Raw genomic sequence first — 230,686 nt, forward strand, 5'->3', positions numbered from 1 at the left:
TGCCGGCGCGCTGTTCACCGCCGCCGACATCGGTGGCGCGGCGGCCTTCGTCGGCGCGGCCGCCCCGCGGCTGTCCACCATCGAACGCCTGGTGCTGCGCTCCGGCACCGCGTCCTACCGCAAGCCCGCCATCGGCCGGATCCGCGCCATCGCCACCGTCGACGAGCGCGAGCTGGCCACGGTGCTCGAGGCCACCGGGTCGAACCGATTCGAGTTGTCCGGCAAGGCTTCTCTGGTCGACGACAGCGACGTGGTCGTCGCCAAGTTCACCTTCGACTACGTCTGCGACGTGACCATCCCGGAGTCGGACCGGTGACGACCACGGCCCCGAAGAAGAGTTCCGAATTCACCACCCTCGAGTCGACGACCGTCTCGACCCCCGACGACGTCACCTTCACCGTCCGCTTCCTGCCCGGCAAGCAGCCCGGCGCGCCGGTGGTGCTGATCCTGCCCGCCATGGCGATGAAGGCGAAGAACTACCTGCTGCTCGCCAAAGAGCTGAACGCCCAGGGTCTTTCGGTCGCCACCTGCGACCTGCGCGCGCACGGCGAGGCCCAGCCGGAACTCGGGCTGCACCGCAATTTCGGCTACCGGGAAATGCTCGAGATCGATATGCCCGCAATCGTTGCCGCTGTGCGGCAACGCTTTCCGGACGCGCCGATCCACCTGTTCGGCCACAGCCTCGGCGGACAGGTCGCGCTGCTCTACGCCGCCGCCGAACCGGACAATGTGGCCGGCGTGACCGTCATCGGCACCGGCACGGTGTTCTGGTGGGCGTTCGGCCCGCGCCGCTGGTTCGAGGCGCTGAGCCAGATCCAGTGGATCGGCCTGGTGTCGCGTTGGAAGGGCCACTGGCCCGGCGGCGTGCTGATCCCCGCGCCGATGCCCGGCGGCGTCATGCGCGACTGGGCGATGCACTCGCTGACCAGCTACTACCGCCCCAAAGGCTCAGCGCGGCAATACAACACGCTGCTGCGCAACCTGACGAAGCCGGTGCTGGCCATCTCACTGTCCGACGACGTCCTCGGCCCGAAGTCCAATGTCGACTTCCTGGTCTCCCGGATGCCGAAGGCGCACGTCACCCAGTGGCACATCGACGAGGACTCGCCGGTCGAGCATCGCGATCACTTCACCTGGGTCAAGGATTCCCCGGCGATCGCGGCCAGGGTCGCGACCTGGATTGTCGCCGGCGAACTGCCCGGCTGAGGAGAACTGGTGGCAAGACTGCGAATCGATAAGGTGTCGAAGCAATTCGGCGCGACCTACGCGGTGCGCGAGGTGAGCCTCGACATCGCCGACGGCGAGTTCCTGGTGCTCCTGGGCCCCAGCGGCTGCGGCAAATCCACGCTGCTGCGGATGATCGCCGGCCTGGAGGATCCGACCGGCGGCCTGATCCTGCTGGACGACAACGACATCACCCACCGCGCGCCGCAACAGCGCGACTTGGCCATGGTGTTCCAGAGCTACGCGCTCTACCCGCACCTGACCGTGGCCAAGAACATCGGTTTCCCGTTGCGCGCCAGGCACACTCCGCGGGCGAAGATCGCCGAGCGGGTGGCCGAGGTGGCCGCCATCCTCGGGCTCGACGCACTGCTGCGGCGCAAGCCCGGCGCCCTGTCGGGTGGTCAGCGACAGCGAGTCGCGCTGGCCCGCGCCATGGTTCGCGATCCCGGCGCGTTCCTGATGGACGAGCCGCTGTCCAATCTGGACGCCAAGCTGCGCAGCGCGACCCGCGCCGAGCTGATCGCGCTGCACCGCAGGCTGGGGGCGACGTTCCTGTACGTCACCCACGACCAGGTCGAGGCGATGACCATGGCCGACCGGATCGCGCTGCTCAACGAGGGCCGGGTGGAGCAGGTCGGCACCCCGACCGAGCTGTACGACCGGCCGCGGTCCACCTTCGTGGCCGGCTTCCTCGGCGCACCGCCGATGAACCTGTTCCCCGGCATCGTCACCGAACGCGACGGCAAGCTGTTCCTCGTCGCCGACGGCATCGACGTCGAATTGGCCATCACCGCAGCGGATTTCGGCAGCACGGTCGACGTCATCGCCGGCATCCGCCCCGAGCAGCTGCGCCTCGACGTGACCGCGGCCGACATCCGCGGCGAGGTGCGCATGGTGGAGAACCTCGGCAGCGAGGAACTGATCCACTTCAGCACCGGCGAGCACACCCTCTGCGCCCGCGCCCCGCGCCCCGCCGGGGTTCAGGCCGACGACAGCATCGGGCTGCGCGTCGATCCCGCCCACATCCACCTCTTCGACCCCGAATCCGGCTTGCGCATGACCTGGCAGGAGCCACAACCGGATTCGCTCCGCGAGGGCACCGACGAAGTCGTCGCCGTCGCCTGACTCGTGACAACGCTGTCCGACATCACCGAAATATGAGGAGAACACCGTGAACCGCACCGCGCCCATCTTGGGCATGGTGTTCGCAACCACCGTCGCGCTCAGCGCTTGCGGCGGACTCGGGAGCACCAGCACAGATTCGAACTCCAGCACCGCGCAGATCCCGGACTTGACGCCGGATCAGCACGTGGCCATCGTGTTCGAGTCCTACAACTACGGACTCGCCGGAGCGTGGACCGATACCTTCAACACGCTCATCGGCGACTTCCGCAAGAAGTTCCCGAACATCACGGTGACCGCGCAGAAGCCGCAAGGCAACAGCCCGAACCCGGCCACGGACACCATCTCCAGCATCCAGAACCAGACGGTCGCGGGCACCCCGCCGGACGTCGCGCAGCTCGGCTTCAGCGACCTGGACTACACCGTCCATCAGCTGGGCGCCAAGCCGCTGGACACGCTGGTCTCCAAGCAAGAGGTGCAGCGCAACTTCGACGGCGCCAAGTACCCGTACGCGCCGAAGGCCCGCACCCTCGCCGATTGGGACGGCCACACCTACGGCGTGCCGTTCGTCTTCTCCACCCCGGTGCTGTATTTCAACGCCTCGCTGTTCACCGAGGCCGGGCTGGATCCGGCCAAGCCGCCGAGCACCTGGCAGCAGGTCGCCGAGGCGTCCGCCGCGATCACCGGCAAGACCGGTAAGGGCGGCGTCTATGTCGACTGCCTGACCAAGACCGCCAAGGACTGGTGCTTCCAGTCGCTGGTCCGGTCCAACGGCGGCCGGGTCATCTCCGACGACCGCAAGTCGCTGACCTTCGCCGACGCGCCCGTCGTCGAGGTCGCGCGGCAGCAACAGCAGCTCGTCGAATCGGGCAGCATGCCCAAGCTCAACCAGAAGCAGGGCTACGAGGCGTTCGCCCGCGGCGACATCGGCATGATCCTGGAGACCAGCGCGATCCAGGGCACCTTCACCACCGGCGCCAAGGACAAGTGGGACCTGCGCGCCGCGCCCATGCCGAGCTTCGCCGGCAAGCCGACCGTGCCGACGAATTCCGGTGCGTCCCTGCACATCCTGTCCAACGATCCGGCCAAGCAGCGCGCGTCCTGGGAGCTGATCAAGTTCCTCACCAGCGAAGACGCCTACACCAAGATCTCGCAGGGCATCGGCTACCTGCCGCTGCGCACCGGTTTGATGGACGACCCTGCCGGACTGAAGGATTGGTCGGCGAAGAACCCGTTGTTGCAGCCGAACGTGGCCCAGCTGGCGAACATGGAGCCGTGGATCTCCATGCCGGGCACCAACTATCTCCAGATCCGCGACGGCATGATGGACGCGGTCGAGGCGATCGTGTTCCAGGGCAAGGATCCGCAGTCCACCTTGACCGCCGCCAAGGAGCAGGGCGCCAAACTGCTGCCCGCCTCATGAGCGGCGTCACGATCGTCCAGCTGACCGACACCCACATCCGGCCCGCCGGGGAACGGGTGCACGGCAAGGTCGACACCTACGAGAACCTCACCCATGTGCTGCAACAACTTCGGGCCTCGGGGCAACGGATCGACGCGCTGGTGCTGTCCGGAGACCTGACCGACAACGGATCACCGGAGGCGTATCGGCGGCTGCGCGACGCGGTCGAGCCGGTGGCCGCCGACCTCGGCGCGCAGACGGTGTACGTCATGGGTAATCACGACGAGCGCGCGGTATTCGGCACCGAACTGCTCGGAACCGATGCCGCGGCAATCGATCCCGACTTCACCCACGACAGCGTCACCGACGTCGCCGGGTTGCGGGTCATCGCATTGGACAGCACCACCCCGGGTCGCCACGACGGCAGGCTGGAACCGGAACAGCTCGACTGGCTCGCCGGTGAGCTGCGCACGCCCGCGCAGCACGGCACGCTGCTCGTGCTGCACCACCCGCCGATCCCGTCGCCGATCGCGACCACCGAGTACCTCAAGCTCGAACAGCCCGAGCTGCTGGACGAGGTGCTCTCGGGATCCGATGTGCGGCTGATCATCTGCGGACACAACCACCTGACCGGTGCGTCCGTGCTCGGCGGCATCCCGGTCTGGATCGGACCGGCGCTGTCCTACCGGATCGATCCGATCGCACCGGTCGGGCGGCACCGCGGGCTGGTCGGATTCGGTTACAGCCGCATCGATCTGCTCGGCTCGAACCTGGTGGCCACCGCGATCGAGGCGACCCCCGCCGAAACCGTCTACGACAGAACGGAACAGGACGTGCTCGATCAGCTCGCCGCGTTGGCCGCGGCCGAGACCAGGTAGGTCGATGTTCGTCATCGAAACTCCGCGCGCCGCCGCGGAGGTGGCCGAACCGGTCGCTTCCCCGGCGCCGCCGCCGCACCGCCTCGCCCGGTTCCGCCGGGCGGGGCGGTTCGTGGTGCCGTATCTGTATCTCGCGCCCGCGCTGTTCCTGCTCGTCGTGTGGACCTACCGGCCGCTGGTGCAGGCGTTCGAATTGTCCACCTACTCCTGGAATCTGCTGCCGACCTCGCCGATGAAGCCGGTCGGCACGGGCAACTACGAGCGACTGATGGACCTGCCCGCGTTCTGGAACTCGATCGGCCGCACCGGCGCGCTGATCGTGGGCATGCTGCCGTTCACCGTGATCCTGCCGGTGCTGATCGCGCTGGCGAGCAAGCGCGTGCACGGGCGGGCCAGGACCATCTATCAGGCGTTCATCTTCGTGCCGTTCCTGGTGGCACCGGTTGCGGCGGCGGCGGTGTGGCGCTGGCTGCTGCATCCCGGCAGCGGGTTCGTCGACCAGCTGATCGGCTCGAACCGCAACTGGGTCTACGACGTGAGCACCGCGCATATCGTGATCATCGCGATCACCGGCTGGCAGCTGCTCGGGTTCTCCGTGCTGGTGGTGTGGGCCGGATTGGCCGGCATCAGTGGGGATTACCACGAGGCGGCCCAAGTCGACGGCGCGAGCCCGAGCCAGATCCGGCGCTGGATCACCTTGCCGCTGCTGTCCCCCACGGTGATGTTCCTCGTGCTGACCACCGTATTGCTCAGTCCCGTCCTGACTTTCCCGCTCATCGACTCGATGACGCAGGGCGGTCCCGCGCAGGCCACCACGAATATCTATTACCTGCTGTGGGACTACGCCTTTCACAGCTTCGACGCCGGGCTCAGCGCGGCCGCCGGAGTGCTGTTGTTCGCCGGATTCGGCGTGATCGCCGGGATCCTGGTGTGGATCTCGGAAAAGGTGGCCTTCCATGATGATTGATCGTCTGCGGACCGCGGGCAGCCACGTGCTGCTCGCGGTGACCGCGATTGTCTGTATTTTCCCGATCTACTGGCTGTTCGCCACCTCGCTGCGCCGGCCCGAGGACGTCACCTCGCTGTCGCCGATCCCGTGGCCGATCTCGTTCGCCAACTACACCGACGCCGCCGACAAGGTGGACGTGGTCGGGCTGATCGGCAACACCTTCTTCATCGCGGTGCTGTCCGCGGTGGGGCAGTTGCTCGTCGCGCTGCTGGCGTCCTACGCGTTCGCGATGTACACGTTCCCGTTCCAGAAGATCCTGTATCTGGCGTTCGTCGGCACCTGGCTGGTGCCGTTCCAGGTGACCATGCTGCCGAACTACGTGTTGCTCACCCAGCTCGGGCTGATCAATTCGCTGATCGGCGTCGTGCTGCCGACGCTGTGCTCGGCGCTCGCCGTGCTGCTGTTGCGTCAGCACATGGCCAGTTTTCCCAAGGAGCTGGTCGCCGCCGCCAAGATCGACGGCCGCTCCTCGTGGTCGATCCTGTGGACCGTGGTGGTGCCGAACCTGCGGCCCGCGCTGGCCGCGCTGGGCATCCTGCTGTTCATCAATGCCTGGAACGAGTACTTCTGGCCCGCGGTGGTGCTGCGGCAGTCCAACAGCGTGCTCCAGCTCGGGCTGCGCAGCTTCATGGGCACCGAGGGTGATCAGTGGGGGCCGATGATGGCGCTGGCCAGCCTCGCCTGCCTGCCCGTCCTGGTGATGTATCTGCTGTTGCAACGCCACATCGTGAACGCGTTCGTGCGGTCCGGACTTAAGTAGGTTCAGGCCGTCGATTACGAATCGGTACGCAAACTGAGATTCCGCTCACTCGGCGGTGCGGAGACCGCGATCACAGGACATCCTGATCTGGCTGGGAACACCACGGCCGGCGATCGACCCGGGCGCTGAACAGGTGCGGAGCGAATCGTCGACGCAGGGGCACGTGGTGATGCGGGGATAGCTAACGGTGCGCAGCAGAGTCGAAGGAGCGAATGGATCGTGCGTCCGAAAAGGGCACTGACGTGGGTTTCCCTGGCCGCCGCCGCGGCGTTGATCGCCGCGAGTTGCGGGTCCTCCCCGGATACCGCCGCCGAGACGCCGCCGAAGCCGGGCACGCTGCTTTCCCAGCGGCCGCTGACCAACGGCGGTCCCAAGATCTCGGCGTCCGCCGGTTCGGCGACGTACATCCGGTACGTCTCCACCGCACCGGACAAAGCGCCCATCGAGGTGTCCGGTGCGGTGTACCTGCCGAAAGGCGCCGCGCCGGAAGGGGGTTGGCCGCTGGTCGCCTACGGGCACGGCACCTCCGGGGTGGCCAACGAGTGCGCGCCGACCAGCTCGCCCGAACTGTTCGGCAACGATGTCACGGTCGCCGGTCTCCTCGACGCCCACAAGGCCGTGGTGATGACCAACTACCAGGGCCTGGACGGACCCGGCTCCGCGCCGTATCTGCAAGCCGAGTCCTCGGGCTACGACGTGCTCGACTCCGTGCGCGCCGCGCGGCAACTGGACCTGCCGGTGACCAAAGACGTTGTGCTCGTCGGGTTGTCGCAGGGCGGGCGGGCCACCGAGTCCGCGGCGGAGACGGCAAAGACCTACGCGCCCGAGCTGAAGATCCTCGGCAATGTGCTGCTCTCACCCGCGCTGCGCAGCGATCTCGCCACGGCCGCGGCGACCAACACGCTGACTGTCGGCCAGTACCTGCTGCTGCCCTACCTGGTCGCCGCCGTCCGCTACGACCACCCGGACTACTCCTACGACAAGATCCTGCACGGCCCGCTGCTCGCGGCGGCGCCCCGGCTCGAAGGCCTGTGCACCGGTCAATCGACGCTGAAGGACTTCGCCGTCGGCCAGGCCGCGACGCCCGCCGCCGCGCAGTTCGTCGACGACACGGCCAAGAGCCTGCTCGCCGACTACGAATCCGCCGGTAACCTGCCCAAGGTGGCCACCGACATCCCGACCTTCCTCTCCCGCGGCGACAACGACGACCTGGTCAACACCGCGTGGGGCAATCAGGCCGTCGCCGACATGTGCCGCCTCGGCATCAACCTGGTCGACCACGTGCTGCCCGGCGGCCACGAGGCCTGGCGCACCCGCGGCGATCTGGTCACTGCGTGGATCAACGACCGCTTCGCCGGTCTGACCGTCCCGCCGACCACCTGCCGCGCATGACCGGCCGGCTGAAATTCGGTGCGGCCCTGCTGTTCCTGACGATCACGTACTACCTCGCCGAATTGATCGTCGGGGGCCGCTGGCACGACGCCAACCCCTACAGCTGGTCCGCGAACATGATCAGCGACCTCGGCGTCCCCGAATGTTTCGGCGACATGGCGCAATACGGCGCGACCACGCCACGCTACATCTGTTCGCCGTGGCACGCCCTCATGTCCGCCGAGTTCGTCCTGCTCGGCGTTCTGGTCCTCGCCGCCGCCCTCCTGCTCACCCCGCTGCTGCCGAAAACCCGTGCCGCACGGTCGATCCCCTACCTGGCCCTGATCAACTGCCTCGGCATCGTCCTCGTCGGCGTCTTCCCCGGCAGCGCGGGCGAGGTCCCCGACGGCAACCACCTGCGCGCCGTCCTGCACCCCGCCGGCGCCTACCTCGAACTGCTCTCCGGCCTCGCGATCATGATCATCATCGCCCGCCTCTACCGCACCCATCGCGCCTACACCGCAACAACTCTCGCGCTGATCGCGATCACCGTCATCGGCATGCTCACCAGCCTCGCGCCGGAGCACCTGGGCCTCGGCGCGGGCACCGCCGAACGCCTCGCGATAGATCCGTTCGTCGTCTGGCGAATCATCACCGGCGTCGTTCTGTTCCTCGCGTTACCCCGAATTCAGTTCCAGGGCAACGACACTGCCGTCGAGTCCGCGCCATCCCGCGGAGCTACCGAGGCCTGAGGGCGGACTGCCCGCCGATCAGCTCAGCGTGGTGGTGAGCGGGGCCGAGTCGCGCTTGGTCGCCTGGCGGGCGGCGATGCGGTCGCGGCGCTCCTCGAACTTGAGCATGTCGCGTTCGTACTTCGCCAGGTACTCGGCGAGTTTTTCGCGGGTCTGCTCGCCGGCGGCGGTGAAGTCGGTGCGCTCGAAGATCTTCCAGATGCGCAGCACCGGCATCACCACGTCCTCGAGGTGCTGGCGCATGTCGTAGATGCCGTGCTTGGCCATCAGGGTGCCGTAGCGGCGGAAGTTCGGGTTCTCCGCGCCGGGCATCTGGAAGTTCATCAAGACCAGGGCGATCGCCTCCATGGCCTGATCAGGGGCCAGATCCAGCGCCGCGCCGCACATGTTGCGGTAGAAGATCATGTGCAGGTTCTCGTCGGCGGCGATGCGTTGCAGCATCTTGTCCGCGATCGCGTCGTTGCACACCCGGCCGGTGTTGCGGTGGCTGAGCCGGGTGGCCAGTTCCTGAAAGGTCACGTAGGCCACGCCGAGCAGGAATCCGGCGTCGGGCACCTCACTGGGATCGACCGTGCCGTACTTCGCGACGGCCAACGGGTCGAAGCCCGTGGTCATCGCGATCATCCTGGCGTTCTCCAGCTCGACCGGGTCGACGCCGCGGGTGACCACCAGGTAGTCGCGCAGTACGATGCCGTGCCGGTTCTCCTCGGCGGTCCAGCGGCCGACCCAGGTGCCCCACGCGCCGTCCTGGGAGAAGTTCTCCGCGATCACCCGGTGGTAGGAGGGCAGGTTGTCCTCGGTGAGCAGGTTGGTGATCATCGCCGCCTTGGCGACGTCGGACAGCTGCGACTGGCTGGGGTCCCAGTCGACGCCGCCCATCGCGGCGAAATTACGGCCCTCGTCCCACGGCACGTAGTCGTGCGGATGCCAGGCCTTCGCCATCGACAGGTGCCGGTTGACGTTGTCCGCCGCGACCGGCTCCAGCTCCGTGAGCAGCTCGAGCTGGGTCAGAAGTCGGCCCATTTGCGTTACCCCTCAGACATTTTGGCTCACTTTGCGCGGGGCCCGAACACGACCGCCAGCGCGACAACCTCCGCGAGCCTACGGATCCGTAGGTGGCAATTCAACCGGCCGATCAGCTGCCCCCAGAACTGGTGGCAGCGCCGAGCGGCCGCGGAACGAAGCGCGCGCAGCCGGCCGGCAGCCGGGCGCCCGCGGTGCGGAGCTGGGCGATTCGGGTGAGATAGGCGGCGCCCAGCATCAGCTGATCGGCGATATCGGCGACGTGCCGATTGCTGAGCGCGGCCAGGTAAGACCCGTTGACCCAGCTGTTGAAACCGCCCATCGCGGGCCCGGTCCACACCTGGTAATCGGCGGCCCGATCGGCCTCGCCGCGGATGCTCCACCCGGACGAAAGGCCCAGATACCACCGGAAAACTAGAGCCATCCGGCGTTTCGGATCCTCCGCCGCGCCGACCAGCTGACCCGGATCGCGTTCGGTGAAGTAGCTGACGCAGTCCTGCCACACCGTGTCCAGCGGCCGCCGGAACAGCGTGGCCTCCAGGTCGCGGCGCAGTTCGGCCGGGATGTCCTCGATTCCGGCGTACGCGCGGTAGGTGTCGTAGAGGCGTTGCGCGCGGGCGGCGAACATGGTGCCCCGGCGCAGCACCTGTACCTGCACACCGAGTTCGAACATGTCCGAGGACGGCGCCATCGTGCAGTCGGCGAAATCCGCTTGGGCCAGTAGCTGTTTGGTGGTGTCGCATTGCGCGGCCTCACGGGTGGCCTGGTTGATCGAGCCGGTCACCACGTAGGCGGCGCCCAGCGCGAACGCCGCCGCGGCGGCCGCGGGTGTGCCGATCCCGCCCGCGGCGCCGATGCGTACCGCGGCAGCGGCGGGCAGGGTGCTGCGATCGCGCGCGGCGATCAGTTCCGGCAGCAGCACCAGCAGCGGCCTGCGGTCGGTGTGACCGCCGGAGTCCGCCTCCGCGGTGATGTCGTCGGCCATCGGCACCTGCTCGGCCAACCGCGCCTGTTCCGCGGTCACGTCGCCCGACGCGACCAGCTGACGCAGCAGATTCGCCGGGGCCGGCCGCAGGAACGGCTCGGCCACCTCGACCCGGGAAACCTTGGCGATCAACCGGTTCCGCACCTCGACCTGCCCGTGCCGATCGACGCCGAGACCGGCGACCCGGTAGCGGACCACCTCGGCGGTGAGGCCCATGAAGGCCGAGGCCTCCACGCACCGCACCCGATGGCGCAGGCAGGAATCGACGATCGCTCGTTCCAGCGCCGGTTCGGACGGGCTGTGGATCAGGTTGCAGGCGAACGGCTTTCCGGGCAGCGCGGCGCTGAGTTCGGCCAGCGCCGCGTCCACCACCGCGGGCGTGACGCCCGCGGCACCGTAGGAGGCGAGGTAACCCGCCCGCGCCATCGCCGACACCAGGGCCGGCGAGGCGATCCCGTTGGCCATGGCCCCCGCCGCGTACGCGGCCCGCACGCCGTGGGTGGCGTGGAACTGCTGGTCGCCGAGCAGTTCCGGCGGCAACGGGGCGACCGCGGTGAGCACCTCCGCGCGGGCGGCGAGGCCCGCGTCGGAGGTCACGCCGACCCGGCCGTCGTGGCGGACGATCCAGGCCGGTTGCCGCACCTCGAGCAGCACGGCGGTGATTTCCTCGGCCGTCTGCGCGACGGCGCTCGTCTGCGCGGTGGTCATCGGTGGTCCTCTCGCTCGACGAGTTCGACCGCGAGGTCGGTGAGTTCGTAGATGCGCAGGCCCGGCTTCCACAGCGAACCGTCCACGATGACGGTGACGCCGTGCGGTCCGCGCCGGATCTCCTTGATGTGCGCGTCCAGTTCCACCGTGCCGTCGGTGGGCAGGAACTGCCCGCGGTAGCGCCAGCCGAACGGCAGGTCGGCGGGGATGCGGAAGACCGGATCACGCAGTGCGTCAGCGAATCCCGCGTCCAGCATCCACTCCTGCACCGCGTGGATGACCGACTCCACGCCCAGCGAGCCGGGGATCACCGGGTCGAGGTGGAAGTGCCGGTCGAAGTACCAGTCCGCCGGGTCGATCGCGCGCAGCGAATGCAGGTAACCCGCTCGGTATTTCCCGCCGCCGTCGACCACGTCGATGTGGTCGATCAGGGCGAGGGTCCGGCGCGCGCACAGCTCGGCGTTCGGGTCGGCGCGGCGCGCGGCCACGTCGATGGTCCGGATCCGGGCTTCCGCGTGCTCGTCCAGCCAGGTCGGGGCCGCCCGGCCTGCGTCGAGGCCGGTCTGGTTGGCCAGGGCTTCGTCGCTGAAGTAGCCGAACATGGTCTCGCCGGAATAGAACGGTTCGCCGTCCACGCTCAGCGTGTAGTCGAACGTTTGCAGGGACGAACCGGGCAGGATCGTGGTCGACAGCAACCGCGACGACTGCTCGATCGTCTTGTCGCGCAGGTCGAGCTGGCGCAGCACCGTTGCCGTGCCGCCGAGATTGCGCAGGCTGAGGGTGACGCCCGGCTGGGTGAGCGTCGGTCCCGCGTAGTAACCCATCAGCAGTGCGGCTTGCAGCGAGGTTTCCATGTAGACGAAGTGCGGCATGGACTCGTTCGCCGTGTCGCCGTAGTACCAGGAGTCGGCGGGTGAGTCGTACTCGGTGGTGTAGGTCGCGCCGTCCAATCGGCCACGCGCGCCGTCGAATTCGATGACCCGGTCGACGAGCAGCAGGCCGCCGGTGGGCAGGCGGGTTGCGCGGACGCCCGTGTATTCGGCGAATTCCGGTCCCATGGCGATGCTTTGATCGCCGCGGGCAAGGTGGGTCATGTGGAATTCGTTGAGCAGCAAGGACGGTGCGGCCTCGCCCGGTCCGACTTCGGTGCCGACCGGTTCGGCGACGGTGACGGTGACCTGCAACTGTCCCGGCGTGCCGGCCAAGTTCGCCGTCGCGGTGACGTGCGGCCGCGGTACCAGGTCGATATCGGTGACGATGAGTTCCACCGTCCCGGCGGGGATTTCGACCGAACCGCTGAGCCGTGTGGTGCTCAGCGTGCTGCCCGACAGGCACAGCTGCATGCCGGTGAAGAGCGCGAATACTTCCGCCGCCTGCACTGCCGCGGCGCGCGGGTCGCCGTCGAATTGCGCGACCACGCGGCCCTTTCCGGTGCCGCCGCGCAACTCGATCGTCGGGACCTCGGTCAGCACCAGGGGGCCGGCCGCCGCGAGCCGGGCGACCGAGACGACGCCGAAGCGCTGATGCCGCGTGCCGAACACACCGGCGACGTCACCATCGACCAGGCGCAGCAGAGCCGCGCGGTCGAGGCTCCGGAGCCGGGTGCGAGCCAGCGGCTTGAACGCCGATTCGGCGGCCGCGCCCTCGGTTTCGGCGACGGCGCCGTTGCCGCCGCCGAAACCGGGGCCGTAGCTGTTGCCGGCCGTCTGTTCGCCGACTGCCGCGACGGGCTGACTGTCACCCGTTGCCGCACGCAGCGTCCGCTGCCAAACTGCCCGCTGCAACGCCACCTGCGCGGACAACGCCGCACGATGCGCGGTGACCACGCCGGAGCGAATCTCACTGAGCGGGTGGGCGACTCGGGGCGTTCTGTTGCCCGAATCCCGCTGCTGCTCAACCGGATCACGATCACTGTTCTCGGACCTCAGCGCTACCGCGTCGCCACTCTGGGTCGCGGTCGGGTGTTCCCGGCCGCTAGTAGTAGCCGCATCCGCCGGCTGAGCCGGGGCGGCAGCCGCCACCGCGGAACCCACCACCGGATCGAACGGTATCCCGTCGAACTCGAGCACTGTCATGCCATCCACCGCCTCACCGAGGTCTGGAACTTCTCTGTCAGATCCGGCGTCGTCACCGCGGTGACGTCCGAGAACCGTTGCAGCACTGTGCCGTCCGTTGTGGTCGCGGTGGCGTCGATGCGGGCATCGACGCGTCCCGTGCGCGGGTTGTCCACGACGAGCAGGAACGTCTCGTCGGTGGGCAACGGCCGGTAGTAGTCCGCCCGGCCGACCCCGAGGGGCAGGCAGGCGCCGCCGAGCAGGCGGTAGCCGAGGACCGGCGGGCCTTGCAGGATCAGGTCGGCGAGGACCGGGTCGTGCAGGCGGCCCGCGTAGGCGCCGTTGGCCACTCGTGTTGCGGGCAGCGAGCATTCGAAGACGATCGCGTCGTCGGAGGCCGCCCGCACCAGGCGCAGACCCTGAAGGGCCGGCGCGTGGAACTGGATGGCGTCGCGATAGATGTTCCCGTCGCTGGCCGATCCGCTGGGAATCGGCTTAGTCGGCGCATCCTCGGCTTCGCTGCCGAGCAGCAGCGTGGCGCGGAAGTGCAGGATGTTGCCGCCACGAATACTGGCTTCGACCAACGTCCGCCCGTCCGCGGACGCACCCGGGACCAGTTCCAGCTCGACCTCGTCGATCGGGTGGTCGAACACGATGCCCTTGAGCACCTCGAAGTCCCGGACGCCGACCACGGTGCCGGCCAGGCTGCGCTCGGCGAGGTTGATCATCGCGCCGAGGCCGAAAGTCGCAGGGAGCACGACATGTTCGCCGATGCGGTGGGCCTGGATGATCGGCTCGTCGGTGAGCCCGGTCAAGACCCGTCGCGCGGACACTGCGCTCGGTTCGACTCCGGCGTCGCCGGACAGTCCGTTCGCGGGGCCGATGAGGACGACGGTGTCCGCACGGTGGTCCGCGGTGAACTGCTCGGTGAAGGCCGCGGCCCCGACCTCGGGGTCCAGCAGCGCGATGCCGCGGGCCAGGAAGTGGCCGCGGAGCGCGGGCGTCACCATGCCGCCGTCCCAGGCGCCCCAGTCGATCGCGGTGACGTGGCAGCCGGGATGCTGCCGCCGCCAGCTCACCGCGAACCGGGACAGCGCCTCGTTCGCGGCGGCGTAGTCGGCCTGGCCGGCGTTGCCGAACAGGCCCGCCACCGAGGTGAACAGCACCAGGTGCCGCAGTTCCCCGAGGGCGGCGAGCACGGTGGCCAGTCCGGCGATCTTGGGTTCCAGGACGCGGCCGATGGATTCGGCGGTCTTGTCCGTGATCATAGAGTCGGCCAGCACTCCGGCGCCGTGGACGACGCCGGTGATGGTGTCGCGCCACGGCTCGAGCGCGGTCCGCACCGCGGTCTCGTCGGTGGCATCCACCGCGAGATACTCGGCCCGCGAATCCAGTTCGGTCAGCGTGGCCCGGATTTCCCGGGCCGCAAGCACTCGGGAACAGGCGCGCTCGATCTCGCGCGGCTTCACGCCCGTGCTCGCCAGCGCACGCACCGCCGCGGGCTTGAGGTCCGCGTCGGGAACGCCTGCCGCCCAGTCGGGTTCGGGTGTCAGCTCGGATCGGCCGAGCAAGACGAACCGGGCCTCGCTGCGTTGCGCCAGCGCTTTGACACAGGTCGCCGTGACCCCGCGTGCGCCGCCGGTGACCAGCAGAACGTCCTCTGCCGTCAGCAGACTCGGCTGCTGCTCGGCACCGGGGCGCACGATGGTCACGGAGGTAGCGGGTGCATACGCACTCGGGACGAGTGTCCGCCGCTCCCCCGCCGCGTCGATTCCGACTTCAAGGGAATCCCGTGCCGCGTCGAACAATTCGGCGGTCACCAGGTCGGCCAGCTGTTCCGGCGTGACCTCCGGGTCGAGGTCCAGCGCCCGGCAGAACAGCGACGGCTGTTCGGCGGCAAGGGTTTTCACCACACCACCGACGCCACCGAGCAACGCATGCACCGGGTCTGCCGTGCCCGCGAAGCCGAGGTGACCGTCGAGGCGGGTGACGGTGACGAAACTCGCCCGGTCATCGGCCTTCTGCAACAACGGCACCGCCTGACCGGCGGCCAGGATGGTCGCACCGAGGCGCTGCTGTGCCGAATCCCAGTCGGCCGCACTGCCGACGACAACCAGGCACACATCCACGGAGCCCAGCTCCGGCAGATCCGAGCCGCTGCGGCGATGGACCGCCCACCCGAGCGCGCCGAGCGCGGATTCGAGTGCGGCACAGTCCGGCTCCGCCTCCCCGCTGAGGTCCAGTAGCGCGACTTCCGCGTCCGCGCGGTAGGGCGCGTCGGCCCGGTCGACGGCGGGCAGGGCGATCAATTCGACGGCGTGCCGCGGCGTGGGGGCCGCGGCCTCAGCTTTTGGGTGGACATCACCGCCCACCGACGTGGCCAGCTCGTCGACGATCTGATCGAGGGTGCGTAGCGTGCCCAACTGCTCCGGGCCGAGGCTCGGTAAGTCCGGAAACCGTTCCTGTAGCGCGCCGATCACCTGCACCCGCTTGATCGAGTCGACACCGAGATCGGCCTCGAGGTCCATCGACGGATCGACCATTTCGACCGGGTAACCGGTCTTTTCAGCGACGACTTCCTGCAATGCGCGGCGCAGGGTGTCACCGGTGGGCGCGTCGACGGTCTCGGACATAACCGCGCCGTTCGGAGCCACATCCGCGCCGTTCGGACCGGCAACCGATCCATTCAGCTCGGTCTCGCCGAGCAGGTCGGCGATCTGGTCCAGCGTGCGCAGCGTGCCCAACTGCTCGGGGCCGAGGTTCGGCAGGTGCGGGAAACGCTCTTGCAGCGCACCGATCACCTGAACTCGCTTGATCGAGTCGACACCGAGATCGGCCTCCAGGTCCATCGACGGATCGACCATCTCGACCGGGTAACCGGTCTTCTCGGCCACCACTTCCTGCAACGCCTGGCGCAGTGCATCGGCAGTAACCTGGCCGTTGGTCTCAGCCACCGGAGCGTGCGATCCGTTGCCGGTGGCCTGCGTCTCCGGAACAACCGGTGCCGCAACAGGTTCCACAGGCGCGACCGGCTGCGGCTGCGCCGCCACCGGAGCGGTGGTCAGCGGCCGGCGCTGCGGCGCCTCGATCGCCGGCTGCCGCGCCGACTCCACCCGGCGCGGGGCCGGGGCCGCCGGCCGCTGTGCCGGCGCGAAACCGCTTTCCAGCTCGGCCAATTGGGCGAGCACATCACTGGCCCGCGAGTGGCTTTCGCTGATCGCGACGCCGTGGTCCTTGACCGCCTCGATCGCCCGCACCATCGCGTCGTCCAGGGACCCGGCGCCGAGCACGCCGGCCAGTCCGCGGGCCATATCCAGCTGCCCGTCGAGGAATTGGCGGTGCGTCTGCAAGTGCTGCACCAGCGCACTGTCCAGCGCGTCCGCTCCGGGGTCGTAGGAATCAGCGGGTTGATACACGGTGGTCTCCGTTGCTTCGGTGAAAGATGGGGCCACGACCGGTGTTTCGGGCAGGCGATCGACCACGGTGTCGACCGGAGCGGAAACGGCGGCCGCGGGCGCCGCCAGGCTGACCCGGTAGCCGTCGTCGAGCACGGCGGCGTACGCCTCCCGACGGCTCTCGGGCACGTATTCGGGCGCGGACATCGTCACGGTCATCGGGCGACTCGGCTTGTGCCGCACCGCCGCCGCAGCGGCGTGCCCGTTGATCCCGTGCAGGCCGAAGCCGAGCACGGCCAGCCGGACCGCGGCCCGCGCCAGGGTGAGGTCGCTGTTGCCGATCGGACCGGCGTCGGTGGCGATGGCGACCACGTCGTCGCCGAGGGTGCGCCGCACCAGCGAGGTGAGCACCTGCTTCGGGCCGAACTCCACGAATACCGTGCAGCCCGCCGCCCGCATCGCGGTCAACGCCGACGCGAATTCGACCGGCTTGCTGAGCTGTTCGGTGATCAGGTCGCGATTCGCCGCGACGTCGCTGCCGTAGTGCGCGCCGGGGGTGTTGGCATAGACCGGCGCGTCCGGGACCCCGATCGACACCGTGGCAGTTGCCTTCGCGAACTCCGCCACCGCGTGCCCGACGTAGGGCGTGTGGAACGCGCCGGACACCGGCAGCTCCCGGGTGCGCACGTCACGCTCCGCGCTGCGCGCCACCACCGCGGCGACGCCCTCGACGCCACCGCCGATCACAACCTGGTCAGGGGCGTTGTGGTTGCAGATCCACACATCGTCGATGTCGTCGAGCAGTTCCTCGGCGAGCCCCCTGGTGGCACCGAGCGACACCATCGTGCCCGCCGCGACACCCGGCTCCGGCGTCATCGCCACGCCGCGTGCCCGGGCCAGCTCGAAGAACTCCTCGGTGCCGATCGCACCCGAGGCCCACAGCGCGGTCAGTTCGCCGAAGCTGTGCCCGAGGTAGCCGTCGGCCCGGAACCCGTACCCGGTCAGCACCTGGAACTGCCCCGCCGCCAGCGCACCGATCGCGGGCTGCGCGAATTCGGTACGGCGCAAAGCGGTTTCCTGCTGCTGCGCGGTCTCGTCGTCGAAGGCAGGCGGCGGGAAGACCACCGACGACACCCGCACCGGCGCACCGGTGAACGCGACGTTGGCCGCGTCGAAGGCCGCGCCGACCGCCGGATTGTTCAGTGCCGCATCCAGTCCCATGTCGACGTACTGGCTGCCCTGCCCGGCGAACAGCGCGCCGACCTTGCGGTCCGGCAGCGCGGCGGCGCGGAAATACACGCCCTCCGGGTGATCCCAGGCCGCGGCGTCGGGCCGGCGCACCAGCTCATCGACCGCGAGACCGCGCAGATGCTCGGCGTTCTCGTCGTCCACCGAGACGAACCCGATGCGCGCGTGGCCCTCCGGAATGTCGCCGCCGTCGATCGCGTCGACGCTGCGCACCGCGTCCACCAGACCGGCGACGTCGGGCGCGTGCCAGAGGTGTGCCCGCGCGGTCCGGTGCAGCACCGGCTCGTCGCGGGTCGAGTCGGCCTCTTCCAGGACGACGTGAAAGTTGGTGCCGCCGAACCCGAATGCCGACGCCGCGGCCCGGCGCACCGGGCGCTGCGGGTCGCGGATCCACGGACGGGTGCGGGTATTCACGTAGTACGGCGCGTCGTCCGGGGCGATCTCCGCGTTGGGCGCGGACACATTGATGGTGCCGGGCAACACCTTCTGGTGCAGCGCGAACGCCAGCTTCATCAGGCTCGCGGTGCCCGCGGCGCCCTTGGTGTGCCCGATCTGCGACTTGACGCTGCCGAGCGCCGCGAACCGCGGCTCCGAAGTCGCGTCGGAGAGCAGCCCTTTCAGCGCGGTCAGCTCGGTCTTGTCGCCCACCGGCGTGCCGGTGGCGTGCGCCTCGATCAGCGCGACATCGGCGGGCGAGCACTCGGCGTCGGCGTAGGCCCGATCGAGGGCGACCCGCTGACCGCCGGCCCGCGGCGCGTAGATGCTCTTGGCCCGGCCGTCGCTCGACGAACCGAGGCCGCGGATCACCGCGTAGATCCGATTGCCGTCGCGCCGTGCGTCTTCCAGCCTGCGCAGCGCGAGCATGGTGATGCCCTCGCCGAGCAGGGTGCCGTTGGCGTCCGACGCGAACGGGCTGATCTGCCCGCTCGACGACAGCGCCCCGACCTTGCTGAAGCACATGTAGATGAAGATGGTGTTCTCGGTGTCCACGCCGCCGGTGATCATCATGTCGGCCCGGCCGTCCTGCAGCTCGGCGATCGCCGTGCGCAAGGCGGCCAGCGAGGCCGCGCAGGCCGCGTCGACGGTGCAGTTGATGCCGCCCAGGCCCAGCCGGTTCGCGACCCGGCCCGCGGTGATGTTGGCCAGCAGGCCGGGGAACGAATTCGCCTCCCAGGGCGCGAACGCGGCGACGAACTTGTCCGCGATCGCGTCCGCGTCGGTGTCGGAGAGCCCGACCGAGCGCGCCGCCTCCTTCAGCACCGGCGTGGAGAGCCGCGCGGCCAGCGGGTGCATCAGCGGCACCGGACCGGTGGTGCCGAGCACCACGCCGGTGCGGCCCGGGTCGTACCAGGTGGAATCCACCGCACCGGCGTCGATGAGCAGGTCCCTGGCCACGCCGAGGCTCAGCGTCTGCATGGTGCTGGTGACCTCGAGCTGGTTCGGCGGCAGGCCGAACTCCAGCGGATCGAACTCGATGTCGGGCAGGAAGGCGCCGCGCCGCGAGTACGTCTTGTCGGGGGCGTCCTGGTCGGCATCGAAGTAGTCGTCGAGGCTCCATCGGGACGTGGGCACCTCGGTGGTGCAGTCCACGCCGTCGACGATGTTCTGCCAGTACTCACGATGGTTGTGCGCGTTGGGCAGCAGCCCGGACATCCCGACGATGGCGATCGGGTTGCGCGCCAGGCGTCTGTCGTCTGTCACGAAAGTTCCTCTCGAACCGGATGGAAAGATCAGGCGGCGACGGTGGTCGCGGTACGCGACGCGATGAGCTCGGCCGCGCCCGCGGCGAACATGTGGTGACCGAGCGAACTCGGGTGCAGGCCGTCTTCGGTCCACACCTCGGGCAGCGCCCAGTCGGGTTCGGTGGCGATATCGAGCAGCAGCGTGCCGGTGTCGGCGGTGACCTCGGCGAGCACCAGGTTGGCGAAATCGAAGCGCGCCCGCAGCAGAGCGCGGAAACTGTCCGGCACCGGCAGGCGGGCCGGGATATCGGGGTAGCTCGCGGTGAAAACCGTTGCGCCACTGGCCCGCAACGTGCCGAAGATGGTCGCGAGGTTGCGTTCGAAGCGCGCGGCGTCGAAGTCGCTGACCAGATCGTTCACCCCGACCACCACGCCGAACAGCGCCGCCCGGGCCGAAACCGCCCGGCGCAGTTGCTGTTCCACCACCACGGCGGTGGTCGCGCCGTGCACCCCGAAGTTGCGCACCGAGGCGGGGCGCAGCCCCAGCTGGCCGCCGAGTCGCGGCACCCAGCCGCGGTAGCCGCCCCCGGCCGCGGCATCGCCGCGGCCCTCGACAAAGCTGTCCCCCAACGCCGTCAGGCCGGGGATACTCATGCGGAGATCCCGTTCTTGCTGACATGCCGTGCGGCGGCCGGGAAGTCGACCTTCTCGTACAGATCGGCCAGCTCCTGCTCGCCGAAGTACTTCTCCGGGGAGTAGATTCCGGCGATCAGGCCGAAGAAGCCCTTGGTGTACTCGGCGTCGTAGCTGGTGGCGCGGAACACCGAGTCGTAGTACGGCGACAGCGACAGGCCCGAAATGCTCTCGGTCAGCTCGTAAGTGCTCGCGCTCTGCAGGTCGCGCTCGCGCTCGTACTCGGCCAGCACCTCGGCCATCGGGCTGGCGCCGGACAGGCCCTCGTGCACCAGATCCGAGAGCAGCTGCGCGTACTTGAAGGCGTCGGTGATGCCCCAGCCGGTGAACGGGTCCTTGTGGTAGCCGGCGTCGCCGACCAGCGCCCAGCCGGGACCGAACGAGCGGCGACGGTAGTTGTCCGGGTACAGCATCGGCCGGAACTGCTCCACCCGCTTGCCCGAATCCTGCAGGCTCACACCGAGTTCCGGGTCGATCTGGGAGACGATCTCCTGCACGCCGGCATCGGGGTCGGTGCGGAAGTCGCGGAAGCGGTCCCGCTTGCGCATCACCGCGACCAGGGCCAGACCGTCGTTGGTCGGCCAGGACGCGAACTGCTGCTCGCCGAAGCCGGTGCGGTGCTGCATGCCCCAGTCCAGGCCGTCGTAGTAGGAGTAGTAGATGAAGCACGCCGCCGGGGACCCCTCGTAGACCTCGGCGCCCACCGCCTTCGCGACCGTCGAGTTCGAGCCGTCGGCCCCGATCACCAGCTTGGCGCGGAACTCCTGCTCGGCGCCCTCGCCGACCTGGCCGCGGATGCCTGCCACCGTGTCGCCGTCGAAAATCAGCTCGTTGACGGTGAATCCGTGGATGACCTCGACGCCCGCGTTGCCCGCGGCGTCGACCAGGATCTTGTCCAGCACGGTGCGGCGCGGGCAGTAGACGGCGTCGATGCCGTCGGCCGAGACGTCGGCGAAGCCCTTGATCACGATGTCGGTGTAGGAGAAGTTCAGGTGCCGGATCGCCGGGGTGCCCGCGGCGACGACCTCGTCCAGCAGACCCCACTGCTGCAGCAGGCCGAGGCCGGCCTGGTGGATGTAGTGGGTGGAGGGGGTGTCACTGGGGAAGGTGGCGCGGTCCACCGCGAGGACCCGGTAGCCCTTCCTGGCGAGCAGCATGGCCAGCGGAGAACCCGCGACCCGAGTTCCGACAACGATGACGTCGTACATGTTCGCATCACTTTCCGGTAGTCGAATACTGAAATTGAGTCTGTGGCCGGCCGACGGCGATAACCACCGGGGAAGCCGTAATTCATCGGGCGATCGGTGTCGCCTATACAGCGGGTTGCCGCGGCTGATACAGGACGTCGATATCCGCGACATACGCGGCGGCGATCGCGGCCCTGCGCAATTTCCGTGACGAAGTCAACAATCCGTCCTCGACGGTGAAATCACCGTCTACGATCCGGAAAGCCCGAATCGACTCGGGCCGGGAGACAAGCGAATTCGCGTCGTCGACCGCGGACTGGATGGCGGCGGACAGATCGCCGTCCGGAGTCTGTTCGCGCCAGCGCAGCAGCTGAATCGGATCCAGGGTGATCAGCGCGGTGACGAAGTCGCGGCCATCGCCGATGACCATGCAGTTGCTCACCAGCGGATGCAGCCGCACCCGGTCTTCCAACGGGGCCGGCGCGACATTCTTGCCGCCGGAGGTCACCAGGATTTCCTTCTTGCGGCCGGTGATGCGCAGGTATCCGTTGGCGTCGAGTTCGCCGATATCGCCGGTGCGCAACCAGCCTTCCTCGTCCACCACGGACTGATCCGCGGCCGCGCCCCAGTAGCCGGGCGAGACGTGCGGGCCGCCGACGAGGACCTCGCCGTCGGATTCGGCGATCGCCACCGACGTGCCCGGGATCGGGCGGCCGACCGTGCCGACCCGGTTGGTCTCGGGTGCGCTCACGGTCACCGCGGTCGCCGCTTCGGTCAGCCCGTAGCAGTTCAGCAGCACCACGCCGAAGCCCGCGTAGAAGCCCGAGGTCGAATCGTCAAGGGACGCACCACCGGAGATGACGTAGCGCAGCCGGCCGCCGAGCGCCGCGGCCACCGGATGATCCGAGAGTTCCGGAGTCGCTTGCGCATTCAGCAGTTCCAGCCCGCGCGCCACCGCCGCCTGCTCCTCGGCATCGGACAGCAGGGTACGGCAGTACTTGCGAATCTTCTCCAGCCCGAACGGAATCAGCGCCAGGAAGGTCGGGCGCAGCGTCGGCAGCACCGGCACCAGATCGGGAATGCCGGGCAGCAGATGCGTGCGGCTGCCGCCGGCCAGGCAGGCGAACAGGATGGTCTGGCCGAACACGTGTGAGAGCGGCAGCGCGAGCACGGTCGTCCCGTCGAACATCGCGCCGGTCTGGCGCACCGTGTTGGCCGAGGAGACGAACATATTGCGGTGAGTGATCAAGCAGCCCTTGGAAACTCCGGTGGTGCCGCTGGTGTAGACGATCATGGCCAGGTCGTCGGCGCGCACCGCCGCGACGCGTTCCGCCAGGCTCGGGTCGACGTCGCCGCCCGCCCAGGCGGCGAGCTGCGCGAACGTCCACACCTCTTCCGCGCCGGCCGCCTTCAGGCGCACCGCGTCCGTCTCGTCCTCGGCGGCGAAATACGCACTGCCGCTGTCGGTCAGGATGTGCTCGATCTGCGCCGCCGAGGAGGTCGGGTACACCGGGACCACCACGGCGCCCAGCGCGAGCAACGCGCAATCCAGCAGCGCCCACTCCAGGCTGGTGCGGCCGAGGATCGCGACCCGATCCCCCGCCGCCACCCCGCGCGCCGCCAGTTCGGAAGCCAGCGCGCGGGCCTGCCGATCGACGTCGGCACACGTGAGTTGCGTTCCGTCCGCGCCGCACAGCGAAAGCCGTTGCGGGTGTTCGGCGGCCGCTCCGGAAATCACCGAGTACAAACTCGCGTCGTCCGGAAGGTCGATTCCATTCTCGGTGCTGGACACCGCGGTGACAGACACTTTGTTCACAGTGTCGAATTCTGGTCGCCGGTACCTAATTACGGACCGGTCGATATCGCGGTTCCTACCGCGCGAATGTCATGGCCTATCGAAGAGACTAGGCCGACACCGCGCGGGCAATATCGATGCGTGCCGGTTCCGGGGAAGCCACGCACTCCAGGAAAAGCGATACCGCCGGATTCGACTCGTCCGCACGCCACACCGCGTACAAATCCAGAGTCGGCACCGGATCGAGCAATTTCACCGCCACCGAGCTGCTGCCCGGGGCGCCCATCCCCATCGAAATAGCGCGCGGCAGCGAGGCGAACCCCACCAGCGGCCGCACCGAAACCATGTGCGCGGTCGCACCGGGATCATCCGCGGTCTGCGCGACCGAGAGGGTGATCCGGGTATCGGCCGCCGCGCGGAAGATCGAGTCGTACATGGCCGGACACTGTTCGCGGGCGAACAGCACACACTCCTGGCCCTCCAATTCGGCGAACGGCACGCCGGGCCGGTCGGCCCATCGGTGCCGCCGGCCGACCACCGCCACCAGCGGAACCCGGTGCAGCAGGCGCCGATACCGGAAATCCGTGGTGCTCGGGTGGCCGTAGACCATGGCCAGGTCGAGCGAGCCGTCGGCGAGCGCCGCGAGCTGAGGCCCGGTGCGTTTCTCCCACAGCGACACCACGATGTCGGGGTGCTGCTCGGTCATCTTGGTCAACGCGTCGGGCAGCACATGTCTGCTGGCCGGCAGGTTGTAGCCGATGTTGAGGGTGCCGGCCCGCCCCTCCGCGGTCGCCTTGGCGACCTGGGCGGCTCGGTCCATTTGCGCGACGATGATGCGGGCTTGGCCCTCGAACTCCCGTCCCGCCGGGGTCAGTTTGACCTCGTGCGAGTTGCGTGCCACCAGTTGCACGCCTAACGACTTCTCCAGCTTCTGTAGCTGGGCACTGAGACTTGGCTGCGTGAGATGCAAGCGCTGCGCTGCGCGGCCGAAATGTAGCTCTTCGGCAATCGTGATGAATGAAACCAGATGTCGGAACTCCATGCCGCAGGCTCCTTTTCCGCGTACCCCGAAAGGTAGGCCGCGTCGGGTAACCCCGGATGAACCGCGATCGCACGGATGTTGCCGGGACCGTTGCGGGCGGGTGAACTCGCCCCGGTCCGGCCGGGAAATGTGCTAAGTCGCATCCCGTGACCATCCAGCATCCCCGATCGGGCAGCACGGGGCAAGCCCCCGACTCGCCGGGCACCGCTGGAAAACGTTGCGGGCCAGCGAAAACACCGTCCTCGAACCGCTTCGGCGATGCGCGTTTCGCGCTCGCGCGCCGAGACCGGGCACCGGGCTCGGTAGGCTCACAGACAACGGATAGATGCCGGCCCGAGGGGAGGAGCCCTGCCATGACCGAGGTGCGCGCGCAGTTCGGCGTGCTCGGCGCGGTGGAGCTGACCATCGACGGGGTCGGGCAGTCGCTCGGCGGGCCGAAGCAGCGAGCGGTGCTGGCCTATCTGGTGATCAACGCGAATCGGCCGGTGTCGGTGGAGGCGCTGGCGCAGGCGGTATGGGAGGACAACCCGCCGCCGGACATCCGGACGAGTTTGCACACCATCGTCTCGAATCTGCGCAAGCCGTTGCGGGACAACGGCATCGATGCGCGGACGGTGCTGGCTCAGGTCGGCACCGGGTATCGGGTGACGGTGGCCGACGAGGCCAGCGATGTGCAGCGGTTCCGGGTCCGCAAGGACGCCGGACTGCGGGCGTTGAGCGCGAGGCAGTTCCAGGCAGCCAGTGAGTTGCTGTCCGGTGCGATCGGGCAGTGGCGCGGGCCGGTGCTCGCGGATCTGCGCGGGCTCGCCTTCGCCGACGCGTATGCCACCGTGCTCGACGATGATCGGCTCAGTGCGATCGCGGCACGGGCCGAGGCGGACATCGCGCAGGGGCGGGCCGGACTCGTCGCGTCCGAACTCGCGTTGCTGGTCCGGGACTATCCGCTGCGGGAACCGCTGTGGGCGCAGCTGATCACCGCCCTGTATGCAGACGGACGGCAATCCGATGCGCTCGACGCGGCCCGGCGGTTGCGGGCGACGCTGGCCGACGAACTCGGCATCGATCCGAGTCCGCCTATCCGCGAGTTGGAAGCGCGCATCCTCCGGCAGGATCCCCTGGATAGCCGGGCGCAAGCTGTCGCAGCCTCGATCGGGGCGACGACGATCGTCGAGCAGAGTTCCGGTGCGCAGACGGCGCTGCTGCGCGAGCGGTCCGGCCAGACCTACACCCTCACCGGCACGGTGACCCGGCTCGGGCGGTTGCCGGACAACGACATCGTGCTCGAGCACGGCAAGGTCAGCCGGCATCACGCGGCGATTCTGCACAACGGGCTGACCTATCTGATCAAGGATCTGCTGTCGTCGAACGGGGTTTTCGTCGACGGGATGCGGATCGTCGACACCGGGGTGCTGATCGACGGGGCGGTGATCCGGATCGGGGACTACGAGCTGACGTTCACGCTGGTCGCGGCGGGTTGAGACCAGTTCGTTGGTGCGTCGTTAGTGGGCCGTTGGTGGGCGGGGAGAGAGTTGTCTCAGCCGAGACCGACTGGTCGACACCTGATCGACCGCGGACCCCGATCCGCACCAGCCGCTCCTCGCCCCCTGACGCGTACTGCCCGTCGTGTTCGGGAATCCGCGGCGGTGGTCGGTTTCGGCGTTCTCGTTTATCTGCGTGGGGTGGGCGTGGGGGTCGTGGTTCGGGTGGGAGTTGTGCTGGGGGTTCGGGACGGGGCCGTCGACGTCGTGGTGGTCGGCTGCTGGTTGTAAGGCAGGACTGTGGTGACGGGGCGGCATGAAGGGGTCGGTGTGGGGGTGGTCGTGCGGGTGGATGTCGGTGTCGTGGTGGACATTCCGGGCGGGAGGTGGACGGTGGGCGAGGTTCGCGGCGGCGATGTCGTCGGTCGCGGGGTGCTCGACGGGGTCGATGTGGTCGGGCAAGGTTCCAGCGGACGCGTAGACGTCGGTGTCGGCGACACTGATGGTGTCGGCGATGGACAGTAGTAGACGCCGCACGGGGCCGGGGATCTGCCGGGGATCTGGATCGTCACTTCGATCGACAGCTCTATCCGCGGTCGCTGCGTCGGATCCGTTGTGTAAGTCGGCGTCGGCGAATCCGTGGTCGTAATCGGCGGATCCGTGGTGGTGATCGGCGGATCCGTGGTCGTGATCGGCGGATCCGTCGTGGTGAGGATAGGCGGATCCGTCGTGCCCGGGTCCGCGATGGGCGCCGGGTCCGCCGGGGTTTCGGCCGGTGGCGTGTAGTCCAACCCTTCCGACGGCGTGGAGTCCAAGGGCACGATCGGCGGATCGACGGGCGTGCTCTCGTCCGGCAGGCCGCCGTCGATCGGGGCCGGATCGGACGGAAGCGGATCGGCCGGCGGCGGCTCGCTCGACGTCGGGTCCGGCAGGCTGATCGAGAGCGCCGGCGAGTTGTCCGACGTGTTCTCCGGGGTGTTGGTGTGCGCGGTGGTCTGCGCCGCCGACCCGGTTATCAGTAACCCGGCCACTATCAGTACCGATCCGGTGATCGGGCCAGATTTTCGCATCGGTCAACCAATCCTCGCAGGCCTCGGCGTTTTCCACGCAGCCGGAACTACCGAGACCTGTTGTGCACGTGGAGGTCCGCGCTGTCTGCCGCCACTTTCCGAACAGCCGACTGAAGCATGTCACGAAGGACCGGCTCCGGCGCTCCCCAGTCGATTGGGGAATGAACCGTCACGGGGTGACGATGGCGAAGTTCGGGTCCGGCTTGTCGAACAGGTCCTTCAGCTTCTTCAGCGCAAAGATGTCGCCCTCGATCGCGATGTCGCCCTTGAGCACGGCGGCCTGAAAGTCCTGACCGGCCAGCAGGGTTCGCGCCAATGCGGCCCTGGTCAGGGTGACCGTCGCGTCGGCGGCGGGCAGGCCGTCGGCCGGGGTGCGGTCGTAGTGGATGAGCACGCCGTTGCGGAGTTCGGCGCGGTGCAGGCGGTTGTTGTCGTCGGGGAAACGCCAGTCGGAGGTGATGGTGGTGTCCCAGGCCGCGGGGCCGTTGATGCGCAACGACATCGCGTCGAAGGCCTGGTCGACGGTGAGGGCGGCGAGCAGGCCCAGGGAATTGCCCTGGGTCGGGGTGCCGAAGGAACCGTTGCGCAGTTCGGTGGCGCCGCTGAGGTAGAAGTTGCGCCAGGTGGCGTTCTCGGCGCCGTAGGCGAGTTGTTCGAAGATGCTCGCCTGCAAGCGTTTCGCGGTGTCGTTCTTCGGGTCGGCGAAGATCACGTAGTTGGCCAGCTGAGTGGCCCAGCGGTAATCGCCGGTGTCGTAAGCGTTTTGCGCCTTCTTCAGCGTCTCGGTCGCGCCGCCCATCGCGTCGACGTGTCGTTTGGCGGATTCGACCGGCGGATGTTCCCACAGGTGGGCGGGATTGCCGTCGAACCAACCCATGTAGCGCTGATAGATGGCTTTGACGTTGTGGCTCACCGAGCCGTAATAGCCGTGTGTGGACCAGGATTTCGTGATCGCCGGGGGTAGTTGCACCAGCTCGGCGATCTCGCTGCCGACGTAGCCCTGGTTGAGCAGGCGCAGGGTCTGATCGTTCAAGTAGGCGTACAGATCTCGCTGCACGGACAGGAACTCGACCACCTTGTCGGTGCCCCAGATCGGCCAATGATGGGAGGAGAACACGAGATCGGCGTTGCGCGCGTACAGGTTGATCGACTCGGTCAGGTACCTGGACCAGACGTGCGGGTCACGCACCAGCGCGCCGCGCAGGGTCAGCAGGTTGTGCATGGTGTGGGTGGCGTTCTCGGCCATGCAGAGGATGCGTCGGTCCGGGAAGTAGAAGTTCATCTCCGAGGGCGCCTCGGTGCCCGGCGTCAGCTGGAACACCATCCGCACGCCGTCGATCGTTTCTTCCTGGCCGGTATGGGTGACGTCCCTGGTCGGTTCGAGCAGGGTGATCGTGCCGACCGAGGTCGTCTGGCCCAAGCCCGCGCCGATCTGCCCCTTCGGGCCGCGCGGCAGGGCAGCCCCGTACATGTAGGCGGCCCGTCGAGCCATCGCCGTTCCGGCGTAAATGTTCTCCGACACAGCATGTTCTAGGAATCCGGACGGCGCGAGCACCGGGCAGCGACCGGCCGCGACATCCTCCTTCGTGGTGACCCCGAGGGTGCCGCCGAAGTGGTCGACGTGCGCGTGGCTGTAGATCAGCCCGGTGACCGGTCGATCCCCGCGATGCTTGCGATACAGCGCGAGCCCCGCCGCCGCGGTCTCCGCCGACACCAGCGGATCGATGACGACGACGCCCGTATTGCCTTCGACCAGAGTCATATTCGACAGATCCAGGCCGCGAACCTGATAGAAGCCGGGCACGATCTCGTACAGGCCCTGCTTGACCGTCAGTTGCGACTGCCGCCACAGGCTCGGATTCACCGACAGCGGACAGGGTTCCCGCAGGAATCCGTAGGAGTCGTTGTCCCACACCACCTTTCCGGTGCCGTTCCGGACGACGCCCGGTTCCAGCGACGCGATCCACCCGCGATCGGCATCCGCGAAATCGGCGACATCGGAGAACGGCATGGTCGCGGCGATCCGCTTGTTCGCCTCGGTGACGTGCGCGCTCGGCTCGACCGGCGTCGCCGACGGATTCAACGTCACCGAATCCCCGCACCCGCTCAACCCGGCCCCGGCCCCCGCCCCCGCCAGCGCCAGCGCGGCCGCGCCGACGCCGAACACGCCCCGCCGAGATACCCGCGCCACCGAGCCCTGCTCCTGCTCACCGTCCACGTCGCGCTCCCATCTCGATCAGCACAGCCGACCCATAGCCGCTGAGCCCGACCGACCCTACCCACTATTGCAGTCAGACTGCAATAGTGTCACCATGTGATGGGATGAACCCCATGAGCGAGGCGACCCGACCCCGGCGGCGACGCAACCCCGAACAAACCCGTCGCGCCATCGTCGACGCCCTGCTGTCCCTCGTCATCGACGGCGACACCGACCCCACCACCAGGAACATCGCCGCCCGCGCCGGCGTCTCCGAACGCAGCATCTTCGTCCACTTCCCCGGCCGCGACGACCTCCGCATCGCCGCCGTGGACCAGCAGTCCGCCGACGTCGAAGCCCTCATCGAACACCCAGACCCCGAACTCCCGCTCCCCCAACGCATCGACGCCGCCCTCCGCCAAAGCGAGGCCATCTTCACCCTCCAGCGCAACCCCCGCATCCTCGGCCTCCTGGAATCCCAGCGCATCCCCGCCATCGACCAGCGAATGCGCCTAACCGACACCAGAATCCGCACCGCGCTCGCCAAAACCTTTGCCCCCGAACTCCCCCACCCCGACCCACACCACGTCCTGGACCTCGTCGAAGGCACCCTCGCCTGGCCCCTCCGCCACCACCTCACCGACCGCCGCGGCCTGACCCAAAAAGCGGCCTCCACCGCCATCCGCCACTCCCTCCAATCACTCCTCACCCCACCCAAGCAACGCTGACTACCCTGAACCACATGATCATCTGGTTGAACGGAACCTTCGGAGCCGGAAAGACCACCACCGCAACGGAACTCACCACCCTGCTCCCCGAGTCCCGAATCTTCGACTCCGAGTACGTCGGCTACATGCTCCGCCACGTCCTCGCCGCGGAACCGGTGCAGAACTTCCAAGACTGGCGCCCCTGGCGACAACTGGTCGTCGCCACCGCCACCCAGGTCCTCGACTACGTCGGCGGCACCCTGGTCATCCCCCAAGCGGTTCTTTCCCACGAGTACTGGCAAGAAATCCGCACCGGCCTCGACAACGCCGACATCCCCGTGCGCCACATCGTCCTACACGCCACCCGCACCGAACTCGCCCGCCGAATCGAATCCGACACCGTCGAAACCGTCGCCCGCCAATGGCGCCTGGACCACCTCGACGCCTACGAAGCCGCCCACCCCTGGCATTCCCGCGAAGCCGAAATCATCGACACCACCACCCTCACCCCCACCCAAGTAGCCACCCACATCGCCGCCGGTACGCAATCTTGACGAGTTGGTTTCCCGTCCGGAGCTAATCATCGGACAGCACGAGTTCGATCAGGTATTTGATGAGGTCATCGTCATAGAGCTCATGCTTCGCTTGCCCCTCCGCAGCGAGCGCAAATAGCGCCACGTATTGGTCGATGCGCACCGCGCACTGATTCGAGTCGGGGTCTTGCCAGACAAGTTCGTCCTCGAGGCTGTCGAGCACGGCAGGGAGCACCGCTGCAAGACGAGCGGTTGCGGCCACACTCGGGTCGTCGGACGACAGAAACCAACGACGGAGACTGTCGGAGATATCTGTGAGATCCAGCCGGTAGAATTGATAGTCCGCGCCCGTCGGGTCACGTTGCACTCGCGGCAGTCCCACTTCATCCCGCAGTTCGTTCTCGTCAGCAAATTCTGCATCGAAGGACTCGGCATGCGGAGTGTGACGGAGGGACGGATGCGGAGTTCGCCCAGCAACCGACTGGATCCAACGATCATCCAGGAGATCACGCACCGGCAGGTGTGGGCGGCCGGACAAGTGGGCGGTGATCAGTCGCAGAATTACTGCGGCCTCGACCGGATCACGCCTCAGATCCAGTCGCGCCGCACTCATGATCGGATCGCCGGTTCGCATCGTCTGCGTGATCAGCGCATCCATCGTGGTTGTGGGGAGGCGTAGCAGCGTCGCCACGTATTGAGGGTCAACCACTTTCACATCGCTCTTCATCGAAAATGCCTGTTGCACAGCGCGAACCACACGACTCTGCGGTCCTTTGACCGAAAGATCCGCGGCAAGGACGATGTAGAAATCCAACATCGGCGAGTAGTGATCAACGGCTGTCGAATATTGCAGGAGCAGCTTGTTCACCACGACGTCCTGCTGTAGTTCGATGTCGCTCTTGACTTGCAGCCCAATGAATCTCGCGTCATTGTCGGTCTGCAAGCGGACCAGCAGGTCGCAGCCCAGATCGCGCATCCCCTGGATATCGTAGACAACGTTGGAATCACGGTGAAACGTATCCAGCAACAACCGCAGCTGATGCTGAATTCGCGGCAGCAGATCGGCATCATGCTTCAAGTCGCGCAGACTTGCCGTTTGAGCGATCGGCGCCGTGCTGTACCGCAACGCGTTGGCGATCAACCGCCTACCCAAAGCAATTCGCCCGCGGCCGTCGGTGTCCTCATCCGGCTGAGTCATCGCCACTTCCGTCAGTCCAGGTTGGATAGATGAGTGAGAGTCGGGGCCGGACCCGCCCGACCGCGCCGCCTACGCCGCATCCCACAGCTGGGCCAGTTTACCGTGGCAAAGGATGCCGCCGACATCGAAGCGCGCCGCCACGGGTTGATCTCCGACGCGTTTGTGCGGCACAGATCCCGGGCCCGACATAGCGACGGCGGGCAGCACCACGCGGCAGGAAGCTGGGCTCCAGTTGCGTGGACGGGGGTGGTGGGGGCGGGTAGGGTCTCCCCATTCTGATGAGGAGATCGTGAATGAAAAGCATTGCCTTGCTGGCTATTGGGGTTGTGTTGACGCTTTCCGGGTGTAGTTCTTCGGGAGGTAAGGATGCGGGGCCGGCCAGTCCTACGTTGAATGCTCAGGTGCGGGGGTCGTCGTGCCAGAACTACCTGCCGGTGTTGAGCAAGCTGAAAGATGTCAGCCAGGAGTCGGCGAACAAGACTGCCGAGGAGACGATTTCGATGCTCCCGCAGTCCGCGCAATGGCCCTCACTCAGCGAGGTCGACCGCCAGTCCACCATCGCCGGCATCCGGGACGCCGCCGCCGGCAAGTGCTAGCGGCTGGGGTCAGCGAGCCCGGCGGTGCAGGGCTAGTTGTAGTTCGAGTAGTAGGCGGTCGGCGGGGTCGGTGAGGTCTATGCGGAGGATCTCTTCGACGCGGCGGATGCGGTAGCGCAAGGTGTTCGGGTGGACCTGGAGGGCGGTGGCGGCGTTGCGGACGTCGCCGTGTTCGCGCAGGTAGATGTCGACGCTCTCGCGCAGGCTGGCGGAATGCTTGCGGTCGTAGTCGGACAGGGCGCGCAGGCGGGGGTCGTGCAGTTCCGGGCGGGTGCCGACGAGGTCGAGGATTTCGCCGAGCAGGACGGCCGTGCGGGAGTCGGCGAGGGTGGTCACGCGGCCGCGCGGGTAGGTGGCGACGGTGCTGTCGAGCACTCGGTCGACCTCGCGCCGCGCGTCGGCGACACCGCCCAGCTCGGGCACGGGGCAGGCGATGGCCGCTCGAAGTGCCAGTGCGCGTTTGGATTCCAGTTGTTCGACGAGTTGGCGAGTCCACGCCGTGACCGCGTGCGCGGCCTTGTAGCTCGGCAGCAGCACGTAAACGCGATCGCCGAGCGTCGCAGTGACCGAGTCGTTGCGAAATGAACTGGCGCGCAACCGAAGCATGTTGCCCAACGCGGAAGGCTCGGTAGCGGGCGCGGTTTCGGTGGCGGTGAGCGCGAACCCGACAACGGCGGCCGGACCGGTCAACGGAAGATTCAGCGCCGCAGCGACAGTCGCGACATCAACCGGTCCACCGACACCGAACAACCGCTGCACCAGCAACGCTTCGGTCGACGGCGCATCCAGACTGCGCGAAATGAGCCGCGCGGCAATCGCCGAGGCCCCGCGCAGAATCTCCGCCGCGTCCGGCTTGAACTCCCGATCCCCCTGCTGCAACCAGATCGTGCCGAGCACCCGCGGCGCCCGCGCGGCCCCGTCGGCGGGATGCCGGACGCTCACCGCGAGCCTGCGTTTGATGTTCAGCTCTTCGTGTTCGGGCACATCGATGACCTCGTCGGTCTGTCGCAGCCGATCGAACACTCCCCACTTGCGCAGCACCGCCAGATATTCGCGCGGCCCCTCCCGGCCGAGGATCGACATCACCCGCATCGGGTCGGCCGCCTCGTCGGAGGCGGAATACGCCAGCACATGCGACTGCGGGTCTTCGATCGACACCATGCCACCCGCGTTCTGCGCGACGATCTGCGCCAAACCGAACAGGTCGATGTCCGCGGCAACCAGCCCACTATCAACAGCCACGTCTACGCCTTTCGGCCAACTCGACAACACACTCATCCCATCTTTGTCCTTTTAGCCCATTTCCCGCGCGTTTTTCCGGTGTTGACTTCGCCTGACCTCAGAGTTGCCACATCCAGCAGGAGGAATCATGGACGCCATCGTGTCCACACCGCGGCCGGTCAACGAGCCGGTCGGCACGTTCGCGCCCGGTAGTGCGGAACGTACACGGTTGCAGGCGAAACTGGCCGAGCTCGGCGCGACCCCGACCGAGGTGCACCACGTTATCGCGGGCGAGCACCGGCGCAGTTCGGGCAAGACGATCGAGGTCGTGCAGCCGCACCGGCACGCCGCCGTGCTCGGCACGCTGACCACCGCGAAGTCCAGCGACGTGGCGGACGCGATCAACGCCGCCACCGCCGCGGCGCCGGCCTGGCGGGCCCTGTCGTTCGAGGACCGGGCCGCGGTGTTCCTGCGCGCCGCCGACCTGCTGGCCGGCCCGTGGCGCGAAACGATCGCCGCCGCAACCATGCTCGGCCAGTCCAAGACCGCGTACCAGGCCGAGATCGACAGCCCGTGCGAGCTGGTCGACTTCTGGCGGTTCAATGTGCATTTCGCCCGGCAGATCCTGGCTGATCAGCCGATCTCCTCGCCCGGCGTGTGGAACAAGGTCGAGTACCGGCCGCTGGACGGCTTCGTCTACGCGATCACCCCGTTCAACTTCACCGCGATCGCGGGCAACCTGCCGACCGCGCCCGCGCTGATGGGCAACACGGTGGTCTGGAAGCCGGCGATGACCCAGTCGGTCGCCGCGTACTGGACGATGAAACTGCTGGAGGCGGCCGGCCTGCCGCCCGGGGTGATCAACCTGGTCAACGGCGCGGGCCCGAAGGTTTCGGACGTGGCGCTGGCGGATCGCCGCCTGGCCGGCATCCACTTCACCGGTTCCACCGCGACCTTCCAGCACCTGTGGCGCTCGGTCGCGACCAACATCAGCGACTACAACTCCTACCCGCGCCTGGTCGGCGAGACCGGCGGCAAGGACTTCGTCGTCGCGCACAGCTCGGCCGACCCGGACGTGCTGACCACCGCGCTGATCCGCGGCGCGTTCGACTACCAGGGCCAGAAGTGCTCGGCCGCCTCGCGCGCGTTCATCCCGAAGTCGGTGTGGGCCAAGATGGGTCGCGAGTTCGTCGACAAGGTGGCCACGCTGAGTTACGGCGACGTCACCGACTTCAGCCACTACGGCGGCGCGCTGATCGACAAGCGCGCGTTCGACAAGAACGCCGAGGCCATCGCCCGCGCGAAGGCGACGCCGGGCCTGTCCATCGCGGCCGGCGGTCACGCCGACGACTCGGTCGGCTACTTCGTCGACCCGACCGTGCTGCTCGGCGAGGATCCGACCGACGAGGCGTTCAGCACCGAGTACTTCGGCCCGATCCTGTCCGTGCACGTCTACGACGACTCGGCCCGCGGCGCGTTCGAGCAGACCCTGGAGCTGGTCGACAAGGGCTCGCCCTACGCGCTGACCGGCGCGATCATCGCCGACGACCGCGGCGCGATCGCCAAGGCCACCGAGGGCTTGCGCTTCGCCGCGGGCAACTTCTACATCAACGACAAGCCCACCGGCGCGGTCGTCGGCCAGCAGCCGTTCGGCGGGTCGCGCGCCTCCGGCACCAACGACAAGGCAGGCTCGGCCCAGAACCTGCTGCGCTGGACCTCCGCTCGCACGCTCAAGGAAACGTTCGTCCCGGCGACCGATCACCGCTACCCGCACCAGGAGATCTGATGGCCTTCTCCGCGCTGCTGCGCCCCGCCATGCTGGCCGCGTCCCGCTCGCCGCGCATGGAACGCACCATCACCAGGATGCCGACGACCAAGAAACTGGTCGATCGGTTCGTCGCGGGTGACTCCGCGGACCAAGCCGTCGCCGCGGTCGAGGCGCTGCTCGGTTCGGGCCGCTACGTCACCATCGACTACCTCGGTGAGGACACCACCGAGATCGAGCAGGCCCGCACCACGGTCACGCATTATCTGCACATGCTGTCCGCGCTGAGTCAGCTGGAGGTCGCGGTCGAGACGGAAGCGGTTCGGCCGCTGGAGGTTTCGCTCAAGCTGTCCGCGCTGGGCCAGTCGCTGCCGAAGGACGGGCACGCGATCGCGCTCGAGCACGCGCAGCGGATCTGCGCGGCCGCCGCCGAGGCCGGGGTCTGGGTGAACATCGACGCCGAGGACCACACGACCACCGACTCGACCCTGGGGATCGTGCGCGAACTGCGCACGGACTTCCCCAGCCTCGGCACCGTGTTGCAGGCCTACCTGCGGCGCACCGAGGGCGACTGCCGGGACCTGTCGGGTTACGGCTCGCGCATCCGGCTGTGCAAGGGCGCCTACAAGGAACCCGCGTCCGTCGCGTTCCAGGGCCGCGCGGAGGTCGACGCGTCCTACCTGCGCTGCCTGCGCGTGCTGATGCTCGGCGACGGCTATCCGATGGTCGCGACGCACGATCCGGCGCTCATCGCGGAGGCGCAGCGGTGCGTCGACACGACCCACCGCAAGGCCGACGAGTTCGAGTTCCAGATGCTGTACGGCATCCGCGACGCCGAGCAGCGCAGGCTGGTCGAGGAGCACAACCATCTGCGGGTCTACGTGCCGTACGGCGATCAGTGGTACGGCTATTTCATGCGCAGGCTGGCCGAGCGGCCGGCCAATGTGGCGTTCTTCCTGCGGTCGTTGAAGCCCGGTAGTCAGCGGTGATCGACGGCGTGTCGCATGGCGCGCCGTTCGGTTGGCCAACCACGCTGAACAATATTTGGCCAACTCGCCGATCACAGTCGCGCTGTGGTCGTATTTAGTAACCACAGCTCGAAGTGTGATCTGCGTTACGCATCGTCGCGGAGCGTGGAGGACGAAAGGAACTACATGTCCATCGCGGAGTTGCGCAGCCAAATGCTGCGCCGCAAACCCATGGGACAGGTCGAGGACGACGGGCCTGCCGATGAGCAGCTGTCCCGTTCACTCGGCCTGTGGCAGCTCACGGCGATCGGCGTCGGTGGCATCATCGGCGCCGGCATCTTCACCCTCGCCGGCGCGGTCGCGCACTCCGTCACCGGCCCGTCGGTGCTGATCTCGTTCCTGATCGCCGGTGTCGCCAGCGCGGCGGCGGCGCTCTGCTACGCGGAATTCGCCGGGATGGTGCCGAAGGCGGGGTCGGCCTACACCTACGGGTATGTCTCGCTCGGCGAGATCGCCGGCTGGTTCATCGGCTGGGATCTGCTGCTGGAGTACATCGCGGTGGCGGCGGTGGTCGCGATCGGCGTGTCCGGCTACTTCCGCTTCCTGCTCGGGCAGGTGGACATCACGCTGCCGGACTGGATGATGGGCGCGCACGGCACCGGCGACGGCCACGTGGTGGACGTTTTCGCGATGCTGTTCTGTCTCGGCACGGCCTGGCTGCTCTCCCGCGGCATCAAGAGCGTCGGCCGGTTCGAGACCATCGCGGTCGGCATCAAGGTGGCCTTGGTCGTGCTGATCGTGGTGCTCGGTGTATTCCACATCGACAGCTCGAACTACACGCCGTACTTCCCGTTCGGTCAGGGCGCGGTGTGGACCGGCGCGGCCACCGTGTTCTTCGCGGTGTTCGGGTACGACGCGATGAGCACGGCCGCCGAGGAATCGACGGACGGCAAGAAGCATCTGCCGAAGGCCATCCTCTACTCGCTGGGCATCGCGATGGTGCTGTACGTGCTGGCCACGCTGGTGCTGACCGGCATGCAGAAGTACACCGAGATCAGCCCGACCAGCGGGTTCTCCACCGCGTTCGAGTCGGTCGGCATGCCGGGCATCGCGAACATCATCGCGATCGGCGCGATCGTCGGCATCGTCACCGTGGTGCTGACCTTCATGCTCGGCGTCACCCGCGTCTGGTACGCGATGAGCCGCGACGGGCTGCTGCCGGAGTGGTTCGCCAAGACGCATCCGGTGCGCAAGGTGCCGACCCGGGTGACCTGGATCGTCGGCATCGGCGCGGCGGTGATGGCCGGCCTGCTGGACATCACCATCGTCGCCGAGCTGACCAACATCGGCATTCTGATGGCCTTCATCGTGGTGTCGGTGGCCGTGATCGTGTTGCGGCGCACCAGGCCGGATGAACCGCGCGAGTTCAAGCTGCCGTTCATGCCGCTGGTTCCGCTGATCGGCATCGGCTTCTCGCTGTACCTCATCTGGTCGCTGCCGTGGCAGACCTGGGTGCGGTTCGCGGTCTGGCTGGTCGTCGGGCTCGCGGTGTACTTCCTGTACTCGCGCACGCATTCCAAGCTGGAGCGCACGGGTACGGCGGACACCGCCAAGCTCGGCTGAGAGAGAACTCCGAGGGGCACTGACGCCAGTCTCTCGGGCCGGTTGGGTGGGTTGGCCTTCGGGCCACCCACCCAGCCTTATTTTCCGGGCGGAACTGATGCTCGGCTGGCATCAGTCGATATCGAAAGAGTGTTGGACAGGCATCAGTCCAGCGTTTTAGCCTTCTGGCAGTCGCACGGCAAGTGAGCCAAGCCACATTCGCCGGTGGACCCAGGAGGACACATGACCCGGATTCTGATCACCGGCGCGGGCGGTGGGATCGGCACGCTGATGCGGCCGCGACTACACCGCGCGGACCGCATTCTGCGCTTGCTCGACGTGACCGAACTCCCCGCTCCCGCAACGGATGAGCGGGTCGAGATCGTCACCGGATCGCTCACCGACGCCGGCACCATGGCGGCCGCCTGCCGGGATGTCGATGCGATCATCCATCTCGGCGGGATCAGCCGCGAGGACAGCTGGGAGCGGGTGCTCGCGGCGAATGTCGATGGGACACATACCGTTCTGGAAGCCGCACGACAGGCGGGCATCTCCCGAGTCGTGCTGGCGTCGAGCAATCACGCGGTGGGATACCGGACGGTCGGCGAGGCCGGACCGGATGGCATTGCGGGAGAAGCTCCTTCGCGGCCGGACACCTATTACGGGTTCAGCAAGGCGGCGATCGAAGCGCTGGGCAGTCTGTATCACTCGCGGTTCGGCATGGACGTGATCTGCATTCGGATAGGGTCGTGCTTCGAGCGGCCGAATGATGTTCGGGGACTGTCGATGTGGCTCTCGCCCGCGGACGGTGCGCGACTGTTCGAGGCCTGCCTGACCGCGGAACGCCCTGGCTTCCGGGTGATGTGGGGCGTGTCGAAGAATACCCGCGCGGTGGTGTCGCTGCGGGAGGCCGAGGAACTCGGTTATCGCAGTCTCGACGATGCCGAGAAATTCGCCGCGGAGATCCCCGGCGGCGCGGCGCCGACGTTTATCGGCGGCGCATTCCTCGATACCCCGCTGGGTACACCGAATCCCCTCTGACGCAACTCGAAACGCATAGCGCGATACCGAGTTCGCATCACGCTTTCCCGCTATACCGCCTGTTCAGCATGTGACGCTGAGGGCACTTGCTCGACCGCGAAAGAAGCGCAGCACAATGCCAGATAAATCCTCGGTGCAGGCCCGGAAATCGGCCCTCGGCACCAATGTTCATTTCCTCTATTTCTTCGGCGCGCTCGGCGGCATCCTGTTCGGCTACGACCTCGGGGTCATTTCCGGCGTGCTGCTGTTCATCAAGGACGCCTGGGAGCTGACCTCGGTGACCAAGGGCGTGATCGGCGGCTGCCTGGCCGCCGGTGCGATCATCGGCGCGGCCATCGCGGGCCGGATCACCGATCGGCTCGGCCGGCGGCGGACCATCATGATCGCCGCGGTGGTGTTCGGTATCGGCGCGCTGGGCTGCGCGGTGGCCCCGAACGTGACCGTGCTGGTCATCGCCCGGTTCGTCACCGGGATCGCGGTGGGTTGCTCCTCCGCGACGGTGCCCACCTATCTCTCGGAACTGGCGCCGACCAGGGCGCGTGGGGCGTTGTCGACGTTGAACCAGTTGATGATCGTGTCCGGCATCCTGATCGCCTACATCGTCGACTGGGCGTTGTCCGGATCCGGCAACTGGCGCTTGATGTTCGGTGTCGCCGCGATTCCCGCGGTGGTGCTGTTCCTCGGTCTCACGGTGCTGCCGGAGACGCCGCGCTGGCTGGTGAAGGCGGGCCGCGAAGACGAGGCGCGGGCCGTGCTCGCGGGCACTCATCGGGCCGATGAGATCGATTCCGAGCTGAACAACATTCGCACGGTGAACCAGCTGGATGTGCAGCAGAAGGGTCGCCTGCGCGATCTGTGGGCCCCGTGGGCGCGGCCCGCGTTGATCGTCGCCCTGATTCTCGCTGTCGGCCAGCAGTTCTCCGGCGTGAACGCGGTAAACCTTTACGCGCCAACGATGTTCACCGACCTCGGGTTCGGCAATTCGACCTCGCTGCTGGCGGCCATCGTGCTGGGCGTGGTCAAGGTGGCGTTCACCGCGTGGGTGATCTTCGTGGTCGATCGGTGGGGACGCAAACCGCTGTTGCTGCTCGGGAACGTCTGTATGGCGTTGTCGCTGTTCCTGCTCGGCGTCATCGTGCTCACCGTGGACAACCACACGGTGACCGGGCTGACCACGCTGATCCTGCTCAATGTCTACCTGGCCGGTTACGAACTCGGCTGGGGTGCGGTGGTCTGGGTGATGATGGCCGAGGTGTTCCCGCTGCGGGTGCGTGGCGTGGGCATGGGTGTCGGCAGCGTGGTGCTCTGGAGTTCGACGTTCGCCATCACGTTCCTGTTCCCGGTGATGAACGACCATCTGGGACTGGCCAAGTCGGCCTGGTGCTTCGCCGGGGTCAGCGTGGTGCTGTTCGTGCTGGTGCAGCGGTTCGTGCCGGAAACCAACGGCCGCAGCCTGGAGCAGATCGAGCTGGATCTGCGGGCCCGGGTCGGCGGGCACGCGGTGGAGCAGGCGTGAATCGGAGGTCCGAGGCCGAGATGCGCTGTGTCGTCTATGTATCGAACGCCGACAGCCGCGAGATCTCGGTGCTGGCGCTCGACTCCACCGGTGTGCTGACACCGGTGGGGTCGGTGCCGGTGGACGGGGCGGTGATGCCGTTGGCGGTCAGTCCGGATCGCCGGTTTCTCTACGCCGGATTGCGTTCGGAGCCGTTCTCGGTCACGGCTTTTGCCATCGATCCGGCGAGCGGCCGGCCGGCGGTGTTGTCCACGACTCCCCTCCCGGACAACATGGCGTACCTGGCCACCGATCGGGCGGGCCGGTTCCTGTTCAGCGCTTCCTACGGCGGCAACAAGATCGCGGTCAATCCGATCTCGTGGAACGGCACCGTCGGGGCGCAACCGGTTGCGGTCATCGGCACTGCGCCGCATGCCCATTCGATCGTCGCCGATCCGTTGAACCATCATGTGTTCGCCGCCGTGCTGGGTGGCGACCACCTCTTGCAGTACCGGTTCGACGCGACCTCCGGCAGGCTGATGCCCAATCGACCCGCGGCGGTCGGCACCGAACTCGGTGCGGGACCGCGGCATATCGTCTTCCATCCGAGTGGCCGCGTCGCCTTCGTGACGAACGAGCTGGATGGAACGGTCGGTACCTACCTGTTCGATCCGGTCACCGGCACGCTCACTCCGATGTCCTCGATTTCTGTACTGCCGGAAGACTTTTCCGGCAGCCCATGGACCTCCGACGTGCACGTCACGCCGGACGGACGCTATCTCTATGTGTCCGAACGGACTTCGGACACCCTCGTCGGATTCCGCGTCGACGGCATGCCCGGCGCGCTCGAACTGCTCGGGCACACTGCCACCGAGTCCCAGCCGCGCGGCTTCGCCATCGACCCGCACGGTCGCTTCCTGGTGGCCGCGGGTCAGAAGTCCAACGCGATCACGAGCTACGCCATAAACCCGGCAACGGGTGCGCTCACGCCCCTGCATCGCGTCCCTGTCGGCCGCAACCCCAACTGGGTCGAGATCATCGACCTGCCGAGCGCATGACCCGCCGCATCGACGACCGCGCAACTCGCCCGTGGCTGCTGGATCAGCCGCATCTTCGCGCCGCGGCGGGCAGGCTGGCAGCCATGATCTCTCTCGAGCAGGTTCGCGGGTTCGTCATGGTCGCCGACGAGGGCAGCTTCCGCCGGGCGGCGGAGCGGCTTCGGATGACCCAGCCGCCGCTGAGCAGGCAGGTCCAGAAGCTGGAACGCGATATCGGGGTGGAGCTGTTCGACCGCAGCCAGCGGCAGGCGCAGCTGACCCCGGCCGGCGAGGTGTTCCTGATCGAGGCGCGCAGGCTGCTCGCGCTGGCCGAGGGCGCGCCGGGGACCGCGCGGCTGGTCGCGGCGGGCGGGGCGGGCACGGTGCGGATCGGGTTCACCGCGGCGTCCGGGTTCGGGTTCCTCGGCCGGTTCCTCAACCACATCGAGCAGGGGTTGCCCGGCGTCGAGGTGGTGCTGCGCGAGATGGTCAGTTCGGATCAGTTCGAGAACCTGCGCAGCGGCAAGCTGGACCTGGCATTGGCCCGGCCGCCGTTCGATCGCACCGAATTCGATTGCGAGCTGGTGCATTCCGAGCGGCTCATGCTCGCGCTGCCCGACGGGCACGCACTCGCCGGCGACGGGCCGATCGCGGCCGAGGAACTGGGCGGCGAGACGCTGCTGGTGTACGCGCCCGGTCCGGCCCGGTATTTCGCCGATCTGGTCGCGGGAATCCTTGCGGCCGTGCCCTATACGTCAACGCACGAGCTGACCCAGGTGCACACCATGCTCGCGCTGGTCGCGGCGGGTCGCGGGCTGGCGCTGGTGCCGGAGACGGCCAGCCATCTGCACCCCGACGGCGTGCGGTTCCGGCCGCTGGACGGCGTCGAGGATCCGGTTGTCCTGTACGCGGTGTGGCGGCGCAACTGCGCGAACCCGGCGTTGCCGCGGGTCGTGCGGTTGCTCGACTCGCTACCACCTGCTCATTGAAAGGAAAGCTATGTCGCATCTATCCGCTGAGGAATTAGGCCCCGCGCTGGGCAAGGGGCTGTTGTCGTTCCCGGTCACGCACTTCGACGCCGGCCTCGCGTTCGACGAGGCCGCATACCGCAAGCACATCGCCTGGCTGGCGCAATACGACGTCGCCGGGTTGTTCGCGGCCGGTGGGACCGGCGAGGGGTTCTCGCTGACGCCGTCGGAGATCGATCAGGTGGTGCGCGCGGCGGTCTCCGAGACCGGCGGGCGGGTGCCGGTCATCGCGCCGGCCACGGCCGGGACCGCGGCCGCGGTCGAGCAGGCTCGGGCAGCCGAAGCCGCTGGGGCCGAGGGCATTCTGCTGCTGCCGCCGTATCTGACCGAGGCGGGCCCGGAAGGGCTGATCGAACACGTCGCCATGATCTGCGCGGCCACGTCGCTCGGCGTCATCTTCTACAGCCGCGCCAACGCCACCTGCAACGACGTGACCCTGGCCCGGATGGCCGAAAGGTGCCCGAACCTGGTCGGTTTCAAGGACGGCGTCGGCAATATCGAGACCATGACCCGGATCTACGCCAGGCTCGGCGACCGGCTCACCTACATCGGCGGGCTGCCGACCGCGGAGACCTTCGCCCTCCCGTACACCGAAATGGGTGTCACCACTTACTCTTCCGCGATCTTCAACTTCCTGCCCGAATTCGCCCTCGCGTTCTATCGCGCGGTGCAGGCGCGGGACCGGGACACCGTCTACCGGCACCTGCGCGAGTTCGTCATCCCCTACCTCGACATTCGCGACCGGCGGCCCGGTTACGCGGTGTCCATCATCAAGGCCGGATTGACCGCGATCGGCCGTCCCGCCGGGCCGGTACGGCCGCCGTTGACAAACCTGACCGACGACGAGCGCGCCGAACTCGGGACGCTGATCGCGACCGTCACCGGCGCGGACGCGGCATGAGCGGCGCGGCAACCCTGGACCGCATCACCGAGGTCGGCCTCTCCTCGGTCGCGCTGCCGCTGCCGACCGGGATCAGCGACGCCAAGGTGCTGACCGGCCGGCAGCAGCCGATGACCGAGGTGGCGGTGCTGTTCGCGGAGATCACCACCGCGTCCGGGCTGGCCGGCCTCGGCATCAGCTACTCGAAACGGGCCGGCGGCCCTGGGCAATTCGCGCACGCACGGGAGCTGTCCCCGGTGCTGCTCGGCGAGGATCCCAGTGACATCGCCAAGATCTGGGACAAGCTCATGTGGGCGGGCGCGTCGGTGGGGCGCAGCGGGCTCGCGGTGCAGGCGATCGCGGCGTTCGATGTCGCGCTGTGGGATCTCAAGGCCAAGCGCGCCGGGTTGCCGTTGGCGAAACTGCTTGGTGCGCATCGGGATTCGGTGCGCTGCTACAACACCTCCGGCGGATTCCTGCACGCGCCGATCGAGGAGGTGCTCGACCGGGCGGCGGAGTCCCTCGAACACGGGATCGGCGGCATCAAACTCAAAGTGGGACATCCGGACAGCGCCGTCGACCTGGCCCGGGTCACGGCGGTGCGGGAAAAACTCGGCGACCGAGTGCCGTTGATGGTCGACGCGAATCAGCAGTGGGACCGGGCCACCGCGCGCCGGATGTGCCGGGCGTTCGAGCCGTTCGGGTTGGTGTGGATCGAAGAGCCCTTGGACGCTTACGATTTCGACGGTCACGCCCGGCTCGCGGCGACATTCGATACCCCGATCGCGACCGGGGAGATGCTGACCAGCGTGGCCGAGCACACCCAGCTCATCCGTGCGAGCGGGGCCGATATCGTGCAGCCCGACGCGCCGCGGATCGGCGGCATCACCCAGTTCCTGAAGGTGATGGCCCTGGCCGACAGCGAAAACCTGCAACTGGCCCCACATTTCGTGATGGAGGTGCACGTCCACCTCGCCGCCGCCTACGCCCGGGAACCGTGGGTCGAGCACTTCGAATGGTTCGACCCGCTGTTCGACGAGCGGCTCGAGCTGGCCGACGGACGGATGCACCTGTCGGCGCGTCCCGGCCTCGGCGTCACCCTCAGCGACCGCGCGCGAGCCTGGACCGTCGCCGAATACTCCGCCCGCGCCTGACCTTTCGGAGGAAGCATGGATACCGACCCGAACGACCTGGCCCGCATCATCGACGCGGCAGCCGAGTCCGCCACCCGACTGGCCGAATCCACACCGGCAGAGCGTGCCCAGTGGCTCACACGCGCCGCGGATGCGATCGACGCCGCGGCCGACGAACTGGTGCCAATCGCCGCCGAGGAAACACAACTCCCGGAAAGCCCGCGGCTGCGGGGTGAATTGGCGCGCACCACCTTTCAGCTGCGCCTGTTCGCCGAGGTGCTGGCCGACGGCGAGTTCCTGCGTGCCACCGTCGACCACGCCGACCCGCAATGGCCGATGGGGCCGCGGCCGGATATCCGCCGCAGCGTTGTCCCGATCGGTCCGACGCTGGTGTTCGCCGCGAGCAACTTTCCGTTCGCGTTCAGCGTCGCCGGCGGTGACACCGCCTCCGCGCTGGCCGCGGGCTGCCCGGTCGTGCTCAAGGCGCACTCCGGGCATCCGCGATTGTCGGCGCGCACCGGAGTCATCGTGCGGGACGCTCTGATCGAAGCGGGCGCGCCCGCCGGAATCTTCGCGGTCATCCACGGTATCGACGCGGGTACGGCCGCGCTGCAGCACCCAGCCATGGCCGCCGCGGCCTTCACCGGGTCGGTGCCCGGCGGGCGTGCGCTGTTCGATATCGCGAACTCGCGGCCGCGGCCGATCCCGTTCTACGGCGAGCTGGGCAGCGTCAATCCGGTGGTGGTCCTGCCGGAGGCCGTTCGAGCGCGCAGTCGCCAGATCGTGGCGGGCTTCGTCGGCTCGTTCACGCTCGGTGCCGGGCAGTTCTGCACCAAACCCGGACTGTTGTTGCTGCCCACCGGACATGGCCTCACCGACGCACTCCGCACAGCCGTTCGCGAGGCTCCCGGGCAGCAGCTGCTCAACGACCGCATCGCCGACGGCTTCCGCAGCCGCGTCACGAGCCTGCGCGAACATCCTTCCGTAACACCGCTTTCACTGCCAGACATCCAAGACGACCTGCTCGCACCGACCCTGCTGAAGATCTCCGCCGCCGATTTCCTGGCCGGCGAGGAATTACTGCGCACCGAATGCTTCGGTCCCGCGGCGCTTGTAGTCGAGTACGCGAATACAACCGAGCTGAACGCGCTGCTCGGCGAACTCGAACCTGGTCTCACCGCAACGGTTTTCGCGGAAGACAGCGAGATAGAAGACGTCCGCCCACTGCTGCCCGCGCTCACCTCCCTGGCCGGACGGCTCATCTGGAACGAATGGCCCACCGGCGTCACCGTCACCTGGGCTCAGCAACACGGCGGCCCCTACCCCGCCACCACCGCCCCCACCACGACCTCGGTGGGCACCGCCGCGATCGATCGCTTCCTGCGCCCCGTCGCCTGGCAAGGCTTCCCCGACAGTCTGCTCCCACCCGCCCTCCGCGAAGACAACCCGTGGCAGCTCCCCCGCCGCATCGACGGAAAGCGCGACTGACCATGTCCTCTGTCATCACCGATGTCCGCCTCACCCCGATCCTCATCGCGGACGCACCGCTGCTCAATGTCGGTGGCTTACACCAGCCCTACACGCCGCGCCTGATCGTCGAAGTCGAAACCGACAGCGGCGCCCTCGGTCTCGGCGAAACCTACGGCGACCACCAATACCTCACCCGCGCAACCGAACTCGCGCCGAAGCTGATCGGCATGCCGGTCACGGCGATCAACGCGATCCGACTACTCGACGCCGGCGATACCCGCCTACTCGAGGACAACCCGGTCGCCGGCGGCCTGCGCGGCACCCTGACCACCGACAAGGTCCGGCTCAGCGTCATCTCCGCCTTCGAGACCGCGGCCCTCGACGCACACGGCCGCGAACTCGGCCTGCCCGTGCACGCCCTGCTCGGCGGCAAGGTGCGCGACCGGGTCGACTACTCCGGCTACCTCTTCTACAAGTGGGCCGAACACCCGACCCCGGACGCCCCGACCGACGAATGGGGCGCGGCCCTCGACCCGGACGGCGTCGTCCGACTGGCCGAAAAGTTCAGCGCGCACGGCGGATTCCGCTCGTTCAAGCTGAAGGGCGGTGTCTTCCCACCGGAGGAAGAGGTCGCCGCCATCACCGCGCTGGCCAAGGCGTTCCCCGACCATCCACTCCGCTTGGACCCCAACGGCGGCTGGTCACCGGCCACCGCCAACACCGTCGCCGAACAACTCACCGGCATCGTGGAATACCTCGAAGACCCGACCGCCCGCCTCGACGACATGGCCGAACTGCACCGCCGCACCGGAATGCCCTTGGCCACCAACATGATCGTGACCGCCGTCGACGAAATCCGCCCCGCCTTCGACGCCAACGCCGTCCAGGTCGTGCTGTCGGATCACCATTTCTGGGGCGGCCTGCACGCCACCCGTGACCTCGCCGCGGTCTGCCACGCCTACGGCAAGGGCATCTCCATGCACTCCAACACCCACCTCGGCATCAGCCTCGCCGCGATGACCCACGTCGCCGCCACCGTCGCGCACCTCGACTACGCCTGCGACACCCACTATCCCTGGCAGGCCGAGGACGTCATCACCACGCCGTTCACCTTCACCGACGGCTCGATCGAGGTCACCGACACCCCCGGCCTCGGCATCGACCTCGACCGGGACGCGCTGGCCCGGCTGCACGAGCGCTGGCAGCGCCTGCCCGCGCTGCGCGATCGCGACGACGTCGCGGCCATGCGCGCCGCCGATCCGCAATACCGCCCACCCAGTTCGCCCAAATATTGAACTCCTTGTGATCCGCATCCGTATCGATTGCGAAATGGTCGTACGACTATCTACTGTCGGGTCTTCGGCCCGACGGTTCAGTCGGGCTGGTCACGCAGCGCTGTGTGGCCGAGAGGAGCGGTGCAGATGGATCTCCAGGACGTCGTATCGGCGGGCGTACTCGAGCAGCGGGAGTTGCTGGAGCAAGGAGTCCTCTCTGCCCAGGAATTGGTCGCCGCCACGCTGACCGGCATCGACGCGGCCAAGGATCTGAACGCGTTCACCCAGATCCGGCACGAGCAGGCCCGGGCCGAGGCGATCGAGCGCGACCGCGAGCGCGCCGCGGGCAACGCCGGCCCGCTGCACGGCGTCCCGATCGCGATCAAGGACGAGATCGACGTCGCCGGGCTGGTGACCACCTTCGGCACCCGGGCCAACTCGACCCCGGCCAAGGCCGACGCCGAGGTCGTGCGCCGGTTGCGGGCCGCGGGCGCGGTGATCGTCGGCAAGACCACGATGCCGGAATTCGGGCAGTGGCCGTTCACCGAGTCGAGCACCTATGGCGTGACCCGCAATCCGTGGGATCGGAACCGGACGACCGGCGGCTCCAGCGGCGGTTCGGCCGCGGCGGTCGCGGCCGGCCTGGTCCCGGTGGCGATCGGCAGCGACGGCGGCGGCTCGATCCGGATCCCCTCGGCCTGCTGTGGGCTGTTCGGCCTCAAGCCGCAGCGCGGGCGGGTGCCCGTCGCGCCGTTCGAGCATCTGTGGTGGTCGCTCGGCGTCACCGGGCCGCTGACCCGCGGCGTGCTGGACTCCGCCATCGTCTACGACGTGATCCGCGGCAACGCCCCCGGCGACCGATTCACCGCGCCGGACCCGGTGATGTCCTTCGAGCAGGCCGCGCGGCAAGCCGGTACACCCCTGCGGATCGGCTACAGCACGAAATCGCCATCCGCCCTGGCGAAGCCGGATCCCGAGCACGTCCGCGCGGTGCATGACACCGCGAAACTACTTGCCGACCTGGGTCATTCGGTGTTCGAGGTGGACCCGCACTACCCGGAGTCGTTGCAAGCCTTCTTCCCGCAGTTCTTCGGCGGCGTGCGGGACGAAGCCGAGCACGTCGAGCATCCGGAGCGTCTCGAACGCCGCACCCGGCAGACCATCGCGATGGGCACGTGGGCTCGCCGTCCGGTCGTCGAATGGGCGATCCGGCAGGGAGAAGCCCTGGCGCACAAGGTCGATCGGGTCTTCGCCGACTGCGACCTGCTGCTCACCCCCACCCTCGCGGGCCGTCCGCCGCGCATCGGCGCGCTCGACGGCGCAAGCACCGTCCGCGCCCAGATCAGATCCATTCCACTGGTCGCCTACACGACGCTGTGGAACGTGACCGGTCACCCGGCGGCCTCGCTGCCCGCGGGCATCGCCGCGGACGGGCTGCCGCTGGCGGTTCAGCTGGTCGGGCCGAGCAACGGCGAGACGACCATCCTCACCGTCGCCGCGCAGCTCGAACAGGCGCGGCCGCATGCTCGTCCGGCAGGCTGAAAACCGGTTCGGCGGATAGGGTGACGAGGTGACCGAATTGGGTGATATCGCACCTGCTTTCGTCGACCTCGCACGCACCATCGTCTGGTGCACGGTGTCCACGACCCACCCAGTCGGACGACCGCACGAATAATATTCATAACAAAGGTGATTTCTACGAACAAGATTCTGTACGGTCGAGGGATGCGTAAGAATGATTCACCCGGCGGCTCGACCACGCCGGTGCCGCCGATCCATCCACCGGCCGGGGTGCCGATCGATGATATCGACCGGATTCTGCTCGACCAGCTCGCGCGCGACGGCCGAATGACGAACAACGCGCTCGCGGCCGCGGCGGGCATCGCGCCGTCCACCTGCCTCGGGCGGGTGCGGGCGCTGGTGGAACGCGGCGTCATTCGCGGCTTCCACGCCGACATCGATCCGGCCGCGCTCGGGCGCAGCCTGCAAGCCATGATCGCGGTGCGGCTGCGGGCCAGCGCCCGCCAGCATCTGGCCGAGTTCGGCGAGCAGATGTCGGAGTTCGAGGAGGTGCTCAACGTGTACTTCATCGCGGGCGCCGACGACTACCTGATCCACGTCGCCACCTCGCACACCGACGAGCTGCGCCGGTTCGTGCTGAACAACCTGAGCGAGCATCCGGCGGTCGCCTCGACCGAGACGATCCTGATCTTCGAGCACATGCGGCCGCGGACGAATCCCACGGCATGACAAAGGCGGCCGACCCGGAGGCCGGCCGCCCTTGCGAAACGTGTTACGCGGCCAGGCTTTCGGCGGCGTAACCGTGTGCGGCCGCGACGGATGCGGACAGCAGCACACCACCATGCGTACTGAGACCGCTCGCCAGGCCCTGATCCATCGCCACCGCCTCGCGCCAGCCGTGCTCGGCCAGCGAGACCACGTACGGCAGTGTGGCATTGGTGAGCGCGACGGTCGAGGTGTAGGGCACCGCGCCGGGCATGTTGGCGACGCAGTAGAACACCGACTCGTGCACCCGGTAGGTCGGGTCGGCGTGCGTGGTCGGGTGCGAATCGGCGAAGCAGCCGCCCTGATCGATGGCGATGTCGACCAGCACCGAGCCCGGCTTCATCTGCGCGACCAGGTCATTGGAGACCAGCGTGGGCGCCTTCGCGCCGGGGACCAGCACCGCGCCGATCACCAGATCGGCTTCGCGGACGGCCTTCTCGACCTCGAGCCGGTTGGACATGATGGTCCGGACCTGGCCCTTGTACTGCGCATCGATCTCGCGCAGCCGGGCGATGTTCAGGTCGAGGACGGTGACCTCGGCGCGCATGCCGTGCGCGATGGCGATCGAGTTGCCGCCCGCGACGCCCGCGCCGATCACGACCACGTTGGCCGGCGGGGTGCCGGGCACGCCGCCCATCAGCACGCCGCGGCCGCCGCCGTTACGCATCAGGTGGTAGGCACCGGCCTGCGGGGCCAGCCGGCCCGCGACCTCGCTCATCGGGGCCAGCAGCGGCAACGAGCCGTCGCGACCGGTGACCGTCTCGTAGGCGATCGAGGTGATGCCGGAGCTCAGCAGCGCGTCCGTGCACTCCTTGGAGGCCGCGAGGTGCAGGTAGGTGAACAGCACCTGACCTTCACGCATGCGTGAATACTCCTCGGCGACCGGCTCTTTCACCTTGAGCACCAGGTCGGCGGTGGCCCAGACCTCGTCGGCGGAGTTCAGCACCCGCGCGCCTGCCACGGTGTATGCCTCGTCCTCGAACGCCGAGCCACGACCGGCACCGGTCTCGATGTACACCTCGTGCCCGCGGGAAGCGAGCTCGTGCACACCGGCCGGGGTAATCGCGACCCGATACTCGTGGTTCTTGACCTCGCGGGGGACCCCGATCTTCACCTGCGCTCCTGAATGTCGATGGATGTTGATAGCTGAATGTTCATAGCTGGTCCGCATAATCTAGACCGTTCTGCCTCAAATTATGAATATCCTGCAAGATCAGGTCTAGATCTTTGAAGATAATTCTCAGATTGCCGGTCAAGGCTGTTGAATCCTCAGATCTGACGCGGCATGAGTCTCCCAGCCCGCAGGATGTTCGGCCCCGAGGCGCCCAGGCGAAGGGCGGCGCGCGGTTGCGGGCAACCGACCCCACAGTCGGTAAGCCGTTGATCTTGCCTAAGATACAACTTGTGTCTAAGACGTATTCATCAGCTGAGCAGGCCTATCGCGAGGTCAAGGAACGCATCCTGACCGGCACGTTATCCGGTGGCGAGCTGATCAGCGAGGGCGAGATCGCCGCCGACCTGGGCACGTCGCGGACGCCGGTGCGCGAGGCGTTCCTGCGACTGGAGACCGAAGGGTGGATGAAGCTCTACCCGAAGCGCGGCGCACTGGTGGTGCCGATTCCGCCGGACGAGGCCGAGCACGTCGCTTACGCCCGCTATGTCGTCGAGGCGGCCGCGGTGCGCGCGCTGGCATCGACCGATCGCACGGCGCTGGCCTCGATGCTCGGTTCCTCGCTCGACCGGCAGCGCGAGTTGGCCGCGGCCGGCGACCTCGACCAGTTCGCCTTGGTGGACACCGACTTCCATCGCTCGTATGTGATCGCGGCGGGCAACCCGCTGCTGGCGAGCTTCTACGACTCGTTGCGCGAGCGGCAGCGGCGGATGAACAGCGTCGCGCTGCGCCGCGGGCCGATCGACATCGACCGGATCATCGAGCAGCACGCGCACCTGGCCGGGCTGATCGAGGCCGGCGAGGTGGAGCAGTTCGCCACCGCGCTGGCCGAGCACCTGTCCGGCGTGCACCAGCTGGAACTACGGGGGCTGCGATGACGACGCTGACCACCGCGGTCCGGCCCGCACCCACCCGGGTCACGTCGAAGGCGTGGTGGGGCGTCGCCGCGACGATGTTCGCGATCGCCTGGGGCGGAAACGAATTCACGCCGCTGCTGGTGATGTACAAGAACCACGGCCTGCCCTCGACCACCGTGGATCTGCTGCTGTTCTACTACGTGCTCGGCCTCGTGCCCGCGCTACTGATCGGCGGGCCGCTCTCGGATCGGTACGGGCGGCGCGCGCTGTTGCGGCCGGCGCCGCTGATCAGCGCGGCGGGCTCGCTGCTGCTGGCGTTCGGGTCGGCGTCGGTGCCGGTGCTGTCCGCCGGCCGGGTGCTGTGCGGGATCGCGCTCGGCTTGGCGATGGCGGTGGGCAGCAGCTGGCTGAAGGAGCTCGCGCAGCCGCCGTTCGGGCCCGCGTCACCGGGTGGCACCGGGGCGCGGCGCTCGGCGATGAGCCTCACCGGCGGGTTCGCGGTCGGCGCGGGACTCGCCGGAGTGCTGGCGCAGTGGGCGCCGTGGCCGAACGCGCTCGCCTATCTGATCAGTGTGACGCTGTGCCTGGTGGCTGCGCTGTGGGTGGCGCGAGCGCCGGAAACGGTGCTCCCCCAGCGGAATCCGGGGCGGCTGATCGCTGACCTGAAGGTGCCTGCCGCCGGGCACCGCCGATTCCTTTGCGTGGCACTGCCGGTCGCGCTGTGGTTGTTCACCTCCGCCGGAACGGCTTACGCGATCATGCCGGCGTTGATGGCGCCGCACATCCACGGCGCGCCGATCGCGTTCTCGGCGCTGGTCGGTGTCATCACGCTCAGTTGCGGTTTCGCGATCCAGTCGGTGGCGCGGCGGATCGACAGGCCGGGCACCGCTCGCGCGGCCGTCGTCTCGCTGGCGTGCGTCACCACCGGAATGGTCGCTGCCGCTTGGGCTTCCGGCGCGCTCACGCTTTGGACAACCCTGCTCACCGCCGTCGTACTCGGCGCGGGATACGGCATCGGACTCGTCGCCGGACTCCAGGAGATCGAGCGGATCGCCCGTCCGAACGATCTGGCCGGGCTGACCGCGGTGTTCTACTCGGTGAGCTACCTCGGCTTCGGCGTGCCCGCCCTGCTGTCGTTCCTGAATCAGCAGTTCGGCTTCGGTTACCCCGCGATGTTCGCCGTCGCCGCGGTCGTCGCGGCGGGCAGCTTGGGGCTCGTGGCCCGCAACTATCGGACCTGAGCGCCCCGCGCAAAATCGGTGGCGACCATTGAGCCGGCGTTGCTACCGTTGCTGCCGCGCTGATAGCAGCGCCCGAGCGATCGGTTTACCGGGCCGACGGCCCAGAATTGAGCGTCTATGCCCCGGACTGCGCCGAGCGCGCCTCACCGCGTCGAGTCGAACCGCATCGGTTCGCGCACGCCCGCACAGCCAACCGCCGCTCAATAGCTTCGAGGCGCGCTCGGCCTGCTCCTGCTGTCATCAAGTCCTCAGCAAAAGGAGTAATCCGGGTGTCAGACAACACCTCTCACGGTCCGAGCGCATCGCTGCGCACCGACACCTTCACCTGCGTGCGCTGCGGCCTCGTCGTCGCCACGCTCGCCCCCGACAACAGCTGGCGCAATCACTGCCCGAGCTGCCTGAACTCGCGGCACACCCACGACCACGTCGAGGGCGGTACCTCCGAGTGCCGGGCCAGGATGGCGCCGCTGTCGATCGCCGTGCTGCGCACCGGCGAATGGGCCGTCGTGCATCGGTGCACCCGCTGCCACGAGCTGGCGCTGCACCCCGTGTGCGGCGACGACAACCAGCTCATCCTGATGCGCATGGCGGTCCGCCCACTCGCCGAACCGCCGTTCCCGCTCGAAGTATTCGGCGATTTGTAGGGGGTGCGCCATGCCACGCAGAAAACCGGCGGGTCATCGCCCGCAACGCGCCAAGGACGTATTGCACGGCCGCACAGGCGAATCCGGCGACGCGTTCCGCTGCCTCGGCTGCCGGATGGACGTGCCGCTCGCCGCACCGGGCACCGCCCACCGCAACCACTGCCCGCACTGCCTGACCAGCCGCCACGTGGACCGGCGCGTCCCCGGCGACCGGGCCGAGCCGTGCAAGGGACGGATGGACGCGGTGAGCATGTCCGCCCGCGACAACGGCGAATGGCAACTCGTCCACCAGTGCCTGGCCTGCGGTGCGGTCAAGGCGAACCGCATAGCCGGCGACGACAACGCCCTGGCCCTCATGCGAATAGCGTTGCGCCCGTTGGCCGATCCCCAGATCGGTCACCGCGCGCTGCTGGCGCTGTGAGGTCGTCCGGTGCCTATCGCGCGAGCGATAGGCACCGGAACAGCAGCGATGCTATGGGTTTCAGGAAACGTCTTTTTGAACTGGACGCGTGTTTCTTGAAGGCGCAGCACACGCCGTATACGTTGGCGGCGCAACCGACTCCATGCCGCCTCGCTCTTCGCATTCGCGTTCCAACAGCACAACTCCCGACTGATCTCTGGCACCAATACATGTCTTCTCCGGAGCGGTGATGCCGACGTCGGGGCGGGCGTCCCCCGATTCCATAGGTGACAGGCAGCACGCTGATCGCGCACACGGCCGCAGCAACGACACGGACGAGGTTGTACGTCCATGCTCGTATCCGAAGGGACCGAGGAGGCTACCGCTCGAAGACTCTTAATTTTCCTATCAGACTGCTACCCACGACAACCGTAAGGTTCGTCATGCTTAAGGTAAGCACCGGCACCGCAGCGATGTTCAGCGGCGTCGGCGGGCTCACCCTTAGCTGCGAAAAAGACGGTCTGGTGCAACTAGTGGCGGCTTCGTTGCGGCTACGCATTTCGATCCGCACCGACGTACCGACTCTATGAAGGTGCTTCGCTGCACCGGAATCCACCTTCGATGATCGAACTCGGCACCTTAAGTTCAGCGGTCTCTAACCGCATACGAGCTGACGAATCTTGTTCAAGACCTCTTGTGCGTCCGATCCAGCTGTCCTGCGCAGTGTTTCGTCACCGTTCTCACTGGGATGGAGCACTGCGCTGATGACTGCCTCGATGGGGCTACCGAGGCGGAACAGTCGGACCGCTTCGTGCTGATATGTGGGCAGCTCTTCTGGCAATGTGCCGATGCCGTGGCTCTTCAATTGATTTTTGATCGCCCTACGGATGTGGACTCCCAACTTGTCGGCACCATGTACGTCGCGGAGCACGCCCATAGTGGTCAGCAGCACGCCGCCGGCGTCATCGATGTTCTCGCCGAAATCGGCGAAGGACTCGTAGTAATCGCTCATTCCTCTACCTAATGACTTTCTGATCTAGCGCAGATCTATTCTTATCGCGCAAGGCAAGTGTCCTTCAGATTTAGGTTCAGATCTAGCCCAGATCCACAGTTGAATCAGAACTGCAACCCAAGGTGTAACCCGAAGCTTCCGTTCCACGTGGGACCTAGCCCGTGACGGGATGTGGTGCCGACGATGAGCGGCTGCCAGGAACCGCCCACAGGGCTATGCTCCTACCCAAGAATTCATGGCCTGGATGTGCCTCGCGGGGGCGCGCTGCAAACAGTCGCAATTGAGCAGTCGCACAGGTGACCATTGTGGTTGCTCAAAACAGCCGAATACCAACGGCATACAGGATGAGCGACATGCCGTAGCTGGAACAGCTACGTGGATTCGCCGAGCAGGCCTGCTTCGGCCGGTTGTGTGTCGGCTTGCAATGCGCGGCGTACCTGCGTCGCTTCCGCGTCCAGTGCGGCCGCCTGAAGGTAGGCGGCGGTGGATTCGGCGAGCAGGGTGGTCCAGCGGGTGACGCGTTCGGTGCGGTGGGCGAGTTCGCGCTCGGCCGCCGCGAGCGCGGCGGTGTCGCCGGTGGCGGCAGCTTCCGTTGCGGCGGTGCGGGCTTCGCGTTGTTTCTGGTCGGCGCGGAAGTGGAGTTCACGGCAGTGGTCGGGGTCGAAGACCTCGGCGCGGATGTCGGCGGCCTCGGCTTCCAGCTCGGCGATCCGGGCCAGACGGGGATCGGACTGGTCGATCGTCTCATCGGGTGTCCACTCGTCCTCGGTGGATTCCCAGGGCAGGTCGAAGGGTTCGTCGCCGAGCGTCTTCTGTTCGAGGAAGCGGCGGTGGTCCTCTTCCGCCCACTCCAGGTAGTCGCGGTATTCGTCCAGGTCCTGATCGGTGATCGGGCGGTGCCGCGGGTGCGCGGTCATCGAGACCGCGACGCTGCCGTCCGCATAACGCAGCAGCACCGTGACGACGGTGACCGAGCGCGGTTCGGGCCGGTCTTCCACCCGCGCCATCATCACCTCGTAGCGGTGCTCCTCCACCGCCGCGTCACAGGCTTGCTCGAATATCCCGCAGGCGATCTCGTAGTGCTGGCCCGCGGTGCTGCCGGTCAGCGGGTGCGCGTCGCCGAGGTAGCTCTCGCCGGACTCGACGGTCGCGCCGTCGTGGACGATCTCCCAGGTGTAGGACTCGGCGGGTCCGTCGGCGGACGCGCCCGGCCGTGCCTCGGTGGTATCGGTGGCGTCGTGCACAGTCCGCTCCCATCTCGTACCCGAACAGGGGCGGCGGCGGTCTGGCTTCGCGACACCGTCCGCTGGCGGTTGCACGCCTATATTTCTCCTTCCGGGCCCAGCACGCCAGCGGCAAATCTGGGGATCGGCGGGTTATACGGCGAGTGCCAGCTAGTGCTGGACGGCCAGCCGCACACCGAGACCGATGAAGATCCCGCCGGTGGCGACCTCGATCCGGCGACGCGCGGCATGCCGCCGGCGCAGCCACCCGCCGATCCGGCCGGCGAGCACCCCCACCGCGCCGTCGACGAGGAACTCGAAGGCGATCATGATCGCGCCGAGAATCACGAACTGCAACCAGATCTGGCCGCGACTCGGGTCGATGAACAGCGGCAGGAACGCGATCGTGAACGTCACCATCTTCGGATTCAGCAGGTTGGTGAACAGCCCGGACAGATACGCCTTCCGCCCGGAAACACCCACCTGCTCTTCCTCGGACGGCAGACTCGACCGCCGCCGAATCGCTTGCACGCCAAGGTAGATCAGATATCCGGCACCCAGCACCCGAACCACGGTGAACGCCACCGGCACCGCGGCGAACAGTGCGGCAAGCCCGGCCGCCGCCACCGCGACGTGAATCGCCTCGCTCGTCGCCACCCCCGCGGTGGCCAGCAGTCCGGCGCGCGGACCACCCCGCATCCCGCAACCGAGGACGAACAGCATGTCCGGGCCGGGCGTGATCATCGCGATGAACGTGGTGGCAATGAAGGCGAGAAGGAGATTCTGGTCGACCGGCATCGGCTGATTCTGGCAGCACGGCGCGTATCTGGCGACGCAATATCGAGAGCGGGATCAGTCCGCCGACTCAGGGAAGGCGAGGCGGAATACCGCGCCACCGGCGGGCGGCGATTCAGCGGTTGCGGTGGCGCCGTGGAGGTCCGCGACCTGTTCGACGATGGCCAGGCCGAGCCCGTGGCCGGGTTTGGTGCGGGCGGTGGCGGAGCGGTAGAAGCGGTCGAAGATGTGCGGGAGGTCGTCGGGTGGGATTCCAGGACCTTGGTCGCGGACGGTCAGTTCGTTGTGGTGCAGGCGAATGTGGATCTGGCCTCGGGGTGGGCTGAATTTGGCGGCGTTGTCGAGCAGGTTGGTGACGGCGCGGGTGAGGCGCGCGGGGACGCCTTGGATCGTGGTCGGTGCCAGTTCGGCCTCGAATATCATTGCCGGCCAGTGACGTTCAGCAGTATGCAGGCAGTCCGCGACGAGCAGGTCCAGGCGGAGATCTTCGAGGGATTCCGGGGCCGCGGCCGGGTCGTCCGCGCGGGCCAGGTCGATCAGGTCGGTGACGAGACCGGAGAGTTCCTCGGATTGAACGCGCAAGGCGGCGGCGGTTTCGTCGAGCTGTTCGGCGGTGAGGCGGGAGGCACGGCGAAGCAGGTCGATGTTGGTGCGCAGGGCGGTGAGTGGGGTGCGCAGTTCGTGGGAGGCGTCGGCGATCAGACGATGCTGGGCGGCGCGGGAGGTTCGTTCGGCGGTCAACGCCTGATCCAGTTCGTCCAGCATGGTGTTGAAACTGGTTGCCAGGCTTTGGAGTTCGTCCGGTCCGGTGACGGAGATGTGGTGGCGAGGGTCGCGGGTGCCGGCAATGCGTTCGGCGGCCGCGGTCAGCGTGGTGACCGGGGCGACGGCCCGGCGGGCGACGGCGAGACCAGCCGCGACGGCGAGCAGGATGCCGACGGCCGCCGCGGCGAGCAGTGCGTAGGCGACCCGGCGAAGGCTGGTATCGACCGGGTCCGAGCGCTGCGCGATCTGTACCGCGGAGCCGGAACGCAGTGGCGCGGTGTACATCCGGAGCGAATAACCGTCGAGACGGATGTCACGGAAGAACGCGGAGTGAGTACCGGCGGCAACCGACGTGGTGTCGGAATCGACCGGCAGCGGCTGGTTCGGATCGTGCTCGGATTCGATGCGCCCGTCGGCGGCCACGACCTGGACGCAACTCGGCGCGGTCAGATATCGGCACGGTCCGGAAGCGGTGGCCACGTCGGCATCCGTGGCAATCGTGCGGGTGATGCGGGTGGCTTCCCGGCGCAGGCCGAGGTCGAGGGAGCTGTCGAGTTCGTGGGCGACCACGGCGTAGGCGGCGAACCCCAGGCCGGCGAGCGCCACCGCGATGGCGGCGACGCAGAACAGCGCGATGCGGGCGCGCAGTGAACCGGGCAACCTCACGGCGGAGCCAGCCGGTAGCCGATGCCGCGCAGAGTGTGGATCAGCCGGGATTCGTTGTCGGCTTCCAGCTTGCGCCGCAGGTAGCGGATGTAGACCTCGAGCGAATTCGACGTCGAGCCGAGCCCGGTCCCCCAGACCCGTTCGATGAGCGTCTCGCGCGGCAGCGCCTGCCCCTCGTTGCGCAGCAGCACCTCGAGCAGCGCGAACTCGGTGCGGCTGAGTTCGACCAGGCGCGCGCCCCGGCGAACCTCGTGCGCGGTGGTGTCCATGACGAGGTCCGCACAGGACAGCACGGCACCGTCATCGGGATAGGTGCGCCGGACCAACGCCCGAACGCGGGCGAGCAACTCATCCAGGTCGAACGGCTTGACCAGGTAATCGTCCGCACCCGCGTCCAGCCCGTCGACCCGATCGGCGACCGCGTCCCGCGCGGTGAGCAGCAGAATCGGCGTGCGATCACCGCGCGCCCGCAACCGCCGGCACGCCGTCAACCCGTCCATGAACGGCATCAGCACATCCAGCAGCACCACTTCCGGCTGCCACCGCTCGATCTCGGCCAGCGCCGCCGCGCCGTCGCCCGCGGCGCGGGTCTCGTACCCTTCGCTGTCCATCGCGCGCACGAGTGCCTCGCGGACCGCGTCCTCGTCGTCCACCACCAAAACGCGCATGGTCCGGATACTACGGATCGGGTCCGCGCAGGCCCGGGACCCGAGGCGGTCTCATCGAACTCTCATCCGGCTGCGGAACCGTGCCTGGCATGAGACGTCGGAGCAACGAGCGCACCCACCGCAGGATCGCGGCCGGGGCCACCCTCACCACCGTCGCGCTGATCGCGGGGCTTGGCATCACGGCCTGCGACAGCGACACCGCCGGCGCACGGCCGGAGCAGCGCGGCGACCACGTGCTGCTGCCGATCAAGGGCGGGCAGGCGGACGTGGACACGACCTCGCTGTCGATCACCGGCATCACCGGTGACGGCACGCGCATCGCGATGTCCGACAGCGCGCAGGGCGGGCTCGGCGCGGCCGGACCGATCCGGATCACCGGCGATCTAGCGACGTGGACCTATCCGGAGAGGGGCCTGACCGTCGCGGCCGACACCGCCGACGGCCGGCTGCGAGTCGTCGTGCAGAGCGACCGGGACGAGCAGCTGGCCTGGCCGGTGACCGGCACCGATCCGGCCGCCGCCGCACTGCAACTCCCGCGCGGCGAAGGCCTGTCGCTGCCCGTCGCCGATCCGTTCTGGAACTCCCCCGACGCCACCCTGATCGACAATCCCCTCGACCTGACCTCCGGACTGACCATGCCCTTCTGGGGCTACCGCATCGGCGACCGCGGCGTGAGCTACCTCGCCCCCACCGACATCGGCACCACCCTGACGGTGAAGTCCACCGGCGGAAAGCTCCGAACCACCGCCGAACACGATTTCGCGGCCAGAGCCGACACCCGTGACTACACCATCACTTTCACCCTGACCGACGCCTCCCCGGTCGCCGCCGCGAAGGACTACCGCGCCTGGCTCATCCAGCACGGCCAATTCCGTTCCCTCGCCGACAAGATCCGGGAGAACCCGCCGATCGCCGAGCTGCTCGGCGCTTTTCACGCCTACCTCTGGGGCGACGGCCGCACACCCGAAGCCATCCGCACGATGCAGGATCTCGGCCTGAGCCGCATGTGGCTCGGCTACGACGCCGGCGACGACCCGATGACCCGCGCGGCCGTCGACGCGGCGAAACAGGCCGGATACCTTGCCGGACCCTACGATTCGTACGACAACGCGCAAGACCCGGCCACCGCCGACAACCCGAGCTCGCGCTGGCCCGGCCAGCTGTGGCCGGCCGGATGCGTGCACGACGCGAACGGCAAACCGGAAACCGGGTTCGGCGGTCGCGGCTGCTACCTCAGTACCCAAGCCCTGGCCCAGGATCCGCGCCTGCTCGACGACCGCTACGCGAGCATCACCGCGAACGGAGCGAACACCTACTTCCTCGATGTCGACGCGGCAGGCCAGTTCTTCGACGACTACAGCCCCGGCCATGCGATGAACAAGAAGCAGGACCGCGACAATCGCCTCGCTCGCATGCGCAAGCTGGCCGAGGAGCGCAAACAGGTGCTCGGCTCCGAATCGGCGGGCGCCTGGGCGAGCACGGTGCTGGCCTACAACCACGGCTCGCAGACGCCGGTGTCGGATCTGCTGTGGAAAGCCGAGCGCGACAAGGAAACCTGGGGTGGCTGGGCACCGGCCCACGCGCCGAAGACCTTCTTCCAACCCGCCGAACTACCTGCCGCGGCAGCCAAGGCCATGTTCGATCCGGCCTACCGCGTCCCGCTGTACGAAACGGTGCTGCACGACTCGGTGATCAACCTGGACCGCTGGGAACTCTCGTACTACAAGCTGCCGCAACAACAAACGATGCGCGCACTGACCGCGATACTGAACAACACACCGCTGAACCTGGTCCTGGATCAGGAACAGCTCACCAGCCATGGCGCGGAAATCGCCCGCCTGCAACAGTATTTCGCCCCACTGCACGAGGCGGCAGGCACCTTGCCGATGACCGGCTTCCAGTGGCTCACCGACGATCACCTGGTGCAGCGCAGCACATTCGGCGACAACGCGCTGACGGTCACCGCCAACTTCGGCGCCACCGCCGCCGGCGACCTACCCGCGGGCTGCGTCGATGCCCGCCTCGCGAAAGATGCCACACCAAGGCGACTCTGCCTCGGGAACTGAGAACGCGAAAGACCCGGCGCCCCTCCGGCTCCGGGTCCTTCGATCCGATCCTAGTCGTCTAGGCGGGGGTGAATCGCGTCGGCAACGCCTCCAGCCCCCGAATCACGACATTCGGCTTGTACGGCGGCGTGTCGGTGAGCAGGTCGATGTCCTTGACCTTGCGCAGCAACACCTCCAGCAGGATCTCCATCTCCAGCAGCGCCAGCGGCGCGCCCAGGCAGTAGTGGATGCCGAGGCTGAAGCCGAGGTGCTTCTTGGCGGGGTGCTTCGGATCGGAGTAGCGCGCGACGTCGACCCGATCCGAATCGACGAACGCGTCGTCGTCGCGGTTGGCCGAATTGATCAGCACCACAACGCCTTCGCCGGTCTCGAAGTCGTGGCCGGCCACGGTGATCGGCCGGGTGGCGGCCCGGGTGGTGATCTGCACCGACGGCTCGAGCCGGAGCAGTTCGTCCGGCGCATAGGCGCACAGGTCGGGACGCGCGCGCAGCGCGGCGATCTGGTCCGGATTGCGCATGAGCTGCAACATGCCGGTGCCGATCAGGTTGGCCGTGGTCTCGTGCCCGGCGACGAAGGTGGTGATGCAGGTGGCCAGCAGCTCCTGCTCGGTGAGCACGTCGCCGCGGTCCTCGACCTGGGACAGCACGCTGAGCAGGTCGTCCTTCGGGTCGACCCGCCGCTGGTTCAGCAGCTCGCGGAAGTAGGTCATGAAGCCGCGCGAACCCGCGCTGCGTGCCTTCAATGCCGCCTCGGGCAGCGTGTAGTCGTGGTCGAAACCGCGGGCCAGATCCTGCGACCACTGGTGCACCTGGCCGTAGGCCTCCGGCGGCACGCCGATCAGTTCGCAGGCGATGATCAAGGGCAGTGGGTAGGCGATGGTCTCGATGAGGTCGAATTCGCTTGCCGCCAAAGCATTGTCGACGAGTTGCTCGGTGAGCTCCTCGATGCGCGGGCGGAGCCGGGTCACCATGCGCGGGGTGAAGCCCTTGGTCACCAGGTTGCGCAGCCGGGTGTGGTCCGGCGGCTCCATCCAGAGGAACGAGGTGGGCAGTTCGTCGGCCGCGTTCTCCGGCGACACCGTGGGATGCATCATCGCGGCCTCTTCCGCGTGACTCCACGCGGTCGTGGACAGCACCGCGACGCAGTCCTCGTAGCGGGTGAGCACGCGGTGGCCGAGCGGGGTCTGGTGCACCGGGCCCGCCTCGCGCAGCACGCGGGCCGGGGTATACGGGTCGGATCTGCCGTCAGGGCCGAACAAGTGGGCGATCGCGGTCTGTACGGAATCCTGTTCCGCGACAGCCGTGCTCGCGTGCGACGAGTCCATGTCGAGTGGTCCCTCCTGTGCGGTGCACCGGCGATCTGCCGGTGCCGCCGGTCGTTCGGAATGGGTCGGGAGGCGCGGGCCCGCGCCGGTGCGGGTCGTTACCTCGTCGGCTCGGTGAGGATCGGTGTGCGGTCGACGGACGGTTGTCCGCCGAAGTCGGGCAGCGCGGCGGGTCTGCGGTTGCCGCGCAGCAGGATTCGGCTCGCGATGCGCGGATGCAGCAGCGCGGTCGGCGGTTCGACCAGGTTGGCGACGCGCAGAAAGGTCCGCGCCACCAGCGGATCGACGTGTGCCGCGCGCTGGACGCGGGCCACGTAGGCATTGGTGAGGCGAGTCCGCGGCGTGCGCGGGCCGAGCACGCCGGGATGGCTGAGGTCGGCCCCCGCGGAGAGCTGCCAGGCGACGTCCACCACTTTGCTTGCGGCGGAATAGAACCTGGCGGGCAGGTCAGGTGACTCGGAGCCGTCGAGGAGGCAGTCGCGCAGGGCCATGACCTGCTGGGCGGCCACCGCCATGCCCTGGGCATACAGCGGATTGAAGCTGCACAGCGCGTCACCGAGGACCAGAAACCCTTGCGGCACCGTGTCGAGTCGTTCGAACCGGCGGCGGACCGGCGACCGGAAGCGGTGCGGCACCGCCTCGTCGAGCGGTTCGGACGCGGTCACGAGGTCATGGATGTCCGGCGCGGAGATGGTCCGCGCGAACGCCGCGAACCCGGCGGGATCGGTCGGCGGATGGTCGCCGAGCATGCCGGCCAGGGTGACGTGCCAGCGGTCGCCCTCCACTCGGATCGCCCCGCCGCCACGGCCGTTCGCGCCGGTCGAGACGATCACCGACGAGTGCTCGCCCAATTGTCCCGGCGTGCGCCGGAACAGCCGGGACGCGTAGCCGAGGTCGACCTCCAGCCGGTCCTCCGCCGGCGCCTGCGCGCCGAGTGCGGTGAGCCACACCGGCGCTCGCGATCCGCGTCCGGTCGCGTCGACGACCAGATCCGTCGCGTGCGCCTGCGTGCCATAGGCGCCGGAGACCGAGACGGCCTGCACCCGTTGCGCATCGCCGATCAACCCACGAGCAGCGCCCTCGCACAGTCGAACTCCGGGCGTGGCCAGGGTTCGTTGCCGCAATACGGCTTCCAGCAGCGGCCTGGTCGCCATCACCGAGGTGAGCCCCGTCGAACTCGGCGCGACCCGCGAACCGCCGACATACCAACGGGTTCCGACCAGCGCCTCCGCGGTGGTCGCGCCGCGCTCGGCCAGCTCCGAGGTGAACCCCGGATACAGCTGTTCGATGATGGTGCGACCGCGATCGAGCAGCCCGTGCAGATGCCGCGCCTGCGGCACCCCGCGGCGCACGTCGACGCCCTCGACGGTGTCCCGCTCGAAGATGGTGACCTGCGCGAAATGGTCGGAAAGCACCCGGGCGGCGAGCAATCCGGCGATGCCCGCGCCGAGTACGACCGCGTGCCGAGACTCAGTCATGACGCCGCCTCGCTCACAGCCGCACCGGGAGCGACAGGATGCCCCGGTGGATCAGGCTCGGCTGGTACTCGATCTCGTCGGTCGCGAGCGCCAGATCCGGGGCCTCGTCGAGCAATCGGCCCAGCGCGGCCTCGGCCTCGATCCGGGCCAGCGGCGCGCCGACGCAGTAGTGGATGCCCAGGCTGAACCCGAGATGCTTTCGGGCAGGCCGGTTTCCGGCGTAGCGGGTGATGTCGAAGGTGTCGGCGTCCGGAAAGACCCGATCGTCGCGGCTGGCCGACGCGGTGAGCACGACAACGCCGTCGCCGCGCTTGAACCGGTGCTCGCCGACTGCGGTGTCCGCCAAGGCAACCCGGATGGTGAACTGGGTCGGCGCGTCGTAGCGCAGCATCTCCTCGAGCGCTGGGCCCATCAGCGACCGGTCATCGCGCAGCAGCGCAAGCTGTTCCGGATTGCGCAGCAGCGCGAGCATGCCGTTGCCGATCAGGTTGATCGAGGTCTCCATGCCGGCGACCAGGGTGAGCAGCGCGATGCCGATCACCTCGGGCTCGGTCAGCTGACCGTCCACGCTCGCGGCGACCAAGGCGCTCAACAGATCCGGCGTCGGGTTCGCCTTCTTCTGCTGGATCAGCCGGGCGAAGTAGCCCATGCACTCCATCGCCGCCGTGCCGCGCGCGGCCACATCGGCCTCGCCGAGCAGCGAGTCCGGATCGCTGCCGCGGGCGATCGCCAGCTGCCACTGCCGGAACAGCGCGCCGTCGGCGGGGTCCGCGCCGAGCAGTCGCACCGGGACCATGGCCACAGCCAGCGGCACGGCCAGCCCGTTCAGCACGTCGAGTTCGCCGCGCCGGACCGCCGCCTCGAGCAGGTCGTGCACGACCTGACCGGCCAGGGGCACCATCTCGGCCATCATCCGCGGCGTGAACGCCTTGGCCACCAGCTTGCGGTAGCGGCCGTGCTCGGGCGGGTCCATCCGGACGAACGAGCCGGGGATCGCGGCGGTAGTGTCGCGGAACGGGCTGATGCCCGCGGCGTACCCGTGACCCCAGTCGTTGCCGGTCAGGATCGCCGCGCACTCCTCGTAGCGGGTGATCAAAGTGACCGGCACGTCGCCGAATTCGTACGGGAACAGCGGCGCGGCGTCGCGCACGCGGCGATAGGCCGGATACGGGTCGGCCCGTTCGCTCGGTTCGAAGGCGTCGAAGGTGACATCAGTGGGGACGGCGGTGCTCATCGGGGCTCCTGTGCTCATCGGCCTTCCAGCCGGACGCGAAGTTGCGACATGCCGCGCACGACCACGTTCGGCCGGTACGGCGGTTCCTCGAGCAAGGTCATCGACGCGACCCGCTCGGTGATCGCGCGCAGCACCACCTGCATCTCCAGCCGGGCCAGCGGCGCGCCGAGGCAGTAGTGCAGGCCGAGCCCGAAGGACAGGTGCCGCTCCGACTTCCGGCCGCGGGCGTAGCGGGCGAGGTCGAAGCGGTCGGCGTCGGGGAAGGCCAGGGGGTCGCGGTTGGCCGAGCCGAAGAGCACGATCACCGCGTCGCCCGGCGCGAAAGTGTGCCCGGAGATGGTGATCTCGTCGTGCGCGGTGCGGGTGGTGAGGTGCACGGGCGCGTCGTAGCGCAGCACCTCGTCCACGGCGGGTTCGCACAATTCGGGGTAGGCGCGCAGCCGCTCGAACTCGTCCGGGTTGCGGAGGAGCGCGAGCACGCCGTTGCCGATCAGGTTCACCGTTGTCTCGTGCCCGGCCACCACGAGGATCAGCAGGGTGCCGAGCAGTTCGTTCGAGGTGAGCCGGGCGCCGGCGTCGTCGGCCTGCACCAGCGCGGTGATCAGGTCTTCGCGCGGGGATTTGCGCCGCTGCTCGACCAATTCGCCGAAGAAGTCGAGGAAGGCGTAGACGGCGGCGGTGCGGGCGGCGAGTTCGTCCGGGGACAGCAGCAGGTCCGGATCGAGGCCGCGGGCGATGGCGGTGGAGATCTCGCGCACGTGGTCGTGCGATTCGGCGGGCACGCCGAGCAGATCGCAGATCATGGCCAGCGGCAGCGGGTAGGCCAGCGCGTCCAGCAGGTCGACGTCGCGGGCGGCCAGCATCTTCGCCATCAGGTCGTCCACCAACCGCTCGGCCCGCTCGCGCATGCCGCTGATGGTGCGCGCGGTGAACGCCTTGCTGACCAGCCCGCGCAGCCGGGTGTGGTCCGGCGGCTCCATCCACAGGAACGAGCCGGGCAGCTCGACATCGCTGTCGCCGTGCAGCAGCTGCGGCTCCTCCGCGTGGCTCCAGCGCGGGTCCTGCATGATCGTCTGCGCCTCGTGGTGACGGGTCACCAGGTGCATGTCGTGCGGGCCGGGCACGAACGGGCCCGCGGCGCGCAGCGTCTCGTAACTGGCATACGGGTTGTGCCGCATATGCGGCGCGACGCTCTCGATGACCGCCAGCTGGACCGGGGTCAATTCCTCGACCGCCGAATGGTCGGAACTCACCGGCAACTCCTGGATAACTGGAAACTGGATAAATGCGGGTAGCGAAAACAATTCCGCGATCCATCGTCGGGCTTCCCGACACCTGCTGGCGGCGGCGATCACCCGTTCCTATCGCGCCATAGTCGAAATCCTTTATCGTGCACTGCGATTGGTTGATCGCCCTTGTTAATCGAACACGGCAATTCACAATCAGTTCAAGGCACCGTCACAATTCACTGTTGTCGTGGCAGTCATGAATTCTGCGGAATCGGTGGAAACCCTGCACGGCCGCCTGGCCGAGATCGCGGCCGGGCATCCCGAGGTGACGGCCACCTTCTGGTCGGTGTCGGAAACCGTGGACTATGCCGAGCTGCACCGGCGCTCGCAGTCGGCCGCGGCGGCACTGGTGCGGCGCGGGGTGACGCGCGGCGAGCCGGTCGGCATCCTGTGCCCCAACGCACCCGAGTTCCTGATCAGCCTGTTCGGCGTCGCGGCGGCCGGTGGCGCGGCCACGCCCCTGCCGTTGCCGGCGGGTTCGCGGCAGCTGGGCGGATATCCGCAGAAGCTGGCGGCGATCGTCGAGGCGGCCGGTATGCGCACCGTGCTGATGTCGCATCGGTTCGCCGAGTTGGCCGCAGTGCTCGGCGAGGCGGTCGACGTCGAATTGGTCGACACCGCAACGCTGTTCGCCGAAACCGATACCGATGAGGTCCCGCTGCCCGTGCTCAGCGCGGATGATCTCGCCATCGTGCAGTTCACCTCGGGCAGCACCGCGACACCCAAAGGTGTTCGCCTGACCCATCACAACGTGCTCAGCGGCTTGGCGGCGATCCGCACTGGCATCGCGCTGGATCTCGCCGACACCGGCGGGTTCTGGCTGCCGCTGTTCCACGACATGGGCCTGTTCGGCACGCTGTCGGCGATCCTGCGCGGCATCCCCGCGCATGTCTGGTCGCCGCTGGCGTTCGTCAAGGACCCCGCGCGCTGGCTCAGCGAATTCGCCTCCAGCGCAACGACGATCACCGCCATGCCGAACTTCGGCTACGAGGCGCTGCTGGCCGCGATCCCGCCGGAGCAGGTGACCGACTACGACCTGAGCAACTGGCGGATCGCGTTCAACGGCTCCGAGCCGATCTCCCGCGACGTGGTGCTGGCGTTCTGTGCACGTTTCGCGCCCGCGGGTTTCACGCCGACGACCATGTTCGGCGTGTACGGCATGGCCGAGGCCACCCTCGCCGTCGCCTTCCCGCCGCTCGGCCGGGAGTCGTTGTTCGAGTGGGTCGATCGTGCGGCGCTCTCGGATGACGCACTGGCACTGCCGGTTTCCCCGGACGCCCCGGGCGCGAAGGCAGTCGCGGGGGTCGGTTCCGCCGTCGACGGCATGCGCGTGCGCATCGTCGACCAGGACGACGACCACGACCTGCCCGACGGCGCGGTCGGCGAGATCCTCATCCAGGGCCCCTCGGTCACCGACGGCTACCTGACCGCCCAGCCGGAGACGGTCGCCGGTCTGTTCACCGACGGCTGGCTGCGCACCGGCGATCTCGGATACCTGCGCGCCGGTGAGCTTTTCGTCACCGGGCGGCGCAAGGAGATGATCACCGTGCGCGGCGTGAACTACTACGCCCAGGACGTCGAGGCCGCCGTGCGCGACCTCGACGGCGTCTACAAGGGCCGCTGCACCGCCGCCACCGACCCGGACGGCGCGGACGTGATCGCGCTGATCGCCGAATCCGAACTGACCGGCGCGGCCGCCGAATCGCTCGGCGACCGGATCAAGGCGCAGGTCGCCGCCGAACTCGGCTTGGCCGCCGTCGAGGTGTATCTCGTCGCGCCCCGCAGCATCCCCCGAACCAGCAGCGGCAAGCTGCAACGCCTCGCCGCCCGCGACCTCGTCTCCGCCCGAAAGCACTGACCGCCAACGCACTTCGCATCGACCGAACTGGAGTCACCTGTGCACAGCTATGAAGTCTTCCGCCACTACGAGCGCCTGCATTGGCAGCTGGCCGACCTGGACCTCGACGCCGTCGACCGCGCGCTGGTCCGGCCCGAGTACGTGACGCTGGCCAAGAGCGCGACGATGGGCGAGTCCAATGTCATCGCCGCCGTCCACGGCTTCATGAACGAATTCGTCGACGACTACGACTTCTCCACCTTCGCGGTGGTGTGGGGCTACCAGGAAGTGCAGCACCACTACGCCTTCCGCTCCTGGCTCGAGGCGATCGGCGAGAGCGTGGACGAGAAGGCGGTCGACTCCATGCGCGAGCCGTACGCACCGGGCAGCACGCCCTCGGCCACGCTGGCCACCAACATCATCTCCGAACTCACGGTCAACCACATCTACCGCGCGGTGGCCGGCTGGGTGCAGGAGCCGGTGCTGAAAGGGTTGCTGCTCAGCGCGAGTCGCGACGAGGCGGGCCATGCGCGCGAGTTCATCCACTACACGACCAAGCGGCTGGAGAAGCGCCCCGAGGAACTGCCTTCGGTGCTGGAGACGCTCTACGTCTACAGCTCCGAGGCCAAGATCAAGCATCCGGTGAGCACCTTCAAGGCGGGCATCAGCGAGCTCGGCGACCACGAGACGATCGACACCGGTTTCGATCTGTTCCTCGAAGAGGTGGCCGCCGAGGGCGAGCTGGATGTGTTGCACGACAAGGTGCGTCGCACCTTCGCCAACATGACCGGACTGGATCTGTCCAGCAATGCCAAGGTCCGCCGGGCCCTCGCCGACGTGATCGCTTAGCCCGATGGACCATGCCCTCGCCGTAGACGACCCGGACGCCACTGTGCAGGTGCCGTGGTCGGTGATCCCGGACTACCACTGCTTCGGCTGCTCGCCGCACAACCCGAGCGGGCTGCGGCTGGCGTTCACCCCGCACCCGGACGGGCTGCAAGCGCGGTTCCGGCTCGGTCGCGAGTTCGAGTCCTATCCCGGTGTCGTGCACGGCGGCCTGATCGGCGTGATCTGCGACGAGGTGATGGGCAACCTGATCGTGCTCGCGCGCAACTATCCCGCGTTCACCGTGTCGCAACGCACCCGGTTCATCACGCCGCTGCTGGTCGATCACGAATACCGCTGCGTCGCAACCCTGTCCGATCCAGCGCCGGATCGGCCGATCCAGGCGTCGGCGGAGATCCTGGACGGCAACGACGCCGTCTGCGCCACCTCCACCGCCGCCTACCAACGGTTCGCGCTCGACGATGTGCGCCACCAGCTCACCCTCGGCGACGACGAGGTCGCCTTGCTCTCCGACGCGCTGTCCGCCGCGAATACCCTCTCTACGAATGGAGTTCACTCATGACCAACCCCGCCGACATCCTGCGCACCGTCACCGAGATCGCCGCCGCCGAGACCGGCATCGCCGCGGCTGAATTGCTGCCCGACGTCGACCTGCGCGGCATGGCCGGCGTCGACTCGGTGCGGGTGCTGCGCATGGTCGCCAAGATCGAGCGCGCCTACGACATCGAGATGGAAGACGAAGACGTATTCGGGCTCTCCAGCCTCAATGACGTGGTCGAGGTCGTGGAACGGTCGCTGCAAGAGGCGGCGGCATGACGGTCACCTCCGACACCAATCAGCATTACGACCTCGATCCGGATATCTTCGGCCAGTTCCTGGATCCGTTGCGCAAGTACAGCTCCGCGCTCTACACCTCGGAGACCGAGACGCTGGAGCAGGCGCAGCGCAACAAGCTGCGCTTCGTCGCCGACCGGCTCGGGCTGCACGGCGGCGAGCGGCTCCTCGATGTCGGGTGCGGCTGGGGCTCGCTGATCCTGTTCATGGCCGAGGAGTTCGGTTGCGACACACTGGGTGTCAGCCCGGCGCCGCGGCAGCACGAGTACATCGCGGAGCAGGCGGTCGCGCGGGGCGTGGCCGAGCGGGTGCACACGCAGGTGGGCCACTTCGAGCGGCTGGAGCTGGCGCCGCGCAGCTTCGACGCGGTCACGCTGCTCGGTTCGATCGTGCACATGCCCGATCTCGGTGCGGTCTTCCGCCGGGCCCGCGCGGTGCTGCGTCGCGGTGGCACGCTGTATGTCTCGGAGAGCTGCTTCCGGAATGCCGCCGCGCACAATGCCTTCGACACCAAGGACGGCACCGAGTTCGTCCGCGAGGACATCTTCGGCTGGGGCGATCTGCGGCCGCTGTCGGATCTGGTCACCGCCGCCGAGGACGCCGGCTTCGCCATCATCGCGGTGGACGATCTGACCGATCACTACCGCCGCACCATCGACGACTGGATCGCGAACGTGTACGCCTCCGCCGAGCGCATCGACGCGCACGGGCTGGGGCTGGCCGCGAAGCTGCGGCACTACCTGGAGATCGCGAATGCCGGATGGGGTTACACGACCAAGCATTACGCGCTGACGTGCCGTAACGCCCGCTGAAGGTCAGGAGAGGCACATGGATATCGAGTCGACCCTGATCCCGGTCGAGGAGGTGGCCGAGGCGGTCGACGGCTTCCTCGCCGCCTCCCCGGCGGCCCGGGCCTGGGATGTGGAGACCGCGTTCGACTGGTCGCGCGCCGACGCGGGCAGGCTCACCGAGGGGCAGCGTTCGGCGGTGCAGTTCGTCACGCTCATCGAGGACCACCTGCCCGGCTATTTCGAGGTCTACCACCGGTATTTCCCGGTGGACGACTCGGTCAGCCGGGAGGCGTTCGTGCACAACCGCGAGCTGTACCACTTCACCGTCCGCTGGGCGTTGGAGGAGGACACGCACGCTCGCGCGCTGACCCGCTACCAGGAGCACTCCGGCATCGCCGAACGTAGTTCGCTGCGTTCGGAATTGGCGATCGAGGGGCAGAAGCCGTTCGACCTGCCCTACGACCACCCGGTGCAGTTCTTCGCCTACGCGCTGGTGCAGGAGAAGGCGACGCAGATGTACTACCAGCATCTGCGGGACGTGGTCGACGATCCGGTGCTCGCCTCGGTGCTGGCCCGGCTGTCCCGGGACGAGGCCAGGCATTTCAGCTTCATGGCCGATGTGGTCGGCCGATACCTGCGGGTGCACGGCGATGCCACGGTGGAGCCGATCCGCGACGTGATCGCGAATTTCCGCATGCCGCTGGCCGACACGATGCGCGGATATTGGCGGTGGGCATTGAAAATCGCCGATGTCGCGTCCTACGACCACACCGAGGCGTACGAGCATCTGATAAAGGTGATCGACCGCACGGTGGACACCCGCACCGATCGCTTGGACGAATTGGTGCGGTTCATCGAGGAATGCCACACCCTGGCCTGAGGTTACCGGCAAACGAAATAGCCCTGCCACGGAATCAATTCCGCGGCAGGGCTATTTCGGGTATTTCACTTCTCCGGGTGCAGCACCAGGATCGTGGTGGAGCCGTGTGCGATCAATTTGCCGTTGCCGTCGACGATGCGGCCCTCGGCGGTCGCGGTACGCCTGCCGACGTGGATCGCGTTGGCCTCACAGGTCAGGCGCGAGCCGTCCAGGGTGACCGACCGGATGAAGTTCACCTTCAGCTCCAACGTCGTATAGGCCACGCCGTCACCGAGTTTGGTGAACACGGCGCTGCCCATCGCGGTGTCCATCAGGGTCGCGATGACCCCGCCGTGCACGGTGAACATGGCGTTGATGGTGGCCGGGTTCGGGTCCAGGTAATACCGCGTGTAGCCGTCGCCCGCGGTCTCCAGCCGGATCCCGAGCGACGCGCCGACCCCCAGGTTCTCCTGCAACCCGCGCTCGAACACGGTGGTCAGTTCGTGCACCCGCGACGCCACGGTCGCGGCGGCCGGGCCCGCGCCGTTGGTGTGCGTGGCCTGCTCGTTGGCATTGATGTCGGTGCTGGTCATGGCCTCTTCCTCCCTGGCGAACGATGCCAGGCCATTCGATCAGCGCCCGGTGAACGCCGGCAGGCATGCCGCCATTGCATTCTCAGCTTCGATCGGGTGATCGAAACACGAGGACGGTCAGACGTGCACCATGACGTGGGTGTCGTCGGCGTTGACCAGGCCGAAGCCGGTGCGCTGCTCGATCTCGACCAGGCGGCTCAGGATCCCGGCCGGATCGGGGAATCCGTGCGTGGCCAGTTCGGCCAGCAGTTGGTCACGCAGGGGCATGAGCGGAGACACGGCGGCGAGGACGACCAACGCCTCCAAGAGGTCGCGGTCGTAGTCGAGCAGGGCATATACGCCGCCGGAATCGAGGGTACGGAGCACGGCGTCGAGGCGGTCGTCGGGGACGGTGTTCAAGCCGCTGTCCAGGTAGAGGTGGCGGGCAACGTCCGGGAGTTGGGCCTCGACGGTGGCGAGCTCTTCGGCCTGGGGTGTGCCTTCGAGGACGCTGTCGACCACGAGCCGCATCCGTTCGAACAGCTCGACGTACATCTCACCGGGGTGGGCGTTGGTGTGCAGCAACGCCATCTCGTCGGCGTCCCCTGGATCGACGGCGGGCGCGACGACATCGATGACCGACTCCGGGCCGTGCACCACGATCGCCCGGTGCAGACCGGTAGACAGCGCGCTGAACACCAATTCCACCGTGCCGGAACCGGATTGACGCGCCGCCTCGGGCGCGCGGCCGCGTAGCAGCACGCGTTTGCCCAGCCGGACAACGTATTTGCCGCGCCGCGCGACGGTCACCTCGACCCGCGTGGTGCCGAGCCGCACGATGTGCCTGCGGTCGAGCACCACCCCGAAGGCCTGGCGCAGACCCTCGGCGAGTTCTGCGTCGGCGGACTCGGCGGCCCGCTCGGGTTCGGCATTCAACTCCGCGAGCAGTACCGCGTAGGCACGTTGTCCCGCCCGCCAGCGCGGCGCCGAAACATGCAGCGGGGCAGCCCATTGCGCCGAGTCCGTCGGCTCACGGGCCAAGATCAACGCTTCGATCCGCGACACGTCGGCATCGGTCATGTGCGCCAGCTCGCGCACCCGGCCGGCGACCTGGTCGACGATCCGGTTGGCCAGCTTGCCCATGTCCTTTTCGCCGGTGCCGAGCAGGATTTCGACGAGCCGCCGATCCTCGAAGAAGAATCCGCGCAGCACGGCCAGCACCAGATCGGTTTCGGTATAGAGCCGGTGGCAACGGCGGCGCAGGTCGCGCCACATGCTCTTGACGCCTAGGTAGCCGACCAGATAACCGTCACGATCCTCGGCGAGCCCCGTCGCGAGCACGTTCACCTTGCGGCGGATACCCGCGTCGCTGACCCGGATCATCCTGAGGTGAGCGCTGATCGGCAGGGACATGGCCAGCGTCGCCGCGTGGTCGCCGACCAGCGGAGCGAGATCGCCGTCCGCCGTCGGACCCAGGATGTGCGGCGCCCTGCCGGAGAACAGGTTGATCGCGGCCAGCATCGGCGCCGTCGCCATGGGGCTGCGGACGGAATTCGCGTCGAACTCAGCGAACAGCGCCAGCCCCTCGATCAACGGCCGCAGCACCGCGGTCACGGTCCGGTAGGCGACCGCGTCGCGCTGGATTCGATCCACCGCACGTGCGTCCCCGCTCAGCGCGGCGCGAGTCATCCGGTATTGCAGCCCAGTGATCGCGAACCCGACCGCCGAGTGGAAGCACCAGTGGTGGGTGAACTCATGCAGACAGCCGAGGGTCAGGTCCGCGGATCCCTTGCCCGGGTGCAGCAACTCATCGAGGTGGTCGGCGAGCCGGACCGCGCCCAGATGCGTGAGGTTGCTGGAAAGGTCTGTCCAGCTACGGGTTTCCGCCATCGTCGCCCTCGGGCAGGCCCTGCAATCCCAGACCGTCGATGAGTTGCTTGATCACCTGCGCGTCCGGGGCGTCGCTCTCGCTGAACGAGAGGACCGCCGAACGATCCACCTCGCTACCGTCGGAGTACAGCACCTTGGCGCGTAGCTCGATTCGCTGTTTGCGGCGGTTCTTCATGGCCCACGCGGCCAGCGCGTGGATCGTCGGGGTGGCGCAGGCCACGGCGAGCACGAGCATGGTCGGCTCGCCGTAGCGGCTGCCCGGTATCTGTTCCGGCGTCAATCCCGGTGTCTGCGTGGCTAGTTGGCGGCTGATGTCCTGAACGTCGGCGTGGTCCAAGTCGAACAGGGTGATCTTCACCGGTTCGGCGGTCATCGAAGGACTCCCAGCTCTCGGCCCGCCGCGACACTGTCCGCCGCAAGCGCTGGGATTCGAGGTTACTCGCCTTCCGGCACGCCGAGCACCAGTCGGCCGATCTCGCCGGCGATCACCTCGGTCGAGTACGCCATCAGCTGTCCCGCCTCGGCGTCGCGCAGATGACGTTGGATGGGTGACTGTTTCAGATAGCCCGAGGCGCCGCCCACCCGCACGCCCAATTGCGCGACCTCGACGGCGATCTTGTTCGCGAGGTACTTGGCGCGGGACAGGTTGGGGAAGAAGCTCGGTATGCCGTTGTCCGCCTCGAAGAGCGCCCGCTCGTACAGCGCGTGTGCGGCGGCCAGTTTGGTCTGCACGTCGGCGACCTCGTACTGCACCCACTGCTGATGCGACAGCGGCCGGCCGAGGATCACCCGGGACTGCGCGTGCTCGACCAGCGCGTCCAGCGCCGCGTCGGCGATGCCGAGGGAGATCGCCGGGAGGCCGGCGGGGATCACCGCGAAATCACCGAATCCCGGTGCGCGACCGCGATGTTCGGCGCGCAGCAGGGTGTTGTCGAAGGACAGCAGCTGGCTGCGGGTGGCGCGCAGGCCGAGGGTGTCCCAGATCGGGATGGTCGTGACGGTCGCGTCGGGTACCACGCCGAAGAACGCGGGGACGCCGTCGACTCGCGCGTTCACCAGCAGGTATTCGGCGATCTCGCAGCCGGAGACGAAGCGCTTCGCGCCGGTCAGCGACCACCCGCCCGCCGCTGGTACAGCGTCCTGCTGCGGGTTGAGAAAGCGGTTGCCGCTGGCCGGTTCGGACAGCGCGTTGGCGAAGCGCTTGCCCGCGAGGAATTCGTCGGCGAAGAACGACCCGAGGGTCTCGCTGGTGAATTCCGCGAGGGCGACGCCCGCGCCGGCGTGCATCGTCCAGATCGTCGCGGTCGACGGATCCGCCTTGGCCAGCGTGCACACCACGTGCCCGAAGGCCGCGTAGCTCAGGCCGATTCCGCCGACCCGTTCGGGTAGTACGGCCCGGTCGACGTCGGCGTCGTGTAGCGCCGTCAGGTGCCCCACCGCGATCTCGGCTCGCTCGTCGTAGTCGGCCGCGACGGCCCGGAATCCCTCCGCCAACTCGGCGACTCGATCGAGCACCTTGCGCTCGACATCGCGGACCGGAAAAGGGAACTGGGCAGTAGTCACGAAACGCTCTCTGGTCGAAGGGATTCGGCAGACACCGTGGCCGCCGGACGACTCGCCGACCCAGGGTACGCAGAAGCCACGCCCGCTGTGGCGGGAACCGGCCAGTGTGGCGGCTCAGGTCGGCGCTAGGCCGAGACTGGACGTCCGGACCCGGTGCGGCGCAGGCCTTTGTAGTCGTAGAAGCGGGTGATCAGGGTGCCGAGAACGAGTCCGATGGCCAAGCCGAGCGCGGCCATCCAGACGCCTCGGCTGAGCCCGGCCGGGCCGCTGGCGTCGAAGTACAGAATCGCGCGGACGCCGAGGAACACCTGATGCATCGGCTCGAACGACGCCAGCCAGCCGAAGTATTTCGGCGTCGCCTCGATCGGCACGGTGCCGCCGGAGGAGGGCAGGCCGAGAATGATGAACAGGATCAGGTTGATCAGCAACCCGGCCGAGCCGACCGCCGCGAGGATCGACAAACCCGTGATGCCGACGGCGATGATGGCGAGCGCGCTGTAGAGGAACAGGCCGAGCGGATGATCGATCGGCATGCCCAATGCCTTCCCGACGATAAGGAACACGCCCGCAACGACATTCGCGGTCACCACCATCACGCCCCACTTGATCAGCAGGGTATGGAAGCGGGAGATGGGCGTCGGCGGGAAGTGGACGAACCACGGGCCGTACTCGGTGGGGACGAAGCCGAGTTGCGCGTCGATCATGGTGTGGATGGTCATCGAGCCGACCAGGCCGGCCAGCAGGAGCAGCAGCGCGTAGAAGAACGCGGTAAGGCCCTGGCCGGTGCCGCTGGGCAGCGGGTGGAACGGCTCGACGACGATCTGCAACGGTTCGGCGAGCGCGACCCGGGTGGCGCCGCTCAGCTCGGGCGCGGGCGGGCCGCCGGGCGGCGGGGCGAGCTGCGCCTTGACCTGCTCGCTCAGTTGCGTGCCGACCTGCTTGTTCACCTGATCGAGGGCCTGGCTGCCGATCTGGGTGACGATCTCGGTGACGAACGCGCCGCTGCGCGGGTTGGTCTGCAAGGTGATGATCGGGCGTTGGATGTCACCGGGGATGACGCTGCCGACGCCGAGGATGCCCAGACGTTTGCTGAAGTCGCTCGGAATCAGGATGGTGCCGTAGACCTTGTTGTCCTGCATCCGCTGCGAGGCCTCGTTGACGGCGAGCACCTGAAGGTCGATCTTGTCCGCGGGCACGGCCTTCTTCAGGCCTTCGGTGACCTCGTCGCCGAACTTGACCTGCCGCTCCTGCCCCGGCGCGCCGACGGTGTCGCCGACGTCCTGATTGACCAGCGCGATCGGGAAGTCGTGCATGTTCTCTTCCGGATCGACCACATAGTCGAGGTACATCGTGCCGAGCAGAGCCATGAACACCGCCAGGATGGCCACCGGCAAGAGCCACAGCCGCAGCCCGAGGCGGCGGTCCGAACGAGCTGCATCCACGCGGTCCGTAGTCACGGTCTCGGACGGTAGCAGCAGACCGGACGCGGATTCGGGAGCTTCGCCGGGCTGTTTGCTATGCGGATGCGGGCAATGCGTTCATCGCCCGGTGACAGCCGGATTGCCCTATCTGATTGCAAAACGCAATCGGATGCACGGGAAGGCGACGCGGGACACCGAGCTCACCCACCATCCCGAGGACGCGTGGCCGGTCGACGGCGTCACGTTCCCGAACTGCGAACCGGCCGAAGCGTGGCACGCCGATCCCGCTGCGGCCGGTCGATGCGGGCGAAGCGCCTGCGGTGCTCAATGTGCGATACCGGCCGAATACAACGGCGCAGGTCCGTTAGGGCGATCGCAGGTCGAGGCGGCGCATCACGCGGTCGACCAGATCCGGTGGCACGCCTGGTTCTCGCCGCGCCGCCATCGCCTCGGTGCGCCCGGCGGTCAGCACCTCCTGATTGATCCGATCGAGCTTGCGGTTGAGCCGGAAGGTCCGGTCGGCGGCCGCCTTGGCATCGTCGGCGGCTTCGGGATCGGCTCTGGCAAGCCGCCTTTCGATGCCGACGTGCAAACGGTCGTACACCTCGTCGGGCAGATTCTCGGTGTGCGCGACCTCTTGCAGGCGGGTCAGCTCTGCGCGCAGAATGCGGGCCCACAACTGCCGCTCCAGGTTTCGCTCCGCCTCGGTGTCGACGCGAACTCCGGTGGCACGCACCACAAGTGACAGCGTCGGCCCCTGGATCAACAGGGTGAACAGCACCAAAGCGAAAGCGGTGAAGAGGATTCCGCTGCGCCACGGGAAGTCGGCGCCCGGCTCGGTGGTCAGCGGCACGGCCAGCGCCAACGCGACCGTGGCCACGCCGCGCTGACCGGCCCACCAGGTCACCATGGTTTCGCGCCAGGTGTACGGCTCGTCCGCCTCGCGACGCCGCCACCAGCGACCGAACAGCGCCCAGGTCGCCATCAACCAGACCAGCCGGACGCCGACGACGGCGGCGATCACCGCGCCGGAAACACCGAGGAAGCGCGGCCAATCCGGCCCCACGTCGCGCAGCACGGTGGCCAGCTCCAGCCCGATCAGGCCGAAAGCGATTCCGGTGACCAGCATTTCGATGATCGACCAGAACGAGTCGCCGATCAGCCGGTAGTTGCTGTCACCGAAATCGGTGGCCGCGTCGGTCAGATACAGCGCGCACACCAGCACGGCGAGCACCGCCGAACCACCCCAGGCATCGGCCAGCCGATAGGCCGCGAACGGCAGCGCCAGACCCAGCGCCACCTGCCACGCGGCCTCGTCGAGCCGGCGCATCAGCCGGCTGCCGCCCCAGCCGAACACCAGGCCGACCGCGACCCCGACCACCGCGGACACCACGAAATCCAGCGCCGCCGACCAGGCGGAGAACTGGCCGGTGACCACCGCCTGCACCGCGATCCCGTACAGCACGATCGCGGTGACGTCGTTGAACAGCCCCTCCCCTTCCAGCACCGCGACCAGCCGGCGCGGCAACCCGAGCCGACCGGCCAGCGCGCCGACCGCCACCGGGTCGGGCGGGGCCACCAGCGCGCCGAGCACGAACGCGGCGGCCAGCGGCACCTGCGGCTCCCAGAGATGCACCACCACCGCGACCACAGCCGCGGTGGCGAAAACCAACCCGACCGCCTGCAGCGCGATCGCACTCCAGTTCTGCGCGAACGTCCGCCACGAGGTGCGCCGGGCCGCCGCGTACAGCAGCGGTGGAAGCAGCAGCGGCAGAATCAGATCCGGCGCGACCCGCACGTCCGGCACCGCCGGGATCAACGCGAGCACACACCCGAACATCGTCATCAGCACGGCCGGCGCCACACCGAGCCGCCGCCCGATCGGCTGGGCGAGGATCGTGGCGAACAGCACGAGAAACGGCAACTCCAGATGACTCACGCCAACACAGTGTTGATCTGCTGCCTGAGAAAACCGACTGTGTTCCCCTGAGAAACGCTGGTGCTTCGACTCAGCCTTGCACGCTGCCGGCCGCCTGCTCGATCAGCGCCGTGACGGCCTTCGGCTGCGACAGTGCGACCGCGTGGCTGCCCGCCTCCTCGACGGTGGTCGCGTTCATCCGCTTGGCCATCTCGCGCTGCCCGTCGGCGGGGATCATGTGGTCGTCCTTGGCCACCAGCGCCCAGCTCGGCAGCGACTTCCAGGCCGGTGCGCCGCTCGGTTCCATGAACGAGTTCACCGCGATCGGGCGTTGCGCGGCGGCGAGCACCGTGGTCTCGCTCTCCGGCAGGTCCTGGGCGAAGTTGTCGTGGAACTTGTCCGGCGCGATGGTCAGCTCCTGGCCGACGCCGCCGCCGGGCAGCGGAAACTCGTGCGGGACACCGATCTTGGTGGCGGGTCCGCCGAACTTCGCGTCCAGCGCGCCGACCGGCTCGCCCTGGTCCGGGGAGAACGCGGCAACGTAGACCAGGCCCGCTGCCTTGGGTGAACCGGTCGCGGCGTTGGTGATCACGGCTCCGCCATAGGAGTGACCGACCAGCAGCGTCTTGCCCGGCATGCCGTCGAGGACGCTGCGGATGTAGGCCGAGTCGTAGGTGAGCCCACGCAGCGGCACCGCGGCGGTCGTCACCTGGTAGCCGTCGCGCTGCAACTGCGCGGCGACCTTGGTCCAGCTCGAGCCGTCAGCGAAGGCGCCGTGCACGAGCAGGACGGCGGGCTTGTTGCCACCCGGCGCGGGCGCCGGCGTCGGTTCGTCGGCCGAGGCGGTGCAGGCCGAGACGGTCAGGCCCAGCGTGACCGCGGCGACGGTCACTACCGCACCGCGCCAGCCGCGACGTGCCGTAGTAGCGCCAGAAGTGTTGTTGCGCATGGTTTTTCGACCCCTTCGTTAGTGGAACATGAGACTCTCGCGGCGAGCAAGCTCCAAGGTATGTGGACAATCGGGCAAAAGCTATGCTTCAGAAGCCGAGATAGTTTGCCGAAGCTCCAGGAGTGCCGATCGTGTTCAGCCAGACCGAGGAGCTCGACGCGCTCTCGGAGATCCTGGAGACGGTCCGGCTGCACGGCGACACCGTCGTCCGGTTCGCGCCGCAGGCACCGTTCGAGGTGACCATTCCGGACGGCATCCGGCTGCTGCACATCGTGGAGCGCGGCACGATCCGGCTGCGCGTCGGCGACGACCCGCCGATCCTGCTCGGTCCCGGCGATCTGGTACTGCTCGGCTGCGGCGACGCGCACTCGCTCAGCGCCGGCACAGGCGCGACCCCGCGGCCGCTGCAGGACTCGGACACCTTCCGCCTCGACGCCGAGCTCGCCGATCCCGAGGCACCACGCTGGGTCACCGGCACGTTCGTGGTGCAGGAGGCGATCGCGGCGCCGCTGCTGTCGGTGCTGCCGCCGGCCATCCACATTCCGGCGAATCCCGGCCATCGCCCCTGGCTCGCGGCCATCCTCCCGGTGCTGCTGATCGAGGTGACCACTCCGAATCCCGGTGCCGCGGTGATGATCTCGCGGGTGCTGGACCTGCTGTTCATTCATACGCTGCGCGCGTGGTTCGCCGGCCACGACGCCGAACCCGGCTGGCTCACCGCGGCCATGGATCCCGCGCTCGGCCCGGTGCTGGCCGCGATCCATCGCGATCCGACCAAGCCGTGGACCGTCACGACGCTGGCCCGGGACGCCAGGATGTCCCGCTCGGCGTTCGCCGAACGCTTCACCCGGCTGCTCGGGCGCGCACCCGCCGCCTACGTCACCGAGCGACGCCTCGACCACGCCGCCGAGCTGCTGCGCTCGACCACCGATCCGGTGTCCAGGATCGCCGCGGACACCGGCTACACCTCCAATGCCGCGTTCAGCCGCGCCTTCCAACGCCGATACGGGGATGCTCCGCAACGCTGGCGCAAGCTGACAGCGCGGTGATCGAGATGTCCGGTGGACGTCCGGGCGATCGCCGTTTGGGGTACACCGCACTGCGGCAATCTGGTGCTTACGACGCAGTTCCCTGAAGTGGTGAAAGGAGAGTCCGATGATCATCGGCATGGTTAGCCACTGGGTTCGTTCAGTGCTCGACCTAATCGGGATCTGACCCGGCGGTTCCAGCCTGGCCTAGCGCGCGAAGCACCGCGGGGCCGTTCGGTCCCGCGGTGCTCGCCGCCGATGTCGCAGCGAAGCCGAACCACGCGTACGAATGCCACGGATGGGTAGCCCACCTGCATGAACGCAGACACCGCGACCGTCGGCGTCGAGGAAGAATTCCTGCTCGTCGAGCCCGAAACCGGATTGCCTGTCGCGAAGAACGTCCAGGTCGCCCGGACGGCGGCCGAACTCGGCATCGATCTGCAACTCGAACTCACCGGATGCCAGGTGGAGACCAGCACCGGCGTGCATACCGATTCCGCGGAGCTGGCCACGGAGTTACGCGATCTGCGCCGCGGCATCGCAGGCTGCGCCGAGCAGAACGGCGCCACATTGCTCGCGGTGGCCATTCCGCCGACCGTGCCGGACAAGTTCCCGGTCACCGATACACCCCGCTATCAGCGGATCGCCACCGCGTTCGGGATGCTCGCGCAGGAGCAGGGACTGTGCGGATGTCACGTGCACGTGGCGGTGCCCGATCGCGAAACCGCCTTGCAGGTCAGCAATTTCCTGCGGCCGTGGCTGCCGCTGTTCCTGGCGCTCACCGCGAACTCGGCGATCTATCGCGGGATCGACACCGGGTTCGCCAGTTGGCGCAGCATTCTGTGGCGGCGCTGGCCGAGTGCCGGTCCCCCACCGTATTTCGGCTCGGCGGCCGAGTACGACTCGCTGGTCGCCATGATGCTGTCCAGCGGCAGCATCCTCGACCCGAAGATGGTCTATTGGGATGTCCGTCCGGCGCTGAGCTTTCCGACGGTGGAGATCCGGGTCAGCGATGTGCCCGCGACGATCGAGGAGACGGTGCTGCTCGCGACCCTGGTGCGCGCGACGGTGATGACCGCGCAGAACGCGTTGGCGCGCAACATCTCCGCGCCGCCGGTCAGCGACGAGGTGTTGCGCGCGGCCTATTGGAAGGCGGCCCGCACCGGACTCGACGGGAACGCCGTCGACCCGGTGCACGGGCGCATCCTGCCGGTGCGCGATCTGCTCATCGAACTCGTCGGCTACGTCAGTCCGGCGCTGGAGGAACTCGGCGACCAGCAACTGGTCACCGAGTCCCTCGCCACTGTGCTGGCCCGCGGCAACGGAGCGATGCGGCAGCTCAACGCTTTTCGGGCGCACCAGGACGTCGGTGAGGTCATCTCCGAGCTGACGACGGCCACCCTGGAAGGCTGTCGCGCGACTACAGCCACATGAGGCAAAAGATGTGCCCCACCGGATCGGCATAGACCCGGAACTGGTCGTTGTCGTTGGGCTGCACCAGTTTTGCGCCGAGCGCAAGCGCCTTCGGCTCGGCCGCCTCGATGTCGTCGACCAGGACATCGAAGTGAATCTGCTGGGACGCTTCGGGATCGGGGAAATGCGGCGGCTTGTACTCGGGCGCCGCCTGGAAGACGATCCGCCTACCCTCGCTGTCGACGGTGACGACCCAGGTGTCGTCCTCGTTCTCGGCCAGTTCGAGCCCGAGCAGGCCGATGTAGAACTCGGCGAGCTTGCGCGGCTCCGGGCAATCCAGCACCACGCTGCGCAGACGCCCCACCGGACCGGTTGATGTCATGCGAAACCTCCTTCGATCGGCATCCTCGTCGCCTACCCGGCGCACCCGCCAAGCAAACACTCAGCGCTGACGAACGGCCCACCCTAACCGGTCCGACCCGTCGGCGGAGCGAGCTCCGTAACGATGAAACACGTTGTGGTCAAATAAGACTCGAGGTCGAAGCACGCGCCACCCCGGCTCGCAGCCTTCTACGATGAAACCCACACAATCCACCATCGGGGGTACTGCATGACCGACCTGACGCACGTCATCGACCAATCCAAGCCGAGCATCGCGCGAGTGTACGACTACCTGCTCGGCGGAAAAGACAACTTCGCCGTCGACCGCACGATCGGCGACCATTTCAAGAACAACCTGCCCGGCTCGGTGGCGATCGCCTCCACCAATCGGCAGGCGCTGATCCGCGCGGTCCGCGACCTCGCCCGCGGCGGCGTGCGGCAGTTCGTCGACCTCGGCAGCGGGCTGCCGACCGCCGACAACGTGCACCAGGTCGCGCGCAGGCACACGCCCGACGCCAAGGTGGTCTACATCGACAACGATCCCATCGTCCTCGCGCACGGCCGCGCGCTGCTGGCCACCGACACCGATACCACGGTGTTCCAGGCAGATCTGCGTGACCCGCGCACGATTCGGGAGCATCGCGAGGTGGTCGAGATGATCGATTTCGACCAGCCGGTGGCGGTCATCTTCAGCGCGATCCTGCACCACCTCAACGACGACGAGGACCCGGCCGCGGTGGTCCGCTACTGGTCCGATCAGCTGGTGGCCGGGAGCACGGTCTACATCTCGCATTTCCGCTCGGGCGGCAACCGGGAGACCGCGGTGGCCGAGGAGAAGCTCCAGTCGACGTTCGGCCGCGGGCGCTGGCGCACCGACGCGGAGATCGAGGCGCTGTTCGGTGATCTGGAGATCCTCGAGCCCGGCATCGTGCCGTGTGTGAGCTGGCGGCCGGACCTGACCGCGGCCGACCCGGACGAGCGCGAGTTGACGATCTGGGAGCAGCTCATCGTGACCGGCCTGGCGCGCAAGGGGTAGACATGCGAAAGGGGTGTCGCGGCCCGCGGCACCCCTGGTTCGAACTGGTTGTTATTCGGCCGGCTCCAGGATCACCGGCAGCTTGCCGTGCCCGTTGGAGATGAAGCTGACCACGGTGCCCAGCTCGGACGGGTCCGCGGCCAGGCGCATGTTCGGGAACCGCTCGAAGATGGCGGGGAGCGCGACCGCCGCTTCCAGCCGGGCCAGCGGTGCGCCGAGGCAGTGGTGCACGCCGTGCCCGAAGGCCAAGTGGTCCTTGGTAACCCGGGTGACGTCGAACTCGTCGGCGGTGTCGCCGTGCACCTTCGGGTCCCGGTTCGCCGCCGCGTAGGCCGGCAGGATCGGATCACCCTTGGCGATCTGCACACCCTCGATCTCGATGTCGTCCACCGCGAACCGCAGCGGGAGGTGCGCGACCGGCGCCTCGAAACGCAGGGCCTCCTCGATCAGATCCGCCCAGCCGACCTTGCCGTCGAGCACCTTCGCCCGCTGTTCTGGCCGGGTGATCAGCGCGTAGATCGCCTGGTCGAGCAGGTTGACCGTGGTCTCGTGGCCGGCGCTGATGACCAGCAGCAGCGTGTCGATGAGCTCCTGCTCGGTCAGCTTGGAGCCGTCGTCCTCGCTGCGGTGCGAGATCAGCAGGCTGGTCATGTCGTCGCTCGGGTTTTCCCGCCGGAAGGCCACCAGCTCGCCGAGGATGCGGTACATCTCCATGTAGTTGGCCTGCGACTCCTCCGGGCTGAGGGCGGTGTCGAAGATGCCGTCGACGCACTTGCGCAGGCCGGGATTCAACGATTCCGGCACGCCCATCAGCTCGGAGATGACCTCGATCGGCACCGGATAGGCGAAACCTTCACGCAGATCGACCACTTCGCCCGCGGGCACCGCCGCGAGCTCGGCGATCAGCCGCTCGACGATCCGGTCGATCCGCGGCCGCATCGCCTCGGTGCGCCGGTGGGTGAACGCGGGGGCGACGAGCTTACGTAGTCGGCGATGATCGGCGCCGTAGGCGGTGAACATGTTGTTCACCGCCACCCACAGGAACAGCGGCCAATCCTGCGGCACTTCACCTTTGGCGAAGGCAGGCCAATGTTGTCTGGCATCTTTGGACACTTTGGGATCGACGAGCAGTCGCTTGAGCAGGTCGGCATCGGTGATCGACCAGGCACGCACGCCGCCGGGCAACTCGACCAGGGTCGCCGGGCCACGCTCGCGCAAGCGCGCCGCCTCGCCCTGGATGTCGGTGCCCGCCGGGTCTAGGACTAGAGGCTCAGTGTCCATCGGGGTCTCCTTAAAACACGTTCAACGGTGGTGACTTAGGGAAGACTACCGGGAGGGAGACCAGCGCTCGATGGAAAGGACCTGGCCGCCAAGACAATTCACCGGGGGCGACGGCAAGTCCCAACTCGGGCAACGCATCGAGAAGCTGATCGATGGCGTCCTGAACGATCAGGTAGGCCATCGACCGGGCGGGGCAGGCGTGCGGGCCGACGCTCCACGCCAGATGCGATCGATTATCCACGTACTCACCGACACTGATGGTCGGATCGTTGTTGCAGCCGGACATGCTGATCACGACCGGCTGATGGGCGGGCAGCCAGACGCCGTCGATGAGGATGGGCTGGCGCGGGTAGGACACGCAGTAGTTCGCCATCGGCGGGTCGGTGAACAGCACCTCGTCGAGCGCGTCGCGGGTCGAAAGACTGCCGCCCAGAACGTTTCCCGCGAACCGGTCGTCGGTGAGCATCAGCAGCAGCGTGTTGACGATCAGGTTCTGCTGCGGCTCGATACCCGCGCCGTACAGCGTGACCAGCTGGTGGATCATCTCCACGTCGTCGAGCTTGGCCGGGTGCGCGAGCAGCCGCGAGGTGATGTCGTCGCCGGGCTCTTTGCGTTTGGTGTTCACCAGATCGAACAGCGCGTCGGTGAGCATCGCGTTGCCCTTGTCCGCGTTCACACCCTCGAAGATCGCGGCCATGCCGGTCGCGACCTGCTGGCCGATCTCCGGCGAGCAGCCGAGCGTCGCGTTGAGCACCGCGAAGGTGAGCGGAAAGGCGTACTGGCTGATCAGATCCGCGGCGCCGTCCTGGCAGAACGCGTTGATCAGCGGGATGGCGATCCGCTCGACGGTCGCGTGCAGGCTGTGCAGGTCGACCTCGGCGATGGCGGCCACGTTGGCCTGCCGGTACTTGCTGTGGTCCAGGCCCGCGCTGCGCAGCGCGTTCGGCCGCCACTCCAGCATCGGCAGGATCGGGCACTCGCCGGGCACGCCCTTCTGCCAGGTGCGCGGATCGGCCGGGAAATGCTCCGGATCGTTGAGGATGCGCAGCGCGGTGTGATAGCCGATCACCAGCGTGGCGGGCACGTCCGGGGAGAGGTTCACCGGAACCAGTGAGCCGTACTCGCGGCGCATCTCGCGGTAGGCGAGGTGCGGGTCGGCGGCGAATTCCTCCGAGTACAGCGATACCCGGGGACCGTCGCTGTCGATCGGTGATCCGTGCTGGACCGGGCAGGAACGCGGGGGCGTGGTCAAAGTCGTGACTCCTGACGATGGAACAGGAATTCGACGAGCGTGATCAGGGACCGCAGGCAGGTGCCCCGGTCGCGCGCGTCCAGGGAGGTGAGCGGTGTTTCGGGTGCCAGGTCCAGTGCGTCACGGACCTCGCCTAACGGGAAGTTCTTGAAGCCTTCGAACTGATTGACCGCCACCGAATACGGCACCCCGCGCTCCTCCAGCACCGACAGCACCTCGTCGGACTTCTCGATGCGCCGGGTATCGACCAGCACCAGCGCGCCGAGCGCGCCGCGAGCCAGCTCCTCCCACAACGGGACGAACCGCTGCTGGCCCGGCGTACCGAACAGGTACAGCGCCAGCTGCGGATTGAGCGTGATGCGGCCGAAGTCCATCGCCACGGTCGTTTGGGATTTGCCGGGCAGGCCGGCCATGTCGTCGACGCCGACGCTGGCCTCGGTGATCGTCTCCTCGGTGCGCAGCGGCTTGATCTCCGAGACGCTGCTCACGAAGGTGGTCTTGCCGACCCCGAAATTGCCTGCCACCAACAGTTTTACGGAACGGGTAACGGTCTCCGGCACATAGTCGACTGGACGATCAGACGGCGAGAGCACGGAGCCCATTAAGTACCTCCTCGAGCAGAGCGATCTCCGGCAGGTTTTCCGCCGGGGTAGGTGTGACCAGGTGGCCGTTGTCCATCAGATCGGCCGCGACGATCTTGACAACGGACGGCGGAAGATCGAGGTACGCGGCGATCTCGGCGATCGATAACGTGCCTCGGCGGCTACAGAGATTGACGACCCGGCGTGCGTCGGGCGTGGCACCCGGCGATGGGTCCTTTGCGGCACGGACCAGAGTGACCAGGTCCAACTCGCGAGTGGGACGGGTGCGTCCCCCGGTGCGCACGTATGCCCGAACCAAATCGGGATCACGCCGGGCCCGTGATGTCATGGCAATTCGCCACCATCGACACGCCTGCGCGGCTGGCTGCCCAGCTCGTGTCCGACCCGGCCGGCGAGTTCGTTCATCCGATGCGCGATGAGCGCGACGTCGATCTCGGGGGTGGTCGCGACACCGAGCAGCGCGCCGTCGCCCGCCGCGGTGATCAGGATCATGCCCTGGTCGTACTCGGTCATGTTCTGCCGCACACCGTTGTTGCCGTCGCCGCAGAACTCGCCGAGCGCCTTACCGAGCGAACGCAGGCCGGACGCGGCGGCGGAGAAGCGCTCCGCCTGATCGCGCTCGATGCCCGCGGAATGCGCGATTCGTAAACCGTCTTCGGACAGGAGGACCGAGAATCTGACGCCCGGGACGCTGAGGTCTTCGAGTAGCCAGCCCAGCTTGTTGCTGCTGTCGGTCACGGGTGAGGCCATCAGGATGTCATCCCTTCCGTGTGATCGGAATTATCGGATTGTTCGGTGGCGGCGGCGCGGCCGCTCTGCGAACCGGTGTGCCAGGCCGCGGCAACGTCGGGCCGGGCGAGGCCGGGTTCGGTGCGCGGACCGACCGGAGCTAGCGCGACCGTCCGGCGGCGCCGCTTCGGTAAGCCGCCGTTGGTGATCTCGTGCACGGCGAATGGCTCACTCTCACTGGGCTCTTCGCTCTCCGGTGCCCGGTGGGACGCAGTCGTCGTGACCGCCACGGGAGCGGGTTCGGCGGGGACCTCGACCGCACGCGCGGGGATCACCTCGTGCTGGCCGGGCTGCGGGGTCATCAGCAACGCCTCGGGGATGTAGACCATCGCGCGCATGCCGCCGTAGACGTTCGGGCCGTCGATGTAGACGGTGAAGCCGTAGCGGCGGGCCAGCGCGGCGATGCCGGGGAAGCCGACCTTGGGCGAGGGACCGAGCTGGTGGATGTCGACCGAGCGCTCGTGCGCGAGCACCTGGCGCGCCTCCTCCATCTGCTCGGCGTTCATCCGCACGCCCGCGTCGTCGATGATCACGGTGACGCCGTGGTGCCCCTCCTGGAAGGAGACATCCACGTACGAGGTCGGCGGGGAATAGCGCAGCGCGTTGTCGAGCAGGGTGGCCAGGGTGTGCACGAGCGGCTCCACCGCCCGGCTGATGACCACCCGGTCGAGCTGGGTGGGACGCACCCGCAGATAGTCGCGCACGCGGCCGACCGCGCCGCCGACCACGTCGGTGAGCGACTGGGCGGGCCAGCGCCGGCCGGGCAGGCCGCCACAGACGATCACGTAGGACTGCGCCTGGCGGATCATCTGCTGCACGGTGTGGTCGATGCGGGTGAGGGTTTCGTACACCTCGTCGTTGCGGTGCTCACGCAGCGCGGAGCTGACCACCTGGCTGACGTCGGCGCCGAGACTGACCACCGACGTGCCGAACGAGCGCACGGCCGCACTGGTCGCCTGCCGGGACGCGGTCGACACCTCGCCGCGCACCTTGTCCTCGGCGACCTTGATCGCCTGCTGCGCCTCGTGGTTGGTGTGGTCCCTGGTCTCGGACCGCAGCAGGCTCAGGTCGTCGGCGTATCGCTCGGCGATCCACCGCAACACCTGCGCGGTGCGTGAATTCTCCAGCCCCGGCGGCACTTCCACCGTCGGCGCCTGGCTGTCGAAGCGTCGGATCGACTCCGCGACCGACGGCAGCGTGGTAGTCGCGAAGTGCTCGACGGCTTCCTCCGCGGCTCTCTGCTCTCTGCTGAGTGCTTCGGCCCTGGCCCGCTGCTGTCGCGCGTACTGCACTGCGAACAACGCGACTGCTGCCACTACCACGAGCGCAGCGGCGAGGATCCATGAAAGCACCACGGCGATATCTTGATTCATCAGTTCTTTCGTCGTCGATTGCCGCCGAGGATTGGGTGCGCTTGCGAGTGCGCCTGCACGAGGCCGCGTCGTCTGTCCGTCATAGTGCTTCGTCTCGCCTTCCTCGCGACGCCGACCAGCACACCCTGGTCGGATCTGGTCCACGTCGGAGGACCGGCGACCGATCGGACAACAGATTGTGTCCGAACAGTTACCAGAACCCGACGCTGCGACATTAGCAGCTATGCAACCAGTTCTCGCCAGATCCAGTCACATGATTGCGTTTGCAGACATCAGATGACGGGTGCGCGGAGATGCGCAATAATGCTGCGCCACTGGTGATCACGATCGCTTGCCACGCGGTGACCAGGGGCGTTTCCGGAGTAGCGATAGAGGACACATCATCGGATCTATCTGCGGTGCCGCATATCACGCGCATGCTGTCAACCGCACCTATCCGAAGCGGGTGGGGGAACAGGGTATTGGGGGTTACTAGCGACCAGAAGTTTGCTGGAACGTCCAGTTTGTTTTAGGCGGAATCGCCCGGATGGTCCGAGTCGCGACAGTCACAGAGGTTGCCCGAATGTCGCCCGGCCGTATCCGACGCAATGATCGAGACCGATCTTCTAGCGGCAATCGGCAATGTGGAGCGTTATCCCTTCAGGTCAACTACAGCGAACCGCGGGTACCGGATACTATGCGGCCATGGCAAAGCTGAAGGTCTCCGTCGATGTGCCGATCTCGCCCGAGGACGCGTGGTCGCATACGTCCAATCTGGCTGACCTGGACAAGTGGCTGACTATGCACGAGGCGTGGCGCAGCGAGGTGCCGGAGCAGTTGACGGTCGGGACGCAGCTGGTCGGCGTTGCCTCGGTGAAGGGGCTGCGAAATCGGGTGACGTGGACGGTGAAGGCGGCCGAGGCGCCGCGGCGGCTGTTGCTGACGGGTGCGGGCAAGGGCGGCACCAAGCTCGGGCTGGAGTTGCTGGTGGCGCCGAAGGGCACGGGGTCGGAGGTGACGGTCGACATCGAGCTCGGCGGCCGGCCGCTGTTCGGGCCGATCGGGGCCGGGGTGGCGCGGGCGGTGAAGGGCGACATCGAGCGTTCGCTGGACAAGTTCGTCGCGCTGTACGGCTGAAACCGGCTCTGCGACAGGCATTCTCTAGGAGAGACACTGCTGGGCCGCCGCGGTGATTCGGCGGCCCAGGTTTGCCTTCAGGTGATCGATGACCGCGCGGGTCCGGCGAGGTAGCGGGGCGGCCGCGGCGTAGACGGCGGCGATGTCGGCGCTCGGGGTCTGGATGTCGGGCAGTACCTGGATGAGCGAGCCGTCGCGCAGCAGTGGCTCGACATGCCAGAGTGAGCGCATCACCAGGCCGCGGCCGGCCAGGCACCACTGGGTGATGACGTCACCGTCGTTGCTGATCAGGTTGCCCGCCACGCGAATCGCGAGTTCTTTGTCGCCGGTCTCGAAGCGCCACAGCGCATAATCGGATTCGTTCTCGCGCAGGATGATGCAGGTGTGCTGTTCGAGTTCTTTGAGACTCGCGGGGGTTCCGTTGCGCCGCAGGTACTCCGGAGACGCGCAGAGCACGCGGCGGTTGACCCACAGCCTGGTCGCGGTCAGTCTCGAATCCTGTAGTGCGCCGACCCGGATGTCGATGTCGAAGCCGGTGCCCGCGATGTTCAGCGGCAGGGACGAGAGGTCCAGGTCCACCTGCACTCTCGGGTTGCGCTCGACGAAATCCGCGACCAGCGGGGCGATGTGGGCGCGGCCGAGGCCGATCGTCGACCGGACGTGCACGCGGCCACGCAGTTCGTGCTGTTGCTCGGCGATCGAGTCTTCCAGCTCTTCGAGTTGGGCCGCGATCACCGAGGCGCCGGCCGCGTAGCGCTCCCCCTCCGGGGTCAGCGTCAGCCGTCTCGTGCTGCGCTGCACGAGCAGCACGCCGAGCCTGGCCTCCATCTGCGCGAGCCGCTTGCTCACCGAGGACACCGAGACGCCGAATTCGCGGGCGGCCTCGGTCAGGCTGCGGGAACGGGCGACGATGTCGAAAAAGGTGACGTCGTCGGTGGACGCACCGGACACGGCGACCTCCTCGTCTTTTCCATTCGGGAAAGAGTCTCTTTCTCGTTGCGTGCTTTTGCCGCGGAATATCCGAGCCTACCGTTGTGATCGGCCCCACACCAACGGATTCCGGGGCCGATATCAACGAGATCGGAGCACGCGACGATGGGTTCAACACACCGTATTGCCGTCATTCCGGGAGACGGCATCGGCAAAGAAGTCGTGCCGCAGGGAGTTCGGGTGCTGGCGGCCGCGGCCACCGCATTCGACTTCACTCTCGATTTCACCGAGTTCGACTTCGCGAGCGCGGAGTATTACACGGCGACCGGGCAAATGCTGCCGGACGGGTGGTTCGAGGAGCTGGCCGGGTTCGACGCGATCTACTTCGGCGCGGTGGGCTGGCCGGAGGTGGTGCCGGACCATATTTCGCTGTGGGGCAGCCTGTTGCAGTTCCGGCGGCATTTCGACCAGTACGTGAGCCTGCGGCCGGTCCGGCTGCTGCGCGGCATCAGCAGTCCGCTCGCCGGACGGCAGCCCGGTGACGTGGACTTCTATGTGGTTCGGGAGAACACCGAGGGTGAGTACTCGAGCATCGGCGGCAAGATCTTCGAAGGGACCGATCGGGAGACGGTGATCCAGGAGACGGTGATGACCAGAACCGGGGTCGATCGAATCCTGAAGTACGCCTTCGAACTCGCGCGGCGACGGCCGAAGGGGCATCTCACGTCGGCGACCAAGAGCAATGGTATTTCGATCACGATGCCCTATTGGGACGAGCGGGTCGCGGCGATGGCGGCGGAGTATCCGGATATCGACGTGGACAAGTATCACATCGATATTCTGACGGCCAATTTCGTGTTGCATCCGGACTGGTTCGATGTGGTCGTCGCGAGCAATCTGTTCGGGGATATTCTTTCCGATCTCGGTCCGGCATGTACCGGGACGATCGGTATCGCGCCGAGCGGGAACATCAACCCGGAGCGACTGTTTCCGAGTTTGTTCGAGCCGGTGCACGGGTCCGCGCCGGATATTGCCGGACTCGGGATCGCCAATCCGATCGGCCAGATCTGGAGCGGGGCGATGATGCTGGAGCATCTCGGTGAGCAGGATGCCGCGGACGCGGTGCTGGCGGCGATCGAAGCGGTGCTCGCCCAGGGGAAGTCGGGGCTGACACCGGACATGGGTGGGGTCGCGAACACGGAATCCGTTGGCGGGCAGGTGCGGGCGCGGCTCGAGGCGGCTACCTCGATGACGTCCGTGAGCCGGTCATGAGCCTGAAGACCGCGCGGACGTTCGCGCTGCCGACGTTGGACGGGATTCCGCTGGTGGTGCCGATCGTGCTCACGGCGGGGGTGCTCGCCGCGGGTGTGTTCGACGCGGTGCCGAAGAACATGATCGGCGGGCTGGCCGTGATCGTCGGGCTCGGCATGCTGCTCGGGCCGCTGGGGAATCGGCTGCCGGTGATCTCGAAGATCGGTGGCGGGGCGCTGATCTGCCTGATGGTGCCGTCGGTGCTGGTGTATTTCGGTGTGTTCAACGCGAATACGTTGGCCGCGGTGAACGCGCTGATGAAGGAGGCGAACTTCCTCTACTTCGTGATCAGCACGCTGGTGGTGGGCAGCATCCTCGGCATGAGCCGGAAGGTGATGGTGGGCGGGCTGATTCGCATCTTCCCGCCGCTGGTCCTCGGGACGATTGCCGCGGTGTCGGTGGGGATCGGGGTGGCGATGGCGTTCGGGTACGGCTTTCATCGGGCGCTGTTCTACCTCGTGGTGCCGATCATCGGGGGCGGGATCGGGGAAGGGGTGATCCCGCTGTCGTCGGCGTATGCGTCGGCGCTGGGTGGGGAGCCGGGAAGTTATGTGGCGGAGCTGATTCCGGCGGCGATCATCGGGAACATCGCGGCGGTGATCATCGCGGGGCTGTTGCGCCGGCTCGGGGATCGGCGGCCGCAGCTCGATGGTGGCGGAAGGTTGGTGAAGGTGGAAGCGCCGGTGACCACTCCCCCGGCTGCGGTGCCCGAGACCACCGGCCGCAATCACGCGCTCGGTGTGCTGATCATCTGCGGGCTCTTCGTGCTGGCCACGCTGTTGGAGCGGGTTGTGCACCTGCCCGCGCCGGTGCTGGTGATCATCATGTCGGTGGGCTGCAAGCTGTTCGGGGTGTTTCCGGCCGAGGTCGAGGACAGCGTGCGGGGCATCTACACGGTGATCGCGCGGCACTTCATCTATCCGACGATGATCGGGCTCGGCATGCTGTATCTGCCGTTGAAGAACATCATGGGGGTGATCTCGGTGGGGTATGTGGCCGCGTGTATCGCCGTGGTTGTCGCGATGGCGGCCACCGGGTTCTGGGTGGGGCGGGCGATCGGGATGTATCCGGTGGATGCGTCGCTGGTGACGGTGTGTCACAGCGGGCTCGGTGGAACCGGTGATGTGGCCATACTTTCGGCGTCGAATCGGATGAATCTGATGCCGTTCGCGCAGATCTCGACGCGGATCGGCGGGGTTACCACGGTTATTTCGGCGGCTGCGTTGATCAGGGTGTTCGAGGGATGAGGGTTTTGGTTGCGCCGGACAAGTTCAAGGGGAGTCTGACGGCTGCCGAGGTTGCCCGTTGGCTGGCCGTCGGTCTTGCCGAGGTCGGGGTGGGGAGTACGCAGCTGCCGCTGGCGGATGGTGGGGACGGGAGTGTCGATGCTGCTGTCGCGGCTGGGTTCTCGGGGCGCTCGTGCACTGTCGCGGGTGCGGTGGGTATGCCGTCGCGCGGGCGGATTGCGGTCCGTGGCGATACCGTCGTGGTCGAGGTCGCGAATACTTGTGGGTTGAGTACCTTGTCCAATGGCCGGAAGCAGCCGCTCGATGCGTCGAGTCTTGGTTTGGGGCAGGCGATTCGGCAGGCGTTGCGGTTGTCGCCGCGGCGGGTGGTGGTCGGGCTCGGGGGTAGTGCGAGTACCGATGGTGGCATGGGACTGCTTGCCGCGTTCGGGTTTCGGTTCCTCGATGCCGAAGGGCGGGTTCTGCCGCCTAGCGGGCGGGCGTTGCTCGAAATCGCTGGGGTCGACAGGGCTGCGGCGGTGCGGTTGCCAGCGGTCGATCTCGTGGTTGCCAGTGATGTCACGAACCCGTTGACCGGGGTCGATGGGGCCGCTGCTGTGTACGGGCCGCAGAAGGGGGCTTCGGCGCAGGAGGTTGGCTTGCTCGATCGCGGACTCCGCCACCTCGTGGAGATGTTGTCCTGCAACCGCTTTCCGGAGGCCGGGCGGCTCGCTGCGGTCCCTGGAGCGGGTAGCGCGGGCGGCATAGGGTTCGCCGCCATGCTGCTCGGCGGCCGGATGACATCCGGCGGCGAGTTCTTTCTCGATCTGCTCGACTTCGATCGGCATTGCGCCGAGGCGGATCTGGTGATCACCGGCGAAGGGAGTCTCGATGCGCAGACCGAACGCGGCAAGCTGGTCGCCGTTGTCGCACGGCGGGCCAAGGGCATTCCGGTCGTTGCGGTCGCGGGGCGCAGCGAGATTCCTCGAATTCGATGGATTTCGAACGGCTTTGCCGACGTCTACGCGCTCGCCGACTACACCGACCGGGATACGGCGGGCGATCCTGCGCTGACGGCCGACCTGCTTGTGCGCATCGGTCGCAGGATCGGGCGCTCCCGATTGCTCCAGTCGACCGGGTGACGATGCTCGCGAATCGTTGTCCTGAACGATCTCGTTCGGTCAGCTCGACAGGTCTGCGGTGACCAATCGATAGCCCAGGTCCAGGTGTGGCTGATCGAGGAGGTCGGCGTAGCGAGACTTCCACTCGCCGCTCGCCAAGTCTTGCTGTAGCCGTGCCAATCCTGGTTGCAGCTGTGGTTTCGGCGTCAACGCCAGCATCGACATGCCCGCTCGAACTGTCTCGTCGAGATAGGCCTCAGGCCTGCGCCAGTAAGCACCACCGAAGCCGTCCACGCAATCGTGCGGGACCGGGATCGGCTGTATCTCAGGGTCTTTCAATAGTGCAGTAAGCCGCGACAGCGGGACGGCAAGCTTCCCGTCGGTATCGCCTGCCGCCGGCAGATAATCCCGCACCAGCCAAAACTGGCGGTACACCTCGTGATCCCACGTGAGAATCACGATGCGCCGCCGCGCAACCCGACTCATCTCGGCGATGCCACGTTCGAGGTCGGTCCAGTGGTGGATGGTCAGCACCGCCAGCGCCGCATCCACCGCCTCGGTCCGCACCGGCAGGTCCTCGGCGGTTGCGCGAATCGCAGGTGCCGCCCCCACCGGACGTTGATCGATCATCACCCGACTCGGCTCGACAGCGAGCACCGTCCGACTCGGCTCGTACGAACCAGCCCCCGCCCCGACATTCAGTACCGTATGCATCCCTCGCAGCGCAGTCGCGATCACGTCCGCAATACGTGGATCAGGTTGCCGGGTCCGCGAATACGTCCGCCCAGTCGTGTCGTAGACAGTCATCACCGCGCCCTACGGCAACCGAGGACGACGAGACCGCCGCCTCCCCTCGCGCTGTTGATCGACATGGTCGGACCCTACCGCGCGCGGTGCGCACACCGAATCTGTGTATCCGGCACGACATACGCCAGTCGATCAGCGAGTCGGAAATCCCGACGCGGCCTACGATTGTGCCGGTGCAGGACGACGCAGAGATGGCGATCCGCGTTACGGACGAGATCGCCGAGATCCGCAGCGGTCAGCTGGTCGAGAAGCTGAAGGGCTACCTCGTTCGTCCGCGCGCCTGCATGCTCGACTGGGACTACGGGGACCGGCATCCCGAATTCCGGGAGCCGCGTTATCCCGGGTTCATCGTGGCCGAGTTTCCCGAGTCCGGGACGGGCATCGCCTACTCCGAGTACGGCTTCGGCCCAACCCACGCGTGGGGCCTTATCGGGCTCGAAGCTCCTGGATTCGGGATGGACTCGGGATGGTTCGCGACGCTCGAAGCCGCGTTTCGCGATTCGATGGCCTGGGACGGGCCGCCTCCTCCATGGATGTAGGCAGTGGGCACCCGGGCAGGCCGCCGCTGGCACCATCTTCACAGGCGTTTTGTGAAAACGCGCAGTTCAGAAGCTGTTTTTACTAGCATTTCTTGATCGCGCTGGTTAGGGTCTAGAACATGGATTCGAGCAGCGAAGTGCCGCAGGAACGGGTCGCCGACCCGCTGCTCGCTGCCGCCACCGACCTGCTCGACGCGCCCCTGACGCCGCTGCCCGATGACCAGTTGCTCGAGCTGATGCGTGACATGGAGAAGGCCACCCGCATCCTGGCCGCAGTCGGGCATCGACTTCTCTGCGAGGCCTCCGAGCGGGGACTGCCGTCGCGCACCGGTGCGGGCACGCTCAAGAAACTGCTGATGCAAACCCTCCGTCTGTCTCACGCGGAAGCGGCGAGCCGGGTCGCCGCCACTCGGGTCCTCGGCGTGCGCCGCGATGTCACCGGCGCCGTTCGCCCACCGGAATTGGCAAACACCGCGGCGGGGCAGGCGGCGGGGGACATCTCGGCCGACCACGCACGCCGGGTGGCCGCGGTGATGAACCGGGTGCCCGGCGGCGTGAGCAATCCGGAATACGAGGCCGCGGAACAGGTCCTGGCCGATTTCGCGCGGACCGGCTCCCCCGACGACATCGGCAAAGTCGGCGAGGCGATTCTGGCGCACCTGGATCCTGACGGGAAACTGTCAGACGACACCGATCGCGCCCGCATGCGCGGTATCCGCATCGGGAGTCAACGGTCAGATGGGATGTCACCGATCTCCGGCGAGATCACGCCAACCCTGCGTGCGCTCCTGGATCCGGTCGTGGCAAAGCTGGGTCGACCGGGGATGAACAACCCCGACGATCCCGCAAGCCCTTGCGGCGACAGTGAATACGTCGATCGCGACGAGCTGGCCGCTGCGGCAGGCCGGGATGTGCGCAGCGCTGCCCAACGCACGCACGATGCTGTGCAGGCTCTCCTGGAGCACTGTGTTGTTCCGGAGAAGCTGGGCTCGCATCGCGGATTGCCGGTCTCGACGATCTTGACCATGAGCGTCGCCGATGTCGAGAAGGCTTCCGGGGTCGCAACGACTGCCACCGGCGGCACCGTGCCGATGGCCGAAGCATTGAAGTTGGCCGAGGAAGCTCAACCGTTCCTCGCGGTATTCGACAACGACGGTCTGCCGCTACATTTCGGCCGTTCCAAACGTCTCGCGACCGCTGCACAACGGTTGGCGTTGATCGCCACCTTGCGCGGCTGCACGCGTCCGGGCTGCGACGCGCCCGCCAGCATGTGCGCCGCCCACCACGTCACCGACTGGAACAGCGGTGGTCCCACCGACATCGACAACGAAACGCTGGCCTGCGACCGCTGCCACGCCATGATTCACAACGGTCCCGGCGGCTGGAAAACCGTTGTCCTCGGCCCGGACTCGAAATACCCGGGCCGCACCGGCTGGATCGCCCCACCGCATATCGACCCAACCGGTACTCCGCGAGTCAACCACCGCCACCACCCCCGCGAACTACTCGTCGAAACCATGGAACACGATCCCGGCCGAGTTCATGGCGACGGCGCAGCGGAACACGCCTCAGGATCACCCATGCTCGATGCGCAGGCCGGCGCCGATGAAAAGTACGCCGCCGAGGAGGAGCCGCAGATTCCGCAGTGCCAGACTCCGACGAGTCTGCGTCGCCCTCACCGCGGCGCGGACCCCGCCCGTATACACCGCAGACCGACTCTCGATCACGACACCACTCATCAGCAAAGCCCGGCCCACGACCCCGGATGAGCCATGCCGAGGTACGGCACCACACAGCCGCCAACAACGGCGACCCCGCCGTTCGTCGACCGAACCCCGCAGCACCTCAATCTGCCGAGGCCCAGAACAATGTGTGTCCGCCGGCACCTTCGGGCACGAACTCCTCACGGGCGATGATGAATCCGGCGCGAACCAGCCAGTCCCGGTAGGTGCCGGCGTCGGCGTGACTCCACCACATGGCCGCACCGCCGCCCAGCCAATCCTCGTCGGTGCCGGTCCAGGCGGTGTGACCGGTCGTGCCGACAAACCAACCTCCGGGCCGCAGCCACGTGGAGATCTTGTTCAGCAATGCGAACTGCTCGTCGAGAGGCATATGGATCAACGCGTAGAAGCAGACGATCGCGTCGAAAGAGCCGGCGGCAAATTCAACAGCGGCCGCATCGGACCGGATGAACTCGGCGGCCGGCACAAGGCGCCGTGCCCTGTCGATCTGGCCGTCACTGATGTCGACGCCGACGACACGCCGCCCAGCCGTTGTCAGTGCGCGAGCGACCGGAAGACCTGACCCACAACCGAGGTCGAGGACCGTACCGCCTTCCGGGACGTGATCGCACAGTTCGGTCAGCCACGCCGCGTACTTCGTCTCAGCGCCATACGCCTCGTCGTAACGAGACGACAGCGTGTCATATCCACGCCGAACGAGTTCTTTCGGATCGTTGTCGGCATCCATCGGAGCATCGTCCCATCGCACAGCGCCGATAGCTGCTCAATATCGCGGCTATTCCGACCGGGCGGCGCTGACCGCGAACACAACAGGCAAGGCCTGCATCACAAGGTCGGCGCAGCTGCTGGTCGACGACGCCGCGACGGCTCCCGGTCGTGCCGAGATCGATGGCGACAGCTAGCAAATCACCTCTCGTTCGCGAGCCAGCGAGAGTTCAGTTCGCGCTCGGCATCTGCGGTGAGCGAGCCGAGAACGCGCAGACGAGCGATACCGCCGTCCGGGTAGATGTCGACACGAACGTGTGTGGCAGGGCGGTCGGTGGGGGTGAGACGGAATCGGTGGGGTGTGTCGGGTTGCAGCGTCGTCCTGGGCAGCAACTCGTACCAGGCCTTATCGTCGGTCGGCGGAAGCGGTTCGGGCCCTTGGTGATCGATGGCGAGGATGCGGGTTTCTCCGGGAGCGTTGAACAGCAGGTTGGTGGTATCGAGTTCGATCAGGGCGGGAACACCCTGTCCGGCGAGCTCGATGACGGCCCAGTCGTTTCCAGTGTCGCGGCGGCGCGCGGTTTCCCAGCCTTCGGCCTGGTTACGGGCCAGGCCGGGCGAGAGCATGTTGTCGGGTGCCGAGTAGAACATGTTGGAGCAGCCCACTGTTCGGGCGCCGTTTTCCAGGGCGGCCAGGTCGACGGTGAGTCCGGTGAGCAAGGTCGGGTCCGGCACCACCTCGCCGTGCACGCGCAGCCGAGCGACTCCGCCGTCCGGGTAGATGTTCAGGCGGACGTGAGTGAAGATGCGGTCGTCGGAAACCGGCAGTTCGCGCTTCGCGTCGCCGCCGAGTGCGCTGCGCGGCACGATCTCCACCCATTCGGCCGAATCCAGTTGCTCCGGTGACGGATAGCCGGGCGCACGGCATGCCTCGATCGAGGTGAACGGCGGATAGTTGCCCTTGAACCACGCGGTATCGATGACGACGCCGCGGATCACACCGGGCATGCCGAGCCGGATGATCGCCCAATCGTGGCCGGGTCCGCGATGCCGCCGAGTCTCCCAGCCGTCGTACTCCTGGCCCTTGGGCCCGAAGGTGTGCTCGGCGAAGCGCGGTTCCCAAGGATTGATGAGGTTTTCGCGTTCCTCGAACGACTCGTCGCTGGCGGCGATCACCCCGGCGCGGTTGGTGCGTAGCGCCAGGTCGGGCAGGCTGGTGAAGTCAGACATTGTTCCCTATCCGGTTGTGGTGCAAGGAAATGAGCTGGCCGGCGGGCGGCCGGCCGTTACCGACGACGCGACCGCGGAGCCAGGTGGCGTGGACAAGGCCGCGCAGTTCGCGCCCGCCGTAGGGCGTGATGGGATTCTTGTGCGCGAGCGCCCCTGGATCGACGGTGATCGGCGCCCACGGGTCGAAGGCGACCAGGTCGGCATCGCAACCGACCGCGATCCGGCCCTTGTGCGGCAACCCGGCCAATTCCGCTGGCGCGGAGGCCATCCACCGGACCACGTCGGTCAGCCGGAACCCGCGCTCGACCGCAGCGGTCCACACCGCAGGCAGACCGATCTGCAAGGACGAGATCCCACCCCACGCGGTCGCAAAGTCGCCCTCCTTCAAGTCCGGCGTGCACGGCGAATGGTCGGAAACCACACACGACAGCACCCCGTCGGCCAAGCCCTGCCACAACGCGTCCTGATTACCTGCGTCGCGAATCGGCGGGCAGCATTTGAACGCGGTGGACGACGCCTCGGCGGCAGACAGAGTCAGATAGTGCGGGCAGGTCTCCGCGGTGATCCGGACACCACGCGCCTGTGCCGCCGCAAGCGGTTCGAGACAGGCCGCCGCGGAAACATGCAGGATGTGCGCCCGCACGCCGGTCAGTTCGGCGAGCGCGATAACCTCTTGAACCGCAGCCTTTTCCGCCGCTCCCGGCCGCGAATCCAGGAACGCACCATACGTCCCGTCCACCGGATCATGAAGTCGCACCGGATCTTCGGCGTGCACGACCAGCAACCCGTCGAACTCCACGAGTTCGCGCATCACCTGCTCCACCTCACCGAGCCCGAGCGGCGGGAATTCGTCCACCCCGGACGGTGAGAGGAAACATTTGAAGCCGGCCACACCTGCCTCGTGCAGCGGCCGCAGCGACGACAGGTTTCCCGGAATCGCACCACCCCAGAACGCGACATCCACATGGCACTGCCCCGCTGCCACGGCCTGTTTCGTCGCCAGGTGCGGCACATTAACCGTCGGCGGCAGCGAGTTGAGCGGCATGTCGACGATCGTCGTCACCCCGCCCGCCGCGGCCGCCTTGGTGGCCGTGGCGAAACCCTCCCACTCGGTCCGCCCCGGCTCGTTGACGTGCACGTGCGAATCCACCAGACCGGGCAGCACGACGAGGTCGGCCAGGTCGGTGGTCGCCGCCGCGACCAGCACCGCGTCGTAGTCCGCCAGCTCGGCGATCTTGCCGTCCTGCACGGCGATCGACGCCGCGCGAATTCCCTCCGGCAGGGCGACCCGCCGGGACCGGATAACCAGATCATGCATGAGCACTCGCTCCCAGCCAGGCGCCGGCGATCTCCCCGGCGAGCCGTTCCAACAGGGGTCCTGCCTTCGCCATGCAGACCTCGGGGTCGGGTTCGAGATCGGTCAGCGCGTACGCCTGCTCGATGTGCGCGCCGCGCAACTGCTCGCCGGTGAGCGAGCGCTGCCCGGCCACCGCGACGACCGGCACGGTGGCGCCTGCCGCGGCCCGAGCGACCCCGACCGGAGCCTTGCCGTGCAGGGTCTGCGGGTCGAGCGAGCCCTCGCCGGTGATGACCAGCCGCGCCCCCTCGACCTGCTCGGCGAAGGACATCAGGTCGAGGATGATCTCGATGCCCGGCCGCACCGTCGCACCGAGGAAGGCGAGCGCGGCATAGCCGACCCCACCCGCCGCGCCCGCGCCCGGGCGGTCCGCCACATCGGCGCCGAGGTCGCGTTCGACGATCGAGGCCAAACGTGCCAGGCCCCATTCCAATTCGTCGATGTCGCTTTGCCGCGCCCCCTTCTGTGGCCCGTAAACCTGTGCGGCGCCGCGCGGCCCGAGCAGCGGGTTGTCCACGTCGGAGGCGACGATCACCGGCACTTGCAGCATGTCGCTGGCATCGATGCGCGCCAACCGGGTCAATGCCGCACCACCGCGCGGCAACTCCCGGCCGTGCTCGTCGAGGAACCGAACGCCGAGCGCGGACATCATGCCCACTCCCCCGTCCGTGCACGCGCTGCCGCCGAGACCGAGCACCACGCTGCGCGCGCCGCGGGTGGCGGCCGCGCGGATCAGCTCGCCGGTGCCGTAACTGGTTGCGGTCATGGCGGTTTGGAAGGTCGGCCGAATCGGCAGCCGACGCAGGCCGGACGCTTCCGCCAGCTCGATCACGGCGGCCTCGCCCCTCATCGCGAACGAGGCGGCCACCGGTAACCCCAGCGGACCGGCGACACTCGTCTGGAAGCGGACGAAGCCCGACTCCACGACGGCGTCGACCGTGCCGTCGCCCCCGTCGGCCACGGGCATGGTGACGACGGGGATGTCCGGGCGTGCCCGGCGGAGTCCGGTCGCGATGTGCGCGGCGACCTGAGGCGCGGTCAGCGACCCCTTGAACTTGTCGGGGGCGACGACACAATGTCCCTCGCGCCACCCGCCGCGCACACCGCTCGAGCGTGGAGCGTCCGGCCCGCTCACCTGCCGCCTCCGACCGGTTCCGGCTCCGGTTCGATGGCGACAGTGGCAGTGGGTGCGTCCGCGGCGGACAGCGCCAGCTCCTCGAATTCGACGATATTGTCGATTTCCAAGCCCATGGACACGTTGGTGACGCGTTCGAGGATGCATTCGACGACTACCGGCACCCGGTGCTCGGCGATCAGCTTCTTGGCGTCGGCCAAGGCCTGGCCGATGTTTTCGGGCTCGAAGACGCGGATCGCCTTGCAGCCCAGTCCTTCCGCCACCTTCACGTGGTCCACGCCGTATCCGCCGACCTCGGGGCTGTTGAGGTTGTCGAAGTCGAGCTGCACGTAATAGTCCATCGAGAAGTTCCGCTGCGCCTGACGGATCAGGCCCAGGTAGGAGTTGTTCACGAGCACGTGGATGTAGGGGATGTTGAACTGCGCGCCGACGGCCAATTCCTCGATGAGGAACTGGAAGTCGTAGTCACCGGACAGCGCGACGACGGTGGCGTCGGGGACGGCGGTGGCCACGCCGAGGGCGGCGGGCAGGGTCCAGCCGAGCGGTCCGGCCTGTCCCGCGTTGATCCAGTGCCGTGGCTTGTAGACGTGCAGCAGCTGCGACGCTTGGATCTGCGAGAGACCGATCGTGCTGACGTAGCGGATGTCGGGTCCGAACGCCTTGTTCATCTCCTCATAGACCCGCTGCGGCTTGATCGGCACATTGTCGAAGTGAGTCTTGCGCTGGCCCAGCTGCTTTCGCGCCCGCACCTGGCCAGCCCAATCGGACCGATCGCGCAACGTACCCGCCGCCGCCAACTCGCGGGCGACCTCGATGAACACCTTCAACGCCGCACCAGCATCCGAGGTGATGCCGAAATCAGGGGCGAAGACCCGTCCGATCTGCGTCGGCTCGATGTCGACGTGCACGAAAGTGCGGTCCTTGGTGTAAGTCTCAACCCCGCCCGTGTGCCGATTGGCCCACCGATTGCCGATACCAAGCACGAAATCGGACTCCAACATCGTGGCGTTGCCGTAGCGATGCGAGGTCTGCAAGCCGACCATGCCCGCGTGCAACGGGTGATCATCGGGGATCGTGCCCCAGCCCATCAGCGTCGGCACCACGGGAACACCGGTCAGCTCGGCGAATTCGACTAGCAGCTCAGCGGCGTCGGCATTCACGATGCCGCCACCGGCCACCAGCAGCGGACGCTCGGACGCGTTGAGCATCGCGATCGCCTTCTCCGCCTGAGCACGAGTCGCGGCGGGGCGATGCACCTGCAACGGCTCGTATGTCTCGATGTCGAACTCGATTTCGGCGAGCTGCACATCGATCGGCAGATCGATCAGCACCGGACCGGGGCGACCCTCGCGCATCAGCCGAAAGGCCTTCTGAAAGGTGCCTGGGACCTGCGCAGGTTCCAGGACGGTGACCGCCCACTTGGCCACCGGCGCAGCGATAGATGCGATATCGACGGCCTGGAAATCCTCCTTGTGCAACTTGGCCACCGGCGCTTGCCCGGTGATGCATAGGATCGGAATGGAATCGGCGCTGGCCGAGTACAACCCGGTGATCATGTCGGTGCCGGCCGGACCCGAAGTACCGATGCACACGCCGATGTTGCCGGCGGTGGCGCGGGTGTATCCCTCAGCCATGTGCGAGGCAGCCTCGACGTGACGGGCAAGCACATGCTTGATGCCACCGTGCGCGCGCATCGCGCTGTAGAACGGATTGATCGCCGCTCCGGGCAAACCGAACGCCTGTGTCGCGCCCTCTTTTTCGAGAATCAACACCGCGGCGTCGACGGTACGCATCCGTGCCATGCTCAACGCTCCTTGTTCTGGCGCGCGCCGCACGTTTGCATCGCGTGCAGCACTGCACTGTCGGCATGTATGTCGCTGCGCACCCAGCCATCCGGCAGCCGAATACCGCATTCCTCGTGGCGCGCATACGTTGTGGACATGGTCGGCATCCTCACGCCTCGCCCCGGCCCGACAGCGCCTCCGCGACAAGCAGCAAACCGGAGTGGTCGAGCGAGCCGTAGCCCATGGCCCGGCCCGCCGCGATGAGCTGCGCGGTCAGCGCACCCATCGGGATGGATACCTCGGCCTCGCGAGCGGCCTGCAGGATGATGCCCATGTCCTTGTGGTGCAGGTCGATCCGGAAGCCGGGCACGAAGTTACGAGCCAGCATGGTTTCGCGCTTCAGCTCCAGGATCTTGCTGCCCGCGAGCCCGCCGGCCAGCACATCCAGCCCCTTGGCCGCGTCCGCGCCCAGGTTCTCCATCAGCAGGATCGCCTCGGCGACCAGCGCGTAGGTCCCGCCGACGACGAGCTGATTGGCCGCCTTCACACACTGCCCCGCACCACTGCCACCGACCAGCGCGAAGGTCTTGCCCACCGTCTCGAAGATCGGTGTGGCCGCCGCGAAGTCGGCCTCGGAACCGCCGACCATGATCGACAGCGCCGCGTTGATCGCCCCGTTCTCCCCGCCGCTGACCGGGGCGTCCAGCACGCGCAGACCGTTCTTCTTGCCCTGCTCGGCGGTCCACTTGGCGGTCTTCGGGGTGATCGTGGAGAAGTCGATGTACAGCGCGCCGTGGACGGAGTTCTCGACGATGTCGGGGAACACCTCTTCGATCTGCTCGTCCTGCGGCAGCATCGTGATGACGATGTCCTTGTCCCGCACCGCCTCGGCGACGCTGGCGGCCGCGGAACCGCCCGCTTCCTCGAGCTTTTCCAGCCCCTTCGGACCGATGTCGTAACCGGTCACCTCGTGTCCCGCCTTGACCAGGTGCCCCGCCATCGGACTACCCATGATCCCGAGGCCGATAAATCCGATCTTGCTCATGCCTGCATCCACTTCCAATCAAGCTCGGGGTCTTTGTATTCCAGGCCGATCCAGCCGTCATAGCCTGCGGCGCTGAGGGTTTCGAACAACGTGGTGAAGTCGAGTTCACCGGTGCCCGGCCGGCCGCGACCGGGATCGTCGGCGATCTGTACATGGCCGATGTAGCGCGCGTAGGTCTTGATCACCTGGATCAGGTTTTCGTCCATCCGCGCCAAGTGGTAGAGGTCGCAGAGGAAGCGCACGTTCGGCTCGCCGGTCTGTTGGATCACGCGCACGGCGGCTTCGGCGCTGACGATCGGATAATGCGGCGACTCCGGGGCATTCAGCGCTTCGACGAGCACCGTGGCGCCGATCCGCGCGGCGGCGCGGGCGGCCAGCCGGAGGTTCTCCAGGGCGAGCGCGTCCTGCTTCGCCGGGTCCTCGCCCGCGATCCGGTTGCCGTAGAGCGCGTTCAGCGCCCGGCAGCCGGTGCGTTCGGCGATCCCGACGGCCACCTCGATGTTGTCCCGGAACCGGGTGACCTCACCGGGGACGGAAACCAGGCCGCGTCCCACCGGAATCAGGTCGATGAAATTCAGCCCGACCAACTGCACACCGGCATCGTCGATCGCGCGAACGAATGCGTCGATCTCTTTGTCCCCCGGCGTGGGGTCTTCGCCGAAGGGCCACCAGAATTCGACCGCGTCGAAACCGGCGGCCTTAGCCGCGGCGGGGCGTTCCAACAGTGGCAGGTCCGTGAAAAGAATAGAGCAATTGACGTCGAATTTCGGGAGACCGGACTCCCCTGCGTAATGCTTCACTCAGCTCCTTCGCGATATTTCTTCCAGCTGCCGATGCGGGTGATGTCGATCAGCTCCGGGTACGAGGTCGGAGGGCGGCGCAGCACCATCGACAGGACCGACCTGCCGTCGTCGAGCTCGATCGCGCCGAGTTCCAGTTCGGGTGGTTCCGCAGGTAGCAGGTGTTCGCGAAGCACGTCGAGGGGCACATCGAACAGTTCGCCGGTGATCGAGTAGCCACCGTCCGGCGACGGCTCGAGACCGGGGAAACGGTCGCCCACGGAGAAGAATCGGTAGCGCGGAGCTGTTTTCGCTTCACCGGCGAACGGCGCACCGTTCAACAGATGGTTGAGCGGCCCTCCGCGCATCGCGGAACCGTTCAGAAAAATCAACGGCATTATCGGGTCCTTTTGTGTCGAATTTCACCAAGTATGCAGGGATTACGCGATATCGGGATAGATGAGATCAACCCAAAGCTGATCGATCATTCCGAAGAAGCTTTTGTAGGATGCTCCAGCCGTATGTCGTGCCGGCCGAATACGTCACCAGGCCGGAACTAAGTCCCGATGAATCGGCCCGTCGCTGGTCGTCAGCGGCCGGGTCGAACCGCCGCGCCGCACGGCGACGATCTCGGCGGCGATCGCAACCGCGGTCTCCTCGGCGGTACGACCACCCAGATCGAGTCCGATGGGCGAATGCAGCACGGCCAGTTCGGATTCGGACAGACCGATGGCACGCAGACCGGCCATCCGATCATCGTGCGTACGCCGCGATCCCATCGCGCCTACGTAGGCCACGGGCAGGCGTAACGCCCTCTCCAGCAAGGGAATATCGAACTTCGCGTCGTGCGTCAACACGCACAACACAGTGCGGGAGTCGACCGCGGTGCGCGCCAGGTACCGATCGGGCCACTCGACGACGACCTCGTGCGCGTCGGGGAATCGCGCCTGGGTCGCGAACACCGGGCGGGCATCGCACACGGTGACGTGATAGCCGAGAAACCGGCCCATCCGCGTCACGGCGGCGGCGAAATCGATGGCACCGAAGACGATCATCCGCGGCGGCGGCACATACGACTCCACGAAGATCGTGACCTCACGGTCGCCACATCCGATTACGCGCACACCGGTAGCGGCCACCTCGAGCATCGCCCGAGCTTCCGCCACTACAACCGGATCGAGGGTAGCGCCGAGCGTCCACCACGGCCCCAAAGCCATTGCGGCCCCGGTTTTCAGGTCGCGCACGAGGGCGACCGGCTCAGCCGATCGAAGCAGCGCCTCGATCGTGTCGTGTTCCGCGGGGGTGATCGGCTGGACGAAAACCTCGATCTTCCCACCGCAGGTCAAGCCGACGGCGAACGCGTCGTCGTCGCTGTATCCGAACGTTTCGCGCACCGGCTGCCCGGTACGCAAGGCCTCGCGACAGAGCTCGTACACCGCACCCTCGACGCAACCACCGGAAATGCTTCCGATGACCACGCCGTCGGCATCCACCGCCAGGGCGGCGCCGGGCGGTCGCGGCGCACTGCCGCTGACGCCGATGACGGTGGCGACGGCGTAGGACTTGCCCGCCGTGTGCCATTGCAAGAGTTCTGCCGCGAGGTCACGCATTGTTCTATTCGCCGTTCTATCCGCCGAGCAGTAGTTCGATGGCCGTGATGCCGAAGTAACCGGCGAACACGACGCCGACCACCCAGATCAGCCAATGGATTTCGCTGAATTTGCCGCGCGCCGCCTTGATCACCACGAAGGCGATGACGCCGGCGCCGACACCGTTGGTGATCGAATAGGTGAACGGCATCAGCACGATGGTCAGGAAGGCGGGCACCGCGACTTCCAGGTCGGCCCAGTCGATCTTGCGCGCCTGGGTCATCATCAGCGCGCCGACCAGCACCAGCGCCGGTGCGGCCGCCTGGATCGGCACCACCGCGGCCAGCGGCGTGAACAGCACTGCGAGGCAGAACAACCCACCGGTCATCACGCTGGCCAGTCCGGTACGCGCGCCCTCACCGACGCCCGTCGCGGACTCGACGTACACGGTGTTACCCGCGCCGCCGCTGACCCCACCGATCACTTGCGCGACACCGTCGATCGTCAGCACCTTGCCCAGGCCGGGCATGGTGCCGCGCTCGTCGAGCAGTCCCGCCTCGTCACAGACGCCGAACACGGTGCCCATGGCGTCGAAGAATCCGGTGAGCACCAGCGTGAACAACACCACGCCGGCGACCAGCCCACCCGCCCTGGCGAATCCGCCGATCAGGTCGATGTCCAGCACCAGCCCGAAATCGGGCGCCGCGAAGAACCCCTTCGGCGTCTCCGGCACCACCGGTCCCCACGTCTTCGGATCGATCTTCGCCAGCGAGTTGACCGCGATGGCCAGCACCGTGGCGATGGCGATGCTGATCAGTATCGCGCCGGGCACCTTGCGGATGAACAACGCGAGCATGAGCAGCAGCCCGACCGCGAAAATCACTACCGGCCAACCGGAAAGGTGACCACCGACGCCGAGCGTGACCGGCGGACCGGTCTGCGCGCCGTGCCCGACCACCCCGGCCGACACCAGGCCGATCATCGCGATGAACATGCCGATCCCGACGCCGATCGCGTTCTTGAGCGACAGCGGGATCGCGTTGATGATCATCGTGCGCAGCCCGGTCGCGGCCAGGATCACGATGATCACGCCCATCAGCACCACCAGGCCCATGGTCTGCGGCCAGGTCATGTGCGGGGCCGCCTGGAAGGCGACCACCGGAACGACACCGAGCCCGGCGGCCAGGGCGAGCGGCACGTTGCCGACGAGGCCCATCAGGATCGTGCTGAGCCCGGCCGAGAACGCGGTCGCGGTGGTGAGCTGGGCGATGCTGAGGGTGTTACCGTCGATGTCCTGTACCCCGCCGATGATCAGCGGGACGAGCAGGATAACGTAGGCCATCGCTACGAAAGTGGTGATGCCGCCGCGGATTTCGCGGGAGATAGTGGTATTGCGTGCACTCAGCCGGAAGAAGCGGTCGAGCGGCGACCTTCCGGTGACCGGCTCCGGGACGGAGGAGTGGGTCTGGACTTGGGTCATGGCGTGCCCTCCCTTGGGCATAGCCGACCTACGAACCGGCCGTACCGGCCGGATCGCGTGGTTCGGTTCTGTTGTGGGGTCCCTACCGCGGCCGTTCGGACACGAGATACGGTCTGCCCCTGTTGATCAACTGCTCCGGATGATGTCTTCCGGACGCACCGGCACTCGGTTGATGTGCACGGTTCCGCCCGCGGATCGGCATGCGTCCCGAATGGCCGAGACGATCGCGGGGGTCGAGGAGAGCGTGGGTGGCTCTCCGGCGCCGCGCAGCCCGTATGGGGCGTGCGGGTCGGCGTTTTCGAGAATCTCCAGCCGCTGTGGCGGCATGTCGAGAATCGTGGGGATCAGGTAGTCGGTGAAGGACGGGTTGAGCACCTTTCCGTCGCGGACCTGGATTTCCTCCATGACCGCCAGCCCGAGGCCTTGGGCGGAGCCGCCGTGGATCTGGCCCTCCAGCGACAGGCGGTTCATGATCTTGCCGACGTCTTGGACCGCGTCGAGCGAGACGACCTTGACCAGGCCGAGTTCGGTGTCGATATCCACCACGGCCCGGTGCACGCAGAGGGCGAGCTGGGTGTGGCTGTTGCCCTGACCGGTCACGGGGTCCATGCCGGTGGTCGGCTTGTGGTGGTATTCCCTGGTCTCCTCGATGATCTCGTCACCGAGCAGGTCGACGATCGCGGCGTAGACCTCGCCGGTGCGCGAGACCACCTTGCCGCCGACCAGCTGGAGTCCGCGGGTCGCGCCGAAACGTCCTTGGGCCAAGGCGAGTACGCGCATCCGCACGGCCTCGCACGCGGCCTTCACCGCACCGCCGGTCATATAGGTCTGCCGCGATGCGGAAGAGGAACCGGAGTCGCCGACCTGGTTGTCAGCCGGGTGGATGGTCACCCGTTCGATGCCGAGCTCGGTGCGCGCGATCTGCGCTTCGACGGTGACGAGCCCCTGGCCGACTTCGGCCGCCGCGGTGTGCACCAGCGCAACCGGTTCTCCGCCGATAACTTCCAACCGCACCCGGGCGGTCGACAGGTCGTCGAAGCCTTCGGAGAAGCAGATGTTCTTGATGCCGACGCCATAACCGATGCCGCGCACAACACCTTCGCCATGCGTGGTCTGCGACGCGCCACCGGGCAGGTTCCGGATATCGGAGGCATCGAGCGCCGCCGGCAGCGGCATATCCCTTGCCTGACCGAGCATTTCGGCCATCGGCATCGGCGCGTGCACGATCTGCCCGGTCGCCAGCTTCGAGCCCTGCGACACCGCGTTCACCTGACGAACGTGGATCGGATCGAGTTCGAGTGCCTCGGCGACCTTGTCCATCATCGACTCGTGCGCGAAACACGCTTGCACCGCACCGAATCCACGCATCGCGCCGCACGGCGGGTTGTTCGTGTACACGCCGTACGCGTCGATCTTGATATGCGGAATCTCGTACGGCCCCACCGCGAGCGAGGACGCGTTGCCGGTCACGTTCAGCGTCGCGGAGGTGTACGCGCCGCCGTCCAGCACGATCTGCACCTCGGCGAACACGATCTTCCCGGCCCGGGTCACGCCGTACTCGTAGCGCATCTTCGCCGGATGCCGGTGCACGTGCCCGAAGAAGGACTCCTCGCGGTTGTACATCATCTTGATCGGCTTGCCGGTGTAGAGCGCGAGCATGCCGGCGTGGATCTGCATCGACAGGTCCTCACGGCCGCCGAACGCGCCTCCGACGCCGGCCAGCGTCATCCGGATCTTGTCGTCGGTCAGGCCGAGGCAAGGCCCGATCTGCTTGAGGTCGTTGTGCATCCACTGGGTGGCGACGTAGAAGTCGAGTCCGCCGTCCTCACCCGGCGCGACCAGGCCCGCCTCGGGACCGAGGAACGCCTGGTCCTGGATGCCGACCTCGTACTCGCCGGTCACCACCACATCGGACAGCGCGCGGCCGACCGCGATATCGCCGACCCGGACCGGCTGGTGCCGGGCGATGCCGCCGCGTTCCTGCACCTTGTTGCCCTCGGGGTCGGCGACCACCGCGAGCGGATCGGTGATGGGCGTCAGCACCTCCCATTCGATGGCGATCACGTCCATGGCGCGACGCGCGATCTCCGGGTGGTCCGCGGCGACGAGCGCGATCGGCTCGCCGTGGTGGCGGACCTCGCCGATCGCCAGTACCGGCTGATCCCAGGTGTGATCGAGGCCGTAGACATTGCGGCCGGGCACGTCCTCGTGCGTGAGCACGGCGAACACGCCGGGCAGCGCGAGCGCCTGGCTGATGTCGATGCTGACGATGCGGGCGCGGGGATGCGGGCTGCGCAGGGTCGCGCCCCACAGCATGCCGTCCATCCACAGGTCCGAGGCGTAGGCGAACTCGCCCTTCACCTTCAGCGTGCCGTCGGGCCGCAGCGGGCTTTCCCCGATGCCGCCCTTGCCGGGTGCGGCGACCTCGCTCGGGAACCGGGTGGTGCGTGCGGTGGTCATCGCTTCTCCTCTCGCTGACGGGGGCCCGGACAGTTGCTCGGCGGTCGGCTCGGAGCCACGGGCTTACGACCGCTGAACACTCCATTGGCCGAGCGCGAGTGCACCGCCGTCATACCTGTCCTCGCATGAGCCGTACTCGAGCAGCGGCGCCAGCCCGGCCCACCGCGTCGTGCGCCACCGTGCGCAGTTCGTCGTTTTCGACAATGGTTCGACCGCCGACCAGCAACCGAGCCAGCGGCGGCGTCGGCCCGAAGACCAACGCGCACACCGGATCCTCGACCGCGGCGCGGAATCCGTCCACCCGCCACATCGCGATGTCGGCGAGCTTGCCGACCTCCAGGCTGCCCAGTTCCTGCTGACGGCCGAGATTGCGGGCGCCGCCGAGGGTTCCGATCTCCATCGCCTGTCGCGCGGTGAGCGCGGTGGGTCCGTGCACGGCCCGCTGGAACAGCATGGCCTGGCGCATCTCCCCCGCCATCGAGGTCAGCTCGCTCGACGCCGCGCCGTCGACACCGAGGCCGACCGGCGCACCGGCGCGCAGCAATTCGGAGACCCGAGCGATGCCGGCCCCGAGGCGAGCGTTGGAACTGGGGCAGTGCGCCGAGCCGGTCCCGGTCTCCGCGAACCGGCGGATGTCGGCGTCGTGCAGGTGCACCGCGTGCGCGAACCACACGTCCTCGCCCAGCCAGCCGAGCTTCTCCATGTATTCGACCGGCGTGCAACCCATCTGCTCGCGGCAGTGCTCTTCCTCGTCCAGCGTCTCGGCGAGGTGGGTGTGCAGCCGCACGTTCTTGGTGCGCGCCAGCAGCGCCGCGTCGGTCATCAGCCCCTCGCTCACCGAGAACGGCGAGCACGGCGCGACCGCGACCCGCAGCATCGAGTCGAACGACGGATCGTGGTACTTGTCAATGGTTTCCGCGGTGTTCAGCAGGATCTCGTCGCGGTCCTCGACCACCTCGTCCGGCGGCAGGCCACCGTCGGACTGGCCGCGGTCCATCGAGCCGCGGCACGGATGGAACCGGATGCCGAGCTCGTGCGCGGCCCGGACCTCGGCGTCGAACAGGTCGCCGCGGCCCTTCGGGAACACGTAGTGGTGATCGCTGCTGGTGGTGCAGCCGGTCAGCGCCAGCCAGCCCAATCCCGCTGCGGCCGCGCCGTATACGACGTCGGCGTCCATGCCCGCCCAGAGCCGGTAGAGGCCGGTCAGCCATTCGAACAGCGTCGAGTCCTGGAACAGCCCCTGGCTCGCCCACTGGTAGAGGTGATGGTGGGTGTTGACCAGACCGGGGGTGACCAGACAGCCGGTGCCGTCGATGCGCTGCGCGTCCGGCACGATGGGCGCCGGTCCCGCGCCGAGCGATTCGATCCGGCCGTTCGCGATCACCAGGTACCCGGAGGCGATCTCCGGGCCGACCACCGGTGCGATGTAAGCGTTTTCGATGATGACCTTGCTCATCGCGCCCCCGCCTTTCGCTCTGCCGCCAGCCGCACGGCGTCGAGGATCTTCTCGTATCCGGTGCAGCGACACAGGTTTCCGGCCAGCGCCTCCCGGATCTCCGCGTCGGAGGGTTCGGGATTGTGCTCGATCAGGTCGTGCGCCTGAATGATCAGACCCGGTGTGCAGAAACCACACTGGACCGCGCCGGCCTCGACGAACGCCTGCTGCATCGGATCCAGCTTCGCGCCCTTCGCCAGGCCCTCGACCGTCCGTACCGAACAGCCCTCGGCCTGCCCGGCCGCGACCAGGCAGGAACACACCGGCGTGCCGTTCAAATAGACTGTGCAGGAACCACATTCGCCTTGCTCGCAAGCGTTCTTGGAACCCGGGAGGCCCATCCGCTCGCGCAGCATGTAGAGCAGGCTCTCGCCCTCCCACACGTCGTCGACGGTCTCCGTGGAGCCGTTCACGTCGAAGGTCACGCGCATCAGGCTGCCTTCCTTTCTGTCAGGTAGTCCGTCCAGGCCCAGCCCAGGGTGCGGCGGGCCAGCACCGCGAGGGCGTGTTTGCGATAGTCCGCGGTGCCGCGGACGTCATCGATCGGCTTCGCGGCGGCCGCGACGAGCGTGCCGAACTCGCGCAGCACCCGGTCGGTGAGCGGCGCGGGATCGTGCCACGGCAGCTGCGCGGCCAGGAATTCCTCGGCCGGCCCGGCGCGCAACGGGGTCGGCCCGGAGGAGCCGATACCGGTCCGCACCGTCCCGTTGCTCGGGTAGAGCGCGATGGCAAACGAGCACACCGCGATCACCATGGCGTTGCGCGTGCCGACCTTCGAAAAGTATTGCGGCCCTTCGGCCGGCGGCAGCCACACCGCGCGGATCAGCTCGTCGGCTTCCAGGGCGTTCTTGCGCACCCAGATGTAGAAGTCGTCGATCGGGATCATCCTGGTGCCGCGGGCCGCGGACTCGACCTCGACCACCGCGTTGCCCGCGAGCAGCGCCGGATGCGCGTCACCGGCCGGCGAAGCGCCGCCGAGGTTGCCGCCGACCGTGCCGCGGTTGCGGATCTGCGGCGAGCCGACGGTGCGGGAGGCCTGCGCCAGACCGGGCAGCTGGTTGCCGAGCCGGTTGATGATCCGCACGTACGGCACGCCGGAGCCGATGCGGATCTTGCCGTCGATCTCCTTGTACTCGAACAACTCTCGACACGGATTGAGGTCGAGCAGGGCGCTCGGACGGCCCTTGTCGAAGTTCAGCTCGACCATCATGTCGGTGCCGCCCTGGATCGGGGTGGCGTCCGGGCGGCCGGACTTGATGTCCAGGGCGTCCGCCCAGCTGGTGGGTCGTAGGAAATCCATCGTCACTCCCACGCCGGGCCGGCGGCGGGCGCGTCGTCGCGCAGCACGGTGCCCTCGATCAGGCCGTACGGGCGGTCGGCGGCGTAGAACACCTCGTTGTCGTTGTCCAGTCCGAAGGCGGACAGGTCGACGGTGAAATGGTGCTTGTTGGGCAGCGACAGCCGGACCTCGCCGATCTCGGGGCACGCGTTGAGGACTCGCTCACCCATCGCGTACAGGGTCTGCTGCAACGAGTAGCTGTAGGTCTCGGCGAACGCCTCCAGCAGCGCTTGCCGCGCCTCGCGATAGGTCTTGTCCCAGTCGCTCGGCTCGCCGGTGAAGCGCCACTCCGCGTTGACCTCGGTGGCGAGCACGCGATCGTAGGCTTCCTTCAGCGTCGTGTACTTGTCTTTCAGGTACCCGTGGAACTCCGAACCAGTCGAGTTGAGCACCACCAGACCTTCCAAACCCGCGACCACCCAAGCCTTTTCGCCGTCGTAGTGCACCCGTGCGGTGCGCACCTCCTGGCCGGAGCGGACGAACGAATGCTGCTCGTTGCCGCCGCCGAGCACGATGCGCTCCCAGGCGTACTCCTGCACGCTGACCCGCGCGTGCTGGATGGTCGGCTGCGAATCGACGAAATGCCGGGCCAGCAGCACGCCGAACGCCTCGGGCGAGGAGATGCCGTGCTCCTTGGCGAAGGCGAAGACCGTGTTCTTCTGCGTGTCGGTGGTCAGCACCGCGCCGTTGTCGCCGGTCAGGTGCACGTCATCCATGTCACCGGAGAGCGCCACCCCGACATTGAGGTCCCGGATCTCGTGCACGCCACCGTTTTTCGTCACGCTGACGACATGGGTCTCCGCTTTGCCATATCGGTTCGGTCCGAGCTTGATCGACATTGTTCAGCTACCTCGATAGGTGGAGTAGGAATACGGACTGAGCAGCAGCGGCACGTGGTAGTGCGCGGCCGGGTCGGCGACGGTGAAGTCGATGGCGACCGAGGGGTAGAAGGGGCTGATCTCGCCGGTGTCGAAAGTCAGCCGGTGCGTGCCGGTTTCGGGCGCGGGCAGGTCCTTGATCCGGCCGTCGGCATCGGTGTGCCGCTCGGCGAGCACGGTGCCGTCGGCGCTGGACAGCTGAACCCGCAGGCCCGTGGCGGGACGCCCGGTCACCGCGTTCAGCACGTGCGTGGACAGACTCACTTGTCCCCCTGTGTCTTTCGGAGATCCCTGTCCGCAGCTCGACCGGCGGGCACCGCGTGCCGCCGTCTCATCGCGCGTCCAGCAGTTTTCGCACCCGCAAGCGCGTAATATCCGCGAGTTCGCTCTGCACCTTGATCCGCTCGTCGAGCTCGGAATTGGCCAGGCGCTTACGCAGTTCGGTGAGCATCTCCTCGGCGCTGCGGCCGGCGGCGCGGATCAGGAAGACGTGGCCGAAGCGCTCCTCGTAGGCCCGGTTGCCCGCGGCGAGCTCCGTGCGCACGGCGAGGTCGGCGCTCGCGGCGCCGGACTGCTCGCCGCGCGACCACGCCGCCTCCCGCTCGGACAACTCCGCCTTGGCCCGGTCGCCGATGCGCGGATGCGCCGACAACGCCTCCTCGACATCCGGCCAACTCAGCTCGCACACCGCGGCGACGGCCGCGGCGGTGGCGCTGTCGGCATCCGGATAGGGCCGGGATGCCGCCACCTTCTGCGCCCACTGCCGGGACGCGCAGCAGGTCAGCAGTTCCTGCTCGGCCCGCTCCGGTGGCAGCGAGTTGAGCCATCCGATGTCGCCTGCCATCTGACCTCCTGTCGGGGTTCGCCAATCTGTTCCGCAAGTAAACCCGCCCAGGAACACCGCAGCTAGAAACGAGAAATCTGAACTGTGCGCCAGTTCACACCCAACTCTTTGTGCGAATGTCCAAGGGCGTTTACCAGGGGTGCGACTGTTAGCCTTCGCACCGTGCGCCTTCGATCACTGCTGACCATGGCGGACCTGGGACTCGAACTCGTCACCGGCGAGGAAGAGCTGGACCGGTTCGTGCGTTGGGTGGTGACCACGGACATGCTCGATCCGGGTCGCTACCTGTCCGGCGGAGAGCTCGTGCTCACCGGCTTGCAGTGGCGGCATGATCCCGCCGACAGCGAGGTGTTCGTGCGCGCGCTGGCCCAGGCCGGGGTCGCCGGAATGGCCGCCGGCGACGCCAAGTACGGCGGTGCGCCGCCGGATGTCGTCGAGGCCTGTCGCAAGCATCGGATTCCGCTGTTCCGGGTGCCGGAGACGGTGGCGTTCGCCGCGGTCACCGAGCAGATCACCCGCAATCTGTCGACCGGGCGGGCGGCGGATCTGACCGCGATCCTGGATCGGCATCGGCAGCTGGTTTCCGGCGCCGGGCTGGGTTCGGTGCTGGAGCTGATCGAACGCGATCTGGGCATGCGATGTTGGGTGGTGTCGTCGACCGGTCGTGCCGTGGCCGGGCCGGGCACGCCGCCGCCGGTCGAGGTGACCACCGCGTTTCTCAGTGCTCGGCGGTTGCCGCTGGCTTTTCTGCATGGCGGCAGCCGGTTTTCCCTGTTCGCGGTCGATGAGCATCGGACCTCGCGGGCCGCGGACTGGTTCTTGGTCTTCGAGGGTGACTACACCGAATGGCCCGAGGAGCGTCGCGCGCTGGCCGGCGAACTCGCGGCCGTCGTCTCGTTGGAACGGGCTCGACAGGATGACCGGCAGAGCGCCGAGGGGCGGCTCGCTCAGGAACTCATCGAGTTGATCGTGTCCGATGCCAAGCCGACCGAGATCATCTCGCGGCTGGAACTCACCGGGCTCGGACCCGCGGAGACCTACATCGCGGTGGCCGCTGCCGCCGATGACACGTTGCGGCCCGGCGAGTTACGCGTGCTGTTGCGCGAAATCCTTTACGGCAGAAGGCCGGCCGCCGGAGTGGTGGACGGCGAGGCGATCGCGTTGATCCCGGCGGGTCCGGACACTCCGGTGATCGACGAAATCAACCGCGCGGTAACCGCTTTGGAGCCTGGGCTACGCGGCAGCCGACTATCCGTCGGCGTCAGCGGTGTTGTCGACGGCGAAGGCCTGCGCGGCGCCGTGGAGGAAGCCCGTTACGCCCGTCGCATGGCCGCGGGCCGACTACAACCGGCCAGCGTCGTCGGTCACGACGAACTCGCCACCCACATGCTGCTGCTCGCGTCGGTCCCCGATGAGGTACGCCGCATGTTCCGACTCCGCCTGCTCGACCCGCTCACCACCTACGACCAGGACAATCGCGCCGACCTCGTGCACACTCTGGAAACGTTCCTCGAGGTCTCCGGGTCGTGGACCAAGTGCGCTGATCTCCTGCACGTCCACGTAAACACCCTGCGGTATCGCATCCAGCGCATCGAGGAACTCACCGGCCGCGATCTCTCCCGCCTGGAAGACCGCGTCGACTTCTTTCTCGCACTCGCCCTGCGCTGAGCGCGTTCTCGGTCGATTTAACACGCGACGAACCGCGTCCAGCAAGGACGGAACGCTTTCACCACGCCGCTTATCCGGCTGACACACAACAGCTTTGGCGCGCTCAGGTGCCGTCCGAGCCCACCTGCGTGACCTTGTGGGTGCCCAGTCGAGTCATCAGGTCCTGATGAAGGATTCGAAGCAGCTCCGTCAGGTCGGCCTGTTGCTCCGTGGTCAGGGCCGAGAGCAAGTCGTACTCGCGGCCGAGCACGTGGTCGACCAGTCGTTCGATCATGGCGTGGCCGGCGGGGGTGAGCGAGACGACGACGGCCCGCGAACCGTCGTCCAGCGGCGCCCTGGTGACCAGGCCCTCCCCTTCGGCACGCGCGACCCGCTGGGAGATCGCGCCTGCGGTGAGCATGGTGCGGTCTCTGAGTTGCCGGGTGGTCAATTGATACGGCGAGCCGCTGCGGCGCAGCACGCTGAGTAGGTCGAGGGTGGCCGCGTCGGTGTCTTCCACGGCCAGCACGCGACGGCGGTCGTCGCCGAAAGCCTTGGCCAGGTGCCATATTCGGGTCACGACGCCGATGCCGTCGACCGGCGTGCCCGGCCGCTCGCGGAGCCAGGCGAGGGCTATCGCATCGACCGGGTCGTTCTCGTCCATGCCACTCCTCGGGTTGCGTTTAGGTCTAAACGACGTATACGTTTAGACCTAAATGTACTCGATGAAGGAGATGGCCATGGGGCGGAACATCGTGGTGACCGGCGGAGCGACCGGAATCGGGCGGGCGATCGCGCAGATCTTCGCGACCAAGGGCGACACGGTGGTGATCACCGGACGCCGGCCCGAGCCGCTGCACGCGACCGCCGCGGAACTCGGCGTCACGGCGCAGGTCTGCGACGCGACCGATCCGGCACAGATCGAAGCGCTGGTCGGGCAACTCCCCCGCGAAATCCACGTGCTGGTCAACAACGCGGGTGGCAACACCGACTTCGACCAGGAAGCGCCGACCGACCTGCGGAGCCTGGCCGCCGCCTGGCGAACCAACCTGGACGCGAACTTGATCAGCGCGGTGCTGATGACCTCGGCCCTGCGCGACCGACTGGCCACCCCCGGCGCCGTCGTGAACATCGGCTCGATCGCCGCGGACAAGGGCGCGGGCGCCTACGGGGCGGCCAAGGCCGGACTCGCCTCCTGGAACACCCAGCTGTCCGCCGAGCTGGGACCGCGCGGCATCACCGCGAATGTCGTTGCCCCCGGCTACATCTCCGCCACGGAGTTCTTCCGCGACAAGCTGACCGACGAGCGGCGGGACTCGCTCGTCGCCGCGACACACACCCGCCGCCCCGGTGTCCCCGAAGATATCGCCGCCGCGGTGCACTATCTCGCCTCACCCGCGGCCCGGCAGGTCACCGGTCAGGTGCTGGCGGTCAATGGTGGAGAACGCACCACTCGTTAACCGGGCTCCGACACCGATAATCGGCCCGCGGCCCGCGGCGCGCGGCGCAAGGCGGGCAATAGGGGCTATCCGGGCAGTTCGGGAGGCAGGGGCTAGCATGGGCGAGCTGGTAACGGTGGATTTGCCGATCCCAAGGTGGTTCGATGACGAAAGCTGTTCCACGGCCGGTGGCACTGGGCGATGAAGCTGCCCGGACACTTGCCAACGCAACAAAGTCCGTTCCGCAGATGGAGTCGATCACCCCTCGGTGGTTGGTCCATCTACTGAACTGGGTGCCCGTCGAAGCCGGTATCTACCGGCGCAACCGGGTCACGCACGAACAAACCGTCGATATTCAGTGCGATAACTTCGACGAGTCTCCGCTGCCGGAGACATTTATCGACTACGAGCGAGACCCGCGGGAGTACCGCCTCAAGGCCGTGCACACGATTCTCGACGTGCACACCCGCGTCTCGGATCTGTATTCGAGCCCGCACGATCAGATTGCTCAACAGTTGCGGCTCACCATCGAGGCAATCAAGGAGCACCAAGAGGGCGAGCTGATCAACAGCCCGGACTACGGTCTCATCGCGAATGCCACGAAGACGCAGCGCGTCTCGACGATTGCCGGGCCGCCCACGCCGGACGACCTGGACAATCTGCTCACGAAGGTCTGGAAGGAGCCCGGCTTCTTCCTCACCCACCCGCAGGGCATCGCCGCGTTCGGCCGGGAATGCACCCGGCGCGGGGTGCCGCCGCCGACCGTGAGCATGTTCGGGTCGCAGTTCCTGACCTGGCGCGGGATTCCGATCATTCCGTCGGACAAGGTGCCGGTGGAACGCGGGAAGACCAAGTTCGTGCTGATCCGCACCGGCGAGGCCCGGCAGGGCGTGGTCGGTCTGTATCAGCCCGGGCTGGCCGGTGAGCAGGGACCGGGCCTGTCGGTGAAGTTCATGGGTATCGATCGCAGCGCGATCGCGTCATATCTGGTGTCGCTGTACTGCTCGCTGGCGATCCTGACCGACGATGCGGTGGCAGTGCTCGACGGAGCCGAGGTGGGCAAGTTCCATGACTACGCACCGACCTACCGGAGCTGACATCTCGCGCCCAGCGGACGACGGTGGCGCCGAGTGGATGCTGCCGGACGAGGCGACGTTGAATCGCCTTGCCGGAGCCTTCTTCTCGGCGCTGCCGTCGGCGTCGGCGGGTTCGCCCGCCGTGCCGATGGGCGTGAGCATGGTGCAACCGGACATGCCGACCTCGCCGCCGAACGTGCCTGCGCCTTCGCCGGTGCCGACCGCGACCGCGGCTGGGGCGCCGGGGTTTTCTGGCGCCGCGCATCCGGGTGCGCACTCACCGGACGCGGCATCGTCGGGCGGACAAGGTGTTTCGAGCACCCACCCCGGAGGACGGAACCCCGATCCGTCGGTTGCCGGCGTTTACGGCACCGCGCCCTTTGGTAGCCGAACGCCATCGTCGCCGACCGCATCGGGCGCACAGGGCTTTTCAAGCACCGCGCCACCCGGCGGGCGTACTCCGGAGCCGTCCGTGCCGGGCGTAAACGGCACCGCGCCTTCTGGCAGGTCGACACCCTCCACACCGGCTGGCGCACAAGGCTTTTCCGGTACGACCCCGCCCGGCGGCAGTACACCGGAGCCGTCGGTGCCAGGGTGGGGACGCGACGTGCCGATGGCTGACGCGGCAGGCCCACCTGCGCACGCGCCCGTGAGTACCGCGGGAATACACAATGACCCGTTTCTGACCGCACTGCCGTCGTTACGCGAAGTGCTGTCCCCGCAACGCTTTCCCGATGCGGGAATGCAGCCATCCGGGGGCCCGAGCTTCTACTTCCTAGACTCGGCCGCGGCGCCTACCGCCCCCGCGGCGGCGACTCGCCTGCCCGACGCGCATCCGCCGTTCGACGTCTACGCGGTGCGCAACGACTTCCCGATCCTTCGGGAGCAGGTGAACGGCCATCCGCTGGTGTGGTTCGACAACGCCGCGACCACGCAGAAGCCGCGCGCGGTGATCGAGCGCATCTCCTACTTCTACGAGCACGAGAACTCCAACATCCACCGGGCCGCCCACGAATTGGCGGCCCGGTCCACCGACGCCTACGAGCAGGCCCGCGACATCGTGGCCCGGTTCATCGGCGCGTCCTCGGCGGAGGAGATCATCTTCGTCCGCGGCGCGACCGAGGGCATCAACCTGATCGCACAGACCTGGGGCCGCAAGAACATTCGCGCAGGCGACGAGATCATCATCTCGCACCTCGAGCACCACGCGAACATCGTCCCGTGGCAGATGCTGGCGGCCGAGACCGGCGCGGTGCTGAAGGTCATTCCGGTGGACGACAACGGCGAGCTGATGCTCGGCGAGTACACCAAGCTGCTCTCCGACCGCACCAAACTCGTTTCGGTGGCCCATGTTTCGAACGCGCTCGGCACCATCACCCCGGTGCGCGAGATCGTCGCCGAGGCGCAGCGAGCCGGGGCGGTCACCCTGGTCGACGGCGCGCAATCGGTCCCGCACACCAGGATCGACGTGCGTTCGATCGGCGCCGATTTCTTCGTGTTCTCCGGCCACAAGCTGTTCGGCCCCACCGGAATCGGCGTGGTCTACGGAAAATCCGAGATACTGCAAGACGTTCCGCCCTGGCAGGGCGGCGGCAACATGATCAGCGACGTCACGCTGGAACGTTCACTGTTCCAGCCACCGCCCGGCCGATTCGAGGCGGGCACCGGAAACATCGCGGACGCAGTCGGTCTCGGAGCGGCGATCGAGTACGTCGAGGGCATCGGCATGGACGCCATCGCCCGCTACGAGCACGGACTGCTCGAGTACGCGACCCCACGGGTCGCCGCGGTGCGCGGTATCCGGCTGGTGGGTACGGCGGCCGACAAGGCGAGCGTGCTCTCGTTCGTGATGGCCGGCTACGAGCCGATCGAGGTCGGAAAGGCGTTGAACGAGAAGGGCATCGCCGTTCGCGCCGGCCACCATTGTGCTCAGCCGATCCTGCGTCGGCTCGGGTTGGAGGCGACGGTGCGTCCGTCGTTCGCCTTCTACAACACCTGCGAGGAGATCGATCGAATGGTCGCCGTCCTCGAACAACTAGCGGCCCGCTCGCCGCGGTGAGGCATTGAACCCGCATCTAGGTCGGCCGCACTCCGGTGCGGCCGACCTGAAGCGCTGTACGACGGCAGTCAGTACTGCCTGGCCTGAACCGACCACCGGGGGTTCAGTGCCCCGGACAGCCGCGCGGGGAAGGAGACCTGCTGTGGATTGCCGTCCGAGGTGTAGCGCTGCTCCGGATTCGCGGCGAGCCGATCCAGCCAATAGGTCGAATCGAAGTCGACCGCCGTTCTGCCGGAACGAATTCGGGGAATCGCCGTGGCATCCAGATCGCCGTACCGGGACGGCGCGGGTTCGGCCCCGACCAGCATCACCGCCTCGAACGCATAGCTCGTTCCCTCCCAACTGCCCGCGGTGGCCAGGCCGCGATCGGCCGGGGATATACCGAGCGGCAACGCCATCGTCCGCACCCGGCCCGGTGCCGCCGACCCGATCGCGCGGACGTTGTCCGCCAGCTCGCGCTGCACTCCGGCGCTGTCGAGCTGCGCGAGGTTCGCGTGGGTCGCGGTGTGGGCGCCGATCTCGTATCCGTGTGCGGCCAACCAGGATAGCGCGCGCGGGTCCTCGCCGAACGGCTGATTGTTGACGTAGAACGTCGCGGTCGGCGCGAAGTCGGGATGCTCGGTCCGGAACTGTTCGAGGATGCCGACGACGGTGTCCGGCGCGACATTTCCGTCCGCGGTGAACGCGAGCTGGCTGCGCGTCGAGTCGTCGAAGGTCAGCACCACCGGATGCGTGCCCGCGGGCAGATCGATAGCGCCGGAAACGTAGGCGGCCGCGGTCACCGGACGGTAGTTCTCCCGATACAGCCGCTCGAGCTCGGCGCGGAATTTCTCTGGCGTCTGGTCGTATTCACTGTCCGGCGCGGCCGCCAGTTGGTGATACATGAGGACCGGCACCACGCCCAGTTCATTGGCCGCCACCGCGGCCGGATCGGGTGCGGGACTGCTCGATGGCGGCGAACTCTCCATCGGCCCCGCGAGATTGGCCGGGCCGGGGTCCGCGGCACACGCCGCGGCCGTCAACACCAGCACCGACAACACAACTCGAACACTGATAGTCGCGTTCTTCGCCACCGCGCAAACAGTACGCGAGCTAGACCATTTCGTTGCGTAAGGAACTCGGGCAAAGTAGCGACGGGCGCGGGCCGAACCCGCGATAGTTGAGCGATCTTCTGACGAAAGTTGGTGTGCGCGTTGCTAGAAAGACTAGGCGTTACAGGACACCGGCGGTTGACGGCAGTCCTGGTTATCTCGGTCCTATTGATTCTTATCGCTTCCGTGACCCTGAGCTGGGTGCGCACCGAACCCCGGGGGCTTACGGTCACCGGGCTGCCGAACAATTTGGTCGGAGCGACGACCATCTCCGCCATGACTTTGCGTGTAGACGCGGGTGAATACGACCCCGCGGCCATGCGACTCTCGCTCGACGGTGCGCCGGTCTCCGGCACGGTCGACGGCAATACCGTCGTCTACCGGCCAGGAGCGCTGCCCGACGGCGAGCACAAGTTCACCGCCGAGATCCCCCCGAACTTCCTCGGTTTCCTTCGCACCGGTCCGGGCGTGTCGAAGACGTTCACGGTCGACAACGAGCCGCCCGCATTGGAGCTGACCCAGCCGACCGGCGTGACGTCCTACCGCCAGCCGGTCACCCTGCGCGGCAAAGCCCAAGGGGCCGAGCGTGTGTCGGTCGGCGCGCAGACGGTGACGCCGGCCGGCGACGGGTCGTTCGAGATCGCCATGCCGCGGGCGCAGACCGGCGCCCAGGTGGTCGCCGTGGACGCGGCGGGTAACGAAGTCGCGCAGGCGATCACCGCGGCGATCGAGCAGCCGCGAATCAAAGCGGTGCACGTGACCGCTTACGGCTGGTCCGATGACGGTCTCCGCGAGGACGTGCTTAACCTGGCCCGCGACGGACGCATCAACACCGTGCAACTCGACATCAAGGACGAGGACGGCGTCGTCGGCTACGACTCCCAGGTGCCGCTGGCCCGGGAATCCGGTGCCGTCACCCGGATCTACGACGCCCCCGCGGCGCTACGCCAATTGCACGACATGGGTATTCGAGTGGTCGGCCGGATCGTCGCCTTCCGCGACAAGACCATGGCCGAATGGGCCTGGCAGGCCGGACATCCGGACTGGGTCGTCCAAACTCCGTCCGGCCAGCCGTATTCCAGTAGGTACGGCCCGATCGCCTTCACCAACTTCGCGAATCCCGAAATGCGCGGATACAACATCGATCTCGCGGTCGAGGCGGCGAAGCTCGGCTTCGACGGGATCATGTACGACTACATCAGACGCCCGGACGGCGCACTATCCCAGATGAACTTTCCCGGCTCGACCACCACACCCACCGTGTCGATCGCCGAATTCCTGCACGAGAGCCGCGATCCCGTGCGCGACGCCGGCGCCGACCTGAGCGCCGCCGTATTCGGCATAGCGTCCACCCGGCCCGACGAGATCGCCCAAGACATTCCGTTGATGGCCAAGTACGTCGATTACATCGCGCCGATGCTGTATCCCTCGCATTGGAATGCCGGCGAATACGGTGTCTCGAACCCGAATTCGCAGCCCTACGACATCATCTACCGCTCACTGCAAGACTTCCGCACCCAGACACACGGCACCGCAGCCAAGGTCGTTCCCTGGTTGCAGGACTTCAGCCTCGGCGTCGACTACGGCTCCGGCGAGGTCAGGGCGCAGATCGACGCCGCGAACGACGCCGGCGTGAACGGGTTCTTCCTGTGGAGCCCGACCGTGCGCTACCACCTCGCGGGTCCCTCGGACTGAACTACACAGCACCACTTAGAGCCGCGCTCGGAGTGCCGCGACGCCGCCGGATAGGCGGCGTCGCCTTCGATGTACCGCCGATAACCGCAAGATACGTCCGATCGGTCGTCCATCCTTCGTGACCGGAGTCACACCTTCGCGCGCACGCGGTTACGCTGGAGGAGTGAACGTTGAAGTGACGCGCCTTCCGGGTATCGGTGTGCGCAAAGACTTTCCGGTCAAGGGCGTTCGCCGCCGCATCGGCGTCATCGATCACAAGGACGGCACGATCTACCTGATCGTCAGCAAGTCCGACAATCCCGAGGCCACCGACCAGATCCCGTTATCGGCGTCGGAGGCGTCCGCGCTGGCCAATCTGCTGGGCGCCCCGCAGCTGGTGGCGCAGCTGCGCGAGGAACATCGCGAGTTCGACGGGGTGAACACCCGCCAGTTCTCCATCCTCGGCGGCTCCCCCTATGTCGACCGGCCGCTCGGCGAGACCGAAATGCGCACCCGGACAAGGGTTTCCATTGTCGCGATCATGCGCGGTGGAGCGGTGATCCCGTCACCGGGCCCGGATTTCACCTTCGCCGCCGGCGACCTGCTGGTGATCGTCGGCACCACCGAGGGCCTGGACGCCGCCGCCCGAATCCTCTCCGACGGCTGAGGACGCGGTCCGTCAGCCGCTGAACCGGTCGAAGACTTCTTCCGCCCGGTCGCGGCTGCGATACATGTCCCAGGCGGTGGCGGCGAGGTCGTCGGGGTTCAGCGTGTGGCCTTCGAGCGATCCGAACCGGCCCGGGTCGGCGGAGACCATGGCGTGGATGTCGCCGCGTTCGATGAGGCCGCCGATGGTCAGCGTGCCCGCGTAGACGCCTTGGTCGGCGAGGGCCGCGTTGAGGGTGATCGCATAGTTGCGGATCGCGGCGGACGGCAGGGCCAGCTGACCGAGCATCGGCATCGGCCGAACGCTCGACAAACCGCCCGCGAAGAGCAGCGCACCGGTGCCGCGAGTCAGCATGGCCGGCAGAACCTCGTGCACCATGTCGATGGCGGGCCAGACCCATTCGAACGCGGCTTGCGCTGCGGCGGAGTCGGTTTCGGTGATCGGCACGGGTTGCTGCGCCGGGCCGGTGCCATAGTAGGCCAGCTCGATGTCGCCGCTACCGGCGATTTCGGCGAGGACAGCTTTCAGCCGGTCGCGATCGGTGACGTCGGCGGCGTACGCGGTGGCGTCGATATCCTGCGCGGCAAGGTCTTTCAGATAGCCCTCGTGCCGCGCGCCGCTGCGCGACACCAGCGCTACCCCAAATCCTTCGCTGCCGAAACGCCTGGCCATGGACATGCCGAGCCCGGGTCCGACGCCGACTATCACCGCGAGTGGTGTGGTGGACATGATTCTCCTTCGCAAGATTGAGGGGGTCCTCACTTTCACAACGTAGCACGAAATCGAGGAGCCCCTCGACTTTTGTAGGATGGACCCCATGACCAAACCGATGCGCCGCGACGCGGCCCGCAATCGCGAGAAGCTGTTGCGGGAGGCGGCCGACGTTTTCACCGAACAGGGGCTCGACGGCTCGCTGGAGGAGATCGCGCGCCGGGCCGGGGTCAGCATCGGCACGCTGTACAACCACTTCCCGCATCGCGACGCCCTCATCGAGGCGCTGCTGCCGCCCCGCCTCGCCGCCATAGACGAGTTCGCCACAAGGGCCGCCGCCGAGCCGGACGCCTGGGTGGCGTTCAGCGGATTCATCGAGGAACTACTGGGCCAGATGACCTCCGACCGCGGATTGCTGGAGGCGTTCACCGGTGACCATCCCGCCGCGGCCCAATTGACCGAGGCCTGCCATCGCGGACTGTCACACCTGTCGACCCTGCTCGTGCGCGCGCGACAGACCGGCGCGGTGCGCGCGGATGCGAGCGACGACGACGTCGTGCACCTGGTCTGGGCGTTGTCGCTACTCGGCGAGGCGACCGGAACACCCGTATGGCGTCGCAGCCTCGAACTGGTCCTCGACGGCCTGCGCCCCACCCACTCACCGACTCGATAGGGAGCGCCACCATGCCATACGCCAAGGCCGCCAACGGCGTTCGCCTCGCATACCAGACCGCCGGGGTGGGCAGCCCGCTGATTCTGCTTGCCGGCCAAGCGAACAACCACCACTGGTGGGACGAAATCCGCACCGACTTCGAGACCCGGTATCGCACCATCACCCTCGACTGGCGCGGCACCGGAGACAGCGACAAGCCCGACGAGCCTTACAGCACAACAGGTTTCGCCGACGACGTGGTCGCGGTACTCGACGACCTCGGCATCGACCAAGCCGCGGTCTACGGCACGTCCATGGGCGGTCGCGTCGCCCAATGGCTCGCCGCCCGCTATCCCGAGCGGGTCGCCGCGCTCGTCCTCGGCTGCACCTCCCCTGGCGGCAAACACGGCATCGAACGCGGTCCCGAGATCCGGCAGTCACTCATCGATCCCGACCCGGACGCCGCGAGGCAAGCGCTGCTGGAATTGATGTACACCCCGGAATGGTTGGCACACAACGAAGGTCCGTACAACACCCTCGGCGACCCCACCATGCCCGCCTATGCCAAGCGCCGCCACCTCATGGCCAGCAACAGACACGACGCCTGGGAGTTCCTGCCGGACATCGCGACTCCCACCTTGATCGTGCACGGGACCGAGGACCGCTTCAATCCCGCCGCGAACGCCCCGCTGCTCGCCGAGCGCATCCCGCACGCCCGGATGCACCTGATCCCCGGCGCCCGGCACGCCTACTTCGACGAATTCCGCGCGGTCACGGGCCCACTCGTGCTGGACTTCCTGGACGAGGCACACCCGTAGCCTCCACCATTCATCACCTGCCGAATTGGCGAATTTCCGCCGAAAGTCTTGACGCGGATAACTTCCCAGGGTTACTATTCCCATAGACAAAACATTCGACGTGGTTACTACGTGAACCCAATTCTCGAATGCCTATTGTGCTGCGCAGATTCAGCGAGTAACTTGGGACGTTGCGCTGGCTGCCTCCTGTCCGACCCACACAAACCCCATTCTGTTCACTCGTCGCGGGTGTGCGAGTTTCGTTCGGGTAGGTGACCACACGCAATTCATCAGCAGTGTGAGGTCGCGGAAGGACGCACCGTGTCAGTCTCGTCCCAAAAAGTCACCACTACAGCCCAGGAAATTGCCGGAATTCCCGGCGCCCCGAAGCGGGTGTCGTTCGCCAGGATTCGTGAACCGCTCGACGTGCCTGGCCTGCTCGACGTACAGACCGACTCGTTCGAATGGTTGATCGGCGCCCCCGAATGGCGGGCGCGCGCCGCCGCCCGCGGCGAGAACAGCACGGCCGGCGGCCTCGAAGAGGTGCTCGCCGAGCTGTCCCCGATCGAAGACTTCGCCGGCACCATGTCGCTGTCGCTGTCCGATCCACGGTTCGAAGAGGTCAAGGCCTCCATCGACGAGTGCAAAGACAAGGACATGACCTACGCGGCGCCGTTGTTCGTCACCGCGGAGTTCATCAACAACAACACCGGTGAGATCAAGAGCCAGACGGTCTTCATGGGAGATTTCCCGATGATGACCGACAAGGGCGCGTTCATCATCAACGGCACCGAGCGCGTCGTCGTCGCCCAGCTCGTGCGCTCCCCCGGCGTCTACTTCGATCAATCCGTCGACAAGACCACCGAAAAAGACCTGTACAGCGCGCGGGTCATTCCGTCGCGTGGCGCGTGGCTGGAGTTCGACATCGACAAGCGCGACAGCGTCGGTGTCCGCATCGACCGCAAGCGCCGCCAGCCGGTCACCGTGCTGCTCAAGGCTTTCGGCTGGACCACCGAGCAGATCGTCGAACGGTTCGGGTTCTCCGAGATCATGATGTCGACGCTGGAAAAAGATCACACGGCAGGTCAGGACGAGGCGCTGCTGGACATCTACCGCAAGTTGCGTCCGGGCGAGCCGCCGACCAAGGAGTCCGCGCAGACCCTGCTGGAGAACCTGTTCTTCAAGGAGAAGCGCTACGACCTGGCGCGCGTCGGGCGGTACAAGATCAACAAGAAGCTCGGCTTGCAGATCGATTCGGCCACGCTGACCGAGGCCGACCTGGTCGCGGTCATCGAATACCTCGCCCACCTGCACCGCGGTGACAAGACCATGACCGCCGCGGGCGGCGCCGAGGTGCCGATCGGCGTCGACGACATCGACCACTTCGGCAACCGTCGCGTCCGCACGGTCGGCGAGCTGATCCAGAACCAACTCCGGATCGGCCTGTCCCGGATGGAACGCGTGGTCCGCGAGCGGATGACGACCCAGGACATCGAGGCGATCACCCCGCAGACCCTGATCAACATCCGCCCGGTCAGCGCGTCGATCAAGGAGTTCTTCGGCACCTCGCAGCTGTCGCAGTTCATGATGCAGGACAACCCGCTGGCCGGCCTGACGCACAAACGCCGCCTGTCCGCCCTCGGCCCCGGCGGCCTGTCCAGGGAGCGCGCCAGCATCGAGGTCCGCGACATCCACTTCAGCCACTACGGCCGCATGTGCCCGATCGAGACGCCGGAAGGGCCGAGTATCGGCCTGATCGGCTATCTTTCGGTGTTCGCCCGGGTCAATCCGTTCGGGTTCATCGAGACGCCGTACCGCACGGTGGTCGACGGTCAGGTCACCGACGAGGTCGTCTACATGACCGCCGATGAAGAGGAACGCTACATCCGCGCCCAGGCCAACTCCCCGGTCGACGCGCAGGGTCGTCTGCTGGACAACAAGGTGCTCGCGCGGCGCTTCGGCGACGAGGTCGAGTTCGTCGCGCCCACCGAGGTCGATCTCATGGATGTGTCTCCGCGCCAGATGGTTTCGGTCGCGTCCGCGATGATTCCGTTCCTCGAGCACGACGACGCCAACCGCGCGCTGATGGGTGCGAACATGCAGCGGCAGGCCGTGCCGCTGATCCGTTCGGAAGCGCCGGTCGTCGGCACCGGCATGGAGCTGCGGGCGGCGATCGACGCCGGCGATGTCGTGGTCAACGAGAAAGACGGTGTGGTGGAGGAGGTTTCGGCCGACTACCTCACCGTGATGGCCGACGACGGCACCCGCAAGAGCTACCGCCTACGCAAGTTCGCCCGCTCGAACCAAGGCAACTGCGTCAACCAGCGGCCGATCGTCGACGAGGGCGCGAGAGTCGAAGCGGGACAGGTCCTTGCGGATGGCCCGTGCACCGAGAACGGTGAGATGGCGCTGGGCAAGAATCTCCTCGTCGCGATCATGCCGTGGGAAGGCCACAACTACGAGGACGCGATCATCCTGTCGCAGCGCCTGGTCGAGCAGGACGTGCTCACCTCGATCCACATCGAAGAGCACGAAGTCGACGCCCGGGACACGAAATTGGGCGCGGAGGAGATCACCCGCGATATCCCGAACATCTCCGACGACGTGCTCGCCGATCTCGACGACCGCGGCATCATCCGGATCGGCGCGGAGGTGCGCGACGGCGACATTCTCGTCGGCAAGGTGACGCCGAAGGGCGAGACCGAGCTGACTCCCGAAGAACGTTTGCTGCGTGCGATTTTCGGCGAGAAGGCGCGGGAGGTCCGCGACACCTCGCTCAAGGTGCCGCACGGGCAGTCCGGGAAAGTCATTGGTATCCGGGTGTTTTCACGAGCGGATGACGACGATCTACCGCCGGGAGTGAACGAGCTGGTGCGCGTGTACGTGGCGCAGAAGCGCAAGATCCAGGACGGCGACAAGCTCGCCGGTCGCCACGGCAACAAGGGTGTTATCGGCAAGATCTTGCCGACCGAGGACATGCCGTTCATGCCGGACGGCACCCCGGTCGACATCATCCTGAACACCCACGGTGTGCCGCGTCGGATGAACATCGGCCAGATCTTGGAGACCCACCTCGGGTGGATCGGCAAGACCGGCTGGGAGATCAAGGGAACGCCGGACTGGGCCGAGACCTTGCCGGCGGAGCTGCTGTCCGCGCCCGCGAACAGCAATATCGCGACACCGGTATTCGACGGTGCCCGCGACGAGGAGCTGACCGGGTTACTCGGCTCCACGCTGCCCAATCGCGACGGCGATGTCATGGTCGGCGCGGACGGCAAAGCCACCCTGTTCGACGGTCGTTCCGGCGAGCCGTTCCCATACCCGGTCGCGGTCGGCTACATGTACATCCTGAAGCTGCACCACTTGGTCGACGACAAGATCCACGCCCGTTCGACCGGTCCGTACTCGATGATCACCCAGCAGCCGCTCGGCGGTAAGGCTCAATTCGGTGGCCAGCGCTTCGGTGAAATGGAGTGCTGGGCCATGCAGGCCTACGGCGCGGCGTACACATTGCAGGAGCTGCTGACCATCAAGTCCGACGACATCGTGGGTCGGGTGAAGGTTTACGAGGCGATCGTCAAGGGCGAGAACATTCCGGAGCCGGGCATTCCGGAGTCGTTCAAGGTGCTCCTCAAGGAACTCCAGTCGCTGTGCCTCAACGTCGAGGTGCTGTCTTCCGACGGCGCCGCGATCGAGATGCGCGATGGCGACGACGAGGATCTCGACCGTGCCGCCGCGAACCTGGGCATCAACCTGTCCAGGAACGAAGCGGCGACGATCGAGGATCTGCCCGGCTGACAGACGTGCGCCGAGATCACCTGCTGAGCAGGCGATCTCGGCGCACGCGGGTCAAACGTGGACCGCCGCAACCGCGTCGGTCAGCTCCGGATTCTTCGGCTTCGTCCGCGGCAGGAAGAACGCCGGGATCAGGGTCAGGATGATCAGCACCAGCGCCACGATGTAGGTGTGGCTGAATGCCGTTGACGCCTGACTCAATCCGGTCTCCAGCACGCCGGGCGGCAGCTTGCTGGCGAACTCCGGATTCGCGTTGGCCGCGATCGCCGGCTTGGCGAATTCCTTGTTGTTCAGGAAGTTGGTCAGCACCACCGAGATGGTCGCGGTGCCGATCGAACCCGCCGTCTGGTTCACGATGTTCATCAACGTCGAACCACGCGCGACCTGCTGATGACTCAGCGTCTGGATGGCCGCGGTCATGATCGGCATCATCGTGCAGCCCATGCCGAGGCCCATCACGAACAGCGCGCCGAGCATCAGCGGGTACGAGGTATCCACGGTGAGCTGGGTGAAGAACACCGTGCTGACCGCGATCAGCGTGATGCCGACCAGCACGATCTTGCCCGGCCCGATCTTGTCGACCAGCTTGCCCGCCACCGGCATGGTCACCATCGCGCCCAAACCCTGTGGGATGAGCAGCAATCCGGCCTGCAACGCCGATTCGCCGCGGACCTGTTGCAGATACGTCGGCAGCAGCAAGGCCCCGCCGAAGAACGCGATCGCGAACAGCACCATGGTGAGCACCGCGAAGGTCAGCGACCGGTTGCGGAACAGATGCAGATCGATCAGCGGGTGCTCGGTGCGCAACGCGTGGAACACGAACGCGACCATGAGCAACGCGCCGATGATGGCCGGCAGCAACACCTTTGTCGCCAGCACCGTGCCCTCACCCGGAATGGACGAGACGCCGAACAGGAACAGCGCGAGTCCCGGCGAGGCGAGCAGCATGCCGAGGAAGTCGAACGACTCCGACGGTTCCGGCTTGTCCGCGGGGAATACGACGTAGGCCAGGATCAGCGCGATGACGCCGATCGGCACGTTGATCAAGAAGATCCACTGCCAATGGAATTCGATCAGCCAGCCGCCCAGGATCGGACCGCAGATCGGGCCGAGCAGCATCGGCACGCCTAGCACCGCCATCACCCGGCCGACGCGCTGCGGGCCGGCCGCATGCGTCATGATCGTCATGCCGAGCGGCATCAGCATGCCGCCGCCGATGCCCTGGATCACGCGGAACGCGATCAGCGACTCGATGTTCCACGCGGTGGCACACAGCACCGAGCCGAGGACGAAGAAGGTCAGCGCGGCCATGTACAGGCGTTTGGTGCCGAACCGGTCCGCCGCCCATCCGGTGAGCGGAATGACGGTGGCCAGCGCGAGCGTGTAGCCGGTGATCGTCCACGCCGCGATGGCGTAGCTCGTCTCGAATTCGGCTTGGAAGGTAGGGAGCGCGATATTGACGACGGTGATGTCGAGGATCGACATGATCGCGCCGAGCACGACCACGCCTGCTACTTTCAAGACCGCCGGGTCCAGTTTGTCGGCGGTCGGGTCAGGCCCCGTCGCCTGATTATCCGGAGGAAGGTTCACCGCTTCAGCGTTCCACCTCTTCGCCTCCTACACCAGCAATTTCTCTGGTAATTCGGTAGAAGAATTTTCCAGCGCGGTCAGCGCGGCGGTCGTAGCGGCCTCGCTCGCGGGCAACAGCGGCAGCCGGACGGCCGGGCTGGGGATGCGGCCCTGGGCCGCCAGGACCGCCTTGATGACGGTGGGGTTCGGCTCGGCGAACAGCGCGGCGGACAGGCCGGCGAGGCGGTGGCCGAGCGCGCGAGCCTCGTCGACCCGGCCCTCGTGCCAAGCCGCGACGAGGGCGGCGAACGATCCCGTGCGCAGGGTCGAGGAGGCGAGGATGCCGCCGGCCGCGCCGAGGGCGAGCAGCGGCGAGAGGTAGAGGTCGTCGCCCGCGAGGACGGCGAAATCGGCTGGGCGCGTGGCCATCAGCTCGATGGTGGCGTCGTCGATGCTGCCGACGGCGTGCTTCACGCCGATGATGTTCGGGTGGGCGGCGAGCTGACGCAGGGTCTCGGCGCTGAGAATGCGGCCGGTGCGGTACGGAATGTTGTAGATGACCAGCGGCACCGGGCTGGTGGCGGCCAGGGCCTGGAAGTGGGCGAGCACGCCGGCCTCGGAGGGGCGGGTGTAGTACGGGACGACCGTGAGCGCCGCGGTGATGTGCGGGCTGAGCGCGGCGACCGCCTCGATCGAGGCCGCCGTGGAGTTCGAGCCGGCGCCGACGATCAACTGGCCGTTGCGTTCTCGGCACACGCGCGCGCAGATCTCGACAACGAGCGCGCGTTCCACGGCGGTCAAGGTGGCGGCCTCGGCGGTGGTGCCGAGCGCGACGAGCCCGGTCGCGCCTTCGGCGAGGGCGGAGTGGGCCAGTCCTTCCAACGCGTCGGCGGCTAGCGCGCCGTCTGCGGTGAACGGCGTGACCAGGGGGACATATAAGCCTGCGAGCGTCATGAATACGAGCTTGACCCCGTTGAACGTTCAGGTCCAGTTCACATTTCTACAGTCGAGCATAAGATCGACTGATGCTCGATATTCGGAAGTTGCGGCTGCTGCGCGAGCTGGCGCACCGCGAGACCATCGCGGCCGTCGCCGACGCGCTCGCCTACACGCCGTCGGCGGTATCTCAGCAGCTCAGCGCGCTCGAGCGGGAGGCAGGCGTGCCGTTGCTGGAGCGGACCGGGCGGCGGGTCACGCTGACCCCGGCCGCGCGCACGCTGGTCGAGCATGCGGAGACGATCCTCGCGGTGCTCGAACAGGCCGCCGCGGAGTTGGCCACCACACGGGCCGATCTGACCGGAACGCTGCGGATCGGAGCATTCCCGACCGCCGTCCGAACGATCCTCTCCCCCGCGCTGGTCGCGTTGAGTCGCGATCATCCCGGGCTCGAATTGATGGTGACCGAACTGGATCCGGCGACCGCGCCCGCCGCGTTGCGTGCGGAAACCCTGGATGTCGCGCTGGTTCAGGAGTACGACTATGTGCCCGTGGAACCGGATTCGGCGTTGGACACCGAACCGCTACTCGAGGAGACCATCTATCTCGCCGCGCTTTCCGACGAATCGCTGGCCAGCTGGCGCGAAACCTCCTGGATTGCAGGCACTCCCGACACGTTGTGCCACACGATGACCGTACGCGCCTGCCAGGCAGCGGGATTCACGCCGCGGATTCGTCATCATGCCGACGACTTCGGCACGGTACTGGCGCTCGTCGCGGCGGGGCAAGGAGTAGCGCTCGTCCCCGAACTCGGCGCGCTGTCCTGCCCGCCCGAGGTCACACTGACGCCGCTGCCGACGCAACGGCGAACGCTGCTGGCGTACCGACGCGGAACCGGCGACCATCCCGCGGTCAGCGCCGCCCGCTTGGCGTTGCGCACCTCGGCCGCGGCGATCGATATCGCCGGGTCGCCTCAGCGCAGCAGGTAGCGGCTGGTCGGGACTATGTCGATGTCGCGGTCGGCGCCGAAGGTGTTGACGCTCTTCATCAATCGCGTGATGCGGCGCGTGAGTTCGGCGTCGTCTCCTGCGCTGCCGTAGAAGGCGTGGGGATCGGTGAGGGCCTCGATCGGGAACAGTTCTTCGACGATGGCGGCGATGCCGGGGGCTGCTTCGGTGACGGGTGCGAGGACGAGGTTCTGGATGTAGCCGAAGGTTGCCTGGGTGGCGATGGCGACCTCGGTGTGCTCGTTGCGCCAGCGGTGTAGCCAGTCGGCCTGCGACAGGGTGTCGGGTCGGCGGAGAAAGGCCAGGTTGGCCAGTCCCGGCGCGCGTTCGCCGAGTGGCACCACCGGTGGCTCGATCGGCCTCGCCTCTTCCACGTGCCAACCAGCGACACGTTTCGCGACCGACCCCAGAATGTCAGCGACAGCGGCTGTTTCGCGACGATCAGTCAGCCATACGCTGACCACCGCCGCCACCGGTTCATCGAACGTGGTCAGTCGCAGCATCGCGTTCTCGACCACGGCGTCGGAGATGTTCGCCTGCGCCGCAACGACTCCGGCGGCGGCCAGCCGGGCGGTCAGGTTCTCGGCGAGCAGGTCACCGGCATCCCAGAGTGCGAACATCACCTTCATCGCGCGACCGCTTTCTGTAACAGGTTCCACTTCGGCGCAGCGTAGCCCAATCTCGCCGCGCCCAAATCACGGTGCGAGAAATCGGTGCCGGCCCGCGGCGCGTGGCTAGGGTTTGTGGGGTGACTGGGTTGGATCATCTGGTGCTCGCTACGCCGGATCTACCGGAGTCCGTGGCGACGGTGACGCGGCTGCTCGGAGTCGCGCCGGTTCCGGGTGGGCGGCATGTCGGCCGGGGGACGCGCAACTTCCTGCTCGGTCTCGGGGACGGGGCCTATCTCGAGCTCATCGGTCCGGACGACGACCAGCCCGCGCCCGCGTTTCCTCGGCCGTTCGGGATCGATGGACTCACCGAGTCGCGGCTGCTGACCTGGGCGGCGCGGGTGAACGATATCGGCGGAGCCGTCGCCGAGGCCCGTGCGGCCGGTTACGACCCGGGCGACGCCTCCGAGATGTCCCGCGACACCCCGGACGGACAAGTTCTGCGTTGGCGATTGACGTTGTCGCGCGACGGCAGCCACACCGGCGTGATTCCGTTCCTCATCGACTGGGGCGCGACCGCACATCCCTCCGTCAGCCTGCCGCAAGTAAACCTGCGCGCTTTCGAGGTCACGCATCCGAACCCGGCGGCGATCTCGACCCAGCTGCGCGCCCTGTCGATCGATCTCACCGTGCGGCCGGGCCTGCGACCAGCACTGATCGCCACCCTCGACGGCCCATCCGGTGCCCTCACACTGCTCTGAATATTTGCCAACCCCTCGGGTAATCGGTCCGCACTGACCGAAGGCGGGTGGGCTGTGAAGACGATATCGACCGACATTCCGGCGCGACTGGATCGTTTGCCGTGGTCGCGCTGGCATTGGATGGTGGTGATCGGGCTCGGGTCCGTGTGGATCCTGGACGGCCTGGAGGTCACCGTCGTCGGCAGCGTGGCGAGCCGGCTGTCCGAACCCGGCAGCGGCATAAGCATCACCGCCGCACAGGTTTCCGGGCTCGCGGCGGCTATGTATGTCGCCGGCGCGGGCTGCGGCGCACTGTTCTTCGGTTGGCTCACCGACAGATTCGGCCGCAAGAAGCTGTTCCTGATCACCCTCGCGGTGTACCTGTTCGCGACAGCCATGACCGCCCTGTCGTTTTCGATGTGGTGGTTCATCATCTTCCGTTTCCTCACCGGCTTCGGCATCGGCGGCGAGTACGCGGCGATCAACTCCGCCATCGACGAGCTGATTCCGCGAAAGTATCGCGGGCGCATCGACATTGTGATCAACGGGACGTTCTGGCTCGGCGCGGTCGGCGGTTCCCTGCTGTCCATCATCGCGCTGAACACCAACCTGTTCGCGCCGAACATCGGCTGGCGCTTGACCTTTGCCCTCGGCGCCGTGTTCGGGCTGATCATCCTGGTGGTGCGCAGGCACGTGCCGGAGAGCCCGCGCTGGATGTTCATCCACGAGCGCGAGGACGAAGCCGAGCAGACCGTCGCCGACATCGAGGCGCAGGTCCGGGCCGACACCGGCGGCGAGCTGGAAGACGTGTCCGATCAGCGGATCGAGATCCACCAGCGGCGCACCATCAGCTTCCGCGAGATCGCCGAGGTGATGGCGAAGCACTATCCGAAGCGCAGCGTGCTCGGCCTCTCGCTGTTCATCGGGCAGGCGTTCCTCTACAACGCCATCACCTTCAATTACGCGCTCATCCTGTCGAAGTCATTCCACGTGGCCGACGATCGGGTCGGCTACTACTTCGCCGTGATCTGCTTCGGCAACTTCCTCGGACCGCTGCTGCTCGGCAAGCTCTTCGACACCGTTGGACGCAAGCCGATGATCGCCGGCTGCTACATCGGCTCGGCGATCCTCTTGTTCGGCACGGCATGGCTTTTCGCGGCCGGGGTGTTGTCGGCGGTGACGCTGACCGCGTGCTGGACCGCGGTGCTGTTCGTCGCCTCCTGCGGTGCCAGCGCTGCGTATCTGACTGTGAGCGAGATCTTTCCGATGGAGACGCGGGCGATGGCCATCGCGTTCTTCTATGCGATCGGAACTGTCGCGGGTGGTGTGGCCGGTCCGCTGGTGTTCTCCAAGCTGGCCGCCGACGGCGATGCGGGCAAGATCGCGCTGGCCTTCGCCATCGGCGCCGCCGCGATGTTCGCCGCCGGGCTCGTCGAGGTCGCGTATGGCGTCAAGGCCGAGGGCAGATCGCTGGAGGACATCGCCGAACCGCTCAGCGCCACCTCTGGCGGGCGCACGGCGGAGGCTTCCTAAATTGTCTCAGACACTTTAGTCTTGAGGCCAGTCACGCCGAAGGGACACCGATGTCAGCCGCCATGCCGCACGCCCCGACCCGCGCCTTCAACAGCCTCGTCACCCACGGATGGAATCGGCTCGCCCGGGTGTACAACATCCCACTGGTGCAGCGGGTCGCCTATCGGCCGCCGCAGGACGAGATCATCAGCCAACTGCGGCACAGTGGTATCCGGCGGATCGCCGATGTCGGTTGCGGCACCGGGATTCTCGCGTCCCGCATTCAGCAGGACCTGAAGCCCGACGTGATCTACGGTTGCGACGCCTCCGTCGGCATGCTCCGGCAGGCGAAAGCGCGCTCCGGCGAGGTGAATTGGATCAATCGGCGCGCCGAAGACCTGGGCCTGCCCGACGGCGCGGTCGATGCCGTCGTCTCGACGCACGCGTTCCACTTCTTCGATCATCCGGCGGCGCTGGCGGAGTTCCACCGAATCCTTTCTCCCGGTGGGCTGCTCGCGATCGTCCTGATCAATCCTCGCCACCGCTTCGCGCAGCTGTTGCAGCCCACGCCGATTCAGAACGTCGCGCACTTCCCGTCGCCCGATTCGATGCAGCTGCTGGTCGAAGCGGCCGGATTCCGGGTCACCGAGCAGCGCGCCGTGCGCCGGCCGCTCCCCGCCCCGCTCGTGCCCGATGTCCTCACCGTCGCGCGCCGCGCCTGACCGGAGAAGCGCTATGCCACAACCGATCTCGACCCAGAACCTGACCGCGCGGATCGACCGGCTGCCTCCGCCGCTGCCCGCCGCCTGGGCCGCCCGGCTCCGCATGCACACCGGGATAGAGAACATCATCGGACGAATCCAGCAGCGGCACTATCGCTTCCGCGACACCGTCGCGTGGCCGAGCCTGCGCCGGATCGGTGTCGGGGACCAACTGCTCGACGCCGCACGGGTGCGCCACGGCCGGATTTTCGACCGCGTCTACGACGCCGCGCGCACCGCCCACTGGTACGTCTGACACGACCGTTCCGCCAGGTCACAACCCCTTTACCGGACTCAGGCTGCCTCGCCGACGAACTGTCGGTACCCCCAGGTAATCTAGTCGACCGGAACGCGCTGCCCCAGACCCCGCCAGCCGACCGAATTCGATACTGACATCGGTCTTAGGTGGAGAGGGGCAGGTCGTTGGATCAGTCTGTTGATGTTCCGGAAGTCACGCGTGGCGGCGGCGAAACTCCGAGCACGGCACAGGGGCTCGTCGGGTCCATCGGACCCGAGACGGTTCGGCCGGCCGAGGAAGTGCTGGGCGCGGGCCGGTCACAGAGCGCGGGGACATTTCGCTTCTGGCTGGCCGACCAGCGGTGGGAATGGTCCGACGAGGTCGCGATCATCCACGGCTACGCGCCGGGCTCGGTACGGCCGTCCACCGAATTGCTGCTGTCGCACAAGCATCCCGACGATCGCGAACAGGTCGCGAACACCATCGCCCGGACGGTCGAGACCGGCGAGCCGTTCTGCAGCCGCCACCGGATCATCGACACCAAAGGGGACCTGCACCACGTCCTCGTCGTCGGCGACGACATGCTCGACGGCAGCGGCGAGGTGATCGGCACATCCGGCTACTACGTCGACATCACCAACGCGCTCGAAGAAGACCGCAGGCAGACCCTCGACGGCGCGCTGCCCGAGCTGTACTCCGCGCGCGCCGCCATCGAGCAGGCCAAGGGCGCGCTCATGCTCATCTACGGGATCACCGCCGACCAGGCGTTCCGGGTGCTCACCTGGCGTTCCCAGGAGACCGGGACGAAGCTGCGCGCGCTCGCCACCCAGCTCGTCTCCGAGGTCACCACGCTGGACGGGTCCATGGTCGAGCTGCGCACCCGCTTCGACCACCTGCTCCTCACCGTGCACGAACGCATGTGAGCTCAGCGCGTGCGGTGCCTTTCCAGGATCTTGCTCGGGTCGACGGACCGGTCGACCACGGCTCGCGCGAGCTCCGGCAGCCGCCCGCGGGTGTGCCGGGCGTAGCCGCGCAGCGCGTCGAACGCGGCCTCCGGATCGAGATCGCCGTGCGCCGCGAGCATGCCCTTCGCCTGCTCGATCACGATCCGGCTCTGCAACGCCAGCTGCAACTGCCCGTTGACCGTCTTGTGGTCGGCCAGCAACCGCGCCTGCAAGATCGCGATACTCGCGATATCGGCCAGCGCCTGGCCAACCAGCAGATCATCCTCGGTCAGATGCTCCTCGCCGGTACTGAACAGATTCAGCGCACCGACCCGGTCCTCGCGCAACCGCAGCGGCAGCGCGTACACCGACTGAAAGCCGTCCAGCAGAGCCTGTTTCGCGAACGCGGGCCACTGATCCCGCGCCTGCTCCAGATCCTCCACGATCACCCGCTCGCTACTGCGGTACGACTGCACACACGGCCCGTCCTGTGCCTGGATTTGTAGTAACTCCAGCCAGCGCGTCGCCTCACTGGTCGACGCCAGCACCTTCATGTCGCCGTCCTGACCGGCCAGCAACACCGCCGCGGTATCGACGGGTAGCAGCTCGACAGCGCGATCCAGCAGCTCCTGCACCACGTCCACCGGGTCGTAGTCCTCCACCAGCGAGTCCGCCAACTGCACAAACGCCTCGACCAGCCGCCGCTCCCGACTCATACCCGCCCTCTCCTTCCGCTCCGCCGACCCCCGCAGGGCCCGGCACTTTCGTACTGACGGGAATGCCCCCACTGCTCGCCGCCAATCGGCCCACCCACTCGGACGCCCGTCACACCCCCTGCGCCCGACCAGGTTTCAGCACCTCCCCCAACCCCGCCGCCACGCCGTTAACCAGGCGATTCGCTACCGTGGGCTTACCTGAGGTAATCTCTTCGAGCGCCCAGCGATGGGCGTGGAACGGGCTGTGGCGCAGCTTGGTAGCGCACCTGACTGGGGGTCAGGTGGTCGCAGGTTCAAATCCTGTCAGCCCGACCAGGTCAGAGGCGGTTTCCGCCTCTGACCTGAGTCATTTTGTGGACCAATTGTGGACCAGGGAGCAAACCCCGGGCACAACGGTCACAGCAGGTAGAGACGTAGTCAACGGGTCTAACGGGCCCTCATGCGATGTGTGGTCCCACCGTGGTCCCGCCCAAGCAAAGCTTCCGATCACGCCGAGCCTCTACATGGCCAGACGCATGCTCGATGGTTGCGGGGGTTCGCGGCGTGGGCTTACCCTTCTAGAGCGCCCCATTTGTCGGGGTTTCCCGGTAACCGCCGTAGCGGAGCCGGACGTAGCGCCAGTCCGCAGATCACCGCTCTCGTGCGGGTTCACCGCACCAGACGCGACGAGCCCGGCACTTCGAGGTTCGCTCCACAATCCCCGGGCGCGGCTGGCATCCGATGCCGCTCGTCGTCAAGCCACGCCCGAATGTGCTGTCGCCGTTCGGTGTCGGTGCGCTGTCGGCGTCAAAGACAAGGGGGTCCGTCATGCAGCACTCGGACCATGCCCCGCTGGGTTTGTTGAACCAGCGGATGTACACCACCGGAGAGGTCGCCGAGATCCTCGGTGTCGACACGTCCACGCTTCGGCGGTGGCGTCGCGGAAGTCCGGTCGAGGGACCAGGATTCGTGCGGATCTCCGAACGAGTCGCCAAGTACCCCGAGAGCGATCTCGAATCCTACTTGGAAGCGCGGCACGTCAAGCCCGCCGCGTGAACAGTCGACGGACTGTTTCCCAGCACGCCGGTTCGAGGCGGAGGTGCGGCGATCATGACTGACGCCGTGCAGATTCCGCTCGGGATCAAGCTGACCGTCGACATCGAGAAACTCGAACGCCGGAAATCAGGCAAGCCGTATCGAGCCCGGCTGCGCTGGACCAACCCGCTGACCAAGCAACGCGATTCCAAATCCGAGGTGTTCGAATCCGAAGACCTCGCCCAGGCCTGGATAGATCAGATGAAGCAGCTCGCGCGCCGCGGGTTGGATCCGCTCAGCGCCAACGTTTCGCTCCTCGACTACGGCGAAGCCAACATGTCGCTGGCGCTGTCCGGGCTCGAGCCCAAGACAACCGACCCATACCTGTGTGGGTGGCGCAAACGAGTGAAACCGACCCTCGGCCATCTCCTCGTACCGACCATCACCAACGGAATCGTGGATCGAGCCGTCGTGCAATGGATTGAAGAGGACGGCTGCTCGAAGTCCACCATCAAGAACACCATCGCGGTTCTCGTGCGTTTGATGGAGCAAGCCAAACGCGACGGCCTGCTCGACCGCAACCCGGCCCGTGTGCGTGGCTGGCAGGCCCTCTACAAACAGATCGAGGACGAACTCGAAGACCCACGGGCGCTTGCCCTTCCCGACTGGCAGGCCCTCGTCGAGCTGTGCGACGCTCTCGTCGCGGCGTCCTATGAGAACTACCGCGGCTGGGGCAACGTCGTCATGTTCGCCGCCTGCACCGGTCAGCGAAGCTGACACCAGATGGTTCGCCGAGCACGGCTGGTGGATCTCACCATCAATCCTCACCGACGATGCCTTGCTATCGCTGGAGTACGGCATCGAGAGGTTCTATGCCCGCGATCTCGACTGGCGCCTCCCGGCCGTGCCTCCAGCCGACTCCGGATTCGAACCGATGGGGGTGCAGACACGTCAAAATGATTACGTATCACTACAAGTCGCCGAAATTCGGTCCTTCGTTCTCAACCCATTGTTCCGCGCGATCGCTGTCGGATTAGGCGGCCTCGACGGGGTACGTCTGTTTCACGATCAACTGATCTCGAAGCCCCCAGGGAAAGCCCACGTCGGCTGGCACACTGACCGCAGTTACTGGCTTACTTGCTCGTCACAGGACATGCTCACGATCTGGGTTCCACTCATAGATGTCCACGCTGACAACGGTGCACTCAAAGTGCTTGATGGATCGCACCTGTGGGACACCGACCATAACCAGATGCGCGGATTCCATCACCCAGATCCGTCAATAATGAGCGAGATGTGGCGGGCGGATTCGGTGCGAACGCTGAGCCTGTGTCGCGGTCAAGTATCGGTGCATCATGCCAAGACGATTCACGGCAGTGGGCCGAATCGGGGAACTCATCCGCGCACGGCCCTCGCGATTCATCTACAACCTGGCAAAAATCACTACCTCGTACCCCCGCCCGGCGCGCCCCCTGCGCATTTCAACGATGTCCTGTGCCGACGCGACATCGCGGGGCGGCCGGACTACGCCGACCCGCACGTTTGCCCAAGCATTTCCTGAGGCGCGACAATGCGATATCGCTTGCGCGAGAGCGTCACTCGTCCAACGCCTGAGCAGCTGCGGCTCTGCATCGCTCAGAACATCGACCCCCGCTCCACCGCCTTCAATTACGCCTTGCTTCTCCGGCTCGCGCCGTCGATCGACACCAACCGTTTTCGCGATGCCGTAGCCGCCATCATCGCGTCACACGATGCGCTGCGTGGAAGATTCGAGCGCGGTGGTCCAGACGGATGGATCGTCCGAGAATGCCTGCCCGCACAACACGAATCGAATGTTGTCACGCTGAACACAATCGACCTGGCCGACCGCGCACAAGCCGAAGTCGAACGGCCTTTCGATCTATCGCAGGATCCACCTGTGCGCGTGCACTGGTGGCACCTAGGAAACGAGCTGCTCTGTCAACTGACGTTCCATCACATCGCCATCGACGCAAGCACCATAGAGCTGCTCTTGGAAGGTATCCGGGCGGAATACAACGAGCCGCTCAGGCCCAGGATAGCTCCGCCGAGCTACTATGCGCACGCTGCGAAACGCTGGCATGCACATGAGACTCCCATCTATCGGAAACGGCTCGACGAGTACGTTCGCAAATTCGATGGCTCGACCATCGAACCGCTGCTGCCGTCCACCGTCAACCGTCACACAACTACCGCTCAGTTGGTGTGGCAAGTGGCCGATGAAACCGACGGAGCCGCTGCTGAGCATGCGTACGCCGCGAAATGTACTCGGTTTGCCGTCTGGCTGAATGCATGGACTCGAGCGCTTTCCCTCGCATTCGATCGCGAGGAAATACCGGTGGTTGTCCCGATGTCGAGTCGACGATCCCCCGCAGAGATGGCCACCGTCGGCTTTTTCATCAACTCGGTTGTCGTTCCGGGACGCCAGAATCGTCGCGAGAAATTCGGTCCGGCTTGCCGCCGGGTTGCCGACGAGCTCTTGGATGCGCTCGACCGCCGGGACCTACCGTTGCATGAACTCGTCCACGAGTTATCCATGCCGAAGCGCGGTGCGGACAACCCCCTAGTCGGGGTTTCCGCGCAAATGCTTCGAGCACAGCGGCGTTTTCTACATCTGGCGGATGGAACGGTCGCCATCACCTGCATCGACTCGCTGACACCCCGTTACCCTTTGTCGCTGGAGATCCGAATAGGAGCTGGCGCCAGCGAGGTCTGCCTCCGTGCCGACCGCACACTCGTCGAACCTGGTCGGCTCCAGGCACTCAGACACCTGATGGAAGATGACCTCCTCAGCCGCGCATTCACGGCGTCACGAGATCTCGCGCCACCGACAATCCCACAACCCCTCTCCACCGAAGCTATTTCCGCCCCGATCCTGAGATGGGCACGACATCGGCCGCACGACATCGCAGTCCGCTGGGACAACGGGAGCTGGACATGGACACATCTCGTGAACGCAACCGACGAGATGATTACACAACTACGAACCCGAGGTGTTGCGCGAGGCACCACCGTCACCATCGAACTAGGCCGCGGCCCTCACTATGTTGCCGCACTGCTCGCCGTGTTCCGACTCGGTGCTATCGCAGTATTGACGCGAAGCGGTTGGTCCGAACCCGAACGACGCAAACTCTCCGGCACGACTGGGGCCTGCGCGCGCATTGCGGGGCCCCGGCGCGTCCTGTCGGGTGTCGATGAAACCGACACCACCGCAGGGGAATCCTCGCATCCGATCCCTTCGGGAACCGCCTACATCACTTTCACATCCGGATCCACAGGCCCCCCGAAAGCGTTACCGGCGCCCATCTCCGGGGTGCTGGACTATTTGGAATCGGTCGTCACCACGACCGCCATCGGACCGGAGGACCGATGCCTTCAAGTAGCCGGGGCAGGCTTCGACGCTTTGATCCGAGATACTCTGGTCCCCCTGCGTTCGGGAGCCACCCTCGTGATCCTGCCCGAACCGCTGCGCCTCAGCGGTCGAGGTATCGCCGAAACAATCGAGCAGGAACAGATAACAGCGATACTCGCACTGATCCCGCCACAGCTGAGGCTGCTGCTCGATCATCTGCATGCACCAGCACCCCACGTCCTCTGCGTCGCGGGCGAACCGCTGTTCCGCGCCGACTGCCGTCGACTGCACCAGATCGATTGTCACAGCAGGCTATTCAACCTATACGGGCCAACAGAGACCACAATGACCAGCACTTGCCTCGAAGTTGAGGACCGAATCCAAATTCTGGACCGCCTTCCTGTCGGCCACCCATCAACAGCCGCCGGCGTACACATCCTCAGCCGGGATGGCGCTGAGTTGCCGGAAGGGTGCAAAGGCGAGATCGTCATCTCTGGCTCCGGAGTGACTCCCGGATACTTGGGAAACCACACTGCCGCAGCTGGTTTCGCTGTCCGAATGCTCGCTGGTCAGCCACGCTGGAGCTACGCCACTGGTGACTCCGGCTATTGGCTGAACGACGGCTTTGGCCTACGTGTCACAGGCCGGCTCGACGCCAACCACAAAGTCCTCGGCGAACGAGTCGACCTCGCAGCCGTCGAATCGGCGCTCGTAGGCCACCCCGCGGTTGTCGACGCCGTTGCGACAATCGAACCCCACGGACACTTCAGCATCGTCTCCGCACAAGTTGTTTTGCGCGATCCAACCATCTCGACCGAAGCTCTCCGGCAGTTCCTGAAAGGAAAGATCAGCCCGGCCGCGACACCCCACCGAATTGCGACCGTCGAACACATCTCTCGACTCGCCAACGGCAAGACCGACCGTCGTCTCCCGCACACTTCCGTCGGATCTGAGGCCGCGAAGCCGGGCCGACTCGGACAGTCTTGGCCGCGAGTTCGAAGGGTCGTCGACGAAATCCTGACTAGCCGGGTAACTGACCCACAAGCGAATCTGTTTGCCCTCGGCGCAGATTCGGTGGCAGTGATCGAGATACTCGAGCGCCTCGACATCCTCGACGCAGCACCTCAGGCGTTTGACGATCCCCGCATGACCACCCTCGTCGACCTGGTAGAGCAACCCGACAGACAACCTCACACGAAGGCACCCCGCCCCGACAATCCAGGACTTCTCATTCCGATCGGCGAGCCTACACACGATCCCGAGAACCCTACGGTCATTTGCTTTCCGCCAGCAGGCGGTGACCTGGTCTCATTCGCACCACTCGCTCAAGCAATGGAGGGCCGGGCAGACATCATTGTGGCCCGTCGTCCACAACCTCACGACCGGACCGGCTCTGTCGCGTCCTGGGTAGACGCCCACGTTATGGAATGCGCCCGATACGCCGTCCGGCGAGGGGGCACGGTCGTCGTGTGTGGATACAGCGTCGGTTTTCTGCTCGCATGCCTCACGGCTGACGCACTCCGAAACCGTGCTGGTGTGCGAGCAATCATAGGTATCAACCCGAGCATTCCCGTCAACCACCGAAAATACGCCGGCCGATCCGTTACGACGGCCGCCGTGCTCGGAACGACGGCTGCTGATTCAGTGACACGCCTACACGCCGATCTCGATATTCTTTCGGTCACCAGCCGGATGGACGCGTGTCTGCCCGAACTTCTGCTCTTGCAGACACTCCGCGACAAACTTCGCTGGGACAACGCGGTCGACCTCGGTATCCGAAAGTTCACGACTGTTCACACGGAGCCGATCGAAGGGAAACATACGTTGTCCAACTCAGACATGTACGCCGCAGCAATGCTCGCCGCCGAATGGATTACCGGGCTGGAGGACGGCGGCCGTGATTCCTGACCACGAAGCTGCCCTTGCTGCCATCAGGCGCCACGCACCGGAAACGCCATTGACGTGGCTACCCGACCTCGGAATATGGATCAAGGACGAACGCTCACTACCCAGCGGGTCATTCAAAATTCGTGGGGCAGCTAGCTGGCTTGCCAACACATCCACCAGACGTCATATCGTCACAGCGAGCTCAGGCAACCACGCTCATGCCCTGCGATGGGTGCTCAATGCAACTCGCGACACACGGCATTTGACTGTCGTCGTGACTACAGCCGCCGACGACCGGAAGATCAAATCACTGGTCGACAGCGGCTGCGAAATCATCTACAGCGAAGGCAACAATGAACAGAGAGACAGGCTCGCCCGCAGGCTCGCGCACCGATGGGGCGCCGATTACTGCTCCTCCCACGACGATCAGTATGTCATTGCCGGCCAAGCCACCGTCGGCGCGGAAATCCTCACAGCTCACCCGAACACCGCGACGATCGTAGTCCCAGTGGGAGGCGGAGGCCTGTTCGCAGGAACTCTTATCGCGGCCGCCTGTCACGGTACGGCGGTACGGGTCGTCGGGGTCGAACCCGCGGGCGCGAACTCCATGGTGCGTTCCCTCGCCGCCGGGCATCGCATAGTGATTTCACAGCCAGACACTCAGTGTGACGCGCTTCGCGCATGTACACCCGGTGCACAGTGCTTTCACCTCGCACAGGCCCACGGCGCCGAGCTGATCGAGGTCTCTGACACCGAAGTACGCCACGCACAACGACTCCTGGTCGAGCGCATCGGCCCGGTGGAAATATCGGCCGCGGCCTCTGTCGCAGGAGCGATCCGCCTCCACCTACCCGCTCCAGTCTGCGTCGTCACCGCAGGTGTGCCTGCGCAGACTTATCTTGCGCAACCAGTTTCCTGACGGCCCAACCTGCTACCCAATTCGTGGGAACGCCTTGGCCAGGACCAGACAGCGGTATGCGGGACTACCGGCTGACGGTGTTAGTGACCGTTGGTGAAGGTTCCGGAGAGTTGGCGGTGCATGGTCGCGCTGTAGGGGTTGAGCCCAACGATTTCGACGTTCTTTCCGCGGGTTCGATATTTCTCGGTGACGGTGTCAAGGGCGGCGACGGTGGAGGCGTCCCAGATGTGAGCGTCGGTGAGGTCGATGATCACAGTGTCGGGGTCGCCCGCATAGTCGAATTGGTGGATGAGGTCGTTGCTGGAGGCGAAGAACAGTTCGCCGGTGACGTCGTAGACGACCTCGCCGCTGCCGGGATCGGTGCTGCCGCTCACATCGACGACGTGGGCGACTCTGCGGGCGAAAATTACCATGGCGCAGAGGGTTCCGACGATGACACCGATCGCGAGGTCGCCGGTGGCGACGACGACCATGACGGTGACGATCATGACGGCGGTCTCTCCGATGGGCAAGCGTTTGAGTGTCCGGGGGGCGATGGAGTGCCAGTCGAAGGTGCCGACGGCGACGAGCACCATCACCGCGACCAGGGCGGCCATCGGTATGCGAGATACCAACGGCCCGAACACGATGCACAGGATCATCAGGAAGATCCCGGCCAGGAAGGTCGACAGGCGGGTGCGGGCGCCCGCGGTTTTGACGTTGATCATGGTTTGGCCGATCATCGCGCAGCCGCCCATGCCGCCGAAGATTCCGGTGACGATGTTGGCGATGCCCTGGCCGATGGATTCGCGGGTTTTGTCGGAGTGGGTGTCGGTGATGTCGTCGACCAGCTGCGCGGTCATCAGCGATTCCAGCAAACCGACCACTGCCAGCGCCAGGGCGAAGGGAGCGATCGTCGCGAGGGTCGCGGTCGTGAACGGAACATGCGGAAGACCGGGCACGGGCAGGGCGGACGGCAACGCGCCCTTGTCCCCGACCGTCGGCACCGCGATTCCAGCAGCGATAGTGATAGCAGTCAGGGTGACGATCGAAACCAGCGGTGCGGGAACGGCTTTAGTGAGTCGCGGAAAGACGACCAGCAGTATCAGCGCGCCCGCGAACAGCGGGTAGACCGGCCAGGGCACATCGATCAATTCGGGCAACTGGGCGAGGAAGATGAGGATGGCAAGGGCGTTGACGAATCCGACCATGACGCTACGTGGCACGAACCGCATCAGCTTGGCCACGCCGAGACATCCCAGGACGATCTGGAACAGCCCACCCAGGATGACCGTGGCGATCAGGTAGCCGAGTCCGTGTTCGCGGGTGAGTGGGGCGACGACCAGCGCGATCGAGCCGGTGGCCGCGGAGATCATGGCCGGTCGGCCACCGGCGAGGGCGATCACGACCGCCATAGTGAACGAGGCGTAGAGGCCGACTTTCGGGTCGACCCCGCTGATGATGGAGAACGAGATCGCCTCGGGGATCAGCGCCAAGGCGACCACCAGGCCCGCAAGGATCTCGGTGCGGGCCACTGGCGGAGACCACCAGGTCGGCGGAGCAATGCGGTTGCGCAGCAAGGGCTTCGGCGAGGAAGGCATGAGTGGTCCGTTCCGGTTCAGCGCTCCTTCGAGCGCGTCCTGTGTGCCTCCGTCGCCATGGTGGCGACGAAGGCTCGGGGGAACCGGACGACATATCCGTTGATCCTCGGCTGGGAATCGCCCGCCGGGAGGGCGCTGCGGGCTCGACGGCCCGGTCGGTGAGTTTGCGAGCAAGTGGCTCTCACCTGAACGTGGTGTCCACGCTAGCCGAGCCCGGCGGGGAGCCCGCAAGATCGAGAAGCGTTAATGCGGCAGGGATCATGCGCGCGAGCAGATGAGAGATAGACCACTCTCCGCCTGTTGGATTTGCGACTCTACCCTTACGGGAGGGTAGGGTTTGAGTCGCTGAGCGATTGCTGATCGCCTTCCCGGCAGCGTGGCCGGGCCTGCCACGGACCCGATGTCCTCGAAGCTCGGCTCAACTGCCTCCTCTCTTCCTTTCGCCGACGAGCATCTGCCCGCGCGGCTGCGCCGCAGTGCGCGAAGTGTCATGAACGGAGTTCGAATGGTGTCGACTGCTGAGCGACGCAATACTGATTCCTCGGTGCTGGATGCTCTGCGCAGCCCGAGAAAGCTGCGGGTCGAGGTACTGGCCGGTTTGGTGGTAGCGCTGGCGTTGATCCCGGAGGCGATCTCGTTCTCCATCATCGCGGGCGTGGACCCGCGGGTGGGGTTGTTCGCCTCGTTCACCATGGCGGTGACCATCGCTGTCGTCGGCGGCCGCCGGGCCATGATCTCCGCGGCCACCGGTGCGGTCGCGCTGGTCATCGCGCCGGTCGTGCGCGAGCACGGCCTGGATTACCTGATCGCGACGGTGCTCTTGGCGGGGGTGTTGCAGATCGTGTTGAGCGTGGCCGGGGTGGCCAAACTGATGCGGTTCATTCCGCGCAGTGTGATGGTCGGGTTCGTCAACGCTCTGGCCATCCTGATCTTCTTGGCCCAGCTGCCGCATCTGATCGGGGTGCCGTGGCTGGTGTATCCGATGGTGGCGGTCGGGCTCGTGGCGATGGTGTTGCTGCCGAAGCTGACCACGGCGGTGCCTGCGCCTTTGGTAGCGATCGTGGCGTTGACGGCGGTGACGATGGCGTTCGCGTTGAACGTGCCCAATGTCGGCGACGAAGGCGAGCTTCCGTCGAGTCTGCCGTCGCTGCTGATCCCGCACGTGCCACTGACTTTGGAGACCTTGAAGATCATCGCCCCGTACGCGCTGGCGATGGCGCTGGTCGGATTGTTGGAGTCGTTGATGACCGCGAAGCTGGTCGACGACATCACCGATTCTCATTCCAATAAGACCCGTGAGGGCTGGGGGCAAGGCGTCGCCAACATCGTGACCGGGTTCTTCGGCGGCATGGGCGGCTGCGCGATGATCGGACAGACCATGATCAACGTGAAAGTCTCCGGCGCCCGTACCCGCATCTCGACCTTCCTGGCCGGGGTGTTCCTGCTGATCCTGGTCGTCGGCCTCGGCGGGCTGGTCGCTCAGATCCCGATGGCGGCACTGGTCGCGGTGATGATCATGGTGTCGGTGGGCACCATGGACTGGCACTCCATCGCGCCGAAGACGTTGCGGCGCATGCCGATCGCCGAAACCACCGTCATGGCGGTAACCGTCGTCGTCACCGTGGCCACCCACAACCTCGCCTACGGCGTCATCGCCGGTGTCCTCACCGCCATGGTCGCCTTCGCGCACCGCGTCGCGCATTTCACCGAGGTGATAAAGGTGCATGACTCCGACACCGATCACGACGGGGATACCGATACCCGTGTGTACAAGGTGCGGGGGGAGTTGTTCTTCGCCTCCAGCAATGACCTGGTCTACCAATTCGACTACGTCGGTGATCCGGACAATATCGTGATCGATATGTCCGACACTCACATCTGGGACGCCTCCACAGTGGCAACCCTCGACGCGATCACCACCAAGTACGCCGCCAAGGGCAAGCACGTGGAAATCATCGGCTTGAACCCAGCATCGGAGGCCCGTCACGACCGGTTGTCTGGGCATCTGGCCGGCGCGCACTGATATGAGCACCGATACCGGCGGCTACCTGCAAATCGGGCAGGTAGCCGAGCGAACCGAGTTGTCGCTGAAGACGATTCGCCACTACGACGAATTTGGCCTGGTACAGCCCTCGGCACGCTCGGCCGGTGGGTTCCGTCTCTACACCGAAGCCGATGTGTCTCGGCTGCTGGTCATCAGGCGGATGAAACCGCTCGGATTCAGCCTCGCGGAAATGAAACAACTCCTCGACGCTGTCGACGTGCTCGACGACGAAACCACTACGAGCGACCAGCGGATCTCCGCAGCGACGTATCTGCTCGAGTGCCGAGACAAAGCCCGCGACAGCGCCGAGCGACTGCGACGGCAGCTGAGCTATGCCGAGGAGTTGACCGAGCTACTCACCGCCCGGACCGCCACACCGTTGCCCTGACCGGACCGACCTCCCTCAGATGCGGTGACGCGGGTGCAGTTGCGGGTCAGCGTTCGTCGAGCGCGGGCATGGGTCCTTGGGTGTGGCCGACGGTGTCGATGAAGTACGGCTGGGCAGCGGTATCGAACAGTTCGATGCGCGCGCCGATGCTGGCGATGTGGTGGCCAGTGAACGGCCGCCCGAACGGGCAACCGGTGAATTCCTCCGGAAACCCGTTCTGCAACAATCGATTTGATGTGGTCGGCAGCGAATTCGTCCAATAGCCGAGATGGTCGAATCGCGCTCCCGTACTGGCGTCCCAGGGGCTGTCCGGGCCTGCGGTGACGAGTTCGATATAGGGCGGACCACCCAGGCTGAAGGTGGCGAGGAGGGCGGAGTCGCCATATCGGCCATCCGAGGGTTCGAGCCATCGGCAACCGACAGCTGCGGCAAGATCGGCCATCGCGGCTTCCAGGTCGGGCACAACAAAGCAGACGTGATAGAACGGAACATCGTGCGGTGGTGCGGGATCGATCATGAACCCAGCATGCAGATCGCAGCGGCGATTCCGAAATTCTTTATCCGCAGGCGACGCGGTTGACTCGATCGACTAGGCGAAACGCTGTGCTCCGCACAAGTCCGGGCTGTGACGATCGGCGCGATCGTCACAACGCGGGCAACCCCTCGAACGACGCCGAACCATTCACCGGATGGTACGAAGCTTACTGACCGCCGGTAGGGGTAAAAACCAGATCATCACGTTTGACACTGCGACGGCGGATCAGCAACTGCTCGTTGACATGAATCAGCTCGTCGTCACAGGTACACAGGAATTCGACGGCTGTAGGACCCCCCGGCGGGGTGCGCACGATGATCGCGTAACTGCTGGCGTGTATCACTTCGTCAAGCCCATGCCGGATGTCCAATGTTGTCAGGCAGTGGCGACGAAGGACGTTGTCGGTCAACAGTTTTTGCGCCGCGGCACCAGCGCCGTTCGCGATGGCTGCGCGCCCGATCTGAGGATCGAGCCGAGCGTTGGTCTCGAACACGCCGTCCTCGGCGAAGTCAGCGGTCCAGTCCTGGACGCGCCCTTCGTCCATGGCGCGCATATGCCGGGCGTAGAAAAGCGTGACCTCGGTGTGTAGTTCCGCCGAGACCGTCAAGGTGCTGGTCATGGCAGGGGCCTCCGCGCGGTGAACAAGGCGACGCTGCCACGGATTTCGAGCACGTGGTTGGCGAAGTGCTGTTGCAACGCCCCGTGCAGCATGTCAACGGTGTCGTTTTGGTTGTGGAAGGCCCCCATCCGCTGATACAGCGCGTTGAACGCGTTGGAGAACGGAGTCTGCGGAGCGCCACCGGTGACCACGGTGCTACCGAACAGGACGCCGTTCGCGGTGAGCAGCGATTTCAGGCGCGCGAAGACTTCCTGCTTACCGGTCGGCGGATCGGGCAGGCAGTGCAGGACGTAGTTGATCGCGATCGAGTCGAAGGGTGCGTTCGGAATCGCCGGGAGCTCGCCCAGCAGGTCGGCTCGCACCGTGGCCGGGGCATAGCGGGCGATGCGGCCTGCCACGAATGTGAGTGGGTCGGGGTTGAGGTCGAGCAAAGTGATGGCCGGGTCGGGGACCGGGAATCGACAATGATCGAGGTAATAGCCGGTACCTGGTCCGACGTCGAGGTGACGGCCGGAGACGTTCTGATTGTAGTGCTCAACGAAACGCTCTGGGGGACAACGCCAGAGCAGACGGTTGGCGGCATTGACCGTGACGAGGTCGTATCCGTTGAGTCGGTTGGCCCGGTAGAAGCTCTGGCCGGAGTCGGTTGTCGCCGATGTGGTCATGGCTCGCTTTCGGTGTCGAGGAGTCAGTAGATGCCGAGTCCGCCGCAGACGTTGAGCGCCTGTGCGGTGACCGATGCTGCGGCGGGGCCGGCCAGATAGGCGACCATTGCCGCGACTTCTTCCGGCGTGCTGTAGCGGCCGAGGGGGATCTTGGCTTCGAAGTTCGCCAGGACCTCTTCCTCGGAGATGCTCTGCAGTGCCGAATAGGACTCGCGGATCGACACCGCCATCGGTGTCTCGACATACCCGGGACACACAGCGTTGACGGTGGCGCCGGTCGGTGCGAGCTCTTTGGCCAGAGCCTTGGTGAATCCGATGACGCCCGCCTTGGCCGCGGAATACGGGGTGCCGAATGGAACACCTTGCTTACCCGCGGTGGAGGCAATGCTGATGATGCGCCCCGAAGTGCTGCGAATACTCGGGCATTCGCTCAGCACGGCGCGGGTCACCCAAAAAACGCTGTTGAGATCGGTCTCGATGACGTCGAGCCATAGCTCGTCGCTGATTGTGGTGATGGGGCCGCCGCCACCGCGACCCGCGTTGTTGACCAGCACCTCGATCGGTCCGTGCTCACTCGCTACGGCCGCCACCAGCTCACGCACGCCGGCTCGGTCGCACACATTGTTGACGTAACCTGCTAGCCCCGGCTGCTCGGCCAGTGTCTTGTCGAGTTTGGTTTGATCGCGACCGGTGATAATGACCTGAAAACCATTGTCGTGCAATTGTTTCGCACAGGCATAACCGATACCGCTGGTGCCGCCGGTGACCAGTGCCACGCCACCCATGAATCCTCCGAACATGTCGACTACGGTGTGCCGGTCACGGTGCCCGCGCCAGTTCGAAGGCTGTTCGAGATTGCGTCGTGCGCGATTCCGATGCGAGTTCGAAGTGGTTTCGAACACACCGCCGCAGGCTGTGCGATGTGCGTCGACGAGTCGTAGTTACAGGACTATCAGTGCTGGCACCGGGATCGGTGGACACCGAGGGCTTTTGGGCCATGATCACCGAGGGGCGGACTGCGATCCGCCGGATCACCGCCTTCGATCCTCGCCAGTTCCGTTCTCAGGTCGCCGGTGAGATCGATTTCGATCCACTGGCGATGGGGTTGAGCCACCGGGAAGCGCGGCGGCTCGACCGCGCATCCATGCTTGCCGTGGTGTGTGCGCGTCGGGCGATCGAGCAAGCCGGACTGAACGAATACATCGACCACGGCCGCTTGGGCGTGACGGTCGGCAACGCAGTCGGCTCCGCCACCAGTATCGAGCAGGAGTACGTGGTGCTCTCCGACGAAGGCGCCGAGTGGTTCGTCGATCAGAAGTACCGATCACCACATCTGTTCGACTATTTCACCCCCGGATCGATCGCCCGGGAAGTGGCACAGGTCGTGGCGGCCGAGGGGCCGGTGAGCGTTGTCTCCGCCGGCTGCACCTCCGGTATCGACTCGATCGGCCATGCCGCGACGTTGATCGAAGAAGGCGCGGCCGACGTCATGCTGGCCGGCGCGACCGACGCCCCGGTCACCCCGATCGCGGTGGCATGCTTCGACGCGATTCGCGCCACAACCCCCAACAATGACGATCCTGCAACGGCGGCAAAGCCTTTCGATCGCCGCCGCAACGGTTTCGCCATTGCCGAAGGCGCCGCGATGCTGGTCCTCGAAGAGTTCGAGCACGCCAAGCGCCGCGGCGCGCCGATCCTGGGAGAGGTTGCCGGGTACGCATCGACGTGCAACGCCTACCACATGACCGGCCTGTCGGCCGATGGCGAGGAAATGACCCGCGCCATCGATCGGGCCCTGGCTGAAGCCAGCGTCCCGGTGGAGGCGGTCGGTTATGTGAACGCCCACGGTTCCGGAACAAAACAGAATGACATGCACGAGACCGCGGCCATCAAGCGCAGTCTCGGCGAGCATGCGTTCCGGGTGCCGGTGAGCTCGATCAAGTCGATGGTCGGCCATTCGCTGGGCGCGATCGGTTCCATCGAGATCGCCGCCTGTCTTCTGGCGATGCGGGATTCGCTGATCCCACCGACCGCCAATCTGCATGAACCCGACCCTCGCTGCGATCTGGACTACGTACCGCTGACCGCGCGCGAGGCGGCTCTGGACACGGTTCTCACTGTTGGAAGCGGATTCGGCGGATTCCAGAGCGCGATGATTTTGCGAAAGGTGACCGCATGAGTCCCACCGATTGCGTTGTGACGGGTATCGACGTCATCGCACCAACCGGATTCACGATCGACGAATACTGGCGCCGGACCTGTCTCGGCGAATCCGGCATCCGTGTGATCGATGATTTCGACGAACGCTATGACACGGCTCTCGCGGGTGTGATCCCGGATTTCGTTGCCAAAGAACACCTTCCGGGGCGGCTGATCACCCAGACCGACCGGGTGACCCAGTTCGCGCTGATTGCGGCCGAGCGAGCGCTTGCCGACTCCAAGGTCGACCTCGACCACCGCGATCCGTTCGACTGCTCGGTAGTCACTTCTAACGCGACCGGTGGATTCGAGTTCTCGCATCGGGAGATGCAGCGGCTGTGGACCCAAGGTCGTGAAAGTGTCAGCGTCTACCAGTGTTTCGCCTGGTTCTACGCGGTCAACACGGGCCAGATATCGATCCGGCATCGCCTTCGGGGTCCCGGAGCGGTCCTGGTCGGCGAGCAGGCAGGAGGGCTGGACGCGCTCGGTCACGCCCGTCGCAACATACGCCGCGGCCGGTGCTCGATGGTCGTCGCGGGCGGGATGGAATCCTCTTTCGATCCTTGGGGCTGGGTCTCACACCAGGCGTCCGGCGGCCTCACGACGCAACGGAATCCGGCCGAGGGCTATCGGCCCTTCGCTGCCACCGCGGACGGTTACGCGCCGGGTGAAGGCGGGGCGATGCTCGTCCTGGAATCCGGTGACACCGTCGAACTGGGACATGTTTATGGCCACATCGTTGGCTACGCGTCCGGATTCAACCCGCGCAACGATCCGGGCTACACCCGACCGATGCGGCAGGTCATCAACTCGGCGCTCGCTGAGGCGGAGTTGTGCCCGACAGACATCGACGTGGTGTTCGCCGACGCGGCAGGCACTCGTGCCGACGATGTCGCCGAAGCCACCGTCCTGGCCGAGATCTTCGGGCCTCAGGCGGTGCCGGTGGCGGCTCCCAAGAGCGGCACCGGCCGTCTGATGGCCGGTGCCGGGCCCCTCGATGCGGTATCTGCGCTCTTGGCCTTGCGGGACAACGTGATTCCACCTGCCGTGCATGTGCAGACCACCGACCTACCCATCGACCTGGTGTGCGGGCAGGCCCGCGACGCCCCGTTGACCACGGCACTGGTGCTTGCCCGCGGCGCGGGCGGCTTCATCTCGGCGCTGGTGATCCGGAAATGACCTCGAACGCACGAGAAAGGTAATCCCATGCTGACTCCCGAACAACTCCGTGAGGCCATGATCGCCAGCGCAGGTGAGGACGAATCCATCACTCTGGAAGGCGATTTCGCGTCCAAGGACTTCGCCGAACTCGGATTCGACTCGCTGGCTCTGATGGAGACCTGTGCCCAACTCAAACGTGACCACGGCATCGTGGTCCCTGATGAGACGCTGTGGGATCTGACTACTCCCGAGCAGCTTATCCAGTGGGTCAACGGTACTCGAGCATGACTGCTGGGCCGCGGACAGTGTTCCTGTTCCCTGGGCAAGGAGCACAGCACCCTCGGATGGCCGCCGACCTGTACGGCGAGAACGAGGCGTTCACCACCACCATGGACAAGGCCTTCACCGTCCTGGACGACCCGGCACTGCGCAAGGTATGGCTCCAATCGGACCCTGGACCGTTGTTTCATGACATCACCCGCGCGCAACCGCTGCTGCTATCGGTGAATTACGCGCTGGCACGCACCCTGATGGCCGCAGGCGTGTACCCAGACGCCGTGCTGGGACACAGCGTGGGAGAGATTGCCGCCGCTACGGTCGCCGAAATATTCGACTTCGCTGACGCATTGGCCCTGCTGGCCGATTTCGTGCGCCACTATCGGCACGCGCCGGCGGGCGGCATGCTCGCCGTGGCCGCGGATCCCGACTCGGTACGGGAACGCCTGAGCGGGCTCGACGACGTGGTCATCGGTGCGGTCAACGGCCCGCGCCAGGTCCTGGTATGCGGCGGACGCGAAGAACTGCGGGCGGCACGGCAGCGGTTCCTTGCCGAGGCGGTGACCTGTGCGGAAGTCAATGCGCTGCAACCATTTCACAGTCCGCTGATGAATCAGGTCCCGAGTGGAGAGGTGGCTGATGGGCATCGTCCGGGTCTGTCCGCACAATTGCGCGGCCCGCAGTTACCGATGTATTCGGGTTATCTCGGTGGCCCGCTGGACCTCCACCATGCCATCGACCCCGAGTTCTGGCTGACCCAACCGGCCAAGCCCGTCTTGTTCGGTCCCGCGCTGCGCGCGGTCCTCGCCGCCGGACCATGCACCCTCGTCGAGACCGGTCCTGGCCAGTCGTTGTCGGCGCTGGCGCGCCGCACATCGGCCGTCGCCTCCGGTGAAAGCCGTTGCGTGGCAGTACTTCCCCCGAGGCGATTGGCGCCAGGGGCTGATATCGCATCGCTGACGGCCGCGCTGGACCGCCTCAGCACCTCACTATCGACTCATCGCGCCGGAAGGACTGATCGATGAACTCCACCGCAGACCTGCAAGCATTGGTGGACCGAATGGCCGGGCCGGTCATCCGGCCCGGCGATACCGGCTACGACCGTGCCCGACGTATCTGGAACGGCATGATCGATCGCTATCCACTCGCCATCGCCAAGGCCACCACCGTCGCCGACGTGCAGGCCGCGGTGAACTGGGCCCGCGACGCGGAGGTGCCGGTGGCGGTGCGCTGCGGCGGACACTCCATGGCCGGTCATTCCACCTGTGATGATGGTCTGGTCATCGACCTGCGCTTGATGTCCGCCGTTACCGTCGACCCCGATGCCCAGATCGCTCGCGCGCAAGGTGGCTGCCTGCTGGGGGCGTTCGACACCGCGACCCAGGCCTACATGCTCGCCGCACCCGCTGGCGTCGTCTCCCATACCGGCCTGGGTGGCCTCGTGCTCGGCGGCGGGTTCGGTTGGTTGAGCCGCAAACACGGTTTGTCGATCGACAACCTGAACTCGGCGCATGTCGTGTTGGCCACCGGAGAGCACGTCACAGCCAGCCCGGTGCAAAACCCCGATTTGTTCTGGGGTCTGCGCGGTGGCGGCGGCAATTTCGGAATCGTCACCGAATTCGAGTTCGGGCTCCACCGCGTAGGACCGATCCGCTTCTTCAGCGGATACTTCACCTTGGACGATGCCCGGCACGTGCTGACATCCTGGCGAGAGCGGATGCCCTCGGCGCCAGATGAACTCACCTGGGTCTTCTATCTGCGACTGGCGCCGCCGCTGCCGGAGATCCCCAAAGAGCTGTGGGGCAAACCGGTGCTCTGCTCGATGGCCTGCTGGGTGGGCGCACCCATAGACGGTGAGGCGGCTATCGACGAGATCATCGCAGTGGCGCCGTGTCATGGCGTCACCAAGGCGACCCTGCCGTACCGCGGCGTGCAGGCCTACGCCTTTCCCGGAGCCGTTGTGCCCGAACGCATCTGCACAAAGAGCGGATACGCCGCGGCACTACCCGACGAACTGCTCGACAAAGTCCTGCACTACGGCGCACAGATCACCTCGCCGTTCTCCCAGCTCGAACTGCTCTACCTCGGTGGCGCCGTCGCGCGGGTGCCTTCGGAAGCCACGGCCTACCACAACCGTGACCTGCCCTACGTCCTCAGCTTCGCAGCAGCCTGGAACGATCCGGCCCAAGACGCGACCCACATCTCTTGGGCCCGCGAAGGCTACGCCGACATCTCCGGCTTCCTGTCCGGCGGCTACGTCAACTTCATGAACCCCGAGGAAGACGACCGCACCGCCGACTCCTATGGACAGACCAAATATCAACGGCTGCGGGAGATCAAGGCGACCTACGACCCTGATAACCTCTTCCGGCTCAATCCGAACATCCTGCCCGCCACTCCAACCGGCGCGGCAGCCGGGCGATGACCCCGGCCACCGGCCGATCGATCCCGCTGTGCGACTTCCCGGTCACACAGCCGGATCGGCTGGCCGTGGAACCCGCTTTCGCCCAATGGCGGACGCGCACACCGATTGTCCGCGTTCGACTGCCGTTCGCGGGTCATGCCTGGCTGCTCACCCGATACCGCGACATCCGCGCCGTATTCATCTCACCGGATTGCCGCCGGGCCGCGACCTCGGACCCGGACACACCCCGTATTTTGTCCCGCGCGTGTGCCGAAGGACTACTTATGTCGCTGGATGAGCCTGAGCACGGTCGGCTACGGGGCCTGGTGGCAGGCTGGTTCACCGCACGTCGGGTCGAGGCCCTGCGTCCGGCGACCGAACAGGCGGCTCGTGAACTGATCGCCGATTTGCGCCGGGCCGAATCTGCGGATCTGGTCGAACAATTCGCCCAGCGTCTCTCGGCAATAGTTATCGGTGATCTGCTCGGCGTGCCGCGCGCCGATCGCGACGGGTTCCGGCGCTGGAGCGAGGCCATGCTGTCATCGACCTCTTATACCCCTGCACAGGTGGAAAAAGCCGCCCGCGAACTCGATGAGTACTTCGATCACCTCGTCGAGCAACGTGTCGAGCAGCCGAGCGACGACCTGATCGGTGTTCTCGTCAAACATGCACAAGCCGGACTGCTTTCGCGTCGCGAGGTGGTCGCCCTGGCTACCGATCTGCTGGTCGCAGGTTTCGAGACGACGGCCGGTCAGCTCACTAACTCCGTGTACACCCTGTCGATGATCCCCGGTGCCTGGCAGTGGTTGGCGGCCGGTCGGCACCGCATCGGACCCGCGGTCGAGGAATTGCTCCGGGTCATCCCGCTGGGCGCGGGCGGGTTCCGCGCCCGGGTCACGGCCGCGCCGATCACCTTCAGCACAGACATCGAGCCTGCGGTGACCGTCGCCGCAGGAGAGGTCGTCATCGCTCCCACCATCGCAGCCAACACCGACCCGGCCGAGTTCGCCGATCCGCTTTCCATACGACTGGATCGCCCGCAGAACAACCGCCACCTCACCTTCGGGCACGGCGCGCACCGATGTCTCGGCGCGCAGCTGGCTCGCATGGAACTCAATGTCGCTCTGGCAGAACTGCTCTCGGCCTTCCCCGCGTTAGCGCTGGCGGTGCCGGAGACCGAACTGGAATGGAACTCGGGCCTACAGGTGCGCGGGCCCCGCGCCCTCCCCGTCACCTGGTGACCCAGCCCCGAACATCAGTCGAAGAAAGGCTCGAACAATGGGACTAACCATCCGGCTAGATGAACGCGTCACCCTCGGTCAGGTGGCCGAGGCCGCCTGCGATAGAAGACCGATAGATCTGGACGAACAATCCTGGCGCCGAGTCGCCGACTCCCGCGCCCTGCTGGACAAATTCGTCTCCGATGGCCGCATCATCTATGGCGTGACCACCAGCGTCGGCGGTTTCGCCGACCGCTTCGTGCCCGCCGAGGACGCACAGCAACTGCAGGAGAACCTCATCAGGGCGGTCGCCACGAACGTCGGCGCCTACCTCGACGAGGACACCACTCGCGCCATCATGATCGCCCGGGTCGTGTCTCTGTCGCTGGGCAACTCAGCGATTCAGCCCGAGAATCTGCAGATCTATCTGGCCATGATCAACGCCGACATCTTGCCGTGTATCCCGGAGAAGGGATCGCTGGGCACCAGCGGCGATCTCGGTCCGCTGGCCTACATCGCGATGGTCAGCATCGGGCAGTGGAAGGCTCGCTACCGAGGTGAGCTCCTCGACGGCGGCGAAGCGCTGCGCCGGGCCGGGATCAGCCCGGCCCGACTCAGTTACAAAGAGGGCCTGGCGATGATCAACGGCACCGCCGGCATGGTCGGGATCGCGCTGTTGACCTATCAGTCGGCTCGGCGGTTGATCGAGCTCTATCATGTGGTCTCCGCATTGTCGATCGAGGGTTTGGCGGGCATCGTCGATCCCTTCCACCCACAGGTGCATTCGGTCAAACCTCATCGGGGACAGGCGCGCGCCGCCGATCTCATCTACCGCGGTCTGCGCGACTCCGGCCTGGCTCGTGCAGAACGCGACATCGAGGCCATCCTCGCTGCCCGACGCGACGACGATTCGACCAACGGCGCAAGCGCTGACAAGATGGCGATCGAAGACGCCTACTCCATTCGCTGCACGCCGCAGATCCTCGGGCCCGTGATAGACAGCCTGGACTGGATCGGAACAACCATCGAAAATGAGCTGAATTCCACCAGCGACAACCCGATCGTGCTGCCCGATGTCGGCGAGGCTTTCCACAACGGGCACTTCCACGGCCAATACATCGCCATGGCAATGGACCATCTGAGCATTGCCCTGACCACGGTCACGAATCTGGCGAACCGTCGCGTGGATCGGTTCCTCGACCAGTCCAACAGCAACGGCCTGCCGCCGTTTCTGTGCCGGGAGAATCCCGGCCTTCGGCTCGGCCTTATGGGTGGGCAGTTCATGACCGCCTCGGTGACCGCCGAGACGCGCGCCCTCACCGTGCCGATCTCGATCCAATCGCTGACCACGACCGCCGACTTCCAGGACATCGTGTCCTTCGGCTTCGTCGGCGCGCGGCGCGCTCGAGAGATTCTGCGCAACACCGCCTACGTCATCGCGTTCGAGCTGCTGTGTGCCTGTCAGGCCGCCGATATCCGGGGCGCCGACGGGCTGAGCTCATGGACCAGGCCGCTCTACGAGCGCGTGCGCCGAATCGTCCCCTATCTCGACCGTGACATCACCCTCACCGATCATCTCGAGGCCATCACCGATTTCCTGCTCAGCAGTGAGGCAGGCGATTTCGCCGGTCTGGCCGACGACGAAGAGGAGTATCCGAATGACCTCGTCGACCAACATGTCTGACCCCCAACCACTGCTCGATCTGCTCGATCTGATCGAGCAGTGGCGCAGCGCCGAGCTGGCCGGTGATACGGCCGCACTCGGCGACCTGCTGGCCGAGGAGTTCGTGGGTATCGGCCCTATGGGCTGGTTGCGGACCAGAGGCCAATGGCTCGACAAGTATCGCAGTGGCACCGTGCGCAACGATGCTTTCGACTTGTCCGACATCGTGGTTCACCCGATCGGCTCGGCCGTGCTGGTGGTTGCCCACCAGTCCCAGCGTGGCGTCAACGGCGCCGCGGACACCACCGGTGAATTCCGGTTCTCACTGACAGTGACAGACGGCCAGATCCGGTCCATTCACGTAACCCGAATCACCTTACCTTCGTAGGGGTTTCGCGATCACGCAGCGCGAATCGCTGGACCTTCCCGCCCGGCGTCTTCGGTAGCGACTCGACCAACTCGAACACGTGCGGAACCTGCTCCGCCCGTAGCCGTTCGGCGCACCACCGGCGCAGCTCGGCGATCAGTTCGGCTCGTTCGCTGTCGGTCACCGGGCGGGCGGGTACCGCGTATGCCTTGATTCTGTTCGTCGGGCCCGCACTCGACGCGACTACCGCTACCTCGCTGACGTCGGGGTGGCCCATCAGGTCGGCCTCGATCACATGCGCCGAGACCCACAGCCCACCGATCTTCATCAGGTCATCGAGTCGACCCAGATACCAGTAGCGGCCATCCTCGACCCGTACACAGTCGCCGGTGCGAAACCAATTCCCGCAGAACGATTCCCGGGTGGCGTCCTGGTTCTTCCAGTAACCGTCGAAGGTACTGGGGCCGCGCACCCACAATTCGCCCGACAGCTCCGGAGCGCCCGGGTATGGCCGCAGTTCGAGTTCGTAGCCGGGTACTGGGCGACCCGCTGAACCGGCAACTACGTCGCCCGGCCGATTGCTGCAGTAGATATGCAGCATCTCCGTCGATCCGATGCCGTCGAGAATCTCCATTCCGAACTCGTCGCGCCACCGTTCCCAGACCAAGGCGGTCAACGGTTCGGCAGCAGAGACGCACAGCCGCAAGGACCCGAAGTCGCTCTCGCCGTTCACATGCCGAAGCACAGCGTGGTAGAGCGCGGGTACTGAGAACAATACCGTCGGACGAAACTTCTCAATGGTGCGCGCGATACCTTCAGGGCCTGGCTTGCCCCTTAGATAGACCATCGATGCGCCGTGCCACAGCGGGAACAGCAACCCACCGCCGAGGCCGTACGCGTGGAACAGCTTCGCGGTGGAGAAGAACACATCGTCGACCCGCACGCCGAGCACCTTGTCCGCGTAGCCCTCGCAGCTACCCGCTACGTCACGATGAAGGTGTACCACGGCCTTGGGTCGGCCGGTAGAACCCGAACTGTAGAGCCAGAAGGCGACGTCTTCGCCATCGATGTCGATCGGCGTGATCTGTGTCCCGAGACCGTCGGGCGGTGCAGCCACCAGCTCTTCGCCGGTGAGGATTTCGCAGTCTGCGGACACGTCGCGGCGATCGGTCACCCAGGCGCGAGCGCGACTGTGCTCGAGCGCGTACTCCGCCAGGCCGGCCCACGGGTTAAGCAGTACCGGAACTGCTCCGATCCGAATCGCACCCAGAAACGTCGCCACCAACTCGACCGAATCGTCCAGCTCCACCAGAATACGGTCCTCGCGCCGCAGCCCCAGCGCCTGCAGTCGCCACGCCGCTATCCGGATCAGCCGCATCAATTGGATGTAGCTGACCGGCCCGTCATCGGTCCAGATAGCGGGACGATCGCCCGCCCCCTGGGCCACAACCCGATCGACGATGGTGACCAATGGTGCTGCGTTGCCTGAGATCGCATTCACTCCACCAGTACCCGACACCGGGTTCGAGAGGTCTTCGAAACTCGATCGAGGTCACACCAGATGTAGCAAACGCGCTGTTGCGATGAGGTGGGTCCGGGTCGGAGCATCCAACAGCTCCCGCACTCGGGTGACATCCCGGCGAATGGTCTTGACGCTCACATTCAGTCGCGCGGCGAGTTCCTCGTCTGTGCTTCCGTCGGTCATGCCACGAAGAACTCGTAAGCGGCGAGATGCCGGGCGCGTCCACGCTGTCGCCGACACGGCGCTCTCGCAGTCGGTGCGCACCACCACACCCTCGAGATCATGATGCAGCACGCCCAGGCGACCGTCGTCGATCGCTATGCCTCGTACGTCCGAGGTAGGGTGCACAACCATAGGCACCTGCTGTTCGCGCAACCACCGCTGCAGTTCAGCGTTCTCCCGCGCGGAGACGTACAGGCGGCACCACACACTGGCGACCGGAAACCCTTTCAGCTGAGCGTATTCGACGATCGTTCGCACCGCCTGACTGGAACCCAGCAGGGGCCGGGCGTGGAATACCGTCACGTTGCGCTCGGCCATGGTCACCGCCGCTTCGGTCAAAAGTGTGAAGCTGTCCACGCTCACAGCGAGGTGCTGAGTAACCGACTGCAGCACTGCGTGCTGGATCACGTGCGTAACCGGCTCCGCGCCAAGCAGACTGGGCAACCGGACATCGGAAACGTCATCCCTCAAACCCAGTAGCACCAGCCGTCCGAGCGCGAGCAGAGGGCTCGTTGGCCGAACCGTGCCGACCGTATCGCGAGAGTCGTCGATCAAACGGTGAAAACGCAAGAACGCCAACGCTTTTTCGACATCCTCCGCTCGGTGGTCGACCGACATAGGAATCGTGGTCGTCGGCACCCTGCGCTCGTCACGGATATACCGATACACGTCTCCGACCACCGGGCTGGCGAAGGTCATTGCGGCGTCCATACCGAGGGGAGCTTAACGGCGGGCGACGACTTTGACCACAAGTAGACATTTTGTTGCCATAAAGTTGCAAAGATGTCGCACTGCTTCCGTTCAGAAGCGTTCGCCGTGTCTCCAAGTGGCCGTGACTGCGGCGTTGGCTTGCGGGGGCGGCACCAATCCGGCCAGTCTGGATGCCACTGGAGGGGATTCCGAATCAGCGCCGATTGCAGGGGTTTCCAGATCATTTCTGGAGGTTATGGTGAAGCTGCTCGAGGGAGGGTTGGCGGTCGAGCCTGTAGGACTCGCCGTTCGGCTGTTAGGTCCGGTCCGACTTGGGGTGGGAAAAGTTGACGCGACACTCTCCCCCAAGGTTCGCCAAGTATTAGCCGTGCTGGCCATGAGGCCAGGTTCGGTGGTCACCCACGAAACGCTGATCGCGGAACTGTGGGCCGAAAACCCGCCGCGCAGCGCCACGACCACCATGCAGACCTACATCTATCAACTGAGGCAGGCAATCGACAACCTCGAAGGCGACCAGCGTGGCGGAGAGGTACTGCGGACCGAATCGCAGGGCTACGTACTAAGTGCCCAGGTCGTCGATATCGACCTCGACCATTTTCGCGCCCTGGCCGATAAGGCCAGGGCGCACCTGTACGAGTCACCAGACATCACCGTCTCACTCACCCGGCGCGCGCTGAGCCTGGTACACGGCGATCCCCTGATGGACGTCAATCCGGGACAGGTCCTCCACGGCGGTGCGGTCCGGGTCGGAGAGGAGATCATGGCCGCGCAGCAACTCGCCATCGAGGCGCAAATGCGGCTGTCCCGGTACAGCGAGGTCATCGTCGAGCTACATGAACTGTGTACGAGATACCCACTGCGCGAATGGTTTTCCTATCGACTCATGGATGCTCTGGCCAGGGCCGGTCGACGCGTCGAAGCGCTCGAGCTGTATGCCGAATTGAGCCGTCGTTTGCGCGACGAGCTCGGCATCGACCCGTCGCAGTCATTTCAGCGCCTGCACATGCAGATCCTCAGCGGCGCTGACGATCCCGACTACCCGTCGCCGGGACCAACCGCCCAGGGGGCGTGAATGACTTGCGGAGCTTCGCCGCGCAGAACCAATTCCACCAATTCCTGGCGTTGAGCGCGGACACGTGCGCCGTTGACGTAACCCTTGTCGGTGATTTCACCTGAGCCCAGGTCCGGTGGCGTAGTTGCCACCACGACCCGAGCGACCCGCTGGGAACTTCCCGCGCCGATCGCCACCGTGGCTAGAATACCGGAGAGCTTCGATCGTATGACATCACTTGGCGGACAATCTGGTTCGAGCCAGATAATCGCTGACACCGAGTCCGTGTCCTGACCGCACAAAACGACATGACGAATCACTCCCGCCCCGGCCTCGAGCAGGCGCGAGCGCACCACCGCTGCATTGACAAACGTTCCGGAGGACAATTTGAAGTCCTCGGCGAGCCGGCCATCGAAACTCAATCCCCCGCTTGGGTTTCCAGCTTCGACCAGAGTCGCGGCGTCCCCGGTGCGTAGCCAGCCCTGGTCATCGACAGCCGACCGCTCGCCGTCGATGGTCAGATAACGCGTGGCGACATTAGGACCACGCACCCAGAGCTCGGCCTTGCCGATACCGTCACCAGATTTGCGCAAGGCCACTTCAACGCCAGGAAGCGGGACGCCGATATTTCTCGGGTTGTCGGACTCGAAGTGAGCCGAGGTACATGCGGGACTGGTCTCGGTCAGTCCCCAGGATGATGTGAGAACGGTAGGCGAATCGAAGCTCTTGACCAACGTCAGGAGCCGGTGCCACACGCTTTGCTCCATCGCCGCAGCGGCACAACACGCCATCCGGGCAGAGGAGAAGAACACACGGGCCGCTGAAGGCTCCCGCTCCAAACGCTCAATCAAACGTGAATATCCCAAGGGCACATTGAAATACACATTCGGCCGAGCCATGTTCAGGTTGGCAACTGTCCGATCGATGCGGTCCGGCGTGCCGTCGTCGAGCCAATAGGTACCGCCGTTGGTCAAGACGAGGTTCAGATTGTGGTTCCCGCCGAAGGTATGGCTCCACGGTAGCCAATCGAGCAGAACGGGCGGCTCATGGGCGATGAATGGCCAGATCTGGCGCAGCTGTTGCTGATTGGCCGCCAACATCGAATGGGTATTGACAACTCCTTTCGGCATGCCGGTGGAACCGGATGTGAACATGATCTTCGCCACCGTCCCACCGTGCACCCGTTGCCGTGCCTCATCCACCGCGATAGTCGCTGGTGTCGTAAACGCTGAGAGCGCCGTCATCCCGTCGACCGTGTCCGCGCTCAGGTTGATTCGGGCAGCCAGCGCGCGCACCGCAGGGAGAAATTCCGCTGACTCGGCGAAGACCACCTCGGGCTGCACCATCGACACCATTGCCTGGAGTCGATGCGGTGAGGATGCTTTCAGCGAGTAGGCCGGGCTGATGGGCACCACTGGCAAACCTACCGATTGAGCCGCCAAGCTGAGAACGAGATGACTGAGGCTCGGCCCGGACAACATGATCACCGAACCCGCAACACCCTCGTCCAGGAGTCGCTGTGCGACCTCATCAACCATCCGACCGATCTCGAACCATGTGTAGCACCGCCACGACAAACCCACTGGCACTTGGAGAAGCGCCCGGTCCGGGTGGTTGCGACAGCCATCGACGAAACTGTGCACAATGGTGTCCAGATGATTGTCCAGTGGATCAGCTGACCGGAGGATCTGGAGGTCGCCGCTGCTAGCCGTGATGGAACCGATGGACGGCGCCGCAAATAGCGCTCGAGCTTTCACACAACGACAATCACACCTGGGTTTCGAAGACGATTCGAAAGCCGGTCGAGACCAAAGAGTCGCGGAGTTCGATGCCGGCAGCGCGGGAAATCAATCCCGATCGCGGCCAGCAGGCAAGGCGATCGCACTGACCGCAACCGCGACCATGATCGCCGCAATCGCGTAGAAGGCTCGGTTGTAAGCCTCGACCAGAACCGTCGCCACGGCACCGTGCGGCGTTGCGAAAGTGACGAGCGCAGCCAAGCCGAGCGCACCGCCGACCTGTTTCGTCGTGTTCATCAAGCCTGACGCCGCGCCCGCGTCTTCGGTGGCGACACCGGAGGTGACCGCGGTGGTTATCGGAGTATTGAGCAGACCACTACCGATACTGAATATGACTGCGGGACCGAGAATCCCGACGAGGTAGCTACTGTCTGGGCTGAGTTGTGCCTGCCACCAGAATCCGGCAGCGGCCAGCAGCGAGCCCACTGCGATCAGAACTCGTCCGTCTACCCGGCGCATCAGCCACGGCGTTGCGCGTACGCCGATCAGAATCGCCACGACCGTGTGCGGGAGAAACGCCAGGCCCGTCTGCAACGGGCTGTAGCCGAGCACGTTCTGCATCGACAACGTGAGGAAGAACCACATCGGGTTCAGACATGCCCCGGCCAGCAGCATCGTCACATTACCCATCGCCACCGACCGAATCGCGAACAGTCGCAGCGGAATCAGCGGTAACGCCGCCCATCGTGCCTCGACCACTACGAACGCGCCCAGCAGAATCAGGCCCACTACGACACTTGCGATCGTCGTCGGTGCTGACCAGCCGGAGTTGGCGGCCTCGGCGATGCCGAATGCAAGCACCCCCAGTCCCCCTGTAGCCAGCACCGCTCCCAAGATGTCCAGTGGTGGACGTGCCGTATTCGGGCGATCGATAGCGATATAGCGGAGGGTCAGCAACACCGCTGCGGTCCCGATCGGAACGTTGATCAGCAGTGTCGACCGCCACGACAGATACTCCGTGAGCACTCCCCCGACGAGGTTGCCCGCTGTCCCGCCCGCGATGCCGACCGCAGTCCAGGTCGCCAGCGCTCGGGTCCGAGCCGGGCCTTGCGGGAACGTGGCGGTGAGAATGGTCAACGTCGCGGGTGCCAGCACCGCCGCTCCCAACCCCTGCACCGCCCGAGCTGCCACCAGCAGAAGCGGTGAATTAGCCAGTCCACCAGCCAAACTCGCGCCCGTGAACAACACCAATCCCCACACGAACACCCGCCGACGCCCGTAGAGGTCCGCCAGCCGACCACCGAGCAACAGAAATCCCGCGAAGGTGAGGGCGTACGCGTTGACCACCCACTGCTGACCGGCCTCGTCGAATCCCAGCGCATCTCGAATCGAGGGCAGCGCAACGTTCACCACCGAGATATCGAGCACCACCATGAACTGGGCAGCACACGCTACCGCCAGCACGATTCCCGATGCACCGCTGCGCTTTTCGACCGAACTACCATTCCGGACGTCGTGCTGTGCCATAGCGACCTCCCCAGTGATACACATGTATAGTATACGTTTGTATCATAGTTTAGTGTGCAAGACGAGCGGAAGGAGCGACCGTGCCTAGAACCCCCGATCACGCAGCCAGACGCGCACAGATCGCCGACGCTCTCGTCCAAGTAGCGAGCCGCGAAGGACTGCACGCAGTCACCATGCGGTCAGTAGCCGCAGCAGCAAACGTCTCACTCCGCTTGGTGCAGTACTACTTTCAGAACAAGGAACAGCTCCTGATCGGAGCACTGCAACACCTCGAACAGCAAAGCCACCACCGCTGGGCGCAACGCCTGACGGAATTGCCCGCACCCTCGCCACGCGCGATCGTGGAAGCATTCCTGTTCGAAGCGCTACCCACTGACGAGCCAAGTCGCGTCTTCCATCTACTCGGCACCTCCTACGCGATTCTCGCCATGACCGATCCCCGACTGGCCGAACAACCCTTCATCAGCGGTGTCGACCGACTCGAGGAGCGGCTCGCCGGCGCCCTGGCACACGCCGACGCCGAAGGTGAATTGGCACCTGGCATCGACGTCGCCATCGAAGCAACCCGCTTGGTCACCGTGACCAACGGCCTCGGCACCAGCGTCATGGTCGGCCAGCGCACCGAAGAACAAGCCATCGCGGTATTGCACTACCACCTGGACCAGGTGTTCAACACCCAGCGCGCAACGGCAGCTCGGGCCGCAGCCAAACCGACAAGGAATAGTGCATGAGTCCCGCGGCACCGGACAACTACTTCATGCGCGTCGGCGAAAACCGATACAAGCCAACCGCCTACACCGGCGGAGCCTGGAGCCCCGATGAGCAACACTTCAGTCCCCTCGGCGGCCTCATTGTCCACGCGATCGACCGTTACCTGGCCGCGCAGGCCAGCACCGACAAAGTCCTCAGCCGAATCAGCTTCGACATCCTGGGTCGCCTGGCCGTCGACGAATGCGAGATCCGAGTCGAGACCATGCGCCGCGGACGAACCATCGAACTGATCGAGGCCACCGTAGTCATCGCCGGTCAAGCAGCCGTCCGTGCCCGAGCGTGGCTACTCGGAACCTTCGACACGGCCGCTGTGGCAGGCGACTTTTCCTGCCAACTACCTCCACCCGAGACCCTCGACTCGTGGCCGCTCACCGATATCTGGGCAGGCGGCTATATCGCATCCCTGGATATGCGGCCGGTCGCTCCGCCGAAACCTGGACAAACCACCGCGTGGATAACCACACGACTCGACCTCATAGCGGGAGAAACCAGCAGCCCGCTGGCGTCCTACATCGCACTAATCGACACCGCCAATGGCATCGCAGTACGACAATCACCAGCCACCTGGATGTTCCCCAACGTAGACCTCACCATCCACTTCTACCGACAGCCCACAGGACGCTGGGTCGGCCTGGATACCACCGTCACCTTCGGCCCCGCCGGCCAAGGGCTCACCAGCACCACCCTGCACGACGTTGGCGGACCAATCGGACAGGCACAACAAATCCTCACCGTCCGCTCACAGCCGATCGCTGGAGCGCGACGAGATTAATATCCGCGCTGACGTGGCGGGCGATTCGGGCTGATCGCTGTACATAAGGTATTCACGCCAACGCTATGGCAGACGCTTGAACGACTCCTGCACTGCTGTCGGTGGTCCCACAACAACAACGGTGGCGAACGACATGCGGCGCGCCTGCAGCATTCCGGCGCCGCCCACCTCCGGGTATATTTCATCAACACGATGAACACCTGTGCTGTTGATGAGTGTCCTAACGAAGCTGCGTTCAAGTCGAGAACTCGGCCAGCCTGGTGCGACCAGCACATCACCGCGATTCTGTTGCAGGGCGGGCTTGCCCCGCTCGAACCCTTCACCAAGCGTGATGCCTACCGCCTGACGCGCTGCACGACCTGTGGCTGCGACGCGCACTACAAGTTCGACTACATCCTCGACAAGAACGCGATCAATGAACCCGTGTGCCGTGCTTGCTTCTGGCGGCAATGGGCAGCCGGTGTTCGGCGGCGCTCACACCGCGCGGCAGTACCAGTGGACTTGGAAGCGGTGCGCCAGCACGCCGAACTGAACGGGCTTGAATACCTTGGCCCACTTACTAACCCATCACTGGAGGACGACCCGCACCGGACACGGTGCAAGAGTTGCGGCAAGATCAGAGCCGAACGGACGGGCGACATGGGCTGGGGCTGCAGTAGCTGCCACCGCAACCCCAAACGCCAAACACCCGTCAACGAAGCCGCCCCGAAGACACCGAACCTCCTGCGCAACTCCGACAACAAGGCAGTCTCGTGGTGGGACCACGACGCCAACCCCGAATCACTCTGGCAGACAGCCAAACTCCGATCACCGAAACAAGCCCGATGGCGGTGTCCGGTGTGCGGCACGCGATTCACCGCCGTCATCCGGGAAATGACAGACCACACATGGCACAGGTCGTGTCCGTCATGCAAGGCCGAATGGGAGCGCGAGCACGCACTTCGTCAGGCGGAACTCAGCACCAAAACCGTCGCGGACATCCCCCAACTGGCAGCCCAGTGGAACGACCCGACGCCACCTGACCAAGTGCCGGTTCTGGAGTTCGGGCTGTTCAAGTTCCGGTGTCCCAACGGGCACCAGCCTCGCAGCCGCCCGGAGCGGTGGTTGGAGCAGGGATGTCCGTCCTGCCGCGCGAACGCTACCCGCAAGGCGAACGCCGCTGCTGCAACGACGGACCCAACCTCATCACGGCTGAGTCCGGAGATCAGCTCTCAGTGGCACCCAACCCGCAACGGTCGTTGGCAATTGGCTGAGGTCTCCCCGGAGTCGCGTCGCCTTGCGTGGTGGAAGGACCCCGTGTGCGGTCACGAATGGGAAGCAACCCCACGTGAACGCGACAAGTACGCCCGCCTCCGATGCCCAGAATGCGGGACGGTGCTCGACTCCCTGGCCTTCCACTACCCCGAGCTGGCCGCCCAATGGGCACCAGAAAACAACGCAACCCCGTGGCATATCCGCCCCACCGGGACGATGCTCGGAGAACAACCAGTTTGGGTGTGCCCCAACGATCCTGCACACCGCTGGCAATCGTCACCAACATCGCGGGTCACCGGCTCGACGTGCCCCGAGTGCCAACAAAGCGGCAAGTCGATCGTCGAACTCGCCCACCTGACCGAAGCACGACACATCTTCGGCAACGCAGCCTCTGGCAAGCGCATCAGCTCCGACATGTTCACGCGCCGCGGAGCATGGACTATCGATATTCTTGTCGACTTACCAGCGGGCGGACAGCTGGCCATCGAGTACGACGGTGCGTACTGGCATGCCGACAAGGGCGAGCTGGATGCCGACAAGAGCCGAGACCTACTTGCCACTGGTCTGACTGTGGTTCGGCTGCGCGAGGCACCACTACCGCCTCTCGGCATCGACGATCCTTCCTACCACGAGATCACCGTATATTCGCTCGCCCCTGACCCAGTGGGTGTGATCAAGCTGGTGAAGTCAATCGTATGTCGGTAAGGGTCGGTTACCGGAGGTCAACTCCTCGCTAGCGAAAAGCTCCTAGTCAGCCAAGTACCGCACGTCCTGGAGCATTGTGTTCTGCCCCATGGCCAGATCCCTGACACATCCCGACGCATCGTCGTTCCCTGGAACGTGGGTGACGAGAATACTTTTCACTTCTCCGACGATGCGCAGATTCTGTGCGGCACAAGTCCTCAAATCCACCACCTGGGCGTCAGGATCGGCGATGTCAGCACTGCTGCCAGCAATGACCGGGCACTGCTCATCCCGGTGCACCATTCGAAGGAGAAATGATTCGAGCCCCGAAGAACCCGAGGTCGATGAGCCGTGCGCGCAAGTCGGAGAACGCGTGGTCCGCCAACTGCTCCGGTGAGGCACGGAGCATATCGGTGGCCTTCGCTGCGATATGTTGACGCTCCCACTGGTCGGTGTTGTCAAGCAGTTGAATGAAGACACGACAACTTACCTCAGTCGCCTGTGCACGAACGAGCCTGTCAGCAACGGACATCGGATAGTTGATTCGTCCGCCAGTTGCTTCCAGAGTACGAGCAGTCAGCTGTAACCATTGGTCGTCGTCAATATTGTTAACGAAAGACCAGCGACCGAGTCTGGCGAGTGCTATCTGCACTGTGGTCGTGTCACCGCCTAAAAGTCGAGTCCAGAACTTGACAGCGGCGGCGAGTTTGAGCGAGTCCGGTTCAGCGCCTTGAACGAGATAGGCGATATCTTCGGCCGTATCGGCGAGCACGTCCGGTACATTTTTCAGCCGGCGAAGCAGCGTATCGAGATCGTAGCCCGACACCTCATGAACAGTAGCGATGGCAATGATTCGCGCCACATTGTCTGCGTGGCGTCTTGCTGCTTCGAACAGATCATCTGCGCAGTGGCGATACAGCCAAGGAGTGGGATGAGCCCACTTCAAGGTGAGATCAAACGTTTGCTTACCGAAGGGATCCCGCCTGAAGAACGATTGCAAGCATGCTTCGAGCCACTCACCAGCGATGTTCTCCAGGAACGCACGCGAGGATGCCAGGATGGCACGGAATTCCAGTCCGGCGCCATCGGGGAGCCCTAAGAGATTATTCAGTGCTTGTGTGAATTCAATCCGAACACTGCCAGTATTGCGGTGCTCCCAGCCAGCTAGAGCCAGCATTGTTTGCAGGCCCTGGCCCCACGAAGAGTTGATCGCACGCTCTAACGGCGACGAACCGACCTTGCCGCCTTCGGGAGCACTATGGATCAATCTTTCGCAGACGTCCCACATCTCGTTTACCCTTGCTGAAATATCACCTTCGTGATTCGCTAATCCTCTGACTAGGTCGAGAAGCACCTTTTGGAGCTCTTGCGTGTCTTTACCATCATTGAATCCATACGGCTGATCTGCATCCTCAAATATCTCTAACATGCGGGCGACGACGGCATCAATTACCTGGGGTGCATTGGGGCCAATGTCAGCGGCACCGGCTGTCAGTCCGCGCACGTAGTGTTCGACGTATTGGTTCGTCCCCAGAGCGGACATGATGGCCTGCGGGGTAGCGCTCCACTGCCCCGGATCTGCCGCCACTGCCTCTTCCAGCGCACGTGCAAGAGGAAAGGAGTCACCCCAGCCATGGTTGCTGGGTTCACCGAGGTTCCAAGATGCCACCATAGCGGCAACTTCCAAAGGGGGGCGCCCAGAGAGATCATCGATGCCGTAAGGAGACTCGACAACCTGGAACTCGATGGCGAAATTTCGATCGGCGATGAGAGGTTGCGTTGTTGGTTGATCGTTCCAGAGTTCAGAGGTCCGAGTGATGGCGTCAGCCCAGGCAGTCAGGACACTGTCGGGGAGAAGCGCCGCCCAGCGCCACATTCGACGCCAGTCGGCAGGAATGTCGTCTTCATCGACTGGTGACGGCGAGGGCGTCCCGCAGGCTTCGACCCATGGCCGGAGATCCTCCGCGGAGGGCTCGCGAGCCATGATGCTGGCCACGAGGGCGAGGTCCTCTGCTGTCGTAAGTGCATGCGTGATCCGCTGGGCGATGTGGGCGATTCCATCGGAGATAGGTTGAGTGTCGGCATGCGCCAAGACTTGGCCACGTAGGCGGTCGCCGACCTCGCCCGACAACTTCCGCACCCAGTTCCATTGCTCCCTGAACGGCACATCGCTCTTTTGCGCTGCGGATATCAGACGTGAAAGATGATGTGCGAACAGCAATAGTGGCTGCGGGTGATCATCAAGGTCCAGGCCGAGTGCCTGGACGCCGAGCCATACATGACCTGCCTTGTCGCCGCGAGCCAGTCGCCTGGTCTTGCCCGCTATCATCCGGGCCCGTTCAACGAGATTGTCGTCGGTAACGCCAGCAACGAGATGCACAAGAATCTCCGTGGCGTCGTATCGGGTTCCGCTCGAGAAGTCGCTGCAATGGTTAAGAACCGCGTCCGCCACCTGCCCGACCACGGGTTCGTACGGCTCCGCATCGCACGTCGCATGTACAACGAAAGACCGAATATTCGGTGAATCGCTGTGCAAGCGAGCGATCTCCGCCATAACCGGATAGCCTTCGGCACCCAACGACACAGCGACTCTCAGCACTTCGAATCGAGCGGCGGCCTGTACTTCGGATTCCATCGTCGCGATGTCGGTCATAATCAACTGCAGCAACTCCGCGACCTGGGCGGGGGCTGTCTGGCCGAGGCCGCCACGCAGCGCAGCGACCGGCCAAGCTGAACTCGTTGATGGAGCCTGGGCGATGCGAGCCGCGTGCAACGGCGTCAGCCAGGCGGGATCCTGCACCGCGCCGAAAAACAGCCTCAAATGGTGATCATTTGTGGCGATGCTCGCCAACGCCTCGACTTGGTCGGCTGACGACCAAGGCTGTGCGGCCAGCTCCAGAATCGCGTCCGCAACTTCGTCCGGCGGAATGAACATCCGACCGAACCAAGTAACAACTCGATCAAAGAGCTCGTTAACCTCCGCCAACGACAGCTCCTCGTGCACACCGTCATTGGCGATTCCACGCAGTTCTTGGTACTCCGCGATTAGATCAGCGGGACCTGAGCGCGGATCAATGCCTGCTCGGCTTCGCAGCTTGGCGAGCAGTTTCAGGGAGTAGCTTGTGGCGCGGGATTCTCCGGATGACACGCGACGGAGTATGGAATCTAGTGCCTCGCGAGCGGCCTCCTGGTCTGTCCCAGGCACAGCTGTCTGCGTCTCGTATACGCGCCAAGCTGTCAGCACTGCTGTCAGTCCACCTTCGGCTGGATCATGCCCCTCGACTACATGATTCAGCGCCTCGCGCACATTGTAGGCGGCACTCGCTGAAAGCCGGAGCCCAGATTCGTCCGTTTCAGCTTGTGTCAAGAATGCCTTGGCAGTTCGCAAGCAACTAAGTATCTTCACTGCCGGTGCGCCGAGTTCTGCTTGCAGCCGCTCCACCACCGACGGTGCCAGGTCGAGCACCACCTCACAATTAGGCATTCCTCTATTCCTCTCCCACAGCCTGAAGCTCCGGCCCGAATGCCCGAACGAGCCCAGCGCACTCGGCGCCAATCCATGGGTACAGCAGTGCCCATAGCTCGTTAGAGCCCCTCAGGACCGCCACTCCTCTCGTGCTGCAGGTGCGGCCTCTGTAGAGAGAATTCCTCCCGCGAATCACAGCCTCATGTTTCGCCAGAAGCTCTACTCGATCGAGGAGTGCGGCTGCCGCGGCGACAGCTTCGATGACATAACGCGATATCCGCCTACGCATCTCGATCAGCGTCGCGTAACCAGGCCAACGCAACAGATCGAGCTGCGGAGGCTGGATAGGTAGTGGCGAGAATCTGCGGGTCGGGTTTGGCCGGTATTTGGACGCCATGGCGGTCTACTTTCGTGACCTCACCCGCGTGAAGGCAAGGGTTCTATCGTACACCACATACGAGCGAGACCCGTTCGTCCTTACCTCAACGCCGACCTCGGTGTGCTGGCTTCGATGGATTGGCCACCGAAGGCCAAGAGACGATAGGTAGGACGATCGCGGGCCGACCCGTAGGGTCAGAGCTCAGTTGCTCCGGGTGGATTCACTGACATATGGCGATGGTATGACCGCAAAGTGTTGGGTGCCCACAGGTTTTTAGACTCGTCTGCCCGATCTGAAGAACTGGTGGCACACTCTATTTCGGCGACACTCGCCACCGCTTAGGCTTCGTCCACGTTGCTTCACAGAAACCCTCGACACACTTACCCTTGTGCGGGTCCTCGATAATTCGGAACATCCACGGTCCCTGGAATTCGTAACCATCCTTAACGGCGTTATCGGTCACGATCCCCACATCGAAGATCAGCCCCTTGAGCTCACACGGTCCAGTACCGAAACCACCGCGCCATTCAGGCCGTTCCAGATCAGGACGAAAGCCATGCTTGGTGATCATTCCGCGCTCTTCGAAGGTGACACGGATACCGTAAGGCGGTCGAACGTGACCTGGCCTGAAGGTGAATACCATTCGGCGAGCAGTGTATTCGTTGATTTCGTCCACAGGATCGAATCCGAGTTCCCACCAAATGTTTTCAGCGGAGAACCCGGTGCCATCTAGCGCGACCTCGAACATGTGCTCAAGGTCGAGGAGGAGCATGTCGAAACCTGCTGGGACAGCGTAGTTCTCCTCCTCTCCGCTGCGGCTGACAACGAACTCCTTCTTGACTGGATACGCGGTCAGCAAGACCCGCCCTGCGGGCGTCGGAGGTGCCACGGGTCGGCGATCAGTGCGACCACCATCCCTTGCAGGCTCGCCAAGTTTGGCGTGGGACCATCGCTCGTGGTCAGCCTTGAGCTGCCGGAGGTGTTCGACTGTGTAGGTGTTGGGCTGGTCGTCGACTTGTTTGTGGTGCACCTTGCACAGGAGGATGAGGTTTTCGTACTTGTCGAGATCCGAGCTGCTGATCAGCCCTGCCCTAGGCCCCCCTTTGGACCGTGCAACGATGTGCGCCTCATCCCCGACGACCGACTCGCGGTCACCCTGGTTCCCGTCCAGGATGAGAGTCGTCTTGCAGACCGCACAGGAGTTGTGGGCACGAGCCCACAGGATCTTTCGATCTCGATCTTCGATCGTCACACTCGAAGTGTCGCAAACCATTCAGCGACATCGCGACTATGTCTGATATTCGAACAACAGGCCGGGCCAAGAGCTTGGCATCACAAACATCGAAAGCCAGTACGCCCACTACAACTCACCAGCGCAGGACGCCGGCGACAGCGTGGTCCAATGCCTCGTCATCGTTCACGCACCCGGCGGTGCGGCTAACCGCACCCCGGACCGTGCGGTCGAGTGCCTCACCTCTGGAGGCAGCATTTGGCTCACACCGTCGGGCGCCGTGATCCCTTCTCCTAGATAGAGATCGGCGATCTGGCGCATCGACAGGCCGGGCAGGTAGGCAACGTCGTGTCTGGCCGGCCATCTCGGTTGCTGCCTCAGTTCTGTGGACCAGTCGTGGACAAGAGCGCAAACCACAGGTTGGTCGTGGACCAATTGTGGACCACCCGTTCTGCCCGCTACGCCCGTAACCAGCGGATATACTCGTCCTACGCGCAGGCATATCGAGCGCACCGTGCGTAAATTGTCCTTATCGGGTACTAATTCTTGACTGGGGGTCAGGTGGTCGCAGGTTCAAATCCTGTCAGCCCGACAGAGAGAAACCCCTCCTGACCTCGGTCGGAGGGGTTTCATCATTCTCACACCACCCGCAGAGCGGGACCAGAACGGGACCGCAGGTGCTTGGACAGCTTGTCCCCGGCGTCGGTCAGCTCCCGCTGATCGGGGTGCAAGTACTTCTCTGTGGTCCGGCTGTCCGCGTGTCCGGCGATCTTCTGCAATACGTGCAAGGACACGCCAGCATCGGCCATCCACGTCAGCCCGGTATGGCGGAGGTCATGCCGGCGCAGGTGCTCATACCCGTGTGCGGCCACCACCTCATCCCAATGGGTCGCGTCCCGCAGCACGCCCGTGGCGATCCGGCCACCACGCGGACCTTGGAATAAGCGCGCGTCCAAGTTATCCCGCCCGACCTGTTCCAGGCGCTTTAGCACCAACGGCCGAACCTCCTCGATCAACGGCACGTACCGGATACGGTTTCCCTTCGTGCCCTTGTCTGCCATCCCGCCCGGCGACGGCGTGGTCTGCCGGCGAATCCGCCACTTCCAGGTTTCGGTGTTGATGTCGCGCACCCGACACCCTGAGACTTCACCGATGCGGGCCGCAGTGCACGCTGCGAAGGTCACCACATCGCCCCAGCCGCGGTAGTGATCTGCCGAACGTTGCACCAATGCATCGCAGAGCACCGTCAGCGCCGTCCAGTTCGGTAGCGCGAGCGAACGCGGATCCTCGAGCTCGTCCTCAATCTGTACGTAGAGCTTCTGCCAGCCTCGGACGTCGACCGGATTTCTGTCGATCACCTCGTCGCGAACGGCCTGTTTCATCACCCTCCCCCAGGCGGCGAGCGCATTCTTGACCAAGGATTTGCTGTTGCCGTTCGTAATCCATTGCGCAACAGCACGATCAGCCACGCCGCCGGTAATCATGGTCAGCGGAAGATGCCCGGCAACCGGCACGACTCGCAGCCGCCAGCCAGCGTCATACAGGTCGAGGGTCTTGGGTTCGAGTCCGCGCATGGCCAGCTCCCAGTTGACCCCTCCGTATTCAGCAAGTGTCGACGTCGCAGTCTTGGGATCAACACCCTGCGCTGCTTTGCGTTCCAGGCGGGCAATCCATTGTGCAGCCTCGTCGTAGGTAGCGAACGGTTCAGAGATCGACGGGCGCTTCTTCGTAATCGGGTCCGTCCACCGGACACGAGCCTTGAACGGGCGCAATCCGTAATCGGCACGTTCCTCGATATCCGATGAGATGCGCACGCCCACGGGCAAATTCACCAAGCCGTCCACTATGCCGCCACCTCCGACGGATCGGTACGCCGACCGCGAAGCCACGCCTCGATGTCTTCCGCGCTGCACTTCACCACCCGCGCAGACACCCGGACAAACGCAGGTCCATACGGCAGATTCGACGTCCGACACCGCCCCACGGGTCGACGCGTCGATCTGTGGGGCGGTGTGGAGTTCCAAAAACCGGTACCCGATCAGCTACGCGGCCGACAGCTGCTGGAGGGACCCCGCCTATCGCGACCGTCGTAGCGAAGACGGCGACAGCACAGGCGCGAGAGTCGGTGCCGCAGTCGGCGTTCGGCGCCGACACCCGAACAGGGCCTCGTCCCCAGTTGGCGATTCCCCAGGCTTCGTTACTGACAACAACGATTTCGTGTGCCATCCTGATTTCATACCAGCTATGAACTGGCAATCTCAAAGCGGAGGGGGCAGGGTGAGTCGTTCATCGATATCTATGCCGTGGCGGCGTCGACCGGGGAGGCGAATTCCACTCAAGGCCAGTGTGATTGGCGTCGGCCTGCTACTGATCGCGACAGGAACACAGATCGCGACCGCAGGTCCACCTTCGAACTCGCCTTCGCCCCCATCGTCGAGTCACGCATCGAGCACACCATCGGCGACCTCCACCGGTACTGCACCGAGCACGGCGGCGACGTCGACACCTGTTGCGCCGCAATCGTCTTCACCTGCCACGCCCACTCCGGCCAAATCGACCACTGCTACTCCGGCCCCGAGCACTACCCGGGCTCCGGCTACCACGCCGACGCGACCGGTTTGCGCTCCGGGTTCGAGCTCTCGTTCTCCGGAGAAATGGGAGCCGACTCGCGATCCCCAGTCCACGGTGGTTCCGGGCCGGATGCGTTCGGATTGCCAGCAAATTCCGGGCGGATTCACCAAAGAGCAGGCCGACAAGGCCGAGACGATGGAGGCCGCGGTAGCGGGGCGCGCACAGCAGCGTGCGGCGCTGGCGACGCCGGGCTGCCAGGTCTATTGGCCGGCGCCGTACGAGGTCTGCGGGGCGATCCGCGACAAATACAACGAACTCGGCGGCCCGAACTCGTTTTTGCTGTGGCCCACCAGCAACGAACTGTCCAACCCCGACGGATTCGGAAAGCGTTCCACATTCCAGAACGGTCCGATCTACTGGTCTCCAGCCGGGGGCGCGCACCCGGTGGTCAATCACTTCTTCGCCGCTTGGCAACGGCAGGGCTGGGAGTCCGGACCCCTGGGCTATCCGACGACCGACGAGATTCCCACCGCGAACGGCGGACGCCGCCAGGAATTCCAGGGTGCGGGAATCTACTGGCATCTCAATGAGGCCTACGCCATTGGTGGCGCGATCCGGGACAAGTGGAACTCGGTAGGGGCCGAGGGCGGCCCGCTCGGGTACCCGACCACCGATGAACTATCGGCGAAGAAAAACAACGGTCGGTACAACAACTTCGAGAACGGGACGATCATCTGGTCCGGTCAGACCGGGTCGCGCCTGCTGTTCGGCGCGGTTCGAGACCGATGGGCCTCATTCGGGCGAGAGGACGGCGAGATGGGTCTCCCGCTCGGCGACGAGCAGGTCGCCGCGGACGGCACCGGACATTTCGCGAACTTCGAGGACGGCTCCGCTATCTATTGGTATCCCGTGATCGGTGCTTGGCGTGTACCGCCCAGCGTGCTGGCTGTCTTCGCCCAGTTCGGATTCGAAAGCGGAAAGTTCGGCTACCCGACCACGGCGGTCGAAGCGGTATCGCTCCCGCAATCCAGTAATGGAGTGGGGCAAGGCTTCCAGAATGGCTCGATCATCTACATCGACAGAGGTGAGACGTATGATTATTACACGGCGTCGTACTAAGAGAATGCCGTTGTCGTCTTTCGTCGCGGTTATCGCCCTGGTGTTGATGGCGCTGCCCACTGTGTCGAATAATATTCCTGCCGCTCAGGCGGATGTGGACGACTGCACGGGCACCCCGGCGAACCCGATTTTTCCCGGCTACGATAGCTCGGAAAAGCTGGGTTCTTACGACAATCCCACGGCGGGTGAGGTGTTCATCCGGCGGGGCTTCTATTGTGTCCCCAAATCGTCCCAGGGTTATCCGGCTCTCGAGGCGGCCAATGGATTCGGATTCGGACTCGACAAAGTTCAGAATCGGCACTACATCGGACGCTCACAGGATGGCTATGATAGGGCTACGGCCTTGCGGGCGGTCAAATTCGTGCTGGCGGCCCCCTCGTCGAATGTAACGACCAAAACAGACGATTGGGGTTTCGGCTGGAATTTCTTGGCCTACGCCAACGGCGGTACGGAATGCCCCAAGGGTTCCCACGACCCGGAGGCCTGCGCGAACAAGATAAGCGTGCCCGTGCGGGCCGCGTCCACCGAAGGTGGCGCGGAGCGCGAGCCGAAGGGCGGCATGCCGGCGGGAGATCCCCTCGGTCTGCAGACCGTCTACTGCGACTACGGCGCGGTGACCAAGCTCCGTTGCGACCTCTGGGTAACCGCGGCCCTGGACAAGGGAGCCAAGGGCAGGGGGATTAAATGATCAGCAGCCCAAGCCGGTTCGGCGCGGACATGACCGCGTTCGTAGATCACCTGGCCGCGGCCGGGCATAAAATCGACTGATGAGCAGACGACCGGAGCTTGCGATCGACAGATTGCGAGAGAAACTGGCACCGCGGTTGACCGATGAGGCTGCCGCGGTTGCTGCCGACCTCACCCGGCTGGCCGGCGGTGACGTGGAACGTGTCACGCGGACCATACGCGGGCAGTCCTGCGATGAGCCGAGCGTGGGCATCGTCACCGAGGTCGGCAGCCGGCGGGTCGAGGACGATGGCACTTTCGCCGCCACCGGGCCGGTGCACATGCTGAGTGTGCTCGTCTCGGCGGCGTCCGATGCCGATAGCGTGGGATCCGGTGCCGAGGTGAGTTATGCGGAAGCAGTCACCTGGCTCGACGTTCTCTTCCCGCACGTCAAACGATTCTATCTCCGGGAGAATCCGGACACCGAATCAGCGCAGACCGCGCCACATTGGTTCTTCGCATTCTTCCTCGACAACCAAGGCGACGTTCTGACGGTTCCCGCCGATTTCGACTGGGTGTCACACAGGATTCGTTACCGGGGGCTGCTCGTATCGGCCATCGACCGAAACGGCGCCTGCGCGGAAACCATCTACCGGAACGAGCGCTTCGCAGATTTCTACCAGCCGCGCACGGAATCGCGCGGCCGCTATTGGGATATCGATATCAGCCCGCCACCTGGTACCGTCGAAATATCACAATGCTTCGACGCTCTCGCCGGAGACGTCGCACGTCGCGGCGTAATCGCCACCGAAATTCAGCCGCTGTCACTCGCGTGGAAGCATGACAACGTCGCAGAACTCACACTGCGCCACAACGGTCAGCACCGCTGCTACACCCTCGATATCCGCATCCCGACCGACACCGATCTGCGCAGCAAAACCCACATATCCACCGGAGGATTAGGCGGCCTCAGCACCACACTCCACAGCCCGCATCAGTTCGCCGCCGGTGAAATCGCCCGGCTTCGGGAAAGGGGCATGAGTGGAATCGCGGAATCGGCGACCGAAATCGACTGCCCCGCACAGCCCTGACATATGGTCATACTCGATCCGGACTACCGGAAAAGCTTTCCCCGCGAGGATTCGCCCGCCCTCGGCCAAGCCCTCGCCGAAACCGACACCATCAACGCCGACATCCGCAAGAGCCTCGACACCACCACGCTGGACTGGGATGTCGAAGTCACCCTGGTCGAGCTCAAAGACATCCAATTGCCCGACACCAACGCCGACCCGGTATAGCAGTGACTATGTCCGGGGCGGCTGGTCTCGACCGACCACGCAAACCCACCCATCATTCGACCGGCCGCCCGTACGGTCGGAAATCATCATGCGGACACTCTCTGGCGGCGTCGCCGTCGCTGCTGTCCTCGCGTTGGCCGGATGCGGGACGGCCAATGACAAGGCCGGACCCGTAGCGGCGACACCCCCTACGGCTGGGACGACTACGGTGATCACCCCCCAGCCCGGCCGCCCGAACATCGGTCACTCCGGCAACCAGCACGGCTGTTGCACTTACCGCGCCTTCCCCAGTTGCTACCCGAACGGACTCATATTCCTGCGATTCACCCGGGACGGGCGTCATCCCACTGATCTCGCAATGATTCCACGCTACGAAGCCGTCCTCGAACGCTTGACAAAGTAGCGGAGAAAACGAATCGGGATCATTCGGCAGCTGGTCGATCGATAGCCCTGTGCCACAACCGTTCTCGCGCGACCCGATCACGGTTTCCGAGTGACCGCTGTGCCGCGAGGCGAGCCGAAAAGCCGCCGGCGCGACGGTTGTCGGCTGGACCCCGGCGGGGTAGGACCGGCTCCCCCGAGTTGGGCAGGCCAGTTCCGCTGTTCCCTACGTCCATCAGAACCCCCGGCATTAAAGTCATCGATGCAGGTCGGGGTATCGAGGAGGACGGCCATGCCACAGCGGATCTCATCGCGTTCCCGGTTGCGCACCGCGCTCGGGGACCTCGCCACCAGAGACGGCTGGATCACCGCCGTGCCCGCGACCATCGGCTGGCTCCGGCTGCAGGAACTGCACGCCAGGGCGGCCGGCGGCGGACCGGGCTGCCTGCTGGCCGAGGTCGTCGAGCTCACGCCGGAACAGGCGAAGACGACCTATCACAACGACGTCGGCGCCGCGCTCGGGCAGATGGTCGCCGTGCCCGCGGCGGGCCGGTTGACGTTCTTCGCCTCACTGCTCGACCATGTTCAGTCCACCGGCACGCTGCGTGGCCTGGAATCCCCCTATCTCTTCGGCCTCGAAGAGGCCAAGCGCAGCAATGACACCGCGCTCCTCGGCCGCGCCGAAAACATCTGGCAGGCACTGTGGTCCGCGAGCCCGAGCGCACCGGTAGACACGGCGGTGAACGGTGCGCTGCTGATCGATCCCGAGACCAATGTGGCGACGATCCTGAACGACGACGATCTCACCGCGCTGGCACCGGGCGGAACGTATGCGTCGTTGATGTTCGGTTCGGGACGGGAGATATCGGCTGCGGGCAGTCTCGTTTCGCGCAACGCGAGCCATGCCGCGGGGCTCTTCGACATCGACGGCTGGCGGGTCACCATGATCGTGATCGGCGCGATCGGCGGTGCGGTCGTCGGCGGTCTCCTGGCCATCGCGTTGGCGCCGGAGGTCGGTGCACCGCCGGTCTTCTTCACGCTGTTCGGCACACCCGTCACTCGTACGGTCCTGACGACGGCGAGCTGGACCGCCGCCATCACCGGCATGCTCGGCGGGCTCACCGCCGCCGTTATCGCGGATTCCCAAGGGCACAGCGTGCTGGAGGACAGCGACCGAACCGGCTATGCGCTCCGCACCGGGACCAGCAGCACCCGCACCACCAACCACGGAACCGACTGGCACGACATCGAATATCCCGAACACACCGGGCCCACCGACCTCGGCGAACAGAACCTCCCCCAGCAGACCACCGCGATCGGCACCGGTGACGTCTACCAGCCACTCGACACCACCCGCCGACGCCGAGTCCACGATCGGAACGGCGAACCTGCGTTCCAACTACACGTCGTCATTGTCGGCAGCTATCGAGCGGACCCGGTGACCGGCAAGCCCATCGGGCCCGACCTGCTCCATCCGGCTCATCCGGACCACCCGAGCGGACCGGACGAGCCGGATCGTCCCGATCAACCGAACCGGCCCGATCAGCCGAACGAACCTGACCGACCTGACGAACCGAATCATCCTGACAACAATGGCGATAACGGAAACAACAACGGCGACAACAACAACGGGGACAACGGCGACAACAATAACGGCGGCAACGACGGCCCCGGCGAAACCGGTTTACCGGCAGACGAATACGGCAGCGTGTTCCCCACCGGCCACCCCCTCGGCTGGATCACCGACGCGGACCCGGACAGCCGACGCAGCGTCGGCATGCTGCGCATCCGCACCCCCTCCTGGCCGACCGGCACAGGACTGGGGAGCCTCGTCATCCCCGTCGGCACCGACGCCGGCGAATCCACCACCTACCTCCTGACCGCCCTCCCCCGCATCGAACTGGACGCGGCCGGGAAGCTCACCGCGACGGCGGGATACCTCGGCCTCGACGAAAGAATCACCACCGCACTGAAACTCTTCAACTCTCGATAAGGGGGCATGCCACCGGCCGTGGCGCGCAAGGCATTACGGAGTTCAGGTCAGCGCGTCCATGATCTGGACGCCGATGTCACGTGGTGCCGGTCGGTTGGCCGGGATCCCGATTCGCTCGGCCAGATCCACGATGTGCAGGTCTACCGCGCTGACCGTGAGATCGCCCAGCACCACGGTCGTCGCCCGGACACGCAACTGACCGGTGGCGATGACGATCGCGCCGACTACCGCGGCCGGCCACCAGATGAGGGCAACGGCCAGGTACATCGCGCCCCACCCGATCAGTCTGCAGGCAGCGGAGTATGCGTCCCGGGCCGTCGCCAGATCGATGCGAACCGATTCCGGCAGCACGGCCCACAATCGGGGCCAGATGGTGTCCACATCGATGCTGTATCGCCGGTCGAGGTGGGCATGCGTAGCAGCGAAGTTGTCGGACACCCAGGTCGGGCAGGCAGGTGCCCGCCCGCCCAATCTTCGCCGTGTGGCTTGACTCGAGCGGATCCGTCGTCCGGCACGAGCGGCCGCGATCCGACTGATGTTCGGCGTATTTCGCGTCGCGACAGCTCGTCGAAGCTTTGCGGTAGCGGTACGCCACCGCCACTGCCGGTACGCCCGAAGCAGCCGGGGTAGCCCCTGGTTCCCCCGTAGCGCGTGCAGGTTTTCGGCCCCGGCCCCGAGCGCGGTGGCGAGCAATCCGCTGACGGCGGCGGTCACCAGCAGTGCCGCCACGGCGGTTCCGACCATCACGGCGCTACGGCTTTGTGGTTGCCCCGCAACATCGTTGGCCCAGGATCGCAGGAGGCGAACGTCCCAAGCATGGGTGTGGCCGAGTTTGCTCCCGGCCAACAGCACCGTGACCCACAGCGCCCCGGGCAACAACAGCAACTCCACCCAGCGTTCGGGCAATTTCTTGCCCAGCTCGGTCAACAGCCCGTTCACAAGTGGTCTTCGGTCATCGGACAGCCGTTGGGCCCCAACCGGCATTCCGGCACCGCGGCACTTTCCTCCGGAAGGACCACGCGTTCACAACAGCGGTGCGGACACACCCAGACAACTGCGACCGATTCGGCTGAAAGCCCCGGCGGGAGTGGGCGATATCCCCGTGTCCTGGTAGTCACCCCCTCCAGACCGATACTCAATCCGACTCGATCGACGACGTCCAGCAAGGAGATGAGCGCGGTGTCGTCGACCGATCGGGCGCTGACGGTCGCCCGAATCCGATTCAATGCGTCCTGCGCCCCGGCGGCCGACAGGGTCGCCTCGGTGTCCGGCCATTGCGCGAACAGCTGACACATGTTCGCCAGGCGCGCGCGGGAACTGTTGTCGGAGCTTCGGTTTCGTCCAAATACACCGAGCATGCCGATATCCTATGGCGGAGGGTGGTTGGGCGGCACCTGTTCAGCAATCTCCTTGGGGGACTCATGGACAAACGCGATATGTCGATTCCGGCCATGCTGGCGCGATTCGATCGGGATCCCTCGCCCGAACACGCGATAGATCTCACGCGCGCGCTCCGCATGGTTGTCGATCCACGAGACGTGGGCGTGGCCCAGGCGAGAGACCTCAACGATATGGGGCACTCGATTCGCGCCATCGCAGAAAGCACCGAGCACGTCGGACTGTGGCGTGAGGTGGTGCAATTCATGCGGCTGGTCCTCGCCTGCACACCCGAGGGCCACCTGGATGCGGCCCGGTACCGCTACGCGCTGGTCCGCGACCTCCTGAGTCTGACTGCGCTGGATGGGGGCTCGGCGGATCGGGCACGGGAGACTGTCGAACACGCGCAGGCCGTGGCGTCGGCGGTGCCATTGCCCTCTGACGTGCGTCTCAGTTCGGTGCTCCTACTCCTGAGCACTGCCTACAACCACTGGTACGCAGCCACCGGCGACCTGGATCTCCTGCGCACCGCGGTCGACGCGGGGCGCAATGCCGTCCGAGCACTGCGCCCCGGCGAGGACGAACCCGGCGCCCGGTCAGCGCTCGGGGTGGCATTGCGTCAGCTCGCCGAAGCGGAAGGCGACGATTCCGCACTGCTCGCCGAAGCCATTGCCCAAAATCGTGCCGCGGCTCTGGCTGCCGATTCGAGTAACCCGAACAGGCCACGGCTGTGGTCCAATCTCGCCAGCTGCCTTACCGAATACGCGCACGACACCGCAGACCGCGCGGCGATGGATGAGGCCGTTGCCGCGGCGACCCGGGCGGTGGAGTGCGCCCCGTCGGACCACCCGAGACTGTTCCTCTACCTGGGCGCTCTGGGAAGCGCGCTCTCGGTGCGCGCGGAATACGACAACGATGAGCGTGGTCACCAGCTGGCGATCGAGACACTGCGGCAGGCGGTCGCTATCACGCCGTCCCAAAGCCCTTTTCGCAGTGCCGTACTCCAGGTCCTCGGACAGGTGGAATATCGAGCGAGATCGGCGAGTCGGACACCACGCACCACCGCCGCATCGGGTGCCGCGAAAAAGACTACCGCGGAACAGAATCGGGCGCGACAGCTGATCCGCTCCGCGGAGGCCGCGCTGACCCAGTTCGGCCTCGACGGCAAAACCGAACGGCTCCAGGACGCGATTGCGGCCTGGCGGGCGGCGTTGCCCGCATTTCCCGCGGACGGTGGAACCGACGAAACCATGGCCCGGATCTCCGTGCTGATCCAGCTGATGAACGCGCTTCAAATCTATTCCCGGCGATCGGAAGAGCAAGCGCTGCTGCGGGAATCACTGGCCCACGGCCAGGAAGCCCTGGCTCTGCTGGATCGTACACCGCATATCGATCCGAGCGTCCGGCAGATTTTGATGTCGAGAATCGGCACGGGTATGGCCACGCTCGGGGCCGCCGAGAACGACCGCGATGCGATCCGAGCCGGTATCGAACTCGCGGTCGCGGCCGCCCGCAATCCCCCCTCCGCGAGCACCGCGCGGGTGCTCCTCGTCTCGGGCACCAACCTGCTCCGCAAGATCGCGACCTCGGTCGACGACGATCAGTACCTGATGGACGCCATCGCCCTGGCACAAACGGCTCAGCCGAGGCTCCCCGGCGACGCGGCGCACTTCCAAGCCGACGCCGCCGCATCGTTGGCCGTTCTGGCCAAACGCACATCCCGCGCCGAAGACATCGCAGGACTCGCGGCGGCCGCCGGTACCGCCGCCGACCTCGCCGCGTCGATACCGGGCACCGATGCGCTGCTGGCCGGCGAGCTGTCCAGCCTGATGATCACTGTCTCGGAGCTGATCACACCCGCCGAGACCCACGGGCTGCTCACCGTCGCCATCCGCCTCGGCCGCACCGCCATCGCGCACACACCACCCATGGACCCGGACTATCAAACCCAGCTGTCCAACGTGCTGAACCTCATCACGCATGCCACCGACAGCCAGGTGGACGACGAATTGGTCACCGAGGCAGTCATTTTGGCCCGCGCCGCCGTCGCCGCCGCCGAGCCGGGGGACTCCCGGCAGGTGCGCAACCTGGACGAGATGGCGTCATGCCTGCGCCGCTTGTACTCCATCACCAACGACCCCATCCTGTTGAACGAGGCGGTCGCCGCCCACCGATCCGGGTTGCGCTCGGCCCCCGACGATCTCGGTCATCTCTCCGGTCTGAGCATGACCCTGACTACGAAAGCCATCAACGTCGGCGGCGAAACGGCCGACGAGGCAGTCGACTTGGCCCACGCCGCCCTCGCCGCCGCGGAACAAGACGATCCCGCCCGGCACAGTCTGCACAATGCACTGGGCATCGCACTGGTGGCTCGGGTCCGAATCTCGGGAGATCTGCCGTCGTTGCACGAGGCAATAGACCAATTCCGGCTCGCCCTCGCGGTCGCCGACCCCGACTCCGACTCACATACCGGCTATACCTTCAATCTCTGCCAATCGCTGACGCAGGCACACCAGCGCGAAGGCGACTTCGAGCTGCTCGCGGAGGCGGTCCCGCTGGGCAGACACGTCGCGACCGTCACCCCGGCCGGCCATCCCGAATACACCAAGCGACTCGACGCCCATGCCGCCGCGCTTATCGAGCTCTTTCATCGCACCTCGGATACCGCGCTGCTGGCGGAAGCAGCCGACACCCTGAGGTCCACCCTTGCCGCGACGGACGAGTCCTCGCCCGAGTACGCCGCCAGACTGAACAACGTCGCGACCGTGTTTCAGGCGGGCTACAAACCTGACCCTGATCTCGACACCTACGACGCAATCACCGCACTGCTGCGGCAAGTCGTCGAATGCACCCCGGCGGCACATCCGCTGCGCGCCAGCCGAACCGCCGCGCTGGCAGCCCATCTCGTACGGGGCGTCGAGGACGAGTCCGACGATCCCCCCGAGGTGCCGGCCGAGGCGATCCTGCTCGCCCGCGAGTCCGTCGAACGGACCGCCGACGATTCGCCCAAACTCGCACGCCACCTCAATGTGCTCGGGCGCCTGGCCGCACTGGCCGCCGTGCGGTCCCCCGATTCTGCACATTTCGGCGGCGAAGCAATCGCAGCCCTCCAACGAGCGGCGAGCGCTGAAGGTTCTTCGCCGGTCGACCGACTGAGCGCCCACCTCACGCTGCTGTCGATCGGGATCGAAAGCAGCGCCGCCCTGGATAGCGCCCTCGCGCTGATCCGCCAATTCGCCGATCGCACACTGTCGCAGCAGGACCGCACGTTTCGGCTGGCTCAATCGGATCGCTCCGCGGTGGAGTTGCTCACCGGAGCCGCGCTACGACTGTCCGGCGTGATCCGCGCCGTCGAGGTGCTCGAACAGACCCGCGGCATCCTCGTGGCCGACCGGCTGCAGCTTCGCAGCACCGACCTGATCCGCCTCGACGAGACCTTCCCCGAGCTTTCTCTTCGCTTTCAAAGGGCCGCCGCCATTCTCGACCAGCTGGACAGCCAAGCCCCGGATGCCATCTCCGATGTCGAGATCCCCCTGCCCGCGCGGCGCACCGCCGAGCTACGCCGCCGAGCGCTCGCCGAGCAAGCTGACGTCATCGCCGACATCCGCGCCCACGAAAACTTCGGCGACTTCCTGCAACCCTCGTTCCACCGACTGGCCGAGCACACCGGCGATCGGCCGGTCGTCTACGTCATGCTCGGGCAGCCACACGGGACAGCCATCATCGTTGATATCGGCCGCAATCCCCCTGCCCGCGTGGTCCCGTTGCCCGAGCTGACCGACGAAACCGCCACGGAGAACATCGAACGTCTACAGCAAGCCACCCACGACGCCGGCGACCCCGACCTCGCGCCGACCGCTCGCATCGAAGCGCAGCAACGAATCCACACCGTTCTGCGCTGGATCTGGGACGCCATCGCCGGCGACGTGCTCGATGCCCTCGGCTACATCGAGCCGAGTCCAACCGCGCGCGAACGCCGAGTGTGGTGGTGCCCCGTGGGCCTGCTCGGGCATCTTCCACTACACGCGGCCGGATACCACAGCGACACAACCGATTCCGGCCCTCGCACCGTTCTCGACCGCGTTGTGTCCTCCTACACACCCACCCTCCAGAGCCTCGCTTTCGCCCGCACCAGAAGAACCGAACCGCAACGAGCCACCAGCAGTCTCGTCGTCGCGGTCGCCGACGCCCCCGGCATGCCCCTGCCCGGCGCGCACGCCGAGGCCGCCGCCGTCGCCGCACTGCTTCCCGACGCCCGAATCCTGCATGAACCCACCCGCGACACCCTCATCGACGACCTCGCCGGCCATCACACCGCGCACTTCGCCTGCCATGGTGTCGCCAACCCCGCGGACGCGGCCACCAGCCACCTGGTCCTGATCGACTACGAACACCACCCGTTGACCGTCGCCTACCTCAACAAACAACGACTCGACACCGAACTCGCCTACCTGTCGGCCTGCGAAACCTCGATCAGCAGCCACGAACTGGTCGATGAAGCCGTGCACCTCTCCGGCGCACTCCACCTCGCCGGATACCGGCAGGTAATTGGAACCCTCTGGCCCATAGGCGAATTCGCCTCTCAGCGGATGGCCGTCGACTTCTACCACGGCATCGCCCGTGACGGCACCCTCGACGTCACCGACGCAGCGTTCGCACTACACACCGCGACAGTCGGCTTCCGCGACGAATTCCCCAACACCCCCTCGGCCTGGGCCGCCTACCTCCACATCGGCCCCTGATGCCGACAAGGTGATCCTTGCGGGGCGCCTGGGCCTCGGCTGGGATCGTGCTGCCCACAGTTCCTACCGGGAGCATCCCGAGTTCCCCTGATCGGTCTTCGGCGATGCGAGGAACACGAGGACAGCGTCCGCCGGAGAACCCTGTCACCGTGGAGCGCGGGCAGTTTCTGAACTTCGCCGCCGACCCCCAGCGCGGGAATAGATCTGGGCGGCCTCTCACAATTCAGAACAGCGGATCACTCGGAGGCGGCGATGCGGGCGGGTTCGGCGGGGGTGCGAGTTCGTCCTCGATGAGCACATCTTGGATCGCGTCGATCTGATCCTGGATCACCTCGGCGCGGGCCGACAACTCGATGCTGTCGGGCCCGGTGAGGCTCTCGGCGCCGAGCTTCTCGTAGACGCACGAGAGCGCGGACCGTAAGTCCTCTAGCTTGGTCTCTGATTCCACGAGAACTCACCCTACGGACCGAACTCTGCAATTCGCACGGGACGCAGCCGAGACCTGTCATCAGGACTGACGAGGCCGCCCCTGCGGCGGTGCTTCGATCCGCACCAGCCCCGATTGGAAGGCGATCACGACCAGCTGGGCACGATTCTGAACATCCAGCTTCGCCATAGCTCGCTGCACATGCGTGCGAATGGTGAGCGGGCTGACATACATCTTTCCAGCGATCTCGTCATTGGACAGCCCCGCGGCGACCATCACCACCACTTCCCGTTCGCGAGCCGTGAGAACTCCGAGGTTCTCGCCGGTACCGATTCGGCTCTCGGGCTGAGCAAGGTACCGGGCGATCAAGGTTCGGGTCGCGGCCGGGGACAGCAGGGCCTCCCCCGAGGCAACGGACCGAATAGCGTCCAGCAGTTCTTCGGGCCGAACGTCCTTGCCGAGAAATCCACTGGCTCCAGCCCGAAGTGCCTGCGCCACATACTCATCGAGTTCGAAGGTGGTGAGGATCAGCACCCGCGTCCGCTGTAGGGCGGGATCGGCGCAGATCTCTTTGGTGGCGGCGAGGCCGTCGACCTCAGGCATGCGAATGTCCATGACCACCACGTCGGGATCGAGCTTTCGGGCCAATTCGATTGCCTCACGGCCATTTCCGGCGATACCGACGACCTCGAGGTCTTCGGCCGAGTCGATCAGGATCCGGAAGGTTCCGGTGAGCAGGGCTTGGTCATCGGCCAGGAGTACCCGGATCGTCATGCTGTCTTGTCCTCGTGGTCAAGGGATTTCGGGGGCTCGAGTGGTAGTTCGGTGGTGACTTCGAAGCCGCCGCCAGGGCGGTGCCCGGCGTGCAGATTGCCGCCGACCGAGATAGCCCGCTCGCTCATTCCGATCAGGCCATAGCTCGGGCTGTCCGTGCCCTGACGTTCAGATGCCTGTTCGCCACGTCGTTGTAGCGCAGGTTCGCCCCCGTCGTCGGTGACGCTGATGGTCAGCAGCAGCCGGGAGTAGACGAGCCGCACCGTGGCCGCGGCGGCGTCCGCGTGCTTGGTGACATTGGTGAGCGCTTCTTGAATGATCCGGTAGGCCGTCAGGTCCGCGCCCGGCGAGAGCGGACGCGGCACCCCGGTGATCGACAGCGACACGGTCATGCCTGCACGTTCGAATGATGCCAACAGATCGGCGAGTTGCGCCAGGCCCGGGGTCGGCTCGAGTGGGGCGGCCGCGTCGCTCTCGCGCAGCAGTCCCACACTCGCTTTGAGTTCGCGCAGCGCGCCGGAGGTGGTGTCGGCGAGTTGATCGAGCATGTCCTGCACTTGATCGGGCTGGATCCGCAAAAGGTATGCCGCAGTGGAGGCTTGGGCATGCGCGAGGGCCATGTGGTGGGCGACGATATCGTGCAGCTCGCGCGCGATCCGGAGTCGTTCCTCGCTGACGCGCAGCCGAGCCTCTTCCTCGCGGGTGCGTTCGGCCAGCTCCGCACGCGCGTGCAGGGCCGCCAGGTAATCGCGCCGGCTGCGTCCGGCATCGGCGAACGCGGACGCGACCAATACACCGGCGATGAGACTGATTCGCCCGCCGGTCAGCAGCGGCGTGAACGAGTTGAGCAGCGAGGCCAGCAGCAACGCCGCGCCCGAGAACACTTGGGCGGCTTTACCATTGCAGTAATTCGGCCACTGCAATGCGAGGGAGTACCCCGCGACGAAGGCCGCGCCCGCGGTGATGATCGACAGTTCGAATCCCAACGCGCCGATCGCGATACCGCAGGCGGTGGTGATCAGCAGCACCGTGCGCGGAAACCGTCGCCGCCCCAGCAAGGCGAGCGAGGCCACTGCCGACAGGACGAACACCGCGGGCGACATCGGGCGGAACACCATCGACCCGCCCCCGTCGACTCTTTCGGCGACCCCGCTGGCGTAGGTGGCCAGCGCGCACAGCAGCACGGCGACGATCAGATCGAAGGCCTGCTGGTGTCGGCGCGGCCATTGCGACCAAGCGGTGGTCATCTGTGCTCCTCCCTGTTCCTGCACACTAATCTGCTGGTCACAGACGCGCCGATAGGCCGCCCCGAGCAGGGACGGCCGACCGGCGAGTTGTGTTTCAGACACGGGCGGATTCGGCTTGCCGGTCCGGTTCGGCGGGTTCGAGCTGTTTGAGGCTTTCCCCCTCGACGTCCACATTCGGCAGGACCTTGGTCAACCACCGAGGCAGCCACCACGCCTTGTCTCCGAGCAGGGCGAGCACGGCCGGGACGAGGGTCATCCGGACGACGAACGCGTCGAAGAACACCGCCGACGCGAGCCCCAGACCCATCATCTTGATCATGGGTTCGCCGCCGCCGACGAATCCGGCGAACACCGCGATCATGATCGCCGCGGCCGCGGCCACCACGCGGGCGCTGTGCCGGAATCCGGTGACGATGGCGTCGTGGGCGCTCTCGCCGTGGGCGAAGGCCTCCCGCATCCGGGTGACGAGGAAGACCTCGTAGTCCATCGCGAGTCCGAACACGACCCCGATCAGGAAGATCGGCATCATGCTCATCACCGGCCCGGTCTGCTGCACCCCGATCAGGTTCGCCAGCCAACCCCATTGGAAGACCGCGACGATCACCCCGAAGGCCGCGCCCACCGAGAGCAGGAATCCCAGGGCGGCTTTGATCGGCACCGCGATCGAGCGGAACACGATCATCAGCAGCAGGATCGCCAGCCCGACCACGATGGCGAGATAGGGCAGCAGAGCGTCGGACAGCTTCTGTGAGACGTCGATGTTCATCGCGGTCGCGCCGGTGACCAGCATGGTCGCGCCGGTCGCGGTCTTCAGCTCGGACGCCTCGCCGCGCAGCGCGTGGACCAGGTCTTTGGTGTCGGTGGACGACGGGCCGGTGGCGGGTACCACCGTGAGCACGGCGGCGTCGCCGGCCTGGTTGAACGTCGCGGGCGAGACCGACACCACCCCCGGAGTAGCGCTCAGGTGCTTCGTCACTTGCTCCATCGCGGCCTTCGGATCGGCGACACCGGTTTTGACGTCCACCGCGACGGTGAGGGGGCCGTTGAAGCCGGGACCGAACCCCTCGGCGAGCGCGTCGTAGGCGCGCCGCTGGGTGGTCGAGGTCGGCTGCGATTCGTCGCCCGGCAAGCCGAGTTCGAGACTCTTCACCGGCAAAGCCAAGGCGCCCAGACCGATCAGGCCGATCAGCAACACGACCACCGGACGGCGCACGATCATCTCGGCCCAGCGCGTACCCATATTCGCCTCCTCGGCATGAATCGCGTTGTCCGCCTGCTCATTTCCGGCATCCCGCAGCGGCGGATCACCAGCTGCGCGCTTACGGAAAGCCCGTGGCATGACTGCCCGCTGGAAAAAGCCGAGCAGGGCCGGCAACAGCGTCAAGGCGATCGTGACCGCGACCGCCACCGTGCCAGCGGCGGCCAAGCCCATCGTGGTGAGGGCGGGTATACCGACGACGGCCAACCCGGCCAGCGCGATGACGACGGTGAGTCCGGCGAAAACCACTGCCGAGCCCGCGGTCCCGACGGCGCGGCCCGCCGCGTCCTCGGCGCTGTATCCCTCGGCGCGCTCGGTCCGGTACCGCGAGACGATGAACAGCGCGTAATCGATACCGACCGCGAGCCCAAGCATCATGGCCAGCGTAGTGGTCGTCGTGGACAATCCGATCGCCACGATGGCGGCGATACCCACGCCGATGCCGATCAACGCGGTCAGCAACGGGAGCCCCGCGGCCGCGAACGCGCCGAAGGTGATCATCAAAACCACTGCGGCGATGGCGATTCCAATGGCTTCGGTGGCGCCGCCCATTTCCGGCTCGGCCATCAGCGCCGTCCCGCCGATCTCCACGGTGACGCCCGAGGCCTTACCCGTGTCGATCGCTTGGGTGAGCGTGGTTTTGGTGGCATCGGTGAGGTTCTGGGTGGCCTCGCCGTAGCTGACGGTCGCGTAGGCGGTCGTGCCGTCCTTGCTCACCGCCCCGGTTTGAAACGGGTCCAGCACGCTTTTCACCTGCGTGCCGCCCGCCACGTCGGACAGGATCTTCTCGACCGAATCCCGGACCGGCGGCGCATTGACCTGCTCCCCCGCCGGGGCTACAAACACGATACGTGCTTCTGCGCCATCGGATTTGGTGCCAGGGAACCGTTCACCGAGCAGATCGAAGGCCTGCTGGGATTCGGTGCCCGGAATCGAGAACGTGTCCGGCGGAGGTGTCGGCGCGTTCGCCGCCCCGACCACGAGGGCGGCCATCACCCCCACCCAGACCACAACCACGAGCCGCCGCTTCTCGAACGCGAACCGGCCCAGCCGGTAGAGGAATTTCGCCATGCTCCAATGCTGGTCGCCCGCCTCCGTAGTCCGCGTCATGCAGATGAAGACTGTTGCCGAGTACTACGTATGCAGTACCCCAGGCCCAATCCCTCCCCCGCCGCCTCCTCCTTTCGGCTGACTCTGCTTCCTACCCGTTTTCGATGTCACATTGGGTCCGTAGAGCGACCCCCGTTCCACCGGATCAGCCGCGCAGATCTGCGAGATGGCTCCGGACGGCCTGGTCCAGATGAACCAAATCGTTGGCGACGCTGACGAATTCGAAACCTTCGTTCAGGCGGCGGCGGGCGGTGGCGCCGTCCGGGCAGTGGATGCCGACCGGCTTTCCCGCTGCTTTTGCCGCTTTCTGCACGGTGCGCAGGGCGTCGGCGAACTCGGCGTCGACGGCGGGGTCGGTGGGGCTGGCGCCGCCCAGTGCGAGGCGCAGATCCGAGGGGCCGATGTAGATCGCGTCGACGCCGGGGACCGCGGCGATCTCGGTGGCGTTGCGGAGTCCGCTGACGGTTTCGATCATGACGATGCAGGCGGTCTCGGCGTTGGCTTGGGCGAGGGACGGGCCGATGCGCAGGCTCGCCCGCAGTGCCCCATTGCTGCGGTAGCCGATGGGTGGGAATCGGCAAGCGGCGACCGCTGTTTCGGCCTCGGCCGCCGTGTCGATCATGGGCACGATGACGCCGCGAGCACCGGCGTCGAGTGCTTGGCTGATCCAGAATCGGTCGTTGGCTTGGACCCGGACGAGCGTGGCCGTTCCGGTGTTCGCCGCGTCGATCGCGGTGATACCGGCCAGCAGACCCCGATATTCGATCAAGCCGTGCTGGGCGTCGAGGCACACGTAGTCGTAGCCGGCCATGGCGATCCGCTCGGTGGCGACCGGGTTGTCGCACACCACCCAGTAGCCGACGGTCCGTTGCCGGGATCGCAGCCGGTCGGCGAATCCGTTTGCGCCAGTTGTCGATCCGCTCGTCATGGAGACGTCCTTTCGGTGGGCGTGGTCATCAATCTTCCTGGTACGGGTGCGCGAGCGTGGCGGTTTGCCGACGGAAAAGGAGGTGATGAATGGCGCCGAAGCGATCAAAGGCAGCGCCGACGATTCGGACATTGAGGCGCGGCGTCTACTTCTTGCGCAAACCGTCCAAGGCCAGGCGGACTTGGGACCGGGTGATCGAATCCAGCTCGTCCACGCCGACTGTGGGTTCGCCTTTCGCACGCAGGACAGCCACCGTCACCCGCACCGAGACGTTGCTGTCCTGCACGCCCACGATGTAGGTCGTTCCGTTGGAGACGCTGGAGTCTCCGACTGCGGAACGCCAATAGCCTTGGGCGCCAATTCCGGTGACGTCACCGGAACCCCGCCCCGCACCGGCGGCGGCTGTATCTTGTTGCCGCCATTTGTCATAGGTAGGAGCCACACCGGCGTTGGTGAATTCGACCTGGACGCTGATGCCGGCTTCGTTGGTGGTGACGTTGTCCACGGGCGAGGTACTGATGTAGCGAATAGCGCAGGACAGCAAGCCGATACCGTCGTCGGCCGGCCGAGTCTCGTGGTGCTGCGGGGCTTCCTTCGGTGTGGACGACCACTTCGTCAGCGGTGCGGGATCCACGAGGTCGCACGCATCGGCGATGGCGTCCATCGAATAGATCCCCGGCGCGATTTCCGGCAAGGGAGATGTCGTAGCAGCGGCAGTGCTGGGCGCAGCAGCGCTGGGCACGACCGCGGCGGGCTTGCCGCTACCGTCCCTATCAGGAACCGAAATCCCGATCACCACACCGAGACCCAGCACCAGCACGACCACGAGCACGCCGACGACGATCCACACCGCTCGGCCGCCTCCGGTCGGCGGTGGTGGTGGCGGCTGGAACCCCTGGGCCGGCGGGTCGTATCCGAACACGTTGGGCTGCAAAGATTCAGCAGGCGAGGAACCTGCGGCGATGCCTCGCCGCTCGTCGATGTTGGAGCCCGACTGCGGCGCAACGGAATCGGCTCCATACGTAGGCGACTGATCGCCAGGCGCACGCTGGGAATCGGTCATGCCCATGGCCCTTCAGTTAAGCAACGGGCTCCCCGTCGACCTCGAACTCCGCCAAGATCCTAATCCCACCACCGTCGAATATCACCCGCCGAGTTGAGCGAACCCTGCCCCCATACCGGATTTCTCCGGAAAACGTTCAGCCGGAGGTCATCGAGGCAGAACCCACCCATTCGATCAATCCCGGTAACGTGCCAGGCGTGGCGGTCCCGAACATCGATTTCAAACCCGACGCGGACGACCCGAAGCGAGTCCGGATGACCGCCGGGCTACCGCAGGGAATCTCCCGCGCCGAGATCACCTTTCGCATCGAGGGCGGACTCCGAGGCACACGCGCAGTTCCTCGCAGCGAAGCAGAATTCGCTCATCTTCGGACCGCCGTCGACGGCACATACGAAGGCCCATGGGGCGAACCACAACGCCTGTCCCTCGGCGACGCCGGACGCTACATCGAACAGGTCCAGCATCGAATAGCGCGGAGCGAGGCCGAACTTCGCCGTCACCGAGAATCCATCGAGCTCGACTGCCCGTGGTGCCGACGCCGGCGAACCTACATCGGCGTACTCGGCTTCATCACCGGCCACGCAGGTTTCCTGACCGACCACCCCAGCGAGCTGGGTCAGCAGGTCATCAAGCAACACGCCTACCGATGCGACCGCTGCGGCTCGATGATGTTCTTCGCCGACGGCTTCCTCGACCATCCCCTACCCGGACGGCCGGCTACCGACGATGCGCCCAACAGCTGACTGAACTCGACGGCCTGTACACCGGACCCCCGGCTCAGCCCGAGATCAGTTGGGGGTACATGGTTTCGATCGATGCCGCGAGGTTGAGCTTGACCTGCGCGCTGATGTCGTCGGCGAGGATCTCGAGTTCGCCCGCGTCTACACCGTCGAGCGCGATGCGCACGATGTCGGCCGGGTCGTTCTTCGGTACGTCGAGGCGGGCGGTCATCGGAGTGTCGGTGTAGCCGAGATGCAGTCCGACGACCTGCGTTCCGTGCGGCGCGAGTTCGAGGCGCAGCGAGTTGGTGGCCGACCAGAGCGCGGCCTTCGAGGCGCTGTACGCGTTGCCGATGCCGATCCAGCTGAGCACGGACAGCACGTTCACCAGCACTCCGCCCCCGTTGCGGCGCAGCGCCGGCGCAAATGTCGTGGCGACGTCCAGGGCACCGAAGAAGTTGGTGTCGAACAGTCCACGAACATCGCTGATCGCAGCCGCGGACAGCGCACCCGGAGAGCTGGCACCCGCATTGTTGATGACGACCGTGACGTCGGAAGCGATCTCGGCGGCGGCCGCAACCGAGGCGTGATCGGTGACGTCGAGAACCAATGACACGACACGAGAATCGTTCCACTCCAGCGGTTTCCGCGCGCTGGCGTAAACCTTGCGCGCCCCGCGCGCCAGCACCTGAGCGACGAATTCTTGCCCGAGTCCACCGTTGGCACCGGTGACGAGAACGACGGAACCGTCGAAGTTGTGCGTCATGACCACGCTTCCCTTTGCAGCTGATTTCGACCAGGCGATCTGACTTGCACTTTGCAAGCCACCCCCGAAACGCTAACATTGCTACTTGTCACTTGCAAGTAGCAAGCCATCATCGAGGAGGCGCGAGATGCCGCACAAAGACATGTCGTCCGGCCCCTGCCCGATCGGACGCGCCGCCGACGTCCTCGGCGACCGGTGGTCCCTGCTGATCATGCGCAACGCGGTCCTCGGCCAGACCCGCTTCGACCAGTTCCGCGGCAACCTCGGGATCGCCGACAACATCCTGTCCGCCCGCCTCGGCCGCCTCATCGACGCCGGATTGCTGGCGAAAGCGCCCTACCTCGACGGCAACCGCACCCGCCAGCACTACGTCATCACCCCGGCCGGCGTCGCCCTGCGCCCCGTCTTCGAGGCCCTGTCGGCGTGGGCGTGCGAGTACGTCAATCCCGAGCAGCCGGCGACCATGGCCCAGACCGTGCACACGACATGCGGCCAGATCAGCCAGGATCGACAGTTTTGCGACACCTGCGAGACCGACATCGAAGACGGCGAGATCGCCTGGTTGATGCCCTGGCTCTCCCCATCGCCCCTCCCGCTGGCAACTGCCTCAGCGGAATAAGGCAACTACTTCTGGAGCCCTCCGCGGGCGGCTTCGACGCAGCCACTCGGCCCGAGCGAAGTTCAGGAAAGGCCACCGATCGCCGGCGCCTGCACAATCGTCAACCGCGAGCGCTTACGCAACGTGAACCCGAGCGTCTCGTACAGACTGATCGCCGTCAGGTTGTGCGCGACGGCGTGCAGAAACGGGGTCTCGCCCCGCGCCCGGATGCCCGCGCCGACGGCCCGGATCAGCCGCGAAGCGATACCGCGCCCGCGGAATTCGACGTCGGTGCAGACCGCGCTGATCTCCGTCCAGCCCGGCGGGTGCATGCGCTCGCCCGCCATCGCCACCAACCTGCCGTCCACCCGCAACCCTAGATAGGTCCCCATCTCGATGGTCCGCAGCGCGAACGGACCCGGCTCGGTCCGCGCGATCAATTCCAGCATCTCGGGCACATCGGCGACGGTGAGCACCTCGAATTCCGGATCGGTGGCGACCCGCAGCCCGGTCCCGTCCATCTGCACCGAGCCGACTTCTTGCAGCACCGTCCAGCCGTCCGGCAGCACATGTCCCGTGCCGCGCAGTCCGGTGCTGCCGCCCGGCCCGAGGACGGTGGCCAGATCGATCCAGTCCTGGTCGTCCAGCACCGGCGGATGGCCGACGAATCTGGCCACCTCCGGGTCGTAGCGCCCGATCCGCCCCACCCAGCCGGCGAACCGGTGATGCTCACCCCGCAGCGACGACCGCACCGGATCGTCCAGCGGATGCAACGGGGTAATGACGTCGACAGTCGACTCAGCGGTCACCGCACACTCCTCCACAACAACGTTCAACCAGAGAACGTTAGCGAGGCGCACAACCGCCAGACACCGTTGCACTCACCAAGATTCAGACGCGCACTCAGACCCCCGGATACGTACGACGCACGCTGGTCCCCTGACTGAGGTCGGCGCCGTACACATGCAACGTGATGGCCACCATGTCCCCGGTGTTGTGCACCTGATGAATGTCCTCGGGCGGCGCGACCCCGCTGACCGAGCCGGTCGGCCGCTGCTTCTGCCCGATCTGGATCAGCCGATCACCATCGACCGCGAAGATGTTCTCCGTCTCGGCGCCTTGCAGAACAAGGAACGAACACCACACCAGATGATCGTGGATCTCGGTGATCTGACCGGGCCGCCACACCACCGCGGATATCGAGAAGGCGGACTCGGTGTGCAGCGTGTGCCGGGTGTATCCGTCGGCGGATCCTGCGCGTTCCGCCGCGGTGAGTAGTTCGGCGGTCGGGCGCAGCGCGGTGAGGACCTCCGCCACCCGCTCGGCGGTGCGGTGTGGATCGGATTCAGCCTTGGTGCACAAGCGAATTCGCTCGATCAGATCTGCGAGGCCCGGTCTGGTCAGCTGGGCGTCGGTCACGATGGTCATGGCTCTCTCCCTTCCAGGGTGCCTCCCATCGTCACTCGCGCCTCACATGACGTCTAATGCCAAAATCCCCACGCACACATAAGTACTCTTGATATGTGCTGAACCTGACCCAGCTCACGGTGTTAGCCGCTGTCGCACAACACGGTTCGGTCACCGAAGCCGCGAAACAGCTGCATTACACCCAGCCCGCAGTGAGCCACCACCTGGCGCGCCTGGAAGCCGCCACCGGCGCGAAGCTGATCCAGCGGGTCGGCCGCGGCATCCGGCTCACCCCGGAAGGCGAACTGCTGGCCGTCCGCGCCGCGGAGATCGTCGGCCGGGTCGACGCCGCCGCAACCGAACTCGCCGCGCAGGTCGGACTACGGGCAGGCCGAGTGCGCATGGCCGGATTCCAGTCCATCCTCAGCACCATCGTGCCCAAGGCGGCGGCCGCGCTGGCCCGCGCCCACCCCGGCATCGAACTCGGCCTCGTCGACGAACATCCGGTCGAAGCACTGCGCCTGCTGCGCGCGGGCCGCATCGACGTCGCGTTGATCTTCCGTTACGCCGACACCCCGCGCGAGGACGACGGCCTCCGGCTGATCCATCTCCTCGACGACCCGATCTACCTGGTCAGCGACGAGCCGGGCCAGACCATCGCCGACCACCGCGACTCGACCTGGATCGGCGGCTGCGCTCGCTGCCAGGACGAACTGGTCACCGTGTGCCTGCGGGCGGGCTTCACCCCGCGCATCTCGTTGATCAGCGACGACATGGTGGTCACGCAGGCGCTGGTCGCCGCGCGCATGGGCGTGGCCACCCTGCCTGGCCTCGCCCTGCGCGCCCACCGCATGCCCGGCATCCACACCACCGAACTCCCGGAGGACCCCCGCCAGATCTTCGCGGTCACCTACGGCGATCCCCCCGATCCACCGGCCACCACCGCGTTGATCCGCGCGATCCAGGCCTGTCTCTGATGCTCAGGGTTTGCGCAGAATCCCGCCGTATTCGTAGACCTTGCTGCGGTGTTCGGTGGCGCCGACGTAGCGCAGCAACGGCTCCGGCACCGGCTCCAATGGCGGCTGGTCCGGATCGGGCCGCCACTCGACCAGATTGACCAGACCGGGTTCGACCGGTTCCAAACCATCGAACAGCGCATCGACCTCCGTAGGCGTCCGGCTCTGCCATGGAATCCCGGAACCGTCGATCTTCGCCGCGAAGGCGGAGCCGACTTCGGCGTCATCGCTGACGACCTGGGAGAAGGCGAGATAGCTACCCGGCGCGGCGACGGTATCGATGATGTGCCGCAACACATGTCGCGCGCCCTGACCGACTTTGTCGGTGTCTTTGAGGTGATGGCCGACCGACAGGTACAGCACCGCGATCGGCTCGCTGAAGTCGAGCAGGCGCTCCACGTCGGGATCGGCGAGGATCGTTTCGGGCTTGCGCATGTCGGCGGTGACGACAGTGGTCCGTGCGCGCGATTCGGCCAGCAATGCGCGGCCGTGCGCCAGCACAATGGGGTCGACGTCGACATAGGCGACGCGCGCGTCCGGGTTGAACCGCTGAGCTACCTGATGGACGTTGTTGTCGGTCGGCAACCCGCAGCCCATGTCGAGAAACTGGCTGATGCCCGCTTCCTCCACCAGGTAACGGACTGCGCGATAAAGGAATTGGCGGTTCTGTCGCGCGATGTCGACGCATTCCGGAAACCGGCCGAGCATATAGAGCAGGATATTCTGGTCGGCGGGGTAGATATCCTTCCCGCCCAGCATCCAGCCGTACGCGCGCGCCGAACTGGGCCGGTCGAAGGACATCCCCGGTTTACTCCGCCTATCACCAGAGCCCATTGTGACGTCCTCTCACCCAGCGATATGCGGTCGAACTTCGGCCTCGGTGTGGTCGGCCGCCGCATGCGCTGTTCACGAATATAGCTCTACTCAGGTGATTTGGACGCAGAGTGCGAACTTCCGGCCCGGCGCGTGGCGGGCCGTATCGTCACGTACTGCTAGGTTCTTTTCCGCAGGGAACACCGGTGCGAATCCGGGGCTGTCCCGCAACTGTGACCGAGTAGCGAACCTTCATCTCATGGCCACGACCTTCCTGGGTTGGAAGGCCGAAGGCGAGCGTTGATCCGGGAGCCAGGATACCTGCGCCCTTTTCAGGATCGAGTTTCACGAGGATGAGAATGCGCGTGCACACCCGCCGCCGGCCCAGCGCCGTGCGGCTACCCGACCATGCTCCCGGGCGACCTCGCCGTTCCCGGCTCGGCGTTGTGCTGGCGGGACTGCTCGCAGTCGCCATGGTCTTCACCGCTTGCGCGTCGAGCGACGACGGAGCGGCCTCGGCCCGCGCCTTGCGGGCGTCCGGCGACGGCACCTTGACGATCTACAACTCCTACAAGATCGCCGGGCTCGACCCGATCGGCACCGGCACGAACTGGCTGTTCGACTGGGGCGTCGCGGAGAATCTGCTCCAGATCACCGAGAACGGTGAGGTCGCACCGTGGCTGGCCGAATCGGTCACCCGCGACGGAGACACCCGCTGGATCGCGACATTGCGCAAAGGCGTCACCTTCCAGAACGGCAAGCCGGTCGACGCCGCCGCCGTGGCCGCGGCGCTGACCAGGCAGATCGCCCGGTCCGCGGCGGCCAGGGTGTATCTCGACCCGGCGACGAAGGTGACCGCCGACGGCGAACGGGTCGTGCTCACCACGCCGACCCCGAACGCGATGGTTCCCGCCGCGCTCGCGGCGCGGGACAACTCGTTGCAGATCTACGACGTCGCCGCGATGGACGCGGCCGGCGGCGACTCGGCGAAGATCGTCGGCGCGGGCGCGTACTCCGGCCCGTACGCGATCACCGCCTGGACGCCGGACAACCTCGTGCTCGCGCCGTACCAGAATCATTGGGAGGGAACGCCGCCGTTGAAGGGCGTCACCGTGCGCGTCGTGCCGGACGAGCAGGCCCGGCTGGCGGGTGTGCGCAGCGGCGAGGCCGATATGGCGTTCTACCCGTCCACCTCGGCCAAGCTGGTCTTGCAGGGTGAGCGGGACATGCACGTGCTGTCCTCGGCATCGGCGTTGCAGTCGCTGCTGGTCGAAATGAACCTCAAGGCGGGCATCTTCACCGATACCGCGGTACGCAAGGCGTTCACCGCGGCGATCGATTACCAGGGCATCGCCGCCGATGTCGGCAACGGTCAGTTCGCCGCGGCAGCCGGCCTGTACCCGCCCTCGATGTCGTTCGCGGTGGACAGTCAGGTGCACGACCTGGACCAGGCGAAGCGACTGCTCGACGCGGCAGGCTGGGCGCCGGGCGATGACGGCGTCCGGGCCAAGGACGGCCGGAAACTGGTGGTGCGGTTCGTGACCCAGGCCCAGGGCCCGGAGACCAACGACGTCGCGATCGCGATGAAGGACCAGGTCGCGCGCGCCGGTTTCGACCTGCGCATCGACAACGCCGAGGACTCCGCCGCGGTGAAGAAGGATCCGAACGCGTGGGAATCGTCGGTGGCGCTGAGTGGTTCGCTGTCCGGCACCGCCGATCCGATCCAGCCGTACCTGGTGCGCTGGACCACCGGCGGTTCGTCGAACGCGCAGGGCGTGGCGAACCCGGAGATCGACGCGATCGGCGCCCAGCTGCGCGGCGAGTTCGACACCGCGCGCCGCGACGCCCTGCTCGAGCGGGCGCAGCAGATCCTGGTGCGGGATCAGGCCTATGTGGTGGCGGGGACGTTCAAGTACTTCACCGTCGTCACCGGCCCGAAGTGGGCCGATTATCGGGTATCGAGCGTGCGCAGGCACCTCACCAGCCAGACCGGCCGATAACCCGGGCCGATGCGAATTCTCGTCCTGGCCCGTCGCCGGGTCGTCGAGGCGCTGCTCACGCTGCTCGGCGCCAGCGTGCTGATCTGGGCCTTGATGCCGCTGGCGCCGGGTGATCCGGCGCGGATGATCCTTGTCGCACAAGGGGTTCCGGAGCCACCGCCCGAACAGATCCGCGCGCTCGAGCAGACCCTGCACCTGGACCGACCGGTGCTCGCGCAATACGCGCACTGGTTCTGGGGTGTGCTGCGCGGTGATTTCGGATTGTCGTTCGCATCGGGGCGGCCGGTGTCGGGCGAGTTCGCCGACCGGCTACCGGCGACGCTGACCTTGGCATCGGCCGCGCTGGCGCTCGCGCTGGCGTTCTCGGTCGCGCTCGGGGTGATCGCGGCGCAGTATCCGCGGCGCTGGCCCGATCACGGGACCCGTTGGCTGGCCTTGATATTCGCGTCGGTGCCGGGATTCGTGGTGGCGCTGTTGCTGATTCAGGTGTTCGTTGTCGGGTTCGGTTTCGGGAAGGCCGCGTTGGACGGTACTTGGCGGCAGGTGTGGCTGCCCGCGGTCTGTCTGGCGGTCGGGCTGTCCGATACCTGGTCGCGACTGCTGCGCGCGAATCTGCTGGCGTTCCTGGATTCGCCGACCGCCGAGGTGTTGAACGCCCGCGGCGCCGGGCGGTGGCGGATCCTGTGGCGGCACGGGCTGCCCAATAGTGCGGTGCCGTCGCTGCACGCTCTCGCCGTGGCCACCGCGGTGCTCATCGGCGGGGCGACGGTCGTCGAGACGGTGTTCACCTGGCCGGGGCTCGGTTCTTATGTGGTGGAGTCGGTGAAGACGCGGGATCTTCCGGCGATCCAGGCGTTCACCGTGTTCGCGACGGCGAGTTATGTGGTCACCAGTCTGGTCGCCGATCTGTTGTCCGCGGTGATCGATCGCAGAATCGCGGTGGACGCATGATCGCCCGTCTCCCCGGATCTGTGCGCGGCGGGGCATGGCTGCTCGGTGTGTTGCTGGTGCTGGTGGTGGTCGGCCCGATGGTGGCTCAGTATCCGCCGAACGAGCCGCACTACGCGGACAAGCTGATCGCGCCGAATGCCGAATACTGGTTCGGTACAGATCAATACGGCCGGGATCAGTTCTCCCGGGTGATGCACGGGCTGCGGTTGTCGCTGCTGTCGGCGTTCCTCGTCCTGGCGGGGTCGGCGACGATCAGTCTGCTCGTCGGGTTGGGTGCCGGGCTCTACGGTGGCCGGCTCGACCGGGCTGTTTCCCGGGTGATCGATGTCGTGCTGGCCATTCCGGGACTGGTACTGGCGCTGGCCGTGGTCGGCCTGCTCGGTCCCGGATACCTGAATCTTCTGCTGGCCCTGGTGATTGCGAGCTGGGCGGCGGACGCGAGGGTCGCCCGGGCGCTGACCTTGGCCGCGCGCACCCGACCGTATGTGGTCGCCGCGCGGGTGGCCGGGGTGAGCAGGCCCGCCATCGGGGTGCGGCACCTGCTGCCCGCGGTCCTCGGGCCGTTCCTGATCGTGGCCACGCTGCGGCTCGGGGGCATCGTGGTCGCCCTGGCCGGGTTGTCGTTTCTCGGGCTCGGCGTGCAGATGCCCGAGGCGGAACTGGGCGCGATCATGGGTGATGCGCGCCGATTCCTCACGGCCGCACCGTGGTTGCTGATCGCTCCGTCGGTGGCGATTCTGGCGATGGCCGCGGCGGCGAACCTGCTCGCCGAGGGGTTGCGGGACCGCGGCGACAACGGGTGGCAGCGATGAGCGCGCCGATCGCGGAGATCCGCGGGCTCACCGTCGCCTACGCCGGGTCGGCTCCGGTGCTGCGCGATGTGTCGCTCACGGTGCGGCGTGGTGAGACGGTGGCGGTGGTCGGGCCGAGCGGGAGCGGGAAGACCACCATCATCCGCGCGCTGCTCGGCACCCTCGATGACGCGGCGCGGGTCGACGGCACGGTGCTCATCGACGGTGTCGCGTTGTCCGGGAAGGACTTTCGCGCGCTGCGGGGGACGGTGCTCGGCTACGTCAGCCAGGACCCGTTTGCCGCAATGGATCCGCTGATGTCGGTGCGCACCAACATCTCTCAGGCGTGGCGGATCGCGCGGCGGCCGGTGCCCGATGGTCGGATCGTCGCCGATCTCGCGGCGGTCGACCTGGCCGATCCGGTGACGCGTATCCGGCAGCGTCCGTTCATGTGGTCCGGCGGCATGTTGCAGCGTGGTTCGGTGACGACCGCGCGGGCGCTCGATCCGGCGTTGGTGCTGGCCGACGAGCCGACCTCGGCGCTGGATGACGCCAATGCGCACCGTGTCATGGCCGCGCTGACCGCCGGCGGCTCGGCGCTGCTGATCGTCAGCCACGACCGGCGACTGGTCGAAAAATACGCCGACCGGGTGTATTCGGTCGAGGACGGCACTGTTGTCGAATCGAATGCGGCGAGTCCGGTTGTCGCGCTGCATGTTCCGGCGCGCAAGCGAGTTCCTGCCGCAGAACCGATCCTGCGCGCGCATGGTGTCACCAAGCGGTATCCGTCCGGAGGCGGCTTGGCGGCAACCGATCTGGACGTTCGCCCCGGCGAGATCGTCGGACTCGCCGGTCCGTCCGGGGCGGGGAAGAGCACGCTGCTGCGGATGCTCGCCGGAGTCGAGAAGCCCAGCGGCGGCCGTCTGGTCTGGGATGGCGAGGAGGGGACGCCGCCGCCGGGACAGGTCGGGGTGGTGTTCCAGAACGCTGTCGACAGTCTCGATCCGCGTCGGCCGATCTATCGCAGCATCACCGAGCCGTTGCAGCCGCGCTTGCGTATTCGTCTGCGCCGGCGTGACGCGCTGGATGTCACCCGGACTGCCTTGGCGCGAGTGGGTTTGGGCGATATCGATCCCGGGCGATACCCGCGTGAATTGTCCGGCGGTCAGGCGCAGCGGGTGGCGCTCGCCCGGGCGTTGGTCGGCGATGTGCGGCTGCTGCTGGCGGACGAGCCGACCGCCGCACTCGACGCGGACGCGTCCGCGCGGATCGTCGAGATACTGCGCGAACTCGCCGACGACGGCATGGCCATTGTCATCGTCTCGCACTCCGAGCACATGCTTGGCGACCTCGCCGACACCGTGGTCAGGATCGATCCGATACCGGATCTGCCCAGCGCGCGATGACCGTGTCGGCGAACAGCCGCAGGCTTGTGCTGATGGCTGCCGGTGGAGGTCCGGAAGGTTGTACGTTGCAGAGGAATTCGGTCGCGTCGGGCACCACGAGGTCGCGCCGGATCGCGGCCTCGACCTCGGCGCCGGTGCCGAGGTAGCCGTGACCGGTGTCGACGTAGTCGCGGGCGGTGAAGCCGGCCGGGAACCGGCCCGCGTCGATCGCGGTCGTGACCCAGCGTTCGATGCCCGGTCGCATGAGTTCGAAAGCGACCTCGGCGGAGTCGGCGCACAGCACCGATCGGGACACCCCGACGCGCGGCGTGCGCCCCGCAGCACGTTGCGCCGCAGAGTATTTCGCCACTCGCTCAGCCGCGATCTCGTCCCGCGGGCCTTGCGCGGACGAGGTCCGCCCGGTGAGCACACCGAGGTCGAGTTCGGCGGCGAGGTCGAACCCCGATTCGGACGCGGTCCCGATCCAGAGCCGCTCCCCCAGCCCCGCCGCCGCGGGCACCAGATCGGTTCCCGGACTGAGCAATTCGCGCAGCTGACGCAGGTTCTCGATGAAGCGTTCGTGCCGTTGCTCATGCGCCCGACCGAACCGCTCGGAGGTCTGCGCATCCGCCCCCGCACCGAGCCCGAGCTCGAGCCGCCCGCCACTGAGCGCATCAACGGTCGCCGCATCCTCGGCGAGCCGGGTCGGATCTTCCAGCGACCCGATCACCACCGCCGTCCCCAGCCGGATCCGGTCCGTCCGCTGCGCGATCGCCGCCAGCAACACCAGCGGCGACGGGCAATGTGCCCGCTGCGCCCCGAAGTGATGCTGCGCCACCCAGAACGAATCGAACCCGCACTCCTCCACGCGCACCGCCAGCTCGACGACCTGCCGCAACTCCCTCGCCGAGTCGCCGTCACCGACCACATGCGAGATGAACCCGAACCGCATTACCTACCCATCCCGTCGTCGTCGCCGGGCTCCACCGTAGTGGGCGGGTCTCAGCCGGCGAGACCTCGGAGCAGACCTTCCAGATCGCGCTCACCCGCGCGGGTCTGGGCGCCGTGGGCCATCCCGCCCCGGATCAACCGCTCGGCCGCAGGAAGCGCGAACGTGCCCGCCCAAGCGTCGTGCTCACGCAGCAGGCCATCGGCCAGATCCGCCGGTGCGACAGCATGTTTGGCCGCCGCGATCACTCCTTCGGGCAGCGCCGCGATATTGCAGGCAAGGCGGTCGACCAGGTCGTGCAGTTCGTCGGCGGGAACCGCCCGGTTGATCCAGCCGTAGCGCTCCGCGGTCTCGGCGTCGAACAGCTCGGCGCCCAGCACCACCTCCAGCGCGCGGTGCCGACCGACGCGGTTGGCGAGGTACTGCGTGCCACCGCCGCCGGGGACGATACCCATGAGCGCTTCGATCTGGCCGATCCGCGCCCGACCGATCGCCGCGAACGTCATGTCCACGGCCGCAACGAATTCCGCGCCGCCGCCGCGCGCGATCCCGGCAAGTTCGACGATGGTCACCTGTGGCTGATGCCGGAGCAATTCCCCCAGCGCTTGGAAGACGTTGACGCCGGTCGGAATGTCGAACTCGGCGAAGGCGTCCGGTGTGTCGACGAGCGACATATCCACGTGCGCGATGAAGAACTCCGGGTCGGCACTGTCGAACACGATCACCCGAATCGAGTCGTCGTCCCGCAGGGTGGACAGCAGGTTCCGCAGGTCGCTCATCAGAGCGACATTCAGCACGTTGACCGGCGGGTTATCGAGTGTTACGTACGCGACGCCGGCCGCACGGCGCACCCGCAAGGTCGTGTAGGCGTCCTGGTTCATGAAGATCTCCGATCCGTAGCCGATAGGCATCTAGGTTCCCGATGCATACTTAGATTGCGGCGGCGGGCAACCGGCGTCAATAACGCACTTTCAGCATCGTAAGGATGGCGAAGGATACCTATATGACCAGCTCCGACCCCGGAATCGTGTTCCAGTCCAACTGCCCCAGCCGGCCGATCCTCGACCAGATCGCCGACAAATGGTCGATGATGGTGATGGCCGTCCTCGACGAACCCCGCCGTTTCAACGAGATCAAACGCCGCCTCGAAGGCGTCACCCAGCGAGTCCTCACCCAGACCCTGCGCCGCCTGGAACGCAACGGAATGATCGTCCGCCGGGTATTGGCGACCTCCCCGGTCGGCGTCGAATACTCGCGCACCCCGCTGGGCGAATCCTTGCAGGAGCCGTTCGACCGGTTGTACGCCTGGACGGTCGACAAGGCGGACGAAATCCAGGCGCGTCAATTGGATTACGACCGAAGAGAACTCACGGACAATTCCGTATCGAACCCGTGACAGAATCCGAATAGTCCAGTGCGAGTTACGGTTCGGCCATCACGTGATACTGCCGACCGTCACTGCCCGAGGCAGCTGAGCCCACGGACGGACGTCAGCGGCATTCGGGGAAGATGGTGAATTCCTTGCTCGCGGCCCAGCCGGTGTCGATCCACGAAGCGGGTTGTGCCGGAGTGAATCCGGAGAAGTGCCTTGCTAGTTGGCCGAGCAGCCAGTTGGTGAAGCCGGCTGCGCCCTGCGGGCAGGTGTGGATTCCGTCAGGGGCGCGATCGAGCCTGCCGTCGCCGTTGAGGTCGGGAGTGAAGGTGGGGCCCCAGTATTCGTCGGCGTTCACGGCTATGGCTCGTCCGGCGGAGTTGTCGGCGACCGATCGTGCCGTTGGGAAAGTTCGCGCCAGGTCGGCCAGGTGCGGGGCGTAGAACTCGTCGGGGCGGATCGGCGGAAGGCTCACGAACATCACGTGGCCGCCGACTTTGGTGACCGTATCGACGAGGCGGTGGTAAGCGAGGCGCTGTTCGGATTCGGATCCCCAGTCATACGTGGTGATTTCGTAGACGACGACATCCGGGCGCGAGGCCGTGATTCGAGCGGTGATCTGCGGCCAGTTCTGCTCCGAGAACGGGCCGACTACGTTGCCACCGCCTGCCTCGGCGATCGATTCAAAGGTGAGTCCGCTGGCCGTCGCGGCACTGTTCAGCGGCAACGCGAGCTGCGCGCCCACCGAATCACCGGCCCACATCAATCGCCGCAGCGGTGGCCCCTGCGGCGTCGCCGCGGTGACTCCGCCGCCGTCGATACTGATTGCCGCCGGTCGAGGCGACGGCACGATCAGCCACAAGGCGGCCAGCGCCGCCATCGCCGCGATGAAGGCGTTGCGCCCCGTACGGCCCCGCGCCCACGATGCGCGGAAGCGGATCGGGTCTTCGATCAGGTACTTCGATCCAGCAGCGGCCACCACCGCGAGCGCCACGGCAAGGACGGTCCGCGGCCAGGCCGAATTCTCGCGCAGCAGGACCAGCATCGGCCAATGCCATAGATACAGGCTGTAAGAGATAGTGCCCAGCCAGACCAGCGGCCGGACCGAAAGTACTCGAGCCATCCCAGTCTCCGGTGCTTGCACACACAACAGCACCAGTACGGCAGCCGCCGCAGAGTAGGCGAACAGCCCGCCACGAAACAACAAGCGCGAGGTCTCGCCGTCAACGAACACCCAGGGCAGAACGATGGCCGTCACGAGTACTGCCGTGGCAATGCCGGCCCACCGTTGGAGAATCCCGCCGAGGAAGTCACGCACCGGCTCCGTCGCAACCAGCACGCCGAGCAGCAGCGAAAACGCCCTCGTGTCGGTGCCGATGTAGACGCGAGTGGTGTTCGCCGGATCAACCAACACGATCATCAACACCAACGACGCCACCGCCATCAGCGCGGCAACCACCGCAACCCGTCGATGACCAGATCCTCTCCCCCGCAAGAGAAACAGCAACAGCACCGGCCAGACCAGATAGAACTGCTCCTCGATCGCGATACTCCACAGATGCTCGAACACCCGCCCACCGGTGAACCGAGCCCAGTAGTCCGAAGCCTCGGCAATCAGATGCCAGTTCGCCAGATTCGCCTGCACCCACGGCCCATCGGCCAACGCGCCGGAAAGATAAGCCCCCGACCGCAACCCCCAACTCAACCCGACCACAGCAACCAACACCACCGCCAGCGCCGGAAACAACCGCCGAACCCGCCGCCCCCAGAACCCCACCAGCGAAACCGTTGCGGTAGAACCATATTCACGCAACAACAGATCGCTGATCAGAAACCCCGACAGCGCAAAGAACAGGTCCACACCGAGAAACCCACCCGACACCACCCCCGTGTGGAAGAGCACCACCCCAGCAATCGCCAACCCCCGCAGCCCATCCAACGCAGGGCAGTAACCACTTCGCCCCACGCTCGCCGAGTCCCTGCCCAGACTCTCAGCGGTACAAGCGGATTCGCCCCTGCCGGAACCCTGGGCGTGCACGGGACTCAGGCGGAGAACCCGAGGCAATAGATAGCGATCACGGTTCGAACCTTAGGAAGCATTCCACGCCAAAGGAACCAGCCACCTGGCTGAAACTTCCCCGCCTCCCGGCCGATCCCGACTTCCGGCAGGATCTGCCGGCCACCTGGACGGTCAATCCAGTTCATCAGCGGAGGTCGACGGGCCGTGCAGCATCCACCTGCTCCTGATCCCCAACGTCGACATCGTCCCGGTCAACAGCAGTTCGGGCTGGTCGGCCGTTCGGCATCGGAAGCCTCCTCGGGTGGCGTAGCTGAGCAACACGTGCGCTAACACCCTTGCTCTGGACGGAGCTCTGTGGGGAGCAGCTTCCCGTCGTGGCGGATCGTGCGTTCGCCGATGCTCCCGTCGTGGTAGTCGCGACGAACGTATCGGCATCCGCAGGCGTATCGGTCGATCCGGATGATCATGCCGAAACCGTCGGAGTCCTCGACATGCTCGTCGTCGACCAGCTTGCCGCACGGTGCGCGGCACTGTGTGCGATGAATTGATTCGACGCTCATTTCCGGCCTTTCTCTCGATCAGAGCCTGCGCAGTCTTCTGAGTACGCGCAGGAAAGGAATGGATGCGGCGAGCCCGCGTTTGATATCGGGATGGAATGTGCTGAGGTCGACGAGCACGGCGTATCTGAGTCCGTTGTCGCGCAATTCGGCGATACGTTCCTCGACTTCGGCAGGCGTCCCGGTGACGCAGTAATCCCGGACCAACGACCCGGGCACCTTCTCCGCATAGGAGAGGACGGTGTCCTCGTCCAGCAGCTGCGGTAAGAGGTCTTGGATGCCGGTGAAATGCGAACCCAACGGATGTTCGATCCCGTGCCGCGCCCACATATCGGCCGAAATACAGAGCCCGAATGCCCGCGCACCCACCGATTCGACCGTCTCGTCGATATGCGCCCTGGTCAGTCCGGTGATCACGAAGAGCATCGCGGCCGGCGTCACCGACATCGGATCCCGGCCCGCGTCGGACGCCGCGGTCCGCATCCGTTCCAGGCTGCCGCGGTATTCGGGCACGGGTTGCGGATAAGCGGGAAACCAGGCGTCCGCATACCGGCCCGCGAGCCGCAGCATGCGCGGGCCGTGCGCGCCGATCCAGATTTCCGGCCGGGTGCCGCGATAGGGCGGGATCTCGAAGATCGCGTCGTGCAGCGGAAAGTATTCGGAGTCCCGGGTGACCGGGCGGCCATCGGACTCCCACAGCAGCCGAATCGTCGCGAGGGCTTCCTCGAATCTGGCCACCGGCGCGTTCCACGGAACCCCGTACGGCTCATTGTTTTCGCGTTCGCCAGGTCCGATACCGAGGATCGCCCGTCCCCGGCTCAGCAGGTGCAGGGTGGCGGCCGCCTGTGCCGTGACCGCTGGATTCCGCCGGCCGGCGTCGGTGACACCGACGCCGAGCCGCAATCGCTTGAGACTGTTCTGCGCGGCGATATACCCGAGCGCGGTCCACGGGTCGTAGTGTGCGTTCGCCCGGGGGATCAGCCGTGCCGCCCCGATGTGCCGCGGGTGCCAGATCGAACCGGGGAGTAGACCGGTCAGGTGGTCCGGCAGGAAGAGCGAGTCCGCCTTACCCGCGGCCGCGAGCAATCGATTGGCGCGCAACGTCAGGTCGGGTGCGATTCGGGGCTGCAAGCTCAGGTCGAGGATGCCGGTACGGAATCTGTCCGCCTTCCGCATGGGATCTCCTGGGTCGTCGGAATACGGGTTCTACGAACATAGAGCGACCCCCAGGCGGCCGATCCAACAAAAGTTAGGTACGGACCGGCAACAGAAGTTGGTATCCATGTCGCGTTGGAAATTGGGGAACAGAAGAAGAGCAGCGATCGAGACCACAGATTCGACAGTGTTGTCCCCATCAGCGGTGGGGTAGGCGACCCGCGGCCGGTAGTACGTTTCGGAGATCGTTTTCCCGGAATGGAAAGTAAGTGATATCGATGGCAGACGACAATCTCGGATACCTCGATCGGAGCTCGACCAACAACGGAAACGTCGGTAGCAGAAACGTTGCTATCGGAGTCCTCGGTGCCGGCGGCTTCGTACCGCAACGAGTACGCACCAACGCGGAAGTCGCCGAACTCGCGGGAGTGACGCCGCAGTGGATTGTCGAACGCACCGGCATACAGGAACGGCACGTGTCCGGCGGCGATCAGTCCGCGTCCGATCTGGCCGCCGCAGCGGTACGCAACGCACTGGCCGCGGCCGGTCTCGGCGCCGGCGATCTGGACCTGATCATCGTCACGACCTCCACGCCGGACGAACTGGGCCCGTCCACGGCTTGCCGGGTACAGGCCCTGCTGCAAGCGCACCAGGCCGTGGCTTTCGACGTGTCCGCGGCCTGCACCGGTTGGCTGTTCGGCACCCGAGTCGCCGTCGACTATCTGCGCGGCGACACCGGCGCTCGGTGCGCGGTCGTGGTCGGCGTCGAGGCCTATTCGCACTTCCTCGACCCCGCGGACCGCGCCACCGCGGTGCTGTTCGGCGACGGTGCGGGCGCGACGATTCTCGGACCGGTCGCCGCCGGAACGGGTTTCGGTCAGATCGAGCTCGGCTCGGACGGCGACCACGCGGGCGACGTGCTGATCCCGGCCGGCGGCAGCAGGCACCCGGCGAGCACGGACACCGTGACCCGCGGACAGCATCGCATCCATATGGACGGCAAGGCGGTACGCGACTTCATCCTCGACATCTTCCCCAAAGCCGCCGCGAGCGCGTTGCGGCGATCAGGTCTGACCGCCGATCAGATCGACGTGATCGTCACCCATCAACCCAACCCGGTGCTGTTGCGAAAGGCCTGCGCGGACGCCGGATTCGACGTCGAGCGCCTGATCATCGTCGGCGACCTGGTGGGCAACATCGGTGCGGGCTCGGTGCCGTACGCACTGGCCAAGGCGCATTCCGACGGGCGGCTGCACGCCGGTGACCGAATACTGATCGTCGGCTTCGGCGCCGGCGTCACCTGGGGCAGCACCGTTCTCACCTGGGGCATCGACGATGCGGAGGCCGGTCGATGAATCAGCAGGCGGCGAACACGGTTTTCCTCGTCCCGGGGCAGGGCGGCGATCCGCGCTGCGCTTTGCACGATCTCTATCGCGCGGACCACGGGTGCCGCGCGACCATCGACGACATCCTCGACGACATCGAACGAGCGTCCGGCGGTGCGGGACAAGGGCTGCGCGAGGTACTGCTCAGCGATACCAGAAGTCCGGCGATGGCACCGGGAATCCCGCAGCTCGCGAGCTACGCCATCTCGGTGGTCCTCGACCGAGTGCTGACCGCGGCGGGTTTTCACCCCGAGGTGATCGTCGGGCAGAGCTTCGGCGAGATCGCCGCCTTGGTGTGCGCGGGCGTCTTCGACGTGCCGGACGGCACCCGCGCGGTCTGCGCGCTCAATGCCGCGTTCCGCGGGTTCGAGGGCCGCGGCGCCATGGTTCTGGTGCTCGCGTCCGAGCCGGACACGCGCAGGCTGCTGGCCGACGTCGACCGGACGGATCTGGTGCTCGCGTGCGTCAACAGCCCGAAGCAGACCATCGTCAGCGGGCCGACGGACGCGATCGCGGCGCTGTTCGATCAGCCGGGCGACTGCCCGCGGTTGGTGCGGCTGGCGGTGCCCTACGCCTCGCACCATCCGGAGCTGGTCGTCGTCGCGGACCGATTCCGCGCGGGTCTGCGCGGGACTCGGCAGCGCCCACTGCGGGTTCCGGTGCACTCTCCGGTCGGGCGGCGGACCTATTCCGACACCGACGACCTGCACGAGGCCCTGGTCGATTGCGTCACCAAACCCGTCGATCTGGCGAAAGCGTTGGAGCACACCGGATCCCGGCACGACACGCTGTTCATCGAACTCGGGGTGGGCGACGGTCTGTGCCGGTGCGCGCACGCCACCCTGCCTTCGGCCCGCACGCTGGCACCGCTGACCGGTGATCTGTCGTGGTTGACCGGCGCACCGTCGAAATCCCCTGTCGCCCTTCGACAGCGGTGAAGAAAGGAACGACGATGTCCATCGACCACGAGCTCGCCGCGCCTGCCCCGAATCGTTCGCCGCGAGCCGAGGTGCGGCGCTTCGTCGCCGGCCCCGAGTCGGATTCGGCGCGGCGCCGGACCCGGGACCTGCTGCACGAGGCGATCCCCGACGCGTTCTGCACCTGGCCCGACGGACTCTCCCGGCAGGACCGGTTGAGCCTGGTGTATGCCAGAGCACAGCACGCCGGCCGGGTCGCGCCGCCGGCCTCGGAGCTACTCGACTCGCCGCACACCCTGTCGGCCTTGCTCGCCCGGGCCGCGCTCGCGGATCCCGACCTGTTCCACATTCTGCTGGTGCACTACACACTGGTGCTCGCCCCGATCCTGCGGTCGGTGCCCAGTTCAAGTGCGGGACTTGCGGATACGCTGTCCGCGCTGGAGTCGATGGACGCCTTCGGCTCGGCGTTGATGACCGAGGGCGCCCGCAGCAACAGCCATCTGCACCCGCGCACGCGGGCCTCGTTCGATCCCGATACCGGCGGCTTCATCCTGCATACCCCCGATGCCGACGCACGGAAGTTCCCCAACAGCACCGGCCATCCCGGCGTCCCGAAGACCGGCGCGGTCTACGCACAGTTGATTGTCGGCGGCAGGGAACGAGGAGTGTTCGTGTTCGTCGTGCCGGTGCGGGGTCCGGACGGCGCGGTGCTGCCCGGCGTGCAGATCACCCCTGCACCCGATACCTTTGCGCTGCCTTGCGATTTCGCCTATGTGCGGTTCGACCGGATGCGAATTCCGTGGCACGCCTGGTTGAGTGACGGCGCCACCATCGATGCCGACGGCCGGTTCCACGACGACGTGACCGGAGCCACCGATCGCCTCGCCCGCACGATGAGCATCGGAGCGCCACATGTGTGGCGCGGCGTCATCGCGGCGTGCGCCGGCGTCACCCAGGACTCGGCCCGAATTCTCGAGTCGCACACCGCAACTCGCCTGACCATGGGCCGGCTGGCACCCGAGCAAGGGCTGATCCGCTATCGCAATCAACAAGAAGCGGTGCTCGGCGCGCTGGCGGCCGCGTACACGCTGACCATCGTCGATCGGCACGTTGTCCGGGATAGCGCCGCGAAGCCACCGGCGCCGACCGGCGCGGCGACGTGGGCGCCCTGGTCCGCGGTCGACAGCGAACTCCCCTTGCTGAAGGCCTTCGCGACCCGGCTCGCATTGGACGTGACCGCGAGCTGCCGCACGCACTGCGGCGCGACCGGTTTCGTTGCGCACAACCGTCTCAACGCCTTTCACGGCTTCGTGAACTCGTACTTCTGCGCGGGCGGCGACAACGACCTGATCCTGATGGATACCGCACAGGCGATGACCGATCCGCACCGGTACCGCCCGCCGAGCCCGGAACCCGAGCCGGCCGACGCCACGGATCTGACCTCGCCGCACGCCTGGGTTTCGCTGGCGCACATCGCCGAACGCTACTACCACCATTGCCTGACCAACCGGCTGGACGCAGCGCGCCAGGCCGGGCACGACCAGTTCACCGCGTGGAACGACAATCTCGCTCTGGCACAGACGGCCGCCGCGGCACAGGCCGATCGTATTGTCCTGGAGCTCTTGCAGACCGCGTACCGCGGCGCGCCCGAGCCGGTTCGTGGGCTGTTTCAGCTCTACGCGCTGTCCTGGATCGAGCGCAACGCCGGATTCCTGGCCGAGCAACGACTCACCCCGGCGCCGTTGCTCGACCATATCTGGGCACACCGGCGTGCGCTCTGTGACGAATTGGTCCCGCACATAACCGATCTCGCGGCCGCCTTCGACCTGCCCGAACTGTAAACACCCCCAAAGGAAGTCACCGATGAGCGCTCGAACCGCCTTCATGTTCCCCGGGCAAGGATCATATGTGCCGGGCATCCTGGCCACTCTGATCAGCGAATTCCCCTCGGCGCGAAAAACATTGGATCAGATAGACGAGATGTGCGACGAGCACGGACACGCCCCCGTGTCCCGGCTGCTGACCGACCCAGCGGCCGCCTCATTGGACGACCTGATCGCCGACCGGTCGCCGGACCTGGACGTCGCCTTGTTCGCCGGCAATATCGTCACCTATCGGATCCTGGTCGAGACCGGCCTGCACGCGGATGTCGTTGTCGGACACAGTCTCGGCGAGGTGTCCGCGTTCACCGCCGCCGGTGCCCTCACCGTGCGCGACGCGACCCGGCTGGTCTTCGATCGGACAACGGCCCTGCGCGGCTGCTCGATCCCCGACGGCGGCATGGTGGCCCTCGCGGTCGGCAGTCGCCGCGCGACCCACCTGACCGGCCTCATCGACGATCCGAGCACCGTCTTGGCGGTGGACAACGGCCCGGATCAATCCGTGATCTCCGGACCGAGCGCCGCACTCACCGAAGCCGAGCACATCGCCGCGGCCGCGGGCATCCAGGCGACCCGGCTTCGAGCCATCCACCCCTTTCACAACCGGCTGCTGCGCGACGCCGCCGAGACCCTCGCCCGATCTTTCGCCGGCATACCGGTCGCCGAGCCGAAAATCCCGGTCTACTCACCGGTTTTGGGGCGCTATGTGCAGTCCGCCGAGGACGTCCGCGCCTGGGTGGAACGGCACATGACCCAGCCGGTGCTGTTCTATGACGGCTTGTTGCGGTTGTACCGCGACGGTGTGCGCCGCTTCGTCGAGTCGGGCGGCCGGGACACCCTCACCACGCTGGTTCCGGCCTGCTTGCCCGCCGCGGCCGCCACGATCGCGCCACTGCGGCGGCGGTGTTCGGCGGCGGAGTTCCGCCGGGCCGCCGACGGCACGGTCCAGGTCGAGGCGGTTCCGGCCACCGCGCCTGCCGCCGAATCCGCGAACGGCCACCGGCCGACCTCGACCACCGACGAACCTGCCGACCTGCCCGCGGCGGACGAACTCTTCGAACAGATCCGCCAGATCTACGCCGACGCCCTGGGCTATCCGGTCGACCTGCTGGATGCCGACATCGACCTCGAGGCGGATCTGGGGATCGACTCGATCAAGCAGATCGAAGCGTTCCGGCTGGCCAGGCAGCGATTCGGGTTGCCAGAACCGCCCGCCGAGGTACGCGTCACGTCCTACTCGACGCTGACCGAGCTGGCCGAGCTGCTGCGTCGGCTCGCCGGATCCGAGCAAGCATCGATCGCAACGGGAGTCTGACGCGATGAGCGGCGAATTCACCGGAAAGAACGCCCTGGTCACCGGCGGCGGAAAGGGCATCGGCCGCGCGATCTGCCTGCGGCTGGCCGAGCAGGGCGCGCATGTCCTGGTCAACTACTTCCATTCCGCGAACGACGCGCGGTCGACGCTCGACGAGATACTCCGGCTGGGCGGCTCCGCGGAACTCGTGCAAGGCTCCGTGGCCGATGAGGAGTCCGTGCATACGATGTTCCGGACGATCGCCGATCGCCATGGCGGACTCGACATTCTGATCAACAATGCCGCCCGCGGGACGCTCGCGCCGATGTCGACCCTGCGCAACAGCGACTGGTCCAAAGCGCTCGCGGTCAACCTCGACGGCAGTCGGCGATGCGCGCAGGCGGCCGCGGCACTGATGGCCGGACGGGACGGTTCGATCGTGAATCTGTCCTCCATCGGCGCCGGCCTGGTGATCGGCAATTACGCGACGGTCGGGGTGAGCAAGGCCGCGCTCGAGGCGCTGACCCGTTATCTCGCAGTGGAATTCGCCGCCGCAGGCATCCGGGTGAACACCGCCTCCGCCGGCTTGGTCGACAACGACACCAGTCATCTGTTCCCGGACAGCGACGTTTTCCGGCAGACGGTGCTCGCGGCGACGCCGCTGGGCCGGCTGGCGACCGAGGCCGACCTCACCGAGATCGTGCTGTTCCTGGCGTCGGATCGCGCGTCGTTCATCACCGGGCAGGTCATCCTCGCCGACGGCGGGCTCGCCCTCGGATCGGCGAGTTTGACGCCACCCGCCGAACCCGCGCGGGCCGCCGCCGTGGTCGGTGTGCCGGCCACCGATCCGCCTACGCCGCCACCGGAATCCACCGAATGCGACGACCAGCTGGTCGCGGTGGTCGGCACCGGCATGGCCATCGCGGGCGCCAACAGTCCGCAGGAGTTCTGGAGCCTGTTGTCGCGGCCGAGGCCGGTATTCACCGAGCCGGGCGAGCGATTCTCGCTCGAGAACTTCTACGCGGCCGACCGCGCCGCCGTCGATCGCACGTACTGCCGAGTCGGCGGCCACCTGCACGACTTCCATCCACACCCGGCACTCGCCGCGGAGGAGTCCGCCGACGGCCCCCTCCGGGACGAGGCGACGCGCTGGCTCCGGCACAGCCTGCTCCAGGCCAGGGACGGCGTGCATTCGGCATCGACGGACCGCTGCGCGGTTTATGTCGGAGCCTGGCCGGGAGGTAGCCAAACCCTGCCCGAGCATCTGGTCACCCAGACGTTCACCAGCGCGGTCGACCAGGCCGCGGGCCCGGCCGCCGCGACCCGGTTACGCGAACTGCTGCGCCGGCGCTATCCCCGAGCCCGCGCCGACCAGCCGGTCCTGCCCATGATGGTGGTGGAGGCAGCCATCGCCGGAATCCTCGACCAGGTCACCGAGGCGACGGTCATCGATACCGCGTGCGCGTCCTCGCTCTACGCGGTCGACTTCGGCGTGAAGGCGCTGCTGGCCGGTGACTGCGATATCGCCTACTGCGGTGGCGTCGAGGTCCTGAATCCGACGGTGGCGGTGATGTTCGCCAAACTCGGTGGCCTGTCCCGCGGGGGTGCGGTCCGGTCCTTCGACGCGTCGGCCGACGGAACTCTCTTCAGTGACGGCGCCGCGGTCGTCACGCTCAAGCTGCTGTCCCGCGCCCGCGCCGATGGCGACCAGATCCTCGGCGTGCTGACCGGATTCGGCGCTGCCGCCGACGGGCGCGGCAAGGCGATCGCCGCCCCGAATCCCGCGGGCCAGCGGCTGGCCATCGAGCGGGCCCGCGGCATCAACGAAACCTCGCCCGCGGCGGTGGACTGGATCGTCGCGCACGCCACCGGCACCACCGCCGGAGACCGGACGGAACTGCAGACCTTGGCTGCGGTAGCGCCCCCCGACGGTTATCCGTGCAGTTCCAACAAGGCGGTGGTCGGCCATACCGGTTGGGCCGCGGGCGCGGTGTCGCTGATTCATGCCGCCGAGGCGCTCCGGGCCGGACGGATACCGGGACAGTACGGTTTCACCGCGGCGCCCGCCGACGTGCCGACCGATCGCACGCGCGTATCCGACTGCGACACAGACTTTCCCGCCGACCCGCAGCGACCACGGCTGGTGGGGATATCGGCGTTCGGATTCGGCGGCACCAACGGCCACCTGCTGGTGACCGATCGCCCGAACGGCCACCGGATCCGGTCCGGGCATCCCATCGACAGCGGAGATCTCGCCGTGGTCGCGTGGAGCGCCCACCTGCCCGGCGACCCGGACCGCGAGCGGATAATCGGTTGGCTGCGCGGCCACGACGAGGCACCGGATCGGCGATTCGCCGTCCCCTACCCGGCTCCCGCACCGGCCGAAATACGGCTGACGCCCAAAACTATCGCCACGATCGATCCGTGCCATCTGATGGCCGTTCAGGTCGCGGACACGTTCCTGCGCGAGCACGGCGAACTGTGGGCCGAGGTGCGCGAATCGACCGGTGTCATCACCGCGCACACCGGCGTCCCGGTCGCACTCGCGGACGCGATCACCCGCACCTATGGCGACGACGTGCTCGCCGCAATCGCCGAATCCGATGCCGCGCAGTCGCTTACGCCGCTCGTCGAGTCGATTCTGGCGGCCGTGCGCGCGCGGGTGCCGGAATGCAATGAGGACACCTACGCGGGCGTCATGACCAACGTCATCGCGTCCCGGATCACCAGCAGGCACAACCTGCGCGGGATGAGCGTCGCCATCGACGCCGGCGACGAGTCCGCGGCGGCCGCGCTCAGCACCGCTCGACGATACTTGCAGACCGGCGATCTGAAACTTGCCCTGCTGCTGGCACTCAACGGCAACTCCAGCGGTGAGCTCGCCGAAATCCTCGGCCGCCCAGCGGATTCACTGGCCGAGGGCGCCTTCCTGATCGCGATCGCCACGGCAGCGGAAGCCGACCGGCGTGGCTGGCCGATCTTGGCGCGGCTGAGTTTCGCTCGCGGCGAGCGCGATACCGCCGCAGACTCGTCCACCGACGCCGGCGCGGTGAACGGCGCCCGAGACTATCTCGGCGCCGCGGGAGCGATAGAACTGCTGCGCGCCGTCGAAGGAGCCGCGGCGACCGCGGAGTTGTCGCTGCCGAACGGTGACCGTGTCCAGGTGCAGACACCGAGCAAGGCGGCACCGGAGCGCCTCACCGAGCGCTACGTTTCCGCACTGGTCGCCGCACCGCACGCGGCACAGACGTTGTCGCACAGCGCGATACCGGAGGGCAGCGTCGTCCTCGCCGGCTCCGCGGACCTGGCCCGGCAGCTCCGCGCCGAACTGGCGGCGGCGACCGTCCTGTGCGCGGGCGTCGATGAACCGAGCGACCGTCGCGTGCAGGCACTGATCGATCAGGCGACGCCCGCGTTGACGGTGATCGGCGACGCCGCGGACCTGGACGCCCAGCTGCGCCTGCACGACCTTACTTTCGTTGCGGCCCAACGCTTGTGGCCACGCTGGACGACAGACAGCTCGCTCATGGTGCTGTTGCCCGGTCAGCCGGCAACGGGTCGTCCGGCTCCGTCCGCCGCGCTGTTCACCGGCTTCGTCAAGAGTCTGGCGTGGGAACGGACCGGCGCGCGGATCTCCGCGGTACTCACCGACGCTCCACCGAGCGCGGCCCTGCCGTTCCTCGCACGCGAAAGATCGGCAACCACAACCGATTCGGTGGTGTGGTATCGGAACGGGATCAGATATCGCGACGTTCTCACGCCTACCGCGCTGCCCGCGACAGACACCGGCCTACCGCTGAGCGACGACTCCGTCATCCTGGTGACCGGCGGAACCGGCGGACTACCGATCGCGATGCTGCGAGCGCTGAGTGAACACGTCAAACCCTCGGTGTGGCTTCTCGCACGCACGGACCCGACCGATCTGGCCGAGCAGGCCGACGGCGTTCCTCCGGCGGACCTCCGAGCAGCGCTGATCCGTCGGCTTCGGGAAGACGACCCGGCCAGGCCCATCCGATCGATCGTCGAGCAGGCCGATGCCCACATGAAAGCGCTCGCCCGCCAACGGGATTACCGAGATCTCGCCGACCTGCTCGGTGCGGACCGGTTGCATTGCCTGTCCTGTGACGTACTCGATCCCGATTCGGTGCGGGCCGCCGTGGCCACCGTCTTGTCGACCGCGGGCCGGCTCGACTTGGTGATCCACGCGGCCGGGCTGTCCGAGCCGGCGCTGCTGGAGAACAAGTCGTTTCAGACCTTCCGCGCGGTGCGCGATACCAAGGTTCTCGGATATCGGCATCTCAAGGCGGCACTGGCCGAGCACGCGCCGATCCGCTGGTGCAACATCGGATCGGTGGCCGGCGCGATCGGCTTGCCCGGCGACGTCGACTACGCCGCCGCCAACGACTTCTTGGCGGCCTGCGGCCAGGGCTCCGACGAACACGAATTCACGGTCGCCTTCCCGCTGTGGGGGCAAACCGGGCTGCGCTCAGACCAATTGAATCGCGCATACCTGCAACGGCAGGGACAGCTCAGCTCCATCACCACCGCGGAAGGTACGGGCCTGTTCCTCGCCGAACTCCGGGCGGGCACCGGCTGCGCGGTATTCCTCGGCGACAACGAACTCCGAATGTTGCGGAGCGAAAGACCGCACACCGTGGTCGAGGACGCGCCGGATGAGATACCGCGGTTCGATACCTTTCTCGGCGAACCCGCACGAGTCGACCAGACCCAAGGCTGCTGGCGCTACGTGTTCGATCCTGTTCGAGACGACTACCTATCCGACCATCTGGTCGACGGAAAACCGACTGTGCCGGGGACTTTGATGCTCGAAATCGCAGCACGGGCGGCCATGGCACTGCTTCCGGGCGCGATCGTCCACGGGTATCGCAATACCCGGTTCGAGGCGTTCATCAAGCCGTTCGCCGGCCGTTCGCCGATCGACCTGCAAATCACGGCCGCGCTGGTCGTCACCGACGAACAAACCACGCCGACAGTCACCGTCGAGTTGACCTCCCGCCGGGTCCCGTCGAATGGCGCGGCGCAGCCACCCCGGCGCCGCTTCTTCCGCACAGAAGTCATTCTTTCGACAGCCGATTCGGTCGCCGAAAGACCACGGACCGACGTTCCCGACATCGACCGACCCGTGCAGGACCCGTATCTTCTGGCTGATTCTCCGGTACACATCGGCGGGCTATTCGCCAACCTCACGGACTGCCGGGCAGCAGGCCGGCGGTCGGTCGGCACGTGGTCGCTGCCGTCGGATGCCGCGAGCCTCCTTGGCGGCATGCGAATCCCGTGGTTACTGCTCGACGCGATGCTGCGCACTGTCGCATTGGCGGCCGGAACCGATACCGATCAGCCGGTTTTCGTACCGCGCGAAATCGGCTGGATCGACCTGGCCGCCGAGCAGACGAACGATATCGGCATGGCCGAGCGATACGGCGCGGACATCCGTCTGCTCGGCGATCTGACCGGTGACGCGACCTTACGGGCGATCGCACCGGATGGCACGTTTCTGCTGGAGATGACCGGTCTGACCATGGAGCAACTCGGGTCCGTCCGGCCGACCCGCGAGCGCCCGACTGAAGACCGCCGCCATTACATCACGGCCGGATAACGACCGAGCGGATGACCACTCCCCGATAGACACCGCAGGCACCCGCCTCCCCCATTATCAGCGATCACGACCAGCGCTTTTGTGTGCGCCGCAGGACGCCGGCAACCCATCGGCACATCCTGTCGCGCCCTGGCGGATGCATGTGCATCTGCACGCGCATAGCCGGACCGAAAAATATTTCCCCGCAACATTTTTCGGTTAAACTACATTCTCCAGCAGGCAAGACCCGCGAAAGCGAGGAGCGTCACCCGATCACGAGCCACCGGGGAAGAGGGTTCAGATGGTCGTGAATCACAGAGCGCTGAGCGCGGGAGAGCGGATCGAGTTACGGCGGCACCGGCTGGGTCTGTCCCGTCGGGTGGTCGCCGAATTGACCGGACGCAGCGAGGAGTGGCTGCGCCAGATAGAGCGCGGCAGCCGTCGCCTCGACAGCATCGAGATGATGTACCGGCTCGCCGAGGTCCTGCGCTTCGACGATCCCGTCGAGTTGATCGGCCTGCCCTCGTCGAGCCGCTCGGGTTCGCGGGACATGGGCGAAATGGGCTTGCAGCTCACCGCGCTCAATCGGGCCATCATGGATCACCCGTCGACGCAGGTGTTCGCCACATCGGTGGCGAACCCGCTGCCCACCTTGGAGTCGGTGCGCGCCGGCCTCGACCAGTGCTGGACCAGCTGGCTCGGTTCGGGTCACCGGTACACCGAACTGGCCGCCCGGCTACCCGAGGTACTGACCTCGGCGCGGTCGATCCGCGCCGCCGCCCAGGCCACCGCGGACGGGCAGCTCGAACAAGCGGGCAAAGTCCTGGTCGAGGCCTACCATCTCGCCCGCTTCGTCTTGACCCGGGTCGGCGACTACCACCTGGCCTGGCTCGTCGCCGACCGGCCCATCGGCATCCTCACCCAACCCGCGCAACCCGTCCTCATCGCGGTGAGTTCCTGGCACGTGGCCAGCGCCCTGCTATCGATGGGTTACCACGCGGAAAGCCGGGACTACGCGCTCGCCGCCGCGCAACGCCTGACCACGGCCACCCGATCAGCGGAAACCGAAGGCCCGGTGTACGGCGCGCTCAAACTGCTGGCGGCCGAAGCCGCCGCGGGCGCGGGCGATCTCGAACAGTCCAAGGAGCTCATCGCCGAGGCCGCCCGGATCGCCGAGCGGTTCGATCGAGCGGCCGGTCCGCGCACCGTGTGGTTCGGCGTCCCCGAAGTCGCCATCACCGGAATGGATATCGCGCTGCGACTCGGCCAGGTCGACGAGGCGATCAGGCTCGCGGCGGAGGTCCACCTACCGGATGACGCCGCGGTCGATCTGAGTGCCCGCTACTACCTGACCACTGCCTATGCCTATGGTCGCAAAGGCGAAGACTTCGCCGCGACGCTGGCTCTGCAACAAGCCGAGCTGGCGAGCCCGGAAGACCTCCGCTACGACTGGATGGCTCATCGCACCCTGCAAAAACTTTCCCGCCACGACCATCACCTCACCAGACGTGACCTCGCCAAGCTGCTCGCCGCCGCCGGCTTGGCATGACGTAACTGCCCGAGCCCGAGAAATTTTCACAGATTACTCGACCGACAGATGGGTAAAACCTCAGAGTACGACTCCGTCGCAAATTCCTTATAACCATCCGGATGGTTTCTTCGGCCGGCCGAACGGGGAGGATTCGTGAGTAGCACGCCAGGTCCCAGAACCGGCCCGCTGACCATAGGCGAGCGACTCGAATTACTACGGCGACAGCGCGACCTGTCCAGGCGGGCCCTCGCCGAGCAGGTGGGTCGAAGCGAGGAGTGGCTGCGCCTGGTCGAATCCGGAAACAAACCGCTCGACAGCATCGCGGTGATCTTCCGGCTCGCCGAGGCGCTGCACATAAAAGACCTACGGGAATTGATAGCGCTGCCGCCACAGCTGGCACCCGCGAGCGTTCAGGCGGGAGACGACCTGGCCGAATCGCTGAAACACAGCATCATCGACCATCCACCCATTCGAGGCACCGGCCTGGACACCGAATCCATCGACGATCTGACCGGCCGATTACATCGGTGCCAGAATATCTGGGAACACTCACCGGCCAGATACTCGGAATTGGCTGAATTCCTTCCGCCCGTCGTCACCGCCGCGCGCATACGGTATTCGCTGACGCACGATGACAAATCTGGAAATGTATTATTGCACGGCTATCATCTGTCCCGTCGATTCCTTACCAGAGTCGGCGCGCACCACCTCGCCTACACCGCCGCCGACCGGGCGACGATGGTCGCCGAACAGACGCAGGATCCGGGGCAGCTGGCGGCCTGCGCGTGGCATACCGGCAACGGCATGCTCGGACTGGCGCAAGCGCAGGAATGCCACGACTACGCCATAGCCGCCGCGCAGCGCCTGGCCGAGGCCGCCGACTCCACCGACCGGACCGTGCTGATCGGCGCGTTGCGGTTACTCGCGGCGAAGGGCGCCGCCGCGGCCGGGAACGTGGCCGAATCGAACAGGCTGACGGTCGCCGCGACGCAGGTGGCGAACCAGTTCGATTGCGACCATACAGTTTACGGCATTCCATTCGGCCCCACCGAAGCGCTGATCGCCCGCCTCGAGATCATGCTCTGGGGCGGCAACTGCGAACAGGCCGCCGAACTCGCTGCGCGCCAGCAGGTCCCGGATGCTCACCCGGTCGGCGGACGAATGCGATTCCACCTGGCCGGCGCATATGCGTGCGCGCGCCGGAACGACTACGCCGGCGCGTCCTCCGCTCTCGGCAAAGCCGCCGATGTCTGCCCCGAGGACTTTCGCTACGGCTCGGACACCCAGTCGACCCTGCAATATCTCATCAAGCAGGGCAATCGACTCGTCCGCCCGGAGGTTCATGAGCTCGCCCGCGTCGCCGGACTCCGCTGAGTCGCCCATCGGGCCACGTCGGCCCACTGCGATTGCCGGTTGATAACTGAATGGTGAAAACTCCCCCGATTTGCCCACTTCCATCTGGAATCATTCGGTAATCTCGCGACATGACCGCGATAAGCGACTTGATCGTCAGCGAACTGATCGAGCCCGGCAGTCTGGCGGACCCGATCGCGCTTTACCGGGACGTCTTCGCTTTACGGCCCGAGGACCCCGCACCCAGCCCCAGACTACTGACCGCGTTGGCGCATAATGGGAGTATCGCGCTCGGCGCGCGCATGAATGGCGAACTGGTCGGCTTCAGCTACGGATTCCCCGGCCTGGACCTGGACGGCGGCGGACGCATTTCTTCGATATACCACTACATGGAGCTATTGGTAGTACGCGCCGACCAGCAAAGCACCGGCATCGGCCGAGCATTGATGCATTTCTTGCGCGGCATCGCACTCACCCGCGGATTGCGCACTGCCCAGTGGGCCTACGACCCGCTGCGCGCCGCGAACGCGTACTTCTACCTCGACGTGCTCGGCGCCCGCGGATGCGGCTTCGCGCCCAATCTCTACGGCATCGAGGACTCCGGGCGCGACCGCGGCCACCCCACCGACAGGGTGATCACCCGCTGGGACCTCACCAAACCGGCCCCGCACTGGCCGCAGCCACCGTCCGGGCTCACCCCCGGCAGCCCCGAACCCGATCCGCACGGCGACTCCGAGGCCATGCTCTTGGCCATTCCGACCGCGTACGAGGATCCGTGCGGTGCCGACTGCGCGGCGCTGCGACGTCAGGTATGCGCCGTCCTCAGCGATCTGATCACCAGCGGTCTCCAGGCGGTGTCCTGCCGGAAGGCCGGCGACGGAACCTCCGTGTACCGGCTCGTGACCGGCGCGCCGCCGGACTCCTTCATCCGCTGATCCGCGCGACGAGGGCATCCAGTGCCAGGTCCATCGTGTAGTCGAACTCTGCCTGGCTGTCGAAGCGCGCCAGGTATGGGGCGGCTTCGATGACGGCCGGCAGGCCCGACTGTTCCAATGTTGTTCGGCGGGCGGCGATTCCGGGGACGTCGGTGGTTCCGTAGGTGGGGGTTGCGTCGACCTCTCGGAGGAGGGTGCCGACGAGGGTTGCCAGCACGGTGCGCAGTAGGTGGACTGCTTGTTCCGGGTCGCAACCTGCGGAGCGGAGTACCTCCAGCACGGCTTGCGTCGGCAACAGCCCCTCGACCGATCCCAATTGGCGGGTGAGCACGAGGGCGGCGGCGGACGGGTGCCGTAGGGCGCGCTGACGGAAG

192 protein-coding genes, 1 tRNA gene, 1 pseudogene and 1 riboswitch (2 of these 195 cut by a window edge) are annotated in these 230,686 nt (G+C 66.4%); of the genes and pseudogenes, 104 read left to right on the plus strand and 90 right to left on the minus strand.

Annotated elements, in window-relative coordinates; translation table 11 throughout:
* The 9 genes from AB0M22_RS33765 to AB0M22_RS33805 form a co-directional block, all read left to right on the plus strand.
* Nucleotides 1-316, plus strand: partial view of a YiiD C-terminal domain-containing protein gene (locus tag AB0M22_RS33765; protein ID WP_364735564.1) — the 3' portion only. The gene continues 209 nt to the left of window position 1, outside the view; only the last 316 of its 525 coding nucleotides appear in the window; the start codon falls outside the window, past its left edge; the stop codon is at nt 314-316.
* A complete protein-coding gene (locus AB0M22_RS33770) occupies nt 313-1,206 on the plus strand; it encodes an alpha/beta fold hydrolase (RefSeq protein ID WP_364735566.1) in 894 nt (297 codons plus the stop codon). The genes AB0M22_RS33765 and AB0M22_RS33770 overlap by 4 nt, the downstream gene beginning before the upstream one ends.
* A 9-nt stretch (nt 1,207-1,215) precedes the next feature.
* The gene (locus tag AB0M22_RS33775) at nt 1,216-2,349 is read left to right on the plus strand and encodes an ABC transporter ATP-binding protein (RefSeq protein WP_364735568.1); all 1,134 of its coding nucleotides are present in this window, start codon (nt 1,216-1,218) and stop codon (nt 2,347-2,349) included.
* Between the two features lie 46 nt (nt 2,350-2,395).
* Nucleotides 2,396-3,769: an ABC transporter substrate-binding protein gene (locus AB0M22_RS33780; protein ID WP_364735570.1), complete on the plus strand. Its 1,374-nt coding sequence runs from the start codon at nt 2,396-2,398 to the stop codon at nt 3,767-3,769.
* Nucleotides 3,766-4,626: a metallophosphoesterase gene (locus tag AB0M22_RS33785; protein WP_364735572.1), complete on the plus strand. Its 861-nt coding sequence runs from the start codon at nt 3,766-3,768 to the stop codon at nt 4,624-4,626. Before AB0M22_RS33780 ends, AB0M22_RS33785 begins: the two co-directional genes overlap by 4 nt.
* A 4-nt stretch (nt 4,627-4,630) precedes the next feature.
* Nucleotides 4,631-5,593 carry a sugar ABC transporter permease gene (locus AB0M22_RS33790; RefSeq protein ID WP_364735574.1) on the plus strand — a complete coding sequence of 321 codons (963 nt, stop codon included), beginning with the start codon at nt 4,631-4,633 and terminating at the stop codon, nt 5,591-5,593.
* A complete protein-coding gene (locus tag AB0M22_RS33795; RefSeq protein WP_364735576.1) occupies nt 5,583-6,395 on the plus strand; it encodes a carbohydrate ABC transporter permease in 813 nt (270 codons plus the stop codon). The genes AB0M22_RS33790 and AB0M22_RS33795 overlap by 11 nt, the downstream gene beginning before the upstream one ends.
* A 219-nt stretch (nt 6,396-6,614) precedes the next feature.
* The gene (locus AB0M22_RS33800; RefSeq protein ID WP_364735578.1) at nt 6,615-7,787 is read left to right on the plus strand and encodes a lipase family protein; all 1,173 of its coding nucleotides are present in this window, start codon (nt 6,615-6,617) and stop codon (nt 7,785-7,787) included.
* Nucleotides 7,784-8,518: a DUF998 domain-containing protein gene (locus tag AB0M22_RS33805; protein WP_364735580.1), complete on the plus strand. Its 735-nt coding sequence runs from the start codon at nt 7,784-7,786 to the stop codon at nt 8,516-8,518. The genes AB0M22_RS33800 and AB0M22_RS33805 overlap by 4 nt, the downstream gene beginning before the upstream one ends.
* Nucleotides 8,519-8,536: 18 nt before the next feature.
* On the opposite strand, the gene AB0M22_RS33810 is transcribed toward AB0M22_RS33805, so the two are convergent.
* From AB0M22_RS33810 to AB0M22_RS33845, 8 genes are all read right to left on the minus strand, one after another.
* Complete coding sequence (locus AB0M22_RS33810; protein ID WP_364735582.1) at nt 8,537-9,541, minus strand: acyl-ACP desaturase; 1,005 nt, start codon at nt 9,539-9,541, stop codon at nt 8,537-8,539.
* Between the two features lie 112 nt (nt 9,542-9,653).
* Nucleotides 9,654-11,234: a PfaD family polyunsaturated fatty acid/polyketide biosynthesis protein gene (locus AB0M22_RS33815; RefSeq protein WP_364735584.1), complete on the minus strand. Its 1,581-nt coding sequence runs from the start codon at nt 11,232-11,234 to the stop codon at nt 9,654-9,656.
* Complete coding sequence (locus AB0M22_RS33820) at nt 11,231-13,309, minus strand: beta-ketoacyl synthase (RefSeq protein ID WP_364735586.1); 2,079 nt, start codon at nt 13,307-13,309, stop codon at nt 11,231-11,233. Before AB0M22_RS33820 ends, AB0M22_RS33815 begins: the two co-directional genes overlap by 4 nt.
* Complete coding sequence (locus AB0M22_RS33825) at nt 13,306-19,632, minus strand: SDR family NAD(P)-dependent oxidoreductase (RefSeq protein WP_364735588.1); 6,327 nt, start codon at nt 19,630-19,632, stop codon at nt 13,306-13,308. The genes AB0M22_RS33820 and AB0M22_RS33825 overlap by 4 nt, the downstream gene beginning before the upstream one ends.
* 29 nt (nt 19,633-19,661) lie before the next feature.
* Nucleotides 19,662-20,267: an SGNH/GDSL hydrolase family protein gene (locus AB0M22_RS33830; RefSeq protein WP_364735590.1), complete on the minus strand. Its 606-nt coding sequence runs from the start codon at nt 20,265-20,267 to the stop codon at nt 19,662-19,664.
* Nucleotides 20,264-21,514 carry an NAD(P)/FAD-dependent oxidoreductase gene (locus tag AB0M22_RS33835; protein WP_364735592.1) on the minus strand — a complete coding sequence of 417 codons (1,251 nt, stop codon included), beginning with the start codon at nt 21,512-21,514 and terminating at the stop codon, nt 20,264-20,266. Before AB0M22_RS33835 ends, AB0M22_RS33830 begins: the two co-directional genes overlap by 4 nt.
* A 103-nt stretch (nt 21,515-21,617) precedes the next feature.
* On the minus strand, nt 21,618-23,309 hold the full coding sequence (locus AB0M22_RS33840; RefSeq protein WP_364735594.1) for an AMP-dependent synthetase/ligase: 1,692 nt from the start codon (nt 23,307-23,309) through the stop codon (nt 21,618-21,620).
* 88 nt (nt 23,310-23,397) lie between these two features.
* Complete coding sequence (locus AB0M22_RS33845) at nt 23,398-24,330, minus strand: LysR substrate-binding domain-containing protein (protein ID WP_150407809.1); 933 nt, start codon at nt 24,328-24,330, stop codon at nt 23,398-23,400.
* A 353-nt stretch (nt 24,331-24,683) separates the two neighbouring features.
* On the opposite strand from AB0M22_RS33845, the gene AB0M22_RS33850 reads away from it, so the two are divergent.
* Together AB0M22_RS33850 and AB0M22_RS33855 are read left to right on the plus strand one after the other, a co-directional pair.
* Nucleotides 24,684-25,808, plus strand: coding sequence for a BTAD domain-containing putative transcriptional regulator (locus AB0M22_RS33850; RefSeq protein ID WP_364735597.1), 1,125 nt, complete (start codon nt 24,684-24,686; stop codon nt 25,806-25,808).
* A gap of 330 nt (nt 25,809-26,138) precedes the next feature.
* Complete coding sequence (locus tag AB0M22_RS33855) at nt 26,139-26,333, plus strand: hypothetical protein (RefSeq protein WP_364735599.1); 195 nt, start codon at nt 26,139-26,141, stop codon at nt 26,331-26,333.
* Nucleotides 26,334-27,047: 714 nt separating this feature from the next.
* On the opposite strand, the gene AB0M22_RS33860 is transcribed toward AB0M22_RS33855, so the two are convergent.
* On the minus strand, nt 27,048-28,889 hold the full coding sequence (locus tag AB0M22_RS33860) for an alkyl sulfatase dimerization domain-containing protein (RefSeq protein WP_364736109.1): 1,842 nt from the start codon (nt 28,887-28,889) through the stop codon (nt 27,048-27,050).
* A 320-nt stretch (nt 28,890-29,209) separates the two neighbouring features.
* On the opposite strand from AB0M22_RS33860, the gene AB0M22_RS33865 reads away from it, so the two are divergent.
* Both AB0M22_RS33865 and AB0M22_RS33870 read left to right on the plus strand, forming a co-directional pair.
* Nucleotides 29,210-29,803: a TetR/AcrR family transcriptional regulator gene (locus AB0M22_RS33865; protein WP_364735601.1), complete on the plus strand. Its 594-nt coding sequence runs from the start codon at nt 29,210-29,212 to the stop codon at nt 29,801-29,803.
* A gap of 14 nt (nt 29,804-29,817) precedes the next feature.
* On the plus strand, nt 29,818-30,336 hold the full coding sequence (locus AB0M22_RS33870; RefSeq protein WP_364735603.1) for an AAA family ATPase: 519 nt from the start codon (nt 29,818-29,820) through the stop codon (nt 30,334-30,336).
* Between the two features lie 22 nt (nt 30,337-30,358).
* Here the strand turns inward: AB0M22_RS33870 and AB0M22_RS33875 are convergent, their stop codons facing one another.
* On the minus strand, nt 30,359-31,513 hold the full coding sequence (locus AB0M22_RS33875; protein WP_364735605.1) for a hypothetical protein: 1,155 nt from the start codon (nt 31,511-31,513) through the stop codon (nt 30,359-30,361).
* A gap of 293 nt (nt 31,514-31,806) precedes the next feature.
* Here AB0M22_RS33875 and AB0M22_RS33880 point away from each other — a divergent pair, with 293 nt between their 5' ends.
* Nucleotides 31,807-32,109 (plus strand): hypothetical protein, encoded by a 303-nt coding sequence (locus AB0M22_RS33880; protein ID WP_364735608.1) that lies wholly within the window; start codon nt 31,807-31,809, stop codon nt 32,107-32,109.
* A gap of 9 nt (nt 32,110-32,118) precedes the next feature.
* Here the strand turns inward: AB0M22_RS33880 and AB0M22_RS33885 are convergent, their stop codons facing one another.
* Nucleotides 32,119-33,351, minus strand: coding sequence for a helix-turn-helix domain-containing protein (locus AB0M22_RS33885; RefSeq protein WP_364735610.1), 1,233 nt, complete (start codon nt 33,349-33,351; stop codon nt 32,119-32,121).
* A gap of 127 nt (nt 33,352-33,478) precedes the next feature.
* On the opposite strand from AB0M22_RS33885, the gene pruA reads away from it, so the two are divergent.
* The 13 genes from pruA (at nt 33,479) to AB0M22_RS33950 (ending at nt 49,273) form a co-directional block, all read left to right on the plus strand.
* Nucleotides 33,479-35,116, plus strand: a complete 1,638-nt coding sequence (gene pruA / locus AB0M22_RS33890; protein ID WP_364735612.1) for an L-glutamate gamma-semialdehyde dehydrogenase — start codon at nt 33,479-33,481, stop codon at nt 35,114-35,116.
* Entirely contained in the window at nt 35,116-36,084 is a 969-nt protein-coding gene (locus tag AB0M22_RS33895) for a proline dehydrogenase family protein (protein WP_364735614.1), read from the plus strand. The genes pruA and AB0M22_RS33895 overlap by 1 nt, the downstream gene beginning before the upstream one ends.
* Before the next feature lie 165 nt (nt 36,085-36,249).
* A complete protein-coding gene (locus tag AB0M22_RS33900) occupies nt 36,250-37,686 on the plus strand; it encodes an amino acid permease (protein ID WP_364736112.1) in 1,437 nt (478 codons plus the stop codon).
* Nucleotides 37,687-37,908: 222 nt separating this feature from the next.
* Complete coding sequence (locus tag AB0M22_RS33905) at nt 37,909-38,706, plus strand: NAD(P)-dependent oxidoreductase (RefSeq protein WP_364735616.1); 798 nt, start codon at nt 37,909-37,911, stop codon at nt 38,704-38,706.
* Nucleotides 38,707-38,821: 115 nt separating this feature from the next.
* Nucleotides 38,822-40,222, plus strand: a complete 1,401-nt coding sequence (locus AB0M22_RS33910) for a sugar porter family MFS transporter (protein WP_364735618.1) — start codon at nt 38,822-38,824, stop codon at nt 40,220-40,222.
* Nucleotides 40,219-41,259, plus strand: coding sequence for a beta-propeller fold lactonase family protein (locus tag AB0M22_RS33915; protein ID WP_364735620.1), 1,041 nt, complete (start codon nt 40,219-40,221; stop codon nt 41,257-41,259). Before AB0M22_RS33910 ends, AB0M22_RS33915 begins: the two co-directional genes overlap by 4 nt.
* Nucleotides 41,256-42,227, plus strand: a complete 972-nt coding sequence (locus AB0M22_RS33920; protein WP_364735622.1) for a LysR family transcriptional regulator — start codon at nt 41,256-41,258, stop codon at nt 42,225-42,227. Before AB0M22_RS33915 ends, AB0M22_RS33920 begins: the two co-directional genes overlap by 4 nt.
* A gap of 10 nt (nt 42,228-42,237) precedes the next feature.
* The gene (gene kdgD, locus AB0M22_RS33925) at nt 42,238-43,167 is read left to right on the plus strand and encodes a 5-dehydro-4-deoxyglucarate dehydratase (protein ID WP_364735624.1); all 930 of its coding nucleotides are present in this window, start codon (nt 42,238-42,240) and stop codon (nt 43,165-43,167) included.
* A complete protein-coding gene (locus AB0M22_RS33930; RefSeq protein ID WP_364735626.1) occupies nt 43,164-44,300 on the plus strand; it encodes a mandelate racemase/muconate lactonizing enzyme family protein in 1,137 nt (378 codons plus the stop codon). Before kdgD ends, AB0M22_RS33930 begins: the two co-directional genes overlap by 4 nt.
* Before the next feature lie 15 nt (nt 44,301-44,315).
* The gene (locus AB0M22_RS33935; protein WP_364735628.1) at nt 44,316-45,767 is read left to right on the plus strand and encodes an aldehyde dehydrogenase (NADP(+)); all 1,452 of its coding nucleotides are present in this window, start codon (nt 44,316-44,318) and stop codon (nt 45,765-45,767) included.
* Complete coding sequence (locus AB0M22_RS33940) at nt 45,764-47,044, plus strand: glucarate dehydratase family protein (RefSeq protein WP_364736115.1); 1,281 nt, start codon at nt 45,764-45,766, stop codon at nt 47,042-47,044. Before AB0M22_RS33935 ends, AB0M22_RS33940 begins: the two co-directional genes overlap by 4 nt.
* Nucleotides 47,045-47,170: 126 nt before the next feature.
* Nucleotides 47,171-48,565 carry an amidase gene (locus AB0M22_RS33945; protein ID WP_364735630.1) on the plus strand — a complete coding sequence of 465 codons (1,395 nt, stop codon included), beginning with the start codon at nt 47,171-47,173 and terminating at the stop codon, nt 48,563-48,565.
* A gap of 183 nt (nt 48,566-48,748) precedes the next feature.
* Complete coding sequence (locus AB0M22_RS33950; RefSeq protein WP_364735632.1) at nt 48,749-49,273, plus strand: Lrp/AsnC family transcriptional regulator; 525 nt, start codon at nt 48,749-48,751, stop codon at nt 49,271-49,273.
* Between the two features lie 43 nt (nt 49,274-49,316).
* On the opposite strand, the gene ald is transcribed toward AB0M22_RS33950, so the two are convergent.
* On the minus strand, nt 49,317-50,423 hold the full coding sequence (gene ald / locus AB0M22_RS33955; protein ID WP_364735635.1) for an alanine dehydrogenase: 1,107 nt from the start codon (nt 50,421-50,423) through the stop codon (nt 49,317-49,319).
* A gap of 290 nt (nt 50,424-50,713) precedes the next feature.
* Here ald and AB0M22_RS33960 point away from each other — a divergent pair, with 290 nt between their 5' ends.
* From AB0M22_RS33960 to AB0M22_RS33975, 4 genes are all read left to right on the plus strand, one after another.
* Nucleotides 50,714-51,358 carry a GntR family transcriptional regulator gene (locus tag AB0M22_RS33960; protein ID WP_364735637.1) on the plus strand — a complete coding sequence of 215 codons (645 nt, stop codon included), beginning with the start codon at nt 50,714-50,716 and terminating at the stop codon, nt 51,356-51,358.
* Complete coding sequence (locus tag AB0M22_RS33965) at nt 51,355-52,578, plus strand: MFS transporter (RefSeq protein WP_364735639.1); 1,224 nt, start codon at nt 51,355-51,357, stop codon at nt 52,576-52,578. Before AB0M22_RS33960 ends, AB0M22_RS33965 begins: the two co-directional genes overlap by 4 nt.
* Nucleotides 52,579-52,847: 269 nt before the next feature.
* Complete coding sequence (locus AB0M22_RS33970; protein ID WP_364735642.1) at nt 52,848-53,222, plus strand: RNHCP domain-containing protein; 375 nt, start codon at nt 52,848-52,850, stop codon at nt 53,220-53,222.
* 10 nt (nt 53,223-53,232) lie between these two features.
* Nucleotides 53,233-53,643, plus strand: coding sequence for an RNHCP domain-containing protein (locus tag AB0M22_RS33975; protein ID WP_364735644.1), 411 nt, complete (start codon nt 53,233-53,235; stop codon nt 53,641-53,643).
* A gap of 634 nt (nt 53,644-54,277) precedes the next feature.
* Here the strand turns inward: AB0M22_RS33975 and AB0M22_RS33980 are convergent.
* From AB0M22_RS33980 to AB0M22_RS34000, 5 genes are all read right to left on the minus strand, one after another.
* A complete protein-coding gene (locus AB0M22_RS33980; protein ID WP_364735646.1) occupies nt 54,278-54,634 on the minus strand; it encodes a hypothetical protein in 357 nt (118 codons plus the stop codon).
* A 371-nt stretch (nt 54,635-55,005) separates the two neighbouring features.
* Nucleotides 55,006-55,878, minus strand: a complete 873-nt coding sequence (locus AB0M22_RS33985) for a hypothetical protein (protein ID WP_364735648.1) — start codon at nt 55,876-55,878, stop codon at nt 55,006-55,008.
* A gap of 150 nt (nt 55,879-56,028) precedes the next feature.
* Nucleotides 56,029-56,655, minus strand: coding sequence for a LysE family translocator (locus tag AB0M22_RS33990; protein ID WP_364735650.1), 627 nt, complete (start codon nt 56,653-56,655; stop codon nt 56,029-56,031).
* A gap of 54 nt (nt 56,656-56,709) precedes the next feature.
* Nucleotides 56,710-58,083 (minus strand): HAMP domain-containing sensor histidine kinase, encoded by a 1,374-nt coding sequence (locus tag AB0M22_RS33995; RefSeq protein ID WP_364735652.1) that lies wholly within the window; start codon nt 58,081-58,083, stop codon nt 56,710-56,712.
* Entirely contained in the window at nt 58,080-58,751 is a 672-nt protein-coding gene (locus tag AB0M22_RS34000; protein ID WP_364735654.1) for a response regulator transcription factor, read from the minus strand. The genes AB0M22_RS33995 and AB0M22_RS34000 overlap by 4 nt, the downstream gene beginning before the upstream one ends.
* A gap of 89 nt (nt 58,752-58,840) precedes the next feature.
* Here AB0M22_RS34000 and AB0M22_RS34005 point away from each other — a divergent pair, with 89 nt between their 5' ends.
* Nucleotides 58,841-60,817 (plus strand): glycoside hydrolase, encoded by a 1,977-nt coding sequence (locus AB0M22_RS34005; protein WP_364735656.1) that lies wholly within the window; start codon nt 58,841-58,843, stop codon nt 60,815-60,817.
* A 58-nt stretch (nt 60,818-60,875) separates the two neighbouring features.
* Here AB0M22_RS34005 and AB0M22_RS34010 read toward each other — a convergent pair whose 3' ends face one another.
* From AB0M22_RS34010 to AB0M22_RS34025, 4 genes are all read right to left on the minus strand, one after another.
* On the minus strand, nt 60,876-62,141 hold the full coding sequence (locus AB0M22_RS34010; protein ID WP_364735658.1) for a cytochrome P450: 1,266 nt from the start codon (nt 62,139-62,141) through the stop codon (nt 60,876-60,878).
* A gap of 98 nt (nt 62,142-62,239) precedes the next feature.
* A complete protein-coding gene (locus AB0M22_RS34015) occupies nt 62,240-63,619 on the minus strand; it encodes an FAD-dependent monooxygenase (protein ID WP_364735660.1) in 1,380 nt (459 codons plus the stop codon).
* A gap of 13 nt (nt 63,620-63,632) precedes the next feature.
* Nucleotides 63,633-64,853, minus strand: a complete 1,221-nt coding sequence (locus tag AB0M22_RS34020; RefSeq protein WP_364735662.1) for a cytochrome P450 — start codon at nt 64,851-64,853, stop codon at nt 63,633-63,635.
* Nucleotides 64,854-64,867: 14 nt separating this feature from the next.
* Nucleotides 64,868-66,106, minus strand: coding sequence for a cytochrome P450 (locus AB0M22_RS34025; protein ID WP_364735664.1), 1,239 nt, complete (start codon nt 66,104-66,106; stop codon nt 64,868-64,870).
* Nucleotides 66,107-66,338: 232 nt separating this feature from the next.
* On the opposite strand from AB0M22_RS34025, the gene AB0M22_RS34030 reads away from it, so the two are divergent.
* Genes AB0M22_RS34030 through AB0M22_RS34055 form a run of 6 tightly spaced genes read left to right on the plus strand, consistent with a single transcriptional unit; the run spans nt 66,339 to nt 71,330 of the window.
* Nucleotides 66,339-68,000, plus strand: a complete 1,662-nt coding sequence (locus tag AB0M22_RS34030; protein WP_364735666.1) for an AMP-binding protein — start codon at nt 66,339-66,341, stop codon at nt 67,998-68,000.
* A gap of 39 nt (nt 68,001-68,039) precedes the next feature.
* Nucleotides 68,040-68,828 carry a ferritin-like domain-containing protein gene (locus tag AB0M22_RS34035; protein WP_364735668.1) on the plus strand — a complete coding sequence of 263 codons (789 nt, stop codon included), beginning with the start codon at nt 68,040-68,042 and terminating at the stop codon, nt 68,826-68,828.
* A 4-nt stretch (nt 68,829-68,832) separates the two neighbouring features.
* The gene (locus AB0M22_RS34040; RefSeq protein ID WP_364735670.1) at nt 68,833-69,387 is read left to right on the plus strand and encodes a PaaI family thioesterase; all 555 of its coding nucleotides are present in this window, start codon (nt 68,833-68,835) and stop codon (nt 69,385-69,387) included.
* The gene (locus AB0M22_RS34045) at nt 69,384-69,641 is read left to right on the plus strand and encodes an acyl carrier protein (protein WP_364735672.1); all 258 of its coding nucleotides are present in this window, start codon (nt 69,384-69,386) and stop codon (nt 69,639-69,641) included. The genes AB0M22_RS34040 and AB0M22_RS34045 overlap by 4 nt, the downstream gene beginning before the upstream one ends.
* Nucleotides 69,638-70,471 (plus strand): class I SAM-dependent methyltransferase, encoded by an 834-nt coding sequence (locus AB0M22_RS34050; RefSeq protein WP_364735674.1) that lies wholly within the window; start codon nt 69,638-69,640, stop codon nt 70,469-70,471. The genes AB0M22_RS34045 and AB0M22_RS34050 overlap by 4 nt, the downstream gene beginning before the upstream one ends.
* 16 nt (nt 70,472-70,487) lie before the next feature.
* Nucleotides 70,488-71,330, plus strand: coding sequence for an acyl-ACP desaturase (locus AB0M22_RS34055; RefSeq protein WP_364735676.1), 843 nt, complete (start codon nt 70,488-70,490; stop codon nt 71,328-71,330).
* Nucleotides 71,331-71,395: 65 nt separating this feature from the next.
* Here the strand turns inward: AB0M22_RS34055 and AB0M22_RS34060 are convergent, their stop codons facing one another.
* The 7 genes from AB0M22_RS34060 to AB0M22_RS34090 form a co-directional block, all read right to left on the minus strand.
* Nucleotides 71,396-71,902, minus strand: coding sequence for a PaaI family thioesterase (locus AB0M22_RS34060; protein ID WP_364735678.1), 507 nt, complete (start codon nt 71,900-71,902; stop codon nt 71,396-71,398).
* Nucleotides 71,903-72,019: 117 nt separating this feature from the next.
* On the minus strand, nt 72,020-73,771 hold the full coding sequence (locus AB0M22_RS34065) for a hypothetical protein (protein WP_364735680.1): 1,752 nt from the start codon (nt 73,769-73,771) through the stop codon (nt 72,020-72,022).
* Nucleotides 73,755-74,144, minus strand: coding sequence for a hypothetical protein (locus AB0M22_RS34070; RefSeq protein ID WP_364735682.1), 390 nt, complete (start codon nt 74,142-74,144; stop codon nt 73,755-73,757). Before AB0M22_RS34070 ends, AB0M22_RS34065 begins: the two co-directional genes overlap by 17 nt.
* 62 nt (nt 74,145-74,206) lie before the next feature.
* Nucleotides 74,207-75,334: an acyl-CoA dehydrogenase family protein gene (locus AB0M22_RS34075; protein ID WP_364735684.1), complete on the minus strand. Its 1,128-nt coding sequence runs from the start codon at nt 75,332-75,334 to the stop codon at nt 74,207-74,209.
* Between the two features lie 125 nt (nt 75,335-75,459).
* Complete coding sequence (locus tag AB0M22_RS34080) at nt 75,460-76,743, minus strand: ABC transporter permease (RefSeq protein WP_364736118.1); 1,284 nt, start codon at nt 76,741-76,743, stop codon at nt 75,460-75,462.
* A gap of 376 nt (nt 76,744-77,119) precedes the next feature.
* On the minus strand, nt 77,120-78,694 hold the full coding sequence (locus AB0M22_RS34085) for a Na+/H+ antiporter (RefSeq protein WP_364735686.1): 1,575 nt from the start codon (nt 78,692-78,694) through the stop codon (nt 77,120-77,122).
* 70 nt (nt 78,695-78,764) lie between these two features.
* On the minus strand, nt 78,765-79,622 hold the full coding sequence (locus tag AB0M22_RS34090; RefSeq protein WP_364735688.1) for an alpha/beta hydrolase: 858 nt from the start codon (nt 79,620-79,622) through the stop codon (nt 78,765-78,767).
* 122 nt (nt 79,623-79,744) lie between these two features.
* On the opposite strand from AB0M22_RS34090, the gene AB0M22_RS34095 reads away from it, so the two are divergent.
* Nucleotides 79,745-80,671, plus strand: a complete 927-nt coding sequence (locus tag AB0M22_RS34095; RefSeq protein WP_364735690.1) for an AraC family transcriptional regulator — start codon at nt 79,745-79,747, stop codon at nt 80,669-80,671.
* Between the two features lie 294 nt (nt 80,672-80,965).
* A complete protein-coding gene (locus AB0M22_RS34100) occupies nt 80,966-82,084 on the plus strand; it encodes a glutamate--cysteine ligase (protein WP_364735692.1) in 1,119 nt (372 codons plus the stop codon).
* Here AB0M22_RS34100 and AB0M22_RS34105 read toward each other — a convergent pair.
* Nucleotides 82,071-82,445 (minus strand): VOC family protein, encoded by a 375-nt coding sequence (locus tag AB0M22_RS34105; protein ID WP_364735694.1) that lies wholly within the window; start codon nt 82,443-82,445, stop codon nt 82,071-82,073. The genes AB0M22_RS34100 and AB0M22_RS34105 overlap by 14 nt on opposite strands.
* A 228-nt stretch (nt 82,446-82,673) precedes the next feature.
* On the opposite strand from AB0M22_RS34105, the gene AB0M22_RS34110 reads away from it, so the two are divergent.
* Nucleotides 82,674-83,480, plus strand: a complete 807-nt coding sequence (locus tag AB0M22_RS34110; RefSeq protein WP_364735697.1) for an SAM-dependent methyltransferase — start codon at nt 82,674-82,676, stop codon at nt 83,478-83,480.
* A gap of 51 nt (nt 83,481-83,531) precedes the next feature.
* On the opposite strand, the gene AB0M22_RS34115 is transcribed toward AB0M22_RS34110, so the two are convergent.
* Genes AB0M22_RS34115 through AB0M22_RS34140 form a run of 6 tightly spaced genes read right to left on the minus strand, consistent with a single transcriptional unit; the run spans nt 83,532 to nt 88,777 of the window.
* The gene (locus tag AB0M22_RS34115; RefSeq protein ID WP_364735699.1) at nt 83,532-84,761 is read right to left on the minus strand and encodes a cytochrome P450; all 1,230 of its coding nucleotides are present in this window, start codon (nt 84,759-84,761) and stop codon (nt 83,532-83,534) included.
* A 10-nt stretch (nt 84,762-84,771) separates the two neighbouring features.
* A complete protein-coding gene (locus AB0M22_RS34120; protein ID WP_364735701.1) occupies nt 84,772-86,013 on the minus strand; it encodes a cytochrome P450 in 1,242 nt (413 codons plus the stop codon).
* The gene (locus tag AB0M22_RS34125) at nt 86,010-86,615 is read right to left on the minus strand and encodes an ATP/GTP-binding protein (RefSeq protein WP_150407765.1); all 606 of its coding nucleotides are present in this window, start codon (nt 86,613-86,615) and stop codon (nt 86,010-86,012) included. The genes AB0M22_RS34120 and AB0M22_RS34125 overlap by 4 nt, the downstream gene beginning before the upstream one ends.
* Nucleotides 86,590-86,943 carry a DUF742 domain-containing protein gene (locus tag AB0M22_RS34130; protein WP_364735703.1) on the minus strand — a complete coding sequence of 118 codons (354 nt, stop codon included), beginning with the start codon at nt 86,941-86,943 and terminating at the stop codon, nt 86,590-86,592. The genes AB0M22_RS34125 and AB0M22_RS34130 overlap by 26 nt, the downstream gene beginning before the upstream one ends.
* Complete coding sequence (locus AB0M22_RS34135; protein WP_364735705.1) at nt 86,940-87,365, minus strand: roadblock/LC7 domain-containing protein; 426 nt, start codon at nt 87,363-87,365, stop codon at nt 86,940-86,942. Before AB0M22_RS34135 ends, AB0M22_RS34130 begins: the two co-directional genes overlap by 4 nt.
* Nucleotides 87,365-88,777, minus strand: coding sequence for an ATP-binding protein (locus AB0M22_RS34140; RefSeq protein ID WP_364735707.1), 1,413 nt, complete (start codon nt 88,775-88,777; stop codon nt 87,365-87,367). The genes AB0M22_RS34135 and AB0M22_RS34140 overlap by 1 nt, the downstream gene beginning before the upstream one ends.
* 684 nt (nt 88,778-89,461) lie before the next feature.
* On the opposite strand from AB0M22_RS34140, the gene AB0M22_RS34145 reads away from it, so the two are divergent.
* Nucleotides 89,462-89,893: an SRPBCC family protein gene (locus AB0M22_RS34145; RefSeq protein ID WP_364735709.1), complete on the plus strand. Its 432-nt coding sequence runs from the start codon at nt 89,462-89,464 to the stop codon at nt 89,891-89,893.
* 24 nt (nt 89,894-89,917) lie between these two features.
* On the opposite strand, the gene AB0M22_RS34150 is transcribed toward AB0M22_RS34145, so the two are convergent.
* Nucleotides 89,918-90,844 (minus strand): LysR family transcriptional regulator, encoded by a 927-nt coding sequence (locus tag AB0M22_RS34150; protein WP_364735711.1) that lies wholly within the window; start codon nt 90,842-90,844, stop codon nt 89,918-89,920.
* A 144-nt stretch (nt 90,845-90,988) separates the two neighbouring features.
* Between AB0M22_RS34150 and AB0M22_RS34155 the strand changes: the two genes are divergently transcribed.
* From AB0M22_RS34155 to AB0M22_RS34165, 3 genes are read left to right on the plus strand one after another with little or no spacing between them, the layout of a single operon-like run.
* The gene (locus tag AB0M22_RS34155) at nt 90,989-92,095 is read left to right on the plus strand and encodes a tartrate dehydrogenase (protein WP_364735713.1); all 1,107 of its coding nucleotides are present in this window, start codon (nt 90,989-90,991) and stop codon (nt 92,093-92,095) included.
* Nucleotides 92,092-93,381, plus strand: a complete 1,290-nt coding sequence (locus AB0M22_RS34160; protein ID WP_364735715.1) for a 2-hydroxycarboxylate transporter family protein — start codon at nt 92,092-92,094, stop codon at nt 93,379-93,381. The genes AB0M22_RS34155 and AB0M22_RS34160 overlap by 4 nt, the downstream gene beginning before the upstream one ends.
* On the plus strand, nt 93,378-94,502 hold the full coding sequence (locus AB0M22_RS34165; RefSeq protein WP_364735717.1) for a glycerate kinase: 1,125 nt from the start codon (nt 93,378-93,380) through the stop codon (nt 94,500-94,502). Before AB0M22_RS34160 ends, AB0M22_RS34165 begins: the two co-directional genes overlap by 4 nt.
* Nucleotides 94,503-94,541: 39 nt before the next feature.
* Here the strand turns inward: AB0M22_RS34165 and AB0M22_RS34170 are convergent, their stop codons facing one another.
* On the minus strand, nt 94,542-95,195 hold the full coding sequence (locus tag AB0M22_RS34170; protein WP_364736121.1) for a class I SAM-dependent methyltransferase: 654 nt from the start codon (nt 95,193-95,195) through the stop codon (nt 94,542-94,544).
* Nucleotides 95,196-95,461: 266 nt separating this feature from the next.
* Between AB0M22_RS34170 and AB0M22_RS34175 the strand changes: the two genes are divergently transcribed.
* Nucleotides 95,462-95,827 (plus strand): hypothetical protein, encoded by a 366-nt coding sequence (locus AB0M22_RS34175; protein WP_364735719.1) that lies wholly within the window; start codon nt 95,462-95,464, stop codon nt 95,825-95,827.
* Nucleotides 95,828-95,946: 119 nt separating this feature from the next.
* The gene (locus AB0M22_RS34180) at nt 95,947-97,596 is read left to right on the plus strand and encodes a DUF222 domain-containing protein (protein WP_364735721.1); all 1,650 of its coding nucleotides are present in this window, start codon (nt 95,947-95,949) and stop codon (nt 97,594-97,596) included.
* Nucleotides 97,597-97,672: 76 nt separating this feature from the next.
* Here the strand turns inward: AB0M22_RS34180 and AB0M22_RS34185 are convergent, their stop codons facing one another.
* The 18 genes from AB0M22_RS34185 to uraD all read right to left on the minus strand — a co-directional run bounded on the left by AB0M22_RS34185 (nt 97,673) and on the right by uraD (nt 115,689).
* On the minus strand, nt 97,673-98,296 hold the full coding sequence (locus AB0M22_RS34185) for a class I SAM-dependent methyltransferase (protein ID WP_364735723.1): 624 nt from the start codon (nt 98,294-98,296) through the stop codon (nt 97,673-97,675).
* A gap of 179 nt (nt 98,297-98,475) precedes the next feature.
* Complete coding sequence (gene alc, locus AB0M22_RS34190) at nt 98,476-99,504, minus strand: allantoicase (protein WP_364735725.1); 1,029 nt, start codon at nt 99,502-99,504, stop codon at nt 98,476-98,478.
* Nucleotides 99,497-100,822, minus strand: a complete 1,326-nt coding sequence (allB, locus tag AB0M22_RS34195) for an allantoinase AllB (RefSeq protein WP_364735727.1) — start codon at nt 100,820-100,822, stop codon at nt 99,497-99,499. The genes alc and allB overlap by 8 nt, the downstream gene beginning before the upstream one ends.
* Complete coding sequence (locus tag AB0M22_RS34200) at nt 100,815-101,996, minus strand: glycerate kinase (RefSeq protein ID WP_364735729.1); 1,182 nt, start codon at nt 101,994-101,996, stop codon at nt 100,815-100,817. Before AB0M22_RS34200 ends, allB begins: the two co-directional genes overlap by 8 nt.
* Complete coding sequence (gene gcl, locus AB0M22_RS34205; RefSeq protein WP_364735732.1) at nt 101,993-103,798, minus strand: glyoxylate carboligase; 1,806 nt, start codon at nt 103,796-103,798, stop codon at nt 101,993-101,995. Before gcl ends, AB0M22_RS34200 begins: the two co-directional genes overlap by 4 nt.
* A gap of 2 nt (nt 103,799-103,800) precedes the next feature.
* On the minus strand, nt 103,801-103,938 hold the full coding sequence (locus tag AB0M22_RS34210; protein WP_364735734.1) for a hypothetical protein: 138 nt from the start codon (nt 103,936-103,938) through the stop codon (nt 103,801-103,803).
* Nucleotides 103,939-103,949: 11 nt separating this feature from the next.
* Complete coding sequence (locus AB0M22_RS34215) at nt 103,950-104,825, minus strand: NAD(P)-binding domain-containing protein (RefSeq protein ID WP_364735736.1); 876 nt, start codon at nt 104,823-104,825, stop codon at nt 103,950-103,952.
* Complete coding sequence (locus tag AB0M22_RS34220; protein WP_364735738.1) at nt 104,822-105,625, minus strand: TIM barrel protein; 804 nt, start codon at nt 105,623-105,625, stop codon at nt 104,822-104,824. Before AB0M22_RS34220 ends, AB0M22_RS34215 begins: the two co-directional genes overlap by 4 nt.
* Nucleotides 105,622-106,002, minus strand: coding sequence for a gamma-glutamylcyclotransferase (locus tag AB0M22_RS34225; protein WP_364735740.1), 381 nt, complete (start codon nt 106,000-106,002; stop codon nt 105,622-105,624). Before AB0M22_RS34225 ends, AB0M22_RS34220 begins: the two co-directional genes overlap by 4 nt.
* Nucleotides 106,003-106,146: 144 nt before the next feature.
* On the minus strand, nt 106,147-107,214 hold the full coding sequence (locus AB0M22_RS34230; RefSeq protein ID WP_364735742.1) for an XdhC family protein: 1,068 nt from the start codon (nt 107,212-107,214) through the stop codon (nt 106,147-106,149).
* A 16-nt stretch (nt 107,215-107,230) separates the two neighbouring features.
* Entirely contained in the window at nt 107,231-108,673 is a 1,443-nt protein-coding gene (locus AB0M22_RS34235) for an NCS2 family permease (protein WP_364735744.1), read from the minus strand.
* Nucleotides 108,674-108,799: 126 nt separating this feature from the next.
* A complete protein-coding gene (locus tag AB0M22_RS34240) occupies nt 108,800-111,133 on the minus strand; it encodes a molybdopterin cofactor-binding domain-containing protein (protein WP_364735746.1) in 2,334 nt (777 codons plus the stop codon).
* Between the two features lie 109 nt (nt 111,134-111,242).
* Nucleotides 111,243-112,589, minus strand: a complete 1,347-nt coding sequence (locus AB0M22_RS34245) for an 8-oxoguanine deaminase (protein ID WP_364735748.1) — start codon at nt 112,587-112,589, stop codon at nt 111,243-111,245.
* On the minus strand, nt 112,586-113,059 hold the full coding sequence (locus AB0M22_RS34250; RefSeq protein ID WP_364735750.1) for a (2Fe-2S)-binding protein: 474 nt from the start codon (nt 113,057-113,059) through the stop codon (nt 112,586-112,588). The genes AB0M22_RS34245 and AB0M22_RS34250 overlap by 4 nt, the downstream gene beginning before the upstream one ends.
* Nucleotides 113,059-113,928 carry an FAD binding domain-containing protein gene (locus AB0M22_RS34255; RefSeq protein WP_364735752.1) on the minus strand — a complete coding sequence of 290 codons (870 nt, stop codon included), beginning with the start codon at nt 113,926-113,928 and terminating at the stop codon, nt 113,059-113,061. Before AB0M22_RS34255 ends, AB0M22_RS34250 begins: the two co-directional genes overlap by 1 nt.
* Nucleotides 113,929-113,930: 2 nt before the next feature.
* A complete protein-coding gene (pucL, locus tag AB0M22_RS34260; protein WP_364735754.1) occupies nt 113,931-114,806 on the minus strand; it encodes a factor-independent urate hydroxylase in 876 nt (291 codons plus the stop codon).
* 3 nt (nt 114,807-114,809) lie between these two features.
* A complete protein-coding gene (gene uraH, locus AB0M22_RS34265) occupies nt 114,810-115,109 on the minus strand; it encodes a hydroxyisourate hydrolase (protein ID WP_364735757.1) in 300 nt (99 codons plus the stop codon).
* Nucleotides 115,110-115,176: 67 nt separating this feature from the next.
* On the minus strand, nt 115,177-115,689 hold the full coding sequence (gene uraD / locus AB0M22_RS34270) for a 2-oxo-4-hydroxy-4-carboxy-5-ureidoimidazoline decarboxylase (protein WP_364735759.1): 513 nt from the start codon (nt 115,687-115,689) through the stop codon (nt 115,177-115,179).
* Nucleotides 115,690-115,851: 162 nt separating this feature from the next.
* Here uraD and AB0M22_RS34275 point away from each other — a divergent pair, with 162 nt between their 5' ends.
* Nucleotides 115,852-117,357, plus strand: a complete 1,506-nt coding sequence (locus tag AB0M22_RS34275) for a PucR family transcriptional regulator ligand-binding domain-containing protein (protein ID WP_364735761.1) — start codon at nt 115,852-115,854, stop codon at nt 117,355-117,357.
* Between the two features lie 103 nt (nt 117,358-117,460).
* Here the strand turns inward: AB0M22_RS34275 and AB0M22_RS34280 are convergent, their stop codons facing one another.
* Complete coding sequence (locus tag AB0M22_RS34280; RefSeq protein ID WP_364735763.1) at nt 117,461-118,000, minus strand: MarR family transcriptional regulator; 540 nt, start codon at nt 117,998-118,000, stop codon at nt 117,461-117,463.
* 76 nt (nt 118,001-118,076) lie between these two features.
* On the opposite strand from AB0M22_RS34280, the gene AB0M22_RS34285 reads away from it, so the two are divergent.
* The 3 genes from AB0M22_RS34285 to AB0M22_RS34295 all read left to right on the plus strand — a co-directional run bounded on the left by AB0M22_RS34285 (nt 118,077) and on the right by AB0M22_RS34295 (nt 121,910).
* Nucleotides 118,077-118,796 carry an SDR family oxidoreductase gene (locus tag AB0M22_RS34285; protein WP_364735765.1) on the plus strand — a complete coding sequence of 240 codons (720 nt, stop codon included), beginning with the start codon at nt 118,077-118,079 and terminating at the stop codon, nt 118,794-118,796.
* 143 nt (nt 118,797-118,939) lie between these two features.
* The gene (locus tag AB0M22_RS34290; RefSeq protein ID WP_364735767.1) at nt 118,940-119,872 is read left to right on the plus strand and encodes a family 2A encapsulin nanocompartment shell protein; all 933 of its coding nucleotides are present in this window, start codon (nt 118,940-118,942) and stop codon (nt 119,870-119,872) included.
* A 37-nt stretch (nt 119,873-119,909) separates the two neighbouring features.
* The gene (locus AB0M22_RS34295) at nt 119,910-121,910 is read left to right on the plus strand and encodes a family 2A encapsulin nanocompartment cargo protein cysteine desulfurase (protein ID WP_364736124.1); all 2,001 of its coding nucleotides are present in this window, start codon (nt 119,910-119,912) and stop codon (nt 121,908-121,910) included.
* Between the two features lie 68 nt (nt 121,911-121,978).
* Here AB0M22_RS34295 and AB0M22_RS34300 read toward each other — a convergent pair whose 3' ends face one another.
* Nucleotides 121,979-122,983 (minus strand): polysaccharide deacetylase family protein, encoded by a 1,005-nt coding sequence (locus AB0M22_RS34300; RefSeq protein ID WP_364735770.1) that lies wholly within the window; start codon nt 122,981-122,983, stop codon nt 121,979-121,981.
* Nucleotides 122,984-123,277: 294 nt separating this feature from the next.
* Here AB0M22_RS34300 and AB0M22_RS34305 point away from each other — a divergent pair, with 294 nt between their 5' ends.
* Nucleotides 123,278-124,696 carry a putative glycoside hydrolase gene (locus AB0M22_RS34305; RefSeq protein ID WP_364735772.1) on the plus strand — a complete coding sequence of 473 codons (1,419 nt, stop codon included), beginning with the start codon at nt 123,278-123,280 and terminating at the stop codon, nt 124,694-124,696.
* Between the two features lie 163 nt (nt 124,697-124,859).
* Nucleotides 124,860-125,342, plus strand: a complete 483-nt coding sequence (locus AB0M22_RS34310) for a TrkA C-terminal domain-containing protein (protein WP_364735774.1) — start codon at nt 124,860-124,862, stop codon at nt 125,340-125,342.
* Between the two features lie 12 nt (nt 125,343-125,354).
* On the opposite strand, the gene AB0M22_RS34315 is transcribed toward AB0M22_RS34310, so the two are convergent.
* Complete coding sequence (locus AB0M22_RS34315) at nt 125,355-126,071, minus strand: SDR family NAD(P)-dependent oxidoreductase (protein ID WP_364735776.1); 717 nt, start codon at nt 126,069-126,071, stop codon at nt 125,355-125,357.
* A gap of 88 nt (nt 126,072-126,159) precedes the next feature.
* Here AB0M22_RS34315 and AB0M22_RS34320 point away from each other — a divergent pair, with 88 nt between their 5' ends.
* The 3 genes from AB0M22_RS34320 (at nt 126,160) to AB0M22_RS34330 (ending at nt 131,300) form a co-directional block, all read left to right on the plus strand.
* Nucleotides 126,160-126,726, plus strand: a complete 567-nt coding sequence (locus tag AB0M22_RS34320; RefSeq protein ID WP_364735779.1) for a helix-turn-helix domain-containing protein — start codon at nt 126,160-126,162, stop codon at nt 126,724-126,726.
* An 11-nt stretch (nt 126,727-126,737) separates the two neighbouring features.
* Nucleotides 126,738-127,523: an alpha/beta fold hydrolase gene (locus AB0M22_RS34325; protein ID WP_364735782.1), complete on the plus strand. Its 786-nt coding sequence runs from the start codon at nt 126,738-126,740 to the stop codon at nt 127,521-127,523.
* Nucleotides 127,524-127,823: 300 nt separating this feature from the next.
* Entirely contained in the window at nt 127,824-131,300 is a 3,477-nt protein-coding gene (locus AB0M22_RS34330) for a DNA-directed RNA polymerase subunit beta (protein ID WP_364735784.1), read from the plus strand.
* A gap of 51 nt (nt 131,301-131,351) precedes the next feature.
* On the opposite strand, the gene AB0M22_RS34335 is transcribed toward AB0M22_RS34330, so the two are convergent.
* Both AB0M22_RS34335 and dapA read right to left on the minus strand, forming a co-directional pair.
* A complete protein-coding gene (locus AB0M22_RS34335; protein ID WP_364735786.1) occupies nt 131,352-132,887 on the minus strand; it encodes a DHA2 family efflux MFS transporter permease subunit in 1,536 nt (511 codons plus the stop codon).
* Between the two features lie 27 nt (nt 132,888-132,914).
* Entirely contained in the window at nt 132,915-133,820 is a 906-nt protein-coding gene (gene dapA, locus AB0M22_RS34340) for a 4-hydroxy-tetrahydrodipicolinate synthase (protein WP_364735788.1), read from the minus strand.
* 71 nt (nt 133,821-133,891) lie between these two features.
* Here dapA and AB0M22_RS34345 point away from each other — a divergent pair, with 71 nt between their 5' ends.
* Complete coding sequence (locus AB0M22_RS34345) at nt 133,892-134,791, plus strand: LysR family transcriptional regulator (protein WP_364735790.1); 900 nt, start codon at nt 133,892-133,894, stop codon at nt 134,789-134,791.
* Here AB0M22_RS34345 and AB0M22_RS34350 read toward each other — a convergent pair.
* On the minus strand, nt 134,776-135,468 hold the full coding sequence (locus AB0M22_RS34350) for a hypothetical protein (RefSeq protein WP_364735792.1): 693 nt from the start codon (nt 135,466-135,468) through the stop codon (nt 134,776-134,778). The genes AB0M22_RS34345 and AB0M22_RS34350 overlap by 16 nt on opposite strands.
* Before the next feature lie 89 nt (nt 135,469-135,557).
* Here AB0M22_RS34350 and AB0M22_RS34355 point away from each other — a divergent pair, with 89 nt between their 5' ends.
* The 5 genes from AB0M22_RS34355 to AB0M22_RS34375 all read left to right on the plus strand — a co-directional run bounded on the left by AB0M22_RS34355 (nt 135,558) and on the right by AB0M22_RS34375 (nt 139,591).
* A complete protein-coding gene (locus AB0M22_RS34355) occupies nt 135,558-136,178 on the plus strand; it encodes a VOC family protein (protein ID WP_364735794.1) in 621 nt (206 codons plus the stop codon).
* A gap of 54 nt (nt 136,179-136,232) precedes the next feature.
* Nucleotides 136,233-137,690 (plus strand): MFS transporter, encoded by a 1,458-nt coding sequence (locus tag AB0M22_RS34360; protein ID WP_364735796.1) that lies wholly within the window; start codon nt 136,233-136,235, stop codon nt 137,688-137,690.
* Nucleotides 137,691-137,740: 50 nt separating this feature from the next.
* Nucleotides 137,741-138,391 carry a methyltransferase domain-containing protein gene (locus tag AB0M22_RS34365; RefSeq protein ID WP_364735798.1) on the plus strand — a complete coding sequence of 217 codons (651 nt, stop codon included), beginning with the start codon at nt 137,741-137,743 and terminating at the stop codon, nt 138,389-138,391.
* Between the two features lie 13 nt (nt 138,392-138,404).
* A complete protein-coding gene (locus AB0M22_RS34370) occupies nt 138,405-138,686 on the plus strand; it encodes a hypothetical protein (RefSeq protein WP_364735800.1) in 282 nt (93 codons plus the stop codon).
* 167 nt (nt 138,687-138,853) lie between these two features.
* Nucleotides 138,854-139,591 carry a PAS and ANTAR domain-containing protein gene (locus AB0M22_RS34375; protein ID WP_364735802.1) on the plus strand — a complete coding sequence of 246 codons (738 nt, stop codon included), beginning with the start codon at nt 138,854-138,856 and terminating at the stop codon, nt 139,589-139,591.
* Nucleotides 139,592-139,593: 2 nt separating this feature from the next.
* On the opposite strand, the gene AB0M22_RS34380 is transcribed toward AB0M22_RS34375, so the two are convergent.
* Nucleotides 139,594-140,328, minus strand: coding sequence for a GAF and ANTAR domain-containing protein (locus tag AB0M22_RS34380; protein ID WP_364735804.1), 735 nt, complete (start codon nt 140,326-140,328; stop codon nt 139,594-139,596).
* A 238-nt stretch (nt 140,329-140,566) separates the two neighbouring features.
* Between AB0M22_RS34380 and AB0M22_RS34385 the strand changes: the two genes are divergently transcribed.
* The 6 genes from AB0M22_RS34385 (at nt 140,567) to AB0M22_RS34410 (ending at nt 147,518) form a co-directional block, all read left to right on the plus strand.
* A tRNA-Pro gene (locus AB0M22_RS34385) sits at nt 140,567-140,643 on the plus strand.
* A 492-nt stretch (nt 140,644-141,135) separates the two neighbouring features.
* A complete protein-coding gene (locus AB0M22_RS34390) occupies nt 141,136-141,363 on the plus strand; it encodes a helix-turn-helix domain-containing protein (protein WP_364735806.1) in 228 nt (75 codons plus the stop codon).
* A gap of 54 nt (nt 141,364-141,417) precedes the next feature.
* Nucleotides 141,418-142,119 carry a hypothetical protein gene (locus AB0M22_RS34395; RefSeq protein WP_364735808.1) on the plus strand — a complete coding sequence of 234 codons (702 nt, stop codon included), beginning with the start codon at nt 141,418-141,420 and terminating at the stop codon, nt 142,117-142,119.
* The gene (locus AB0M22_RS34400) at nt 142,055-142,903 is read left to right on the plus strand and encodes a phytanoyl-CoA dioxygenase family protein (protein WP_364735810.1); all 849 of its coding nucleotides are present in this window, start codon (nt 142,055-142,057) and stop codon (nt 142,901-142,903) included. The genes AB0M22_RS34395 and AB0M22_RS34400 overlap by 65 nt, the downstream gene beginning before the upstream one ends.
* 9 nt (nt 142,904-142,912) lie before the next feature.
* On the plus strand, nt 142,913-146,620 hold the full coding sequence (locus AB0M22_RS34405) for an AMP-binding protein (RefSeq protein ID WP_364735812.1): 3,708 nt from the start codon (nt 142,913-142,915) through the stop codon (nt 146,618-146,620).
* Complete coding sequence (locus AB0M22_RS34410) at nt 146,610-147,518, plus strand: pyridoxal-phosphate dependent enzyme (protein ID WP_364735814.1); 909 nt, start codon at nt 146,610-146,612, stop codon at nt 147,516-147,518. The genes AB0M22_RS34405 and AB0M22_RS34410 overlap by 11 nt, the downstream gene beginning before the upstream one ends.
* An 80-nt stretch (nt 147,519-147,598) precedes the next feature.
* Here the strand turns inward: AB0M22_RS34410 and AB0M22_RS34415 are convergent, their stop codons facing one another.
* Nucleotides 147,599-149,098: a SulP family inorganic anion transporter gene (locus AB0M22_RS34415; RefSeq protein WP_364735816.1), complete on the minus strand. Its 1,500-nt coding sequence runs from the start codon at nt 149,096-149,098 to the stop codon at nt 147,599-147,601.
* Nucleotides 149,099-149,603: 505 nt separating this feature from the next.
* Between AB0M22_RS34415 and AB0M22_RS34420 the strand changes: the two genes are divergently transcribed.
* Nucleotides 149,604-151,121 (plus strand): SulP family inorganic anion transporter, encoded by a 1,518-nt coding sequence (locus tag AB0M22_RS34420; RefSeq protein WP_364735818.1) that lies wholly within the window; start codon nt 149,604-149,606, stop codon nt 151,119-151,121.
* A gap of 1 nt (nt 151,122) precedes the next feature.
* Nucleotides 151,123-151,530, plus strand: a complete 408-nt coding sequence (locus AB0M22_RS34425) for a MerR family transcriptional regulator (RefSeq protein WP_364735820.1) — start codon at nt 151,123-151,125, stop codon at nt 151,528-151,530.
* A gap of 46 nt (nt 151,531-151,576) precedes the next feature.
* Here the strand turns inward: AB0M22_RS34425 and AB0M22_RS34430 are convergent, their stop codons facing one another.
* The 4 genes from AB0M22_RS34430 to AB0M22_RS34445 all read right to left on the minus strand — a co-directional run bounded on the left by AB0M22_RS34430 (nt 151,577) and on the right by AB0M22_RS34445 (nt 154,125).
* Nucleotides 151,577-152,047, minus strand: a complete 471-nt coding sequence (locus tag AB0M22_RS34430) for a VOC family protein (protein WP_364735823.1) — start codon at nt 152,045-152,047, stop codon at nt 151,577-151,579.
* 184 nt (nt 152,048-152,231) lie between these two features.
* Nucleotides 152,232-152,684, minus strand: coding sequence for a nuclear transport factor 2 family protein (locus AB0M22_RS34435; RefSeq protein WP_364735825.1), 453 nt, complete (start codon nt 152,682-152,684; stop codon nt 152,232-152,234).
* Nucleotides 152,681-153,349 carry a class I SAM-dependent methyltransferase gene (locus AB0M22_RS34440; RefSeq protein ID WP_364735827.1) on the minus strand — a complete coding sequence of 223 codons (669 nt, stop codon included), beginning with the start codon at nt 153,347-153,349 and terminating at the stop codon, nt 152,681-152,683. Before AB0M22_RS34440 ends, AB0M22_RS34435 begins: the two co-directional genes overlap by 4 nt.
* Nucleotides 153,350-153,372: 23 nt before the next feature.
* Nucleotides 153,373-154,125, minus strand: a complete 753-nt coding sequence (locus AB0M22_RS34445) for an SDR family NAD(P)-dependent oxidoreductase (RefSeq protein ID WP_364735829.1) — start codon at nt 154,123-154,125, stop codon at nt 153,373-153,375.
* A 146-nt stretch (nt 154,126-154,271) separates the two neighbouring features.
* Between AB0M22_RS34445 and AB0M22_RS34450 the strand changes: the two genes are divergently transcribed.
* The 8 genes from AB0M22_RS34450 to AB0M22_RS34485 are packed head-to-tail and all read left to right on the plus strand — an operon-like array spanning nt 154,272 to nt 162,660.
* Entirely contained in the window at nt 154,272-155,528 is a 1,257-nt protein-coding gene (locus AB0M22_RS34450; RefSeq protein WP_364735831.1) for a beta-ketoacyl-[acyl-carrier-protein] synthase family protein, read from the plus strand.
* Complete coding sequence (locus AB0M22_RS34455; RefSeq protein ID WP_364735833.1) at nt 155,525-156,727, plus strand: beta-ketoacyl synthase N-terminal-like domain-containing protein; 1,203 nt, start codon at nt 155,525-155,527, stop codon at nt 156,725-156,727. The genes AB0M22_RS34450 and AB0M22_RS34455 overlap by 4 nt, the downstream gene beginning before the upstream one ends.
* Nucleotides 156,728-156,754: 27 nt before the next feature.
* Nucleotides 156,755-156,997, plus strand: a complete 243-nt coding sequence (locus AB0M22_RS34460) for an acyl carrier protein (RefSeq protein WP_364735836.1) — start codon at nt 156,755-156,757, stop codon at nt 156,995-156,997.
* Complete coding sequence (locus AB0M22_RS34465; RefSeq protein WP_364735838.1) at nt 156,994-158,010, plus strand: acyltransferase domain-containing protein; 1,017 nt, start codon at nt 156,994-156,996, stop codon at nt 158,008-158,010. Before AB0M22_RS34460 ends, AB0M22_RS34465 begins: the two co-directional genes overlap by 4 nt.
* The gene (locus tag AB0M22_RS34470) at nt 158,007-159,410 is read left to right on the plus strand and encodes an FAD-binding oxidoreductase (RefSeq protein WP_364735840.1); all 1,404 of its coding nucleotides are present in this window, start codon (nt 158,007-158,009) and stop codon (nt 159,408-159,410) included. Before AB0M22_RS34465 ends, AB0M22_RS34470 begins: the two co-directional genes overlap by 4 nt.
* On the plus strand, nt 159,407-160,630 hold the full coding sequence (locus AB0M22_RS34475) for a cytochrome P450 (protein WP_364735842.1): 1,224 nt from the start codon (nt 159,407-159,409) through the stop codon (nt 160,628-160,630). Before AB0M22_RS34470 ends, AB0M22_RS34475 begins: the two co-directional genes overlap by 4 nt.
* A 37-nt stretch (nt 160,631-160,667) precedes the next feature.
* Complete coding sequence (locus tag AB0M22_RS34480) at nt 160,668-162,293, plus strand: phenylalanine aminomutase (D-beta-phenylalanine forming) (protein WP_364735844.1); 1,626 nt, start codon at nt 160,668-160,670, stop codon at nt 162,291-162,293.
* Nucleotides 162,268-162,660 (plus strand): nuclear transport factor 2 family protein, encoded by a 393-nt coding sequence (locus AB0M22_RS34485; RefSeq protein WP_364735846.1) that lies wholly within the window; start codon nt 162,268-162,270, stop codon nt 162,658-162,660. The genes AB0M22_RS34480 and AB0M22_RS34485 overlap by 26 nt, the downstream gene beginning before the upstream one ends.
* On the opposite strand, the gene AB0M22_RS34490 is transcribed toward AB0M22_RS34485, so the two are convergent.
* Nucleotides 162,644-164,140: a benzoate-CoA ligase family protein gene (locus tag AB0M22_RS34490; RefSeq protein ID WP_364735848.1), complete on the minus strand. Its 1,497-nt coding sequence runs from the start codon at nt 164,138-164,140 to the stop codon at nt 162,644-162,646. The two genes, AB0M22_RS34485 and AB0M22_RS34490, sit on opposite strands and share 17 nt — an antisense overlap.
* 51 nt (nt 164,141-164,191) lie before the next feature.
* A complete protein-coding gene (locus AB0M22_RS34495) occupies nt 164,192-165,082 on the minus strand; it encodes a helix-turn-helix transcriptional regulator (RefSeq protein WP_364735850.1) in 891 nt (296 codons plus the stop codon).
* A gap of 250 nt (nt 165,083-165,332) precedes the next feature.
* Between AB0M22_RS34495 and AB0M22_RS34500 the strand changes: the two genes are divergently transcribed.
* Nucleotides 165,333-166,166, plus strand: coding sequence for an AfsR/SARP family transcriptional regulator (locus AB0M22_RS34500; protein WP_364735852.1), 834 nt, complete (start codon nt 165,333-165,335; stop codon nt 166,164-166,166).
* Here the strand turns inward: AB0M22_RS34500 and AB0M22_RS34505 are convergent.
* Both AB0M22_RS34505 and AB0M22_RS34510 read right to left on the minus strand, forming a co-directional pair.
* Nucleotides 166,130-167,902 carry an AMP-binding protein gene (locus AB0M22_RS34505; RefSeq protein WP_364735855.1) on the minus strand — a complete coding sequence of 591 codons (1,773 nt, stop codon included), beginning with the start codon at nt 167,900-167,902 and terminating at the stop codon, nt 166,130-166,132. The genes AB0M22_RS34500 and AB0M22_RS34505 overlap by 37 nt on opposite strands.
* Before the next feature lie 90 nt (nt 167,903-167,992).
* Nucleotides 167,993-169,411, minus strand: a complete 1,419-nt coding sequence (locus AB0M22_RS34510) for an MFS transporter (protein ID WP_364735857.1) — start codon at nt 169,409-169,411, stop codon at nt 167,993-167,995.
* 80 nt (nt 169,412-169,491) lie between these two features.
* Here AB0M22_RS34510 and AB0M22_RS34515 point away from each other — a divergent pair, with 80 nt between their 5' ends.
* The 3 genes from AB0M22_RS34515 to AB0M22_RS34525 all read left to right on the plus strand — a co-directional run bounded on the left by AB0M22_RS34515 (nt 169,492) and on the right by AB0M22_RS34525 (nt 172,913).
* Nucleotides 169,492-170,142 (plus strand): TetR/AcrR family transcriptional regulator, encoded by a 651-nt coding sequence (locus tag AB0M22_RS34515; RefSeq protein ID WP_364735859.1) that lies wholly within the window; start codon nt 169,492-169,494, stop codon nt 170,140-170,142.
* A gap of 26 nt (nt 170,143-170,168) precedes the next feature.
* The gene (locus tag AB0M22_RS34520) at nt 170,169-170,954 is read left to right on the plus strand and encodes a thioesterase family protein (protein ID WP_364735861.1); all 786 of its coding nucleotides are present in this window, start codon (nt 170,169-170,171) and stop codon (nt 170,952-170,954) included.
* A 192-nt stretch (nt 170,955-171,146) separates the two neighbouring features.
* A complete protein-coding gene (locus tag AB0M22_RS34525) occupies nt 171,147-172,913 on the plus strand; it encodes a zinc-ribbon domain-containing protein (RefSeq protein WP_364735863.1) in 1,767 nt (588 codons plus the stop codon).
* A 265-nt stretch (nt 172,914-173,178) separates the two neighbouring features.
* Here the strand turns inward: AB0M22_RS34525 and AB0M22_RS34530 are convergent, their stop codons facing one another.
* The 3 genes from AB0M22_RS34530 to AB0M22_RS34540 all read right to left on the minus strand — a co-directional run bounded on the left by AB0M22_RS34530 (nt 173,179) and on the right by AB0M22_RS34540 (nt 179,812).
* Nucleotides 173,179-176,361, minus strand: a complete 3,183-nt coding sequence (locus tag AB0M22_RS34530; protein WP_364735868.1) for a hypothetical protein — start codon at nt 176,359-176,361, stop codon at nt 173,179-173,181.
* A gap of 689 nt (nt 176,362-177,050) precedes the next feature.
* Complete coding sequence (locus tag AB0M22_RS34535; protein ID WP_364735871.1) at nt 177,051-177,989, minus strand: HNH endonuclease signature motif containing protein; 939 nt, start codon at nt 177,987-177,989, stop codon at nt 177,051-177,053.
* A gap of 617 nt (nt 177,990-178,606) precedes the next feature.
* Nucleotides 178,607-179,812, minus strand: a complete 1,206-nt coding sequence (locus AB0M22_RS34540) for a site-specific integrase (protein ID WP_364735873.1) — start codon at nt 179,810-179,812, stop codon at nt 178,607-178,609.
* Between the two features lie 841 nt (nt 179,813-180,653).
* Here AB0M22_RS34540 and AB0M22_RS34545 point away from each other — a divergent pair.
* From AB0M22_RS34545 to AB0M22_RS34565, 5 genes and pseudogenes are all read left to right on the plus strand, one after another.
* Entirely contained in the window at nt 180,654-181,658 is a 1,005-nt protein-coding gene (locus AB0M22_RS34545) for a hypothetical protein (protein ID WP_364735875.1), read from the plus strand.
* Nucleotides 181,633-182,346, plus strand: coding sequence for a hypothetical protein (locus AB0M22_RS34550; RefSeq protein ID WP_364735877.1), 714 nt, complete (start codon nt 181,633-181,635; stop codon nt 182,344-182,346). The genes AB0M22_RS34545 and AB0M22_RS34550 overlap by 26 nt, the downstream gene beginning before the upstream one ends.
* A gap of 79 nt (nt 182,347-182,425) precedes the next feature.
* A complete protein-coding gene (locus AB0M22_RS34555; protein WP_364735880.1) occupies nt 182,426-183,415 on the plus strand; it encodes a hypothetical protein in 990 nt (329 codons plus the stop codon).
* 57 nt (nt 183,416-183,472) lie between these two features.
* Nucleotides 183,473-183,604: pseudogene (locus tag AB0M22_RS34560) on the plus strand (slipin family protein); the annotation flags it as partial.
* A 691-nt stretch (nt 183,605-184,295) separates the two neighbouring features.
* Nucleotides 184,296-185,996 (plus strand): hypothetical protein, encoded by a 1,701-nt coding sequence (locus AB0M22_RS34565; protein WP_364735882.1) that lies wholly within the window; start codon nt 184,296-184,298, stop codon nt 185,994-185,996.
* 42 nt (nt 185,997-186,038) lie between these two features.
* Here the strand turns inward: AB0M22_RS34565 and AB0M22_RS34570 are convergent, their stop codons facing one another.
* Nucleotides 186,039-186,935 carry a hypothetical protein gene (locus AB0M22_RS34570; protein ID WP_364735884.1) on the minus strand — a complete coding sequence of 299 codons (897 nt, stop codon included), beginning with the start codon at nt 186,933-186,935 and terminating at the stop codon, nt 186,039-186,041.
* Between the two features lie 482 nt (nt 186,936-187,417).
* Between AB0M22_RS34570 and AB0M22_RS34575 the strand changes: the two genes are divergently transcribed.
* Nucleotides 187,418-192,115 carry a CHAT domain-containing protein gene (locus AB0M22_RS34575; protein WP_364735886.1) on the plus strand — a complete coding sequence of 1,566 codons (4,698 nt, stop codon included), beginning with the start codon at nt 187,418-187,420 and terminating at the stop codon, nt 192,113-192,115.
* Nucleotides 192,116-192,338: 223 nt separating this feature from the next.
* Here the strand turns inward: AB0M22_RS34575 and AB0M22_RS34580 are convergent, their stop codons facing one another.
* The 6 genes from AB0M22_RS34580 to AB0M22_RS34605 all read right to left on the minus strand — a co-directional run bounded on the left by AB0M22_RS34580 (nt 192,339) and on the right by AB0M22_RS34605 (nt 198,709).
* Complete coding sequence (locus AB0M22_RS34580) at nt 192,339-192,563, minus strand: hypothetical protein (RefSeq protein ID WP_364735888.1); 225 nt, start codon at nt 192,561-192,563, stop codon at nt 192,339-192,341.
* A 60-nt stretch (nt 192,564-192,623) separates the two neighbouring features.
* Nucleotides 192,624-193,316 (minus strand): response regulator transcription factor, encoded by a 693-nt coding sequence (locus AB0M22_RS34585; protein WP_364735890.1) that lies wholly within the window; start codon nt 193,314-193,316, stop codon nt 192,624-192,626.
* The gene (locus AB0M22_RS34590) at nt 193,313-194,563 is read right to left on the minus strand and encodes a sensor histidine kinase (RefSeq protein ID WP_364735892.1); all 1,251 of its coding nucleotides are present in this window, start codon (nt 194,561-194,563) and stop codon (nt 193,313-193,315) included. Before AB0M22_RS34590 ends, AB0M22_RS34585 begins: the two co-directional genes overlap by 4 nt.
* 94 nt (nt 194,564-194,657) lie before the next feature.
* Nucleotides 194,658-196,931 carry an MMPL family transporter gene (locus AB0M22_RS34595; RefSeq protein WP_364735894.1) on the minus strand — a complete coding sequence of 758 codons (2,274 nt, stop codon included), beginning with the start codon at nt 196,929-196,931 and terminating at the stop codon, nt 194,658-194,660.
* A 145-nt stretch (nt 196,932-197,076) separates the two neighbouring features.
* Entirely contained in the window at nt 197,077-197,859 is a 783-nt protein-coding gene (locus tag AB0M22_RS34600; protein ID WP_364735897.1) for an aldolase/citrate lyase family protein, read from the minus strand.
* A 145-nt stretch (nt 197,860-198,004) separates the two neighbouring features.
* Nucleotides 198,005-198,709: a hypothetical protein gene (locus tag AB0M22_RS34605; protein WP_364735899.1), complete on the minus strand. Its 705-nt coding sequence runs from the start codon at nt 198,707-198,709 to the stop codon at nt 198,005-198,007.
* Nucleotides 198,710-199,119: 410 nt separating this feature from the next.
* Between AB0M22_RS34605 and AB0M22_RS34610 the strand changes: the two genes are divergently transcribed.
* Nucleotides 199,120-199,665 (plus strand): hypothetical protein, encoded by a 546-nt coding sequence (locus AB0M22_RS34610; protein ID WP_364735901.1) that lies wholly within the window; start codon nt 199,120-199,122, stop codon nt 199,663-199,665.
* 34 nt (nt 199,666-199,699) lie between these two features.
* Here the strand turns inward: AB0M22_RS34610 and AB0M22_RS34615 are convergent, their stop codons facing one another.
* Complete coding sequence (locus AB0M22_RS34615) at nt 199,700-200,407, minus strand: SDR family oxidoreductase (protein WP_364735904.1); 708 nt, start codon at nt 200,405-200,407, stop codon at nt 199,700-199,702.
* A gap of 127 nt (nt 200,408-200,534) precedes the next feature.
* Between AB0M22_RS34615 and AB0M22_RS34620 the strand changes: the two genes are divergently transcribed.
* Entirely contained in the window at nt 200,535-201,026 is a 492-nt protein-coding gene (locus AB0M22_RS34620; RefSeq protein ID WP_364735906.1) for a helix-turn-helix domain-containing protein, read from the plus strand.
* A gap of 62 nt (nt 201,027-201,088) precedes the next feature.
* Here the strand turns inward: AB0M22_RS34620 and AB0M22_RS34625 are convergent, their stop codons facing one another.
* On the minus strand, nt 201,089-201,814 hold the full coding sequence (locus tag AB0M22_RS34625) for a GNAT family N-acetyltransferase (protein ID WP_364735908.1): 726 nt from the start codon (nt 201,812-201,814) through the stop codon (nt 201,089-201,091).
* Between the two features lie 94 nt (nt 201,815-201,908).
* Nucleotides 201,909-202,433: a cysteine dioxygenase family protein gene (locus tag AB0M22_RS34630; RefSeq protein ID WP_364735910.1), complete on the minus strand. Its 525-nt coding sequence runs from the start codon at nt 202,431-202,433 to the stop codon at nt 201,909-201,911.
* Nucleotides 202,434-202,528: 95 nt separating this feature from the next.
* On the opposite strand from AB0M22_RS34630, the gene AB0M22_RS34635 reads away from it, so the two are divergent.
* Nucleotides 202,529-203,389 (plus strand): LysR family transcriptional regulator, encoded by an 861-nt coding sequence (locus AB0M22_RS34635; RefSeq protein WP_364735913.1) that lies wholly within the window; start codon nt 202,529-202,531, stop codon nt 203,387-203,389.
* A gap of 3 nt (nt 203,390-203,392) precedes the next feature.
* On the opposite strand, the gene AB0M22_RS34640 is transcribed toward AB0M22_RS34635, so the two are convergent.
* A complete protein-coding gene (locus AB0M22_RS34640; RefSeq protein ID WP_364735915.1) occupies nt 203,393-204,229 on the minus strand; it encodes an SAM-dependent methyltransferase in 837 nt (278 codons plus the stop codon).
* A 207-nt stretch (nt 204,230-204,436) separates the two neighbouring features.
* A riboswitch (cobalamin riboswitch) is annotated at nt 204,437-204,564 on the plus strand.
* 36 nt (nt 204,565-204,600) lie between these two features.
* Here AB0M22_RS34640 and AB0M22_RS34645 point away from each other — a divergent pair.
* From AB0M22_RS34645 to AB0M22_RS34660, 4 genes are read left to right on the plus strand one after another with little or no spacing between them, the layout of a single operon-like run.
* Nucleotides 204,601-206,241 (plus strand): ABC transporter substrate-binding protein, encoded by a 1,641-nt coding sequence (locus AB0M22_RS34645; protein ID WP_364735918.1) that lies wholly within the window; start codon nt 204,601-204,603, stop codon nt 206,239-206,241.
* Between the two features lie 9 nt (nt 206,242-206,250).
* On the plus strand, nt 206,251-207,192 hold the full coding sequence (locus AB0M22_RS34650; RefSeq protein ID WP_364735920.1) for an ABC transporter permease: 942 nt from the start codon (nt 206,251-206,253) through the stop codon (nt 207,190-207,192).
* Nucleotides 207,189-208,004, plus strand: a complete 816-nt coding sequence (locus AB0M22_RS34655) for an ABC transporter permease (RefSeq protein WP_364735923.1) — start codon at nt 207,189-207,191, stop codon at nt 208,002-208,004. Before AB0M22_RS34650 ends, AB0M22_RS34655 begins: the two co-directional genes overlap by 4 nt.
* A complete protein-coding gene (locus AB0M22_RS34660) occupies nt 208,001-209,389 on the plus strand; it encodes an ATP-binding cassette domain-containing protein (protein ID WP_364735925.1) in 1,389 nt (462 codons plus the stop codon). Before AB0M22_RS34655 ends, AB0M22_RS34660 begins: the two co-directional genes overlap by 4 nt.
* On the opposite strand, the gene AB0M22_RS34665 is transcribed toward AB0M22_RS34660, so the two are convergent.
* Nucleotides 209,349-210,320, minus strand: coding sequence for an LLM class flavin-dependent oxidoreductase (locus AB0M22_RS34665; RefSeq protein WP_364735927.1), 972 nt, complete (start codon nt 210,318-210,320; stop codon nt 209,349-209,351). The genes AB0M22_RS34660 and AB0M22_RS34665 overlap by 41 nt on opposite strands.
* Before the next feature lie 50 nt (nt 210,321-210,370).
* Complete coding sequence (locus AB0M22_RS34670) at nt 210,371-211,228, minus strand: enoyl-CoA hydratase/isomerase family protein (protein WP_364735929.1); 858 nt, start codon at nt 211,226-211,228, stop codon at nt 210,371-210,373.
* A 92-nt stretch (nt 211,229-211,320) separates the two neighbouring features.
* Here AB0M22_RS34670 and AB0M22_RS34675 point away from each other — a divergent pair, with 92 nt between their 5' ends.
* Complete coding sequence (locus AB0M22_RS34675) at nt 211,321-211,713, plus strand: helix-turn-helix domain-containing protein (RefSeq protein WP_364735931.1); 393 nt, start codon at nt 211,321-211,323, stop codon at nt 211,711-211,713.
* A gap of 94 nt (nt 211,714-211,807) precedes the next feature.
* On the opposite strand, the gene AB0M22_RS34680 is transcribed toward AB0M22_RS34675, so the two are convergent.
* A complete protein-coding gene (locus tag AB0M22_RS34680; RefSeq protein WP_364735933.1) occupies nt 211,808-213,727 on the minus strand; it encodes an acyltransferase family protein in 1,920 nt (639 codons plus the stop codon).
* A gap of 560 nt (nt 213,728-214,287) precedes the next feature.
* Complete coding sequence (locus tag AB0M22_RS34685) at nt 214,288-215,442, minus strand: LLM class flavin-dependent oxidoreductase (RefSeq protein ID WP_364735935.1); 1,155 nt, start codon at nt 215,440-215,442, stop codon at nt 214,288-214,290.
* Between the two features lie 257 nt (nt 215,443-215,699).
* Here AB0M22_RS34685 and AB0M22_RS34690 point away from each other — a divergent pair, with 257 nt between their 5' ends.
* The 8 genes from AB0M22_RS34690 to AB0M22_RS34725 all read left to right on the plus strand — a co-directional run bounded on the left by AB0M22_RS34690 (nt 215,700) and on the right by AB0M22_RS34725 (nt 230,312).
* Nucleotides 215,700-216,776: a ketoacyl-ACP synthase III gene (locus tag AB0M22_RS34690; RefSeq protein WP_364735937.1), complete on the plus strand. Its 1,077-nt coding sequence runs from the start codon at nt 215,700-215,702 to the stop codon at nt 216,774-216,776.
* On the plus strand, nt 216,773-217,744 hold the full coding sequence (locus AB0M22_RS34695; protein ID WP_364735939.1) for an acyltransferase domain-containing protein: 972 nt from the start codon (nt 216,773-216,775) through the stop codon (nt 217,742-217,744). The genes AB0M22_RS34690 and AB0M22_RS34695 overlap by 4 nt, the downstream gene beginning before the upstream one ends.
* Before the next feature lie 14 nt (nt 217,745-217,758).
* On the plus strand, nt 217,759-219,564 hold the full coding sequence (locus tag AB0M22_RS34700) for an acyl-CoA dehydrogenase (RefSeq protein ID WP_364735941.1): 1,806 nt from the start codon (nt 217,759-217,761) through the stop codon (nt 219,562-219,564).
* 22 nt (nt 219,565-219,586) lie between these two features.
* Nucleotides 219,587-220,918: an acyltransferase domain-containing protein gene (locus AB0M22_RS34705; RefSeq protein WP_364735944.1), complete on the plus strand. Its 1,332-nt coding sequence runs from the start codon at nt 219,587-219,589 to the stop codon at nt 220,916-220,918.
* 4 nt (nt 220,919-220,922) lie between these two features.
* Nucleotides 220,923-226,514, plus strand: a complete 5,592-nt coding sequence (locus AB0M22_RS34710; protein WP_364735946.1) for an SDR family oxidoreductase — start codon at nt 220,923-220,925, stop codon at nt 226,512-226,514.
* Nucleotides 226,515-226,800: 286 nt separating this feature from the next.
* Nucleotides 226,801-228,042: a helix-turn-helix transcriptional regulator gene (locus tag AB0M22_RS34715; RefSeq protein WP_364735948.1), complete on the plus strand. Its 1,242-nt coding sequence runs from the start codon at nt 226,801-226,803 to the stop codon at nt 228,040-228,042.
* A gap of 135 nt (nt 228,043-228,177) precedes the next feature.
* Nucleotides 228,178-229,398 carry a helix-turn-helix transcriptional regulator gene (locus AB0M22_RS34720; RefSeq protein ID WP_364735950.1) on the plus strand — a complete coding sequence of 407 codons (1,221 nt, stop codon included), beginning with the start codon at nt 228,178-228,180 and terminating at the stop codon, nt 229,396-229,398.
* A gap of 110 nt (nt 229,399-229,508) precedes the next feature.
* Nucleotides 229,509-230,312, plus strand: coding sequence for a GNAT family N-acetyltransferase (locus tag AB0M22_RS34725; RefSeq protein ID WP_364735953.1), 804 nt, complete (start codon nt 229,509-229,511; stop codon nt 230,310-230,312).
* Here the strand turns inward: AB0M22_RS34725 and AB0M22_RS34730 are convergent.
* On the minus strand, nt 230,302-230,686 hold the 3' portion of the coding sequence (locus tag AB0M22_RS34730; RefSeq protein ID WP_364735956.1) for a TetR family transcriptional regulator. Its footprint extends 293 nt past the window's final position; the window shows 385 of its 678 coding nt (coding positions 294-678); its start codon lies beyond the right edge, outside the window — the gene reads right to left on this strand; the stop codon is at nt 230,302-230,304. The two genes, AB0M22_RS34725 and AB0M22_RS34730, sit on opposite strands and share 11 nt — an antisense overlap.

Origin of the sequence: Nocardia sp. NPDC051756 (genome assembly GCF_040681495.1) — a bacterium.
Lineage (GTDB): Bacteria > Actinomycetota > Actinomycetes > Mycobacteriales > Mycobacteriaceae > Nocardia.

Coding starts and splice junctions, on each gene's coding strand:
- AB0M22_RS33785 (WP_364735572.1), top strand. CDS start 3,766: ATGAGCGGCGTCACGATCGTCCAGCTGACCGACACCCACATCCGGCCC.
- AB0M22_RS33790 (WP_364735574.1), top strand. CDS start 4,631: ATGTTCGTCATCGAAACTCCGCGCGCCGCCGCGGAGGTGGCCGAACCG.
- AB0M22_RS33795 (WP_364735576.1), top strand. CDS start 5,583: ATGATGATTGATCGTCTGCGGACCGCGGGCAGCCACGTGCTGCTCGCG.
- AB0M22_RS33805 (WP_364735580.1), top strand. CDS start 7,784: ATGACCGGCCGGCTGAAATTCGGTGCGGCCCTGCTGTTCCTGACGATC.
- AB0M22_RS33810 (WP_364735582.1), bottom strand. CDS start 9,541: ATGGGCCGACTTCTGACCCAGCTCGAGCTGCTCACGGAGCTGGAGCCG.
- AB0M22_RS33815 (WP_364735584.1), bottom strand. CDS start 11,234: ATGACCACCGCGCAGACGAGCGCCGTCGCGCAGACGGCCGAGGAAATC.
- AB0M22_RS33820 (WP_364735586.1), bottom strand. CDS start 13,309: ATGACAGTGCTCGAGTTCGACGGGATACCGTTCGATCCGGTGGTGGGT.
- AB0M22_RS33830 (WP_364735590.1), bottom strand. CDS start 20,267: ATGAGTATCCCCGGCCTGACGGCGTTGGGGGACAGCTTTGTCGAGGGC.
- AB0M22_RS33835 (WP_364735592.1), bottom strand. CDS start 21,514: ATGTACGACGTCATCGTTGTCGGAACTCGGGTCGCGGGTTCTCCGCTG.
- AB0M22_RS33845 (WP_150407809.1), bottom strand. CDS start 24,330: ATGGAGTTCCGACATCTGGTTTCATTCATCACGATTGCCGAAGAGCTA.
- AB0M22_RS33850 (WP_364735597.1), top strand. CDS start 24,684: ATGACCGAGGTGCGCGCGCAGTTCGGCGTGCTCGGCGCGGTGGAGCTG.
- AB0M22_RS33860 (WP_364736109.1), bottom strand. CDS start 28,889: ATGCCGTTCTCCGATGTCGCCGATTTCGCGGATGCCGATCGCGGGTGG.
- AB0M22_RS33865 (WP_364735601.1), top strand. CDS start 29,210: ATGAGCGAGGCGACCCGACCCCGGCGGCGACGCAACCCCGAACAAACC.
- AB0M22_RS33870 (WP_364735603.1), top strand. CDS start 29,818: ATGATCATCTGGTTGAACGGAACCTTCGGAGCCGGAAAGACCACCACC.
- AB0M22_RS33875 (WP_364735605.1), bottom strand. CDS start 31,513: ATGACTCAGCCGGATGAGGACACCGACGGCCGCGGGCGAATTGCTTTG.
- AB0M22_RS33880 (WP_364735608.1), top strand. CDS start 31,807: ATGAAAAGCATTGCCTTGCTGGCTATTGGGGTTGTGTTGACGCTTTCC.
- pruA (WP_364735612.1), top strand. CDS start 33,479: ATGGACGCCATCGTGTCCACACCGCGGCCGGTCAACGAGCCGGTCGGC.
- AB0M22_RS33895 (WP_364735614.1), top strand. CDS start 35,116: ATGGCCTTCTCCGCGCTGCTGCGCCCCGCCATGCTGGCCGCGTCCCGC.
- AB0M22_RS33900 (WP_364736112.1), top strand. CDS start 36,250: ATGTCCATCGCGGAGTTGCGCAGCCAAATGCTGCGCCGCAAACCCATG.
- AB0M22_RS33905 (WP_364735616.1), top strand. CDS start 37,909: ATGACCCGGATTCTGATCACCGGCGCGGGCGGTGGGATCGGCACGCTG.
- AB0M22_RS33910 (WP_364735618.1), top strand. CDS start 38,822: ATGCCAGATAAATCCTCGGTGCAGGCCCGGAAATCGGCCCTCGGCACC.
- AB0M22_RS33920 (WP_364735622.1), top strand. CDS start 41,256: ATGACCCGCCGCATCGACGACCGCGCAACTCGCCCGTGGCTGCTGGAT.
- kdgD (WP_364735624.1), top strand. CDS start 42,238: ATGTCGCATCTATCCGCTGAGGAATTAGGCCCCGCGCTGGGCAAGGGG.
- AB0M22_RS33930 (WP_364735626.1), top strand. CDS start 43,164: ATGAGCGGCGCGGCAACCCTGGACCGCATCACCGAGGTCGGCCTCTCC.
- AB0M22_RS33935 (WP_364735628.1), top strand. CDS start 44,316: ATGGATACCGACCCGAACGACCTGGCCCGCATCATCGACGCGGCAGCC.
- AB0M22_RS33945 (WP_364735630.1), top strand. CDS start 47,171: ATGGATCTCCAGGACGTCGTATCGGCGGGCGTACTCGAGCAGCGGGAG.
- AB0M22_RS33950 (WP_364735632.1), top strand. CDS start 48,749: ATGCGTAAGAATGATTCACCCGGCGGCTCGACCACGCCGGTGCCGCCG.
- AB0M22_RS33965 (WP_364735639.1), top strand. CDS start 51,355: ATGACGACGCTGACCACCGCGGTCCGGCCCGCACCCACCCGGGTCACG.
- AB0M22_RS33975 (WP_364735644.1), top strand. CDS start 53,233: ATGCCACGCAGAAAACCGGCGGGTCATCGCCCGCAACGCGCCAAGGAC.
- AB0M22_RS33980 (WP_364735646.1), bottom strand. CDS start 54,634: ATGAGCGATTACTACGAGTCCTTCGCCGATTTCGGCGAGAACATCGAT.
- AB0M22_RS33990 (WP_364735650.1), bottom strand. CDS start 56,655: ATGCCGGTCGACCAGAATCTCCTTCTCGCCTTCATTGCCACCACGTTC.
- AB0M22_RS34000 (WP_364735654.1), bottom strand. CDS start 58,751: ATGCGCGTTTTGGTGGTGGACGACGAGGACGCGGTCCGCGAGGCACTC.
- AB0M22_RS34005 (WP_364735656.1), top strand. CDS start 58,841: ATGAGACGTCGGAGCAACGAGCGCACCCACCGCAGGATCGCGGCCGGG.
- AB0M22_RS34010 (WP_364735658.1), bottom strand. CDS start 62,141: ATGGACTCGTCGCACGCGAGCACGGCTGTCGCGGAACAGGATTCCGTA.
- AB0M22_RS34015 (WP_364735660.1), bottom strand. CDS start 63,619: ATGACTGAGTCTCGGCACGCGGTCGTACTCGGCGCGGGCATCGCCGGA.
- AB0M22_RS34020 (WP_364735662.1), bottom strand. CDS start 64,853: ATGAGCACCGCCGTCCCCACTGATGTCACCTTCGACGCCTTCGAACCG.
- AB0M22_RS34030 (WP_364735666.1), top strand. CDS start 66,339: ATGAATTCTGCGGAATCGGTGGAAACCCTGCACGGCCGCCTGGCCGAG.
- AB0M22_RS34040 (WP_364735670.1), top strand. CDS start 68,833: ATGGACCATGCCCTCGCCGTAGACGACCCGGACGCCACTGTGCAGGTG.
- AB0M22_RS34045 (WP_364735672.1), top strand. CDS start 69,384: ATGACCAACCCCGCCGACATCCTGCGCACCGTCACCGAGATCGCCGCC.
- AB0M22_RS34050 (WP_364735674.1), top strand. CDS start 69,638: ATGACGGTCACCTCCGACACCAATCAGCATTACGACCTCGATCCGGAT.
- AB0M22_RS34055 (WP_364735676.1), top strand. CDS start 70,488: ATGGATATCGAGTCGACCCTGATCCCGGTCGAGGAGGTGGCCGAGGCG.
- AB0M22_RS34060 (WP_364735678.1), bottom strand. CDS start 71,902: ATGACCAGCACCGACATCAATGCCAACGAGCAGGCCACGCACACCAAC.
- AB0M22_RS34065 (WP_364735680.1), bottom strand. CDS start 73,771: ATGGCGGAAACCCGTAGCTGGACAGACCTTTCCAGCAACCTCACGCAT.
- AB0M22_RS34070 (WP_364735682.1), bottom strand. CDS start 74,144: ATGACCGCCGAACCGGTGAAGATCACCCTGTTCGACTTGGACCACGCC.
- AB0M22_RS34090 (WP_364735688.1), bottom strand. CDS start 79,622: ATGCGCAACAACACTTCTGGCGCTACTACGGCACGTCGCGGCTGGCGC.
- AB0M22_RS34100 (WP_364735692.1), top strand. CDS start 80,966: ATGAACGCAGACACCGCGACCGTCGGCGTCGAGGAAGAATTCCTGCTC.
- AB0M22_RS34105 (WP_364735694.1), bottom strand. CDS start 82,445: ATGACATCAACCGGTCCGGTGGGGCGTCTGCGCAGCGTGGTGCTGGAT.
- AB0M22_RS34110 (WP_364735697.1), top strand. CDS start 82,674: ATGACCGACCTGACGCACGTCATCGACCAATCCAAGCCGAGCATCGCG.
- AB0M22_RS34115 (WP_364735699.1), bottom strand. CDS start 84,761: ATGGACACTGAGCCTCTAGTCCTAGACCCGGCGGGCACCGACATCCAG.
- AB0M22_RS34125 (WP_150407765.1), bottom strand. CDS start 86,615: ATGGGCTCCGTGCTCTCGCCGTCTGATCGTCCAGTCGACTATGTGCCG.
- AB0M22_RS34130 (WP_364735703.1), bottom strand. CDS start 86,943: ATGACATCACGGGCCCGGCGTGATCCCGATTTGGTTCGGGCATACGTG.
- AB0M22_RS34135 (WP_364735705.1), bottom strand. CDS start 87,365: ATGGCCTCACCCGTGACCGACAGCAGCAACAAGCTGGGCTGGCTACTC.
- AB0M22_RS34140 (WP_364735707.1), bottom strand. CDS start 88,777: ATGAATCAAGATATCGCCGTGGTGCTTTCATGGATCCTCGCCGCTGCG.
- AB0M22_RS34145 (WP_364735709.1), top strand. CDS start 89,462: ATGGCAAAGCTGAAGGTCTCCGTCGATGTGCCGATCTCGCCCGAGGAC.
- AB0M22_RS34155 (WP_364735713.1), top strand. CDS start 90,989: ATGGGTTCAACACACCGTATTGCCGTCATTCCGGGAGACGGCATCGGC.
- AB0M22_RS34160 (WP_364735715.1), top strand. CDS start 92,092: ATGAGCCTGAAGACCGCGCGGACGTTCGCGCTGCCGACGTTGGACGGG.
- AB0M22_RS34165 (WP_364735717.1), top strand. CDS start 93,378: ATGAGGGTTTTGGTTGCGCCGGACAAGTTCAAGGGGAGTCTGACGGCT.
- AB0M22_RS34170 (WP_364736121.1), bottom strand. CDS start 95,195: ATGCATACGGTACTGAATGTCGGGGCGGGGGCTGGTTCGTACGAGCCG.
- AB0M22_RS34180 (WP_364735721.1), top strand. CDS start 95,947: ATGGATTCGAGCAGCGAAGTGCCGCAGGAACGGGTCGCCGACCCGCTG.
- AB0M22_RS34185 (WP_364735723.1), bottom strand. CDS start 98,296: ATGGATGCCGACAACGATCCGAAAGAACTCGTTCGGCGTGGATATGAC.
- alc (WP_364735725.1), bottom strand. CDS start 99,504: ATGTCTGACTTCACCAGCCTGCCCGACCTGGCGCTACGCACCAACCGC.
- allB (WP_364735727.1), bottom strand. CDS start 100,822: ATGCATGATCTGGTTATCCGGTCCCGGCGGGTCGCCCTGCCGGAGGGA.
- gcl (WP_364735732.1), bottom strand. CDS start 103,798: ATGGCACGGATGCGTACCGTCGACGCCGCGGTGTTGATTCTCGAAAAA.
- AB0M22_RS34210 (WP_364735734.1), bottom strand. CDS start 103,938: ATGTCCACAACGTATGCGCGCCACGAGGAATGCGGTATTCGGCTGCCG.
- AB0M22_RS34215 (WP_364735736.1), bottom strand. CDS start 104,825: ATGAGCAAGATCGGATTTATCGGCCTCGGGATCATGGGTAGTCCGATG.
- AB0M22_RS34225 (WP_364735740.1), bottom strand. CDS start 106,002: ATGCCGTTGATTTTTCTGAACGGTTCCGCGATGCGCGGAGGGCCGCTC.
- AB0M22_RS34230 (WP_364735742.1), bottom strand. CDS start 107,214: ATGCGTGACCTCGCGGCAGAACTCTTGCAATGGCACACGGCGGGCAAG.
- AB0M22_RS34235 (WP_364735744.1), bottom strand. CDS start 108,673: ATGACCCAAGTCCAGACCCACTCCTCCGTCCCGGAGCCGGTCACCGGA.
- AB0M22_RS34240 (WP_364735746.1), bottom strand. CDS start 111,133: ATGACCACCGCACGCACCACCCGGTTCCCGAGCGAGGTCGCCGCACCC.
- AB0M22_RS34245 (WP_364735748.1), bottom strand. CDS start 112,589: ATGAGCAAGGTCATCATCGAAAACGCTTACATCGCACCGGTGGTCGGC.
- AB0M22_RS34250 (WP_364735750.1), bottom strand. CDS start 113,059: ATGCGCGTGACCTTCGACGTGAACGGCTCCACGGAGACCGTCGACGAC.
- AB0M22_RS34255 (WP_364735752.1), bottom strand. CDS start 113,928: ATGGATTTCCTACGACCCACCAGCTGGGCGGACGCCCTGGACATCAAG.
- pucL (WP_364735754.1), bottom strand. CDS start 114,806: ATGTCGATCAAGCTCGGACCGAACCGATATGGCAAAGCGGAGACCCAT.
- uraD (WP_364735759.1), bottom strand. CDS start 115,689: ATGGCAGGCGACATCGGATGGCTCAACTCGCTGCCACCGGAGCGGGCC.
- AB0M22_RS34280 (WP_364735763.1), bottom strand. CDS start 118,000: ATGGACGAGAACGACCCGGTCGATGCGATAGCCCTCGCCTGGCTCCGC.
- AB0M22_RS34285 (WP_364735765.1), top strand. CDS start 118,077: ATGGGGCGGAACATCGTGGTGACCGGCGGAGCGACCGGAATCGGGCGG.
- AB0M22_RS34290 (WP_364735767.1), top strand. CDS start 118,940: ATGACGAAAGCTGTTCCACGGCCGGTGGCACTGGGCGATGAAGCTGCC.
- AB0M22_RS34295 (WP_364736124.1), top strand. CDS start 119,910: ATGCTGCCGGACGAGGCGACGTTGAATCGCCTTGCCGGAGCCTTCTTC.
- AB0M22_RS34305 (WP_364735772.1), top strand. CDS start 123,278: ATGACTTTGCGTGTAGACGCGGGTGAATACGACCCCGCGGCCATGCGA.
- AB0M22_RS34315 (WP_364735776.1), bottom strand. CDS start 126,071: ATGTCCACCACACCACTCGCGGTGATAGTCGGCGTCGGACCCGGGCTC.
- AB0M22_RS34320 (WP_364735779.1), top strand. CDS start 126,160: ATGACCAAACCGATGCGCCGCGACGCGGCCCGCAATCGCGAGAAGCTG.
- AB0M22_RS34325 (WP_364735782.1), top strand. CDS start 126,738: ATGCCATACGCCAAGGCCGCCAACGGCGTTCGCCTCGCATACCAGACC.
- dapA (WP_364735788.1), bottom strand. CDS start 133,820: ATGACGCTCGCAGGCTTATATGTCCCCCTGGTCACGCCGTTCACCGCA.
- AB0M22_RS34345 (WP_364735790.1), top strand. CDS start 133,892: ATGCTCGATATTCGGAAGTTGCGGCTGCTGCGCGAGCTGGCGCACCGC.
- AB0M22_RS34365 (WP_364735798.1), top strand. CDS start 137,741: ATGTCAGCCGCCATGCCGCACGCCCCGACCCGCGCCTTCAACAGCCTC.
- AB0M22_RS34370 (WP_364735800.1), top strand. CDS start 138,405: ATGCCACAACCGATCTCGACCCAGAACCTGACCGCGCGGATCGACCGG.
- AB0M22_RS34380 (WP_364735804.1), bottom strand. CDS start 140,328: ATGAGTCGGGAGCGGCGGCTGGTCGAGGCGTTTGTGCAGTTGGCGGAC.
- AB0M22_RS34390 (WP_364735806.1), top strand. CDS start 141,136: ATGCAGCACTCGGACCATGCCCCGCTGGGTTTGTTGAACCAGCGGATG.
- AB0M22_RS34395 (WP_364735808.1), top strand. CDS start 141,418: ATGACTGACGCCGTGCAGATTCCGCTCGGGATCAAGCTGACCGTCGAC.
- AB0M22_RS34400 (WP_364735810.1), top strand. CDS start 142,055: ATGAGAACTACCGCGGCTGGGGCAACGTCGTCATGTTCGCCGCCTGCA.
- AB0M22_RS34405 (WP_364735812.1), top strand. CDS start 142,913: ATGCGATATCGCTTGCGCGAGAGCGTCACTCGTCCAACGCCTGAGCAG.
- AB0M22_RS34415 (WP_364735816.1), bottom strand. CDS start 149,098: ATGCCTTCCTCGCCGAAGCCCTTGCTGCGCAACCGCATTGCTCCGCCG.
- AB0M22_RS34420 (WP_364735818.1), top strand. CDS start 149,604: ATGGTGTCGACTGCTGAGCGACGCAATACTGATTCCTCGGTGCTGGAT.
- AB0M22_RS34425 (WP_364735820.1), top strand. CDS start 151,123: ATGAGCACCGATACCGGCGGCTACCTGCAAATCGGGCAGGTAGCCGAG.
- AB0M22_RS34430 (WP_364735823.1), bottom strand. CDS start 152,047: ATGATCGATCCCGCACCACCGCACGATGTTCCGTTCTATCACGTCTGC.
- AB0M22_RS34435 (WP_364735825.1), bottom strand. CDS start 152,684: ATGACCAGCACCTTGACGGTCTCGGCGGAACTACACACCGAGGTCACG.
- AB0M22_RS34440 (WP_364735827.1), bottom strand. CDS start 153,349: ATGACCACATCGGCGACAACCGACTCCGGCCAGAGCTTCTACCGGGCC.
- AB0M22_RS34455 (WP_364735833.1), top strand. CDS start 155,525: ATGAGTCCCACCGATTGCGTTGTGACGGGTATCGACGTCATCGCACCA.
- AB0M22_RS34460 (WP_364735836.1), top strand. CDS start 156,755: ATGCTGACTCCCGAACAACTCCGTGAGGCCATGATCGCCAGCGCAGGT.
- AB0M22_RS34465 (WP_364735838.1), top strand. CDS start 156,994: ATGACTGCTGGGCCGCGGACAGTGTTCCTGTTCCCTGGGCAAGGAGCA.
- AB0M22_RS34470 (WP_364735840.1), top strand. CDS start 158,007: ATGAACTCCACCGCAGACCTGCAAGCATTGGTGGACCGAATGGCCGGG.
- AB0M22_RS34475 (WP_364735842.1), top strand. CDS start 159,407: ATGACCCCGGCCACCGGCCGATCGATCCCGCTGTGCGACTTCCCGGTC.
- AB0M22_RS34480 (WP_364735844.1), top strand. CDS start 160,668: ATGGGACTAACCATCCGGCTAGATGAACGCGTCACCCTCGGTCAGGTG.
- AB0M22_RS34485 (WP_364735846.1), top strand. CDS start 162,268: ATGACCTCGTCGACCAACATGTCTGACCCCCAACCACTGCTCGATCTG.
- AB0M22_RS34495 (WP_364735850.1), bottom strand. CDS start 165,082: ATGACCTTCGCCAGCCCGGTGGTCGGAGACGTGTATCGGTATATCCGT.
- AB0M22_RS34510 (WP_364735857.1), bottom strand. CDS start 169,411: ATGGCACAGCACGACGTCCGGAATGGTAGTTCGGTCGAAAAGCGCAGC.
- AB0M22_RS34520 (WP_364735861.1), top strand. CDS start 170,169: ATGCGCGTCGGCGAAAACCGATACAAGCCAACCGCCTACACCGGCGGA.
- AB0M22_RS34525 (WP_364735863.1), top strand. CDS start 171,147: ATGAACACCTGTGCTGTTGATGAGTGTCCTAACGAAGCTGCGTTCAAG.
- AB0M22_RS34550 (WP_364735877.1), top strand. CDS start 181,633: ATGATTATTACACGGCGTCGTACTAAGAGAATGCCGTTGTCGTCTTTC.
- AB0M22_RS34555 (WP_364735880.1), top strand. CDS start 182,426: ATGAGCAGACGACCGGAGCTTGCGATCGACAGATTGCGAGAGAAACTG.
- AB0M22_RS34565 (WP_364735882.1), top strand. CDS start 184,296: ATGCCACAGCGGATCTCATCGCGTTCCCGGTTGCGCACCGCGCTCGGG.
- AB0M22_RS34575 (WP_364735886.1), top strand. CDS start 187,418: ATGGACAAACGCGATATGTCGATTCCGGCCATGCTGGCGCGATTCGAT.
- AB0M22_RS34585 (WP_364735890.1), bottom strand. CDS start 193,316: ATGACGATCCGGGTACTCCTGGCCGATGACCAAGCCCTGCTCACCGGA.
- AB0M22_RS34590 (WP_364735892.1), bottom strand. CDS start 194,563: ATGACCACCGCTTGGTCGCAATGGCCGCGCCGACACCAGCAGGCCTTC.
- AB0M22_RS34595 (WP_364735894.1), bottom strand. CDS start 196,931: ATGACGCGGACTACGGAGGCGGGCGACCAGCATTGGAGCATGGCGAAA.
- AB0M22_RS34600 (WP_364735897.1), bottom strand. CDS start 197,859: ATGACGAGCGGATCGACAACTGGCGCAAACGGATTCGCCGACCGGCTG.
- AB0M22_RS34615 (WP_364735904.1), bottom strand. CDS start 200,407: ATGACGCACAACTTCGACGGTTCCGTCGTTCTCGTCACCGGTGCCAAC.
- AB0M22_RS34620 (WP_364735906.1), top strand. CDS start 200,535: ATGCCGCACAAAGACATGTCGTCCGGCCCCTGCCCGATCGGACGCGCC.
- AB0M22_RS34630 (WP_364735910.1), bottom strand. CDS start 202,433: ATGACCATCGTGACCGACGCCCAGCTGACCAGACCGGGCCTCGCAGAT.
- AB0M22_RS34640 (WP_364735915.1), bottom strand. CDS start 204,229: ATGTCCTTCGACCGGCCCAGTTCGGCGCGCGCGTACGGCTGGATGCTG.
- AB0M22_RS34645 (WP_364735918.1), top strand. CDS start 204,601: ATGCGCGTGCACACCCGCCGCCGGCCCAGCGCCGTGCGGCTACCCGAC.
- AB0M22_RS34650 (WP_364735920.1), top strand. CDS start 206,251: ATGCGAATTCTCGTCCTGGCCCGTCGCCGGGTCGTCGAGGCGCTGCTC.
- AB0M22_RS34655 (WP_364735923.1), top strand. CDS start 207,189: ATGATCGCCCGTCTCCCCGGATCTGTGCGCGGCGGGGCATGGCTGCTC.
- AB0M22_RS34660 (WP_364735925.1), top strand. CDS start 208,001: ATGAGCGCGCCGATCGCGGAGATCCGCGGGCTCACCGTCGCCTACGCC.
- AB0M22_RS34665 (WP_364735927.1), bottom strand. CDS start 210,320: ATGCGGTTCGGGTTCATCTCGCATGTGGTCGGTGACGGCGACTCGGCG.
- AB0M22_RS34670 (WP_364735929.1), bottom strand. CDS start 211,228: ATGCCTATCGGCTACGGATCGGAGATCTTCATGAACCAGGACGCCTAC.
- AB0M22_RS34675 (WP_364735931.1), top strand. CDS start 211,321: ATGACCAGCTCCGACCCCGGAATCGTGTTCCAGTCCAACTGCCCCAGC.
- AB0M22_RS34685 (WP_364735935.1), bottom strand. CDS start 215,442: ATGCGGAAGGCGGACAGATTCCGTACCGGCATCCTCGACCTGAGCTTG.
- AB0M22_RS34690 (WP_364735937.1), top strand. CDS start 215,700: ATGGCAGACGACAATCTCGGATACCTCGATCGGAGCTCGACCAACAAC.
- AB0M22_RS34695 (WP_364735939.1), top strand. CDS start 216,773: ATGAATCAGCAGGCGGCGAACACGGTTTTCCTCGTCCCGGGGCAGGGC.
- AB0M22_RS34700 (WP_364735941.1), top strand. CDS start 217,759: ATGTCCATCGACCACGAGCTCGCCGCGCCTGCCCCGAATCGTTCGCCG.
- AB0M22_RS34705 (WP_364735944.1), top strand. CDS start 219,587: ATGAGCGCTCGAACCGCCTTCATGTTCCCCGGGCAAGGATCATATGTG.
- AB0M22_RS34710 (WP_364735946.1), top strand. CDS start 220,923: ATGAGCGGCGAATTCACCGGAAAGAACGCCCTGGTCACCGGCGGCGGA.
- AB0M22_RS34725 (WP_364735953.1), top strand. CDS start 229,509: ATGACCGCGATAAGCGACTTGATCGTCAGCGAACTGATCGAGCCCGGC.